At 48.3% G+C, this 230,686-nt stretch carries 202 protein-coding genes, 5 pseudogenes, 1 riboswitch and 1 other annotated feature (2 of these 209 only partly in view); of the genes and pseudogenes, 143 read left to right on the top strand and 64 right to left on the bottom strand.

Going from position 1 to position 230,686, the window contains the following annotated elements:
- Nucleotides 1-457 carry the final stretch of a hypothetical protein gene (locus BXO87_RS17865; protein ID WP_038456824.1) on the top strand. It extends 746 nt beyond the left edge of the window, so the window shows 457 of its 1,203 coding nt (coding positions 747-1,203); the start codon falls outside the window, past its left edge; its stop codon occupies nucleotides 455-457.
- A 67-nt stretch (nucleotides 458-524) separates the two neighbouring features.
- The gene (locus BXO87_RS17860; protein ID WP_038456826.1) at nucleotides 525-773 is read left to right on the top strand and encodes a DUF2651 family protein; all 249 of its coding nucleotides are present in this window, start codon (nucleotides 525-527) and stop codon (nucleotides 771-773) included.
- Nucleotides 774-950: 177 nt separating this feature from the next.
- Here BXO87_RS17860 and BXO87_RS17855 read toward each other — a convergent pair whose 3' ends face one another.
- Together BXO87_RS17855 and glpT are read right to left on the bottom strand one after the other, a co-directional pair.
- Nucleotides 951-1,838, bottom strand: a complete 888-nt coding sequence (locus BXO87_RS17855; RefSeq protein WP_038456829.1) for a glycerophosphodiester phosphodiesterase — start codon at nucleotides 1,836-1,838, stop codon at nucleotides 951-953.
- A 95-nt stretch (nucleotides 1,839-1,933) separates the two neighbouring features.
- The gene (glpT, locus tag BXO87_RS17850) at nucleotides 1,934-3,268 is read right to left on the bottom strand and encodes a glycerol-3-phosphate transporter (RefSeq protein ID WP_003156725.1); all 1,335 of its coding nucleotides are present in this window, start codon (nucleotides 3,266-3,268) and stop codon (nucleotides 1,934-1,936) included.
- Between the two features lie 334 nt (nucleotides 3,269-3,602).
- Here glpT and BXO87_RS17840 point away from each other — a divergent pair, with 334 nt between their 5' ends.
- Nucleotides 3,603-3,845: a DUF2651 family protein gene (locus BXO87_RS17840; protein WP_007408994.1), complete on the top strand. Its 243-nt coding sequence runs from the start codon at nucleotides 3,603-3,605 to the stop codon at nucleotides 3,843-3,845.
- A gap of 55 nt (nucleotides 3,846-3,900) precedes the next feature.
- Here the strand turns inward: BXO87_RS17840 and hpaB are convergent, their stop codons facing one another.
- The 3 genes from hpaB to BXO87_RS17825 all read right to left on the bottom strand — a co-directional run bounded on the left by hpaB (nucleotide 3,901) and on the right by BXO87_RS17825 (nucleotide 8,660).
- A complete protein-coding gene (gene hpaB / locus BXO87_RS17835) occupies nucleotides 3,901-5,346 on the bottom strand; it encodes a 4-hydroxyphenylacetate 3-monooxygenase, oxygenase component (RefSeq protein ID WP_038456832.1) in 1,446 nt (481 codons plus the stop codon).
- A gap of 150 nt (nucleotides 5,347-5,496) precedes the next feature.
- Nucleotides 5,497-6,384: a hypothetical protein gene (locus BXO87_RS17830; RefSeq protein ID WP_038456835.1), complete on the bottom strand. Its 888-nt coding sequence runs from the start codon at nucleotides 6,382-6,384 to the stop codon at nucleotides 5,497-5,499.
- Between the two features lie 71 nt (nucleotides 6,385-6,455).
- Nucleotides 6,456-8,660, bottom strand: coding sequence for a glycoside hydrolase domain-containing protein (locus tag BXO87_RS17825; protein ID WP_038456837.1), 2,205 nt, complete (start codon nucleotides 8,658-8,660; stop codon nucleotides 6,456-6,458).
- A 375-nt stretch (nucleotides 8,661-9,035) separates the two neighbouring features.
- On the opposite strand from BXO87_RS17825, the gene BXO87_RS17820 reads away from it, so the two are divergent.
- The 9 genes from BXO87_RS17820 (at nucleotide 9,036) to trhO (ending at nucleotide 16,282) form a co-directional block, all read left to right on the top strand.
- Nucleotides 9,036-9,479: a hypothetical protein gene (locus BXO87_RS17820; protein ID WP_038456840.1), complete on the top strand. Its 444-nt coding sequence runs from the start codon at nucleotides 9,036-9,038 to the stop codon at nucleotides 9,477-9,479.
- A gap of 264 nt (nucleotides 9,480-9,743) precedes the next feature.
- Nucleotides 9,744-10,214, top strand: coding sequence for a helix-turn-helix transcriptional regulator (locus BXO87_RS17815; RefSeq protein WP_016936884.1), 471 nt, complete (start codon nucleotides 9,744-9,746; stop codon nucleotides 10,212-10,214).
- Between the two features lie 72 nt (nucleotides 10,215-10,286).
- Entirely contained in the window at nucleotides 10,287-11,357 is a 1,071-nt protein-coding gene (locus BXO87_RS17810) for an iron-containing alcohol dehydrogenase family protein (RefSeq protein ID WP_038456845.1), read from the top strand.
- A gap of 81 nt (nucleotides 11,358-11,438) precedes the next feature.
- Nucleotides 11,439-12,593 carry a phosphoribosylglycinamide formyltransferase 2 gene (gene purT / locus BXO87_RS17805; protein WP_011996252.1) on the top strand — a complete coding sequence of 385 codons (1,155 nt, stop codon included), beginning with the start codon at nucleotides 11,439-11,441 and terminating at the stop codon, nucleotides 12,591-12,593.
- Nucleotides 12,594-13,070: 477 nt separating this feature from the next.
- On the top strand, nucleotides 13,071-13,604 hold the full coding sequence (gene pssA / locus BXO87_RS17800; RefSeq protein ID WP_007409002.1) for a CDP-diacylglycerol--serine O-phosphatidyltransferase: 534 nt from the start codon (nucleotides 13,071-13,073) through the stop codon (nucleotides 13,602-13,604).
- The gene (locus BXO87_RS17795; RefSeq protein ID WP_003156711.1) at nucleotides 13,595-14,083 is read left to right on the top strand and encodes a DedA family protein; all 489 of its coding nucleotides are present in this window, start codon (nucleotides 13,595-13,597) and stop codon (nucleotides 14,081-14,083) included. Before pssA ends, BXO87_RS17795 begins: the two co-directional genes overlap by 10 nt.
- Nucleotides 14,076-14,891, top strand: coding sequence for a phosphatidylserine decarboxylase (locus BXO87_RS17790; RefSeq protein ID WP_007409003.1), 816 nt, complete (start codon nucleotides 14,076-14,078; stop codon nucleotides 14,889-14,891). The genes BXO87_RS17795 and BXO87_RS17790 overlap by 8 nt, the downstream gene beginning before the upstream one ends.
- A gap of 42 nt (nucleotides 14,892-14,933) precedes the next feature.
- Nucleotides 14,934-15,209: a hypothetical protein gene (locus BXO87_RS17785; RefSeq protein ID WP_038456848.1), complete on the top strand. Its 276-nt coding sequence runs from the start codon at nucleotides 14,934-14,936 to the stop codon at nucleotides 15,207-15,209.
- Nucleotides 15,210-15,313: 104 nt separating this feature from the next.
- Nucleotides 15,314-16,282 (top strand): oxygen-dependent tRNA uridine(34) hydroxylase TrhO, encoded by a 969-nt coding sequence (trhO, locus tag BXO87_RS17780; protein ID WP_007609165.1) that lies wholly within the window; start codon nucleotides 15,314-15,316, stop codon nucleotides 16,280-16,282.
- Nucleotides 16,283-16,318: 36 nt separating this feature from the next.
- Here the strand turns inward: trhO and gltP are convergent, their stop codons facing one another.
- A complete protein-coding gene (gene gltP, locus BXO87_RS17775) occupies nucleotides 16,319-17,569 on the bottom strand; it encodes a glutamate-aspartate/proton symporter GltP (protein ID WP_007409006.1) in 1,251 nt (416 codons plus the stop codon).
- A 370-nt stretch (nucleotides 17,570-17,939) separates the two neighbouring features.
- On the opposite strand from gltP, the gene BXO87_RS17770 reads away from it, so the two are divergent.
- Nucleotides 17,940-19,007, top strand: coding sequence for a branched-chain amino acid aminotransferase (locus BXO87_RS17770; protein WP_038460647.1), 1,068 nt, complete (start codon nucleotides 17,940-17,942; stop codon nucleotides 19,005-19,007).
- Nucleotides 19,008-19,047: 40 nt separating this feature from the next.
- On the opposite strand, the gene BXO87_RS17765 is transcribed toward BXO87_RS17770, so the two are convergent.
- From BXO87_RS17765 to BXO87_RS17750, 4 genes are all read right to left on the bottom strand, one after another.
- The gene (locus BXO87_RS17765) at nucleotides 19,048-20,451 is read right to left on the bottom strand and encodes an amino acid permease (protein ID WP_161941457.1); all 1,404 of its coding nucleotides are present in this window, start codon (nucleotides 20,449-20,451) and stop codon (nucleotides 19,048-19,050) included.
- 113 nt (nucleotides 20,452-20,564) lie between these two features.
- Complete coding sequence (gene mmuM, locus BXO87_RS17760; RefSeq protein ID WP_038456855.1) at nucleotides 20,565-21,512, bottom strand: homocysteine S-methyltransferase; 948 nt, start codon at nucleotides 21,510-21,512, stop codon at nucleotides 20,565-20,567.
- Between the two features lie 115 nt (nucleotides 21,513-21,627).
- Nucleotides 21,628-23,064: an alanine/glycine:cation symporter family protein gene (locus tag BXO87_RS17755; RefSeq protein ID WP_032872708.1), complete on the bottom strand. Its 1,437-nt coding sequence runs from the start codon at nucleotides 23,062-23,064 to the stop codon at nucleotides 21,628-21,630.
- A gap of 24 nt (nucleotides 23,065-23,088) precedes the next feature.
- A complete protein-coding gene (locus BXO87_RS17750; RefSeq protein ID WP_007409011.1) occupies nucleotides 23,089-24,072 on the bottom strand; it encodes a glutaminase in 984 nt (327 codons plus the stop codon).
- Between the two features lie 243 nt (nucleotides 24,073-24,315).
- Between BXO87_RS17750 and glnK the strand changes: the two genes are divergently transcribed.
- From glnK to BXO87_RS21095, 5 genes and pseudogenes are all read left to right on the top strand, one after another.
- The gene (gene glnK, locus BXO87_RS17745) at nucleotides 24,316-25,608 is read left to right on the top strand and encodes a two-component system sensor histidine kinase GlnK (RefSeq protein WP_038456858.1); all 1,293 of its coding nucleotides are present in this window, start codon (nucleotides 24,316-24,318) and stop codon (nucleotides 25,606-25,608) included.
- 1 nt (nucleotide 25,609) lies between these two features.
- Complete coding sequence (gene glnL / locus BXO87_RS17740; RefSeq protein WP_007409014.1) at nucleotides 25,610-26,557, top strand: glutamine utilization two-component system response regulator GlnL; 948 nt, start codon at nucleotides 25,610-25,612, stop codon at nucleotides 26,555-26,557.
- 5 nt (nucleotides 26,558-26,562) lie between these two features.
- Nucleotides 26,563-26,861, top strand: a pseudogene (locus tag BXO87_RS17735) (phosphotransferase); the annotation flags it as partial.
- 48 nt (nucleotides 26,862-26,909) lie between these two features.
- Nucleotides 26,910-27,160: a binding site (T-box leader), on the top strand.
- Between the two features lie 86 nt (nucleotides 27,161-27,246).
- Nucleotides 27,247-27,411: a tryptophan RNA-binding attenuator protein inhibitory protein gene (locus BXO87_RS17730; RefSeq protein ID WP_007409016.1), complete on the top strand. Its 165-nt coding sequence runs from the start codon at nucleotides 27,247-27,249 to the stop codon at nucleotides 27,409-27,411.
- Between the two features lie 115 nt (nucleotides 27,412-27,526).
- Nucleotides 27,527-27,721, top strand: a pseudogene (locus BXO87_RS21095) (transposase); the annotation flags it as partial.
- A gap of 144 nt (nucleotides 27,722-27,865) precedes the next feature.
- Here BXO87_RS21095 and BXO87_RS17720 read toward each other — a convergent pair.
- Nucleotides 27,866-28,759 carry a cation diffusion facilitator family transporter gene (locus BXO87_RS17720; protein ID WP_007409018.1) on the bottom strand — a complete coding sequence of 298 codons (894 nt, stop codon included), beginning with the start codon at nucleotides 28,757-28,759 and terminating at the stop codon, nucleotides 27,866-27,868.
- 428 nt (nucleotides 28,760-29,187) lie between these two features.
- On the opposite strand from BXO87_RS17720, the gene BXO87_RS17715 reads away from it, so the two are divergent.
- The 4 genes from BXO87_RS17715 (at nucleotide 29,188) to BXO87_RS17700 (ending at nucleotide 31,807) form a co-directional block, all read left to right on the top strand.
- Entirely contained in the window at nucleotides 29,188-29,808 is a 621-nt protein-coding gene (locus BXO87_RS17715) for a nitroreductase family protein (protein WP_007409019.1), read from the top strand.
- Nucleotides 29,809-29,832: 24 nt separating this feature from the next.
- Entirely contained in the window at nucleotides 29,833-30,771 is a 939-nt protein-coding gene (locus tag BXO87_RS17710; protein WP_038456865.1) for a ring-cleaving dioxygenase, read from the top strand.
- A 130-nt stretch (nucleotides 30,772-30,901) separates the two neighbouring features.
- Nucleotides 30,902-31,291, top strand: a complete 390-nt coding sequence (locus BXO87_RS17705) for a DoxX family protein (RefSeq protein WP_007609195.1) — start codon at nucleotides 30,902-30,904, stop codon at nucleotides 31,289-31,291.
- A gap of 177 nt (nucleotides 31,292-31,468) precedes the next feature.
- A complete protein-coding gene (locus BXO87_RS17700; protein WP_007409022.1) occupies nucleotides 31,469-31,807 on the top strand; it encodes a thioredoxin family protein in 339 nt (112 codons plus the stop codon).
- 63 nt (nucleotides 31,808-31,870) lie between these two features.
- Here the strand turns inward: BXO87_RS17700 and BXO87_RS17695 are convergent, their stop codons facing one another.
- A complete protein-coding gene (locus BXO87_RS17695) occupies nucleotides 31,871-32,254 on the bottom strand; it encodes a DUF2512 family protein (protein WP_003156684.1) in 384 nt (127 codons plus the stop codon).
- Between the two features lie 153 nt (nucleotides 32,255-32,407).
- Between BXO87_RS17695 and BXO87_RS17685 the strand changes: the two genes are divergently transcribed.
- From BXO87_RS17685 to tatC, 4 genes are all read left to right on the top strand, one after another.
- Complete coding sequence (locus BXO87_RS17685; protein WP_007409023.1) at nucleotides 32,408-32,836, top strand: cell wall hydrolase; 429 nt, start codon at nucleotides 32,408-32,410, stop codon at nucleotides 32,834-32,836.
- Nucleotides 32,837-33,099: 263 nt separating this feature from the next.
- Nucleotides 33,100-34,851 carry an alkaline phosphatase D family protein gene (locus BXO87_RS17675; protein ID WP_007409025.1) on the top strand — a complete coding sequence of 584 codons (1,752 nt, stop codon included), beginning with the start codon at nucleotides 33,100-33,102 and terminating at the stop codon, nucleotides 34,849-34,851.
- A 12-nt stretch (nucleotides 34,852-34,863) separates the two neighbouring features.
- Complete coding sequence (locus BXO87_RS17670) at nucleotides 34,864-35,061, top strand: twin-arginine translocase TatA/TatE family subunit (RefSeq protein WP_003156681.1); 198 nt, start codon at nucleotides 34,864-34,866, stop codon at nucleotides 35,059-35,061.
- A gap of 61 nt (nucleotides 35,062-35,122) precedes the next feature.
- Complete coding sequence (tatC, locus tag BXO87_RS17665; protein WP_038456868.1) at nucleotides 35,123-35,848, top strand: twin-arginine translocase subunit TatC; 726 nt, start codon at nucleotides 35,123-35,125, stop codon at nucleotides 35,846-35,848.
- Here the strand turns inward: tatC and pcp are convergent.
- Nucleotides 35,845-36,492, bottom strand: coding sequence for a pyroglutamyl-peptidase I (gene pcp, locus BXO87_RS17660; protein ID WP_038456871.1), 648 nt, complete (start codon nucleotides 36,490-36,492; stop codon nucleotides 35,845-35,847). The two genes, tatC and pcp, sit on opposite strands and share 4 nt — an antisense overlap.
- Before the next feature lie 71 nt (nucleotides 36,493-36,563).
- Between pcp and BXO87_RS17655 the strand changes: the two genes are divergently transcribed.
- Nucleotides 36,564-37,691, top strand: a complete 1,128-nt coding sequence (locus BXO87_RS17655) for an aminotransferase class V-fold PLP-dependent enzyme (RefSeq protein WP_007409028.1) — start codon at nucleotides 36,564-36,566, stop codon at nucleotides 37,689-37,691.
- 35 nt (nucleotides 37,692-37,726) lie between these two features.
- Here BXO87_RS17655 and lmr(B) read toward each other — a convergent pair whose 3' ends face one another.
- Both lmr(B) and lmrA read right to left on the bottom strand, forming a co-directional pair.
- Complete coding sequence (gene lmr(B), locus BXO87_RS17650) at nucleotides 37,727-39,166, bottom strand: lincomycin efflux MFS transporter Lmr(B) (RefSeq protein ID WP_038456874.1); 1,440 nt, start codon at nucleotides 39,164-39,166, stop codon at nucleotides 37,727-37,729.
- 36 nt (nucleotides 39,167-39,202) lie between these two features.
- Nucleotides 39,203-39,769 carry a transcriptional regulator LmrA gene (gene lmrA, locus BXO87_RS17645; protein WP_007409030.1) on the bottom strand — a complete coding sequence of 189 codons (567 nt, stop codon included), beginning with the start codon at nucleotides 39,767-39,769 and terminating at the stop codon, nucleotides 39,203-39,205.
- 177 nt (nucleotides 39,770-39,946) lie between these two features.
- Between lmrA and BXO87_RS17640 the strand changes: the two are divergent.
- The 4 genes and pseudogenes from BXO87_RS17640 (at nucleotide 39,947) to BXO87_RS17625 (ending at nucleotide 43,723) form a co-directional block, all read left to right on the top strand.
- A pseudogene (locus BXO87_RS17640) lies at nucleotides 39,947-40,614 on the top strand (asparaginase domain-containing protein).
- A 195-nt stretch (nucleotides 40,615-40,809) separates the two neighbouring features.
- Entirely contained in the window at nucleotides 40,810-41,454 is a 645-nt protein-coding gene (gene estA / locus BXO87_RS17635) for a lipase EstA (protein ID WP_038456877.1), read from the top strand.
- A gap of 136 nt (nucleotides 41,455-41,590) precedes the next feature.
- Nucleotides 41,591-42,661 carry a helix-turn-helix domain-containing protein gene (locus BXO87_RS17630; protein WP_032872737.1) on the top strand — a complete coding sequence of 357 codons (1,071 nt, stop codon included), beginning with the start codon at nucleotides 41,591-41,593 and terminating at the stop codon, nucleotides 42,659-42,661.
- Between the two features lie 129 nt (nucleotides 42,662-42,790).
- Complete coding sequence (locus tag BXO87_RS17625) at nucleotides 42,791-43,723, top strand: aldo/keto reductase (protein ID WP_038456880.1); 933 nt, start codon at nucleotides 42,791-42,793, stop codon at nucleotides 43,721-43,723.
- A 43-nt stretch (nucleotides 43,724-43,766) separates the two neighbouring features.
- On the opposite strand, the gene BXO87_RS17620 is transcribed toward BXO87_RS17625, so the two are convergent.
- Entirely contained in the window at nucleotides 43,767-44,762 is a 996-nt protein-coding gene (locus BXO87_RS17620) for a DUF5105 domain-containing protein (protein WP_038456882.1), read from the bottom strand.
- Between the two features lie 126 nt (nucleotides 44,763-44,888).
- Here BXO87_RS17620 and BXO87_RS17615 point away from each other — a divergent pair, with 126 nt between their 5' ends.
- Nucleotides 44,889-46,295, top strand: a complete 1,407-nt coding sequence (locus tag BXO87_RS17615; RefSeq protein WP_038456884.1) for a YcdB/YcdC domain-containing protein — start codon at nucleotides 44,889-44,891, stop codon at nucleotides 46,293-46,295.
- Nucleotides 46,296-46,495: 200 nt separating this feature from the next.
- Nucleotides 46,496-47,854, top strand: coding sequence for a YcdB/YcdC domain-containing protein (locus tag BXO87_RS17610; protein ID WP_038456886.1), 1,359 nt, complete (start codon nucleotides 46,496-46,498; stop codon nucleotides 47,852-47,854).
- On the opposite strand, the gene BXO87_RS17605 is transcribed toward BXO87_RS17610, so the two are convergent.
- Nucleotides 47,851-48,354, bottom strand: a complete 504-nt coding sequence (locus tag BXO87_RS17605) for a M15 family metallopeptidase (RefSeq protein WP_032872745.1) — start codon at nucleotides 48,352-48,354, stop codon at nucleotides 47,851-47,853. The two genes, BXO87_RS17610 and BXO87_RS17605, sit on opposite strands and share 4 nt — an antisense overlap.
- Nucleotides 48,355-48,463: 109 nt before the next feature.
- Here BXO87_RS17605 and BXO87_RS17600 point away from each other — a divergent pair, with 109 nt between their 5' ends.
- The 6 genes from BXO87_RS17600 to BXO87_RS17575 all read left to right on the top strand — a co-directional run bounded on the left by BXO87_RS17600 (nucleotide 48,464) and on the right by BXO87_RS17575 (nucleotide 54,934).
- A complete protein-coding gene (locus BXO87_RS17600) occupies nucleotides 48,464-49,585 on the top strand; it encodes a response regulator aspartate phosphatase (RefSeq protein ID WP_003156660.1) in 1,122 nt (373 codons plus the stop codon).
- A 115-nt stretch (nucleotides 49,586-49,700) separates the two neighbouring features.
- Entirely contained in the window at nucleotides 49,701-50,480 is a 780-nt protein-coding gene (locus tag BXO87_RS17595) for a glucose 1-dehydrogenase (protein WP_038456888.1), read from the top strand.
- A gap of 83 nt (nucleotides 50,481-50,563) precedes the next feature.
- Nucleotides 50,564-52,243, top strand: a complete 1,680-nt coding sequence (locus BXO87_RS17590) for a glycoside hydrolase family 13 protein (protein ID WP_038456891.1) — start codon at nucleotides 50,564-50,566, stop codon at nucleotides 52,241-52,243.
- Between the two features lie 184 nt (nucleotides 52,244-52,427).
- Nucleotides 52,428-53,387 carry a metal ABC transporter substrate-binding protein gene (locus BXO87_RS17585; protein WP_038460649.1) on the top strand — a complete coding sequence of 320 codons (960 nt, stop codon included), beginning with the start codon at nucleotides 52,428-52,430 and terminating at the stop codon, nucleotides 53,385-53,387.
- A gap of 54 nt (nucleotides 53,388-53,441) precedes the next feature.
- Nucleotides 53,442-54,137, top strand: coding sequence for a metal ABC transporter ATP-binding protein (locus tag BXO87_RS17580; protein WP_021495283.1), 696 nt, complete (start codon nucleotides 53,442-53,444; stop codon nucleotides 54,135-54,137).
- Nucleotides 54,095-54,934 carry a metal ABC transporter permease gene (locus tag BXO87_RS17575; RefSeq protein ID WP_038456895.1) on the top strand — a complete coding sequence of 280 codons (840 nt, stop codon included), beginning with the start codon at nucleotides 54,095-54,097 and terminating at the stop codon, nucleotides 54,932-54,934. The genes BXO87_RS17580 and BXO87_RS17575 overlap by 43 nt, the downstream gene beginning before the upstream one ends.
- Nucleotides 54,935-54,978: 44 nt before the next feature.
- Here BXO87_RS17575 and BXO87_RS17570 read toward each other — a convergent pair whose 3' ends face one another.
- Nucleotides 54,979-55,974 (bottom strand): LLM class flavin-dependent oxidoreductase, encoded by a 996-nt coding sequence (locus BXO87_RS17570; RefSeq protein WP_038456898.1) that lies wholly within the window; start codon nucleotides 55,972-55,974, stop codon nucleotides 54,979-54,981.
- 275 nt (nucleotides 55,975-56,249) lie between these two features.
- Here BXO87_RS17570 and BXO87_RS17565 point away from each other — a divergent pair, with 275 nt between their 5' ends.
- From BXO87_RS17565 to BXO87_RS17520, 10 genes are all read left to right on the top strand, one after another.
- Nucleotides 56,250-56,846 carry a TerD family protein gene (locus BXO87_RS17565; protein ID WP_015239102.1) on the top strand — a complete coding sequence of 199 codons (597 nt, stop codon included), beginning with the start codon at nucleotides 56,250-56,252 and terminating at the stop codon, nucleotides 56,844-56,846.
- A gap of 23 nt (nucleotides 56,847-56,869) precedes the next feature.
- The gene (locus tag BXO87_RS17560) at nucleotides 56,870-57,451 is read left to right on the top strand and encodes a TerD family protein (RefSeq protein ID WP_003156648.1); all 582 of its coding nucleotides are present in this window, start codon (nucleotides 56,870-56,872) and stop codon (nucleotides 57,449-57,451) included.
- Between the two features lie 32 nt (nucleotides 57,452-57,483).
- Nucleotides 57,484-58,062 (top strand): TerD family protein, encoded by a 579-nt coding sequence (locus BXO87_RS17555; protein WP_038456899.1) that lies wholly within the window; start codon nucleotides 57,484-57,486, stop codon nucleotides 58,060-58,062.
- A gap of 38 nt (nucleotides 58,063-58,100) precedes the next feature.
- Nucleotides 58,101-58,874: a TerC family protein gene (locus BXO87_RS17550; RefSeq protein WP_003156644.1), complete on the top strand. Its 774-nt coding sequence runs from the start codon at nucleotides 58,101-58,103 to the stop codon at nucleotides 58,872-58,874.
- Between the two features lie 72 nt (nucleotides 58,875-58,946).
- Nucleotides 58,947-60,569, top strand: a complete 1,623-nt coding sequence (locus BXO87_RS17545; RefSeq protein ID WP_020955279.1) for a YceG family protein — start codon at nucleotides 58,947-58,949, stop codon at nucleotides 60,567-60,569.
- A gap of 6 nt (nucleotides 60,570-60,575) precedes the next feature.
- On the top strand, nucleotides 60,576-61,664 hold the full coding sequence (locus tag BXO87_RS17540; RefSeq protein WP_007409049.1) for a toxic anion resistance protein: 1,089 nt from the start codon (nucleotides 60,576-60,578) through the stop codon (nucleotides 61,662-61,664).
- Between the two features lie 115 nt (nucleotides 61,665-61,779).
- The gene (locus BXO87_RS17535; RefSeq protein WP_020955280.1) at nucleotides 61,780-62,982 is read left to right on the top strand and encodes an MFS transporter; all 1,203 of its coding nucleotides are present in this window, start codon (nucleotides 61,780-61,782) and stop codon (nucleotides 62,980-62,982) included.
- Nucleotides 62,983-63,363: 381 nt separating this feature from the next.
- Nucleotides 63,364-64,620: a glycine/proline betaine ABC transporter ATP-binding protein OpuAA gene (opuAA, locus tag BXO87_RS17530; RefSeq protein WP_003156640.1), complete on the top strand. Its 1,257-nt coding sequence runs from the start codon at nucleotides 63,364-63,366 to the stop codon at nucleotides 64,618-64,620.
- Nucleotides 64,621-65,469 (top strand): glycine/proline betaine ABC transporter permease subunit OpuAB, encoded by an 849-nt coding sequence (gene opuAB, locus BXO87_RS17525; protein WP_003156639.1) that lies wholly within the window; start codon nucleotides 64,621-64,623, stop codon nucleotides 65,467-65,469. It abuts the gene before it with no gap.
- Entirely contained in the window at nucleotides 65,469-66,350 is an 882-nt protein-coding gene (locus tag BXO87_RS17520) for a glycine betaine ABC transporter substrate-binding protein (RefSeq protein ID WP_007409051.1), read from the top strand. The genes opuAB and BXO87_RS17520 overlap by 1 nt, the downstream gene beginning before the upstream one ends.
- Nucleotides 66,351-66,384: 34 nt before the next feature.
- On the opposite strand, the gene BXO87_RS17515 is transcribed toward BXO87_RS17520, so the two are convergent.
- Complete coding sequence (locus tag BXO87_RS17515) at nucleotides 66,385-67,506, bottom strand: M20 peptidase aminoacylase family protein (protein ID WP_025284193.1); 1,122 nt, start codon at nucleotides 67,504-67,506, stop codon at nucleotides 66,385-66,387.
- Nucleotides 67,507-67,639: 133 nt separating this feature from the next.
- Here BXO87_RS17515 and BXO87_RS17510 point away from each other — a divergent pair, with 133 nt between their 5' ends.
- The 4 genes from BXO87_RS17510 to BXO87_RS17495 all read left to right on the top strand — a co-directional run bounded on the left by BXO87_RS17510 (nucleotide 67,640) and on the right by BXO87_RS17495 (nucleotide 73,078).
- On the top strand, nucleotides 67,640-69,073 hold the full coding sequence (locus BXO87_RS17510; protein ID WP_038456901.1) for a YfcC family protein: 1,434 nt from the start codon (nucleotides 67,640-67,642) through the stop codon (nucleotides 69,071-69,073).
- A gap of 91 nt (nucleotides 69,074-69,164) precedes the next feature.
- Nucleotides 69,165-69,653 (top strand): DUF6773 family protein, encoded by a 489-nt coding sequence (locus tag BXO87_RS17505; RefSeq protein ID WP_020955284.1) that lies wholly within the window; start codon nucleotides 69,165-69,167, stop codon nucleotides 69,651-69,653.
- 229 nt (nucleotides 69,654-69,882) lie between these two features.
- Entirely contained in the window at nucleotides 69,883-71,862 is a 1,980-nt protein-coding gene (amyE, locus tag BXO87_RS17500) for an alpha-amylase (protein WP_038456903.1), read from the top strand.
- A 262-nt stretch (nucleotides 71,863-72,124) separates the two neighbouring features.
- Nucleotides 72,125-73,078, top strand: a complete 954-nt coding sequence (locus BXO87_RS17495; RefSeq protein WP_014416851.1) for an L-lactate dehydrogenase — start codon at nucleotides 72,125-72,127, stop codon at nucleotides 73,076-73,078.
- A gap of 41 nt (nucleotides 73,079-73,119) precedes the next feature.
- Here the strand turns inward: BXO87_RS17495 and BXO87_RS17490 are convergent, their stop codons facing one another.
- On the bottom strand, nucleotides 73,120-74,652 hold the full coding sequence (locus tag BXO87_RS17490; protein WP_076851426.1) for an MDR family MFS transporter: 1,533 nt from the start codon (nucleotides 74,650-74,652) through the stop codon (nucleotides 73,120-73,122).
- Nucleotides 74,653-74,765: 113 nt separating this feature from the next.
- Here BXO87_RS17490 and BXO87_RS17485 point away from each other — a divergent pair, with 113 nt between their 5' ends.
- The 3 genes from BXO87_RS17485 to BXO87_RS17475 all read left to right on the top strand — a co-directional run bounded on the left by BXO87_RS17485 (nucleotide 74,766) and on the right by BXO87_RS17475 (nucleotide 76,749).
- Nucleotides 74,766-75,227, top strand: coding sequence for a MarR family transcriptional regulator (locus BXO87_RS17485; RefSeq protein WP_003156626.1), 462 nt, complete (start codon nucleotides 74,766-74,768; stop codon nucleotides 75,225-75,227).
- A gap of 63 nt (nucleotides 75,228-75,290) precedes the next feature.
- Entirely contained in the window at nucleotides 75,291-75,920 is a 630-nt protein-coding gene (locus BXO87_RS17480) for a LysE family translocator (protein ID WP_015239111.1), read from the top strand.
- Between the two features lie 67 nt (nucleotides 75,921-75,987).
- Nucleotides 75,988-76,749, top strand: coding sequence for a YqcI/YcgG family protein (locus BXO87_RS17475; RefSeq protein WP_076851425.1), 762 nt, complete (start codon nucleotides 75,988-75,990; stop codon nucleotides 76,747-76,749).
- Between the two features lies 1 nt (nucleotide 76,750).
- Here BXO87_RS17475 and BXO87_RS17470 read toward each other — a convergent pair whose 3' ends face one another.
- The gene (locus tag BXO87_RS17470; protein ID WP_076851424.1) at nucleotides 76,751-78,079 is read right to left on the bottom strand and encodes an amino acid permease; all 1,329 of its coding nucleotides are present in this window, start codon (nucleotides 78,077-78,079) and stop codon (nucleotides 76,751-76,753) included.
- A gap of 123 nt (nucleotides 78,080-78,202) precedes the next feature.
- On the opposite strand from BXO87_RS17470, the gene BXO87_RS17465 reads away from it, so the two are divergent.
- Nucleotides 78,203-78,799 (top strand): DUF1989 domain-containing protein, encoded by a 597-nt coding sequence (locus tag BXO87_RS17465; protein WP_011996295.1) that lies wholly within the window; start codon nucleotides 78,203-78,205, stop codon nucleotides 78,797-78,799.
- Between the two features lie 134 nt (nucleotides 78,800-78,933).
- Entirely contained in the window at nucleotides 78,934-79,752 is an 819-nt protein-coding gene (gene nadE, locus BXO87_RS17460; protein WP_076851423.1) for an ammonia-dependent NAD(+) synthetase, read from the top strand.
- A 50-nt stretch (nucleotides 79,753-79,802) separates the two neighbouring features.
- Here the strand turns inward: nadE and BXO87_RS17455 are convergent, their stop codons facing one another.
- Together BXO87_RS17455 and BXO87_RS17450 are read right to left on the bottom strand one after the other, a co-directional pair.
- A complete protein-coding gene (locus BXO87_RS17455) occupies nucleotides 79,803-80,087 on the bottom strand; it encodes an antimicrobial peptide LCI (RefSeq protein WP_057080011.1) in 285 nt (94 codons plus the stop codon).
- Between the two features lie 131 nt (nucleotides 80,088-80,218).
- Complete coding sequence (locus BXO87_RS17450) at nucleotides 80,219-81,007, bottom strand: sugar phosphate isomerase/epimerase family protein (RefSeq protein WP_076851422.1); 789 nt, start codon at nucleotides 81,005-81,007, stop codon at nucleotides 80,219-80,221.
- A 203-nt stretch (nucleotides 81,008-81,210) separates the two neighbouring features.
- Here BXO87_RS17450 and BXO87_RS17445 point away from each other — a divergent pair, with 203 nt between their 5' ends.
- The 9 genes from BXO87_RS17445 to BXO87_RS17405 all read left to right on the top strand — a co-directional run bounded on the left by BXO87_RS17445 (nucleotide 81,211) and on the right by BXO87_RS17405 (nucleotide 91,970).
- Nucleotides 81,211-82,521, top strand: coding sequence for an MFS transporter (locus BXO87_RS17445; RefSeq protein WP_076851421.1), 1,311 nt, complete (start codon nucleotides 81,211-81,213; stop codon nucleotides 82,519-82,521).
- 125 nt (nucleotides 82,522-82,646) lie between these two features.
- Complete coding sequence (locus BXO87_RS17440) at nucleotides 82,647-83,207, top strand: shikimate kinase (protein WP_003156609.1); 561 nt, start codon at nucleotides 82,647-82,649, stop codon at nucleotides 83,205-83,207.
- Nucleotides 83,208-83,351: 144 nt separating this feature from the next.
- Nucleotides 83,352-84,308 carry a cephalosporin C deacetylase gene (cah, locus tag BXO87_RS17435; RefSeq protein WP_076851420.1) on the top strand — a complete coding sequence of 319 codons (957 nt, stop codon included), beginning with the start codon at nucleotides 83,352-83,354 and terminating at the stop codon, nucleotides 84,306-84,308.
- Between the two features lie 64 nt (nucleotides 84,309-84,372).
- Nucleotides 84,373-85,158 carry a nucleotidyltransferase domain-containing protein gene (locus BXO87_RS17430; RefSeq protein WP_076851419.1) on the top strand — a complete coding sequence of 262 codons (786 nt, stop codon included), beginning with the start codon at nucleotides 84,373-84,375 and terminating at the stop codon, nucleotides 85,156-85,158.
- 187 nt (nucleotides 85,159-85,345) lie between these two features.
- The gene (locus BXO87_RS17425) at nucleotides 85,346-86,257 is read left to right on the top strand and encodes a proline dehydrogenase family protein (protein WP_139026625.1); all 912 of its coding nucleotides are present in this window, start codon (nucleotides 85,346-85,348) and stop codon (nucleotides 86,255-86,257) included.
- Nucleotides 86,258-86,274: 17 nt separating this feature from the next.
- Complete coding sequence (gene pruA, locus BXO87_RS17420) at nucleotides 86,275-87,822, top strand: L-glutamate gamma-semialdehyde dehydrogenase (RefSeq protein WP_071181519.1); 1,548 nt, start codon at nucleotides 86,275-86,277, stop codon at nucleotides 87,820-87,822.
- A 91-nt stretch (nucleotides 87,823-87,913) separates the two neighbouring features.
- The gene (gene putP, locus BXO87_RS17415; protein WP_076851418.1) at nucleotides 87,914-89,368 is read left to right on the top strand and encodes a sodium/proline symporter PutP; all 1,455 of its coding nucleotides are present in this window, start codon (nucleotides 87,914-87,916) and stop codon (nucleotides 89,366-89,368) included.
- A 157-nt stretch (nucleotides 89,369-89,525) separates the two neighbouring features.
- Nucleotides 89,526-90,761: a proline utilization transcriptional regulator PutR gene (putR, locus tag BXO87_RS17410; protein ID WP_003156600.1), complete on the top strand. Its 1,236-nt coding sequence runs from the start codon at nucleotides 89,526-89,528 to the stop codon at nucleotides 90,759-90,761.
- Between the two features lie 198 nt (nucleotides 90,762-90,959).
- Nucleotides 90,960-91,970: an NAD(P)/FAD-dependent oxidoreductase gene (locus BXO87_RS17405; protein ID WP_076851417.1), complete on the top strand. Its 1,011-nt coding sequence runs from the start codon at nucleotides 90,960-90,962 to the stop codon at nucleotides 91,968-91,970.
- 54 nt (nucleotides 91,971-92,024) lie between these two features.
- Here BXO87_RS17405 and cobA read toward each other — a convergent pair whose 3' ends face one another.
- The 5 genes from cobA to nirB all read right to left on the bottom strand — a co-directional run bounded on the left by cobA (nucleotide 92,025) and on the right by nirB (nucleotide 100,861).
- On the bottom strand, nucleotides 92,025-93,464 hold the full coding sequence (gene cobA / locus BXO87_RS17400) for a uroporphyrinogen-III C-methyltransferase (protein ID WP_076851416.1): 1,440 nt from the start codon (nucleotides 93,462-93,464) through the stop codon (nucleotides 92,025-92,027).
- Nucleotides 93,465-93,530: 66 nt separating this feature from the next.
- The gene (gene nirD, locus BXO87_RS17395; protein WP_076851415.1) at nucleotides 93,531-93,851 is read right to left on the bottom strand and encodes a nitrite reductase small subunit NirD; all 321 of its coding nucleotides are present in this window, start codon (nucleotides 93,849-93,851) and stop codon (nucleotides 93,531-93,533) included.
- 20 nt (nucleotides 93,852-93,871) lie between these two features.
- Entirely contained in the window at nucleotides 93,872-96,289 is a 2,418-nt protein-coding gene (gene nasD, locus BXO87_RS17390; protein WP_071181520.1) for an NADPH-nitrite reductase, read from the bottom strand.
- 119 nt (nucleotides 96,290-96,408) lie between these two features.
- Nucleotides 96,409-98,541, bottom strand: a complete 2,133-nt coding sequence (gene nasC / locus BXO87_RS17385; protein ID WP_076851414.1) for an assimilatory nitrate reductase catalytic subunit NasC — start codon at nucleotides 98,539-98,541, stop codon at nucleotides 96,409-96,411.
- Complete coding sequence (gene nirB / locus BXO87_RS17380) at nucleotides 98,534-100,861, bottom strand: nitrite reductase large subunit NirB (protein WP_038456915.1); 2,328 nt, start codon at nucleotides 100,859-100,861, stop codon at nucleotides 98,534-98,536. The genes nasC and nirB overlap by 8 nt, the downstream gene beginning before the upstream one ends.
- 180 nt (nucleotides 100,862-101,041) lie before the next feature.
- Between nirB and BXO87_RS17375 the strand changes: the two genes are divergently transcribed.
- The 5 genes from BXO87_RS17375 (at nucleotide 101,042) to BXO87_RS17355 (ending at nucleotide 105,683) form a co-directional block, all read left to right on the top strand.
- Nucleotides 101,042-102,247, top strand: a complete 1,206-nt coding sequence (locus BXO87_RS17375) for an MFS transporter (protein ID WP_038456917.1) — start codon at nucleotides 101,042-101,044, stop codon at nucleotides 102,245-102,247.
- Between the two features lie 188 nt (nucleotides 102,248-102,435).
- Nucleotides 102,436-103,638 carry a GTP-binding protein gene (locus BXO87_RS17370; RefSeq protein ID WP_038456918.1) on the top strand — a complete coding sequence of 401 codons (1,203 nt, stop codon included), beginning with the start codon at nucleotides 102,436-102,438 and terminating at the stop codon, nucleotides 103,636-103,638.
- A gap of 64 nt (nucleotides 103,639-103,702) precedes the next feature.
- A complete protein-coding gene (locus tag BXO87_RS17365; protein WP_007609290.1) occupies nucleotides 103,703-104,839 on the top strand; it encodes a zinc-dependent alcohol dehydrogenase in 1,137 nt (378 codons plus the stop codon).
- A gap of 14 nt (nucleotides 104,840-104,853) precedes the next feature.
- Entirely contained in the window at nucleotides 104,854-105,288 is a 435-nt protein-coding gene (locus tag BXO87_RS17360) for an RDD family protein (RefSeq protein ID WP_021494203.1), read from the top strand.
- A gap of 116 nt (nucleotides 105,289-105,404) precedes the next feature.
- The gene (locus BXO87_RS17355) at nucleotides 105,405-105,683 is read left to right on the top strand and encodes a YckD family protein (protein WP_263612330.1); all 279 of its coding nucleotides are present in this window, start codon (nucleotides 105,405-105,407) and stop codon (nucleotides 105,681-105,683) included.
- A gap of 154 nt (nucleotides 105,684-105,837) precedes the next feature.
- Here BXO87_RS17355 and comJ read toward each other — a convergent pair whose 3' ends face one another.
- From comJ to hxlA, 4 genes are all read right to left on the bottom strand, one after another.
- Nucleotides 105,838-106,236, bottom strand: a complete 399-nt coding sequence (gene comJ, locus BXO87_RS17350; protein ID WP_038456919.1) for a competence protein ComJ — start codon at nucleotides 106,234-106,236, stop codon at nucleotides 105,838-105,840.
- A gap of 20 nt (nucleotides 106,237-106,256) precedes the next feature.
- Nucleotides 106,257-106,694 carry a NucA/NucB deoxyribonuclease domain-containing protein gene (locus tag BXO87_RS17345; protein ID WP_038456921.1) on the bottom strand — a complete coding sequence of 146 codons (438 nt, stop codon included), beginning with the start codon at nucleotides 106,692-106,694 and terminating at the stop codon, nucleotides 106,257-106,259.
- Between the two features lie 356 nt (nucleotides 106,695-107,050).
- Nucleotides 107,051-107,608, bottom strand: coding sequence for a 6-phospho-3-hexuloisomerase (gene hxlB / locus BXO87_RS17340; RefSeq protein ID WP_038456922.1), 558 nt, complete (start codon nucleotides 107,606-107,608; stop codon nucleotides 107,051-107,053).
- Nucleotides 107,605-108,240 carry a 3-hexulose-6-phosphate synthase gene (gene hxlA / locus BXO87_RS17335; RefSeq protein WP_014416875.1) on the bottom strand — a complete coding sequence of 212 codons (636 nt, stop codon included), beginning with the start codon at nucleotides 108,238-108,240 and terminating at the stop codon, nucleotides 107,605-107,607. The genes hxlB and hxlA overlap by 4 nt, the downstream gene beginning before the upstream one ends.
- A 231-nt stretch (nucleotides 108,241-108,471) precedes the next feature.
- Between hxlA and hxlR the strand changes: the two genes are divergently transcribed.
- The 6 genes from hxlR (at nucleotide 108,472) to BXO87_RS17300 (ending at nucleotide 137,016) form a co-directional block, all read left to right on the top strand.
- Nucleotides 108,472-108,834 (top strand): transcriptional activator HxlR, encoded by a 363-nt coding sequence (gene hxlR, locus BXO87_RS17330; protein ID WP_007409352.1) that lies wholly within the window; start codon nucleotides 108,472-108,474, stop codon nucleotides 108,832-108,834.
- Between the two features lie 591 nt (nucleotides 108,835-109,425).
- Nucleotides 109,426-120,180 carry a surfactin non-ribosomal peptide synthetase SrfAA gene (gene srfAA, locus BXO87_RS17320; protein ID WP_038456924.1) on the top strand — a complete coding sequence of 3,585 codons (10,755 nt, stop codon included), beginning with the start codon at nucleotides 109,426-109,428 and terminating at the stop codon, nucleotides 120,178-120,180.
- 21 nt (nucleotides 120,181-120,201) lie between these two features.
- Nucleotides 120,202-130,962: a surfactin non-ribosomal peptide synthetase SrfAB gene (gene srfAB, locus BXO87_RS21175; RefSeq protein ID WP_038456925.1), complete on the top strand. Its 10,761-nt coding sequence runs from the start codon at nucleotides 120,202-120,204 to the stop codon at nucleotides 130,960-130,962.
- Between the two features lie 34 nt (nucleotides 130,963-130,996).
- On the top strand, nucleotides 130,997-134,833 hold the full coding sequence (gene srfAC, locus BXO87_RS17310; RefSeq protein WP_038456926.1) for a surfactin non-ribosomal peptide synthetase SrfAC: 3,837 nt from the start codon (nucleotides 130,997-130,999) through the stop codon (nucleotides 134,831-134,833).
- A gap of 19 nt (nucleotides 134,834-134,852) precedes the next feature.
- Entirely contained in the window at nucleotides 134,853-135,584 is a 732-nt protein-coding gene (gene srfAD, locus BXO87_RS17305; protein ID WP_038456928.1) for a surfactin biosynthesis thioesterase SrfAD, read from the top strand.
- Between the two features lie 121 nt (nucleotides 135,585-135,705).
- Nucleotides 135,706-137,016 carry an aminotransferase class I/II-fold pyridoxal phosphate-dependent enzyme gene (locus BXO87_RS17300; protein WP_038456929.1) on the top strand — a complete coding sequence of 437 codons (1,311 nt, stop codon included), beginning with the start codon at nucleotides 135,706-135,708 and terminating at the stop codon, nucleotides 137,014-137,016.
- Nucleotides 137,017-137,051: 35 nt separating this feature from the next.
- Here the strand turns inward: BXO87_RS17300 and BXO87_RS17295 are convergent, their stop codons facing one another.
- The 6 genes from BXO87_RS17295 to BXO87_RS17270 form a co-directional block, all read right to left on the bottom strand.
- The gene (locus BXO87_RS17295) at nucleotides 137,052-137,726 is read right to left on the bottom strand and encodes a 4'-phosphopantetheinyl transferase family protein (RefSeq protein ID WP_038456931.1); all 675 of its coding nucleotides are present in this window, start codon (nucleotides 137,724-137,726) and stop codon (nucleotides 137,052-137,054) included.
- Between the two features lie 98 nt (nucleotides 137,727-137,824).
- Nucleotides 137,825-138,472: a YczE/YyaS/YitT family protein gene (locus BXO87_RS17290; RefSeq protein ID WP_079891851.1), complete on the bottom strand. Its 648-nt coding sequence runs from the start codon at nucleotides 138,470-138,472 to the stop codon at nucleotides 137,825-137,827.
- Between the two features lie 81 nt (nucleotides 138,473-138,553).
- Nucleotides 138,554-139,297 carry a cystine ABC transporter ATP-binding protein TcyC gene (gene tcyC, locus BXO87_RS17285; protein ID WP_007609342.1) on the bottom strand — a complete coding sequence of 248 codons (744 nt, stop codon included), beginning with the start codon at nucleotides 139,295-139,297 and terminating at the stop codon, nucleotides 138,554-138,556.
- A 12-nt stretch (nucleotides 139,298-139,309) separates the two neighbouring features.
- Nucleotides 139,310-140,014, bottom strand: a complete 705-nt coding sequence (locus BXO87_RS17280; protein WP_032872846.1) for an amino acid ABC transporter permease — start codon at nucleotides 140,012-140,014, stop codon at nucleotides 139,310-139,312.
- On the bottom strand, nucleotides 140,001-140,798 hold the full coding sequence (gene tcyA / locus BXO87_RS17275) for a cystine ABC transporter substrate-binding lipoprotein TcyA (RefSeq protein ID WP_003156373.1): 798 nt from the start codon (nucleotides 140,796-140,798) through the stop codon (nucleotides 140,001-140,003). Before tcyA ends, BXO87_RS17280 begins: the two co-directional genes overlap by 14 nt.
- 129 nt (nucleotides 140,799-140,927) lie before the next feature.
- Nucleotides 140,928-141,800, bottom strand: a complete 873-nt coding sequence (locus BXO87_RS17270; RefSeq protein ID WP_038456932.1) for a LysR family transcriptional regulator — start codon at nucleotides 141,798-141,800, stop codon at nucleotides 140,928-140,930.
- A gap of 93 nt (nucleotides 141,801-141,893) precedes the next feature.
- On the opposite strand from BXO87_RS17270, the gene BXO87_RS17265 reads away from it, so the two are divergent.
- Genes BXO87_RS17265 through BXO87_RS17250 form a run of 4 tightly spaced genes read left to right on the top strand, consistent with a single transcriptional unit; the run spans nucleotide 141,894 to nucleotide 144,638 of the window.
- Nucleotides 141,894-142,508, top strand: a complete 615-nt coding sequence (locus BXO87_RS17265; protein ID WP_087920750.1) for a non-oxidative hydroxyarylic acid decarboxylases subunit B — start codon at nucleotides 141,894-141,896, stop codon at nucleotides 142,506-142,508.
- Nucleotides 142,509-142,510: 2 nt separating this feature from the next.
- Nucleotides 142,511-143,932, top strand: a complete 1,422-nt coding sequence (bsdC, locus tag BXO87_RS17260; RefSeq protein ID WP_038456933.1) for a phenolic acid decarboxylase BsdC — start codon at nucleotides 142,511-142,513, stop codon at nucleotides 143,930-143,932.
- 17 nt (nucleotides 143,933-143,949) lie between these two features.
- Entirely contained in the window at nucleotides 143,950-144,177 is a 228-nt protein-coding gene (locus tag BXO87_RS17255) for a non-oxidative hydroxyarylic acid decarboxylases subunit D (RefSeq protein WP_007410250.1), read from the top strand.
- Nucleotides 144,177-144,638, top strand: coding sequence for a hypothetical protein (locus BXO87_RS17250; protein WP_038456934.1), 462 nt, complete (start codon nucleotides 144,177-144,179; stop codon nucleotides 144,636-144,638). Before BXO87_RS17255 ends, BXO87_RS17250 begins: the two co-directional genes overlap by 1 nt.
- 42 nt (nucleotides 144,639-144,680) lie before the next feature.
- Here the strand turns inward: BXO87_RS17250 and BXO87_RS17245 are convergent, their stop codons facing one another.
- Nucleotides 144,681-146,159: a peptide MFS transporter gene (locus tag BXO87_RS17245; RefSeq protein ID WP_032872853.1), complete on the bottom strand. Its 1,479-nt coding sequence runs from the start codon at nucleotides 146,157-146,159 to the stop codon at nucleotides 144,681-144,683.
- A 278-nt stretch (nucleotides 146,160-146,437) separates the two neighbouring features.
- On the opposite strand from BXO87_RS17245, the gene BXO87_RS17240 reads away from it, so the two are divergent.
- The gene (locus BXO87_RS17240) at nucleotides 146,438-148,183 is read left to right on the top strand and encodes a right-handed parallel beta-helix repeat-containing protein (protein WP_038456936.1); all 1,746 of its coding nucleotides are present in this window, start codon (nucleotides 146,438-146,440) and stop codon (nucleotides 148,181-148,183) included.
- A gap of 92 nt (nucleotides 148,184-148,275) precedes the next feature.
- Here the strand turns inward: BXO87_RS17240 and BXO87_RS17235 are convergent, their stop codons facing one another.
- Complete coding sequence (locus tag BXO87_RS17235) at nucleotides 148,276-148,497, bottom strand: YczF family membrane protein (protein ID WP_038456937.1); 222 nt, start codon at nucleotides 148,495-148,497, stop codon at nucleotides 148,276-148,278.
- Between the two features lie 121 nt (nucleotides 148,498-148,618).
- Between BXO87_RS17235 and gerKA the strand changes: the two genes are divergently transcribed.
- The 10 genes from gerKA (at nucleotide 148,619) to BXO87_RS17185 (ending at nucleotide 159,406) form a co-directional block, all read left to right on the top strand.
- Nucleotides 148,619-150,259, top strand: coding sequence for a spore germination protein GerKA (gene gerKA, locus BXO87_RS17230; RefSeq protein WP_038456938.1), 1,641 nt, complete (start codon nucleotides 148,619-148,621; stop codon nucleotides 150,257-150,259).
- Nucleotides 150,246-151,472, top strand: coding sequence for a Ger(x)C family spore germination protein (locus BXO87_RS17225; RefSeq protein ID WP_038456939.1), 1,227 nt, complete (start codon nucleotides 150,246-150,248; stop codon nucleotides 151,470-151,472). Before gerKA ends, BXO87_RS17225 begins: the two co-directional genes overlap by 14 nt.
- Nucleotides 151,473-151,496: 24 nt before the next feature.
- On the top strand, nucleotides 151,497-152,615 hold the full coding sequence (locus tag BXO87_RS17220) for a GerAB/ArcD/ProY family transporter (RefSeq protein WP_032872864.1): 1,119 nt from the start codon (nucleotides 151,497-151,499) through the stop codon (nucleotides 152,613-152,615).
- 168 nt (nucleotides 152,616-152,783) lie between these two features.
- A complete protein-coding gene (locus BXO87_RS17215) occupies nucleotides 152,784-154,109 on the top strand; it encodes an LLM class flavin-dependent oxidoreductase (RefSeq protein ID WP_029326230.1) in 1,326 nt (441 codons plus the stop codon).
- A gap of 13 nt (nucleotides 154,110-154,122) precedes the next feature.
- Nucleotides 154,123-154,614 carry a GNAT family N-acetyltransferase gene (locus BXO87_RS17210; protein WP_003156352.1) on the top strand — a complete coding sequence of 164 codons (492 nt, stop codon included), beginning with the start codon at nucleotides 154,123-154,125 and terminating at the stop codon, nucleotides 154,612-154,614.
- Between the two features lie 28 nt (nucleotides 154,615-154,642).
- Nucleotides 154,643-155,434: an amino acid ABC transporter substrate-binding protein gene (locus tag BXO87_RS17205; RefSeq protein WP_063174355.1), complete on the top strand. Its 792-nt coding sequence runs from the start codon at nucleotides 154,643-154,645 to the stop codon at nucleotides 155,432-155,434.
- Nucleotides 155,435-155,456: 22 nt separating this feature from the next.
- Nucleotides 155,457-156,131, top strand: coding sequence for an amino acid ABC transporter permease (locus BXO87_RS17200; RefSeq protein WP_003156350.1), 675 nt, complete (start codon nucleotides 155,457-155,459; stop codon nucleotides 156,129-156,131).
- Between the two features lie 13 nt (nucleotides 156,132-156,144).
- Nucleotides 156,145-156,894: an amino acid ABC transporter ATP-binding protein gene (locus tag BXO87_RS17195; RefSeq protein ID WP_003156349.1), complete on the top strand. Its 750-nt coding sequence runs from the start codon at nucleotides 156,145-156,147 to the stop codon at nucleotides 156,892-156,894.
- A gap of 17 nt (nucleotides 156,895-156,911) precedes the next feature.
- On the top strand, nucleotides 156,912-158,063 hold the full coding sequence (locus tag BXO87_RS17190; RefSeq protein WP_076851413.1) for a M20 peptidase aminoacylase family protein: 1,152 nt from the start codon (nucleotides 156,912-156,914) through the stop codon (nucleotides 158,061-158,063).
- Nucleotides 158,060-159,406, top strand: coding sequence for an MmgE/PrpD family protein (locus BXO87_RS17185; RefSeq protein WP_076851412.1), 1,347 nt, complete (start codon nucleotides 158,060-158,062; stop codon nucleotides 159,404-159,406). The genes BXO87_RS17190 and BXO87_RS17185 overlap by 4 nt, the downstream gene beginning before the upstream one ends.
- Nucleotides 159,407-159,509: 103 nt before the next feature.
- Here BXO87_RS17185 and BXO87_RS17180 read toward each other — a convergent pair whose 3' ends face one another.
- Together BXO87_RS17180 and BXO87_RS17175 are read right to left on the bottom strand one after the other, a co-directional pair.
- Nucleotides 159,510-160,193, bottom strand: a complete 684-nt coding sequence (locus BXO87_RS17180; RefSeq protein ID WP_025853762.1) for an ABC transporter ATP-binding protein — start codon at nucleotides 160,191-160,193, stop codon at nucleotides 159,510-159,512.
- Nucleotides 160,194-160,207: 14 nt separating this feature from the next.
- Nucleotides 160,208-161,644, bottom strand: a complete 1,437-nt coding sequence (locus tag BXO87_RS17175; RefSeq protein ID WP_076851411.1) for an ABC transporter permease — start codon at nucleotides 161,642-161,644, stop codon at nucleotides 160,208-160,210.
- A gap of 212 nt (nucleotides 161,645-161,856) precedes the next feature.
- On the opposite strand from BXO87_RS17175, the gene yclJ reads away from it, so the two are divergent.
- The 4 genes from yclJ to phrC all read left to right on the top strand — a co-directional run bounded on the left by yclJ (nucleotide 161,857) and on the right by phrC (nucleotide 165,364).
- Nucleotides 161,857-162,540, top strand: coding sequence for a two-component system response regulator YclJ (gene yclJ, locus BXO87_RS17170; protein WP_076851410.1), 684 nt, complete (start codon nucleotides 161,857-161,859; stop codon nucleotides 162,538-162,540).
- Complete coding sequence (gene yclK, locus BXO87_RS17165; protein ID WP_161941456.1) at nucleotides 162,527-163,960, top strand: two-component system sensor histidine kinase YclK; 1,434 nt, start codon at nucleotides 162,527-162,529, stop codon at nucleotides 163,958-163,960. Before yclJ ends, yclK begins: the two co-directional genes overlap by 14 nt.
- A 152-nt stretch (nucleotides 163,961-164,112) precedes the next feature.
- Nucleotides 164,113-165,261 carry a Rap family tetratricopeptide repeat protein gene (locus BXO87_RS17160; protein WP_038456948.1) on the top strand — a complete coding sequence of 383 codons (1,149 nt, stop codon included), beginning with the start codon at nucleotides 164,113-164,115 and terminating at the stop codon, nucleotides 165,259-165,261.
- Nucleotides 165,245-165,364, top strand: a complete 120-nt coding sequence (phrC, locus tag BXO87_RS17155; RefSeq protein WP_033575081.1) for a phosphatase RapC inhibitor PhrC — start codon at nucleotides 165,245-165,247, stop codon at nucleotides 165,362-165,364. Before BXO87_RS17160 ends, phrC begins: the two co-directional genes overlap by 17 nt.
- Nucleotides 165,365-165,512: 148 nt before the next feature.
- Here the strand turns inward: phrC and BXO87_RS17150 are convergent, their stop codons facing one another.
- Together BXO87_RS17150 and BXO87_RS17145 are read right to left on the bottom strand one after the other, a co-directional pair.
- Entirely contained in the window at nucleotides 165,513-165,623 is a 111-nt protein-coding gene (locus BXO87_RS17150) for a YjcZ family sporulation protein (protein WP_369719092.1), read from the bottom strand.
- Nucleotides 165,624-165,702: 79 nt separating this feature from the next.
- Nucleotides 165,703-167,067: an aspartate kinase gene (locus BXO87_RS17145; protein ID WP_038456950.1), complete on the bottom strand. Its 1,365-nt coding sequence runs from the start codon at nucleotides 167,065-167,067 to the stop codon at nucleotides 165,703-165,705.
- Between the two features lie 413 nt (nucleotides 167,068-167,480).
- On the opposite strand from BXO87_RS17145, the gene BXO87_RS17140 reads away from it, so the two are divergent.
- From BXO87_RS17140 to BXO87_RS17125, 4 genes are read left to right on the top strand one after another with little or no spacing between them, the layout of a single operon-like run.
- Nucleotides 167,481-168,434: an ABC transporter permease gene (locus BXO87_RS17140; RefSeq protein ID WP_032872883.1), complete on the top strand. Its 954-nt coding sequence runs from the start codon at nucleotides 167,481-167,483 to the stop codon at nucleotides 168,432-168,434.
- The gene (locus tag BXO87_RS17135; RefSeq protein ID WP_014416905.1) at nucleotides 168,424-169,371 is read left to right on the top strand and encodes an iron chelate uptake ABC transporter family permease subunit; all 948 of its coding nucleotides are present in this window, start codon (nucleotides 168,424-168,426) and stop codon (nucleotides 169,369-169,371) included. Before BXO87_RS17140 ends, BXO87_RS17135 begins: the two co-directional genes overlap by 11 nt.
- The gene (locus tag BXO87_RS17130; RefSeq protein WP_003156330.1) at nucleotides 169,365-170,123 is read left to right on the top strand and encodes an iron ABC transporter ATP-binding protein; all 759 of its coding nucleotides are present in this window, start codon (nucleotides 169,365-169,367) and stop codon (nucleotides 170,121-170,123) included. The genes BXO87_RS17135 and BXO87_RS17130 overlap by 7 nt, the downstream gene beginning before the upstream one ends.
- A gap of 21 nt (nucleotides 170,124-170,144) precedes the next feature.
- On the top strand, nucleotides 170,145-171,089 hold the full coding sequence (locus BXO87_RS17125; RefSeq protein WP_003156329.1) for a siderophore ABC transporter substrate-binding protein: 945 nt from the start codon (nucleotides 170,145-170,147) through the stop codon (nucleotides 171,087-171,089).
- 41 nt (nucleotides 171,090-171,130) lie between these two features.
- On the opposite strand, the gene BXO87_RS17120 is transcribed toward BXO87_RS17125, so the two are convergent.
- The 4 genes from BXO87_RS17120 to BXO87_RS17105 all read right to left on the bottom strand — a co-directional run bounded on the left by BXO87_RS17120 (nucleotide 171,131) and on the right by BXO87_RS17105 (nucleotide 174,659).
- The gene (locus BXO87_RS17120) at nucleotides 171,131-172,555 is read right to left on the bottom strand and encodes an MDR family MFS transporter (RefSeq protein ID WP_038456952.1); all 1,425 of its coding nucleotides are present in this window, start codon (nucleotides 172,553-172,555) and stop codon (nucleotides 171,131-171,133) included.
- Between the two features lie 17 nt (nucleotides 172,556-172,572).
- Nucleotides 172,573-173,448: a TetR/AcrR family transcriptional regulator gene (locus BXO87_RS17115; protein WP_007609410.1), complete on the bottom strand. Its 876-nt coding sequence runs from the start codon at nucleotides 173,446-173,448 to the stop codon at nucleotides 172,573-172,575.
- A gap of 160 nt (nucleotides 173,449-173,608) precedes the next feature.
- Nucleotides 173,609-174,355 (bottom strand): oxygen-insensitive NADPH nitroreductase, encoded by a 747-nt coding sequence (nfsA, locus tag BXO87_RS17110; protein WP_038456954.1) that lies wholly within the window; start codon nucleotides 174,353-174,355, stop codon nucleotides 173,609-173,611.
- Between the two features lie 16 nt (nucleotides 174,356-174,371).
- Nucleotides 174,372-174,659: a putative quinol monooxygenase gene (locus tag BXO87_RS17105; RefSeq protein ID WP_003156323.1), complete on the bottom strand. Its 288-nt coding sequence runs from the start codon at nucleotides 174,657-174,659 to the stop codon at nucleotides 174,372-174,374.
- 141 nt (nucleotides 174,660-174,800) lie between these two features.
- Here BXO87_RS17105 and BXO87_RS17100 point away from each other — a divergent pair, with 141 nt between their 5' ends.
- Nucleotides 174,801-175,115 (top strand): ArsR/SmtB family transcription factor, encoded by a 315-nt coding sequence (locus BXO87_RS17100; RefSeq protein ID WP_038456955.1) that lies wholly within the window; start codon nucleotides 174,801-174,803, stop codon nucleotides 175,113-175,115.
- A 27-nt stretch (nucleotides 175,116-175,142) separates the two neighbouring features.
- On the opposite strand, the gene gabR is transcribed toward BXO87_RS17100, so the two are convergent.
- Complete coding sequence (gene gabR / locus BXO87_RS17095) at nucleotides 175,143-176,552, bottom strand: MocR-like transcriptional regulator GabR (protein WP_038456957.1); 1,410 nt, start codon at nucleotides 176,550-176,552, stop codon at nucleotides 175,143-175,145.
- A 107-nt stretch (nucleotides 176,553-176,659) separates the two neighbouring features.
- Between gabR and gabT the strand changes: the two genes are divergently transcribed.
- From gabT to gdh, 4 genes are all read left to right on the top strand, one after another.
- Nucleotides 176,660-177,967 (top strand): 4-aminobutyrate--2-oxoglutarate transaminase, encoded by a 1,308-nt coding sequence (gene gabT / locus BXO87_RS17090; protein ID WP_038456959.1) that lies wholly within the window; start codon nucleotides 176,660-176,662, stop codon nucleotides 177,965-177,967.
- Nucleotides 177,968-178,072: 105 nt separating this feature from the next.
- The gene (gene gabD, locus BXO87_RS17085) at nucleotides 178,073-179,461 is read left to right on the top strand and encodes a succinate-semialdehyde dehydrogenase (RefSeq protein ID WP_038456960.1); all 1,389 of its coding nucleotides are present in this window, start codon (nucleotides 178,073-178,075) and stop codon (nucleotides 179,459-179,461) included.
- Between the two features lie 154 nt (nucleotides 179,462-179,615).
- Nucleotides 179,616-180,479 carry a RhaT/GlcU family sugar-proton symporter gene (locus tag BXO87_RS17080; protein ID WP_003156317.1) on the top strand — a complete coding sequence of 288 codons (864 nt, stop codon included), beginning with the start codon at nucleotides 179,616-179,618 and terminating at the stop codon, nucleotides 180,477-180,479.
- A 20-nt stretch (nucleotides 180,480-180,499) separates the two neighbouring features.
- On the top strand, nucleotides 180,500-181,285 hold the full coding sequence (gene gdh, locus BXO87_RS17075; RefSeq protein ID WP_007609424.1) for a glucose 1-dehydrogenase: 786 nt from the start codon (nucleotides 180,500-180,502) through the stop codon (nucleotides 181,283-181,285).
- 45 nt (nucleotides 181,286-181,330) lie between these two features.
- On the opposite strand, the gene BXO87_RS17070 is transcribed toward gdh, so the two are convergent.
- Genes BXO87_RS17070 through BXO87_RS17060 form a run of 3 tightly spaced genes read right to left on the bottom strand, consistent with a single transcriptional unit; the run spans nucleotide 181,331 to nucleotide 184,188 of the window.
- Nucleotides 181,331-181,942, bottom strand: a complete 612-nt coding sequence (locus BXO87_RS17070; protein ID WP_038456962.1) for a YcnI family copper-binding membrane protein — start codon at nucleotides 181,940-181,942, stop codon at nucleotides 181,331-181,333.
- Between the two features lie 12 nt (nucleotides 181,943-181,954).
- Nucleotides 181,955-183,583, bottom strand: a complete 1,629-nt coding sequence (locus BXO87_RS17065) for a copper resistance CopC/CopD family protein (protein ID WP_076851409.1) — start codon at nucleotides 183,581-183,583, stop codon at nucleotides 181,955-181,957.
- A gap of 32 nt (nucleotides 183,584-183,615) precedes the next feature.
- The gene (locus tag BXO87_RS17060; protein ID WP_007609432.1) at nucleotides 183,616-184,188 is read right to left on the bottom strand and encodes a DeoR family transcriptional regulator; all 573 of its coding nucleotides are present in this window, start codon (nucleotides 184,186-184,188) and stop codon (nucleotides 183,616-183,618) included.
- Nucleotides 184,189-184,364: 176 nt separating this feature from the next.
- Between BXO87_RS17060 and BXO87_RS17055 the strand changes: the two genes are divergently transcribed.
- From BXO87_RS17055 to BXO87_RS17035, 5 genes are all read left to right on the top strand, one after another.
- Complete coding sequence (locus BXO87_RS17055) at nucleotides 184,365-184,706, top strand: hypothetical protein (RefSeq protein ID WP_003156306.1); 342 nt, start codon at nucleotides 184,365-184,367, stop codon at nucleotides 184,704-184,706.
- A 175-nt stretch (nucleotides 184,707-184,881) separates the two neighbouring features.
- Nucleotides 184,882-186,321 carry a PTS mannitol transporter subunit IIBC gene (locus tag BXO87_RS17050; RefSeq protein ID WP_014720723.1) on the top strand — a complete coding sequence of 480 codons (1,440 nt, stop codon included), beginning with the start codon at nucleotides 184,882-184,884 and terminating at the stop codon, nucleotides 186,319-186,321.
- 24 nt (nucleotides 186,322-186,345) lie between these two features.
- Entirely contained in the window at nucleotides 186,346-186,777 is a 432-nt protein-coding gene (locus BXO87_RS17045) for a PTS mannitol transporter subunit IIA (protein ID WP_012116817.1), read from the top strand.
- Nucleotide 186,778: 1 nt separating this feature from the next.
- Entirely contained in the window at nucleotides 186,779-187,900 is a 1,122-nt protein-coding gene (locus BXO87_RS17040; RefSeq protein ID WP_076851408.1) for a mannitol-1-phosphate 5-dehydrogenase, read from the top strand.
- Between the two features lie 69 nt (nucleotides 187,901-187,969).
- Entirely contained in the window at nucleotides 187,970-188,365 is a 396-nt protein-coding gene (locus BXO87_RS17035; RefSeq protein ID WP_038456968.1) for a 3-hydroxyacyl-ACP dehydratase FabZ family protein, read from the top strand.
- A 37-nt stretch (nucleotides 188,366-188,402) separates the two neighbouring features.
- Here BXO87_RS17035 and BXO87_RS20640 read toward each other — a convergent pair whose 3' ends face one another.
- Entirely contained in the window at nucleotides 188,403-188,567 is a 165-nt protein-coding gene (locus tag BXO87_RS20640; protein ID WP_003156294.1) for a hypothetical protein, read from the bottom strand.
- A gap of 127 nt (nucleotides 188,568-188,694) precedes the next feature.
- Between BXO87_RS20640 and BXO87_RS17030 the strand changes: the two genes are divergently transcribed.
- The 9 genes from BXO87_RS17030 to BXO87_RS16990 all read left to right on the top strand — a co-directional run bounded on the left by BXO87_RS17030 (nucleotide 188,695) and on the right by BXO87_RS16990 (nucleotide 196,107).
- A complete protein-coding gene (locus tag BXO87_RS17030; RefSeq protein WP_003156292.1) occupies nucleotides 188,695-189,444 on the top strand; it encodes a Cof-type HAD-IIB family hydrolase in 750 nt (249 codons plus the stop codon).
- Nucleotides 189,445-189,651: 207 nt separating this feature from the next.
- Nucleotides 189,652-190,416 (top strand): 5-oxoprolinase subunit PxpA, encoded by a 765-nt coding sequence (locus BXO87_RS17025; protein WP_007609444.1) that lies wholly within the window; start codon nucleotides 189,652-189,654, stop codon nucleotides 190,414-190,416.
- 22 nt (nucleotides 190,417-190,438) lie between these two features.
- A complete protein-coding gene (locus BXO87_RS17020; RefSeq protein WP_029326223.1) occupies nucleotides 190,439-191,653 on the top strand; it encodes an NRAMP family divalent metal transporter in 1,215 nt (404 codons plus the stop codon).
- A gap of 4 nt (nucleotides 191,654-191,657) precedes the next feature.
- Nucleotides 191,658-192,452: a putative hydro-lyase gene (locus tag BXO87_RS17015; protein WP_038456969.1), complete on the top strand. Its 795-nt coding sequence runs from the start codon at nucleotides 191,658-191,660 to the stop codon at nucleotides 192,450-192,452.
- Nucleotides 192,453-192,481: 29 nt separating this feature from the next.
- Nucleotides 192,482-193,213: a 5-oxoprolinase subunit PxpB gene (pxpB, locus tag BXO87_RS17010; protein ID WP_017419259.1), complete on the top strand. Its 732-nt coding sequence runs from the start codon at nucleotides 192,482-192,484 to the stop codon at nucleotides 193,211-193,213.
- Between the two features lie 2 nt (nucleotides 193,214-193,215).
- The gene (locus tag BXO87_RS17005) at nucleotides 193,216-194,223 is read left to right on the top strand and encodes a 5-oxoprolinase subunit C family protein (RefSeq protein WP_139337734.1); all 1,008 of its coding nucleotides are present in this window, start codon (nucleotides 193,216-193,218) and stop codon (nucleotides 194,221-194,223) included.
- A 17-nt stretch (nucleotides 194,224-194,240) separates the two neighbouring features.
- Nucleotides 194,241-194,990, top strand: coding sequence for an IclR family transcriptional regulator (locus tag BXO87_RS17000; protein ID WP_038463610.1), 750 nt, complete (start codon nucleotides 194,241-194,243; stop codon nucleotides 194,988-194,990).
- A 64-nt stretch (nucleotides 194,991-195,054) separates the two neighbouring features.
- Nucleotides 195,055-195,696, top strand: a complete 642-nt coding sequence (gene lipC, locus BXO87_RS16995; RefSeq protein WP_007609458.1) for a spore germination lipase LipC — start codon at nucleotides 195,055-195,057, stop codon at nucleotides 195,694-195,696.
- Nucleotides 195,697-195,891: 195 nt separating this feature from the next.
- The gene (locus BXO87_RS16990) at nucleotides 195,892-196,107 is read left to right on the top strand and encodes a YczI family protein (RefSeq protein ID WP_369719110.1); all 216 of its coding nucleotides are present in this window, start codon (nucleotides 195,892-195,894) and stop codon (nucleotides 196,105-196,107) included.
- Here the strand turns inward: BXO87_RS16990 and BXO87_RS16985 are convergent.
- Nucleotides 196,078-196,398, bottom strand: coding sequence for an antibiotic biosynthesis monooxygenase family protein (locus BXO87_RS16985; RefSeq protein WP_003156282.1), 321 nt, complete (start codon nucleotides 196,396-196,398; stop codon nucleotides 196,078-196,080). The two genes, BXO87_RS16990 and BXO87_RS16985, sit on opposite strands and share 30 nt — an antisense overlap.
- A gap of 156 nt (nucleotides 196,399-196,554) precedes the next feature.
- On the opposite strand from BXO87_RS16985, the gene BXO87_RS16980 reads away from it, so the two are divergent.
- The 9 genes from BXO87_RS16980 (at nucleotide 196,555) to BXO87_RS16940 (ending at nucleotide 207,678) form a co-directional block, all read left to right on the top strand.
- Nucleotides 196,555-198,558, top strand: a complete 2,004-nt coding sequence (locus tag BXO87_RS16980) for a penicillin-binding transpeptidase domain-containing protein (RefSeq protein WP_038463613.1) — start codon at nucleotides 196,555-196,557, stop codon at nucleotides 198,556-198,558.
- Between the two features lie 114 nt (nucleotides 198,559-198,672).
- A complete protein-coding gene (locus BXO87_RS16975; protein ID WP_038456976.1) occupies nucleotides 198,673-199,575 on the top strand; it encodes an aldo/keto reductase in 903 nt (300 codons plus the stop codon).
- 299 nt (nucleotides 199,576-199,874) lie between these two features.
- Complete coding sequence (locus BXO87_RS16970; RefSeq protein WP_038463616.1) at nucleotides 199,875-201,959, top strand: BglG family transcription antiterminator; 2,085 nt, start codon at nucleotides 199,875-199,877, stop codon at nucleotides 201,957-201,959.
- A 222-nt stretch (nucleotides 201,960-202,181) separates the two neighbouring features.
- Nucleotides 202,182-203,696, top strand: coding sequence for a class I adenylate-forming enzyme family protein (locus tag BXO87_RS16965; protein ID WP_038463619.1), 1,515 nt, complete (start codon nucleotides 202,182-202,184; stop codon nucleotides 203,694-203,696).
- 158 nt (nucleotides 203,697-203,854) lie between these two features.
- The gene (locus tag BXO87_RS16960) at nucleotides 203,855-204,715 is read left to right on the top strand and encodes an SDR family oxidoreductase (protein WP_038456980.1); all 861 of its coding nucleotides are present in this window, start codon (nucleotides 203,855-203,857) and stop codon (nucleotides 204,713-204,715) included.
- A 12-nt stretch (nucleotides 204,716-204,727) separates the two neighbouring features.
- The gene (locus tag BXO87_RS16955) at nucleotides 204,728-205,231 is read left to right on the top strand and encodes a D-lyxose/D-mannose family sugar isomerase (protein ID WP_038456982.1); all 504 of its coding nucleotides are present in this window, start codon (nucleotides 204,728-204,730) and stop codon (nucleotides 205,229-205,231) included.
- Between the two features lie 87 nt (nucleotides 205,232-205,318).
- Complete coding sequence (locus tag BXO87_RS16950; RefSeq protein ID WP_038456983.1) at nucleotides 205,319-205,942, top strand: GNAT family N-acetyltransferase; 624 nt, start codon at nucleotides 205,319-205,321, stop codon at nucleotides 205,940-205,942.
- 6 nt (nucleotides 205,943-205,948) lie between these two features.
- On the top strand, nucleotides 205,949-206,371 hold the full coding sequence (locus BXO87_RS16945; RefSeq protein WP_003156270.1) for a pyridoxamine 5'-phosphate oxidase family protein: 423 nt from the start codon (nucleotides 205,949-205,951) through the stop codon (nucleotides 206,369-206,371).
- Nucleotides 206,372-206,868: 497 nt separating this feature from the next.
- Nucleotides 206,869-207,678 carry a lipid II flippase Amj family protein gene (locus tag BXO87_RS16940; RefSeq protein WP_007609475.1) on the top strand — a complete coding sequence of 270 codons (810 nt, stop codon included), beginning with the start codon at nucleotides 206,869-206,871 and terminating at the stop codon, nucleotides 207,676-207,678.
- A gap of 37 nt (nucleotides 207,679-207,715) precedes the next feature.
- Here BXO87_RS16940 and BXO87_RS16935 read toward each other — a convergent pair whose 3' ends face one another.
- A complete protein-coding gene (locus BXO87_RS16935; protein WP_003156265.1) occupies nucleotides 207,716-208,006 on the bottom strand; it encodes a DUF3817 domain-containing protein in 291 nt (96 codons plus the stop codon).
- 174 nt (nucleotides 208,007-208,180) lie between these two features.
- Between BXO87_RS16935 and lrpC the strand changes: the two genes are divergently transcribed.
- The 10 genes from lrpC (at nucleotide 208,181) to BXO87_RS16885 (ending at nucleotide 222,634) form a co-directional block, all read left to right on the top strand.
- Nucleotides 208,181-208,615 carry a transcriptional regulator LrpC gene (gene lrpC, locus BXO87_RS16930; RefSeq protein ID WP_007410180.1) on the top strand — a complete coding sequence of 145 codons (435 nt, stop codon included), beginning with the start codon at nucleotides 208,181-208,183 and terminating at the stop codon, nucleotides 208,613-208,615.
- 63 nt (nucleotides 208,616-208,678) lie between these two features.
- Nucleotides 208,679-210,865, top strand: a complete 2,187-nt coding sequence (locus BXO87_RS16925) for a DNA topoisomerase III (RefSeq protein WP_038460655.1) — start codon at nucleotides 208,679-208,681, stop codon at nucleotides 210,863-210,865.
- Between the two features lie 233 nt (nucleotides 210,866-211,098).
- On the top strand, nucleotides 211,099-212,184 hold the full coding sequence (locus BXO87_RS16920) for a lipoprotein YdaJ (protein ID WP_076851407.1): 1,086 nt from the start codon (nucleotides 211,099-211,101) through the stop codon (nucleotides 212,182-212,184).
- On the top strand, nucleotides 212,165-213,013 hold the full coding sequence (locus BXO87_RS16915) for a diguanylate cyclase domain-containing protein (RefSeq protein WP_007410183.1): 849 nt from the start codon (nucleotides 212,165-212,167) through the stop codon (nucleotides 213,011-213,013). The genes BXO87_RS16920 and BXO87_RS16915 overlap by 20 nt, the downstream gene beginning before the upstream one ends.
- Nucleotides 213,003-214,730 (top strand): DUF2334 domain-containing protein, encoded by a 1,728-nt coding sequence (locus BXO87_RS16910; protein WP_076851406.1) that lies wholly within the window; start codon nucleotides 213,003-213,005, stop codon nucleotides 214,728-214,730. Before BXO87_RS16915 ends, BXO87_RS16910 begins: the two co-directional genes overlap by 11 nt.
- Nucleotides 214,723-215,985, top strand: a complete 1,263-nt coding sequence (locus BXO87_RS16905; protein WP_017419244.1) for a glycosyltransferase family 2 protein — start codon at nucleotides 214,723-214,725, stop codon at nucleotides 215,983-215,985. Before BXO87_RS16910 ends, BXO87_RS16905 begins: the two co-directional genes overlap by 8 nt.
- A 5-nt stretch (nucleotides 215,986-215,990) precedes the next feature.
- Nucleotides 215,991-218,096 (top strand): cellulose biosynthesis cyclic di-GMP-binding regulatory protein BcsB, encoded by a 2,106-nt coding sequence (locus BXO87_RS16900; RefSeq protein ID WP_061047188.1) that lies wholly within the window; start codon nucleotides 215,991-215,993, stop codon nucleotides 218,094-218,096.
- A 135-nt stretch (nucleotides 218,097-218,231) separates the two neighbouring features.
- Nucleotides 218,232-218,378, top strand: a riboswitch (cyclic di-AMP (ydaO/yuaA leader).
- A gap of 156 nt (nucleotides 218,379-218,534) precedes the next feature.
- Nucleotides 218,535-220,355 carry an APC family permease gene (locus BXO87_RS16895; RefSeq protein WP_007410187.1) on the top strand — a complete coding sequence of 607 codons (1,821 nt, stop codon included), beginning with the start codon at nucleotides 218,535-218,537 and terminating at the stop codon, nucleotides 220,353-220,355.
- A gap of 53 nt (nucleotides 220,356-220,408) precedes the next feature.
- Nucleotides 220,409-220,855, top strand: coding sequence for an NUDIX hydrolase (locus BXO87_RS16890; RefSeq protein WP_038456993.1), 447 nt, complete (start codon nucleotides 220,409-220,411; stop codon nucleotides 220,853-220,855).
- A 57-nt stretch (nucleotides 220,856-220,912) separates the two neighbouring features.
- Complete coding sequence (locus BXO87_RS16885; RefSeq protein WP_038456995.1) at nucleotides 220,913-222,634, top strand: pyruvate oxidase; 1,722 nt, start codon at nucleotides 220,913-220,915, stop codon at nucleotides 222,632-222,634.
- A 115-nt stretch (nucleotides 222,635-222,749) separates the two neighbouring features.
- Here BXO87_RS16885 and BXO87_RS16880 read toward each other — a convergent pair whose 3' ends face one another.
- Nucleotides 222,750-223,187 carry a GNAT family N-acetyltransferase gene (locus BXO87_RS16880; protein ID WP_038457001.1) on the bottom strand — a complete coding sequence of 146 codons (438 nt, stop codon included), beginning with the start codon at nucleotides 223,185-223,187 and terminating at the stop codon, nucleotides 222,750-222,752.
- 132 nt (nucleotides 223,188-223,319) lie between these two features.
- Here BXO87_RS16880 and BXO87_RS20635 point away from each other — a divergent pair.
- Nucleotides 223,320-223,505 (top strand): annotated as a pseudogene (locus tag BXO87_RS20635) (pyruvate oxidase); the annotation flags it as partial.
- A 174-nt stretch (nucleotides 223,506-223,679) separates the two neighbouring features.
- Here the strand turns inward: BXO87_RS20635 and BXO87_RS21070 are convergent.
- The 5 genes from BXO87_RS21070 to BXO87_RS16850 form a co-directional block, all read right to left on the bottom strand.
- On the bottom strand, nucleotides 223,680-223,910 hold the full coding sequence (locus BXO87_RS21070; protein WP_038457003.1) for a hypothetical protein: 231 nt from the start codon (nucleotides 223,908-223,910) through the stop codon (nucleotides 223,680-223,682).
- Between the two features lie 380 nt (nucleotides 223,911-224,290).
- The gene (locus BXO87_RS16865) at nucleotides 224,291-224,848 is read right to left on the bottom strand and encodes a hypothetical protein (protein ID WP_038457005.1); all 558 of its coding nucleotides are present in this window, start codon (nucleotides 224,846-224,848) and stop codon (nucleotides 224,291-224,293) included.
- Nucleotides 224,849-224,943: 95 nt separating this feature from the next.
- On the bottom strand, nucleotides 224,944-225,522 hold the full coding sequence (locus tag BXO87_RS20895; protein ID WP_172645800.1) for a hypothetical protein: 579 nt from the start codon (nucleotides 225,520-225,522) through the stop codon (nucleotides 224,944-224,946).
- A 223-nt stretch (nucleotides 225,523-225,745) separates the two neighbouring features.
- Nucleotides 225,746-226,012, bottom strand: coding sequence for a hypothetical protein (locus BXO87_RS16855; RefSeq protein WP_038457006.1), 267 nt, complete (start codon nucleotides 226,010-226,012; stop codon nucleotides 225,746-225,748).
- A 104-nt stretch (nucleotides 226,013-226,116) separates the two neighbouring features.
- A complete protein-coding gene (locus BXO87_RS16850) occupies nucleotides 226,117-227,394 on the bottom strand; it encodes an Nramp family divalent metal transporter (protein WP_088005335.1) in 1,278 nt (425 codons plus the stop codon).
- Between the two features lie 656 nt (nucleotides 227,395-228,050).
- Between BXO87_RS16850 and BXO87_RS16840 the strand changes: the two genes are divergently transcribed.
- The gene (locus tag BXO87_RS16840) at nucleotides 228,051-228,404 is read left to right on the top strand and encodes a hypothetical protein (RefSeq protein ID WP_038457007.1); all 354 of its coding nucleotides are present in this window, start codon (nucleotides 228,051-228,053) and stop codon (nucleotides 228,402-228,404) included.
- 58 nt (nucleotides 228,405-228,462) lie between these two features.
- Here the strand turns inward: BXO87_RS16840 and BXO87_RS16835 are convergent.
- From BXO87_RS16835 to BXO87_RS16825, 3 genes and pseudogenes are all read right to left on the bottom strand, one after another.
- Nucleotides 228,463-228,678 (bottom strand): annotated as a pseudogene (locus BXO87_RS16835) (DUF2188 domain-containing protein); the annotation flags it as partial.
- Nucleotides 228,679-228,735: 57 nt separating this feature from the next.
- Nucleotides 228,736-229,143, bottom strand: a complete 408-nt coding sequence (locus BXO87_RS16830; protein ID WP_032872965.1) for a DUF5360 family protein — start codon at nucleotides 229,141-229,143, stop codon at nucleotides 228,736-228,738.
- The gene (locus tag BXO87_RS16825; protein WP_038457008.1) at nucleotides 229,140-229,505 is read right to left on the bottom strand and encodes a DMT family transporter; all 366 of its coding nucleotides are present in this window, start codon (nucleotides 229,503-229,505) and stop codon (nucleotides 229,140-229,142) included. The genes BXO87_RS16830 and BXO87_RS16825 overlap by 4 nt, the downstream gene beginning before the upstream one ends.
- Before the next feature lie 166 nt (nucleotides 229,506-229,671).
- Between BXO87_RS16825 and BXO87_RS16820 the strand changes: the two genes are divergently transcribed.
- Both BXO87_RS16820 and gsiB read left to right on the top strand, forming a co-directional pair.
- Entirely contained in the window at nucleotides 229,672-230,478 is an 807-nt protein-coding gene (locus BXO87_RS16820; RefSeq protein ID WP_038457009.1) for an EcsC family protein, read from the top strand.
- A 100-nt stretch (nucleotides 230,479-230,578) separates the two neighbouring features.
- Nucleotides 230,579-230,686: the start of a glucose starvation-inducible protein GsiB gene (gene gsiB / locus BXO87_RS16815; protein WP_012116853.1), read on the top strand. The gene runs 264 nt beyond the window's last position; the window shows 108 of its 372 coding nt (coding positions 1-108); the start codon lies at nucleotides 230,579-230,581; its stop codon lies beyond the right edge, outside the window.

Genomic DNA, 230,686 nt, shown 5'->3' with positions numbered 1-230,686 from the left:
ACAATTCAAAGTAGCAGAAATTGATTTAAAGCATAATAAGTTTAAAGGGGCATATCCTTTAGGCAGTTATAATATCCCTGATGAAATTTCTCAACTGGCAATTCCTCTTTCCACTAATAACTTTTTTGTGAAAAATGACACTTTATATCATTTGGCAGCTAATTCAATACTTTATACTTTTGATCTGAAAAGTATGAAGCCGAAGAAAAAACTCCCATTACATAGATCAACAAAATTTGAAAACCAAGCAAAATTCACTTATTTTGATGAGTCTGAAATTTTCTTGTTAGAAATAAGCAAGGGTGGGAAATATGTGATTAATTCTTACTCTTATAAAAACGGAAAAAAATTAAAATCTACTCCTATCAGGGGACTTGAAAAAATTATTAACAACACCCATGTTTCTGAATATGACTTTTTTATGATTAAGAAAAACAAAGAAGTATGGGGTGATTAGATATAAATGGCTAGACAGCTGAGTGAGTATACTTAAGGGGAAATTAAATTCACAAAGGAGAATAATAATGGATGAGCTAGATCTTGCTTTTGGTATTTTACCACTTTCTATTATCGTCTTATCGATTATATTCACTTATATTTTCAAAAAAGTGTATATAATGCCGCTTGTCAGTATAGTTGTTTCTGTCATACTAATGTTTACTGTTTTTAATCTATCCTTTTGGGGATGGGTTGTTGTCTATGGTTTAGTATCACTAATATTATCATATATTACAAATAGTGTAAGAACGAAAATAGATAATAGAAATAAATAAACATATCCTTTTGTTTGTAAGGTATCATAGGTAATTCAAAATTACAGTGATACCTTTAATTAATATAAAGGTGAATGTAAGCTTTAATAACATGCTCCGCCCGCTACATAACATGATGGCGTTTGCATTATCGGGCAAAAACATGGGTTCGGCATCATCTCCGAACCCATGCTGGCTTTATGATTTGTATTCTTTTTTAACCTTTTGGAATATATCCGCATAGTTGGTAAACACACCGGTTACGCCCCAATTCAGCAGACGGCGCATGTCCGCCTCGCTGTTCACGGTATAAGGGTGAAGCAGAAGGCCGTGGCTGCGAATGTTTCGGACATTTTGAGCGTTCAGCGCTTTGTAATCCGGTCCGATTCCGACGGCATATGTTTTTATGTCCGTTAAATCTGCGTCAGTCATTGACGTCATCTGTTCCGCTTCAAGCAATTGGACGGCGGGAAGTTTCGGATCGAGCTGTTTGATTTTCAGAAGGCTGTCCCTGCTGAAAGACTGAATGATAACTTGTCCAAGTTTCGCATGCTTACCTGCCAATTTGTATTTTTTCAGTGAAGCGATCAGTTTTTCTTCCATACCCGGATATGTTTCGGGCGCCTTTGTTTCAATATAATAGTTTGCATGTCTGCCGAACCGTTTTAACACATCATCAAGTGTGGGAACGCGAAGTCCGGCGTATTGCGGTTTTGCTTTTTCCGGATAGGCCTTATTGAACCAAGAGCCGGCGTCGAGCTTTTGAATCTCGGCTAATGTATGATCCTTCACCCAGCCTTGTCCGTTTGTGGTGCGGTCCAGTTTTTCATCATGCATGACGATCAGCTTGCCATCTTTTGTCATTTGTAAATCCAGCTCAATATAGTCAGCCTTCATTTTTTGCGCAGTTTCATAAGAAAGGATCGTGTGCTCCGGGACATACCCCGAAGCACCGCGATGGGCAATGGTCAAAATTCTGTCAGGAGACAAGAGGTTTCCTTTTCCCGCTGCCGATACAGGCGTGACGATGAATGACAATAAACCGAGTGAAAGCAATACTAAAGCAAACAACTTATGTTTCCGCATGTTTTCTTCCCCCTTAAAAATCAATATCTGTCTCTAGTGTAGAAAATCGTTGTAAATGCTGTACTGCAAAAATATTAATCTTTTATGTTATTTTCTTACACATGCTCCGCCCGCTTGCCCGTATTCCACGTCATAGCCAAGAAGACGATGGACAGCACGCATGAGGAGATAAGCATGATAAAGCCGCCGTTCCAGTCAAAGCGGTCTACGACATAACCCATGATGGCGTTGGCGAAAGCAGAGCCTCCGATGTAGCCGAAAAACCCGGTTAAGCCGGCTGCCGTTCCCGCCGCTTTTTTAGGCGCAAGGTCAATGGCCTGAAGCCCGATCAGCATGACAGGTCCATAGATTAAGAAGCCGATGCTGATCAGCGCAATATTATCGATGAGCGGATGACCGGCAGGGTTAAGCCAGTAGACCAATACAGCGATAAATACGCCGGCCATGAACAGTACGCCGGCTGGCGCGCGGCGGCTTTTGAAAAACCGGTCGCTGATCCAGCCGCACAAAATCGTTCCCGGAATTCCCGCATATTCATAAAGGAAATAAGACCATCTGGAGTCTTCAGGAGAGAACCCTTTCGCTTCCGTCAAATAAGTCGGCGCCCAGTCAACGACACCGTACCGTACGAAGTAAACAAAGACATTGGCAAATGCGATATACCACAGAAATTTATTATTCAGCACGTATTTAAAAAGAATTTCTTTGGTCGTCATCTCTTTTTCCTGGTCTTTGAACGCATGTTTCGGATAGTCATTCCGGTATTCTTCAATCGGCGGAAGCCCGCAGGATTGCGGCGTGTCCCGAACGAGAAGAACAATCACAAATGATATGACAATGGCGATAATCGCCGGAAAGAAAAATACGCTTTTCCAAGTAACAAACATGGCGATGCCGAGAGTCACGAGCGGGGCGAGAATACCTCCGCCTATGTTATGGGCGACATTCCATATCGACATTTTCGTGCCGCGTTCACTGATGGAAAACCAATGAGCCATCGTCCGTCCGCAAGGCGGCCAGCCCATTCCTTGAAACCATCCGTTAATAAACATAAAAATGAACATAATCGTCACGCTTGACGTGACCCACGGCATGGAAACAAATAAAATGTTTACGACACCTGACAAAAACAGACCTGTCGCAAGGAAATACCTCGGGTTGCAGCGGTCAGACACCATCCCCATAATAAATTTACTGAAGCCGTAAGCGATTGATACGGCCGCAAGCACCAAGCCAAGTTCCCCTTTTGAAAACCCTTGTTCCTGAAAATAAGGAATAGCGAAGGCAAAGTTTTTTCGAAGCAAATAATACCCGGCATACCCGATGAAAATCCCCAAAAATACTTGCAGCCTGAGCCGTTTATAGGCCGCATCCGTCTTTGAATCATCCAATCTCTCAATATGCGGAGCCGGCTTAAACAATTGAAACATCATATCCTCCCCTTTGCTGAACGTCTATCATGATGTATGTATGACTCCTTTCCTTGAAAATGACAAAAAGAACCAGAAATCACCCTTGTGAAAGGGCGGGGTTTCCTGGTTCTCCTCATCTCCATCCAAAAATCATTAACTTGTGTATGATAGCGCTTTCTTAAATTATCACAGTCTGACGCGAATGTAAACGCTTTAAGGAAAGTTTTCATTTTTTTGAATAAATAACCGGAGGGAATATCAGCCGGAGCGCGAAAGATTTGAAGTACTCGATTTTGTACTCAGGCATAAGATGTGTTAGGCCGAACTAAGAAAAGCGAAGGGAGTGCATCTGTTGATTGATGAATTGGATTTTGCGTTCGGTGTTCTGCCGCTTTGTATCATCATCTTGTCAGTCGCCGGAACATATTTGTTTAAAAACGCGTTCATTATGCCGGCTGCCGCTTTGGCCGTTTGCCTTATATGCACCTTTACCGTATTGAATTTCTCGTTTATCGGGTGGGCCGTCGTGTACACGCTCGTCTCTTTCGCGTTATCGCATATTACGATGGTGGTGATCAGCCAAAATAAAAAATAGGATCGGCGGCAGCCGATCCAGCTATCAAAAGCAGAGATGTGCTCTCTGCTTTGTTTTATTTATGAATGTGCAGGAATTCCTTGATGACCGCGGTCTGTTCTTCTTTCGGGTAGCTTCTGTACAGATGGCTGGTTAAGCGGACGGGATCACCGAAGAAGTACCGCTCATATTGTGTCTGTCTTGTTCCAAAGGGGCTCATGGTCAAATCCCATGCGAGGCGGAACACTTTTACCCGGTCCTCAGCGTTCAATTCGGCCGCCTGCAAATATTGGTCAAGGTCTCCTCTGATGTCAGAACGGAACGCTTTTTCAGTCGGCAAAGTCACCATTCCGCTTGCCCCGATCAGCTGAATGATTTCCGTGAAGCGCGGGTAGATGTCGGGAAAAATCGCGCTGACCACACGAAGCGGAGTGACACTCGGACGCATATAACCCCATTCATCTGTTTCCGCATCATTCTCCGACTTTTCCAAAAGGGCTTTCATCGTTTCCAGACCGGTGATGATTTCAGCCATCTTAGCCTGAATATGCTGATATTCGCCCACATCTATCGCTTCGACAAGCGTTTGGGCGAGGCCCAGGAGAAACTCCGTTTTTACAATTTGTCTCGTGATAACTTGATGAAATGCGAAGGCGTTAAAAGAGCTTTTCATATTAAAATCAAAAGCCGCCTCATAATTATTATAAAAGAATACGCGTTCCCAAGGGACCAAAACGTGATCAAATACAACGATAGAATCCATTTCTTCATATCTTGAGCTGAGCGGATAATCAAACGCTGATTTTCCGAGTACGAAAGACTCCCTGCAGATGAATTTTACTCCTTTTGTATTGGAAGGGATTGAAAAAGCGAACGCTTCATCCGATTCAAAATACATTTTAGGCAGAGAAACCACGAGCACTTCATCCGTCAGGCCGCCTTGTGTGGCTAAAATCCGGGCGCCGTGTATGATGAGGCCTTTTTCATTTTTATCGACGACTTTTGCCGAGATAGGTGTCGGCGATACGTTTACACCCATTTGTGAACGATTCACCTGAGGGGTGATAAACGTGTGCGTAAAAGAAAGATCCTGTGCAGCAGCGCGTTCGTACAGCGCTTGAACATGTTCCGGAAAACAATGCTCGCGGTCTTTCAAAAGCGCGGCAGAGGAGGCGAAGCTCATCAGCACGGTATTCATATAATCCGGGCTTCGTCCCATCATTCCATGCGTCTGCCTGGCCCAAAGCTCGAACATGTTTCTTCTTCTTTTTACGTCATCTTTCGTTTTCGGCTGCAGGTATGAAAGCCCCGCCCGTTCTTTTTTACCGGGAAGACTGTAAGTCATTTGATCTTTCATATCCGGTTTCGTTTGCAAATCATAAAGAGAGCGCTTCGTTTCCAGAAGGCCCTTAAATGCGGGATGTTCAGAAATCTGTCCCTCGATCTTTTCACCATCGAGCCAAATCTCATTTCCAAGCTGATTTAATCGGTCAATGAACATTTTTCCATTAATGATACCCATCATGTCGCCCTTCTTTCTTTGCAGATCCACTACCTCATTATATTGAAAACGAAATTGGGTGTTCCGGTTATTTCCAAAGGGGAAGAGCCTTTTCTGATAAGGGGGGTGAAGGGTTTGCATAATAAAAAAACCCCTTAAGCAGAGGGGTTTTTAACTGATCATGTCTTTGTATCGTTGTTCGAGGACGAAGTCTATCATTCCGGTGATACGGGTGTTTTCAGCGTTCTTTGTAAAGTGAGGAATGGAGTGCAAAGGCCCTTTTTGGTACAGTTTCAGCAGTTTTATTAGATATATTAAGCCCCTGGCGAATAAAAAAAGCAGAAGATACGGAAGTAGGCGGGGAACATGAACATAGCTGACTTGACCTGAGAAAAGTGCAGTCAGAAACATAGCAATAATGCTTCCGATAAAAATCCATTTCATAAAATCCAATAATGAGAAGTCAGGTTTGGAAAACTGATTTTTCAGATTGAATAACTTCTCAGTATCTTGTTCTTCAAGACATTTCATCAGTTCTTCATCATTTTTACAAGAGCTAATCTGCTTCATGCTTTCTTCGAGTGTATCATCACTTTGTTTACCGCCCGCTAAAGAAGCCAGTGTACGATATTTCTTTTCCAGATTTGTATTTATCATATTTATAACCCGGAAGGAGTAAGTGTTTCTTCTTAAGCGGTTGTCAGGTAACCGGTCTTTCTTTTCGCGCGAAAAAAACATATAAAACACGACAATACATCCGATTGTAAACAGTGAAAACACTGCCGGCAAAAGATCAGATAAAATGGGAATAGGTATGAGTGTTTTGACTTGAATAAACAAGAATGAAGTGAAGATCAACGCCATCGCTATACAGCAAAAAGCAATCTTCATGAGCATTTGAAAAGGAAGAGCCGGGGCAGAGTAATAGTACTTTAAAAGACTGAGCGTATGTACATCTTGTTCAGATAAAAAGTCCATCATTTCTTGTTCATTCTTACATTTTAACAATCTTTGTGCAGTTTGCTTTGCGGTGTTAAATGCGGATTGATTTTCATTCAATGAGTGAAACCTCCAAAAAAATAATAGGAATAAAACTGCATGAATATCTTATTCATGCAGTTTTTCTTTGATTAGTAGAGATCAGTCATATAAGCGTAAAGGGCTAGTAAAACTGCGGCGAATTCAGTTACAGCTTCTACTGTTTTATTCCCGGTCGGTTTTTCAGTAAGGATCTTAGAGGTGAAATAGAAAGCAGACACCCCTGCAACAATAACGAGAGTTGAAGGGAGAAGATCCCAGTCCTTCGCTAATTCACTTTCTGAAGCTGAAACCGGTACACCTTTATACGTTTTAATTCTAAACGTAAACATGGTCGTAAGTCCAGTTGTGGACCCATCGGCAACTGGAATGTCAGGTGTATAGATTTTAATTGAAACATCTAATGATTGAGCAGAAGGGGTTACTGCCATTTCCAGATAACCGTTTCTTACAGATAGGCTCAGATTGTCTAATAAATTTTGATATGAACGGATGTCTGAAGCCGTAAGTATTGTTTGTGTATCTCCCAGTAAACCAGTAACATATGCCCCTGGCTTTCCATTTGTTATTGTCATTGTATTAGCAGACCCCTCACTTGGGATCGTATACAGAATTGAAGTAGACAATAAGATATCTAAAGTTGGGGAAGTAAAAATGGTTTCGGTTGTACCGAATTCGAACATCATATTGGCAAGACCGGATACATTCTCCAAATCCGGAATTGTTGACAGGATATTGGTTAATGTGTTTAGTCTTGCATCATACACAGGATCAGAAGGCGGATGGACGCTGCTTACACCTGAGTCTTTTCCGGAGTATCCGTCTTTGTCAATGGCGACTTTTCCCGCTCCGCTTCCGATCGTTCCTTCATAAAATTGATCAAAAGCCCAGTTTTTCGGCATCGGGTATCCGAGGTTGCCGCTGAATCCGGTCGACATGTTAGCCGTAAAACTATATTTGGTCAGACCTGCTTCTGACGTCCGGATACAAATGTTTCTCGGTCCGTATACCCCGATTTCATATTTCGGCGCAGTTGAGAACGCCTGCATTTTCATAAAAGCTGACTTGATTTCTTGAAAGTAAGGGATGATTTTATCTGTGACTTCATAATCATACGCATCGAAATCGACGGCAAAGTAAATGGTCGTTCCTGACGGAAAACCTAATCTTCTGGCGGCTGATGCGGCGCTGTACGCATCTCTCGTTCCTTGGTCTTTTACAAAATAAGAAGATTCATAGCCGCCGTCCTGATAAATCGGAAACACGCTTAAGCCGGCATTGAAAATAGTGGAGAGTTCTTTTGACGTTAATGCTTTCGATGTCAGTCCGCTGCTTGTCCGTACATTCCCGGTCAGATATCTTCCCACGATCTTATAGCCATTCTCACGCAAAGTTTTAGCCGTATCTGCCGTCAAAATGGCAGCGGTGTCACAAGCTGAAGCAGCACGGGTTGTGTCGCCTGAGCTTGATAATAAAGCTTTAATCGTCGGCATGTCCGCATAACCAGTCTGCGGCAGGCACATAAACTTTTGGAAAGCTTTCACTGCCGATACAACTCCGACGCCGTATTTTCCGTCGAATTCACCGGGATCAAAAGCTTCCCCATTACAGTAAAGCGCGTATTGAACAATCAAAACAAAGCCTGTCCGTGAGTCGCCGGGAGTCAAGGTAGGACATAAGCTGGTCGTTCCGTTCCCGAAAAATCCATTGGCGACGCTTGTGCTCATGCCTTCTTCTTTTTGCAGGGCATAAATGAGAGCCTTGTTTGTATCGCGGGCATATAAGCCGTCACAAGGCATCAAACCGATGTAGTCATTGTAATCCCGGTTCAGGTTCTGCTGGATTTGGCGGATTTTTTTGTCGCCTCCCGCTACTAATCGAAAAGCGCTCATATCCAGCAAAGCTTTCATAATGAGTGCCGTGACGATGCCGTCTTGCTTAGTGAGCCCGGCCGCTTTTTGAAACTCTTTTACAGCGCTTTCGGTATTTTCATAGAAAACGCCTGAAAATCCGCCGGGGTTAAAACCTTTACACCACAGCGCCCCTTGCAGAATGTAATTCATGTTTGTCGGCTTAGAATCGGGAGCCTGCTTTTTCAACGGCTTAAACAATCTTTGTGTCGTCGGGCCGAAGTTATCGGCAGGTTCTGAAATACCAAGTTCAATTTGAAGCGCCCGTGTCAGACCGTAAATGGTATCCCAGCCCGTTTTTCCGTTTTCCGGCACTTTGTTGTACCCGTGTCTGCCTTTATACGTTTCATTCAGCCATTGTTGTGTTTCCAGGACCATTTCGTCCATTGCAATCCCTCCATTAGGTGTAGTGTGCGTTCATTCATAGGTGGCAAACGTATGACAGTTTGTCATGGATGCAGAAGTTTATCCAAGGAGAGCCCCATCATACAGCCGCAGAACAAACGCCGAAAGAGAGGCATTGATAGGAAAAGACCTCGCTATGACAATTGATACAAAAACAACAAAATGAATAGCGGTTTAAAGTAACTTTTTCACTTAATCAAAAATAACAAGAATCATAAGTAGTAGTCATATAGTCATTTTAAGGGATGTTCACATCTCTTCCTGCAGTCAAAATGGTTAGTTGGACGGATTTATGATTGGCCATATTGTCATTAACATAAATAGGGTAAATAGTTACAGGAAGGAAGGGTTTTCTCGATGAAAAGCAAAAAGATTTTTAAGTCGCTCATCATTATTTTTACTCTTTTAATCAGCGGAATTGGTTTTATGAGTTTTTCTTCTCCGCAAAAAGCAGAGGCTAAAGACTGGCTTCATACTTATAAAAGCGGGTATTTCACTAACTATGTGATCAATACATATCACCCTAAATTCACTAAAACGACAAAAAAGTACAGCTTGAGAGCCGTGACTTTTAAATCCAACAGTAAAGGGAAGGGCACGTATAAAATATACGTCCAAAAGCAAGTCAACGGCAAAGGTGCCTGGAAAACAATCAAAACCGCCAATGCAAAGAAAAATGGAACGACTTATTTTGAAACACCTTCGTTGAAAAAAGGAGATTCATACAGATTTAAATTGGTCAATCAGGGTTCGAAAAAACGTGTCAATTATAGTGCAAGATGGATTGTATTCGCTTCATAATGCTGATTTTCCGGTCTGTAAAGTTTTAGCTGCTGCTGCTGCGGCAGCTTTTTATTTTCTCCGGATCTCAACCGCCAGGGAGCCCGCCCCTGTCTCTTCGGGCGTACGTTTGTATTTCACCGCATCATTCTGGATTATGCGGAAAGGTACATCGCTTCAATGATAAGCCAGTCCCGGGTTCTTTTGATTCGTTTGAAAATGTTCTGATATAAAAAAGGCGTGCCGCGGTGTAAAATGGCTATATTGATAAATATGGAGGTTGAGATGGATCAAGATTATATGACTGAGCTTGTCTCAGTCCAGCTGAAGAAAATCCGGTCGGAGAGAGGCTACACACAGGAGAAAATGGCGGATGTGATCGGTCTTTCCAAAAAGGCGCTGGTGCAGATTGAGAAAGGGCGGGCGCTTGCGGAATGGCCGCACGTTGTGGCGGTTTGCGCGCTTTTTAGATCAAGTGAAACACTGCAATCCGTATTAGGAGATGATCCGCTGGAGGTCATTGAAGCGGTTGCCCATCGCACAATTGACAGGCCGAAGGGGAAGACGATGGGCGGCAAGGTGTGGTGGAAAACCATCGAGAAAAAAGGCGAGTTCCGCTTGCAGCAGCATTTGATTTCCCACCATTACCGCATCCTTGATTCCTATGATGATCTGTGGTTCAGCAGTTTTGAAAAGGCAGAGGCTTTGGAGCGGCTTGATGAGCTGTTTTTGGAGGCGGAAGAAGCGAAGCGCTGACGCACCTCCGGTTGATGTATTTTCTGACAAGTGGGAAAATATATATAAATTCCAGCCAAAGGAGAGATTCGAATGAAGCCTGAAGATATCGTCCGAAGCGGCCCGAATCAGTACATATGCAAGGAAGGAATCGCAAAAGAACTTCTAGGACTGCTAGAGACATTCAGAAAACCCGTTATTGTGACCGGAATCAAATCCTATCAGGCGTTCTCCGATTACAGCGGCGTTTCTTCCTGGGATGTGATTCAGCATAAAGGATACTGTTCACCTGAGGCGGTGCGTAAGGTCTGTGAGCAGGCGGAAGACGCGGATGTGATCATCGGTATCGGAGGCGGCACGATTTTGGATTTGGCAAAAGCGGCGGCAGACCGGCTTGATATAGAGGCTGTGATGGTTCCTTCCATTGCAGGGACGTGTGCGGCAAGTACGCCGTTAAGTGTCATATATGATGAGAGCGGCAATTTTATCAGAGTTGATTATCATAAGCGTTCAAGCTATTTGACGCTTGTTGATCCGCTGTTTTTGCTTTCCTCTCCCATTGAATATATGAAAAGCGGGATCGGTGATACGCTGGTGAAATGGTATGAGGCCGAGGCGGTCATCAGAAATACGGAGGAGGCGGCGCCGCTGATGGCGCAGGCGGGGCTGAGACAGGCGGAATATATCCGTAATCTGTTATTGCGTTACAGTGAAGCGGCCGTCGGAAGCATGGAGAAAGGCGAGCTGTCCGTGCCGTTCATCCATACGGCGGAAACGATCATTATGCTTGCGGGAACGGTCGGCGGGTATGGCGGCCGTTTGTGCAGGATGGCAGGGGCGCATGCGGTCCACAACGGACTCAGTTTTCTTCAGGAGACACATCAGGTGCTGCATGGCCAGAAGGTTGCTTACGGCATATTGGTGCAGCTCGCGCTTGAGAATCGGAGGCCTGAGATTGAAGAGCTGCTTCCGTTTTACCGCCGGCTCGGTTTCCCCGTCAGTCTCTGTGATCTCGGCATCCTTGACAATCATGAGGAAGCCAAGCGCCGTATTGCTTCTCACGCCTGCCGGGCGGAAGAATCGTTATGTTTAATGGGGCAATATCGCGAGAAGGACGTGTCAGCTGCGATTGAATCGCTCGAATCAGCGCAAAAGACAGGATAGAGCTTGTCATCTATCTTGTCTTTATTTTTTGAATATTTCCGTTATAATGAGTGGGGTATAGAAAGGGAGGGGCCAAAGGACATGTATCAGGCGAAGAAGATGTTGTTATTAGGATCAGGCGAGCTGGGGAAAGAAGTCGTCATTGAAGCGCAGCGGCTCGGGGTTGTCACTGTAGCCGTTGACAGCTATGAGCATGCTCCCGCCATGCAGGCCGCGCACAAAAGCTATGTGATTGATATGCTTGATAAAGCGCAGGTCAGAGAAGTCATTGAGAAAGAAAAACCGGACTTGATCGTGCCGGAAGTGGAAGCCATTGCGACGGATGAGCTGCTGAAGCTTGAGGAAGAAGGTTTTCACGTCATTCCGAATGCGCGTGCGGCAAAGCTGACGATGGACCGTGAAGGCATCAGACGGCTTGCGGCAGAGACGCTTCATCTTCCGACTGCCGGCTATGAATTCGCGAATACATATGAAGAATTTAAAGAAGCGGCGGAAACAATCGGCTTTCCGTGCGTGGTAAAACCGCTGATGAGCTCTTCCGGAAAAGGGCAAAGCGTGTGCCGCTCGGCTTCCGGGCTGAAAAGCTGCTGGGACATGGCGATGGAAGGCGGCCGGGTGAAAAACGGCCGGGTCATCGTTGAGGAATTCATTCCGTTTGAATCAGAAATCACGCTTCTGACAGTGCGCGCGGCGAACGGTACGTCCTTTTGCGCGCCGATCGGACATGAACAAAAAGACGGTGACTATATTGAATCATGGCAGCCTCATCATATGACGGAACAGCAGATCAAAGAGGCGAAACACATTGCGAAAAGCATAACGGACGAGCTCGGCGGATACGGTTTGTTCGGGGTGGAGCTTTTCCTTACTGAAGATAAAGTATATTTCAGCGAGGTGTCTCCCCGTCCGCACGATACGGGGCTCGTTACGCTTGTGACGCAAAATTTGTCAGAGTTTGCGCTGCATGTCCGCGCGGTATTGGGATTCCCGATTCCGGAAATCACTCAGCTGTCGCCGGGGGCAAGCCGTCCGCTGAAGGCGCCAAAAGAGCTTGCTGATTATGCGGTTGAAGGTTTGGAGAAAGCTTTGGCGGTAAAAAGCACTCAGGTCCGCGTATTCGGTAAACCCGTCACGAAAGTAGGACGCCGTATGGCGGTTGCGCTTTCTGCAGCTGAGACCGTTGAAGAGGCCAGAGAAAGAGCGGCTGAAGCACTCAGTCATTTATCAATTACATAAAATGATCTTAAAAGGCGTTTTTACCGTAATGGTAAGGCGCCTTTTTTGTTTGGACAGACTATATACTGGAAAACGGGGTTGTGAGATAATGTATGAGGCCGTTTTGTGCCGGCTTTTTAATTCTTGAAACTTTTTATGTCCGCAATCGTTATATGTAATGTTCTCATTTCACGGAGAAGGAAATAACAATACATCATACGGCTTTTCATTCATCAAGAACGGACAATCCGGATCGCAGCATGGAATATTTAAGCAGGGTAATCCGGAATAGAGGAAACCATGATTGCTTACCTTAATATGAACGGCGAAAAAACAAAAATCACCAGATTAGATTGTTCAAATAACACCAAATGCTGTATAATAAAAGAATTTGAATGATAGCATTGAAAGGATTCCATTTTATGTTTCCGTAAAATGGAGTCTTTATGCATACGCAGTCCGATTTGATATGGTTTTAATTGGAGGTTTGTGTAAACTGTGAATTATATACCTAGTATGATTACAATTGGAAATTTCATTTGCGGGCTCTTATCGATTCATTCCCTTTTGTATCATAATATACACTCTGCGGTGATCTTTATTTTCACTGGGATGTTTCTTGATTTCTTTGACGGTTTGGCCGCCCGTAAGCTGAACGCGGTATCGGAGATGGGAAGGGAGCTTGACTCTTTTGCGGATCTCGTGACGTTCGGCGTAGCGCCGTCCATGCTCGCTTACAGTGTTTCACTATATACGATTCCGTTCATCGGAATTTTAATCGCGCTTTCCTACAGTATCTGCGGGATGATCCGTCTTTCCAGATTTAATATTGAACAAAGCAAGCTGCCGACGTTTATCGGGATGCCGATTCCGTTTGCGGGTATGTGTCTTGTCATTTTGAGTTTTATCAATAACGCTTTTCTTCTGGGGGCGGGAACGATCGCGCTCGGTTATTTAATGGTCAGCAACATTAAATTTCCGCACTTTAAAAAACAGGCGCCTGAAAACCTGGAGAGCAGAAGATGGAATTAGTTCAGCAATTAATATCCGATTACGGATATATCGCGATTTTTCTTATGCTGACACTCGGTATTATCGGATTGCCAATTCCGGATGAAGTCATGATGACGCTTGTGGGCTACTTCGCTCATTTAAACGTGCTGAATTACGGGCTCTCCATTCTGATCAGCTTTATCGGAGCGCTCCTTGGGATGATTATCAGCTACTTCATCGGCAGAAAAGCCGGTCGGCCGTTTATTAATAAGTTCGGAAAATGGGTCGGCCTGAAGGAAAAGAGGATGGAGAAAGTAGACAGGTGGATGAAGAAGTACGGGCCGTACACCATTATTTTAGGTTATTTCATCCCTGGCATCAGACACGTGACCTGCTACTTTTCCGGAATCGGCAGAATGGAATTCAAAACCTACTTATGCTTCGCCGCCATCGGAGCGTTTTTATGGTGTTTTATTTTTATTACTATAGGAAAATTCATAGGAGTAATCAATGTTTAATACTGCCGCTAAAGTTCTTTACCGTTCATTGATTGAACTGACTAATAATCGATTGACGTCTTATCTCATTAAAAACTTCTGTGAATCGAAACTGAGCAAGCCGATGATTCCGCTGTTTTCCAAACACTATCGCATCAACTGGAATGAAACGGAACGTACGGCTTCTGACTTTGATTCACTGGCGTCATTTTTCATTCGTGATATTAATTTGAATCTCCGCCCCGTGGCAAAAGAGAAGAACGCCATCGTCAGCCCGGTGGACGGCGTCGTTCAGACGGTTGGCATGATTAAACCCAATCAAACTTTCATGGTAAAAGGGAAGGATTATTCGTTCGCCGAACTGACGGGGTTTAAAAGCGCCGATCACAAGTATAACGGCGGGTGTTTTGCCGTGCTTTATCTGAGCCCGAGACATTACCACCGCTTCCATTCTCCCGTCAGCTGCACGTATCAGAAGCTGGCCGAGTTGGGGAAACGCTCCTATCCCGTTAATACGATGGGATTGAAGTACGGGAAAGATGTGCTCTCAAAAAATTACCGTTATGTGTACGAGCTGACCCGTGCTGACCAGCAGATGCTCATGATCCCGGTAGGTGCGATGAATATTAACTCGATCGTTCAGACAAACACCGGAAACAGGCTTGAGACGGGGGAAGAGCTGGGCTATTTTTCATTTGGATCGACCGTTATTTTAGTATTCGAGAAAGATATGTTTACCCCTTCGGATAACCTGACTGAAGGCCGTGAATTACAGGTCGGTCAGATCATCGGTTATGCGGAGTCACAGGAGGAGGCGTCCGCTTTATAAAAGCTGCTCCTCTTTTTTATATGGTGTAAGGAAGTGAACATTATGAAAGAAAAGGATTTGGCAAAGCTGATAGAGCAGTACCAGCATACAGGGGATCAGCAAATTCTTGAAGCCGTGCGGGACGCATGCCGGCCTGTCGTTGAGGCGCTTATCTCAGAAATGGCTGAAGACAGCGCCGATCTTCTGCGGGCAAAAGGCCGTGACCGTTTTCCGTTTATCATCGGCAAGTATCAGACCGCGGCCGGCCTTTCGCTTGAGACCTTTTTGCGCAACACGTATCGGTTTTATTTTCAGCAGGTTTTAAAAGGCGAAGCGTGACTGGAAGAAAGAGTACGGACGGAAATGTTCATCTTTCGCCCGTTTTCCTGTATGATATAGTAGAGTGTGCGATCATTAATTTAATTGAACAGGGTGTATAAATCATGGAAAAACAATATAGAGTTTTACTTTATTATAAATATGTAAAGATTGATGAGCCTGAGGAGTTCACGGCTCAGCATTTGAAGTTTTGTAAGGAGCTCGGTCTGTTAGGCCGTATTTTGATTTCTGAAGAAGGCATTAACGGTACGGTGTCCGGAACGGTTGAACAGACGGAACAATACATGAATGCGCTGAAAGCTGATCCGCGCTTTGCCGACATGCCGATCAAAATTGACGAGGCTGACGGACATGCATTCCGCAAAATGTTTGTGCGTCATAAAAAAGAATTGGTGACGCTTCGTCTCGAAGATGATGTTGATCCGAATGTCACGACGGGCAAGCATTTGAAACCGAAAGATTTTTATGAGCAAATGCAGGATCCTGACACGATCGTGATCGACGCCAGAAACGACTATGAGTATGACCTCGGTCATTTCCGCGGAGCGGTCAGACCTGATATTGAGGCGTTCCGTGAGCTGCCGGACTGGATTGAAGAGCACAAAGACATGCTTGAAGGCAAAAAAATTCTCACGTACTGCACAGGCGGCGTACGCTGTGAAAAATTTTCCGGCTGGCTGCTGAAGAAGGGCTTTGAAGACGTGTCCCAGCTTGACGGCGGTATCGTCACTTACGGTAAAGATCCTGAAGTGAAAGGGCAGCTGTGGGATGGACAGTGCTACGTGTTTGACGAAAGAATCAGCGTACCGGTCAACCGCGTAGAGCACGTTATCATCGGAAAAGATTATTTCACGGGCGAGCCGTGCGAGCGTTATGTGAACTGCGCAAATCCGGCATGTAATAAAAAAATGATCTGCACACCTGAGAATGAATACAAATACATGCGCAGCTGCAGTCACGAATGCCGTACGAACGAACGCAACATGTATGTGAAAGAGCACGAAATGACTCAGGAAGAAATCAATGAACGCCTTGCTTTGATTGAAAAAGAGGATCATGCGGCGATTGATTAATAGAAAAGACCACCAATGAGGTGGTCTTTTTTGTGTTTACATACTTTCTGTCCGGGCGGTCTGGTCTGCCGTGACGGGTCCTTTATATTTAAATGCTTTTTCCCACTTGGACACGACGATGCAGGCGACCGCATGGCCGGGCACGTTGACGCCGGTTCTCGCCATGTCCATGACGCGGTCGACACCGGCAATGATGGCGACGCCTTCCGCGGGGAGACCGACGGCATTCGCTGTCGCCAGAAGCACGACGAGTGAGCCTGACGGGACGGCGGCAATGCCTTTGCTTGTCATGACGAGCACAAGCATCATCAGAAGCTGCTGAGAAAGCGGCATCTCCACATGAAACGCCTGCGCCAGAAAAATACAGGACACCGATAAATAGAGGCTTGAGCCGTCACAGTTCAGCGATAAACCTGACGGAACCACAAAGGAGACGACCCGCTTCGGACAGCCGTATTTCTCCATCCGATCCATCAGCTGAGGCAGAATGGTTTCTGTGCTTGTCGTGGAGAAAGCGATCAAAAACAGATCCCAAATCATTTTCAGCACTTCAAAGTATTTGATTTTAAAGATAAGCCCCACGATCGGAAACAGAACGAAGAGTATCAGGAACAGCCCGAGGAACACAGTGCCGATCAGCTTCAGCATCGGAAGCAAAAGCGCGATTCCGAATTGCCCGACGGAGGCGGCCATCAGGGCGAGAACGCCGATCGGAGCGGTGACCATGACCATCTGCGTCAGCTTGAACATAATATTTGCCGTGGATTCGAAGAAACTCATGACAGGCGCGGAGGCTTTGCCGATGCCGGCTGCGGCAACACCGAATAAAATCGCGAAAAAAATGACGGCGAGGAGATCGTTTTTCGCCATAACGTCAATGATATTAACGGGGATAATATCAAGAAGCATTTGTTTCAGGTCGACTACTTTTTCCGTATAGCCGGAAAGCTCGTGAATGTCTTTTTTAGCAAGATGAGAAAGGTTAAGTCCGACTCCCGGCTTCAGCACGTTCGCCAATAACAGACCGAGCGCCAGAACAAGCGTCGTAATCACTTCGAACCAAATAATCGTTTTGATGCCGAGACTGCCCATTTTTTTCATACTGCCGCTGCCGGCGGCTCCGATGACAATGGTTGAAAACACGATCGGCACGACAATCATTTTAATCAGGCGGATAAATCCGTCTCCGACGGGCCGCAGCGCCATCCCGAAATCCGGGAAGAAATGGCCGATCAATGCTCCGATGGCTAAAGCGATCAAAATCTGGAATGCGATAAATTTTTTCAAGCGAATCCCCCTTTTACTTGCGCATTTCATACGTAATTCGTGAAGCAGGCGGCAACCACCTTCCTATCCGCCATAAATTTGTCACATTATTGACTGTGCGATAGAAAGGATTGTTTTACATTATGTAAGCGCAATCATTTAATATGACAGAAAGTCCTCATTGGAAAAAATGAAGGAGCATAAGAATAAAGAAAGATTTCCGATGAAAATATTAAAAATTTTGATAATTATCCTCTTATAAGTGGTATATTTGATATGATATGGTCAACTGCATTCTCATATATCTGTGCATACAAGATTCGGGACAGAAAAAACATGCAGCCTATAAAAGACTGAAAATTTAAACAATTATAAGGAAGGTGTGCTTTTGTTGAATCAACTGATTGAAAGACGTAAGGTCACAGCAAGAAAAGAAAAACCGGATTTCGCTTCATTGGGATTTGGCAAGTACTTCACAGATTACATGTTTGTTATGGATTACGAAGAGGAGAGAGGGTGGCATGATCCGAGAATCACCCCTTATGAACCGGTCCATCTTGATCCGTCCGCATCCGTTTTCCATTACGGGCAGGCCGTATTTGAAGGGCTGAAGGCTTATAGGTCAGAAGACGGCCGGGTGTTGATGTTCCGTCCTGACCAAAATATAAAACGGATGAATAAATCGTTACGGCGGATGAGCATGCCGCCTCTTGACGAGAAGCTGGCGCTGGAAGCATTGATACAATTGGTGGAGCTGGAGCAGGAATGGATACCGATAGAAAAAGGAACCTCTTTATATATTCGTCCGTTTGTAATTGCGACTGAGCCTTCTTTAGGCGTCCGGCCTTCAAAGCGTTACAAGTTCATGGTTGTTCTGACGCCTGTCGGTTCGTACTACGGCGATCAGCTGAAACCGATCCGTATTTATGTGGAGGATGAGTATGTGCGTGCCGTCACCGGCGGAGTGGGCGACGTCAAAACGTCCGGAAATTATGCGGCCAGCTTACAGGCTCAGCGGAAAGCCGAAGAACTGGGGTATGATCAGGTGCTTTGGCTCGACGGGGTGGAAAAGAAATATGCCGAAGAGGTAGGGAGTATGAATATCTTTTTCATCATAAACGGAGAGGCCGTAACGCCGGCATTAAACGGAAGCATTCTCGGGGGCATCACACGCGCATCTGTGATAGAGCTGTTAAAAAGCTGGGGCATCCGCGTCAGGGAAGAACAGGTCGCCATTGATGACATCTATGAGGCTGCGATGAGAGGCGAGGTGTCAGAGGTATTCGGTACGGGAACCGCGGCCGTCATCTCGCCGGTCGGCGCGCTGCACATTCACGGAGAAACGATTGAACTGAATAACGGTTTGATCGGTGAAGTGTCAGAAAGGCTCTATGAAACGATTGCCGGCATCCAAGTCGGGAAGGTGCGGGATTCGTTCAGATGGGTGGTTGAAGTATAAATGAAAAAAGAACCCTTGCGCTGCAGGGTTCTTTTTTCGGTTATTGGGATTTTACGGCTTGCACGCGGGCTCTGCTTTTCCGGTTTTTCAAGTAATAAGCGGTGTAGCAAACGGCCATAAATGCAATTCCGCAATAAAGGGCGATGGCCTGGTTCGGATCAAAAGCGATGCCGATACAGGAGGCGAGGCATAGGAGAAAGGCCGCTATCGGTACGGCCGGATATCCCGGTGTCCTGTATTTCAAGTCTGAAAGCTGGTGCCCGTCTGTAAGAAACCGTCTTCGGAACAAAAATTGCGATGCGGCGATGCTCATCCACACAGCCACTACCGCAAATCCTGAGACGGAGACGAGAACAAGATAGACTGTATCCGCTGCAAATACGCTTGACAACAACGACAGAATGCCGCCGATCATACTGAAGATCAGAGCGTTAAAAGGAATGCCTTTAGAGGTCAGCCTAGCAAAGGCGGGATGAAGCTCCCCTTCTTTAGACAGGGACCACAGCATACGTGATGACGCGTACAGCCCTGAATTGGCCGCAGACAGAAGCGCCGTTAAAATGACGAAATTCATCAGATCGGCCGCATAAGGCACGCCGATTCTGTCAAATACCGTGACAAACGGGCTTTCAATCACACCGGCTTCCTTGATAGAGATCATCCCTGACAGCACAAAAATCGTTCCGATAAAGAAAAGCGCCAGCCGCCAGACTGTGGTCTTAATGGCGCGCGGAACGGTTTTTTCCGGATCGGCGCTTTCCCCCGCAGCGATTCCGATCAATTCCGTCCCTGAAAAAGCAAAGTTTACTGAAAGCATCGTCATCAGTATCGGGAAAAAGCCATTTGGAAAAAGGCTGCCGCCATCCGTAAAGTTCGACAGCATAGGTGCGGCCTCACCGCTTTTCATCGGAACGATGCCGAACATCGCCGCTCCGCCCAATAAAATAAACAGTAAGATGGCTAAGACTTTAATACTTGAGAACCAAAACTCCGATTCAGCAAAAAATTTCACGGAGAAGGCGTTTAATAAAAAGATGAAAAGAGCGAATACCGCACTCCACATCCAAACTGAAGTATGCGGGAACCAACGCTGCATGAAAAGCCCGGCCGCCGTGAATTCAGAGCCCAGCGCCACCGCCCACGTCAGCCAGTACAGCCATGCGACCGTAAAGCCCGTCGCGGGCCCGATATAGGTCTTCGCATAGGTGTGGAATGCGCCCGTCACCGGCATGGCCACTGACAGTTCACCGAGGCAAAGCATGACAAGATAGACGATGCCCGCGCCCAAAAGGTAAGCGAAAATGGTGCCCGCCGGACCCGCCTGATGAATGGTATACCCAGAGCTTAAAAACAGCCCCGTTCCGATCACACCTCCGAGTGATAGCATAAAGAGGTGTCTGCTTTTCATACTTCTCTGAAAATTCGTCTCGTTCTTGTTGTTCATTGTTTTCCAACTTTCTGCGAGGGCCGTCCTAATAAAAAATCTCATGCCGGCGAACGGCACGAGATTCCGGCGAACCGGCTTTTTGAATAGAATATACAAACTATTCCGATTAGTCAAGTTGTTTTTAAGGTCTTGGCCCAATCGGCAATGGCCTGAATGTCCGCGGGTTTCGTCCGGCAGCAGCCTCCGATCAGGCTCACGCCGTTTTCGTACCAGCTTTGCGCGCTTTTTCCGAAATGGTTTTCGCACGCTGCGCCTTTCCAGGTTTTTGTCACTGGGTCATATTGTTCGCCGGAGTTCGGATAGGCGATAATCGGTTTGGACGTTGCCCGTTTGATTTCTTGTACCAGCTGCGGAATATGTTCGATCGGTGTGCAGTTGATGCCGATCGCTGCGATTTGGCTGCAGGAGCCGAGCAGAGCCGCGCATTCGGAAATAGGCGTGCCTTCGCTGATATGCCGTCCGTCTTTGGCGCTGAAGCTGATCCATGCATAAGTGCCGGGGAATTCCTCCAGCAGCCTTGTGATCGCTTTTGCTTCTGACAGGCACGGAATGGTCTCACAGGCCAAAAGGTCGGCGCCGGATTCTATGAGGGCTTTCATCCGGGGGCGGTGAAAGCTGATCAGCTCAGCCTCCGTCAGTCCGTAATGCCCGCGATATTCTGAGCCGTCAGCGAGGCTCGCGCCGTAAGGTCCGATAGAAGCGGCGACCAAAGGTTTGGGCCGGTGTAAACGGTTTTCTTCATGCGCCCAAAATTCATCGCGTGCTTGTGCGGCAAGTTCAACAGATGTCTGAATAAGACGTATCGCATCGGTTTCAGGGATGCCGCGCGCTGCAAATCCTTCGATTGTCGATTGATAACTGGCGGTGATCGCGCAATCAGCGCCGGCGGCAAAATATTCTGCATGCACCTGTTTGATCAGTTCCGGCCTCTCCAAAAGAATTTTTGCCGACCACAGATCGTCATGTAAATCACAGCCCATCCGCTCAAGCTCGGTTGCCATCGCGCCGTCTATGATCATCACCGGGTATTCATTTAATATTTGTGTAATGGGATTCATAGGCCTTCCTTTCTGACTTTACTGAAAATATATAAAAAGGGTAATGGACGCTATTCTCTTTGTCAATGAACCGGCAGAAAAAAGGTGTTCAGGACGCTGCCCGAACACCTTTTGTTTAGGAAATGTGTTTGCCTTTCGCACTTTTCGCGATGTCTGAATACTCCCAGCAGTCGATCCCGTCATCATCAGGGAGCACATCTCTGTAAAAGACGGGGTCCTTTCCGGCTTTCTTTTGCCGGACATAATCGCTCAAAGCGGCAAACGCTTTTTTTGACAGAAGGAAAATCGCGATTAAGTTCACGACCACCATTAAGCCCATGAACAAGTCAGCCATATCCCACACAAGCTGGACTTTGGAAATGCAGCCGAACAGTACCATTCCGAGCACACAGATGCGGTAAATGAACAGCCATTTTTTGTTCTGGCTTAAAAATCCGATATTGGTTTCTCCGTAATAATAGTTGCCCATCAGAGCGCTGAAGCCGAACAAAAGCATTAAGACGGCAAGGAAACCTGACGCCCACGCGCCGACATGATCGCTCAAGGCGGCCTGAGAAAGCGCGATGCCGCTCAGTCCCGGCTGGTGATACGCGTCTGAAAATAAAATGATAAGCGCCGTGCTTGTGCAAATGACGAGCGTATCCGTCAGGACGCCGAATGCCTGAATGAGCCCCTGTTTCACCGGGTGGCTCGTCGTAGCTGTCGCCGCCGCGTTCGGAGCGCTTCCCATACCCGCTTCATTTGAGAAAATCCCGCGCCTTACACCTTGCATCAAGGCCGCACCTAAAGCGCCGCCCGCTGCCTGATCAATGCCGAACGCATTTTTTACGATTAGCGACAGAACGCCGGGCAATTGGGTGATGTTCGTCAGAATGACAAAGAAAGCGACACCGATATATAAAACGGCCAAAACGACTACGATGTATTCCGCCATTTTCGCAATTCGTTTGACGCCGCCGAAGATTACGCCGCCGAAAACCAAGATTAAAATAATGCCCAATGTAAGCCGGCTGGTGCCGAATGCGTTTTGAAAGGCGACGCTGATCGTATTGGATTGAACGGAATTAAAAACAACCCCGAATGACAGTGTGATTAATACGGCGAACAGCGCGCCCATCCAGCGTTTCTTCAGGCCCTTTTCCATGTAATAGGCCGGGCCCCCGCGGAATCCGTTTTGATCTTTTACTTTATAAATTTGGGCCAGCGTGCTTTCAACAAAGCTTGAAGCCGAACCGATGACTGCGATAATCCACATCCAGAAAATAGCGCCCGGACCGCCGAGTGAGATCGCAATGGCGATTCCGGTAATATTCCCGGTTCCGACACGCGCCGCCATACTGATGCAAAATGCCTGAAACGGGGAAATGCTGTTTTTTGTCCGGGCGGCCGCGCCTTCCTTCAAAACCCGGATCATTTCCTTCAGCATGCGGACTTGCAGACCCTTTGATCTGAACGTGAAAAACAGTCCCAGAGAAAGAAGCAGTACGATTAACAGTTTTGACCATAAAAAATCATTTGCCGAGCCGATTACATTTTCAAGGAATTCCTGCATCCAATCACCTCTTGGTTCGTTTGATTAAAAAATACTGAGCTCCCACTCCTGTGCGATATGTTTCAGCAGCATGCCGCCGGTCAGGCTGTTGCCGTATTCATCAATGGCCGGACCGTAAATGCCGATGCCGCAGCCGTTATGAAAAGGCTGTTCTCTTCTGGCGCTTGGGGGAACCAATGCCATAATGCCGCCGGATACCCCGCTTTTGGCCGGGACGCCGACGAAAGCCGCATATTTGCCTGACGCATTGTACATCCCGCACGTCAGCATCAGGGCTTTGGCGAGTTTCGCGACATCTTTCGGAATGACCTGTTCCCGTCGGATCGGATGGTAGCCGTCATGCGCAAGTATCAATCCGATTAAAGCGATGTCCTCGGTTGTACCCTCCATGGCGCACTGCTTTAAATACACTTCAAGCGTTTCTTCCACATCCGCCTCGAGAAAGTTCGTTTCTTTTAAATAGTAGGCGAGCGCTCTGTTCCGATGCGCGGTCTGCCATTCAGAACGGAAGACCTCCTCGTGAATGTGAGGGCGTTTTCCTATTAATTTTTCAAAAACGGAAAAGAGATATTCTAATTTATCATGCGCCGTTTCACCCGGAAGCAACGAGGCGACGGTAATGGCGCCGGCATTGATCATCGGGTTGAAGGGCTTCCCGGGTTTATGGATTTCAAGCCGGATGATAGAATTAAACGCATCACCCGTCGGCTCCACATCCACACGATCAAGCACGTAAGAAATGCCTCTGTTCATGCAGGCGGCAATAAAGCTGATGACTTTTGAGATGCTCTGCAATGTGAACGGGACATTCCATTCACCGGCATGAATCATTGAGCCATCCGGCTCTAATATGCAAATGCCCAGCTGAGAGTCGTTGATTTCTCCAAGGGCGGGTATATAATTTGCGCTTTTTCCATTGACGGAAAACGGTCGGTAATGCTCCACCCAATCTTGTAAAAGTGAAGCCAGTTCCTCTTTTTCAAGGCGCTCTCTGACCATATCTTTCATAACATTCCTCCTCTATTGCAAGCCTGTCCGAAGCGGAACCCGGTCTTGGAAAACGTTTTCAAAAATAGCGTGTTCCATGTTAATGTATAATGACATCTACAGAATCATACAAAATACGACAAAATCATTCTTAAAATAAGCCGATAGATTTATAAATCAGCCGGAGTGTCCCGCCATTCGGGTCTAAAGAAATTTGCGGACTGTATCGGTCTTGTTCAAAATAGACAGAAGAAGGAAGTGATTATGATCAGGCTCGACTATTTACTGAAAAAAGACGGCTATCTTTTCGCCCTTATGCTGATCACCGTGCCGCTGGCGGGGGAACTGAAATTTTACCCCCTGAATGAGGTATATCGGATCAGCTTCGGCGCCCCGGCTTTTTTCTTTTTTCTGCTGCTGCTTCGGCATGTGCCGGCAGTATTGTCAGGGCTGTTGACAGGTGCAGCCGTTGTGGCATTCCGGATCGGCCTGGCGTGTTGGGGAGGAGAGCATGCCGGCTTTACGGAGGCTTTTTTCAGCCAATATCCCAGTTTCTTTTTTTACTTTACATATGCCTGCTTGTTTTATGTGCTGAAGGTCAGGCTTTTTTGGGATCGGCCGCTGATGATCGGTTTTCTCGGTTTTCTCATTGAAATTGCGTCCGATGCCGTTGAAATGACGGTTCAGTTTTCCGGCGGCCGGCAGATTATGATGCCGGACAAGCTGGCGGATATTGCGGTTATCGCTGTTTCTCACACATTTATTGTGCTGAGTTTTTTCAACGTGATGAAGCTGCACGAATCTCAGGTCAGGGAAAAACAAACGAGAAAGCAGCATGAGCATATGCTGATGATTGTGTCTAACTTATATGAAGAAACGATTCATTTGAAAAAAACGCTGAAAACGACAGAGCATGTGACGAAAGAATCCTATCAGCTGTATCGGGAAATGAGCGGGAACGACCGGGAGCTCGGGAGCCGAATGCTGCGCCTTGCGGGAGAAATTCATGAAGTGAAAAAAGACAATCAGCGAATATTCGCCGGCCTGTCGAAGCTGATTTCCAATGAGAGATTCCGGGATTACATGAATGCCGCCGCTCTGGTCGGCATCGTCATCCGAATCAATGAAAAATACGCCGAATCTTTAGGCAAGGACATTCAATTCCGGAGCGTGATTGAAGGAGAACATCCCGATTATCACGTCTTTACCGTCCTGTCGATCTTAAATAATCTGACCGCCAATGCCGTCGAAGCCATGGGAGACAGGGGTGAGATCCGCCTCGCACTGCGCAGGGCTGAGGGGGAGATGGCCGAATTTCAGGCGGAAGATGACGGTCCCGGCATTCCGGAAAAAATTGGAGAGGTCGTTTATGATCCCGGGTTTACATCCAAATACGATGAATTCGGCACACCTTCAACGGGCATCGGGCTTACTTACGTGAAGGAAATCGTAACTGAACTTGACGGAGACATTTCCTTTCATAACAAGCCAAAAGGCGTCATATTTACGATTAAGCTGCCGGTGAAGCATTTGATTGCAGAAAGGATGAACTCATAATATGCGGTTTTTTATAGCTGATGATGACCGGGCGATCCGTTCCATTTTAAAACAGATGATCGAGGACGAGGACTTAGGCGAAGTCGTCGGTGAGGCAGAGGACGGAAGCCAGATTGAAGGGCATTATCTCCATTTTAAACAAGTCGATATTTTATTAATTGATCTGCTGATGCCGGGGCGGGACGGGATTGAGACGATCCGGCATCTTCAAGGGTCGTACAACGGAAAAGCGGTGATGATATCGCAGGTGGAGGCTAAGGAAATGGTGGGAGAAGCTTATTCTCTCGGCATCGAATACTTTATCCACAAACCGATCAACAAAATCGAGATCGTCACCGTTTTGCGAAAAGTAAAAGAGCGGATTGAACTGGAAACCTCGATCGGCGACATCCAACACTCGTTAAGCCGTCTTATTCAGCGGAATGAGCCGAAAAAAAGCGGGCCTGGGGGGATGCACGAGAAATCAATCAAAGAAACAGGAAAATTTCTTTTATCGGAATTAGGCATCGTGGGAGAAAGCGGGGCGCATGACCTCATGGCCGTCCTTCACTATTTATTTGAGGATGAACAGGCGGAAAGAAACATCCCGTCTTTAAAGCAGATGTTTACAAACGTCGCCATCCGGAAGCTGGGGCCTGCGGCGGCACAAGCCGAGGTTAACAGAGAAATCAAAGCCTCGGAACAGCGGATCAGAAGGGCCGTCATTCATTCGTTAAACCATTTCGCTTCATTGGGCACAACTGATTTTTCAAACCCCAAATTTGAATATTACGCCTCGAAATTCTTTGATTTCCCTGCTGTCAGCAAGAGAATGAAAGAAATGCAGGCTAAGGAAACCGTGCCGCTTTCTCCGGTTAAAGTGAATATGAAAAAATTCATTCACGTCTTCTTTTTGGAGGCGAAAGATTTACGCGAAGGATCAAAATTTGTCAGCGGAGGCAGCCGGTAAGCTGGCTTTGGAAAAGATGGCAAACGTGGATAAATGACAGCTCGTACTGGCCTGATTTTTCCGTGCTGATCCATGGCGACTTGCATCCTCCGCATATTTTGATCGGCGAAAATCAGCGTGTGACGGGTCTCCTCGATTGGACGGAGGCAAAGGTTGCTGATCCGGCCAAGGATTTTGTCCTTTATCAAGTGATATTAGGAGAAAAAGAAACAAAACGGCGAAGTTCGCGCTTCAGACGGGGCAAGAGGAGCATATGCAAATGGCGCGGGACATGCTCGGCCTGTCCGATCCGAAAGGTTATTGACTTCCGCCGGATGACAGCGTATGATACATTTTAAAATAAAAGAACGGATTAACAATGCTGAGGAAGAGTAAGTACGCATCAGCGCGCGGGGTTCAGAGAGTCGGTGGCCGCTGTGAACCGATCCCCGTCCGGTGCCGAATGGGCTTCTGAATTGCTGCGCTGAAATGACAGTAGGCGGTGCCGGGATTCTTTCCCCGTTATCAAGAAAGGAGTATTGAAACCGTGTGTTTCTGTACTTTTTGAGAGAATGGCTCTTCAGCCGTTAATAAAGGTGGCACCGCGAAAACCTCGTCCTTTGATGGACGGGGTTTTTTGTATTGTTAAGGAGGTGATGGCCATGGAAAGTGACTGGAGACGGACAGACAATCAAAAAGGAGGGATATTCATGGTGATCGCAACCGACGATCTTGAGCTCACGTGTCCGCATTGTGAAGGAACCGGCGAGGAGAAAGAAGGGACGCCCTGTCCGAAGTGCGGCGCGAAGGGCGTCATATTGACCGCTCAAGGAAACACGCTGCTGCATTTTATCAGAAAGCATATTGATCAGTGAAATCAAACGAAAAAGGCCGTTATCCGGCCTTCAGGCTGTCGAGAAAATCTCGACAGCCTTTATTTTTCCCTTTTCATAAAATAAAAGAAAGACTGAAAAAAACGGTTTCTTTCTCATGTTCCACACAAGAAATTTTTCTCGAAACACAGCCGAATTCGTTCTGTTTGACCAACTCGTCGAAGAGGATCACCTTCTTCGAAAAATTGATAAATACATAGACTTCTCTTTCATCGTTGAAAAGGTCACACCTTACTGCAGCGAAAATAAAGGCCATCCCTCACTTGATCCGCTGATCTTATTCAAAATGATGTTGAAGATTGCCACATACCCAGCCAAGCAAGGCTAGGCATGCGGGAGTGCTTTTTCTGCAACTGAAATCAAATGAATATGTAAAGAAACAGCACAAAACAAAAAAGCTTGTAGAAAAACATCATTTTCTCTACAAGCTGCTTTTTCATTCTTCAAAATAAGGATTCACATGGATGAGCACTTCTTCAACATCTGAAAAGTGTCTTTGGATTTCATTTCGGATTTCGCGGGCAATATCGTGTCCCTGCTTAATCGTCAAATCATGATCCAAAGATAACCGGACATCAAGCAATTTATAGTGGCCGTGTTCTCTTGCTCGGATTTTATCGAGCCGTTTGACTTGAGGGCAGTGCAAAATAACGGCTTTATATTCCTCTATCAGTTCGGGATCAACACTTTTTTCCATGAGAACGTCAACAGACGGCCTGATTAATTCCATTGAAATCTTAAAAATGAGGTACGCCACGATGACACTGGCAATTGCATCAGCGTACAACAGATAGGACCATCCGCGTGTGTTCCCGATAATCGCCAATAGGACGCCGATAAAAGCGGCAAGAGAGGCAACGATATCGCCTTTATGATCGTATGCAATCGCTATAATCGCTTTACTGTTCCATTTTTCCCCTTGTTTGATCGAATAACGATATAAGATCTGCTTAGCCGCGTAGGATATCAGAGCCGCAAACAATGCGCTGTATTGCGGGATGCTTGGACCTTCAACAAAGGACGAAATCGCTTCTATCAGAATATACACGGAAACGAGCACTAATATGATTCCTACAATCGCTTCGCTGATGACCTCAGCTTTGCCATGCCCGAAAGGATGGTCTTGATCGGGCGGCTTATTAGAAATGCCGATGACGGCCAGGACAGCAATTGAAGCCGCGACATCCGCTGCAGAATGTATACCGTCGGCAAAAACTGCTTCACTATCGCCTATCAGTCCAAAAAAGATCTTTCCTGCCATTAAGATCAGATTGGCTATCAATGCAATCAAAGCAACTTTTTTGCTTATTTGTTCTCTTTCACTTGTCATTTTTTCCTCCTATAAAACTGCACAAAAAAATAGAGGCGCTTTTGATTCGCTCTCCGTATCCTTTCTTGTGTAATCACTTTGCTTATCGTACCAATTCAGTTTCGAGTGGGTCTATAGCAAGGTTGTTTCCTGTTTCCTAATAAATAAGGTGACAGAAAAAAAGTTGGAGCAGGGCTAAACAGTACACAGACAAAATGGCGCTGAATTAAAAAAAGAACTGTTGACATTTGAGTGTTTATCTTTTATTATTATCTCGAATTCAAGATTTTTTAATTCAAGATAATTTAATTAGAGTGCAGTATAAGAACCTGCCGATCGTTTGAATCACGAAAAGATCAGTGAAGAGAACGTTTCGTTTTTTAATCATACGTTATTTGATTTTTTATACTATAATATCTCGAATTCGAGATAAAAGGGGTGCGAGGGAAATGGCTGAATTTGTACAGCTAGTGAATGAAAGAAGATCTGCAAGCAACTTTCTTCCAGAACATCCAATCACAAGAGATGAGCTCAATGAAATGTTTGAATTGGTTGCGTTGGCTCCATCAGCTTTTAATTTGCAGCACACAAAATATGTGACGGTTCTTGACCCGGATGTAAAAGAAAAGCTGAAACAGGCCGCAAACGGACAATATAAAGTGTTTAGCTCATCAGCTGTTCTTTTGGTTTTAGGGGATAAGCAGGCATATCAGCAAGCGGCTGACATCTATGAAGGATTGAAGATGCTGGGGGTATTAAATAAACAAGAGTATGATCACATGGTTCAAGACACCGTTTCGTTTTATGAAAACAGGGGAGAACCATTTAAGAGAGATGAGGCGATAAGAAATGCTTCACTTTCTGCGATGATGTTTATGCTGAGTGCTAAGGAAAAAGGCTGGGACACCTGTCCGATGATAGGGTTTGATGCTGAAGCCGTGAAACAGATTTTGAAGATAGATGATCAATTTGAGGTCGTCATGATGATTACAATCGGGAAAGAAAAAATAGAAAGCAGAAGGCCGCGCGGCTACCGAAAGCCTGTGAATGAGTTTGTGGAGTATATTTAACTATTTGTAAAGGAGCAAATAAAAATGGCGAAAAAAACGATGGGCATCCATCATATTACGGCAATTGTCGGTCACCCTCAAGAGAATGCTGATTTCTACGCTGGAGTGCTGGGGCTGCGATTGGTTAAGCAAACGGTCAATTTTGATGATCCGGGTACGTATCACCTTTATTTTGGGGATGAAGGCGGGAAGCCGGGAACAATCATCACATTCTTTCCGTGGGCGGGCGCCCGCCAAGGCATCATTGGAGACGGACAGGTTGGCGTGACATCTTACGCCGTGCCGAAGGGTGCCATGGCGTTTTGGGAAAAGAGACTTGAAAAGTTCAACATTCCATACACAAAAATCGAGCGTTTTGGAGAACAATATATAGAATTTGATGACCCGCATGGCCTGCATTTAGAAATCGTGGAAAGAGAAGCAGTGGAGGCCAATACGTGGACTTTCGGAGATGTAACCCCGGATGTTGCCATTAAAGGCTTTGGCGGTGCAACCCTGTTATCAGCACAGCCTGAAAAAACAGGTGAATTGCTGGAAAATATCATGGGGCTTGAGCGAGTCGGTAAAGAAGGAGACTTCGTTCGTTATCGTTCTGCCGGTGATATCGGAAATGTGATTGACCTTAAGTTAACGCCTATCGGCCGCGGGCAAATGGGTATCGGCACGGTCCATCACATCGCTTGGCGGGCTCAGGATGACGAAGATCAATTAGATTGGCAAAGGTTCATTGCTGCGCACGGATATGGTGTGACTCCTGTTCAGGATAGAAACTATTTTAATGCGGTTTACTTCAGAGAACATGGGGAAATCTTATTTGAGATTGCAACTGATCCGCCGGGCTTTGCCCATGATGAGTCACAAGAAAAAATGGGCGGAAAACTGATGCTCCCTGAGCAGTATGAACCGCACCGGGCACAAATTGAACAAGGGCTGCTGCCGTTTGAAGTGAGAGAATTAGATTGATTGATAGATGAACGTGAAGCATGAAGAAAAATAACAAGACATACATTTAACAGATGTTTGCTGGAAGCGACTGTTGGTAAACAGCTGCCTTGCAGACATCATATAATATGAAAAATAAGGAGAGATAAAAATGGAAGATGCAGGACTATTACTTATTCGAATCATGATTGGTGTGGTGTTTCTGTTTTATGGATCACAAAAATTATTCGGCTGGTTTGGCGGATACGGAATTAAAGGAACCGGACAATGGTTCGAGTCAATTGGAGTTAAACCAGGTAATGCCGCGGCCGCTTTATCAGGTCTCGGGGAACTCGCAAGCGGAATTCTATTTATTTTAGGTGTTTTCCTCCCGCTCGGAGCTGCTATTATAACGATTATTATGTTAGGTGCCATCGTAAAAGTCCATGGAGCGAAAGGATTTGCCAACGGTGCCGGCGGTTTTGAATATAACTTGGTGCTGATTGCAGTCTCCATCGGAGTTGCACTCATCGGTTCAGGGGCGTACGCTTTGCATTTTTAATATAAGTATCTAAGAACAGTTACTGAAAAGCGGTAACTGTTCTTTTATTTTCAAGCACAACGTTCAGGTGCTCTGAATAGCAAAAAAGCGGATATGTTCAATATAAATGTGTATAGTGAATGTACGCGTATTGATGAGCTTGGTCATGAAAGACGAGCCGATTGGAGGAGGGTTTTGTTGAAAGAGATGGCAGAATTACATTCATTAGATTCTATCGAGAATTTTATTAAACAGCATCAATTCAGTTTTATCTACATTTCAAGACCCGCCTGTACAGTATGTCACGCTGTTCTGCCGCAGCTCAGAAAAGTATTGGATCAGTTTCCGAATATCAAATTGGGGCATATCAATGCTGACGAGGTAGAAGAGGTTGCCGGCAGATTTTCAGTCTTCACTGTTCCCGTGCTTCTTTTGTTCATTGATGGGACTGAGTTTCTGAGAGAAGCCCGCTTTGTTCATTTTGAACAGCTCGAAGAAAGGCTGAAAAGGGTTTATCAGTTATATCAAGATGTATAAAGCGTTTATACTTTACAAATAAAAAGCCCCCTTTAAAGGGGCTTTTATCCGGCCTTTTTTACGTTATTCGGATCGGGGTTCTAAAAAACGGGACCCGCCCAAGTCTTTTCTCATCAGATAGATATGGAAAAAATATTCTCCGACGGCGATGATGACGGCGGAAATAAGAGCGGCAAACGCCAGTCTTCCTCCGGAAATGCCCATGGACAGCGGCATTCCCATCAGCCAGACAACAAGAAACGCGATTCCAAAATCAGCGGACGCCGCCGTGATGTTATTCCATCTCGGCAGCACGTACAGGTCGCCCGTAAAGTAAGAAACGGCTCCCAGCACAATGGTCATCAGCAGCACGTCGCCGAATGTAAAGCGAAAACCTAAGCCGAGTATCAGATACAGAATAATGATGGTCATAATGCCTTTGATGGCAAGCGCTTTAATGTGTTCCATGCGAATTCCTCCTTATGGAAATCATGTTAGTATGTTTCCTCATAACGTGAAATATAAACCCTTTTTTCGTGAACATTTGTTTTCTGGCTTTTGTCTGTCATCACTGGGCCGCGGCTGAATATGATGAAGGGAGAAAATACGGGAGGTGTCATGATGGCAGTCGTAAAAGCGTCGAGCGCCGATCTGGATCTAATGGCAAGGCTGCTCAGGGCGGAAGCGGAAGGCGAAGGGAAGCAGGGAATGCTTTTGGTCGGCAATGTGGGAATCAATCGGGTGCGGGCGAATTGTTCTGATTTTAAAGGCCTGCGCACCATCAGGCAGATGGTGTTTCAGCCGCACGCGTTTGAAGCGGTGACTCACGGATACTTTTACCAGAGACCGCGTGAATCCGAGCGGAGGCTTGCCCGCCGGACGATTAACGGAGAACGGTTTTGGCCGGCTAAGTTCAGTCTGTGGTATTTTAAGCCGCCGGGAAACTGCCCGCCGACTTGGTATAATCAGCCGTTTGTCGCGAGATTCAAATCCCACTGCTTCTATCAGCCGACAGGTGAAACGTGCGAAAACGTGTACAATACATTTTAATCCCGGGCGCACCGTTCTGAGAATGAACGGTGTTTTTTTAATTTCTTGTGAAGAAAAATAGGAAAAAAGTTCGCTTGACGGATGACAAGCCAAAAAGAAACAGAGGGGGTTTTCTCCCGGCGGGGCAAGGTTTGTCGAAACAATGTGAAAAATGTCTCCCGCCGTCCATTTTTCAGCCTTACAAACCCTTCACACTTCTTCATAGCGGTTTAACATTTCTTTTTTATAATAAGGGCGATCAATGAGACGAAAGGGGAACTGACATGACACATGACGGCCGTTTAGATGAATGGATCAAGGAATTGGAGAACAAAAGCTTTCAGAACAATACGTTTGACCGCCGCGCATTTATACAGGGCGCCGGGAAAATCGCCGGTCTTTCCCTCGGGTTAGCGATCGCGCAATCCATCGGCGCGTTTGAAGTGAATGCCGCTCCGAAATTTTCAAACTATCCGTTCACCCTCGGCGTAGCTTCCGGCGACCCGCTGTCTGACAGCGTCATTCTCTGGACGCGTCTTGCCCCTGACCCGCTGAATGGGGGCGGCATGCCGAAGCAGGCCGTGCCGGTAAAATGGGAAATCGCCGCTGATGAACATTTTCGTCACATCGTCAAACGCGGAACGGAAATGGCCAAGCCGAATCTCGGACACTCCGTCCATGTCGAGGCGGACGGGCTCAAGCCCAATAAAGTGTACTATTACCGGTTTAAAAGCGGGCATGAGCTCAGTCCCGTCGGCCGGACGAAAACGCTGCCCGCTCCCGGTGCTGACGTATCCGCCATGACGTTTGCATTTGCCTCATGCCAGCAGTATGAACACGGCTATTATACGGCGTATAAACATATGGCGAAGGAAAAGCTTGATCTCGTGTTCCATCTCGGAGATTACATTTATGAATACGGACCGAACGAATATGTGTCAAAAACGGGAAATGTCAGGACGCACAGCAGCGCTGAAGTGTATACACTGTCAGATTACCGCAACCGTCATGCCCAATACCGCTCTGATGCCAATCTGAAAGCCGCCCACGCCGCATTTCCGTGGGTCGTGACGTGGGACGATCATGAGGTGGAAAACAATTATGCCAATATTATCCCTGAAAAAGGCCAATCCGTTGAAGCGTTTGTGCTCAGGAGGGCCGCAGCTTATCAGGCTTATTATGAACACATGCCGCTCAGGCGCATGTCATTGCCGAACGGTCCTGATATGCGGCTGTACAGGCAATTTTCTTATGGCAATTTAGCATCGTTCAATGTGCTTGATACAAGACAGTACAGAGATGATCAGGCCAACGGCGACGGGAATAAGCCGCCTTCTGATGAGTGGAGAGATCCGAAGCGTACATTGATGGGGACAGAACAGGAGCAATGGCTCTTCGGAAATTTAGCCGCCTCAAAAGCGAAGTGGAATGTGCTGGCGCAGCAAATCTTTTTCGCGCAATGGAATTTCGGAACAACCGCCAATCCGATATACAGCATGGATTCATGGGACGGCTACCCGGCTCAGCGGGAGCGGGTCATCAATTTTATAAAAAGCAAAAACCTGAACAATGTCATCGTGCTGACGGGTGATGTTCACGCAAGCTGGGCGTCAAACCTGCATACCGATTTTAATCAAACGAATTCAAAGATTTTCGGAGCCGAATTCGTCGGGACCTCCATTACATCTGGAGGAAACGGGGCGGATAAACGGGCCGATACGGATCAGATCTTAAAACAAAACCCGCATATTAAGTTTTTCAACGATTACCGCGGCTATGTCCGCTGTACGGTGACCCCTGCCCAATGGAGAGCGGATTACAGAGTGGTGCCGTACGTGACGGAGCCGGGGGCTGAGGTATTCACGCGGGCTTCATTCATTTATCAGAAAGACCAGACGGGGATTCGGAAGGTCTCTCAAGCTGCGGTTGCAGGCGGTTTAAAGCAGTCAAACGAGGTGGAAGAGGATCGTTTCTTCGCCCATAACAATGCGCATGAAAAGCAAATGAGAAAGAAACGGGCCAAAATCTCACAATAAGGAGGCACACTCATGTTTTCAAATATCGGCATTCCCGGGTTGATCCTGATTTTCGTCATCGCTCTCATCATTTTCGGGCCTTCAAAGCTTCCGGAAATCGGCCGTGCCGCCGGCCGCACGCTGCTTGAATTTAAAAGCGCCGCAAAAACACTGGTCTCAAATGAAGAGCCGGACAAGCAGACGGCTGAGAAAGACAAAACGGCAGGCTGAATCCTGACATGGGGGCAGACGAATCCGCTTCTGCCTCTTTCTCTATAAGGAGGATGTACGATTGGATAAAAAAGAAACCCACTTGATCGGGCATTTAGAGGAGATCCGGCAGCGTCTCATTAAAACCGTTATCGCCTTTCTCGTGTTTTTTATCGGCGCCTGCTGGTTTGTGCAGGATATTTATGACTGGCTGATCAAGGATTTGGATGGCAGGCTGGCCGTTTTAGGGCCGAGCGAGATTTTATGGGTATATATGATGATTGCGGGAATATGCGCCCTTACGGCAACGATTCCGGTTGCCGCTTTTCAGCTCTGGCGTTTTACGGCGCCGGCTTTGACCCCGTTTGAACGCCGCGCCGCTTTGCTTTACATTCCGGGGCTTTCGGTTTTGTTTATTATCGGAATTTCCTTCGGGTATTTTGTGCTGTTTCCGATTGTGCTCGGATTTTTAACACAATTATCCGCCGGCCATTTTGACATGGTATTTACGGCGGACAAGTATTTTACCTTTATGCTGAATCTTACATTGCCGTTCGGATTTTTGTTTGAAATGCCTCTGGCCGTCATGTTTCTGACACGGCTCGGAATCGTGAATCCAACCCGGCTGGCAAAGGCGCGGAAGCTTTCGTATTTTGTGCTGATCGTCGTCTCGGTGCTGATTACGCCTCCGGATTTTATGTCTGACTTTCTCGTCATGATTCCGCTGCTCGTCCTCTATGAAATCAGTGTGACGCTGTCCCGCATCGTTTACCGGAAGAAATGGGCCGAGGCGCCGTCTGCAGCTTAGTGAAGTTCGCCTCCGCCGGTCTCAATATCGTCCTCATGCGCCGCGGCGGTCACCGCGGCGATTTTGAGCGCTTTTGTCACGAGATCCAGGCTGAGGCTCGGCGCAGACTTTTGCAAGGTTTGCTCCGGAATGTACGGGATGTGTATAAACCCGCCGCGGATGTGCGGATGATGGCGGCTGATTTCATCCATCAGCCCGTAAAAGAGATGATTGCATACAAACGTCCCCGCCGTGTAGGATACAGCCGCGGGAATGCCTTCCTTTTTGATTTCCTCAACGATCCGTTTGATCGGAAGGCCGGTCCAATAGGCCGCGGGACCGCCTTGAGAAATGTTTTCCCCGACAGGCTGGTTTCCTTCGTTATCCGGTATGCGCGCCTCATTGAGATTGATCGCGACCCGTTCCGGCGTGATCTGCATTCTGCCGCCTGCCTGTCCGACACAGATGATAATGTCAGGCTGATGCTTTTTGATCGCCTCGCGCAGTACGGCAAGAGACTTATAAAAAACGGTCGGCACTTGTTCAGATACGATAGAGGCAGGGCCCTCAGCGGCACCATTCAGCCGTTTGACCGCTTCCCATGAAGGATTGACCGTTTCCCCGCCGAAGGGGTCAAAGCCTGTCAGCAATACTTTTTTCTCCATATAAAACCCTCCTTTTCTTTTTACCATACTCTATAATGGACATATATTCCTGCCGAAGGGGGAAACACGTCTTGAATTCGCCTCTGGTGCAATACCGATCTTTATTTCCGGCGCTCCGCACACATACGATGCTCGCCAGCTGCTCTCAAAGCGCTCTTGCCCTGCCGGTTTCAAAAGCGATCAATGACTATCAGGAAAGCCTGCTTCAGCATGGCGGAAACTGGGAAGAAGCCATTGGACGAACGGAGCAGGCAAGGTGTGAATTTGCGAAATTGATCGGCGCCCATCCTGAAGAAATCGCCGTTTTACCTTCAGTAACGGCTGCTGTCTCTGCCGTCGTTTCCGCTTTACCGGATTGCCGAAAGAAACAGGCGGTGTATACGGAATTGGATTTTCCGGCGATCGCCCACATTTTGAAGGCACAGACTGAGATGGAGCTTTCAGTCGTGCCGTCTGAAGATGGAATGATCCCGTTAGAGCGGTATGAGACGTACATATCGGAACAGACGCTTTTCACCTGTGTGCCCCATGTGTCATATACGTCCGGTTTTGTCCAGGATATGAAGCGCATTGCCGAGATATCCGCAAAGAAGGGATCGCTTCTTTTTGTCGATGCTTATCAATCAGCGGGGCACATCCCGATTGATGTAAAAGAATGGGGAGTTGATATGCTGGCCGCGGGTGCGAGAAAGTATATGCTCGGCATACCGGGAACGGCGTTTCTTTATGTCAGAAAGGAACTTGCCGAACGGCTGAAGCCGAAAGTCACCGGGTGGTTCGGGCAGCAGCGGGCGTCGATGCTGGATTTAACCCGTTTTTCTTATGCGGACGGAGCCAAACGCTTTGAGACCGGAACCCCGGCATTTATCAGCATATATGCGGCACAGGCGGCTTTATCTCTAGTAAACGATGCCGGCACAGACCGCATTCACCGGGAAGTAAAAAAACTCAGCGCATTTGCGTATGAATACGCTTTTGAAAAAGGGTTGCACCTCACAGGGCCGCCGTCTGCCGATGACAGACCCGGCATGATCTCCATACGGGATGAAAAAGCGGCGGAAACGGCTGCGCTGTTGAGGCGGAAAAACATCGTATGCGCACCCAGCGGACAAATCATCCGGCTGGCGCCTCATTTCTATAACACGGCCGATGATCTGATGTATGCGATTGATGAACTGGCTGAAGCGCGCGGTATATAAAAAAACAGCAGACTCACGGGGAGCCTGCTGTTTTCTTATGAGTGATTCACTTTGACCCGTTTCATAAACAAGGCGCTGATCAAGCCGATAACAGCGACAATCATCGCGAAGATAAAGGCGTGCTGGACGCCCGCAATCAGCGCGTGAGAGTATGCGGAAGGATCATTCGGGTTTTTCACGGTGCTCATATAATTCTTCTGCCCGGCTGCCATGATGCTGACCGCCACCGCAGTGCCGATTGCGCCGGCCATCTGCTGGAGCGTATTCATAATGGCCGTTCCGTCCGGATAAAATTCCGGCGGCAGCTGGTTTAAGCCGTTCGTTTGCGCCGGCATCATGATCATGGAAATGCCGATCATCAAGCATGTGTGGAGCACGACGATGAGAATGGCCGTTGAAGTGCTGGTAATGTTTGAGAAAAACCAAAGTGCGGCGGCCGTGATGACAAACCCGGGAATGACAAGCCACTTCGGTCCGTATTTATCAAACAGGCGCCCCGTCACCGGAGACATAAAGCCGTTTAAAATACCGCCCGGCAGCAGGATGAGCCCGGACGTAAACGCCGTCAGCATCAGTCCGCTTTGTAAATACATAGGCAATAGGAGCATTGTCGATAAGATAACCATCATACAGATAAACACAATCACGACACCGAGAACAAACATCGGATAGCGGAAAGCGCGCAGATTCATCATCGGCTGCTTCATTGTCAGCTGCCTGATGGAAAATAAGATGAGCGCGATCGCACCGACAGTGAGCGAACCGATAACCGTCGGGCTTGACCAGCCGTCTGATCCTTCGCCCGCATTGCTGAATCCGAATACGATGCCGCCAAACCCGATTGTAGACAGAATAATGGAAAGCACGTCAATTTTCGGTTTTGTAATGTCAGACACGTTCTGCATGTAGGCGATGCCGAATAAAAGAGCCAACACAAGAAACGGCAGGGAAATCCAGAAAATCCAATGCCAGTTCAAATGCTCTAACACAAGCCCTGAAAATGTCGGACCGATCGCAGGAGCGAACATGATGACAAGCCCGATCGTCCCCATCGCCGCTCCGCGCTTATGCGGCGGGAAGATGACGAGGATCGTATTAAACATCAGCGGCAGCAGCAGCCCGGTTCCTAAAGCCTGCACGATTCTTGCCGCCAAAAGAAACGGAAAGCTCGGTGCAAGCGCTGCAATCAGCGTGCCGATAATGGAAAAAGCGAGTGAAACGATAAACAGCTGTCTCGTCGTAAACCATTGCAAAAGCAGACCCGATACCGGGACAAGAATACCGAGAACGAGCAGATAGCCCGTCGTCAGCCACTGGACGGTCGCAGGAGTGATATGTAACTCCTTCATCAGGTCAGTCAGGGCGATATTCAGCGCCGTTTCACTGAACATGCCGATAAACCCTGCCGTCAGTAAAGAAATCATGATCGGCATGACTTTATATTGTTTGGAAGGCTGAGCGTTTTCCAAAATCATTCTCCTCTCTTTCTATACGTACATGTCTCTCGTATTTTATGTCTTCAGCAGGTTCGGGATTTGTTTAGAAATATGGAGGATCGGCATTTTGTCTTTTTTGGCTAAGGACACAATGATGCCGCCTTCTATCATGGCATTTAAAACAGTGCTGATTTCCGCCGCTTTCTCATCAGAAAAACCGGCTGATCTCAATTTGCCCGCGAACAGATTCTCCCATTCCTGATAAGCGCTTTGACAGGCCTGCTGGAGCTTTTCGCTCTTTAAAGCAGTCTCGGCAGCCAGTAAACCGACAGGAAACCCTTCAAAGTTTTCCGGACATGTGAATTGGCTTGATAAGTCCTGTAAAAACGCTTGAATGCTTTCCGCAGGATCAGGATGGGCATCAAGGCTTTCTTTTATTTTCATACGGATATAATGGCTCATTTCATTGACAGCCTCAATGGCGAGCTGCTCTTTGCCGTCCGGAAAATGATAGTAAAGAGAACCTTTCGGCGCACCGCTTTCTTTAATAATCTGATTCAGCCCCGTGCCGTAATACCCCTGAAGCTGAAACAGCCTGGTTGCCGCGGCGAGGATTTTTTCACGAGAATCTCCATAGCTCATAATGTTCCCACCTTACTGATTTTTGACAAATTTAAAATATAGTGACTGGTCTATTATCTTGATTTCACATGACGGTGTCAAGGTTTTTTAACGGTTATTTTCTTCGGGAGGTTGCCTGACAAGCGCGTTGACCGGTGAGAGGAAAATCTTCATAAATAAAGAAAAGGAGAGAAAAGAATGAAAAAACAATTCATGCCCTTCATTACATTTATCACGGCTCTGCTCTTCATCGCGGCCGGCTGCTCCCAATCTCCTCAAGCGAAAGAAACACCGCCCCGGATGGCAGCCGCAGCCTCAGCGAAAAAAGACGGACTTCCGAATGTTAAAATTCTTGCCGCCGGCGGCACAATTGCAGGCGCTGCTCCTTCAAAGACGTCAGCTACGGAGTACACGGCGGGGGCAATCGGAGTTGATGCCCTGATTCAGGCCGTTCCGGAGATAAAAGAGGTCGCGCATGTGAGCGGAGAACAGGTTGTGAATATCGGCAGCCAGAATATGAATAACGAGACACTGCTGAAACTTGCAAAACGGGTAAACAAGCTGCTCAAGTCTGATGATACAGACGGCATTGTCATTACACATGGAACAGACACACTTGAGGAAACCGCCTACTTTCTCAATCTGACGGTCAAAAGTGACAAGCCCGTTGTTGTCGCCGGGTCAATGAGGCCGTCCACTCCACAAGGACGGGAAACGGAACGGTAACACCTAATCGAGATTATGAAAAAGACCATTTGACAGCTTCTAACTCTCTCAACCCTCAAAAAGCGCGGATTCTTCTGATGCTTGCGCTGACAAAAACGCATGACCCTAAGCGGATTCAAACCTATTTCAATGAGTACTAGGAGAAGAGAACCGGGTGTTCTCTCCTTTTTCGGTATGCCGTATTAAAGCATAAGCGTGCTTTCGGGAAAGGGGCGTCTTTCTCATTTTTCCGCTCTTTTTAAATTGTTTAAAACAGTAAAAAATACACTATTTTTTCCTTTTCTCCTCTAATAGAATGAAAACTGCAAAAATATTACATAGCAGGAGGAAAGTTCATGAAACAAATAAAAAACAAAATTCTAGTCATCCTTACAGTTTGTATGCTGTCCGTCATTTCCGTATTTGCCTTTCAGCCGACCGTATCGAAAGCCTCCTCAGGGCATAACCCTGTTGTCATGGTCCACGGAATCGGCGGGGCGTCCTTTAACTTCGCGGGAATCAAAACATACTTGGCATCCCAAGGCTGGTTAAGAAAAGAGATGTACGCCATTGATTTCTTAGACAAAACCGGAAACAACAGACACAATGCGCCGAGACTGTCCAATTACGTGAAAAAAGTGCTCAGCGAAACAGGTGCGAAAAAAGTCGATATCGTCGCGCACAGCATGGGCGGCGCCAACACGCTCTATTACATTAAAAATCTTGACGGCGGAGACAAAATCGCAAACGTCGTCACACTCGGCGGAGCGAACGGCCTTGTGACCAACCGGGCGCTTCCGGGGACTGATCCGAACCAAAAGATTTTATATACATCGATTTACAGCTCAGCGGACTTAATCGTCCTGAACCCGCTGTCACGACTGATCGGCGGGAAAAACGTGCAGATTCACGGTGTCGGACACATCGGACTTTTGATGAACAGCCAAGTAAACGGGCTGATTAAAGAAGGTCTGAACGGCGGCGGACAAAATACAAATTAACAGTTTCAAAGCCCCGGAGAATGAGAATATCCCGGGGGCTTTTTTTCTTCCATATTCTTTTTTCGCCGTAAACCAAGCCCTCTGAAGTTATTTTTGTTAAAATAATAAAGTTATATCAGAATTCGGAGGGTTTATTGTGGGAAAAGTGAAAAGAAATGCCCCTTGCCCATGCGGCAGCGGGAAGAAATATAAAAAATGCTGCGGAAGCAAAGAAGCTGCCATTCCGGCAGACATCGCGGCAAAAGAAGCGAAACAGATTCAGGAAAGCCTAATGGAGTACGCCTTTACAGCACATAGAGACGGCATATCATCATTTATTAACCAGCACGCGTTCATTACGGAGCTGGACAGACAGACAAAAGACATCGGAGTCTTCAACCTCGGCATCTGGGGAATTTTCTTCCGTCCGCTGGCAGGCGGCAAGACGATTTTTGAAGAATATCTTCAGAAAAAAGCCGGCGGCATCAACCGCCCGAAAACACGGGAAATCGTTGAATCATGGAAAAGCATGACACCTGCCGTTATGGTTCTTGAAGATGTGAAAGAAGGAATGATTCACTTTGAAGATGTGATGACGAAAAAACAATTCAAAGTGGAAATGGACGTCAGCCAGCAGGATCTTCCGCCGGCGGGAAGCCTGATTCTCGGCTATCCGATCCACGAAGCGGAAAAAGCCGAGTTCTTCATGCAATTTACGATCTTCCCTGTGAAGCGGGCCGAAGCTTTGATCAGCAAAGTGAAAAAGGCGGCGGCCCCGGCCCTTGCGGAAGGAAAATCGCCTGAGCGCTTTATGCAGGAAAACTTCGACACTGTGCTGGCCGCTCTTTTAGGATCGGCGGAAGAGCCTGAGCAGGCTGCTGAAGAAAAACAGACAGAGTGGGCGAACGACATGGAGAAGGAAACGGCGGACGCTATTGAAAAAGGCCTGAGCGGGGATGAATACCCGGCTGAGCTGGTTCCGGCCGTAATTGATCTGTGGAAAACGTTCTGTGTCAAAAAAACACCGACGATCAGAAAGCCTGAAGCTTTCGCAGCGGCGGTCGAATATTACGTGAACAGCATTTCTCTGAACGGCGCGTCCGTTTCTCAAGCGAAGCTGGCGAAGAAGTACGGCGTCAGCGCCTCAACGATTTCCAGCCGCTATAAGGAAATCGAGGGTGCTCTCACGGATGAAGCCGAACGCTTCGCCGCAGCTCTGACATCTTAATACACAGCAAAAAAACCTTGAAGGGCAAACGCTTTTCAAGGTTTTTTCTATAGATAGGCTCTCAGGCAGGATAATTCTTACCGTCTATCTAATACTAAACAGAGCGATAAAAGGAAGGGAGCCTGAGCTATGGATGAGACACGTACGCTGGGCAGGACGGATTTACGGGTAAAGCGTATCGGCTTTGGCGCTAATGCGGTGGGAGGACATAATCTGTTTCCCAATCTCAATGATGAAACGGGAAAAGAACTCATCCGCACAGCGTTGGACGGCGGCGTCAATTTTATTGATACGGCATTTATATACGGTTTGGGGCGTTCCGAAGAGTTAATCGGTGAAGTTGTCGCAGAGCGCGGCGTGCGGGACAGCCTCGTGATTGTGTCAAAAGGCGCGCATAAAGAAGTCAACGGACAAATCGAGCTGGACAACAGCCGTGAATTTCTCCGGAGTGAGGCGGAAAACAGCCTGAAGCGGCTGAAAACAGACGTGATTGATTTGTATTACGTCCACTTCCCTGACGGCAAAACACCGCTCTCCGAAGTGGCGGGCACGCTAAAAGAACTGAAGGACGAAGGGAAAATCAGAGCAATCGGCGCGTCCAATCTCAGCTTCCGGCAACTGCAGGAGTTTAACGCCGACGGCTATTTAGAGGTTTTTCAATCGGAATATTCACTGATTCAGCGTGAGGCGGAGCATGATCTGCTGCCTTATTGTGAAAAGAACGGCATTTCCTTTATTCCTTATTTTCCGCTTGCTTCCGGCTTGCTGACGGGAAAGTTTACAAAAGACACAGTCTTTGAGGACAGCCGAAAGAACAGGTCGCCGTTTCAGGGAGAAGCTTTTCGCCAAAATCTGGAGCGAGTGGATAAGCTTCGGGCCGTTGGAGAGGAAAAAGGGGCGCAGACAGCGCATATCGCACTCGCATGGCTTCTGTCGCAGCCGGCGGTGGATGCGATCATTCCCGGAGCCAAACGCCCTGACCAGCTGAAACACAATCTGGACGCGCTTCATGTGCAGTTAACCGAGGATGAGGTTCAATATATCAGTGACATCTTTAAGTGAAAATAAAAAAAGGAAATAGCCTGCGCTATTTCCTTTCTTGTTGTCAGGACGTTTTCAAAAACGCTTCTGTCAATCCTTCCAGATCGGCGTCTGTATCCAGATACCACTGGCCGCGGGCGTTTTTCTTCATCTCGATTTCTCTTGTAACGGAAGAAGAAGCCGGTTTCAGGCGCATAAACTCTTCCGGATAGACAGAAAGCAGGTGGCTGACAATTTCGTTTTCATCAGCATCGGGGTGCTTTCCGGCATAGTCTTGCACGCGGTCTTGCAGCTGGCCCGCAAGCGGAGACATATCAAGCGGCGTCACTTTTGCTTCAAGGACGGCTTTTTTGCCTGACATGGATTTGGTATGCACCTTGAGCTCTGTGTTATCCCGCAGCGCTGATGACATGGCGTCAATAATAGCGGAAATGGCTTTTGGATCCGCCTGTTCTTGTGAAATGCCTGCTGAGGTGATAAAGCTGGCTTTCGCCGATTCCTGATATGCGGCGGCCGTCATTTTTTCATTTACCCCGGTCAGGCGGGTGAAATCTTTATTGTGCTTGCCGTACAGCATCACATCAATGTAGGCGGATAATGCGTCCGCCGGGTCAGGTACTGCTTTTGAGGCTGTGCCTTTGACTTTCAGTTTATAAGATAAAGGCTTCGCGTCTTTTGCCTGCGGCTGATATACCAATTCATATGATTTGCCTTCGTCAGCCGTGAAGTACAGATTGCCCGTCACTGTCTTACCCGCATGAAGCGTGCCGCTCTGCATCAAGTCTTCCTTATCGGCCTTGGCTGTTTTCGCGTCATCCTGATAAAGCGAGAAGTCGCTGCTTTTGACGGTAAGCGGGTCTTTGCCCGTATTTTTGACGGTGACCGTTACTTTCAGCGCGGCCGGATGTTCAGTATCGTCTGAAGCGGCCCATGCTGTCTCTTTTATTTTCACTTTCGCCGTGCTGCTTTCCTGGCCGCCGCTCGTTTCGCTGCTGCATGCGGCGGTAAATGCCGTGAGAAGCAGAATGAAAAACACGGCGCTCATTTTTTTGATGGACATCTGGTTTACCCCCTGTTGTTAATGATTAATTCTATAGTCATGAAGATGGACAGGTTAATTATACTAGTTTTGTATAAAAGAGTCTTGGTAATCATCAATCTTTTTGGAAGAAAAGGAAGTGTTATGATGAAAAAAGAAGAGTTGAAACAGCTGGCTCTCCGAATCGGAAACGTACCTGCCCGCTACGAGAGTAATGTGGAAGTGGAAGAATACCAGGAAGATGAGGTTCTGTTTTGGTGGGAAGATAAGAATGATCCGGAAACCGGCATCATGGTCGAATTAGACCGGGACGGAAAACTGAAATCCTTATCCCGTCCGGCTTTCCGGACTGATCTGCCGCCTCTTTCGGAATCGGACATAGAAAAACGGATGCGGGCGTTTTTAGAAACCCATCGTCCGGGGGCATTGGCTGAGTTTGAATTGGAAACAATCGGCTCCGCAAATGATGGCGATGTGAGATATTCCTATGTTCAGATGGCTGACGGTCTGCCGCTTCCGCTGACCGGGTTTTACGTCGACCTCTCTTTGACAGGGGAAGTAACCGGTTTTTCTTACCATGGGAAGGCCGATGATCTTGTAAGGCCCGGGACAATTGCGGACAAGCGGGAAGCATTGGCTCACTTTGTCAAACATATAGAAGCAGAGCTGTTGTTCACCGTCCTGCATCAGTCCGTCTATATGCAGGGGGATGACAAGCCTCATCTCGTCTATGAAATCGTGTCTCCGACGCGGCCGATATCGGCCGACCTGAAGGAAGAGAATGAAGAAATAGACGAATATGAAGAACTGGAAGACGACACGCGGCCGTATGTCCCGATTTCACGCCCTGCACCTGAAGCGGAAAAAATGAGCATCAATGACATGATCGGGCTGCACGACGGTTTTTATAAAGAGAGGGAAAGCGATCTTGGGGACGGCCGCATCGGCATTGCCTGGCGTCCTGAAAAAACAAAATCCGTACGGGAAGATAAAAGCTTTGAAAGTCTGTTTAAAGAACGGAATGAACACGTATTGAAAACAATGCAGGATAAAGAATCGGGCCGGCTCGCCGGAGTGATGTCATTTATACATAGTGAAGGCGAACCGGTGTTTTCTGAGGAAGAATGCCATCACATGGCCATCCGCTTTTTATTCGCCATGTTTCCGGAAGCGGATCAGTATTTCCGGGTTCAATATGATGAACCGGATGATGAAGGAGAAAACGCAGGGCTTACATTTAAGGCTTGTTCGGGCGGTGTTGATTTGCGATTCGGAGAGGGGAGAATCTGTGTCAGCAAAAAGACGGGTCTTGTCACTGTATATATGCCGCCGGAAATTGATCCGAAAGAGCTCGAGGAAATCGATCCCGTTCCTTCATTGACATTGGGAGAGGCGAAGGACGCGATCCGCCGGGCCATCAAAGCAGAGCTCGCTTGGGATCGTTGTTACGATGACGACAGCTCCGGGAAAGTGTACAGGCTCGTATACAAACCGGTTTTCCCGCGGTTTATTGAGGCTCATACGGGAGAAGCGATCACGAGTTTAATAGGCTGAAGGTCATGGGCGTTCGTCCCGGGGGTTTCACGGGGAGTGTGACATTTGTATGAAAAAGTGCCGCTCTGAATACGGCTCTTTTCCCTCTTTGCTAAAAATAGACACATAAAAGGCACTTTCTTCCCTTTAAAAGGATAAGGGCGTTTTTATATAATTAAAAACAGTTCTTTTTTATACACTCTTCTGAAAGGATGACCCCATTGCTGAAAGAACATCTGAGAAAAAAAGCGCTGGAGATCGGGAACATACCGCCGCACTATGAGCTTGAAATAGAAGATTATGATGAAAAACAAAAAACGAGAGCCTATTATATATGGAAAAATCGTAACCATCCGGATAAAACGGTAACGATTGAGCTGGGCGACGACGGATCTTTGCTTACCTATTCACGCAACGACTGTCCGGGTTCAGACATGCAGCTGTCAGACGCCGAATTAAAGCTGACGGCTCTTCGGTTTGCGGCGAGACACCGCCCGCTTACTTTTATGAATTTCATCTTTCAGGCGAGGGAAGAACGCAATGGGTGCATCCGATTTATCTATACAAAAAAAGTGCTCGGCCGGCCGCTTCCCGATTCAGGTTTTTTCGTTGATGTAACCAGGAGCGGCTTCGTCGTGCAGTTTATCTATTACGGGGATAAGGGTGAAGCGCCCGTCCCGGAAACATTCGTCGATCGGGAAAAAGTCGTCTCGCATTATATGAGTGTGCTGACATTCAGTCTCGTCTATGATGTGGTCAATTTTGAGAAAATACCGCGTCTCGTCTATGAACCGATTCTGCCGGCTTACAGCTATCCGGCCGGTGAAGATGATATCGTGCCGGATCAGCAGCTTTGCGAAGACAGGAATGAGCCGGCAAAACCGCTTCCCGCGTTTGAACATAAACGGGAAATCAGCCTGGATGAATTGATGGGGTTTACCTCGGATATGGTTCAGACGCGCCGGCGCGATCTCGGGGATGAGATCGGAACGACATGGCGGAAAGGGTCGGTTCCGGAACGGAAAGATTTGAGTATCGAAAGCTATTTTGAAACCAGCAACAAAAATACAATGAAGATGAAAACGGACAAAAAGACAGGGAAAATGACAGCCTTTAAATCTTTTATTGAGCATCAGGGCCCGGCCTTTTATTCTGCGGAAGAGTGTGAGGCCGTCGCGCTTCAATTTTTATACAAGCTTTATCCGAGAGCGGACGAGTTTTTTAAAATGAACCCGCTGAAAACGGACGGAAGGGGCAGGTTCCGCTTCCATTTTTCCATATGGCATCAGGATATTCCGCTGCGGTTCGGCGCTGCGAGAATACTTGTCAGTCCCGTAACGGGGCTTGTGGAAGCTTACATGGCGCCTGACATTGACCCGGAGCAGCTGGAGAAGATCAATCCGGTGCCGGCCGTTACTCCCGAAGAAGCAAAGGCCGCTTTTTTATCCGATTTCCATCTGCGGCTGGAGTGGCAGCGCGATTTTACGCCGTCCGGCAATGAAGGATATAAGCTTGTGTACAGGCCTGTCTATCCTCCGTACATTGATGCGCAAAAGCGAAAAAAGAAAAGGTTTTATTAGCCAGGGATCATTTGTAAATGAGGATAATCTTTAAAGCCTCTCCAATCGCCTCCCCAATCAAAACCGAGCGTTTTGGCAATCGATACGACCTCAAGCCAATCGGGCGTGCCGTTTCGGTTTCCGTCGTACGTCATATCCCAAATCAGGCTTCCATCCTTTTTTTGCAGGGCGAAGTCGATCGCAAGGCCGTAATTGTGGTAAGATTCCCCGCCTTTTGCGTAGGTGACGATATTTCCTTTTTTTGAACGTCCTTGACGGTACAATTCGTTTTGTTCCTCAATTGATCTGAAACCCTCTGTGATAACGACGGTGATGCCTTTTTTCAGAGCGGCCGTCTGCAATAGCTCCGCATTCTGCCTCACGAGCGGATGAAGAGCGCTTGGAATGGCTCTATCTTGTAATGCCGTCTGCGGCCTCAATTCTTTCTGCACATAGGAAAAACATAGGTCTGCGGAAAAGAAGAGGATCAAAAGCAGCGCAATTCTGACTGGTCGTTTCATGGTGAATTCTCTCTTTCTTTAATTGATTAAAATCTTTGTTTGCTCACTGCCATAAATTTGCTATGATAAAATATAACATAATTAGTAGCCGGAGGAAGGAGGCAAATCTATGAAATCCAAGATTCCATCTGAAGAAGTGGCCGTAAAGATGAATGAATGGTATAAGCTGATCCGCGCGTTTGAAGCCGATAAAGCTGAAGCGCTGAAGCGGGAGATTCAATATGAACTCGAAGATATGGAAGAGAACCAGGATTTATTGTTGTATTTTTCATTGATGGAATTTCGGCACCGCATCATGCTGGATAAATTAAAACCCATGAAAGACGGCGACTGCCAGCCTCCGTTCTCTGAAATGCTCACTGAGATTGAGATGAACCAGCAAAAGCTGACCGGCTTACTGGAATATTATTTTTACTATTTCAGGGGAATGTATGAATTTAAGCAGAAAAACTTCATCTCAGCGATTTCTCATTATAAGCGGGCTGAGGAAAAGCTTGAATATGTGGAAGATGACATAGAGAAAGCCGAGTTTCTGTATAAAATTTCTGAGGTGTACTATCATATCAAGCAGACTTTCTTTTCGATGAATTACGCGGGGCAGGCGCTTGATATTTACAAGAAATATGAATTATACGGAATGAGAAGGGTGCAGTGCAAATTTATCATTGCCGGAAATCTGATGGACGCCCAGCAGCATAAAAAAGCGCTGGAATACCTCGAATGCGCCTTGGAACACGCGGAGCGGCTTGATGATCAATATATGATTGCTGCGGCCTATTATAATATCGGGCACTGTATGTACAGTCTGGGTGACTTTTGCAAGGCGGCGGAGGATTTTGAACGGGCGGCTGCCGGATTTGAAGCACACAGCTTCCGGCAGGTCATCCAGGCTGTTTTTTCACTCACACATATCTACTTTAAAACGGAAAAATACAGTGAAGCCGCCGCCAGCTGCGCGCGGGGCATGAGAAGCGCTGCGGAGTGGGAAGATGAGATCTATATGACGAAATTCCGTCTGATTAAAGAGCTTTATCAGGGGGAAGGCGGACAGGATTCGCTCAAAGAGTATTTTGACATTCTGGAATCAAAAGAGCTGTTGGCTGACACAGAGGAACTGCTTCAGGACGCGGCTCATTTCTTTCATAAACGGGAGAACTACAAAGCGGCATCTTATTTTTTCAGCAGGCTTGTCGGCGTGCAAAAAAGGCTGCAAATGAACAACTACGCATAATGAAAAAAAGAACGAGGGAGCTTCGGTTTCATCGTTCTTTTTATGATCTCTTTTGTTTTCAGCTGATTAAAACCGGGTACATGCTCTGTATTAACATCAGGGAGGAAAAGAGACAATGTATCAGGATTTACAGGGAAAAACAGCAATCGTAACAGGTTCTTCGAAAGGAATCGGAAAGGCCATTGCCGAACGCTTCGGCAAGGAGCGGATGAATGTGGTTGTGAATTACCTCGGTGATTCCTCCGGAGCGGAAGAAGCGGCGGACATCATTGAGAAAGCGGGAGGCAGAGCCGTCACCGTAAAAGCCGATGTATCCTCAGAAGAAGGGATTCAGGCGCTGTTTCATGCCGCCCAGGAGCATTTCGGGGGCGTGGACGTGATGGTCAACAATTCCGGCTTTAACGGGACCGAAGCGATGCCCCATGAAATGAGCCTGGAGGATTGGCAAAGGGTCATCGACGTCAACGTGACCGGCACCTTTTTGGGGGCGAAAGCGACACTGAAACATATGCTCGAGCGCGGCAAAAAAGGAACGGTCTTAAACATATCGAGCGTTCATCAGCAAATACCGCGTCCTGAAAACGTGCAGTACTCGGCATCCAAAGGCGGGATCAAAATGATGACGGAAACGATGGCGCTCAATTACGCAGACAAAGGCATCCGGGTGAATGCCATCGCTCCCGGCACGATCGCCACGGAGTCCAATAAGGATCTGGAAGATGAAACACATAAACAAGCCCAGCTGAAAAAAATTCCGATGAACGCCTTCGGAAAACCGGAAGAAGTCGCCGCGGCCGCTGCATGGATGGTGTCGGAAGAAGCGAGTTACGTGACCGGAACGACACTTTTCGTCGACGGAGGCATGACGCTTTATCCGTCTCAGCTGGATAGATAAAAGAGGAGGGGAAACCTTCTCTTTTTTGTTTAGAGCAGGGTCATAAAGGAAATGGTTTTCTAAAAAAACAGGGGGATCGCAAGATGGCGAATGACTGGTGGAAAGACGCCGTTGTCTATCAAATCTATCCGCGAAGCTTTCAAGATACGAACGGCGACGGCATAGGCGACCTGCGGGGGATTATCGCGCGTCTCGATTATATAAAAGAACTTGGCGCTGATGTGATATGGATCTGCCCGATTTACCCGTCGCCAAACGTCGATAACGGCTACGATGTGACGGATCATCAAGCAATTATGGAATCTTACGGAACGATGGAGGACTTTCACGATCTGCTTACAGAATGCCGCAGCCGCGGATTAAAGCTTGTGATGGATTTCGTCTTAAATCATACCTCCACGGAGCATCCTTGGTTCAAAGAGGCGGAAATGAATCCGGACAGCAAATACCGCGATTATTATATTTGGCGGCCGGGCACCGCGGACGGCCCGCCGACCGATTGGGTGTCGGATTACGGACAATCCGTCTGGCAGTACGAAGAACATACGGGCGAATATTACCTGCATATGAACGCCGTCAAACAAGCCGATCTGAATTGGGAAAATCCCGAGGTTCGGCAATCAGTGTACGAGATGATGAGATTTTGGCTCGATAAAGGCGTGGACGGATTGCGTATAGACCAGCTCCATCTTCTGTCAAAAAAAGAATATTTGCCGCCATATGAAGACTACATCGCCCGCCGGGCCGATCCGAAGCCTTTCCGGCCAAACGGGGCACGGATACATGATTACTTAAAAGAAATGACGAAAGAGGTATTTTCCAAATATGACGTGATGTCGGTCGGCGAGGCCGGATCAGTGACGCCTGAGGAAGGGCTGGTCTACACGGGAACCGATGAGCATGAACTGAATATGATTTTTCATTTTCAGCATATGGAGCTTGATCAAAAGCCGGGCCAAGAGCATTGGGATGTAAAACCGCTTGAGCTATCCGATTTGAAGAAAGTGCTCACAGACTGGCAGGAAAAACTGGAACATCGAGGCTGGAATACGCTGTATTGGTGCAATCATGACCAGCCCCGGATCGTATCCCGTTTCGGAGACGAAGGCACATACCGCAAAGCATCCGCCAAAATGCTTGCCGCCCTGCTTTATTTCATGAAAGGCACGCCGTACATTTACCAGGGGGAAGAAATCGGCATGACAAACGCTCCGTTTGACAGAATAGAGGATTATCAAGATATTCAGACCGTCAATATGTATCATAAAAGGGTATTTGAAATGGGCCGCAACAGGGAAGAAGTCATGGCGTCCATTATGGCGAAAAGCCGGGACCATGCCCGTACACCGATGCAGTGGGACGGCAGCAAGAATGCCGGATTTACGGAGGGCGAACCGTGGCTCACGGTCAATCCCAATTACAAAACCGTCAATGCGGCCGAGGCTCAGGATGATCCCGATTCTATATTGAACTTTTACAAAAAACTGATCCGCCTGCGAAAACAGTATGCTGATATCATAAAAGGCAGCTACACGCTGCTGCTTCCTGATGACCCGCAGCTGTTTGTGTATGAAAGACAGGCAAACGGACAAAAACTCATGCCCATCAGCAACGTATCGGAAGAAGAAGCCGTCTTTTATTGGCCGGATGGCTCCGAACCTGAAAGCGCCGAGCTGCTTCTCAGCAACTATGAAAATGACGGCGGCACGGGATCCCGCATCACATTCCGCCCATACGAAACAAGAGTTTATCTGCTTGCCTGATATGTGATATGACGCCCCCGTCCATACATGACGGGGGCTTTTTAGGTAAATCGGATATCAATTTAGAAAAAAAATCTTGCAAAACGTAATTACTTCGTTTTATTATGGTATAGGTAACAAATGAACGAGAAAGTACGCTTTGGAAATCGTCATCATTCTGATTTACAGAACAGGGGGAAACGGCTTGTTTAAAAAATGGAGCGGAATCATTGTCATTGCGGCATGCTTTTTAATCGCGGCGGGCTGCGGCAATTCATCTTCAAAAGGTTCGTCAGGTTCTTCGAAAAGTGGCAAACTGCACGTCGTGACGACCTTTTATCCTATGTACGAATTCACGAAACAAATTGTCAAAGACAAAGGCGATGTAGACATTCTCATCCCGTCTTCGGTCGAACCCCATGATTGGGAGCCGACGCCGAAGGATATCGCCGGCATTCAAAACGCCGATCTTTTCGTATACAACAGCGAATATATGGAGACATGGGTTCCTTCAGCGGAAAAAAGCATGAGCTCTGATCATGCGAAGTTTGTAAAGGCGTCAAAAGGAATTGACTTACTCGAAGGTTCGGATGAAGAGGAAGAGGAACATGGACACGAGGGTCATGACCACAGCCACAGCATGGACCCTCACGTGTGGCTCAGCCCGGTTCTTGCGCAAAAAGAGGTCAAAACCATTACGGCGCAGATCGTAAAACAGGACCCGAAGAATAAAGCATACTATGAGAAAAATAGTAAAGAATATATTGCAAAACTGCAGGATCTTGATAAACTATACCGTACAACATTAAATAAAGCGGCGAAAAAAGAACTGATCACACAGCACGCGGCATTCAGCTATCTCGCCAAAGAATACGGCTTAAAACAAGTCGCGATTGCAGGCCTTTCTCCTGAAGAAGAGCCGAGTGCGGCCAAACTGGCGGATCTCAAAACGTTTGCCAAAAAGCATGATGTGAAGATCATCTACTTTGAAGAAGTTGCATCGCCTAAAGTTGCAGATACACTTGCCGGTGAAATCGGCGCGAAAACGGAAGTGCTCAATACACTGGAAGGTTTAAGCCAAAAAGAACGGGATAAAGGCATCGGTTATATCGACATTATGGAGAAAAACCTTGATGCACTGAAAGATTCGCTATTGGTTAAATAACATAGTGTGCGCCGCGGGGTGCACACTATTTCTATGCGGGAAAGGAAGGTCAGCATGAATCTCGTTACATTAAAAGATATCGTTTTTGGTTATTCGCATACACCGGTGCTTGACGGCGTGTCGCTGGAAATCAAAAGCGGCGAATTCGTCGGCATTACAGGACCGAACGGCGCGTCAAAATCGACGCTGATGAAAGTCATGCTCGGCATGCTCAGACCTTGGGAAGGAACGGCCGAGATCAGTAAAAAAAACGCAGCCGGAAAACGCCTGACAATCGGCTATGTTCCCCAGCAGATTTCTTCATTTAACGCAGGATTCCCAAGCACGGTTCTGGAGCTTGTGCAATCAGGCCGTTATACGAAAGGAAAATGGTTTAAACGATTGAACGAAACGGATCACCACGAGGTGGAAAACGCGCTGAAGATGGTGGAAATGTGGGATTTCCGCCATCGGAAAATCGGCGATTTATCCGGCGGACAGAAGCAGAAAATCTGCATTGCGAGAATGCTTGCGAGCAATCCGGATCTGCTGATGCTTGATGAGCCGACAACCGCGGTTGATTATGAAAGCAGACAGGGTTTCTACGAATTTATGCACCATCAGGTGAAAAATCACAACCGCACCGTCGTCATGGTGACACACGAACAAAACGAAGTACAGCAGTATCTGGATAAAGTCATACGGCTTGAGAGGGGGGAAAAAGGCGGATGGAAATGTTTGACTTGGAATTCATGCGACGAGCTTTTCTAGCGGGAAGCATGATCGGAATTATGGCGCCGATATTAGGCGTATATCTCGTGCTGAGAAGACAGGCGCTGATGGCGGATACGCTGTCTCATATTTCATTGTCGGGCGTGGCCATCGGTTTTTTTCTCAGTACCAATATTACGGCGGCGAGCATCGTTGTCGTCACGATCGGAGCTATCGGCATTGAATACATGCGGCGGGCGTACCGTACATATTCAGAGGTATCTATCGCAATTTTAATGGCGGCCGGGCTGTCGTTTGCGATGTTTCTGATCAGCCTGTCAAAAGGCGGCGCGTCAATGAGCATCGATCAATATTTATTTGGATCGCTTGTCACGGTCAGCCAGCAGCAGGTCTATATTATCGGAGGCATTACCCTGCTGATTCTGCTTTATTTCATTATATTAAACAGACCGCTCTATCTTCTTACCTTTGACGAGGCGACGGCGAAGACATCAGGCATTAACACAAACCTGCTGTCAATGTCATTCAGCATCGTGACGGGGCTGGCGATTTCGGTCATTATTCCGATTATCGGCGTGCTGCTCGTTTCCGCGCTCCTCGTACTGCCCGCGGCTTTTGCAATCCGTATCGCCAAAGGGTTTAAATGGGTGTTTGCGGCAGCCATTATTATTTCTCTTTTCAGTGTGTTCATGGGGCTGACGTCTTCGTACCAGCTCGGAACGCCTCCGGGGCCGTCAATCACTTTACTGTTAATCATTCTGCTTCTGCTCGGGTTTACGCTGCAGGGGATGTGGAATGCGTTTAAAAAAGGAAAAGAACGAAAAAACCGCCGTTAAGCGGTGCAGCAGTCTCATCTGCTGCTCCGTTTGACGGCTTTTTTTTACAGAAATATATCAGCAAGACGCTCATATGACTCTTTTTTTGCTTCGAAATCAAAGACGTTGCACAGCACCATCATCTCTTTTGTCTGATACCGCTCGGAAAGTTCAAGCAGACGGCGTTTCACTGCGGCAGGAGAGCCGATCACCATCCGCTTCCTGTTTTCTTCTATCTGTTTACGATCCTCCGGCGAATACGGATAAGCCTTCGCTTCTTCCACACTCGGCACGCGGCTGTCGGCGCCTTTTCCGACACGAAGAAGCCATAAATCCTGGCTTAAGGCGAGTTCTTCCGCTTTTTCATCCGTAGCCGCGCATATGACGAAAATGGCACAGAGCGAGGCGGGAGCGGAAAAATGGACGGAGGCCCGGAAATGGTCCCGATAGATCTGAAAAGCTTTTTCCCCGCGTTCCGGATTAATGAAATGGCCGAAGACATAGCCCGCACCTTGAAGAGCGGCGCGTCTGGCGCTGTTTTCCCCGAGGCCGAGCACCCAAAGCTGCGGGGCTGTTTCAATCAAAGGCGCTGTTTTTATTCCGGCATAAGCATGGTCCGAGGGAACTGAATCTGTCAGAAAGGATGATAAATCCTGAAGCTGCCTGTTAAACTCGGTCATGCTTTTCTTTACCCCGTCTGTGAGGGCGAGCCGGATTTTCGTTGTACCGCCCGGTGAGCGTCCGACCCCAAGGTCAATCCGGTTCGGGTGCAGCGCCTCAAGCTGACGGAAAGTTTCCGCGACTTTATAGGGGCTGTACTGCGGCAGCAGCACGCCGCCTGATCCGACACGGATGGATGTTGTAGCTGCGGCGGTATGAGCGATCATAATTTCCGGCGAAACGCTTGCGAGCCCTCTTGTGCCGTGATGCTCGGCAAACCAGTACCGCTTATAGCCCCATCCTTCACTGAGGCGGGCGAGCTCCGCTGAACGGCGGAGCGTCTCGTGCGGCCCGTTTCCTTTGGATACGGGCGCCTGATCAAGTATGCTTAAATCAATCACTCGTCTGCCCCTTTCCTGACATGTATTGATACAAGGATAGGAAAAATGTTCAGTCCCCGTCAATTTCTTTGTTTTCTCTATTCTCTCCGGAACGAAGGAGAATATAGGAAGTAATTTTTCGCCGTTTTTCGCCAAAAATTCTTATGTTTTATGAAACTTTGATATAATAAAAGACGTATATCTTAATAAACACCGGGATTCTTGTCCCGGAATTTAGTAAAAATGCGCACTTGCGGCGTGCTTAGCGGCACCCTTACAGAATAGGAGTGAATCATATGGCGATCTCTTTACAAAAAGGACAGCGGATTGATTTAACAAAAGGAAAAGCCGGCCTGTCAAAACTGCTGGTCGGACTCGGCTGGGACCCTGTATCATCCGGGGGCTTTTTCGGAAAGCTGTTTGGCGGAGGCGGTGCCAATATCGACTGTGACGCTTCCGTACTGATGCTTGAAAATGATAAAATGACAGACAGCAAAAACGTCATCTATTTCGGCAATCTGAAAAGCCGGTGCGGCGGTGTCGTACATACGGGTGACAACCTGACGGGTGAAGGCGACGGCGATGATGAACAAATTCTCATCGATTTGGCGAAAGTGCCCGCTCAGATTAATAAACTTGTGTTTGTCGTCAATATTTACGACTGCGTCAGACGAAAACAGGACTTCGGTATGATTCAAAACGCGTTCATCCGCGTCGTTGATCAGGCTAATCGCGAAGAACTGGTGACTTACAATTTAAGAGATAACTATTCAGGCAGAACGAGCCTGATCGCGGCTGAAATCTACCGCCAGGACGGCGAGTGGAAATTCGCCGCAGTAGGAGAAGGCACAAACGATACAAAAATCGGCGATATCGTTAACCGATACGCCTAAACGATAAAAAGGAGAGTGCACACATGGCAATTTCATTGGCAAAAGGACAAAAAGTAGATTTGACTAAAACAAATCCGGGTCTTTCTAAAGTCGTTGTCGGCCTTGGCTGGGATACAAACAAATACGACGGCGGACATGATTTTGATTTAGATTCCAGCGTCTTTCTATTAAATGAAGCAGGAAGATGCGCGTCGCCTGATGATTTCATTTTCTATAATCAGCTTGAAGGCGGAAACGGCTCTGTCGCACATTCAGGCGACAACCTGACAGGCCAGGGCGAGGGCGATGACGAAAGCGTAAGAGTCAACCTGAGCGCGGTGCCCGCGGCTATTGACAAAATTTCATTCGTCATCACGATTCATGAAGCGGAAGCGCGCGGCCAAAACTTCGGACAAGTTTCCAACGCGTTCGTGCGCATTGTCAATGAAGAGACAAATGAGGAGCTGATCCGCTATGATCTGGCTGAAGATTTCTCAATTGAAACAGCCATTATCGCAGGGGAGCTTTACAGACATAACGGCGAATGGAAATTTTCCGCGATCGGCTCAGGCTACCAAGGCGGACTGGCCCGTATTGCGACAGATTACGGCCTGCAAATCGGCTGAACCATATCACACACAGAAGGGAGAGACGGCACATGGCTATTCAATTGGCGAAAGGACAGCGTGTTGATCTGACAAAAACGAACCCCGGCCTTACAAAAGCGGTGATCGGCTTAGGCTGGGATACGAACAAGTACTCCGGAGGGCATGACTTTGACCTTGACGCGTCGGCTTTTCTTGTCGATGCCCATGACAACTGTGTAAATGATCTTGATTTTGTTTTCTACAATAACCTGGAACACCCAAGCGGGGGTGTCATCCATACGGGAGACAACCGGACGGGCGAGGGCGAGGGAGACGATGAACAAATTATCGTCGACTTCTCAAAAATACCCGCAAATATTGAAAAGATCGGCATCACCGTCACGATTCATGATGCGGAAGCGCGCGGCCAAAATTTCGGACAAGTGTCGAACGCGTTCGTGCGTGTCGTCGATGAAAACACCCAGAATGAACTGCTTCGTTTCGATTTAGGGGAAGACTTCTCGATTGAAACGGCGGTTGTCGTTTGTGAGCTTTACCGCCATGGGGCTGAGTGGAAGTTTAACGCCATCGGCAGCGGGTTTTCCGGCGGTCTGGCATCACTTTGCCGGAATTACGGCTTGCAGGTGTAAGCAGGAAATTACCGTTTTACTAAATAGGAGGAAAAAACTTGGATTTTCTACATCATATTATGTCGACCTACGCTTCCTTTTTTGATTGGAAAATGTGGGGTGAAGTGCTGACTGACCCTGTATCATGGGGGCTGATCGGTTCCTTGGTTCTGCTGGAAGGGCTGCTGTCGGCCGACAATGCGTTAGTGCTTGCGGTGATGGTAAGGCATCTGCCTGAAAAACAGCGGAAGAAAGCATTAACATACGGATTGTTCGGGGCATATATTTTCCGTTTTATCTTTATCGGGATCGGAATGCTGCTCATTAAGTTCTGGTGGATTAAAGTGCTTGGCGCGCTGTACCTGGCTTGGCTCGTCATTAAGCATTTCTGGATCGGAGAAGGTGATGACGATACGGAAGGCATGAAGAAAAATTCATGGATGGTCCGTACGTTCGGAATTTTCTGGGCCACTGTCGTTTCAGTTGAGTTAATGGATTTGGCCTTCTCTGTTGACAGCATTCTGGCCGCGTTTGCGGTATCGGAAAAAGTGTGGGTGCTCTTGATCGGCGGTATGCTTGGCATTCTCATGATGCGTACAGTCGCAAAAGTATTCCTTGTTTTAATTGATAAAATCCCTGAGCTTGAAAATACGGCTTTTGTGCTGATCGGGATTATCGCCGTGAAAATGGCGGCGAGCGCCTTTGATTATGAAATGCCGCACGTGGTGTTCTTCGGAATCATCATCGCTGCGTTTGTGGTAACGTTTATTATCCACTATTTCAACAAACAAAAGCAGGTTCAGGAGCAAACGGCTGCATCTAAAGAAGAATAAAACAAAAAAGGAGGGAGAGTTCATTTCCTTCCTTTTTTGTACCGATCATCATGAAGAGAAAGGAGGAAAATGATGAGGCAGGAAGAATTGGTGATCCGAAAGGCCGAGCCGGAAAACGATGACTGGGAAACGTTTCTGATGCGGCCGCTGCCGGAACGTCCCGGTTACGAGCGGGAAAACGGGCTGGCGTTTACCCGTCTTGCCGTCCGGATTTTGGGTACTCCTTATGATGAGACGGAGTATTACAATAAGCTTTTCGAGCTGTCTTCTCATGAAAACATCCATGTGTTAAGCGAGACGCTGGATAAGACCATCGCGCCGGAAACGTTTCAGGCGCTCCAGCACATCCATTCGGTCAATCAAAAAGAGAAAGGGCTTTCGGTTTCCAGATTTGTCGCGTTTCTCGATGGGGGCAGGCTGCTTGCCAAACACGCTGATCCGCTTATGCACCGCCGGCTGAGAACCGCGTTTATGACGCTTTTGGAAACCTTTGCGGACCGGCATGAAAACGGGCTGAATCATCCCGATTTCCGGCGTGTGCTCTTGGATGTGTCAAAGTTTTCGCTGAACCACCTGAATCCATGGCTCGAACAAGCCGATATAGAGCGTGAGATGCCGAAGGTGGTGTGGTATGGAGACGCTACCAAAAGCCAGCTCTATTTTCTCTATTATCTCATGCTGATCGGCTGTGACGTCCTATTGTTTCATCCGACTGCGGAAGACCCGTTCAGCTTGATTGATCCGGATGAGGAACTCAGCTTTGTGATAAAGCTCCCCGCAACAGGCGGCCTTGAGCCATTCCCGAAAGAAAAGCCGGACAGAACGTCCACGACGGCCTACCGGTCAACGAAAGAAATTGAGCATGTGCTGAACCATGAGGAATCTATGATGTATAAGCCTTGGCAGTTCAGGGATCATACCCCGCAGTCCGTGACATTAAAAACGACGTATGATGAGTTATTTCTCATTGCGAAGGAGCGGGCGTTTATCCGGCCGCAATTTAAAGCGGACAGGGAGCGGGTGGCCGTTCCGAACCTTTTTGCGAAAGTGATGGGGGTTTCCAAAGATACGAAAGAATATTGGAACAGACTCCATACCGCCGCAGACTATCAGGAGACACACATGATCCGCAGTTTTCCGTTTACGGAAGAGCTGAAAGCCAACTACCAGTATCACTACAGTCAGGTTTTGAACGAAGAAGGAGCGATTGACGCGGACAGGCTGAAAAGAAGCAACATCTGGCAGTACAAGCATCTCCCGTCAGGCGTGCAGAACGCCATCGCCAATGTGATTTCTGACATGTGCAGAAACCCAGGGCTGAAGGCTTTGCCCGGGGAGCAGGCAAGGGATGCCGCAATCTATTTGTTCCGCCAGGCGACGAACCTGCCCGCTTCGCTGCTGCAATTGATTCAGACGTTTGATTACGCCCAAACCGTTCCGAAACTCGTTTTATATCATACGGAACAAAATGGCGAACTTACACGTTCTGACGCCGCCGCTCTATTGTTTTTAAATAAATTCGGCGTCGATATCATCTTGTATAATCCGCCGGGCCATCAAGACATTGAGCATTATATTGAAGAAAGCCAATTTGATGTCCATTGGCTGGAGGACATGGTATTTCGGCAGGAATATAAGGAGCCGTCACTCGTAAGAAAGCTGTTTAGAACCATTACGCAAAAGCAGGGAGAGTAAATAAACATGACAGAAAATCAAAATCCGCTTGTTCTTGATAAAAATGAAGAGATTTCTGAACAAAAAGCAGATGACATCAGGGTGCAGCTGCGCCAAGACCCTGAGGTGCAGCGCATTTCACAGCAGATTGACGTGAAAAACCAAATGGAGCTGCTTGAGTACGGAAAAGAACCGGCAGTTGAAATCTCGAAGTTCTCCGACCGCATCTTAAATATGATGAAAACAACAAGTGTCACGGATTCAGGCACAATGCTGACGCAGCTCGGAAAAATCATGGACCGTTTTGACAAAAATGATTTCGATGAACCAAAAGGATTTCTCGCTAAAATGTTCAAACGCGGCAACAGCATGATTGAAAAGATTTTTCAAAAGTACCGCACCCTGGGCGGAGAAATTGAAAAAATCCACGTCGAAATTTCAAAATACAAAGATGAAATGGCAAAGACGAACCATACGCTTGAAGAGATGTATGAAAACAACATTAACTACTACATGGAGCTTGAAAAGTATGTCGTTGCCGGGCAGATGAAGCTTGAGGAAATGCAGGCGCTCATTCCTTCTTATGAAGAAAAAGCGGCAGGCGGAAACCAGCTTGCGCAAATGCAGCTTGATACGCTGCGTGACGGGCTTCAGGCGCTTGAGGAACGTGTCTATGATTTAGATATGGCGCGGATGGTGGCGCTGCAAACGGCGCCGCAGATCCGCCTCCTTCAGCGCGGAAATACGAAGCTCATCGGGAAAATCAATTCCGCTTTCGTCATTACGATTCCGATTTTCAAAAACGGCATCATTCAGGCTGTCACAGTCAAACGGCAAAAGCTTGTGGCTGATTCAATGAGCGAGCTGGACCGCCGCACGAATGAAATGCTGAAGCGAAACGCTGAAAATATCTCAAATCAAAGCGTGGAAATTGCCCGTATGGCAGGCCGTCCGAGCATTGACATTGAGACGATTGAAACGTCTTGGAATACGATTGTCAGCGGTATGCAGGAAACGAAACAGATCGAGGAAGAGAACAGACGTATCAGAGAAGACGGCGCGAAACGGATTCAACAGCTTCAGGATAATATTAAAACCGCAGTCTTAAAGAATTAACATACACCCCGCTTGCTTACGGCAAGCGGGATTTTTTTGTGAAAAAAGATAATGACAATGTGTAAAGACAGGTGTAAACTTATACGGTAATCATTTTCGATTTGAGGTGCTGCTTATGAATAAACAACCTGCCGTCACTCCGCGAAAACTTCTGGCGATTGCCGGAATGGGCTGGCTGTTTGATGCGATGGATGTCGGAATTTTATCGTTTATTATCGCCGCGCTTCACACTGATTGGAATTTAACACCCGATCAAATGAAATGGATCGGAAGCGTCAATTCCATCGGTATGGCAGCGGGCGCCTTTGTATTCGGAATGCTGGCCGACAGGATCGGCCGGAAAAAAGTGTTTATGATCACGCTGTTATTCTTTTCTGTCGGAAGCGGCATATCCGCTTTCGCAACGGGATTGACGGTTTTTCTCATATTGCGTTTTCTGATCGGAATGGGGCTTGGCGGGGAACTGCCTGTCGCCTCGACGCTCGTGTCAGAAGCGTCCCCTCCCGAAAAGCGGGGACGGATCATCGTGCTGCTTGAGAGCTTTTGGGCCGCGGGCTGGCTTCTTGCGGCGGTGATTTCCTACTTTGTCATACCGTCATTCGGCTGGCAGGCCGCGCTGCTCTTAACGGCGCTGGCCGCATTTTATGCGCTGTACTTGCGGAGAAGCCTTCCGGAATCACCGGCGCATCAGGCATTGCCGCAGAAAAAAAGCATACGCGGGCAGGCGGGAAGTGTCTGGACGAAACCGTATATCCGGCCGACGGTGCTGCTGTCTGTCGTTTGGTTCTGCGTCGTCTTTTCTTATTACGGCATGTTTTTATGGCTGCCGAGCGTGATGCTGATGAAAGGCTACAGCATGATTGAGAGCTTCGAATACGTCCTTCTGATGACGCTTGCCCAGCTTCCCGGATATTTCTCAGCGGCGTGGCTGATCGAAAAAGCGGGGCGGAAGACCATCTTAGTCATCTATTTGCTCGGAACGGCGGGCAGCGCTTATTTCTTCGGTGCCGCGGATTCATTGGGCATGCTGCTCACGGCCGGCATGCTGCTGTCCTTCTTCAATCTCGGCGCATGGGGCGTGCTTTACGCCTATACACCGGAGCAGTACCCTGCAGCGATCCGCGCGACCGGTTCCGGAACAACCGCGGCCGTCGGCAGAATCGGCGGCATTTTCGGTCCGCTTCTCGTCGGATCGCTTGCAGCCCGGAACGTTTCGTTTACAGTGATTTTCGCCGTCTTTTGTGCGGCCATCCTGATTGCTGTCATCACCATTATTATTCTCGGAAAAGAAACGAAACAGACAGAGCTTGCGCAATGAGCACCCTTTTGGGGTGCTTTTTTTAGTGAGCTGTCTGTTGGCAGACCTATATTTTTCCTTAATATTCCTTATTTTCAGGAGGCGAAAACTTCTTTTTCCGGGACAATGTCGCAAAAAAATTCTTGTTTTTGTAAAAAAAGGATAGGAAATCAGTTTGCAGCACATTCGATGGAAACGTTCTCAAGCCTGATAAAAGCCCGGTTTCCTTTATAATTTATCCTCAATAAGGAGGATTAGAGAGTATTTAGAAGCATACCAGAGGAAAATAAGACACAGGGATGTTTTTAAAGTAATGATACAAAATAAACGGGATTATGATGTTTGTTTGACTTATTACAAACGTGTTACGGTATTAAAGATTGCTTATTATGGAGGGAAAATATGAATTTGGATGAGAAACCAATTAAGATAAAAGTCGAAAATGTATCTAAGGTTTTCGGAAAACAGACAAAAAAAGCCATTCAGATGCTGTCCAGCGGAAAAAACAAAAAAGAGATCCTGAAAGCAACCGGATCAACCGTTGGTGTCAATCAAGCAAACTTTGATGTATATGATGGGGAGATATTTGTCATCATGGGTCTATCGGGGAGCGGTAAATCAACTTTAGTTCGGCTGTTAAACCGGCTTATTGAACCGACTGCCGGGAATATTTATATTGATGGTGACATGATAACAAATATGTCAAAAGACCAGCTCCGGGAAGTGCGCCGGAAAAAAATCAGCATGGTCTTTCAAAAATTTGCACTGTTTCCGCACAGAACGATTCTTGAAAATACGGAATACGGCCTGGAGCTTCAAGGCGTCGACAAAAAAGAGCGTGAGCAAAAAGCGCTTGATTCGCTTAAACTTGTCGGTCTTGAAGGCTTTGAACACCAATTCCCTGATCAGCTCAGCGGAGGAATGCAGCAGCGTGTCGGACTTGCGCGCGCATTGACGAATGATCCTGACATTCTTCTGATGGATGAAGCTTTCAGTGCGCTTGATCCGCTGATCCGCAAAGACATGCAGGATGAGCTTTTAGACCTTCATGACTCTGTCGGCAAGACGATCATCTTCATCACGCATGATCTTGATGAAGCATTGCGCATCGGCGACAGAATCGTGCTGATGAAAGACGGTAACATCGTTCAGATCGGGACGCCTGAAGAAATTCTGATGAGCCCGTCCAATGAATACGTTGAGAAATTCGTTGAGGACGTTGATTTATCCAAAGTTCTGACAGCGGGCCACATCATGAAGCGCGCTGAAACCGTGCGAATTGACAAAGGGCCTCGTGTAGCGCTGCAGCTCATGAAGAATCTCGGTATTTCTTCTATTTACGCCGTTGATAAACAGAAACAGCTTCTCGGCGTCATTCACGCGGCGGATGCGAAAAAAGCGGTGGAATCCGACTTATCGCTTCAGGATATTTTAAATACTGAATTTACGACTGTGCATGAAAGCACATACTTGACGGAAATTTTCGATGTCGTGTCTGATGCGAATATTCCGATCGCCGTCACGGATGATAAGGACCGCATGAAAGGCATTGTCGTAAAAGGCGCATTAATCGGCGCGCTTTCAGGAAATAACGATTATATAAATGTTGAAGATTCTGCTGAACAAGCTCAGGATTCTTCTGTTCAGGGGGTGAAGTAAATGGACAGATTGCCTAGAATTCCGTTAGCAGATATCGTTGACCGGTTTGTTGACTGGCTTACCATGACGTTCGGAGGTTTCTTTGACGGAATCTCAAACGGTTTGGCCGCTTTCGTAAACGCGATTGTGAGCGGTTTGGGTTTCATCCCGTCTATTTTATTGACTGTTATTTTTGCAGCTCTCGCTTGGTGGATCAGTACGAGAGGAATTGCACTCTTTACGTTAATCGGATTCCTTGTTATTGATTATTTGGGCTATTGGTCGCCGATGCTGCAAACGTTGGCGCTTGTCGTCACATCTGTTTTGATTTCCATTATTATCGGGGTTCCGATCGGCATATGGGCGTCTCAGAAAGAAACGGTCCGCCGCATTGTTACACCGATTCTGGATTTAATGCAGACCATGCCGGCTTTCGTATATCTGCTGCCTGCAATTTTCTTCTTTAATATCGGGGTTGTGCCAGGCGTCGTGGCATCTGTTATTTTCGCAATGCCTCCGACGATCCGCATGACGGTTCTCGGTATTAAACAAGTTCCGGCTGATTTGATTGAAGCGACGGAAGCATTCGGTTCAACGACGTCTCAGCGTCTGTTCAAGGTTCAGCTTCCGCTTGCCACAAAAACAATTCTTGCCGGTATTAACCAAAGCATCATGCTTGCTTTATCAATGGTCGTTATCGCGGCCATGGTTGGTGCGCCGGGTCTCGGTTCTGAAGTATACAGCGCCGTGACACAGTTGAAAACCGGTGTCGGAGTGGAAGCGGGTATCGCGATCGTTATCGTAGCGATTACACTCGACCGTATCACGCAAAACATTAAAGTGAAGAAGAAGAGCAGGGGGAATGCCTGATGCTTAAGAAAATCATCGGTGTCGGCGTTACCGCTGCGCTGGCTCTTTCTTTGGCTGCCTGCGGTTCGCAGACTGATGGTAAGGCAACGGCTGCGGACCAGGTGAACAAAACCATTATCGGTATTGATCCGGGATCGGGAATCATGGCCCTGACGGATGAGGCCGTGAAGGATTACGGATTGAAAGACTGGAATGTCGTCACGGCGTCAAGTGCTGCCATGACGGCGACATTGAAGAAATCATATGACCGGAAAAAGCCGATCATCGTAACGGGCTGGACGCCGCACTGGATGTTCTCCAGATACAAGCTGAAGTTCCTTGATGATCCGAAAAAAACGTACGGAACTGCCGAGCAGATTCATACGATTACAAGAACCGGCTTCAGTAAGGAACAGCCTAACGCGGCCAAAGTTCTCAGCCAGTTCAAATGGACGCAGGACGATATGGGAGAAGTCATGATTGCCGTTGAGGAAGGCGAAAAGCCGGCCAAAGCCGCAGCTGAATATGTGAAAAAACACAAAGACCAAGTGGCTCAATGGACAAAAGGCGCCCATAAAGTTAAAGGGGATAAAATCAACCTGGCTTATGTGGCGTGGGACAGTGAAATCGCAAGTACGAATGTAATCGGAAAAGTATTTCAAGACCTCGGCTATGACGTGAAGCTGACGCAAGTGGAGGCGGGACCGATGTGGACTGCGATTGCGACAGGCAGCGCGGATGCGTCATTGTCTGCTTGGCTTCCGAATACCCATAAGGCATATGCGTCTAAATATAAAGGCAAATATGAAGATGTAGGAACGAGTCTGACAGGCGTCAAGATGGGTCTGGTCGTTCCTCAGTATATGAAAAACGTCAATTCAATTGAAGATTTGAAGAAATAACGAAGAAAAGCAGCCCTGTAACGGGCTGCTTTTTTTATGCTTCAAACGATTTGAGGACGGCAGCCGTTAATATCTCAATGCCTGTAAAGATGGCGCTTCGGTCAAATGTCATTTGGGGATGGTGAAGCCCCGGCTCCAGACCGCATCCTAGGCCGAGCATCGTCGTTTTTAAGTTCGGCACCTTTAACCCGTAAAAATGAAAATCCTCTCCTCCGGTTGTCACAAGAGGTTCATCCACATGTTCTTCTCCGAGAATGCCGCTTATCGCAGATGCCATGATGGCTTCCGCCTCTTTGTTTCGCTCGGCTGCCGGGAGGCTGTGTTCTTTTTGCAGTTCGATTTTTGCGCCGAATGCGGCAGCCGCCGCCTCACAGGCTCTTTCGGTTTCGGCGGTTAATTTCTCCATGGCGGCATTTGTTTGTGCGCGGAGATCAAGGCTGAACGATGCTTTTCCCGGAATGATATTGGAACTCTCACCGCCTGCCTGAAGCTTTGTCATCTTCACGGAATGCGGGATGCCGGGATCAAGATGAATGAAGCTGAGTTTTTGGACGAGAAGAGCGGCGATTTCGATACTGTTAAGGCCGAGATGCGGTCTCGCGCCGTGGGCTTCTTCTCCGATAATCAGGCCTTCTATATGCTGGCTTGAGCCATGCAGAATGGACGGTGCGCATCGGCCGTTTGCCGTTTCCTGTACGGGGCGCACGTGCACGCCGTATAAGAAATCAACATCATCCAGTACGCCTTTTTCAATCATTTTCAGCGCTCCGCCGCCTTTTTCTTCAGCCGGCTGAAAAATAAAGCGGATGGTGCCCTTCGGAAGTTTCGGCTGACTCTTTAAAAGCATCATCGTGCCGAGCGCCATCGTCATATGTGAATCATGTCCGCATGAATGGTTCGCCTGAAAGACACCGTCCACTTCCTGCCACAGCGCGTCAATATCCGCCCGGACAGCCACAACAGGCGAGCCTTCTCCGATTTCGCCGACAACACCGGTACAATCATCAAACGTGCGGGTTCGGCAGCCGGCCTCTTTCAGTTTTTCAGTCAGATATTCAGTTGTTTGATATTCTTTCCAGCTTACTTCGGGATTGGCGTGCAGGTGGTCAAAAATATCCATAATGACTTGCTTTTCATGCGCTGTGAGTCTGTTCATGCCGTAAGTCCTCCTTCAAAAGCTGTCTGTTTTTTATTTTTGATATTGAAAACAGGCAATCGGTCTGTATATAATATAGCACATATCTGTATTTTCTGAATAGTTTATAAATTTAAAGCGGGATGGTGATGTTATGGCTGTGCCGAAGGCCGAACCTGTATTGAAAAAGAAGAAATTGTTTGTGATGCCTGATGCTTATGTGCTGCTGTTCATTGTCGCTTTACTATGCGCGATAGCGTCGTACATCGTTCCCGCGGGGGAATTTGACAGGGTGACAAAGGGCAGTGTGACGTCCGCCGTCCCGGGAAGCTATCATTCTTTAGACCAGTCTCCTGTCAGCCCGATCGCTTTTTTTACCGCGATTCAGGAAGGGATGACAAGTTCCGCGCCGATTATTTTTTTAATCCTGTTTACGGGCGGCACCATTGCGATTTTGGAGAAAACGGGCGCCATCAATGGATTGATCAGTAATGTCATCAGTACGTTCCGCACAAAACAGCTGCTGTTTATTGCGATTGTCGGATCTCTATTTTCGATCCTCGGCACAACCGGCATCGTCGTTAATTCCGTGATCGGTTTTATTCCGATCGGCCTGATCGTCGCCCGCTCGCTGAAATGGGACGCCGTGGCCGGAGCGGCCGTCATTTATATCGGCTGCTATGCCGGGTTTAACGCGACGATTTTATCACCTTCACCGCTCGGGTTATCACAAAGCATCGCGGAGCTGCCGCTGTTTTCCGGTATCGGCCTGCGGATTGCCGTCTACATTTGTTTTCTGTTATCATCTATTTTATATATTTATCGGTATACGAGAAAACTCAGAAAAGCAAAGGACGCCAGTCTGCTGGGGAACGATTGGTTTCCGGCGGCAGGTTCATTCCCGCAGGTTTCTGAGCCGGAGGACAAGCATGTCCCGTTTACCGTCCGCCATAAATTGATTCTGGCTGTTGCGGCTTTGTCGCTTGCCGGCTTTTTATACGGCGCGCTTACTCTTGGCTGGTCTGATTCAGAGATGGCCGCCGTGTTCATTTTTATCTCAATCGTGTCAGGCCTGATTGCGGGAATGGCGGCAAATGATATCGCAAAAACGTTTATTACAGGCTGTCAGGGGCTCGTTTACGGTGCGCTGATCGTCGGAATGGCGAGAAGCATTTCCGTTATCCTGGAACATGGAAAGCTGCTTGATACGGTAGTCAATGGACTTGCGTCACTGCTGCACGGTTTCAGCCCGATGGCAGGCGCCATCGGAATGTATATTTCCAGCGCTCTGCTTCATTTTCTGATTTCATCGGGCTCAGGGGAGGCGGTCGTATTTATTCCGATCTTGGCGCCGCTTGCCGATCTGATGGGCATCACGAGACAGGTCGCGGTTGAAGCGGTCATGCTCGGAGAAGGCGTCGTAAACTGTGTCAATCCGACTTCCGGCGTGCTGATGGCCGTACTGGCTGCCAGCGGCATTCCGTACGTAAAGTGGCTTCGCTTCATGATTCCACTGGCGCTGATTTGGTTTGTCATCGGTCTCGTGTTTATCTGCATAGGCGTCCTGATCAATTGGGGTCCTTATTAACATTTTTGTCAATGATATTTCGGTTTATCATTATGAATCGGCAAGATATAATGGGAGTTGTAAGCCATTCTTAATAGTACGGGAGGAAGTCATGAATCAGCGTCGGAACGGACTTTCAAACGTGAATGGAAAGAGTGAGAGTGTGAAAGAGAAAGAACGAATGATTTGGTCAGAAGTCGGAATGCTTGTGGGCACACTGTCTTTGCTTGACATCATCGTACGCGGACTTGTTCTGAACTGTCCGTTTAGGGAATGGGCCGGTAGCTTGGCGGTTTTCTTCATTATAATTGTTTATTATTGCATCAGGGCGGGAGCGTCGGGAATGCTCATGCCGAGAATAGACACCAAAGAAGAACTGCAAAAGCGGGTGAAGCAGCAGCGGATAGATTCAATTGCGGTCACTTTTGCGGCAGCGGCGATTACGATGTACGACAGGGGGTTTCCCCATACATTCTTTGCTTGGCTGAAAATGATCTTTCTTTTTATCGTCTGCGGAGGCATTCTGTTTCTGCTTCGGTATGTCATTGTGAAGCTGTCTTACAGAAGAGCGATAAAAGAAATAAAAAAGAAATCATCTTGACAGGTGGTTTCTTTTTTTGTTTGAAAGCGGGAAGTCTTTTTAATTGATAGGAATATAGATTTGAATTCACTCTGTCACGTTGCTTTGATAGAGAGTGTGTGATAAGTTGAAATGTAAGCGTTAACAGAATTCTCCAGTCTTCACAACAGTTGAAAGGAGCTGAAGAAAGAGTAAGAGGAATTTTTGACTCCGCAGTCAGTCTTCAAAAATCAAATAAGGAGTGTCAAAAATGTTTGAAAAACGATTCAAAACCTCTTTACTGCCGTTATTCGCCGGATTTTTATTGCTGTTTTATTTGGTTTTGTCAGGCCCGGCGGCTGCAAACGCTGAAACTGCAAACAAATCGAATAAGGTGACCGCGTCATCGGTCAAAAACGGGACCATCCTTCATGCATGGAATTGGTCGTTCAATACGTTAACACAAAATATGAAAGATATTCGTGATGCGGGCTATGCAGCCATTCAGACGTCTCCGATTAACCAAGTAAAGGAAGGGAACCAAGGAGATAAAAGCATGAGGAACTGGTACTGGCTGTATCAGCCGACATCGTACCAAATCGGCAACCGTTACTTAGGCACTGAACAAGAATTTAAGGACATGTGTGCAGCCGCGGAAAAATATGGCGTAAAAGTCATTGTCGATGCGGTTATCAATCATACTACCAGCGATTATGGCGCGATTTCTGACGAGATTAAGCGTATTCCAAACTGGACCCATGGAAACACACAAATTAAAAATTGGTCGGATCGATGGGACGTCACTCAAAATTCATTGCTTGGGCTGTATGATTGGAATACACAGAATACTGAGGTGCAGGCCTATCTGAAACGTTTCTTGGAAAGAGCATTGAATGACGGAGCAGACGGGTTCCGCTATGATGCCGCCAAGCATATAGAGCTTCCGGATGATGGGAATTACGGCAGCCAATTTTGGCCGAATATCGCAAATACATCAGCGGAGTTCCAATACGGAGAAATCCTGCAAGACAGCGCGTCCAGAGATACAGCTTATGCGAATTATATGAATGTGACGGCTTCTAACTACGGGCATTCCATCAGATCCGCTTTAAAGAACCGTAATCTGAGTGTGTCGAATATCTCCCATTATGCATCTGACGTGTCTGCGGACAAGTTAGTCACATGGGTGGAATCACATGATACGTATGCCAATGATGATGAAGAGTCCACATGGATGAGTGAGGACGATATTCGTTTAGGCTGGGCAGTGATTGGTTCCCGCTCAGGAAGCACGCCTCTTTTCTTTTCCAGACCTGAGGGCGGAGGAAATGGTGTAAGATTTCCCGGAAAAAGTCAAATAGGAGATCGCGGGAGCGCCTTATTTAAAGATCAGGCGATCACTGCGGTCAATACATTTCACAATGTAATGGCCGGGCAGCCTGAGGAACTCTCGAATCCGAATGGGAACAACCAAATCTTTATGAATCAGCGCGGCTCAAAAGGCGTTGTGCTGGCAAATGCAGGATCGTCTTCTGTCACCATCAATACTTCAACGAAATTACCTGACGGCAGGTATGATAATAGGGCCGGCGCCGGTTCATTTCAAGTAGCGAACGGCAAACTGACAGGTACGATCAATGCCAGATCGGCGGCTGTTCTTTATCCTGATGATATTGGGAATGCGCCTCATGTCTTTCTTGAGAATTACCAAACGGGGGCAGTCCATTCTTTCAATGATCAGCTGACGGTCACCCTGCGTGCAAATGCGAAAACAACAAAAGCCGTTTACCAAATCAATAATGGGCAGCAGACAGCATTTAAGGATGGGGACCGATTAACGATCGGGAAAGGAGATCCAATCGGCACGACATACAACATCAAGTTAACCGGAACGAACGTCGAGGGTGCAGCGAGAACCCAAGAATACACGTTTGTCAAAAAAGACCCGGCCCAAACCAACATCATTGGCTATCAAAATCCGGATCATTGGGGCCAGGTAAATGTATATATTTACAAACATGATGGAGGCAGGGCCATAGAATTAACCGGATCGTGGCCCGGGAAAGCAATGACTAAGAATGCAAATGGAATTTACACGCTGACGCTGCCTGCGAATGCGGATACGGCCAATGCCAAAGTGATTTTTAACAATGGCAGCGCCCAAGTGCCCGGACAGAACCAGCCCGGCTTTGATTATGTGCAGAATGGTTTGTATAACAACTCCGGTTTAAACGGTTATCTTCCGCATTAATGGATAGGGCCATCATCACATCAAACCCTTACTTCGGTTAGGAAAAGGACAGCGCGTTTTCAATCACGCTGAAAAGATGACAGCATCCTAAAACGGTTCCGTTTTAGGATGTTGTCAACAATCCGGAAACCATCACCGATATTTTTTTGTCCAAAAATCAAACTTTTCTCTTGCAAAAGTTTGTGAAGTATTGCACAATATAAATGTGAAATACTTCACAAGATAAAAACAGACACCACGAAACACTGGAGGATGAGCATATATGATGAACGAACGAGTGAACAAAGTAGCATTAATCGGAGCAGGTTTTGTTGGAAGCAGTTATGCATTTGCGTTAATTAACCAAGGGATCACAGATGAGCTTGTGATCATTGATGTAAATAGAGAAAAAGCCATGGGAGATGTCATGGATTTAAATCACGGAAAGGCATTTGCGCCTCATCCGGTCAAAACATCTTACGGCACATATGAGGATTGCAAGGATGCCGATATCGTGTGCATCTGTGCCGGAGCCAATCAAAAACCGGGCGAAACGAGACTTGAGCTGGTCGAAAAAAATCTCGCCATTTTTAAAAGCATTGTCGGTGAAGTAATGGCAAGCGGATTTGACGGCATCTTCCTCGTTGCCACAAACCCGGTCGACATTCTCACTTATGCGACATGGACATTCAGCGGGCTGCCGAAAGAACGCGTCATCGGAAGCGGCACGACACTGGATTCTGCGCGATTCCGTTATATGCTGAGCGAATACTTCGGAGCCGCTCCGCAAAACGTACACGCCCACATTATCGGCGAGCACGGCGATACCGAGCTTCCTGTATGGAGTCACGCCAATATTGGCGGAGTGCCGGTGCAGCAATTGCTGGAGAAAAATGCAGCTTACAAACAGGACGAGCTGGATCAGATCGTTGACGATGTGAAAAACGCGGCCTACCATATTATCGAGAAAAAAGGCGCGACATATTACGGAGTGGCGATGAGCCTCGCCCGCATCACAAAAGCGATTTTGCGTAATGAAAACAGCATTTTAACCGTCAGCACATATCTGGACGGCCAATACGGTGTAAACGACGTCTTTATCGGCGTTCCGGCCGTCGTCAATCGGAACGGCATCGCAGGTGTGACGGAACTTGAGCTGAATGAAACAGAACAGGCTCAATTCAGCCGCAGCGCAAACGTGCTGAAAGATATTCTCGCTCCGCATTTCGCAGAGTAAACAAAAAAGCAGTACATGACAAACGCCATGTACTGCTTTTTTTAATTCGCTTTTTTCGCCATTTCCTGAGAGGTTTTTACTCTCGCTTTTCCCATAAACAAAATGGTAACGGCCGCAATGACGATCGGCGTCAGCGCAAGCGTAAATACATATGTGATGCTTTGCGACATGGCGTCAATAATGCGATCCAGAATGTGCGGCGGAATATGGGCGCGCGTGCCGGCCTGGAAAATGTCCTGCGGATTTCCGATGTTCTGCATCGCGCCGCCCGCTCCTTTCATGCCGCTGAATGAATCTGTGAGCTTGTTGGTAAACACATTCGTCTGGATGGTTCCGAAAATCGTCACACCGAGCGTCATACCGAATGATCTCAAAAACGAGTTTGTTGAGTTGGCGCTTCCGCGGTAACGCGGCTCCAGATCGTTCATGGACGCAGCCGGCAGCAGTGAGAAGTTGAAGCCGACGCCGAATCCTGAGATCAGCATGAATACCGTCAGCATCGTACGCGCCGTATCCGGTGTCATATTGGAAAGCAGCAGCATTCCGATAAAGAAAGCGACCACGGAAATCAGCATTAAATTGCGGAACCGCACTTTCGTCTGGAAAATTCCGCCGATCATACTTCCGATAACAGAACCGATCATCATCGGCGTCAAAATAAAGCCCGCGCTTGTCGCGGTGCTTCCGTACACAGCCTGAACGAAGATCGGGATAAACACCGCTAAAATGACGAACGTGGCTCCGTAAAGGAACGCCAGAATCTGTGCCGTAGCAAATAAACGGTTTTTAAACATCCAAAATGAGATAATCGGTTCTTCCGCTTTTCTTTCCACGATAAAAAAGGCGATAAAGAACACGGCGAACACAGCGAACAGACCGATGATCTGCACGGAGTTCCAATCATACGTTTTTCCGCCGAGCTCAAGAGCGAACATCAGACCGACAATGGAAACCACCAGTGTGATTGCGCCGGCCCAGTCGATTTTCTGCTTCTTGTGTTCAAGGGATTCTTTATAGTAACGAAGAATGAAAAACAATGATAAAATACCGATCGGCACGTTGATGTAAAACACCCAGTGCCAGCTGATGGAGTCGGTAATGAGCGCGCCTAAAAGCGGCCCGAGAACGCTGGAAAGGCCGAAAACGGCACCGAACATGCCCGACATTTTTCCGCGTTTTTCCGGCGGAAATAAATCAAAAATGATCGTGAAGGCGATCGGCATCAGCGCGCCTCCGCCGATTCCCTGAATGACGCGGTAAATAATGAGCTGATCCATTGTTTGGGCGATTCCGCATAACGCGGATCCGATTAAGAAAAGAATAAGACCGAATAAAAAGAAACGTTTGCGTCCGTACATATCGGACAGTTTTCCGTAAATCGGCATACCGGCCATAACGGCTACCATGTATGATGCTGTCACCCACGCGAACTTATCGAAACTTCCGAGGTCCGCCACGATATTTCCCATCGCAGTGGCAACGATTGTATTATCCATAGCCGACATTAAAATGCCCAGCAAAAGACCGATGACGACAAACTTCGTCGAGGCGTCCTTCGCGGCTGTTTGTTCCATGCTTTTTCCTCCCATACTTACTTTTGATCATTAAATTTGCTATGATCATATTAGATTTGCCGAAAATTATCTTGATCGTCAAGATAAATTGATTTTATAGGGAGGCCTGTCAGTTGTCAACAAGAAATACCAGAAGCGAGACGGAGGAAACCGCGATACAGTTATTCCGAAAGATGGCCACAAGGACGATCCTTTTTCATCAGGCGGCCGCTCAATCTCTCGGTCTGTTTCCGACCGATTTAAAATCAGCTGATATCTTAAATGAAGCAGGCCCGATGACCGCAGGCGAGCTTGGGAAAAAAACCGGTCTCAGCACAGGTTCGGTAACGGCGCTCATTGACCGGCTCGAAAAAGCGGGATATGTCATGAGGAAAAAAGACCCCGAAGACAAACGTCGGGTGATTATCGTGCCGCTGACAGCCGGAAAAGCGAATGTGAAGCAATTGTTCAGCTCCTTATCCCAGTCTACGATCAGCCTTTGCCGGCAATATAAAGAAGAAGAACTGCGGCTGATATTCGATTTTTTAGGAAAAGCGACGGACATGATGGAAGACGAGCTTGAGAAATTAAAATAATATATCATAGCACGGCCCATTCATGAATAACTTGTACAAGTTGCATGAATGAGGGGGAAGCCAATGAACATCTTTTTAAGCTACATCGTTCTCGGGCTGTCATTGTCAGCACCTGTCGGACCGGTCAATGCGGCGCAAATTGACAAAGGCATCAAAAACGGCTTTTGGCATGCATGGATTTTCGGTCTTGGCGCCATGGCCGCGGACGGGCTGTATATGATTCTGATCTATTTCGGGCTGTCTCAATTTTTGACCGCTCCTTTTGTAAAAACGTTTTTGTGGCTCTTCGGTTTTTTCGTGCTGACCTATACGGGAGTCGAAACGCTAAAAAATATAAGGGAAGCCATGAATGTCAGAAGCGGAAAAGGAAAACCGGCTTTTTACAAAACATTCGGCGCGGGATTTTTTATTTCTCTTTCCAATCCGCTGAGCATTTTATTCTGGCTCGGCATATACGGCAGCATCCTCGCTAAAACCGCTGAATCCTTCGATACAAATCAGCTTTTGATTTACAGCTCCGGCATTCTTCTCGGCATTTTGATCTGGGATTTCTGCATGGCGGTCGCCGCGAGCACTTTCAGAAATCTCCTTCATGAAAAAGCGCTCCGCTGGCTGACGGGAGCGGCGGGTGTGTCTTTGATCGTTTTCGGATTTTATTTCGGCTGGCAGGGGATTCAAATGCTCATCTCATAAATAGAAGGACTGTCACCCATCGCCTGTCTCCATCATAACGTATCCTGACGATACTGGAGGTGGGCTGATGGCAAGCGAGCTGTACACAAAAAGTTGCCTTGAGGAAAAGTTGTTGGATCTGCCAAATTGGCAGAGAGTCGCTTTTGAGCTTCTATCAGAAAAAGTAGGCGATAAAGCGGATACGTTTCCGTGCATTCCCGGACGTCAGGGATTTTTGACAGATCAGCTCCGGATCTCCTTTGCGGGTGATCCCCGCGAAGAGGGAACCCCGGAGGAAGTGGGGATGCTGCTGTCAGAGTACGGAAAGATCTCAAGGAATACCGGAAGATACGCGTCGCTGCTTGTGATTTTTGATACGCCTGAGGATTTAGCTGAGCATTATTCCGTTGAGGCGTATGAAGAGCTGTTCTGGTCTTTTTTAAACCGGCTGAGCGGATGCGACCCGAAAGACTGGCCGGAAGACATGCCGGAAGACCCTGAACATTATAAATGGGAGTTCTGCTTTGACGGCGAACCGTATTTTATTCTGTGCGCGACGCCTGCGCATGAAGCGAGACAAAGCAGAAGCTTCCCGTTTTTTATGCTGGCGTTTCAGCCGAGATGGGTTTTCGAAGGATTAAACGATTCAACCGCGTTCGGACGAAACATGAGCCGGCTGATCAGAAAACGCTTAGAGGCGTATGATGAAGCCCCTCTTCATCCCCGATTGGGGTGGTACGGAGGAAAAGACAATTTAGAATGGAAGCAATATTTCCTCCGTGATGATGAGACGCAAGTGTCAAAGTGTCCCTTTTCTTATTTGAAGAGACTGTTTAAACCGATGAAATAAGCTATGATCCGGCAGGGCTGTGTCCCTGCTTTTTTTGTACGATCCATGTCACGATCGCAATGACGGCGAGAAAACAAAGGCTGACCAGAAAACCGGGCCGGCTCGATTTCTCAAACAGCGTCCCGGAGACGGCCGCGACAATCAGCACAAGGGCGATAACAATCTGTGCGGTTCCCATCTTTGTCGTTTCAAGCAGTTTCTTGCCCGAGAACAAAATGAACAGCCACGTATAAAGAAGCATCAGGCCCGCCGCGGTTGTCATGTGTTCATATATATTTTTCGGCAGCACCAATGACAGGATGATGGAGACGATGAGTCCGGCAAACGTCAATCCGAGCGCGGGCCAGCAGATTTTTTTGTTTTCCTTTAATCTGAAGCATTTCGGCGCATCCCCGTCATCGGCCATTGTACAAAGCAATGTCGTCACGGCAAACAGCGAGGCGACGAGCGTGGAAAATCCCGCAATAATAAAAATTCCGTTAAAAATATCAAGAATGATATCTAAATGAAAACCCTTCAGCGATGTAATAAACGGGCTGTCCTGTTCGGTGAATTTGCCCAGCGGCACTAACAGCAGCGCCAGGCCGAGAGAAATGACGTAAATCACCGCAAGTACGGCAAGCATCAGTCTGCCTGATTTTGAGGCTTCCTCCGGTTTTTTCAAGTGTACGGTCATCAGCCCCAAGACTTCAATTCCTCCGAAGGCGTAAAACGCATAAATCAATCCCGTCCATAACCCCATCGCTCCGTGCGGGAACAAATCCTTTGATTCGTTCGGCACCTGCACATCCGGTTTATGAGAAAATATACCGCACAGCGCCAATATGGCGATCACGATAAACATAAAAATCGCCGCCGTCTTGACAACAGCGAGCACATTTTCCGTTTTTTGAAAAACGGCCAGCCCCGTAAATATAATCAAAAGACCGAGCACCGCATAGATGGAGGCGAAAATCCACAGCGGCACATTCGGAAACCAATGCTTCGTAAACAGCGAGATCGCTGTCAGCTGGCTTCCCGTGATCAGCATCTCGGACGACCAGTACACCCATCCGTTGCTGAAACCGGCCCAAGTGCCGAAAGCCTTTCTCGCATAAGCGCAAAAAGACCCCTTTTCGGGCTGTTTAGCCGAAAGCTTCGCGAGCTGCTCAAAGACAAAATAGGTGCCAAGCCCGGCAATAAGAAATGAGATCAGCGCGGAATATCCGCTTTTGACAATAGCGATGCTGGACCCGAGAAAAAAGCCCGTCCCGATTGTGCAGCCGACGCCGATTAAGGAGAGCTGCCACCAAGCGAGATTTCCTTTAGGCTGGTCCTGTGATTTACTCATGAAGTTCAACCCCTTTATCAAAGCTTAGATTGCTGCCGTCAGAAGGGGAATATACATCCAATAAATTGCTTTACATGAAACAAACGGCCGGAGTTCATAATAGAAGAAAAAAGGAGCAGTCTGATGACACAGCAATTTATCGTACCGCCGAAAAAAGGGCTCGGCCTGAAGGTTCACAAAGGGCAGATTATAAAAGTTGTCGATGTGGAAGGACAGCAGGTGGCTGATTTTACGGCATATCATGCCAAGGATTTTTATGAACATCTTGATCAGGGTGCGACGATTGATGCCAACCAGTCTATTCATGTAAAAACGGGTGACCATATTTATTCGAATTTATACAAGCCGATGCTGACGCTGATTGAGGATACAGTCGGCAAGCATGACCTGCTGCTTCCCGCCTGCCGTCCGGATATGAACAGGCTTTTATACGGAAAGCATAAAGACGAGCTCCAGGATACGTGCTATGACAATATGAGCGGGGCGCTTGAACCGTTCGGGGTGCCGCGGCCGCATATGCATTACCCATTTGCCATCTTTATGAACACGGTGCTCGATGAGAAGGGGAACTTATCAGTCGAAACGCCTCTTTCTGACGCGGGTGATTATGTACGGCTCCGTGCGGAAATGGATCTCGTCGTCGCATTTTCATCCTGTCCGATCGAAAAAGGAAAATGCAACGGCGACAGCATCACGGCGCTGCGGGTGGAAATCAGCTGATCCCGGTGTATTTGATTCACTTAAAAACTGCACCTGTGCTATATTTAACAAAGAGTCGTACATAGTGGCATGATTCATTTTCAGCATGAACGGGAAATGAATCATAAAGAAACAATGCAGGAGGAGTGATTGGGATGAGCATCCAGAAACAAATTATGAATGATCTCCATGTAAAACCCTCGATTGATCCGAAACAAGAAATTGAGGACAGAGTGAACTTTCTGAAACAATATTTGAAAAAAACAGGTGCCAAAGGCTTTGTGCTCGGCATCAGCGGGGGGCAGGATTCCACGCTTGCGGGACGCCTCGCCCAATTGGCGGCTGAAAGCATCAGAGAAGAAGGCGGAAACGCGGAATTTATCGCCGTCCGTCTTCCGCACGGCACACAGCAGGATGAGGATGACGCCCAATTGGCGCTCAAATTCATTAAACCTGATAAATCATGGACATTTGATATTAAGTCCGCTGTCAGCGCGTTCGCCGATCAGTACAAAAAAGAAACGGGCGATCAGCTGTCTGACTTTAACAAAGGAAATGTAAAAGCCAGAATGAGGATGATCGCGCAATATGCCATCGGCGGACAAGAGGGGCTGCTTGTCATCGGAACTGACCATGCGGCTGAAGCGGTGACCGGTTTCTTCACGAAATACGGTGACGGCGGAGCTGATCTGCTGCCGCTGACCGGATTAACGAAACGCCAGGGCAGACGTTTATTAGAAGAGCTCGGCGCGCCGGAACGCCTGTATTTGAAATTACCGACGGCCGATCTGCTTGATGAAAAACCGCAGCAGACGGATGAGACCGAACTCGGCATCACATACAATGACATTGATGATTATTTAGAAGGCAAGGACGTTTCTTCCGAAGTGATTGAGGCGCTGGAAAAACGCTACCTCAGTACGGAGCACAAGCGCCAGGTGCCGGCATCAATGTTTGATGATTGGTGGAAATAGAATGAAAAAAACCTCCCTTTTGAAAGGGAGGTTTTTTGTTTATTTCATTTTTATTTATCTACACTTTCATAAATCCCTACCCAATACCCTTTGCTGCTGTCATAGTATTTGTATTTAAAAATCCATGTTGTACCATTCAGTTCGAAAGAAGCAGCGAAAATACCGTTAGGGCTTGGAACGGGCTTGATGGCATTAATGCCGGCATCTGCTTTCGTTGAGATTGGGCTATTTTCCACGGATGGGGATGCTGTTGGTGATGCGGCAAAGGCAGGAGCGGCAGACATCAGTAAGGCAAGAGACAGCGCAGAACCGGTTAACACTTTTTTGAATTTCATTTCGAACACTCCCTTTTCAAATGAAATGTATTACAGTGTTAATAATTAGACGATTATCCATATAATTCCTCCTTTATTTCTAAAATTTTTTTCTTAAATTGAAAAAAACATCTCTTCGGAGGGGATGTTTTTTATTTCTTAAAGCAGTGCCTGATCTCATTCAGGGATTCTTTCATATGCGCTTCAGCATGATGACCGAAGTATTCGAGTGATACGAATCCGCCGTATTGCCTGTTCAACAGTTCTTTCAGAAAGGGTTCCTGCCGTAAATCGCCTTGCAGAACAGACACCGGCTTGCTGAGATACCAGTTGTCAAAATTCCAGTGATAGTTTTTCAGATGAATATGGCTTACGGTATGATACAGCTTTTCTAAAGCGGACATTTGGTCAACGTGATTGACGTGTAGGTTGGAGCCGTCAAAAATGGTGCGGACCCGCGGATGTCCGACATCCTCCAAAAATGCCAGCGCCGCCTCCGGTGTATCCGCGTACGTATCGTAATGAATCTCAATCCCGATATCGACTTCATAGTCATCTGCGAGCCGTGCCGCCTGCTGAAATTGATCAACCGCACGTTGCCACTTTTCCGGTGACGTCCGATGCGAAGGAAGATTGCCGGCAAAGACTCTGATCAAGGGACTGTGCAGCTGTCGTGCCGCGCTTAATGCCCTTTGAACATCCTTTAACGCCTGCCTTTCATCCTGAGCGGCGAAGTCAGTGTATAAACTGACGGCAGGCACCCCGATGCCATCCTCCTGAAGCTGCTGATCAAGCCTGTCGAGCGGGCCGATTTCCTCTATATATTGTTTGGCGTGTCCGTACCACAGTTCGATTCCGTCAAAGGAGTGCTCCTTCGCGAAAGAAATGATGTCGAAAATATGCTTTTTTTTAAATCCTGTTGTGCAAAAACTCAGTTTCATCGGTAATCCTCCCGTAACTGTCTATCATATGTGTACTTTTCCCCGGGTGAGATACGGATAAACAGGTGAAAAGGGCAGACACTTTTATAAGCAGGGTGTCAGTGCGGCATACAAATTGTTTAGCGCTTTTTTGCGTCAAAGTATTAAATAATTGACCGAAGTGTTGTACAATTAATTTCATTCGAGTAAGGGGGGAGAAGCCATTGAAAAATGAAACGGAGCTGACGGACTTCAGTCCCGTCCGCAATAAACCGACTCGCGCTCGTTATGTGATACTGTTTCTTTTGTTTTTTATCACTGCGATTAATTATATAGACCGTGCCAGTGTATCCATCGCCGCCCCGTCCATTCAGACATCGCTGAACATAAGCCCCGCGCTTTTGGGCGTCGTCTTTTCCGCATTCAGCTGGACCTATACGGGTATGCAGATTCCCGGCGGGCTCATTTTGGACAAATTCGGGTCAAAACGGACGTACGGCGTTTCTTTAATGATCTGGTCTGTTTTCACCGGAGTGCAGGCTTTTGCGGCCAGTTTCGGGTTTTTATTCGGCTGCCGCCTGATGATCGGGCTGGCTGAATCGCCTGCGTTTCCGGCAAACAACCGGATTGTCACGACATGGTTTCCAAGGCGGGAACGCGCCTTTGCGACGGGTGTTTATACGGCGGGGGAATATGTGGGACTGGCGTTCGCCACACCGGTTTTATTCTGGGTGTTAACGGCATTTGACTGGCGCGCCGTCTTTATTTCTTCAGGCGTGCTCGGGCTTGTTTTCTCCGTTTTCTGGTTCAAAATGTATCACGAGCCGAATCGGTACCGGAAAGTGAACCGGGAAGAGCTTGATTATATTAGAGAAGGCGGCGGACTGACAGAGGTGTCTGAATCAGCCGGCAGGATCACGTGGCGGGATTTCGTCCAGCTTCTTAAATACCGCAAGCTTGTCGGCTTGTATATCGGCCAATTCGCCGTAGCCTCCACGCTGTTCTTCTTTTTGACATGGTTTCCGACTTATCTGGCGGAGGCAAAGCACATGGCATTCTTGAAAGTCGGCTTCGCCGCATCAATCCCGTATATCGCCGCCTTTTTCGGCGTATTGTTCGGCGGATATTGGTCTGACGGAATGATGAAACGGGGCGTGTCGGTGAACGTTGCCCGAAAAACCCCCGTCATCCTCGGTCTTCTGCTGACAGGCTCCATCGTGCTCGCGAATGTTACGGATTCTGCTCCTGCGGTTTTGACGATCTTATCCATTGCTTCTTTTGCGCAGGGCATGTCCAATATATCCTGGACGATGCTGAGTGAGGTGGCGCCAAGCGAAACAATCGGATTGGCAGGAGGCGTGTTTAACTTTTTCGCCAATATGGCCGGCATTATCACCCCGCTTATCATCGGGTTTATCGTTTCTGCGACCGGTTCATATAACGGAGCGATTCTGTTTGTCGGCGCTGTCGCATTTATCGGGGCATGTTCTTATATTTTCATTGTCGGAAAGGTGGAACGCATTACGCTCCGATAGAAAGAAAAACTCATCTCTTCTTATAAAGGATGGGTTTTCTTTCATTGCATTATCTCTATATTTCAATATTGAGTTATCATATAATAAACATAACTTTTTCATTTCTTAGGAGGATTTCGCCGAAGATGAACGCAAAACGTGCCATTCCCGTAAGAGAAAGAAATATCGTACTGATCGGATTCATGGGGGTCGGAAAGACAACAATCGGCCAGCTGGTCGCTAAGAAATTATACAGAGACTTCATTGATATTGATTTGCAGATTGAGAAAGATTTCAATATGTCCATCCCTGAAATGTTTGAGAAAAAAGGTGAAGCCTTTTTCCGTCAGACCGAAAAGGATTATATATTAGATATCTGCCGCAATACGAAATTCAAGATCGTGTCGCTTGGGGGCGGTTCGTTTAAACAAGAGGAAATCAGACAGTGCTGCCTTGAAAACTGTCTCGTGCTCCATCTGGATCTATCATGGGAGAATTGGAAGCAGCGGGCTGACCTGCTGATTGAAAGCCGTCCCGTTCTGCATAACCGTTCCATGGATGAAATGCAGCAGCTCTTTAACGAGCGCCAAAGCATCTATGATAAACATAATTCAAAAGTGGCAACGGATAATCTGGAACCAGAAGAAATCGCCGATTATATCGTAGAAACGTTAAAAATCGGCTGGGATCTGTATCAGCCGATGTAAAAAGAGCCGTGACGCTGTGAGCGTACGGCTTTTTTGTTTTCTTTTAAACAAACGTTTATTAAAATGTTTAGAAAATGAGTGTAAAATCGTGTTAAGATAGAGTCAGAAAATTAAATCTTATAAAACAAAGGAGAATAATCGGATATGCAATTATACGACTTGCCGCTCGACCAACTGCAAACCTATAAACCAAATAAAACCGCTCCTCATGACTTTTCGGATTTTTGGGCATCATCATTACATGAGCTTGCAAAGGAAGAGGCAAAGCCTGATTTGACGCCTGAAAGCTACCCGGCTGACGGCGTGAAAGTATTCCGGCTGACATACCGGAGCTTCGGCAAGGCGGAAATTGAGGGATGGTACGCCGTTCCCGACCGAAAAGGCCCGCATCCGGCCATCGTGAAATACCACGGCTACAACGCGAGCTATGACGGGGACATACATGACATCGTAAATTGGGCGCTTCACGGATATGCCGCGTTCGGGATGCTTGTCCGCGGCCAGCACAGCAGCACAGATACAAGCGTCTCACCGCATGGACACGTTCCCGGCTGGATGACGAAAGGGATTTTAGATAAAGATACATATTATTACCGCGGCGTGTACTTAGACGCCGTCCGGGCTTTGGAAGTCATCAGCGGCTTTGATGAAGTGGATGAAACGAGAATCGCCGTCATCGGCGGGAGCCAGGGAGGCGGACTTTCAATCGCCGCGGCGGCACTATCTGACATTCCGAGAGCGGTTGCGGCCGATTATCCTTATTTAAGCAATTTTGAGCGGGCCATTGATGTCGCTCTTGATGAGCCGTATCTTGAGATTAACTCCTTTTTCAGAAAGAACGGCAGCCCTGAGACGGAGAAGGCCGCGATGAATACACTGGCCTATTTTGATATCATGAATCTGGCGGACCGCGTAAAAGTTCCGGTGCTCATGTCCATCGGGCTGATTGACCGCGTGACTCCGCCGTCGACGGTGTTTGCCGCTTACAACCATCTGGAAACGGAAAAAGAATTGAAGGTGTACCGATATTTCGGACATGAATACATACCTTCTTTCCATACGGAAAAGCTGGCCTTTCTGAAAGCGCATCTGAAAGGCTGACAGCAGCGAAAAGCCCAAGTACTTGGGCTTTTTTCAGGAATGACACGGAAAAGGACGGATACAGATGAAACAAAGGATCATCGAAGAATTAAAACGAATTGAAGCACAGCACGGCGTCAAGGTGCTTTACGCCGTAGAATCAGGGAGCCGCGCATGGGGATTTCCGTCAAGCGACAGCGACTACGATGTGCGGTTTCTCTATGTGCCGAAAAAAGAATGGTACTTTTCGATCGAACCGCATAGGGATGTCATAGAAGAGCCGATTCATGACATGCTAGACATCAGCGGCTGGGAACTGAGAAAAGCGCTGCGGCTTTTTAAAAAATCAAATCCGCTTCTTTTGGAATGGCTCTCTTCTGAGATGATCTATTATGAAGCTTTCTCAGCGGCTGAAAAGCTTCGAAAACTGAAAATCCGCGCCTTTTCGCCTGAAGCCTGCATTTATCATTATCTCAATATGGCAAAACGGAATGAAAAAACGGAATTGCAGGGCAGTGAAGTGAAGATTAAAAAGTATTTTTATGTTCTGCGTCCTCTCCTTGCCTGCAGATGGATTGAAACGTTCGGCTCCGTACCGCCGATGTCATTTCCCGTACTGGCCGATGCCTTATTGACGGATGAAGCGCTCATTTCTGAAATCAATATACTGCTTACAAGGAAAAAAAGCGGTCAGGAGCTGGCTCCGGAACCGAGAAATACGATGATTCATGCGTTTATAGAAGAAGAAATAGAACGCATCGGGCACTATGTCAAAACGATCAAAACGCCGAAACCTGACATAACGGAGGAACTGAATCAGCTATTGATTCAGACCGTCGAAGAGGCGTGGGGGGAAAAAGGCGGAAATTGACGATTGCCGTCATTTCCGTCCGCCTTTTTTCGGCATAATCCGCCTGCTATCTAAGAAGCTGATTGTGGTAAAACCACAAAAATTTATCAGAATCTTTGTATTTTTAGAATATTGTGAGAGGGTGTTTTGTCCATTTACAATAGACTCATACAAATACTTCTTAGATTGCGGGGTGTTAAGGTTGGAAGTGATTACAAGAGATTTTTTCTTATTTTTATCCAAGAGCAGCTTTCTCAATAAGATGGCGCGAAGCTGGGGAAGCCGTGTGGCAGCCGGCAAAATCATCGGAGGAATGGATTTCCGCAGTTCTATCCCGACAATCCGACATTTGAACAGCCAGGGGCTGTCAGTTACTGTCGATCATTTGGGGGAATTTGTAAACAGTGGTGACGTCGCGAAAGAACGCACCGAGGAGTGCATGCAGACCATCGCCTTAATTGCTGATGAACAGCTGAATTCCCAAGTGTCATTAAAAATGACGTCTTTAGGTCTTGATATAGATCTCGATCTCGTCTATGAAAATATGACGAAAATCCTCCAGACGGCTGAAAAACATAAAGTCATGGTGACGATTGACATGGAAGATGAAACGAGATGCCAGAAAACGCTGGATATCTTTAAAGACTTCCGGAGCCGGTATGAATATGTAAGCACCGTGGTGCAGGCTTATCTGTACAGAACGGAGAAGGATCTTGATGACCTCAGCCCGCTGAATCCGTTTCTGCGGCTTGTCAAAGGGGCCTATAAAGAATCGGAAAAGGTGGCCTATCCTGAAAAAAGCGACGTCGATGAAAATTATAAAAGACTCATCCGCAAACAGCTTTTAAAAGGACATTATACGGCAGTCGCCACGCATGATGACAAAATGATCGAGTTTACAAAACAGCTTGCCGAAGAGCACGGCATTTCAAACGACCGTTTTGAGTTTCAGATGCTGTACGGCATGCGCTCGCAAACCCAGCTCAGCCTGGTGGAAGAAGGATACCGCATGAGAGTCTACCTGCCTTACGGGGATGACTGGTACGGCTATTTCATGAGACGGCTCGCCGAACGCCCCTCAAACATCGCATTCGCCTTTAAAGGAATGACTAAGAAGTAAAAAAGGGAGAGATGACAATGACTACACCTTATAAACACGAACCATTCACGAATTTCCAAGATCAATCGAACGTTGAAGAATTTAAGAAAGCGCTTGCGAAGGTAAATGAGTATCTGGGAAAAGATTATCCGCTCGTCATCAACGGTGAAAAGGTAGAGACGGAAGCGAAAATCGTATCCATTAACCCTGCAGACAAAGAAGAAGTCGTCGGAAAAGTGTCAAAGGCGTCCCAGGAGCACGCTGAGCAGGCGATTGAAGCGGCTGCGAAAGCGTTCGAAGAGTGGAGATACACATCCCCTGAAGAAAGAGCGGCCGTTCTGTTCCGCGCAGCTGCCAAAGTCCGCCGCAGAAAGCACGAATTCTCCGCCCTGCTCGTCAAGGAAGCGGGAAAACCTTGGAACGAAGCTGATGCGGATACGGCGGAAGCCATCGACTTTATGGAATACTACGCGCGCCAGATGGTTGAATTAGCAAAAGGCAAGCCGGTCAACAGCCGCGACGGCGAGAAGAACCAATATGTCTACACACCGACCGGCGTAACGGTCGTCATTCCGCCATGGAACTTCCTCTTTGCGATTATGGCGGGAACGACGGTGGCACCGATCGTAACGGGCAACACGGTCGTTCTTAAACCGGCAAGCGCGACACCGGTCATCGCGGCGAAATTCGTAGAAGTGCTTGAGGAATCAGGTCTTCCGAAGGGCGTTGTCAACTTTGTGCCGGGAAGCGGAGCGGAAGTGGGAGACTATCTCGTCGATCACCCGAAAACAAGCATCATTACGTTTACGGGATCACGTGAAGTCGGTACGAGAATTTTCGAACGCGCGGCGAAAGTGCAGCCGGGCCAGCAGCATTTAAAGCGTGTTATCGCTGAAATGGGCGGTAAAGATACGGTTGTTGTCGATGAGGACGCGGACATTGAATTGGCGGCTCAATCCATCTTTACATCAGCATTCGGCTTCGCGGGACAAAAATGTTCTGCAGGTTCACGTGCAGTTGTCCATGAAAAAGTGTATGATCAAGTATTGGAGCGCGTCATCGAAATCACTGAATCAAAAGTGACGGCAAGCCCTGACAGCGCTGACGTGTATATGGGACCTGTCATCGACCAAGGTTCTTACGACAAGATCATGAGCTACATTGAAATCGGAAAAGAAGAAGGCCGTTTAGTAAGCGGCGGCACCGGAGATGATTCAAAAGGCTACTTTATCAAGCCGACGATCTTCGCGGACCTCGATCCGAAAGCCAGACTCATGCAGGAAGAAATTTTCGGGCCTGTCGTGGCGTTTTCTAAAGTATCAAACTTTGATGAAGCGCTGGAAGTGGCCAACAATACTGAATACGGTTTGACAGGCGCGGTCATTACAAATAACCGCAAACATATTGAACGGGCGAAACAGGAATTCCATGTCGGCAACCTGTACTTCAACCGCAATTGTACGGGAGCGATTGTCGGCTACCATCCGTTCGGAGGCTTCAAAATGTCCGGCACTGATTCAAAAGCGGGCGGCCCGGATTATTTGGCCCTCCACATGCAGGCGAAAACAATCAGTGAAATGTTTTAAGAGGGACTGAATGGGCATCCTCCTCGCGGGGGGTGTCCATTTCACCATAAACCTATAAAGCGGAGGAGGAAATGCCATAGCAAACATTCAGTTGATTATTTCCATTTGTATTTATATGGCGGGCATGCTGTTTATCGGTTATTTCGCCTACAGACGGACGTCGAATCTGACGGATTACATGCTCGGTGGGCGTTCTTTAGGCCCTGCCGTCACAGCGCTCAGCGCGGGAGCGGCGGATATGAGCGGATGGCTCTTGATGGGGCTTCCTGGCGCCATGTTCTCGACGGGATTAAGCGGCGCTTGGATAGTAATCGGACTTGTGCTCGGGGCTTGGGCGAACTGGCTTTTCGTGGCGCCGAGGCTGAGAACGTATACCGAAAAAGCGGGGAATTCCATCACCATTCCGGGTTTCCTTGAAAACCGTTTCGGTGATCATACGAAGCTTCTCAGACTGTTTTCGGGTCTCGTCATTCTCGTCTTTTTCACTTTTTACGTATCATCCGGCATGGTGTCCGGAGGTGTCTTATTCAACAGCATTTTAGGGTGGGATTACCACACCGGCCTGTGGGCCGTGACAGGCGTCGTTGTCGCCTACACCTTGTTCGGGGGCTTTTTGGCGGTAAGCTGGACGGACTTTGTCCAAGGGATCATCATGTTTGCGGCGCTTATTCTCGTGCCGATTGTGACGATTTTCCATACGGGCGGCCCGGGGGAAACCGTTGCCGATATCCGTTCCGTCAACCCGGAACTGTTTAATATGTTCAAAGGGACCACCGTCCTTGGCATTATTTCTTTATTTGCGTGGGGGCTCGGCTATTTCGGGCAGCCGCATATTATTGTGCGCTTTATGGCGATCACATCTGTGAAAGAGATCAAACGCGCCAGACGGATCGGAATGGGATGGATGATTTTGTCTGCACTCGGCGCGCTGTTTACGGGTCTTGCGGGAATCGCGTATTACCACCAGCGCGGGTTGAAGCTGGATGATCCGGAAACCATTTTTATTCAGCTCGGCAATATTCTGTTCCACCCGATTATTACGGGATTTCTCATTTCTGCGATTTTAGCGGCCATTATGAGTACGATTTCGTCTCAGCTGCTCGTTACGTCCAGTTCTTTAGTGGAGGACTTGTATAAGTCCATGTTCAGGCGTTCAGCTTCTGATAAGGAACTCGTATTTCTGGGGAGAATGGCAGTGCTTGCGGTGTCAATCGTCGCTCTGGTGCTCGCCTGGGAGAAAAACAACACGATACTTGGTCTTGTCAGCTATGCATGGGCGGGATTCGGCGCTTCATTCGGGCCGGTCGTACTGCTCAGTTTATTTTGGAAACGGATGACGAAATGGGGGGCACTCGCCGGCATGATTGCGGGAGCGATTACCGTAATCATTTGGGCGAATGCCGGTCTTTCAGACTTTTTGTACGAAATCATTCCGGGCTTTGCTGTAAGCCTTGCCGCTGTATTTGTCGTCAGCTTATTGACACAGGCTCCGTCAAAAGATGTCACAGATCAGTTTCATGACTACCGTGATACACTTTCTCAATAAAAGCAAGGAACGAGAGGAAGAAGGGACCGCCCTTTTTCCTCTTTTCACGATACAGGCTTTCGGATCATTCCGTTTTGGGAGTATATGAATTTTTTTCTATACAAAAAGTCACCCCTCAGAGTATGATAAAGATAAAAAGAGCATAGGAGAAATAGGTATGGAAGAGCTTTTAGAGAGAGTTTTTTCATTTACGGACATTGATAAATTAATTGATTTCATCAGTTATGAATTGCAGAAGCCCGTTATTCTGGAAAGCGCGGATTTCTTTTTGCTTGCCTATAATTCTTATTACATTAATCACTTCGACTCCGCCAACCAGCAGACGATATTCTCAAAAAAATGCCCCGTGCAGATTTTTGAAAGGTTTCTGAAGGACGGGGTGATCGAAAAGCTGAAAACCGTTCCTGAACCGTTCCGTGTCGAAAAAATAGACAGTATCGGACTGAATCAGAGAGTGGTTGTAAGCGCAAAACATAAAGGGGAAGTGATGGGCTACATCTGGATTCAGGAGCTCGACCGAAACTTGACGGACGAGGAGCTCGATTTTTTATATGAAACTTCATTCCATGTCGGAAAAATCATCTACAAAACGAACCGGCTGAAACAGGAAAAAGAAGAGAGAGCGGAAGACCTGGTGAAACGGGCGATCTTTCAGCAATTCTCCTCTGAAAAGGAGTTCAGGCGGGAAGCGGAAAAGATGAACGCCGTGCTGCCGTCGGTTTTTTCGGTAGTCGTCCTGCATGCCGCAAATGGGGATGGGGAGGCAGTCGAAGATGTAAAGGAAAATATCAAATCGTACTTGAATTTGCGGGATAAAGTCAGTCACGTCTTAACCATTGATTCCAATATTGTCATCGTCGTCGCAAGCTTCTCGCAAAAAAGCTCCGGCACTTCGGCAGCATCTGAATTCATCCACAAACTGCTGACTCATTTTCACTTTCAGAAGATCCCCACTCCCATCTATATCGGAATCGGCAATGAATACAGCAGCATCCTGAAGCTCGGCAAAAGTTATATAGAAGCCCTTGAAGTTATAAAGGCCGCCGAAATTACCGGAAACCAGGAAAATATCCCGTACGAATACAGTAAGCTCGGGATTTACCGCTATCTTGAAAGCATCGAAGAAAAAAACGCCTCACTGGAATATGTAAACGATGATTTAGCGTTATTAAAAGCCAAAGACAGAGAAAGCAGCACCGAACTGCTGAAAACGTTAGAAATCTATCTCCTCAATAACTGCAAAACAAAACCAGCCGCAGAACAGCTTTTTATTCATCAAAACACATTGAACTACCGCATCAAACAGATTCTTGACATGACATCAATTAATTTAAACGACTTCAGGACAAGGTGCCAGCTGTATCTCGATATCATGCTGATGAAAAAGAGATAAAAAAGAAACCAGTCGCCGTACTGGTTTCAGTTTTAATACCTTCCCGCTTATCAATCTCAGAACCTCACTTCTGAATCACTCCTTTCCCGCAAGATGAGAAATGAATAAACACTGCTCCTCCATATGTGTTATACTTTCATTGATATTGATTCTCAATTAAAAATGTATGAAGTATAGATATAAACGGGAGGCAGAACGATGGCGGAAAATCATGAGGTGTACGACGTCACGATTATAGGCGGAGGCCCGATCGGCCTGTTTGCGGCTTTTTATTGCGGGATGCGGGAGCTGAAAACGAAGGTGATCGAGTTTTTACCGCGGCTCGGAGGGAAGGTGTCTATGTTTTTCCCTGAAAAAATCATCCGTGATATCGGCGGAATACCCGGGATTGCCGGGGAACAGCTGATTAGGCAGCTGAAGGAGCAGGCGGCGACATTTGAGCCGGATATCGTGTTGAATCAGCGGGTGACCGGATTTGAACGGCTGGAAGACGGAACCATTGTGCTCGAAAGTTCCAAAGGGGAAAAGCACTATACGCGCACGGTGATTTTGGCCGTCGGCATGGGGACGCTTGAGGTCAATGAACTTGACAGCGCGGATGCGAGCCGGTATTCAGGAAAGAACCTTCATTATAAGGTGGAGAAGCTTGATGCGTTTCGAGATAAGCATGTCGTGATTTCCGGAGGGGGAGATACCGCGGTTGACTGGGCGAATGAGCTGGAACCGATTGCGGCGTCTGTTACCGTTTTGCACCGCCGTGAGGAGTTTGGCGGTTTGGAAAGCAGCGTGGCGAAAATGAAGCGGTCTTCCGTGCGGGTGCTTGCGCCGTATCGTCTGAAGCATCTCAATGGCACCGGGGAACGGATCGAGAGCGTCACCGTTTGTCAAACTGAGTCCGGACTTTCTGAAGTCATCAAGCTTGATGAGCTCATTATCAACCACGGGTTTAAAATTGATCTCGGTCCGATGAAGGACTGGGGGCTTGAGATAGAAGAAGGCAGGATTAAAGCTGACAGACATATGCGGACGAATCTTCCGGGCGTGTTTGTCGCCGGTGACGCCGCCCATTATGAAAGCAAGCTCAGATTGATTGCCGGCGGTTTCACGGAGGGGCCGACCGCCGTGAACAGCGCCAAAGCCTATTTGGACCCGCAGGCGGATCAGATGGCGATGTATTCGACTCATCATAAAAAATTGGTGACACAATAAAAAAGGGCTGACCCCCGATGTTGAGCCCGGGGGTCAGAAAAGCATTCCGGCGTATCAGCTGTGAACGAGCATGTCTTTCATTTCATTTCGTATAAACGCAAATAACTGTTCCTGATTTTTCACGGCGGTAAACCCGCAGCCGGCGGGGACGTCTTCGCCCATGCAGATGACGGGAGGGCGGTTTCCTGATGGATTCGGTGATATGCCGATTTGTTTTCCGGCGCTGATCAAATGCTGAGCGGATTCTTTGCCCGTACAGATAATCATTTGCAGAGGAGACTCACTGATCGTGCGTTCGATCATGGAAGTGAATCGCTCATCCGAGATATGTTCATGGGTGATATAAAACGGGCATGATTTTGAGTCTGGCAAGTTTTCTGCTGCTTGACGGCTCCCTACAATGAGAGAATGCGGAGAATCATTTTGCCATTCGGATAGGAGAAAGCCCCGTTTTGTCAGTTCCGTCTTTGCGGCTTCAGTCGCTGCATTCAGGCTTGCGGTCACCCGGCGGATGTCGATCTGCTTGAAAGCCAGTGTGTCAAAGAATTCGCATACCGCAAGGCGTGATGTGAAAAATAGTTGTTCAAAGGTGCTGATCTGTTTCAGGATGTTTTCGTTTGCGGGCATTTTTTTAACGATCCGCTTCGGCCATTCAATAACATCGGCGCCATACTCGCGCAGCTTGTCTGTCAATGTATGTTCATCATCGCCATGAGTGACCACCATGATATGCCGTCCGATGAACGGTTTGCTTTCAAACCAGCTGTGTGTTTGAAAATTGACAATATCACCAATGACGATAATGGCAGGGTTGGTGATGTTTTGGCTTTGAACTTTGTCATGGATATCCTGAAGCGTTCCTTTAACACTCCGCTGCCGCCCCCACGTTCCCCATTGAATGACGAGTACGGGAACGGAAGGGGATTTTCCGTACTCCATAAGCTTCCGGCATATAAATGACAGATTTTTAACGCCCATGTAAAACACAAGCGTTTGAACGCTTCGGGCAAGCCCTTCCCAGTCGAGATTCGGCCTGCCTTGCAATGATGTATCATGAGCGGTGATCATCGCGAAGGACGAAGCGAAATCACGATGGGTAACGGGGACTCCCGCATATAGCGGCGCTGCAATTCCCGAGGTGATGCCGGGCACCATTTCGTAGCGGATGCCATGCTGATGAAGCGCCTCTGCTTCTTCGCCGACCCTGCCGAACACACTTGGGTCTCCGCCTTTCAAGCGGACGACGGTGTAGCCCTCCGCCGCTTTTTCTATCAGCAGGGCATTTATCTCAGACTGTTTCATAAAATGGCGGTCGGGCAGCTTTCCGCAATAAATGAACCGGCAGTCCGGTGAGGCGTATTCTAGAAACTTTGGGTTTGCGAGCCGGTCATACAAAATGATATCCGCTTTCTCCAGAGCCTGTTTTCCTTTTACGGTGATCAGCCCCGGGTCTCCTGGTCCGGCACCGACAAAATATACGATTCCGTTTTTCATGATGGCGTCATCCCTTCAGCAATTTAAAAAATGAAGGACCACTTGAAAAAGTGATCCGGTCTTTGATCAATACAGGAGGTATACATTCTCTCCTTCGATCAGTGTTTCGTATGTTTTGACACAGCCATGGTCCGGCTCTTGGACTTTTCCGTCTCCTAAGGAGATTTTCCAGTCATGCATCGGGCAGAAGACGTATTCTCCGCTGACGATGCCTTCAGCCAGGACGCCTCCTTTATGGGGACAGCGGTTTTCGACGGCGCGGACGTTCCCGTCAGAAAGCTTAAATACGGCAAGCTCTTTATCTTCTATATATACGGTTTTTCCTAACTCCTCGGGTAATTCGTTTACTCTGCCTATGCAAACCTTTGTCATATCTTTATTAACCATGTCCGTTCCCCCTTACTGTTTTATGAAGTCGTGACGACATTTTCGAATAGATCTTTAGATGCTTTTTTATCTTTAAGAAAGTATTGCCACGGATCTTTGTGGACAGAGAGTGTCTCATTCATTCTGTCGTTGAGCTCCTGCCGTTTTTCCGGATCGTTTAATACGGATTGGACATGAGATAAACCGACGCGCTCAAGCCATGCGGATGTCCGCTCCAGATAGTTTGCCGTTTCTCTGTAGTACTGAAGGTAAGCACCCGCGTATTCTAAGACTTCTTCATTCGTTTTTACTTTCATCAGCAAATCACCGGCGCGCAAATGGGTTCCGCCGTTTCCGCCGACATAAAGCTCCCAGCCCCCGTCGATGCCGACAACGCCAAGGTCCTTAATGCCTGATTCCGCACAGTTCCGAGGGCAGGCGGACACGGCCATTTTGACCTTATGAGGCGTATTGAGCCCTTCGAATTTTTTCTCAAGCGCAATACCCAGTGCCATGGAGTCTTGCGTGCCGAAGCGGCAGAATTGTTCGCCTACGCACGTTTTTACCGTGCGGAGTGTTTTTCCGTACGCATAGCCTGACGGCATATCAAGCTCGGCCCATACTTTCGGCAGATCTTCTTTTTTTACGCCGATGAGATCAATTCGCTGGCCGCCGGTCATTTTAACGAGCGGGATCTCATATTTGTCGACGACATCGGCGATCTTGCGGAGATCTTGAGAGTTGGTTACGCCCCCGTACATCCGGGGAACGACTGAGTATGTTCCGTCCTTTTGAATATTGGCGTGCATCCGTTCGTTCACAAAACGGGATGTTCTGTCATCCTCGTATGTAGCCGGATTAATCATGCCTAAGTAGTAGTTGAGGGCAGGACGGCATTTGGAGCAGCCTTCCGGCGTTTTCCAGCCGAGCACGTTCATGATTTCTCTCGTATGTGAGAGCCCTTTGGCTTTGATTTCTTCTACAACTTCATCTCTCGACAGTGAGGTACAGCCGCAAATCGCTTCTTTTTGCGCGGATGAGTCAAATTCTGAGCCCAGTGTATATTGAAGAATGTCTTCTACGAGCGGTTTACAGCCTCCGCAGGAACGGGATGCCCCGGTGCATGCTTTGATTTCGTCCGTTGATGTGCAGCCTTTTTCCTGAATGGCTTGAATAATCGCGCCTTTTGAAACGCCGTTGCAGCCGCAGATGATTTCATCGTCGCTCATTGCCGCGGTCATGCTTGCGCCTGCTTCCTGATCAAGAGGCTGTAAGATTGATATTTTGGAGGTTTCAGAGATATCTGCTTCTTTTTGAATCATAGAAAACAGGCGGTTGCCTTCGCTGCTGTCTCCGAACAAAACAGCGCCGACAATTTGATTGCCCCTCAGGACGATTTTTTTATAAATGCCGTCCTGTTCATCGAACACTTTTATTGCCTTTTTGTCCTCTGATTCATCAAAGTCGCCGGCAGAGAAGACCTCGACGCCTGATACCTTTAATTGAGTGGAGAGAACGGAGCCTTCGTACGGTTTTGTTTCAATGCCGCAAATATGCTTGGCCAGCACTTTTGCCTGTTCATAGAGCGGCGCCACAAGACCGTATGCGATTCCGCGATGCTCGGCACATTCACCGACCGCGTAAATGTGCGGAATTTCAGTCTGCATATAATCGTTGACAATGATTCCGCGGTTTACCGGGATGCCGCTTTCTGTGCCAAGCTGTGTATTCGGACGGATGCCGACCGCCATGACGACCAGATCAGCTTTGATGCTTGTGCCGTCTTTGAAGCGTACGCCTTCGACACGGTCAGTACCGAGAATTTCTTCGGTTTGTTTTTCAAGGAAAAAGGTCATGCCTTGTTTTTCTAACTCGTTTTGCAGCAGGCGTCCCGCCGCTGCGTCAAGCTGGCGCTCCATCAGGAATGGGGCGAGGTGGATGACAGACACGTCCATGCCGAGATTCAGCAGTCCGCGCGCGGCTTCCAAACCCAGCAGTCCTCCGCCGATGACGGCTGCTTTTTTATATTGTTTTGACGCGGCGAGCATCGTGTCGGTATCTTTTATGTCTCGGAATGCCGTGACGCCTTGTTTGTCTGCGCCCGGAATCGGAAGGATAAAAGGGACAGAGCCTGTCGCCAGGATGAGTTCATCGTAAGGCTGGATTCTGTCTGCATCGGTGATGACGGTTTTGTTTTCCGTGTCAACTTTGATGACTGTTTCACCGGTGTACAGCTGAATGTTGTTTTCTTTGTACCAGTTCCAATCGTTTAACGTAATGTCTTGAATGTCGGTATCGCCTTGCAGCACTTTTGACAGAAGGATTCGGTTATAGTTGGGATGAGGTTCGGCCCCGAATATTGTAATCTCAAATTCATCTTTTGAAACACGCAGTATTTCTTCAATCGCTCTTACCCCGGCCATTCCATTTCCAACAAGGACTAGCTGTTTTTTTCCCATCAGATGATCCGCTCCTTATCTTTGTTTTTTTCAGCGTAGCACAGCAAAAACAAATATTTAAGATGCATGTTATGAAATGTAACAAAAAATACGAAAAAATCTAAAAATTTTATGAAAAATTAGATAGGGCTGATTCGTACCGCACACATCTTAAAACCGGGCATTTTACAGTCCGGATCGAAGGCTTCACCAATTAAATCGTTGACGTTTTGCGTGTCAGACCAATGGATGGGGACAAACAATGTGTCTTTTCGTACGTTCTCCGACCATCTGCTCCGGACGGTGATGCTGCCCCGGGGGGATTCTACTTTCACGAGAACACGGTCTTCGATATGATAGGCGGCTGCCGTTTTTGGGTGGATTTCCACAAAGGATTCGAAATGTCTTGCAGCCAGGGCGGAGCTTTTTCTCGTTTGGACACCCGTTAAGTAGTGAGACATCACCCTTCCCGTGGTTAAATAAAGCGGATAGCCGGCGCTCGGCTTCTCTTTCGGGACGGCCGGTTCATTTGGAATCACGCTTAATTCAGCTCTGTGATCGGGATGGGCAAATGAGTGCTCAAACAATCGCCCGGTTCCGGGGTGATCCGCTTCAGGACATGGCCACTGAATGCCGCCTTCCCGCCTGAGCCTGTCATAGGTGATGCCAGCGTAATCAGCAATTCCGCCGCGGCTCGCTTCTCTCAGTTCGTTAAAGATTTCCTCCGCCGACGTATAGGGAAAATAATGCCCTTTACCAAGAGCCGAGGCAATGTCACAGATGATCTGCCAATCATGTTTCGCTTCTCCGGGGCAGGTGCGGCTCGCTTCTCTTAATGTCACGCGGCCTTCTACATTTGTCATCGTGCCTTCGTCTTCCAAATAAGAGGAGGCGGGTAAAATCACATCTGCGAATGCCGCGGTCTCAGAAATAAATAAATCAACTGCGACAAAGAATCTCAGTTTCTTGATTGCTTGCTTGACGAAATTCGCATTTGGGCCGGAAACAGCCGGATTGGAACACATGAGAAACAGTCCTTTGATGTCGCCGCTAGCTATTTTTTCTATCATTTCATAGGCTGAGACGCCTTTTCGCGGCAGCTCATCCTGATGAATCCCCCACACCTTCGCAATATACGCCCGGTGTTCTTCAATTTCGATAGAACGGTAGCCCGGAAGCTGATCCGCTTTTTGGCCGTGTTCTCTCGCGCCTTGTCCGTTGCCTTGACCGGTAATCGCCCCGTAACCTGAGAAGGGCTTGCCGATTTTTCCCGTGATCAGCACCATATTTAAGAAAGCTTTCACCGCCGCGGTACCGTCAGTCTGCTGTTCGATCCCCCGCGCTGTAAACAGCATGCCGGATGTTTCCTTGGCAAACTTCACGGCGGCCTTTCGCATATGCTCCAAAGGAACACTTGTCTGCTCGGAGATCTCTTTCAGATCCAAAGCGTCGGTATGCCGTTTGAGCTTATCGAATCCGTTTGTACGGGTGCGGATAAAGTCTTTGTCTGTAAGCTGTTCGTCAATGCAGATTTTGACGAGTCCGTTTGCCAGGGCGGCGTCTGTGCCGGGCTTGATTTTCAGGTGAAGATCGGCTATTTTGGTCGTCGCCGTTTCCCGGGGATCAATGGCGATAATGTAAGCCCCGTTTTCTTTCGCTTTATCAAAATACGGCATGATCGTCGGCTGGCATTCCGCGATATTGGTGCCTGCCAGGATGATGACGCGTGTATGCGGAATGTCCGATAATGGATTCGTCAGGCCCCTGTCCGCGCCGAATGTCTGGCCGGCCGCCGTTGCTGCGGCAGACATACAGAGCCGCCCGTTGTAATCGATGTATTTCGTCTGTAAGCCGACCCGTGCGAACTTTCCAAGCAGATAGGCTTCTTCATTTGTAATTGAGGCGCTCCCGTAGACGGCCATCGCATCATTGCCGTGTTCGGTTTGAATCAGATTGATTTGTTCCTTTATGCGATTCAGCGCTTCAGCCCAAGAAACAGGCACAAATTCACCGTTTTTTTTAAGCAGGGGGCGTGTAATGCGGGAAGAGTGCACGGCATGCTGATGGGCATTCACGCCTTTTGTACATAAACGGCCATGTGTCGTCGGATTATCAATGCCGATTGCAGTGTATTTCTTTCGTGCTGCGAAGGTTTGTTCCGTAAGCTGCATTTTGCATTGCATGCTGCAGAACGGGCATTGCGTCTCATATGTTTTTTCCGATTGAATATCTTGCAGTTTGTCACGGAAATAACGGAGCATCGGTTCAGTCAAAAAGCTTCATCCTTTCGTATGGCGTTTTCCCGGCAGACAGGTTTTGCAGCAGGGATATGTCTGAACGGAGATTTTTCAGAAGCTGTGTCCGCATATCTTCTTCAAACAGCATTTCTCTGATATGGACGAGGCCGAGTCTGTCAACCCATTGGTAAATCGCTTCGTTGTAGTGAGCCGTTTCGCGATAATACTGAATAAGGCCTTTCGTCATAGCGGCGGTACTGTCTTCGTTATTCGTCACACAAAAAAGGCTGCCGGCGCGAGCTTGTTTTCCGCGGACGCCCCCGATATAAATCTCCCAGCAAGTTTGTGTCTGAAGCGCGCCGATATCCTGAATGTAAGCATCGGTGCAATTGTTTTCACATGACAAGCTGACGGATACATAAGCGGGTACGGCAAGCATGTCGGTATCTCGTTCAATCCTGCTTGCCAGCTCTTGAAAGGAGCGATGCTGTCCGCACGTACATGATCTGATTTGAATCGTCCAGCGGTGCCGGGGGGAGAAAACCGGCATGTTCAGTGCTTTTCTGATGCTTGCAAGGTCATTTGGCCTGATTCCGGAAAGCCTCAGCCGGTGACTGTCAGTCATCGAAACGCCGGGGATGCCGTATGCTTCGATGACGTCTGCGATGTTTTTGAGCTCTGCCGCACTTGTCAGTCCGCCGTACATTTGCGGAATCAGGGTGTATGTCTCTTCTGCTGATATTTCATTGAACTGCATAAAATCAGGCCGCGTCCTTTCCAGGTAATAGTGAAGCGCCGGAATACAAATGCGGCAGCCGTTTTCTGTTTTCCAACCGATCTCTTTCATTACCTCGGCGGCATCAGTGAACGGACGGCGCCGAAGTTCCGCGATGACTTCTTCTTCCGTCAAATCGGTGCAGCCGCAAAACGAAGGCTGGCGGGAGGGTTTTGTGTAATCATCGCTCGCCATATACTTCAGCAAGTCTTCAACGAGCGGCCTGCATCCTCCGCAAGACCCGGACGCTTTTGTCATGTGCTTTACTTCCTCCGCGGTTTTTAAGCCATATTTGTTCACCGCTTCTTCAATGGAGCCCTTGGTCACTGAGCTGCATTGGCAAATGGTTTCATGGGAAGGCATGGATTCAAAGGATATACCGCCTTGATCCGGTTCCATGAGCTGTTTTTTCACGATGGAAATATCTCTTTGCTTCACAAGACTGTCGAGAAGCCGCTGTTTACCGCGCGTGTCCCCGAATAAAATAAAGCCGGCCGGTTTATCGTCCTCAAAGAGCGCTTTTTTGTAGATGCCTGCATGCTCATCATGGAACAATATGCCGGCTGTGTGCTCATCCTCGTGCACCTTTCCTGCCGACCATACATCAATACCGGCTATTTTTAAGGCTGCAGATTGTGCAAAGCCTTGAAACCCTTCGCACGGGACGCCGCATAGATGCTGCGCGAGCACTTTTCCCTGTTCATAAAGCGGCGCCGCCAATCCGTATACAATCCCGTCATGCTCCGCGCATTCACCGACGGCATACACATTCGGTTTGTTCGTCTGCATGAATTGATTGACGATGATTCCTCGGTTCACTGAAAGTCCGGCAGATGCAGCCAATCGGATATTGGGCCTCACACCGGCGGCCATGACAATCAGGTCTGCTTCTATGGAAGAACCGTCTTTGAAACGGATGCCTTCCGCCCGTGAGTTTCCTGTAATGGATGCCGTGTCTTTCTCTAAAAGAAAGACTAAGCCTTTTCGCTCCAGTTCTTTTTGCAGCAGATGGGATGCCGTTTGATCAAGCTGTTTTTGCATAATGACGGAAGAGTGGTGAATGACGCTGACGTCCATGCCGAGCTGCCGTAAGCCGACGGCCGCTTCAAGACCTAATAAACCGGCGCCGATGACCGCCGCCTTTTGATACCGGCCGGCCGCATTGATAAGGGATTGGCAGTCCTCTATTGTCCGAAAGCCGCAGACGCCTTCTTTCTCTGCTCCGGGTATGGGGAGAATATAAGGAGAGGAGCCAGTTGCAAGGATGATTTGATCGTAAGTCATGCTGCGCTTTCGATCCGTTGTGACAACCTGCCGTTCTGTATCAATGTGTACAACCGTTTCCCCCGTGTAAAGCGTAATTCCGTTTTTTTCGTACCATTCGCGGCTATTCAGCGTAATGTCATCAAGCGAAACCTCACCTTGTAAAACGGAGGATAAGAGAATGCGATTGTAATTGGGATGAGGTTCGCTTCCGAAAATGACAATCTCAAACATGTCACGGTTCATCTTTAAAATATGTTCAATACAGCGGATTCCGGCCATTCCGTTCCCTGCTGCAATTAATCGTTGTTTCTTCATTCGCCAAACCTCCTTTGCAGCTGCCTGTAAGATTGCTTCTCTATGAGAAATTATGGCACATTGCCTGATTAACGCATTAAATGTGTCGCATTATCTTACACATGTCTTTTCCGGTGAATGCCGGTCATATATTCTTGATTCAGCAATTTGAAATGATAGAAGACCGGAAAGGAGAATGTTATGAAGCTGTCGGAATTAAAAACAAGCGGTCATCCGCTCACTCTGCTCTGTTCCTTCTTATATTTTGATGTGAGTTTTATGATTTGGGTAATGCTGGGGGCGCTCGGCGTTTATATTTCTCAGGATTTCGGGTTATCTTCTTTTGAAAAAGGGTTTGTCGTGGCTCTGCCGATCTTATCAGGATCTGTGTTTCGGATCATTTTAGGTGTGTTAACGGACAGGATCGGGCCGAAGAAAACAGCCGTGATCGGGATGCTGATCACGATGATCCCACTGCTTTGGGGGGCATTCGGCGGCCGTTCTTTGACTGAGCTGTATGCGATCGGCATTCTGCTGGGCGTGGCGGGCGCAAGTTTTGCTGTTGCGCTTCCGATGGCGAGCCGATGGTATCCGCCTCACTTGCAGGGGCTTGCGATGGGGATAGCAGGTGCCGGCAACAGCGGTACTTTGTTTGCGACATTGTTCGGTCCCCGCCTTGCAGAACAGTTTGGGTGGCACAGTGTAATGGGAATTGCGCTTCTTCCGTTGATGATCGTTTTTATTCTGTTTATCGTCATGGCGAAGGACTCTCCTGCACAGCCCGCACCGCATCCGCTTAAAAACTACCTTCACGTTTTCAGGCAGAAGGAGACATGGTGTTTCTGTCTTCTGTACGGCGTCACTTTCGGAGGTTTTGTGGGATTATCAAGTTTTTTGGCGATTTTTTTCGTTGATCAATATCAATTGTCAAAAATCTATGCCGGTGATTTCGTCACAATATGTGTCGCGGCGGGCAGTTTTTTTCGCCCTGCAGGAGGCTGGATTTCAGACCGTGCGGGAGGTGCGAAAGTTCTCGCTGTACTGTTTGTCATCGCGGCTCTGTGTATGGCGGGAGTCAGCAGCCTGCCTCCGCTTTCAACGGTTGTCGTTCTGCTGTTTATCGGAATGATGGCGCTCGGTATGGGCAACGGAGCGGTATTTCAGCTTGTCCCTCAGCACTTTGCAAAAGAAATCGGAATGGTGACGGGAATCGTCGGAGCAGCCGGCGGCATAGGGGGTTTTTTCCTTCCGAATATTTTAGGATCATTGAAGCAGATGACGGGAACTTATGCGATCGGTTTTATCTCTTTTTCATGTATCGCATTGCTCGCATTTGTGCTTGTTCTGGCCGCAGGCTATTTTTGGAGAAAAAGCTATGGCACTGAAAACAGTCCTGCGGATGTTTAAGTTTGGGCGGAAGACACGTATGACAGCGTGTCTTTTTTATGATTTATCATTTCCACTTGATTTTCAGCGGAGAATATATCAGAATAAATAGTAACGGTTACGATTTGAGACAATATACATCATGATGAAAAAGGGGCAGGTGCGGAATATAAATCGTAATCATTCTATTTTGATAGGGGGCTATTTATATGAAAAAAATTCCGGTTACAGTATTGAGCGGCTATCTTGGTGCCGGTAAGACGACCGTTTTGAATCATATTTTACAAAACCGCAACGGTTTAAAAATTGCCGTCATCGTCAATGACATGAGCGAAGTAAATATAGACGCGGGCTTGGTGAAGCAGGGAGGCGGCTTGTCAAGGACGGATGAGAAACTCGTAGAATTATCTAACGGCTGTATCTGCTGCACGCTGCGTGAAGATTTATTAGTCGAAGTTGAGAAACTCGCGAAAGACGGCAGATTTGATTATATAGTGATTGAATCAACAGGGATCAGCGAACCGATTCCCGTTGCACAGACATTTTCTTATATAGATGAAGAAATGGGTATTGATCTGACAACATTCTGCAGGCTGGACACAATGGTGACCGTGGTGGATGCAAACCGCTTCTGGCATGATTTCCAGTCCGGTGACAGCCTTCTTGACCGGAAGGAAGCGGCGGGAGAAGAGGATGAACGGGTGATTGCCGATTTATTAATTGACCAGATCGAGTTTTGTGATGTGCTCATTTTAAATAAATGCGACATGGTGGGCGAAAAAGAGCTTGAACAGCTGGAAACGGTCCTTCGCGCTTTACAGCCCCGTGCCAGACTGATCCGGTCCGTCCGCGGAGAAGTGCCCGCCGAATACATATTGAATACCGGTTTATTTGAGTTTGAGGAAGCGAGTTCATCAGCAGGATGGATAAAGGAACTGACGGCAGGTCATAAAGCGCACACTCCGGAAACGGAAGAGTACGGCATCACTTCGTTTGTGTACTCGCGGCGTCTGCCGTTTCATACCGTTCGTTTTGACAGCTGGCTGCATCAATCAATGCCTGACAACATTGTGCGCGCAAAAGGAATTGCTTGGTGCGCAACCCGCAACAGCCTTGCGCTGCTGATGTCTCAGGCGGGTCCGGCGGTTTCGATTGAGCCTGTTTCTTATTGGGTGGCGGCAATGCCGAAACTTGAGCAGGAGCAGATCAAACAGCAGGAACCGGAGATTCTGGAAGATTGGGACGACCAATTCGGAGATCGTCATACGAACCTGGTGTTTATTGGAACAGATTTAGATGAATCAGCCATTACAAAGGAATTGGATCAGTGCCTGCTCACGCCGTCTGAGTTCGATTCCGACTGGTCGCAGCTTGAAGATCCTTTTCAATGGGATATTCAGCGGGCCGAATAACATACCGGCCAAGTTTAGAAGCGGGTGAAAAGGGAAGGAGTGATGAAAAAGGAGCTGACCAAGTGTGAAAGCACTGACATACCAAGGAAAAGAACATATGGAAGTGAAAGAAGTCCCGGCACCCGCCATTCAAGATGAGAGAGATGTCATCGTTCGAATCACCGCAACCGGGATATGCGGTTCAGACCTTCATTTATATAAAAACGGGATACCCGCCGATCCGGGTTATATCGTCGGGCATGAGCCGATGGGAATCGTTGAAGAAACGGGCAGTCAAGTCAAAAAGCTGAAAAAAGGCGACCGGGTCGTGATTCCTTTTAACATCGGCTGCGGAGAATGTCATTATTGCAAGCACCAGATGGAAAGCCAGTGTGATGAATCTAATCCAAATCCTCATACAGATGCCGGCGGCTTATTCGGTTTTTCGGAGTTTAACGGTAATTATCCCGGCGGGCAGGCTGAATATTTACGTGTTCCTTATGCTGATTTCTCTTCTTTTCTGGTTCCGGCAGACAGTGAGCTTGAAGATGAGCAGGTGCTGCTTCTGTCAGATGTCATGCCGACCGCCTTTTGGAGCGTCCAGCACAGCGGAGTGAAAAAAGGAGATACAGTCGTTATTCTGGGATCAGGTCCGATCGGATTAATGGCGCAAAAATTCGCGTGGAAAAAAGGAGCAAAGCGGGTTATCGCAGTCGATCAAGTCCCGCATCGCCTTGAACATGCGAGACGCATAAACGGAGCAGAGACCTTCAATTTTTCAGAACATGATGAGATCGGGAAACTGCTGCATGAACAAACGTCAGGGGGCGCGGATGTAGTGATTGATTGTGTCGGAATGGACGGCACACCGCTTTCAAAAGAAAAAACAGAGCAAAAACCGAATCAGTTCGGAACGATCAGTCCGATTCTTACAGCATCAGAAGCCGTTAAGAAGTTCGGAACCGTGCAGCTCACGGGCGCATACATTTCTGAAGCGGACGGCTTTCCGCTCGGTGATTTTTTCACACGCAACGTTTCTTTAAAAATGGGCCAGGCACCCGTTATTCATCTGATGCCGATGCTGTATCAAATGATCGAACAAAATGAAATTGATCCGACGGACATCATTACACACAAAATGAGTCTTGCGGAAGCTCCTGCTGCATATGATATATTTGACAAAAAAGAAGATGGCAACATTAAAGTGATTTTAAAGCCATAGTGAGGAGAAACACGATGAATATTTACAGACCGGCGGGATTTTGGATCAGATTGGGAGCCGTGGTACTCGACTATTTAATTACTTCAGTGCCTTTGGCGATTATTTTTATGCTGGCAACAGGAAAAGATCCGAATGAGAGCGCAATGATCAGCATTATTTTGACTCTTTATGGTATTTTGCTCCCTGTCTACTGGAACGGTTATGTTATCGGCAAAAAGATCTGCGGTATCCGCATCGTCAAAAAAGATGGAACTCAGGTAGGCTTTCTCACTATGATTTTGAGAGTGCTTGTGGGCGGGCTGATATATGGGGTGACGTTTGGAATCGGTGTGATCGTGAGCGCATTCATGGTCGGAATGAGAGAAGACAAACGGTCAATCCACGATTTTGTAGCGGGAACGTATGTCACGTACGCGCTGCCGGACGAATCGATTGAAAAGAGCGAATAATTTCGCTCTTTTTTTGCATAAAAAATGGATGAGGGAGAAACATATAACAAACGTTAAAGGAGGAAAGAATCATGAAAAAAGCTGCATTGTCTTTAGCTGCGTTTTTCATTACAGCAATGGTTTTCACAATGCCGGCACACGCCGCCGGAACAAAAATGCCTTCAACAATGTCACTCACGGAACAGCAGAAAAAAGAAATTGAATCACTTGAAAAAGAAGTGCTCGAAAAACGAAAACATGTCATATCCAAATATGTCGAGTACGGGGTCCTGCCGAAAGAAAAAGCAGAACATATTAAACAGCATATGGACAGGCGCTTTAACATGATGAAACAAAATGGGTTTGTTCCGAAGCCGCCGCCTCATAAATTGGAAAAGCGGCATCATCATTCTTAAGCATCCGGCAAGCCGGTTGCTTTTTTGTTTTTATCGGGATTGCTCTGAACAGATCAGGAAAAAAAGTTTTTATTGGTACGGAATGTAATTGAAACAAACAGTAAAAGTTTATAAAAGTTCCCTGAGAGAAATATGATTCTCTCAGGGATTTCTTTTACATTGCGGCTGCATCAATTATATACGTATCCGCATGAAGATCGGATATTTCGGCAGGCACTGAATAACAGGTAAGGGTGTATCGGCCTTTCGGAATATGAAAGAAAAGCCGCTTTGACATCACGCTTTCAATCTCAATTCCATCTTTTACAGCCTCAAAGGGAACAGTCGCTTTTTTCTCATAGGATGGTACCGGTTCACTTGTGTTAAGCCTGAGAACGATAAATGCCCTCGTATTTCTCCTTGCCTCAAATGAAACAGCTCTGTCAGCTTCCGCATATCCTTTTTCAATGGCTTCATCGGTCCAATCGATAACAGGCGGCTCTGAATCTTTTTGGAAGATTGTAAATTGATGATAAGAAATGGCCAGTTCTTGCGGTTTCCATGATTTAATCAATGCGCTGTTCCTCCTGTTTTTTACTTAATTTTAAATAATACTCTCGTTCCGTCGGGATCATTGGTAAGCTGGTGTCCGACCCATGAGCCGGCTCCGCGGTTGTCTGCCGGAGAAATATATTCTACGGAGGCGTTGTTTCCGCCCTGTTTACAAACCGCCATCGGCCATTCATCCCTATCGTATCCCGTTTTGACAGGCACATGTTTAAGAGATTGCTCACGCCGCTTATGTACTCCGTCTCTGTCAATGGTGCATATGCTGGAATGCCCTTCTTTTATCGCGTCCTTAATATGCTTTGCTGTTTCCGGATATCGATCGGACGGAAATAGGATTACCTTGTCGTAATCATTCTTCTGAACGGTCTGCTCGTTATCTGAGAAAAGATCACCCTTGATCAGGGCCGCGACTGCTCCGGCAATGATGATAAGAACAAGCAGCAGTGCTTTTAATGTTTTCAAGAGTATCAATCACCTCCAGTTTTAATTGCTGTTAAGCTGGTCCAAGAATAAAGCAGAATCGGCCGGCTGTAAAGCTGTTAAAATATATTTCTCAGCCGCAATTCAGCTGAATATCTGTAAAACCATCCGCACAAATCAACTTTATTCATTAAAAATTCGATCAGAAAGTGTTTTTTGCCGTTTCCCTATTCAGAATGAGCGGTTGCGGCCGTATCGTCAATTGACTTATTATAGCGATAAGCTCACCGGCAGGATATCTTCGTCTGCGAGTGTCCGACCCGAAAACCTTGGCCTGTATGACCGTGCGCAACAAGACGATAAAAAGACGGCCATCTGATAAGAAGGCCGTCAGCAAATCATTCCAGATTCGCATGCTTTGTAAACATGTCTGCTGAATTCAATTCTTTTTTCTCCATGATTTTTAGAATAACCGCATCGTAAAACAGCAGAAGAGTTTGTTCGAATAAAGAACCCATCGGCTGAATCGTCTTTCTGTCTCCGCCGGTCTCTTCCTTAGGAGAGCCGGGAATCGTTATTGTAAGATCCGCAAGTTTGCCGAGACTTGAGCCGGGGTTAATCGTTAATGCAGTGACGATACCGTTAAGACTTTTGGCTTTTTCAGCCGTATGAAGCAGACTTTTTGTTTCGCCTGAGCCTGAGCCGATGATGACGAGACCGCCTTCTTGGAGGGGAGGGGTAAGCGTCTCACCGACGATGTAAGCGTTCAGACCGATGTGCATCATCCTCATGGCGAACGCTTTAGCCATAAAGCCGGAACGTCCCGCTCCGGACGTGAAGATTTGATCTGCCGATAAAATCTGATCCGCAAGCTTGTCAGCTTCACTGTCGGATATTAATGCTGCGGTGCGGGATATTTCATTTAGTATTTCATGTAAGTATTCAGTCGTTTTCATGATCCTTGTGTGATCAGCTGTTTCATTTTAGCAGCAGCATCCGCTTTATTGTCAGCTCCCGTAATGCCTCCGCCGACAATGATTAAATCTGGGTTTTGTTTGATGGCTTCAGGAAGCGTATCAAGTTTAATGCCTCCGGCAATTGCGGTTTTAGCGCTCTTGACCGCTTTTTTAATCGCCGTCAGTTCCTCGAATGAATTTTTTCCTTCTGCCTGAAGATCATAACCCGTATGAACACAAATATAATCAACACCGAGTTGGTCAATTTCTTTTGCCCGTGTTTCAAGGTTTTTTACGTTTATCATGTCGACGAGGATTTTTTTCTGCTGTTTTTTTGCTTCGGCAACCGCCCCTTTGATCGTTGAGTCGTCTGTCGCTCCTAAAACGGTGATGATGTCGGCTCCCGCTTCTGCCGCTTTCATAATCTCGTAACCGCCTGCATCCATGATTTTAAGATCGGCAAGCACTTTCAAGTGAGGAAAGGCTGTTTTCATTTCCTGCACGGCTTTCAGTCCTTCATTAATGACAACGGGAGTGCCGATTTCTACAACATCTATATATTGTTCGACCTCTTTCACAAGTTCAATTGCTTCCGGGATATTTACTAAGTCTAATGCCAGCTGTAATTCCACTTTATATCCACTCCTCTTTTTCATGTATTTCCATTCTATAGAGTGCCCCGCATGTTGAGAAGTACGCACTTTGAAGTCTAATAGTTACTTTGAGGATACTGTCCCCGCAGGCAATGCGCTTTGTTTCAGCAAAACTGCGTGGTAGTATAAACTGATGAAAGTTGTGTGAAAAAGTAAGCGTGTATGAATAGATGATGACCGTACAAAAAGTAAGAGGAAGGAGAATTGTCCGTGAGCCGAATGGATGAGAAAACGTTTAATTGCGAAAAGGAATTGACGCTTGCCGTGATAGGCGGGAAGTGGAAAATGCTGATTATGTGGCACTTGGGAAAAGAAGGGACGAAGCGGTTTAATGAGCTGAAAGCTTTAATTCCGGATATTACGCACAAAATTCTTGTGAATCAGCTCAGGGAGCTGGAGCAGGATCTGATCGTTCACAGGGAAGTTTACCCTGTCGTCCCTCCGAAAGTGGAGTATTCTTTAACGGCGCAAGGAGAAAGCCTTATGCCGATTCTGGACGCCATGTATAAGTGGGGAAAAGATTATATGGAATTAATCAACATTGATAAAACTGCAATAAAGGAATCTTTTTGAAGTGCTCTATGTAAAATAGAGTGCTTTTTTTGCGGTTTAATGAAATCATATTGCGAACATTCGGGCCGTCTGTTTCGGTTCTTGCGCTGTTTTTTCCGGTTCAGCTTACGTACGTAAATTTTTTTTATTTCTGCCATAACTGGATATTCGACAGATTTTCATTATAGTTTAAAGATTTTTAATTTTACGTAAATAATATTTTTGAAAATAAATTGCGGGATGCCGCAAAATACCCTCTGGATTTGTCGGATTTTTTTTCGGTGTGCCGCATGAAACTTTTCACCCATTTTTCGGTGATAAAAACAATATTTTCATATAAAGTGAACGTAAGTAGATATATAGAAATACATGCAGAAATAGGTAAACCTTTCGTGCTTACAATCAATGGCTTTTTGTCTTGATTTCTCATAAATTTGATGCCGTATTTCGGACTGCGCGGGTGAACGGATGACGGATTTCGGCGGTGATTGAATCGGGATCGTTTTTGAGGTAAGTGGTTCTTTTGGCTTGAGAATGAGTTAGGGACATAGAGGGAGGCTGTTTCTAAGGGAGAATTGACAACTATATCTTAAAAAGGGGAGGCGCACACATATGGAAATAACTTTTTATCCTTTAACAAATGCTCAAAAACGTATCTGGTATACAGAAAAATTCTATCCGAAGACAAGTATTTCAAATCTAGCCGGGTTCGGGAAACTCATTTCTGAAGACGGCGTACAGGCTCATTACGTTGAGAAAGCGATACAGGAATTCGTCCGGCGGTATGAGTCGATGAGAATCCGTCTGCGGCTTGATGATGAGGGGGAGCCCGTTCAATATGTGAGCGAATACCGTCCGCTCTCCATCGGGCACACGGATATCAGGCAAGCCGGCTGCTCTGCGGACGAGCTGTCAAAATGGGGGCGTGAAGAAGCTGGCAAGCCTCTGGCGTTATATGATCAGGATTTATTCCGTTTTTCCGTGCACACGATCAGTGAAAATGAGGTCTGGTTTTACGCTAATGTGCATCACATTATTTCAGACGGGATTTCCATGACGATTCTGGGCAATGCGATTACTGATATTTATTTGGAGCTTTCAGGCGGGACAAGTGGGGAACAGACGGAGATTCCTTCTTTTATCGAGCACGTGCTGACAGAGCAGGAATATGTGCAGTCGAAGCGGTTTAAGAAGGATCGGGACTTTTGGAACGGGCAGTTTGAGACCGTGCCGGAGCTTGTGTCCCTGAAACGGAGCCGGGCAGATGCGGGTCTTGATGCGAAACGGTTTTCTCAAGAAATTCCTCATGACTTATATGGCCGCATTCATTCATTCTGCGAGGAGCATAAAGTCAGCGTACTGTCTCTGTTCCAGTCAGCTCTGATCACTTATCTCTACAAAGTGACCGGCCGGGATGACGTTGTCACGGGTACGTTTATGGGAAACCGGACGAATGCGAAAGAAAAGCAGATGCTCGGGATGTTCGTATCTACGGTGCCTGTGCGGACAAGCGTTGACGGAGGACAGTCGTTCTTGGAATTCGTTAAAGGCCGGATGAAGGATCTGATGAAAATTCTCCGCCACCAAAAGTATCCGTATAACCTGCTTGTCAATGATTTGCGCGCTTCGAAAAGTTCGCTGAGCAGATTGTTTACGGTGGCTCTGGAGTACCAGGTGATGCAGTGGCAGAAAAAAGAGAATCTGTCCTTCCTGACAGACCCTATTTTCAGCGGAAGCGGTACAAATGATATTTCGATTCATGTGAAGGAACGATGGGACACCGGGAAACTGACAATTGATTTTGACTATCGCAGCGACATTTTCAAGGGGGAAGAGATTGAATCTGTTTCTGAACGTTTGATCACGCTGATTGAAGATGCGATTTCATCTCCTGATCGCATAATTGATGAACTTACTCTTCTTTCTGAATCCGAGAAAGAGCGGCTGCTGAAACGGGCCTCCGGCAATCCGGTGAATTACCGCAAGGAGATGACGATACCGGGGCTGTTTGAAGAGAAAGTGAAGTCACTGTCTGACAAACCCGCGGTTGTGTATGAAGGCCGAACATTGTCCTATCGCACATTGCATGAACAATCAGGCCGTATTGCCGGACGCCTTCTTAAAGCCGGGATATCAGCCGATTCTCCTGTCGCGGTGCTGCTTGGCCGATCTGAGCGTGTCATTGCGGCAATATTGGGAATTTTGAAAGCGGGCGGAGCCTATGTGCCGATAGATCCTGACTTTCCGGCGGATCGGATTCAGTACATTTTAGAGGACAGCGGAGCGAAGGCTGTTCTGACGGAGACCGGAATACAGGTGCCTGCAGCGGATGCCGAACGGATTGATTTTGACGAGGCTGTTCAGTTTGAAACGGCTGCGGACGGTGTCAGCACACAATCAGACCGGCTGGCTTACATCATCTACACGTCAGGTACAACGGGGCGGCCGAAAGGCGTGATGATTGAGCACCAGCAAGTTCATCATCTGGTGCAATCACTGCAGCAGGAGATTTATCAATGCGGTGAGCAGACGTTAAGAATGGCGCTTTTGGCTCCGTTTCATTTTGATGCGTCCGTCAAACAGATTTTTGCATCGCTTCTTTTGGGACAGACGCTTTATATCGTGCCGAAAACGACTGTAACGAATGGCTCGGCACTGCTGGACTATTATCGTCAAAACCGGATTGAAGCCACTGACGGAACGCCTGCGCATCTGCAGATGATGGTTGCGGCGGGAGATGTCAGCGGAATTGAATTGCGCCACATGCTCATTGGGGGAGAGGGCCTGTCCGCGGCTGTTGCCGAGCAGCTGATGACGCTCTTTCATCAATCGGGCAGGGCGCCGCGTCTGACAAATGTCTACGGGCCGACAGAAACGTGCGTAGATGCGTCCGTGCATCAGGTGTCAGCCGATAACGGAATGAATCAACAGGCGGCGTACGTTCCGATCGGAAAACCGCTCGGCAACGCCCGTCTGTATATATTGGATAAGCACCAGCGGCTTCAGCCCGACGGCACGGCCGGTGAGCTGTATATCGCGGGTGACGGTGTAGGCCGCGGCTATTTAAATCTGCCGGATTTGACCGCAGAGAAGTTTTTGCAAGACCCGTTTAACGGAAGCGGCCGCATGTACCGCACGGGTGATATGGCGCGCTGGCTGCCGGACGGGACGATCGAATATATCGGCCGTGAAGATGATCAGGTGAAAGTCCGCGGCTACCGCATTGAGCTGGGAGAAATTGAAACGGTGCTCAGAAAAGCTCCGGGCGCGGCGCAGGCCGTCGTGCTGGCACGGCCGGATCAGCAGGGCAGCTTAGATGTCTGCGCATATATCGTTCAGGAAAAAGGAACCGAGTTTCACCCTGCCGAGTACAGAGAGTATGTGTCAAAGCACCTTCCTGATTACATGGTGCCCGCTTACTTTACAAAAACGGACGAAATTCCGCTCACGCCGAGCGGGAAGGCGGACCGCAAAAAGCTGTTTGCGCTTGATGTGCAGGCTGTCAGCTCGTCCGAATATGCCGCGCCGAGAAATGAAACGGAGGAAACGCTCACCGTCATCTGGCAGGAAGTCCTCGGAATGGACAAGGCGGGCATTTATGATCATTTCTTCGAGTCAGGCGGTCATTCATTAAAGGCCATGACGCTTCTGACGAAAATTCATAAGCAAATGGGCGTTGAAATTCCGCTGCAATACTTGTTTGAGCATCCGACGATTGCAGCGCTTGCCGATTATGCGGAAAACCGAAACGAAGGACCGGCATTCAGTGCGATTGAGCCGGCTGAGAAGCAGGCGAGCTATCCGCTTTCGCTCGCTCAGCAGCGGACTTATATCGCGAGCCAATTTGAAGACGCGGGAGTCGGGTATAACATGCCGGCTGCGGCCATGATTGAGGGCGCTTTAGACCGTGAAAAGCTTGAGCGTGCATTTTCTGCCTTAATCAGCAGGCATGAAGCGCTCAGAACATCGTTTCAATCAGAGGACGGCACGCCGAGACAGGTGATTCACGAACATGTTCCGTTTCATATTGAAATGATCGAAGCGCGCCGAAGAACGAATGAACAGGTCATGAAGGACTTTGTGCGCCGTTTTGATTTATCTGAGGCGCCGCTGTTCAGAATCGGCCTGCAAACGCTCGGTCACAATCGCCATATGTTGCTGTTTGATATGCATCACCTGATTTCTGACGGGGTGTCTATTTCCATCATGCTGAAGGAACTGGCTGACATCTACGGCGGAAATCAGCTGCCTGAATTGCGCATTCAATATAAAGATTATGCCGTATGGCAGGCGGAACGGGCGAAAGAAGGCTACAAGAAGGAGCGGGCGTACTGGAAAGAAGTCTTCAGCGGCGAACTGCCGGTGCTTCAGCTGCTCCCTGATTATCCGCGGCCGCAGGTGCAAAGCTTTGAAGGTGACCGCGTGTCCGCCAAGCTGCCGAAAATGCTGCGGGAACGGCTGCAGAAGCTTGCCGAGAAAAACGGAGCCACCCTTTACATGGTGCTGTTATCAGCTTACTATACGCTGCTTTCTAAGTATTCGGGACAGGAAGACATCATCGTGGGAACACCGTCAGCGGGAAGAAATCACTCTGATACCGAGGGGCTTATCGGGATGTTTGTCAACACGCTTGCGCTGCGAAGCTCCGTGAAGCAGGATCAGACATTTGCCGGCTTGTTAGGTCATGTGCGCAAGCAGGTGCTGGACGCGTTTTCTCACCAGGACTATCCGTTTGAGTGGCTGACAGAGGAGCTGAACGTGCCCCGGGATATGAGCAGGCATCCGATATTTGATACGATGTTCAGTCTGCAAAATGCTTCGGACGGAATTCCGGAGATCGGTAATCTGACGCTGTCTCTTCATGAAACAAACTTCAATATCGCCAAATTCGACCTGACCATGCAGGCCCGGGAAACAGCGGAAGGCCTTGCGCTTGATTTGGATTATTGCACGAAGCTGTTTAAGCGCTCAACTGCGGATCGCATGCTTGCGCACTATGTCCGTCTGCTGGAGAGCGCGGCAGCTCAGCCGGATGTGAAAATCAGCGAATATGATCTGCTTTCTGAACGGGAGGCTTTGACTCAATTACAGCGGTTCAATCCGGAGCGCACGGCGTACCCGAAAGAGCAAACGATCGTGCAGATCTTTGAAGAACAGGTCCGAAAGAACCCTGACCGGACGGCTCTTCAGTTCGAAGGGAAAACCCTGTCGTATCAGCAGCTGAATGAACGCGCCAACAGGCTTGCGCGGCATATTCTTTCGGTCGGAGGCGGCGGAAAAACCGCGGCTGTTCTGTGTGAACGGTCAATGGATATGATTGTTTCCATTATGGCTGTGTTAAAAGCGGGGTCCGCCTATGTGCCGATTGATCCTGAGCATCCGGTTCAGCGGATTCAGCATTTCTTCCGCGACAGCGGGGCGAATGTGCTCATGACTCAGCAAAGTCTCAAGCCGCTTGCGGAAAAGGCCGGTTTTCAAGGCGTCATTGTGCTTGCTGATGATGAGGCGAGCTATGAAAAGGACTCTCGCAATCCAGCATTGCCGTTTGATTCCAAAACGATTGCCAATCTCACTTATACATCTGGCACGACGGGAACGCCGAAAGGAAACATCGTCACACATGCCAACATTTTGCGGACGGTAAAAAACACGAACTATTTGACCGTTTCTGAAGAGGACACAGTGCTCGGTCTGTCAAACTACGTCTTTGACGCTTTTATGTTTGATATGTTCGGTTCGCTGTTAAACGGTGCAAAGCTTGTGATCGTCCCGAAAGATACGGTGCTGGATATGTCACGTCTGTCCCGTGTGATCAAACGGGAGAACGTCAGCATTCTGATGATTACGACGGCCCTGTTCCACCTGCTTGTTGATATGGAGCCGTCCTGTCTGACGACGCTTCGGAAAATCATGTTCGGGGGCGAAAGAGCGTCTGTAGAACATGTCAAAAAGGCGCTGGCGGCAGTCGGAAAAGGAAGACTGCTTCATATGTACGGCCCGTCGGAAAGCACAGTGTTTGCGACATACCATCCGGTGGATGTCATTGAAGAGGATACGCTCTCCGTTCCGATCGGGAAACCGGTCAGCAATACGGAAGTCTTTATCATGAACTCAGCCGGACGCATTCAGCCGGCGGGTATCGCGGGAGAGCTGTGCGTCAGCGGGGAAGGTCTCGTAGAAGGCTACTACAACCGTCCTGAACTGACGGAAGAAAAATTTGTAAAGCATCCGTTTAAGGAAGGTGAACGGATGTATAAAACGGGCGACTTGGCCAGATGGCTTCCGAATGGCGATATCGAGTTTATCGGACGTATCGACCATCAGGTGAAAATTCGCGGTCAGCGGATTGAGCTTGGCGAAATTGAGCATCAGCTTCAAAGTCATGACCAGATTCAGGAATGCATTGTGCTCGCTGTGGATCAGGGCGCGGGTGACAAACTTCTTTGCGCGTATGTTGTCGGCCTCAGGGAAATCTCTTCCCGGGAGCTGAGGGAGCATACGGCGAAGGATCTTCCGGCTTATATGATTCCGTCCGTCTTTATTCAATTGGATGAACTGCCTCTTACAGGAAACGGAAAAATCGACAGGCGGGCGCTGCCGATGCCGGATGTGACCGCAGCGAATGCCGTGTCATATACGGCGCCGCGCAATGAAACAGAACAAAAACTGGCGGATATTTGGGCTGAGGTGCTGCAAATGGAGCGGGTCGGCGTCCATGATCAGTTCTTTGAGATCGGGGGCCACTCGTTAGCGGGGATGAAACTGCTGGCCCTTATCCAGAAGACATTCGGCGTGCAGCTTACCTTAAAGGATCTGTTCACTTCTCCGACGGCTGCGGGGCTGGCGCAGCTGATTGAAGGGGCTGAGCGGAAAACGGCAGAGAGCATCGCACCGGCTGCCGAGCGGGAAACGTATCCGGTTTCTTCACCGCAGAAGCGGATGTTCGTGCTTCAGCAGCTGGAAGGCGCTGAAACAAGCTATAACATGCCGTCTGTGCTCCGCTTAAAAGGAAAGCTTGATGCAGAAAAGCTGAAATCCGTCATGAAACAGCTGACAGAACGCCATGAAGCCTTCAGAACGACATTTGACATAAAGGATGGAGAAACGGTTCAGCGCATATGGGCGGAAGCTGATATCGACATGGAATATTATGAAGCCTCTGAAGAAGATGCTGAACGGATTATTCAGAGCTTTATCCGGCCGTTCCGCCTGGATCAGCTTCCTCTCGTCAGAACGGGACTGGTCAAGCTGGCTGAACATGACCACCTGCTGCTGTTTGATATGCACCATATCATTTCGGACGGCGCTTCAGTGGGCGTGCTGATAGATGAACTGTCCCGCTTGTATGGCGGCGAAATGCTTGAGCCGCTGCGGATTCATTATAAAGACTATGCGGTATGGCAGCAGAAATTTATTCAATCAGAGCAGTACCGCAAGCAGGAGGAGCATTGGCTTCGGGAGCTTGACGGCGAGCTTCCGGTATTGACGCTGCCGGCTGATTACAGCCGTCCGGCCGTGCAAACCTTTGAAGGAGACAAGCTGGTCTTTTCTCTGACTGGGGAACAGACGTCGGCTCTTCGCAGTCTTGCGAAACAAACGGATTCTACCATGTACATGGTGCTGCTAGCGTCATACAGCGCCTTTCTCTCAAAACTGAGCGGACAGCATGACATCATTGTCGGTTCGCCGGTTGCGGGACGGTCACATGCGGATCTCGCAAACGTCATCGGTGTTTTTGTGAATACACTCGCGCTTCGTACGTATCCGGAAGCGGACAAAACGTTCACGGACTATCTTAAAGAAGTGAAACAAACCGCTTTACATGCATTTGACGCGCAGGATTATCCGCTTGAAGACCTTCTGCAAAAGGTTGAGGTGCAGCGTGATACGAGCAGAAATCCGCTGTTTGATGCGGTATTCTCAATGCAAAATGCAAATGCGGAAGATCTGGTCATGGAAGGAATTGAGCTGAAGCACCATCCGTTTGATAGAAAAACAGCCAAGTTTGACCTGACAATGACGGCTGAGGACACAGACGAAGGCTTAACGTTTGTGCTTGAATATAACACCGCGCTGTTTAAACCGGAAACGGCAGAGACATGGAAGCATTACTGGCTTCAACTGTTAGAAGCCGCAGCGGAAAATCCGGCTGCGAAGCTTTCTGAGCTTTCATTGGTGAATAAAACAGAAAAACAAGCCCTCCTTGACGCATGGAAAGGAAAAACAATTTCTGTGCCGCGGGACAAAACAGTTAACCGTCTCTTTGAGGAAACGGCCGCCCGCTACGCGAACCGGCCGGCCGCGGCATACAACGGCGCGAAGTGGACGTACGGCGAGCTGAACGCAAGGGCGAACCGCATCGCGCGCATTCTCATGGACTGCGGCGTCACGGCTGACGAACGTGTCGGCATTTTGACGAAGCCGTCCTTGGAAATGGCCGCGGGCGTACTCGGCGTCCTGAAAGCGGGCGCGGCATTTGTGCCGATTGACCCCGACTACCCGGAAGAGCGGATCAGCTACATTCTGCAGGACAGCGGCGCCAAGCTTCTTCTCACACAGGAAGCGCTGGACGTGCCGGACAGCTACAACGGAGAAACGATTCTGCTTGACGGCGGACGCTCCATTCTGAGCCTGCCGCTTGATGAAAACGATGAAGCGAACCCGCAGACGGAAACAACGGCGGATCATCTCGCTTATATGATTTACACGTCAGGAACGACCGGACAGCCGAAGGGTGTCATGGTCGAACACCATGCGCTGGTGAACCTGTGCTTCTGGCATCACGACGCATTCGCCATGACGGCGGATGATAAAAGCGCCAAATACGCGGGCTTCGGTTTTGACGCCTCCATTTGGGAAATGTTCCCGACATGGACCATCGGCGCGGAGCTTCACGTCATTGACGAAGCGATCCGGCTGGATATCACCCGCTTAAATCACTATTTCGAGGAGAACGGCGTGACCATCACCTTCCTGCCGACGCAGCTGGCCGAACAATTTATGGAGCTGGAAAATACCTCTCTCCGTATGCTTCTCGTCGGCGGTGACAAGCTGAAGCGGGCGGTGAAACAGCCGTACACGATCGTCAACAACTACGGCCCGACGGAAAACACCGTCGTCGCGACAAGCGGCGTCATCAATCCGGAGGAAGGATCGCTTTCGATCGGACGGGCGATTGCCAATACGAGAGTTTATATTCTCGGGGACGGCGATCAGGTGCAGCCGGAAGGCATTGCCGGTGAATTGTGTGTGGCCGGCCGCGGTCTTGCGCGCGGATACCTGAACCGTGAAGAAGAAACGGCGAAGCGGTTTACCGCAGATCCGTTCGTGCCCGGCGAGCGCATGTACCGGACCGGCGACCTCGTCAAATGGAACGTGCAGTGCGGCATCGAATACATCGGCCGTATCGACCAGCAGGTCAAAGTGCGGGGCTACCGGATCGAGCTTTCAGAAATCGAAGTCCGCCTCGCCCAGCTTGCGGACGTTCATGACGCAGCGGTGACGGCCGTGGAAGACAAAGCGGGCAATACCGCGCTTTGCGCCTATGTCGCGCCTCAGCAGGACGATATTGAAGCGCTCAAAGCCGCGCTGAAAGACACGCTGCCTGACTACATGGTGCCGGCATTCTGGGTGGAGATGGACGAGCTTCCGGTCACCGCAAACGGAAAGATTGACAAAAAAGCCCTGCCGGAACCGGACATTGAAGCGGGAAGCGCCGCTTACAAAGCGCCGGAAACGGAGATGGAGACGCTGCTTTCCGACATTTGGCAGGAAGTGCTCGGTCTTGACCAGATCGGCGTAAGCGATAATTTCTTCACGCTGGGCGGCGATTCGATCAAAGGCATCCAAATGGCGAGCCGTCTGAACCAGCACGGCTACAAGCTGGAGATGAAGGATCTCTTCCAGCATCCGACCATCGAAGAGCTCGTCTCTTATGTGGAGCGGACGGAAGGCAAGCAGGCCGACCAGGGACCTGTCGAAGGCGAAGCGGAGTTAACGCCGATCCAGCGTTGGTTCTTTGAGAAAAACTTCACGAACAAACACCACTGGAACCAATCCGTCATGCTTCACGCAAAAGACGGCTTTGATCCAGAGATAACAGAAAAAACATTACATGTCCTGACGGTGCACCATGATGCGCTCCGGATGATTTATCGTGAACAAAAACCGTATTACAGAGGGATTGAGGATGCGTCTGTTGAATTGAACGTCTTTGAGCTGAACGGACCTGCTGAAGACCATGAGGACCGTATCGAAAGGGAAGCAGACCGTCTTCAAAGCAGTATTTCACTGGAAATAGGACATCTCTTGAAGGCCGGGCTCTTCCGGGCTGAAGATGGAGACCACCTTCTTCTCGCAATCCATCACTTAGTCGTGGATGGTGTATCTTGGCGGATTTTACTGGAGGACTTCACGTCCGTTTATACGCAGCTGAAGCAAGGCAATGAACCAGCGCTGCCGCCGAAAACACATTCATTCGCCGAATTTGCCGAGAGAATCAAAGAATATGCAAATACGAAGGCGTTTCTGAAAGAAGCGGATTACTGGAGAGAGCTTGAGGAAAAAGAGGTATGCACTCAGCTTCCGAAAGACAGGCAGTCTGGTGATCAGCGCATGAGACATACGAGAACAGTCAGCTTCTCTCTGACGCCTGAACAAACTGAACAGCTGACGACAAACGTACATGAAGCCTATCACACCGAAATGAACGACATCCTGCTCACGGCGCTCGGACTGGCGCTGAAAGAGTGGACGGGGGAAGACACGATCGGCGTTCATTTGGAAGGCCACGGGCGCGAAGACATTCTTGACGGCTTGAATATCACCCGGACGGTCGGATGGTTTACGAGCATGTATCCGATGATCCTTGAGATGAAGCACGCCGACGATCTTTCATATCAGCTGAAACAAATGAAAGAAGACATCAGACACATCCCGAACAAAGGAGTCGGCTACGGCATTCTGCGTTATGTAACGGCGCCTGAGCATAAAGAGAATCTTTCATTTGAGATTGATCCGGATATCAGCTTTAACTACTTAGGCCAGTTTAATGAGATGTCGGATTCCGGCTTATTTACAAGATCCGGGATGCCGTCAGGACAATCGCTGAGCCCTGACACAGAGAAGCCGAATGCGCTTGATATTGTCGGATTTATAGAAAATGGGCAGATGACGATGACGTTTGCCTATCATTCTCTCGAATTTCATGAAAAAACCATTCAATCGTTCAGTGACAGTTTTAAAGGGCACCTCTTGAAAATCATAGATCACTGCCTGGCCCAAGACGGACCTGAGCTTACGCCTAGCGATCTTGGCGATGATGATCTGACGCTTGATGAACTTGATAAATTAATGGAAATTCTCTAACAGAAAAGACAGAGGTGACATATGAGCAAAAAATCGATTCAAAAGGTGTATGCACTCACACCGATGCAGGAGGGAATGCTGTATCATGCGCTGCTTGATCCGCATTCTTCCTCCTACTTCACACAATTAGAGCTTAGGATTCACGGAAGCTTTCAGCTGGAGCTTTTTGAAAAAAGCGTCAATGAGCTGATCCGGACATATGACATCCTGCGTACGGTATTCGTGCACCAGCAGCTTCAAAAACCGCGCCAAGTCGTATTGGCGGAGCGGAAGACGAAGGTGCACTATGAAGATATCAGTCAATTAGATGAAGCGCGCCAAACTGAGTATATCGAACGCTATAAACGCGGCGTGCAGCAGCAGGGCTTTCATCTGGCGAAGGATATTCTCTTTAAAGCGGCGGTGTTCAGACTCAGTGAGAAGGGGCTGTATCTCGTCTGGAGCAATCATCATATCGTCATGGACGGCTGGAGTATGGGCGTTTTGATGAAAAGCCTGTTTCAAAACTATGAAGCGCTTCGTGCCGGCCGGCCCGCCGGGGGAAGCCAGGGCAAACCTTACTCTGACTATATCAAATGGCTCGGAGGCCGGGATTATGAGGAGGCGGAACAATATTGGAGCAGCCGCCTGGCGGATTTCGAACAGCCGAGCCTGCTCCCGGGCCGTCTGGCATCAGAGAAGAAAGACTACCAAAATGAAGAATATTCTTTTGTCTGGGATGAAGAGCTGGTCGCGCAGATTCAGCAGACCGCCAACCGGCATCAAGTCACGGGGCCTAACCTGTTTCAGGCCGTTTGGGGTGCGGTGGTCAGCAAATACAACTATACAGACGATGTGGTGTTCGGCACCGTCGTATCAGGCCGTCCTTCAGAAATCAACGGCATAGAAACGATGGCGGGGCTGTTCATCAATACGATTCCCGTCAGAATCAAGATTGACAAAGGTGCAGCCTTTTCGGACGTGATGGCGGCAGTTCAGAAAAACGCCGTGGAAGCCGAGCGCTATGATTATGTGCCGCTCTATGACATTCAAAAGCGCTCCGCCCTGGACGGCAGCCTCTTGAATCATTTGGTCGCGTTTGAAAACTATCCGCTGGACAAAGAGCTGGAAAACGGGGGCATGGAGGAAAGACTCGGCTTTTCCATTAAAGTGGAACATGCTTTTGAGCAGACGAGCTTTGATTTCAATCTTATCGTGTATCCGGGAAAAACGTGGACTGTCAAAATCAAATACAACGGAGCGGCTTTTGCTCATGATGCCATCGAACGAACGGCGCACCATCTGACCCGCATGATGAAAGCGGCGGTCGGAACGCCTGACGCGCCCGTGCGGGAACTCGGCCTTGTTTCAGGCGAAGAAGAGCGGCAGATTGTTGAGGTATTCAATGATACGAAAACGGCGCTTCCGGAAGAGGAGGCCGTTCACCGTTTGTTTGAAGCACAGGCAAACCGGACGCCTGCAAGCATCGCGATAAAAGAAGCAGGACGCGAATGGACCTACCGTGAAGTGAACGAAGCGGCCAACCGCCTGGCGAGACACCTTGTGAAGAGCGGGCTGGAAAAAGGCCGGACCGCCGCTATTATGAACGACCGGTCTGCGGAAACCGTTGTCGGAATGCTTGCCGTCTTAAAAGCAGGCGGCGCATATGTGCCGATTGATCCGGCTTTTCCGGAGGACCGTCTCCGCTTTATGGCGGACGACAGCTCGATTCGGCTCGTGCTGACAGTTCAGGACTATCAAGAACAAGCGGGCGCATTGCAAGTCCCGGTCGTCATGCTGGATGAAAGCGCGGATGAAACGGTAAGCGGAACAGACTTGAATCTTCCGGCCGGCGGCAACGACTTGGCGTATATCATGTATACATCCGGATCGACCGGCAAACCGAAAGGCGTCATGATTGAACACAGAAATATCATCAGGCTCGTCAAACATTCGAATTACGTGCCGGTTCATGAAGAAGACCGGATGGCGCAAACGGGAGCTGTCAGCTTCGATGCCGGAACCTTCGAAGTCTTCGGCGCATTGCTGAACGGAGCGTCATTGCACCCGGTGAAAAAAGAGACGCTGCTTGACGCCGGACAATTCGCCCAATTTCTGAAAGAGCAGCGGATCACGACAATGTGGCTGACGTCTCCGCTGTTTAATCAGCTTGCCCAAAAGGATGCCGGCATGTTTAACACGCTCCGGCACCTCATCATCGGCGGTGACGCGCTTGTGCCGCATATCGTCAGCAAAGTGAGGAAGGCATCACCGGAGCTGTCGCTTTGGAACGGCTACGGGCCGACGGAGAATACGACGTTTTCGACGAGTTTTCTCATTGATCAGGACTACGACGGTTCGGTCCCGATCGGGAAGCCGATCGGAAATTCCACTGCGTACATTATGGACGAAAACCGCAACCTCCAGCCGATCGGCGCGCCCGGTGAGCTGTGCGTCGGCGGAAGCGGAGTGGCAAGGGGCTATGTGAATCTGCCTGAATTAACGGAGAAGCAGTTTGTCCGCGATCCGTTCAGACCGGATGAAATGATATACCGGACGGGGGACTTGGCGAAGTGGCTTCCGGACGGCACGATCGAGTTTCTCGGCAGAATTGACAACCAAGTAAAGGTCCGCGGTTTCAGAATCGAGCTCGGCGAAATCGAGGCGAAAATCAGCCAGGCGGAGAATGTGACGGAATCTGCGGCTGTGATCCGGAAAAATAAAGCGGATGAAAATGAAATCTGCGCTTACTTTACAGCAGACCAAGCTCTTTCGCCGGAAGACCTGCGCAAAACGCTTTCGGAATCACTTCCGGAATATATGATTCCCGCGCACTTCATCCAGATGAATCAGTTTCCGCTGACGGCGAACGGAAAGATTGATAAAAAAGCGCTGCCTGAGCCTCAGGCTGAAGCCGTTCAAAAAGAATACGAAGCGCCGAAAACGGAAGCGGAGCAGAAACTCGCGGACATTTGGGAAGGCATTCTCGGTGTAAAAGCGGGTGTGACTGACAATTTCTTCACGATTGGCGGACATTCTTTAAAAGCCATGATGATGACCGCTAAAATCCAGGAGCACTTTCAAAAAGAAGTGCCGATTAAAGTGTTATTTGAAAAGCCGACCATTCAGGAGCTTGCGCATTATTTGGAGCATGAGAGCGAGGAGGAACAGCAGTTTGAACCGATCCGACAAGCGCCTTATCAGAAGCATTATCCTGTTTCCTCAGCACAGCGCAGGATGTATATCCTTAATCAGCTCGGACAGGCCAGCACGAGCTACAACGTCCCTGCTGTACTTTTGCTGGAAGGATCAGTAGACAAAAAGCGTCTTGAGGAGGCCATGCAGGCATTAATCAACCGTCATGAGACACTGCGTACGTCGTTTGACATGGCAGATGGAGAAGTTGTGCAGACCATTCATAAAAATGTGTCGTTTGAGCTTGAAACCGCCGAGGGCCGGGAAGAAGATGCAGAAGAGCTGACAAAAGCCTTTATCAGGCCGTTTGCGCTCAACCGCGCGCCGCTTGTCCGTTCGAAGCTGATCCGGCTTGAAGAAGACCGGCATCTTCTGCTGATTGACATGCACCACATTATTACGGACGGAAGCTCAATGGGCATTTTCATCGGTGATCTTGCGAAGCTTTATCAAGGCACGGAGCTTGCGCTGCCAAAGATTCATTATAAGGATTTTTCAATCTGGCAGCGTGAAAAAGCAAATCTCGATCAGCACGAAGCCTACTGGCTTGATACGTTCAAAGGCGATCTGCCGGTGCTGGATCTGCCGCTTGATTTCCCGCGTCCTGCCGAGCGCAGTTTTGAAGGGGAACGCGTCATCTTCGGGCTTGATAAACAGGTGACGGCGCAGATTAAGAAGCTGCTGGCTGATACGGATACGACGATGTACATGTTCTTGTTAGCCGCTTTTCAAGTGCTGCTGTCCAAATATTCGGGTCAGGAAGACATCATAGTCGGGTCTCCGGCGGCCGGAAGACAGCATCCTGATCTCCAAGACGTGCCGGGCATGTTTGTCAACACAGTTGCGCTTCGATCGCATCCTGCCGGCAAAAAAACGTTCAAACAATTTCTGGATGAGGTGAAAACGGCGAGCCTTCAAGCTTTTGAGCATCAAAGCTATCCGCTTGAAGAATTAATTGAAAAACTGCCGTTAACGAGGGACACAAGCCGGAGTCCGCTGTTCAGCGTGTTATTTAATATGCAGAACATGGAGATCCCGGCCCTGCGGCTCGGAGATTTGGAGATTTCTTCATACTCCATGCATCATCATGTCGCTAAATTTGATCTTTCCTTAGAAGCGGCTGAGCGCGGAGAAGAGGTCGGATTGAGCTTTGATTATGCGAAAGCCTTATTTGCGGACGAAACCATCCGCCGCTGGAGTGCTCATTTTGTCAATCTGATTAAAGCCTGCGCCGAAAATCCGGATATTCAGCTGGCCGACGCAAGCCTGCTGTCCGCTCCTGAACGGGAAGCGCTCCTTTCTGATGAAAAACGTACAGAAGCGGATCTGCCTGAGGGCACTTTTGTTTCGCTGTTTGAACGGCAAGCGCAAAAAACGCCTGATCTCACGGCGGTTGCGGGCGGAACAAGTCTGACATATCGTGAGCTTGATGAACGCTCGAACCGGTTTGCCCGCCACCTTCAGGCTTGCGGAACGGGCAGTGAGGACATCGTGGCCATTATGATGGATCGTTCGGCCGACTTGATTACCGCGATTCTCGGCGTCATGAAAGCCGGAGCGGCATTTCTCCCGATTGATCCGGAGACTCCTGAAGAGAGAATCCGCTACTCTCTTGAAGACAGCGGAACGAAGCTTCTGGTCGTCAATGAGAGAAACATGACCGCTGCCGCCGTTTATAAAGGAAAAACGATCGTAATGGAAGACGGAGAATGGCAGAACGAAAGCGCCGGCCGGCTTGAAACGAAGCCCGGCGCCGACCAGCTTGCCTATATCATTTATACCTCGGGAACAACGGGCAAACCGAAAGGCGTCCAGCTGGAGCACCGCAATCTAATCAATTATGTCACATGGTTCAGCCGTGAAGCCGGTTTGACCGAAGCTGACAAATCTGTGCTGCTGTCTTCTTACGCATTTGATCTCGGCTATACGGCTATATTCCCGATTCTTCAGGCGGGCGGCGAGCTGCACATTGTGCCGAAAGAGACGTACACGTCGCCTGATCAGCTTGGTGAGTATATACAGAAAAACGGCATTACGTGTATGAAACTGACGCCGTCATTGTTCCATATGATCGTCAATACAGCCCGTTTTGCGGCAGAACGCCGTTTCAGCCCGCTTCGTTTAGTGGTGCTCGGCGGAGAAAAGATCATCACGTCCGATGTCCGCAAGTTTCATGACGTATACGCCCATACCGACTTCATCAATCACTACGGGCCGACGGAAACGACGATCGGCGCCATTGCCGGACGGATCAATATGGAGCGCCTTGATCAATATGAGCAGCGTCCCGTCATCGGCCGCCCGATCGCGAATACCGGCGCGCTTGTATTGGACGGAGCAATGCAGCTCGTTCCTCCGGGCGCAAGCGGCGAGCTTTATATTACCGGGAAGGGGCTTGCCAGAGGATATCTTCACCGTCCGCAGCTGACGGCGGAGAAATTTCTCTCAAATCCTTTTTCACCGGACAGCCTGATGTACAAAACGGGAGATGTCGTCCGCAGGCTTCCTGACGGGACGATTGAATTTATCGGCCGTGCGGATGATCAGGTGAAAATCCGGGGCTACCGCATTGAATTAAAAGAGGTTGAAACCGTGCTGTTAAGCGTAAACGGCATTCAGGAGGCAGTCGTTCTCGCAGTCAGCGAAGGCGGGCTGCCGGAACTGTGCGCGTACTATAAAGCCGGCAGCGAGCTGAAAGGCTCTGAGCTTCGCAAACGGCTTTCCGAAACATTGCCGTCTCATATGCTTCCGGCTTATTTCGTGGAAGTAGACCGCATTCCGCTCACAGCCAACGGAAAAACTGATAAAAACGCCCTGCCGAAACCGGGCGTCAGCCAAACGGCGCAAACAGTTTCAGCCTTGCCGGAAACGGAATTGGAGGAAAAGCTGTGCCGCATTTGGAAACAGACACTCGGTACGGATACGCTCGGCATCGACGATAATTTCTTCGATTACGGCGGGCACTCTTTAAAAGGCATGATGCTCCTCGCCAATATTCAGGCTGAACTGGACAAAACGGTTCCGTTAAAAGCGCTGTTCGAACAGCCGACTGTCCGCCTGCTTGCCGCATATATCGAAAAATCGGCGGTATCTGAGGGATATCGGGTGATCACACCGGCAGACAGTGCAGACGCGTACCCGTTATCATCCGCCCAAAAACGGATGTACGTACTGAACCAGCTTGACCGGGAGACAATCAGCTATAATATGCCGTCCGTTCTTCTGATGGAAGGAGAAGTCAATATTTCAAGGCTTCAGGAAGCCCTCAATCAGATGATCAATCGCCACGAGTCTTTGCGGACGTCCTTTATCGATCAAAACGGCCGCCCGATGCAGCAGATCGCAGAACAGGCTGACATTGACCTGCACATCTTTGAAGCAGCGGACGAGGAGAAAGCGGATCTTATCATTCAGGCATTCATTAAGCCGTTCGATCTGAGTGCGGCTCCGCTCATTCGGGCCGCTCTTGTCAGACTGAATGAAAAGAAACACCTGCTGCTGCTGGATATGCATCATATTATTGCCGACGGCGTGTCCAGAAGCATGCTGGTCAAAGAGCTCGCTCACCTTTATAAAGGGGGAAGTCTGCCGTCGCCGAACCTGCACTATAAAGACTTCGCCGTCTGGCAGAATGAACCTGAGCAGGCCGAACGGATGAAAGACCATGAGCGTTATTGGCTCTCCGCATTTTCCGGCGAGCTTCCTGAATTGAATCTGCCGACCGATTTTCCCCGTCCGCCGGTCCAAAGTTTTAAAGGACAATCCGTCCGTTTCAGAGCGGGGCGTGAAACGGAAAAAGCGGTGCGTGAATTAATGGAATCATCGGGAGCGACTCTTCATATGGTGCTTCACGCCGCGTTCCATGTCTTTTTGAGCAAAATCACGGGGCAGCGCGATATCATTATCGGCTCGGTGACCGCCGGAAGAACGAGCGCCGAAGTTCAGGAAATGCCGGGGATGTTTGTCAATACGCTTGCGCTTCGCAATGAAACGCGCAAAGAGCAGACCTTCGCCGGGCTGCTCGAACGGGTGAAACAAACCAATCTCGACGCGCTGGCGCATCAGGATTATCCGTTTGAGGATCTGATCGGAAAGCTTGACCTGCCGAGAGATATGAGCCGCAACCCGTTGTTCCAGGTGATGGTGACGACAGAAGATCCGGATAAAGAAACACTGGAACTGGAGAACCTGCGCATCACTCCATATGAGTCGAACCAAGGCACGGCGAAATTCGATCTGACACTCGGCGGCTTTACGGATCAAGAAGGTCTCGGCCTTCAGTTTGAATATGCGGCTGATCTGTTTAAAAAAGAAACAATTGAAAAGTGGAGCGCCGGGTTCCTGCGGATTCTGAAGCAAGCGGCAGAAAGCCCGGACAGAAAGCTGCCTGAGATTTCACTGATCAGCGGTGCTGAAAAACAAGCCCTCCTCAACGCATGGAAAGGAAAAACGATTTCTGTGCCGCGGGACAAAACGGTTCACCGTCTCTTTGAGGAAACGGCCGCCCGCTACGCGAACCGGCCGGCCGCGGCATACAACGGCGCGAAGTGGACGTACGGCGAGCTGAACGCAAGGGCGAACCGCATCGCGCGCATTCTCATGGACTGCGGCGTCACGGCTGACGAACGTGTCGGCATTTTGACGAAGCCGTCCTTGGAAATGGCCGCGGGCGTACTCGGCGTCCTGAAAGCGGGCGCGGCATTTGTGCCGATTGACCCCGACTACCCGGAAGAGCGCATCAGCTACATTCTGCAGGACAGCGGCGCCAAGCTTCTTCTCACACAGGAAGAGCTGGACGTGCCGGAAAGCTACAACGGAGAAACGATTCTGCTTGACGGCGGACGCTCCATTCTGAGCCTGCCGCTTGATGAAAACGATGAAGCGAACCCGCAGACGGAAACAACGGCGGATCATCTCGCTTATATGATTTACACGTCAGGAACGACCGGACAGCCGAAGGGTGTCATGGTCGAACACCATGCGCTGGTGAACCTGTGCTTCTGGCATCACGACGCATTCGCCATGACGGCGGATGATAAAAGCGCCAAATACGCGGGCTTCGGTTTTGACGCCTCCATCTGGGAAATGTTCCCGACATGGACCATCGGCGCGGAGCTTCACGTCATTGATGAAGCGATCCGGCTGGATATCACCCGCTTAAATCACTATTTCGAGGAGAACGGCGTGACCATCACCTTCCTGCCGACGCAGCTGGCCGAACAATTTATGGAGCTGGAAAATACCTCTCTCCGTATGCTTCTCGTCGGCGGTGACAAGCTGAAGCGGGCGGTGAAACAGCCGTACACGATCGTCAACAACTACGGCCCGACGGAAAACACCGTCGTCGCGACAAGCGGCGTCATCAATCCGGAGGAAGGATCGCTTTCGATCGGACGGGCGATTGCCAATACGAGAGTTTATATTCTCGGCGACGGCGATCAGGTGCAGCCGGAAGGCATTGCCGGTGAATTGTGTGTGGCCGGCCGCGGTCTGGCGCGCGGATACCTGAACCGTGAAGAAGAAACGGCGAAGCGGTTTACCGCAGATCCGTTCGTGCCCGGCGAGCGCATGTACCGGACCGGCGACCTCGTCAAATGGAACGCGCAGTGCGGCATTGAATACATCGGCCGTATCGACCAGCAGGTCAAAGTGCGGGGCTACCGAATCGAGCTTTCAGAAATCGAAGTCCGCCTCGCCCAGCTTGCGGACGTTCATGACGCAGCGGTGACGGCGGTGGAAGACAAAGCGGGCAATACCGCGCTTTGCGCCTATGTCGCGCCTCAGCAGGACGATATTGAAGCGCTCAAATCCGCGTTGAAAGACACGCTGCCTGACTACATGGTGCCGGCGTTCTGGGTGGAGATGGACGAGCTTCCGGTCACCGCAAACGGAAAGATTGACAAAAAAGCCCTGCCGGCGCCTGACATTGAAGCGGGAAGCGCCGTATATAAAGCGCCGGAAACGGAGATGGAGACGCTGCTTTCCGACATTTGGCAGGAAGTGCTCGGTCTTGACCAGATCGGCGTAAGCGATAATTTCTTCACGCTCGGCGGCGATTCGATCAAAGGCATCCAAATGGCGAGCCGCCTGAACCAGCATGGCTACAAGCTGGAGATGAAGGATCTCTTTCAGCATCCGACCATCGAAGAGCTCGTCTCCTACGTGGAGCGGACGGAAGGCAAGCAGGCTGACCAGGGACCTGTCGAAGGCGAAGCGGAGTTAACGCCGATCCAGCGCTGGTTCTTTGAACGAAACTTTACCGACAAACACCACTGGAACCAATCCGTCATGCTTCACGCGAAAGACGGCTTTGATCCGGACCTGGTGGAAAAAACCCTGCAAGCATTGATTGAACACCATGATGCGCTCCGCATGGTTTACCGTGAAGAAAGGGAAGGCATCATTCAGACATACCTCCCTGCCACAGAATGCAAGGCAAGCTTTGACATCGTTGATCTGTACGGAACTGACGAGGATATGCTGAAAAGCCAGATTCAGCGGCTTGCCGATCATCTTCAGGGAAGTCTTGATCTGGAGAACGGTCCGCTGTTAAAAGCGGAGCAATACCGGACAGAACAAGGCGATCATCTGTTAATCGCGATTCACCATCTCGTCGTGGACGGGGTTTCATGGAGAATTCTGCTTGAGGATTTCGCTTCAGGTTATAAACAGGCGCAGCAGCAAAACAGCATCGTCCTCCCGCAGAAAACCCACTCCTTTAAAGATTGGGCGGAGGCGCTGAACACATTTGCGCAATCAGAAGAGCTGAAAAAGCAGGCGGATTATTGGGCGCAGGCAGATGCGGAAGAACTCCAGCCGCTGCCGAAAGATCATGATCCGAACAAACGGCTCGTCAAACATACGGCGGCCGTGAAATGTGAATTGACTGAGGAAGAAACGGCGCAGCTGCTCACAGATGTTCATCATCCGTACGGAACGGAAATCAACGACATTCTGCTCAGCGCGCTCGGCTTAACGATCGGTGAATGGACGGAAAACGGCAAAGTCGGCATCAACTTAGAAGGACACGGCCGGGAAGAAATCATACCGAATGTCAATATTTCACGGACGGTCGGCTGGTTTACGGCCCAATATCCTTTGATTCTGCAGATCAGCAAGGAAGACGGCGTCTCTTCCGTCATTAAAACGGTAAAAGAGACGGTGCGGCGCGTTCCTGATAAAGGTGTAGGATACGGGATTCTCCGGTATCTGTCATCCGATAAAACAGAAAAAGGCGTCACGCCTGAAATCAGTTTTAACTACTTGGGGCAGTTTGACAATGAAGTGAAAACGGAATGGTTTGAGCCGTCTCCATATGATATGGGACGTCAAGTCAGCGAAGAGTCAGAGGCGTTATACGCACTGAGCTTCAGCGGGATGGTTACAGGCGGCCGCTTCGTCATTTCCTGCTCATACAATCAGGAAGAATATGAAAGAAGCACCGTCGAAACACAGATGCAGCGGTTTAAAGACAATCTCTTAATGATCATCCGCCATTGCACGGCCAAAGAGGAGAAAGAATTTACGCCGAGCGATTTCAGCGCGCAGGATCTTGAGATGGATGAAATGGGAGACATCTTTGACATGCTTGAGGAGAATTTAACGTGACAAAAACAGATAACAGAAGGGGGGAGCGGAGCAGATGAGCCAGTTCAAAAAAGATCAAGTTCAGGACATGTATTATTTGTCGCCGATGCAGGAGGGAATGCTGTTTCATACTCTCCTGAATCCCGGCCAAAGTTTTTACATCGAACAAATGACAATGAAAGTAAAAGGCAGCTTGAATATCAAATGCCTTGAAGAAAGCATGAATGTGATTATGGACCGGTACGATGTATTTCGTACCGTGTTCATTCACGAAAAAGTAAAAAGGCCGGTCCAAGTCGTATTGAAAAAACGGCAGTTTCAGATAGAAGAAATCGATCTGACACATGTAACGGACAGCGAGCAAACAGCCAAAATCAATGAATACAAAGAACAGGATAAGATCAAGGGCTTTGATTTGACGCGGGATATTCCGATGCGGGCAGCCATTTTTAAAAAATCGGAAGAAAGCTTTGAATGGGTGTGGAGCTACCACCACATCATTTTGGACGGCTGGTGCTTCGGCATCGTCGTGCAGGATCTGTTTAAGGTATATAATGCCCTGCGCGAACAAAAGCCGTACAGCCTGCCGCCGGTCAAACCGTATAAAGACTATATCAAGTGGCTTGAAAAGCAGGATAAACAAGCATCACTGCATTACTGGCGCGGGTACTTAGAAGATTTTGAAGGACAAACGACATTTGCGGAGCAAAGAAAGAAACAAAAGGACGGCTATGAGCCGAAAGAGCTGCTCTTCTCACTGCCGGAGGCGGAAACAAAAGCATTTACCGAGCTTGCAAAATCGCAGCATACCACTTTGAGTACGGCGCTGCAGGCGGTTTGGAGTGTATTAATCAGCCGCTACCAGCAGTCCGGCGATTTGATCTTCGGCACAGTCGTTTCCGGGCGTCCCGCAGAAATCAAAGGCGTTGAACATATGGTCGGGCTGTTTATCAATGCTGTTCCGAGGCGGGTGAAGCTGTCTGGGGATACCACATTTAACGGCTTGCTCAAGCAGCTGCAGGAGCAATCGCTGCAGTCTGAGCCGCATCAATATGTGCCGCTCTATGACATCCAAAGCCAGGCCGATCAGCCAAAGCTGATTGACCACATCATTGTGTTTGAAAATTATCCGCTTCAGGATGCAAAAAATGAAGAGAACAGTGAAAACGGCTTTGATATGGAGGACGTCCATGTTTTTGAGAAATCGAATTATGATCTCAACCTGATGGCTTCTCCAGGTGATGAAATGCTGATTAAGCTTGCCTATAACGGGAATGTGTTTGATGAGGCGTTTATCCTGCGCTTAAAATCTCAGCTTCTCACTGCGATTCAGCAGCTCATCCAGAAGCCGGATCAGCCTGTCAATACGATCAGACTTGTTGATGAAAAGGAAAGAGAGCTTCTGCTTACCGGCTTAAACCCGCCGGCTCAGACTCATCAGGCGAAGCCTCTGACGGATTGGTTCAAGGAAGCGGTGAATGTAAATCCTGATGCGCCGGCGCTTACGTATTTCGGCCAGACTCTTTCCTACCGCGAATTAGATGAGGAAGCGAACCGTCTTGCGCGCCGTTTGCAAAAGCAAGGTGCGGGCAAAGGCTCCGTTGTCGCGTTGTACACGAAGCGCTCGCTTGAACTGGTGATCGGCATTCTCGGCGTATTAAAAGCAGGAGCGGCTTATCTGCCGGTTGATCCGAAGCTGCCGGAAGACCGAATCTCGTACATGCTGGCTGACAGTGCGGCAGCCTGTCTGCTGACACATCAGGAGATGAAAGAAAAAGCGGCTCAGCTGCCGTATACAGGAACAACACTCATCATCGATGATCAAGCACGGTTTGAGGAACAGGCAAGCGATCCTGCAACCGCAATTGATCCCGATGATCCGGCGTATATTATGTATACATCCGGCACAACCGGAAAGCCGAAGGGCAATATCACCACTCATGCCAATATTCAAGGATTGGTCAAGCATGTAGATTACATGGCATTTTCTGAAAAAGATACGTTCTTATCTGTTTCCAATTACGCCTTTGACGCATTTACCTTTGATTTCTACGCATCAATACTGAATGCGGCACGGCTCATTATCGCAGATGAACATACATTGCTTGATACAGAACGGCTCACTGATCTGATCCGGCAGGAGAATGTCAATGTCATGTTTGCGACAACCGCACTTTTTAATCTTCTCACCGATGCAGGAGAGGAGTGGCTGAAGGGGCTTCGCTGTGTGTTATTCGGGGGTGAGCGCGCGTCTGTGCCTCACGTCAGAAAGGCGCTTGAGATCATGGGGCCTGGCAAGCTGATTAATTGCTACGGGCCGACTGAGGGAACGGTGTTTGCGACAGCTCACGTCGTGCATGATATACCGGATTCCATTTCCTCATTGCCGATCGGAAAGCCGATCAGCAATGCAAGTGTTTATATTCTTAACGGGCAAAATCAGCTTCAGCCATTTGGGGCTGTCGGTGAACTGTGCATCAGCGGAATGGGTGTATCAAAAGGGTATCTGAACCGTCATGACCTGACGAAGCAAACGTTTATTCCAAATCCGTTCAAGCCGGGAGAAACGCTTTACCGCACAGGGGATTTAGCAAGCTGGCTGCCGGATGGAACAATTGAATACGCCGGGCGTATTGACGACCAGGTCAAAATACGCGGACACCGGATTGAGCTTGAAGAAATCGAAAAGCAGCTGCAGGAATACCCGGGTGTGAAAGATGCGGTCGTTGTTGCGGACCGCCATGAGTACGGAGATGCATCAATCAACGCCTACCTCGTGAACCGGATGCCGCTTTCAGCTGAAGACGTAAAGAGGCACTTGAAAAAACAGCTTCCTGCTTACATGGTGCCGCAAACCTTTACTTTCTTAGAGGAGCTTCCGTTAACGACAAACGGGAAGGTCAATAAACGGCAGCTGCCGAAACCGGATCAGACTCAGCTGGCGAAAGAATGGATCGGGCCTCGAAACGCGACGGAAGAAACAATTGCACACATCTGGTCCGACATCCTCGGCAGACAGCAGATTGGGATTCATGATGATTTCTTCGCGCTCGGAGGCCATTCCTTAAAAGCGATGACGGCAGCGTCGCGCATTAAAAAAGAGCTCGGTACGGACATTCCGGTGCAGCTGTTATTCGAAGCGACGACAATCGCAGACATTGCCGGTTATCTGCTTCACGGTGAAGAAAAAGGAATGAAAGATCTCACCATCATGAATAAAAATCAGTCTGACACACTGTTTGCGTTCCCGCCGGTTCTCGGTTACGGGCTGATGTACCAGCCGCTGGCAAAACAGCTGTCCGGCTATAGAATTTGTGCGTTTGATTTTATCGAGGAAGACAACCGCATCGAACGCTACACAGAGCTGATCAATCAGCTCCAGCCGGAAGGACCGGTCAAGATGTTCGGATACTCGGCAGGCTGCACGCTCGCCTTTGAAACGGCCAAACGGCTTGAAGCCGAAGGACGTAAAGTGGAGCGGCTGATCATGGTTGATTCTTATAAAAAACAAGGCATCAGCGACTTAGAAGGCCGCACCGTAGAAAGTGATGTCCAGGCGCTGATGAAGGTAAACCGGGACAATGAAGCGCTGAATAACGAAGCCGTCAAAGAAGGTCTCGCCAAAAAAACAAACGCGTTTTATTCTTATTTCGTGCATACCGTCAGCACCGGCACGGTCAAAGCGGATATAGATCTATTAACGTCAGAACCGGACTTTGCGATGCCGCCGTGGCTCGCTTCGTGGGAGGAAGCCACGACAGGTGAATACCGTGTGAAAAAAGGCTGCGGTACTCACGCAGAAATGCTTCAGGGAGAATGTCTCGAAAGGAATGCGGCATATTTGCTCGAATTCCTAAGGAAGGAACATCTGAAGCTGACAACTTCACGATAGAAAAGGAGGAAGCCCGCCAATGGTCCAGCTCTTTAAATCGTTCGATACCACAGAAAAAACGCAGCTTATCTGTTTTCCGTTCGCAGGAGGCTATTCCGCATCATTCCGCCCGCTCCACACCTATCTTCAAGGTGAGTGTGAGATGCTTGCCGCGGAACCGCCGGGACACGGAACAAATCAAATGTCCCCCGTTGATGATTTTGAACAGCTTGTCAGTTTATACAAGCAGGAGTTGAATCTCCATCCTGACCGCCCGTTTGTGCTGTTCGGCCACAGTATGGGAGGCATGGTCGCTTTCAGGCTGGCGCAAAAGCTGGAGCGGGAGGGCATTTACCCGCAGGCCGTGATCATCTCAGCCATTCAGCCGCCGCACGTGGAAAGGAAAAAAGTGTCTCATCTTGATGATGAAAAATTTCTCGCCCATATTATCGAGCTTGGCGGAATGCCGCAGGAGTTAGTGGAGAATAAGGAGGTCATGTCATTTTTCCTGCCTTCTTTCAGATCCGACTACCGCGCGCTTGAAAGCTTCCGTCCGTCTGATTCTCACATGATTCAATCACCCGTCCATATATTTAACGGGCGGAAAGATAAAAAATGTATCAAAGATGCGGACGGATGGAAAAAATGGGCCGACAATCCCGTATTTCATGAGTTTTCGGACGGCCACATGTTCATATTAAGTGAAACTGAAAAAGTGGCGGAACGAATCTATGAGATTATTAACAGGAGCACGGCAGGCCAATTGTTATAGGATATGACAGACAGCATTCGCTGTCTGTTTTTTGTAACAAAATCCGCCCGCGCGTTTTCTCATTTATCAAAAATTTTATGTTATGATTTGATGGAATATAATTTTGAAGGGATTGTCGTACATGAATGATGCAGCAAAAGAGCTGAACAGAACATTATCTGAAGAAAACCCGCACGTGCTTCATATGCTTTCTGATTTGGGCAGAGAGTTGTTTTATCCGAAAGGGGTGCTGACACAATCGGCGGAAGCGAAAGCCAAGGCCGGAAAGTATAATGCCACGATCGGAATCGCCACCTCACAAGGCGAGTCCATGCACTTTTCCCATATTCAAGAGACACTGTCCGCCTATAACCCCGATGATATCTACGATTATGCTCCGCCGCAGGGAAAAGAGCCGCTCAGACAGGAATGGCTGAAAAAAATGCGTCTCGAAAATCCTTCATTAGCCGGCAAAGACATCAGCACGCCGATCGTGACAAACGCTTTAACACACGGGCTGAGCATCGCCGCCGACTTGTTCGTCAATGAAGGGGATACACTGCTTCTGCCTGATAAATATTGGGGAAATTACAATTTCATTTTCGGTGTCCGGCGCAAGGCATCCATTGAGACGTACCCGCTTTTTCAGCAGGATGGGCGTTTTAATGCGGCGGGGCTGTCCGAGCTGCTGAAAAAGCAGGAAGAAAAGGCGATTGTCGTGCTGAATTTCCCGAATAATCCGACAGGCTATACGCCGGGAGAAGAGGAAGCGTTAGAAATCGTCAGCGTGATCCTGGAGGCGGCGGAGGCCGGCAAAGAGATTGTCGTGCTCGTAGACGATGCGTATTACAATCTGTTTTACGATGAAACGGCCATTCAGGAATCCATCTTCAGCAAACTCGCCCAAGTGCACGACCGGGTGCTTTGCGTGAAAATAGACGGCGCGACGAAGGAAAATTACGCGTGGGGCTTCCGCGTCGGTTTTATTACGTACAGCACAAAAAGCGAAAAAGCGTTGCGCGTGCTCGAGGAAAAAACAAAAGGGATTATCAGGGGAACGATTTCAAGCGCCCCGCACCCGTCCCAAACGTTTATGCTGCGGGCGATGCAGTCACCGGAATACGAGAAAGAAAAATCGCTGAAATATAACATCATGAAAAAACGGGCTGACAAAGTGAAAGCCGTTCTTGCAGAAAACAAGCACTATGAAGACGTATGGACGCCTTATCCGTTTAACTCGGGCTATTTCATGTGTGTCCGGCTGAAAGACATAAACGCCGGCGAATTGAGAGTGTCGTTGCTTGAAAAGAGAGGAATCGGGACGATATCCATTAATGAAACCGATTTGCGAATCGCATTTTCATGTGTTGAAGAAGAACACATCGCGGATCTGTTCGAAGAAATTTATCAAGAAGCCAAGCAGCTGCAGAAACAGGCGGAAATATCAGGCTGACAAAAAAGGAGGGGGACACCCTCCTTTTTCTATGCTTACAGCAGCTCTTCATACGTTTTCATCTCAATCCCATCACAAAAATCGGGATGCGCCGCACAAACGGCCAGCTTATACTCCTCGTCCGCATCATATGTGCGGATGAAACAAGGTTCATGCCCGTCCGGAAGCTCAATGGACACATGGCCGTCGCCTTTGAGGCGGACGCTGAATGAATCAAGCGGCAGGGAAAGCCCTTTTCCGGCCTGTTTGATAAAGCTTTCTTTCATCGACCACAGGTGGTAAAAATAATCGGTCTGCTGATCGGGGTGTTTCGCTTGCAGATCACTGTATTCCGTCGGCGAAAAAAACCGTTTGGCGATATCAATCGTGCCGGGCTTCATTTTTTCAATATCAATGCCGATCGGTTTTGAATCAACGGCGCACACGATCCAGCGACCGGAGTGGGAAATATTAAAGTGCATGTCCGGAAGCGCGGGGATGTACGGCTTTCCGTATTCCTGAACGCTGAATGAAATCCCGGCCGGATCAAGTCCGTAAGCCTTCGCCGCAGCGGTGCGGATCAGCATGTCGCCGATCAAGGTGCGGTGAGCATCCTCCTTATGGTAAAAGCGCCGGCATTTTTCCCGCTTTTCGGCGGACACGGCTGCCATCATCCGATCCTCTTCCCCTGCAGAAAGCGGGCGGTCCATATATACTCCGTAAATCTTCATGTCCAGATCCTCCGTCTGAAAATATTGTCAAAACCATCCTATCATATCAGACGAAAGCTGTCCGAAAATAAAAAAACAAAACCGTTTCGGCTTTGTTTTTAATGAACGGACGTTGCCCGCCCGGAGATCGCGTATGTTAACAGCTTAGAGGACTGCGGCAAAGAAAAACGCAGAATCAGCCCCGTCAAAACAGCCGTAATAATGGTTCCGGCGCCGATCGGTCCGCCCATCATCCAGGCTGCGGCAAGAATCGTCAGCTCAATGCCGTTCCGCACCCATTGCACGTTCCAGCCCGTTTTTTCAGATATCAGCATCATCAGAGAGTCCCGGGGGCCCGCGCCGAGCCCTGCTGATACGTAAATACCGACGCCGCAGCCGATCAGCAGCAATCCGATAGAAAAACACACGGCCGCTAAGGAAAAAGCGTGCGTCTCAGGAAGCAGAAACGAAAAGAAATCAATAAACATTCCCATCAGCACCATGTTTAAGATAGCGCCGATTTTCGGGAGTGTCCTCGTGAACAGGCAGGTTAAAGCCACAATGACCGCGCCGACCACGATGGACCATTGGCCGACAGAAAGCCCGAAATGCTGAAAAAGCCCATAATGAAAGGCATCCCAAGGGCTGATGCCGAGAGCTTTTCCTTTAATGGTTAACGATACCCCGAAAGACAAAATCAACAGACCGGCAAAATAAAACGTCCAGCGCATCAAGAATTCCCGCTTCAAAGAGGTCCCTCCTTTCATAAAATTTCATTAATTGTCATTGTAGCATAACCGCCAAAAAAAAGAAGAAGCGAAATCAGTGTTTCGCTTCTTCTCCCGCTCCTACAAAGGATTCAGTATACGATTTAAAAACCGCTGCGTGCGTTCTTCTTTCGGCGCGGAAAAAATGTGGGCCGGCGGTCCTTGTTCCACAATGACGCCGCCGTCAATGAAGATGACTTCATCGGCCACTTCCTGCGCGAATTTGATTTCATGGGTGACGACGACCATCGTCCAGCCTTCGTTCGCCAGATCCTTAATCACTTTGAGCACCTCGCCGACCAGCTCCGGATCAAGCGCTGACGTCGGTTCGTCAAACAGCATCAGCTCGGGCTGAATCGCAAGCGCGCGGGCGATGCCGACACGCTGCTGCTGACCGCCGGAAAGCTGGAACGGATATAAATCCATTTTGTCTTTCAGTCCGACTTTTTCCAGAAGCTCTATCGCTTCTTTTCTGACTTGCTCCTTGTCGCGCTTTTGCACTTGAACGGGTCCTTCCATGACGTTTTCAAGCGCCGTGCGGTGAGGAAACAGATGATACGCCTGAAAGACCATGCCTGATTTGCGGCGGAGGCGAAGAATATCAGCCTGCTTCACTTTTTTGGAGAAATCTATTGAAAAATCGGAGAATGCCAGCTCGCCGCGATTGGGAATCTCAAGCGCGTTCAGACAGCGCAGAAGCGTCGTTTTTCCTGAACCGGACGGCCCCAGAATGGCGATGACTTTCCCTTTTTCTATCTCCATATCTATCTTTTTTAAAATTTCATTCTGTCCGAATGATTTATTTAATCCTTTGACGGAAAGCATATCGAAACCTCCTTATTTGGCCACATAACGGTCGAGACGCCGTTCGATCACGTGCTGTACGATTGACAGCAAGAAGCAGATGATCCAATAAATAAAGGCGGCTTCAATATAGATGACCAAGATTTGATCAAGGTTTTGCGCGCCGATTTCCTGCGCTTTTCTGAACAGCTCCGCGACGAGAATCTGTGACGCGAGAGATGTATCCTTGATCAGGCTGATAAATGTATTTGATAATGGCGGAATGGACACGCGAAACGCCTGCGGCAGGATCACGCGGAACAATGTCTTGCGATAGGTCATGCCGATCGTATAACCGGCTTCCCATTGCCCTTTCGGCACGGATGAAATAGATGCCCGGATGATTTCAGAAGCGTAGGCGCCCACGTTTAATGAAAACGCGATGACTGCGCTTGGGAAAGGGTCCAGCGTAATATTAAATGTCGGGAACAGATAAAAAATGATGAACAATTGAACGAGAAGAGGAGTGCCGCGCACCGCTGATACGTATACGCTGAACACCCATCTCAACGGTTTCATATTTGACATTCTGGCGAGCGCCGTCATCAGCGCGATGATCATTCCGAAAATAAAGGAAAGAATGGTAAGGGGAATCGAGTAATAGATTCCCCCGGAAAGAATCGGCCAGAATGACTGCTGCACCAAATCCCATGGAATGGCTGTTGCAATCACGGGCTCCGGCAAGTTACTTAGAAACATCTTCGCCGAACCATTTTTTCGCTATTTTAGAAAGAGTCCCGTCCTCTTTCATTTCTTTTAACGCCTTGTTGACGTGAGTCACAAGTTCGCCGCTTCCTTTTCGGAATGCGAAATACGTCTGCTGCGGCTGGCCTGCTTCAAACGCGATTTTCACGTTTTTATTGCCGGACGTTTTTAAGTAGTTCAGTACGGCAAGCTTATCGTTGTAAGTCAGATCAGCGCGGCCCTGCTGAATGAGCTGAAGGGATTGCGCCATGCCTTCAACGCCTTCAATTTTCGCGCCGGCTTCTTTCGCTAATTTATTGTAATTGCTTGTTAATGACTGAGCCGCTGTTTTTCCTTTGACATCAGCCTCTTTCGCAATCGTGCTGTCTTTTTTCGTCACGACGACTGCATTTGACGTTGTGTATTTATCAGAAAAATCATATTGGTTCTCACGGCCTGTTTTGCCGACTTGGTTGGCGACGACGTCAAACCGTTTCGCGTTTAATCCGGCAAACATGCTGTCCCATTGTGTTTCTTTAAAGTCAGCTTTCAGACCGAGGCGTTTCGCCACTTCTTGAATCACTTCAACATCATATCCGGTCAGTTTGTCAGTCTTTTTATCATGGAAGGTAAACGGTTCGTACGTTCCTTCTGTGCCGACGGTCAGTACGCCTTTTTTCTTGACAGAAGCCCAAAGATCGCCGTCTTTTGACTTAGATCCGCTGTCCTGTGAGTTTCCGCAGGCTGCAAGCATTGCGATGCTGACCATCATGAACAAAGCGAATAATGCTTTTTTCATCTTCTTTATTCCCCACTTTTCTGAGTAGTTTTATTGAGAAAAAATAGCTCCCAATTGTAAAGGATAACTTTTTTTTAGTATGAGTCAAGTAATTGGTTTTCATGAGCGGGAATTCTTCGTGTTCCGGGATCAAAATAATTCCAAAAACTGTCTGACAGGCTTCGGCAGGTAGCTGTCTTTCCTCCAGATGACGGCCGGTGTCATGACAAACGGGTTGTCTTCGATGATAACCGTTTTGACATGCGAGCGCATATGGACGGGAATCATCGTCAAAGGCAGAATTGTGGCGCCGAACCCTGATGATACGAGGCTCAAGAGCGTCGCGGAGTCATGGCACTCACAGACAACCTGAAGGTCGAGACCATACTGTTCACAAACTTGGAGGACTTGGTCATACACACCTCTTCCATTGACGGTGCGCAAAAGGATCAGAGGCAAAGAGGCGATGTCATTCAGTTTAATCGTTTCTCCGCACAGTCGTTTTGAATGCTCGGACAGCACCAATACACACGGAATGTCTTCAAGCTCCTTCGATTCAATGCCGTCGTTTTTAATCAAGGTGGTGGTGACGGCGGCGTCAATCTGCCGGGTTTCCAGAAGCTCAAGCAGTGAGACGGGTTCATCTTCCCAAATGTTAAAGGTGAGATGCGGATACCGCTCTTTCAACTGTGACACTTTCTCAAGCATGAGCGCGGCGCAGTAAATGGTTGACCCGACGGCAAGTGTGCCGGCCACTTCTTCCTTCAGCTCTTGTACCTCGATAATGGCATCCTCAAACTTATGAAGAATCTCTTTCGCTCTTTTCAAAAAGACATTTCCTTCATATGTAAGGGTCATTTGTTTCTTTTTATTGCGGTCAAACAGAATGACGCCCAATTCTTCTTCGAGCTGTTTCAGCTGTCTGCTTAAAGGCGGCTGTGCCATATGGAGCTTTTTGGCGGCCGTCGTGATTTTCTGCTCTTGGGCAATGGTGATGAAATAACGCAATTGCCGGATATCCATGAGAACGCTCGCTCCTTTCTTTTATACCTTTAAGGTATGATACATAGATTTAACGAATATTTTTCATATGGATATATCAGGAGTATGATGGTTTTGACACCACATTTCAAGCGTAAAGGAGGGGTCAATATGAAGCTCGTCATCGGAATGACCGGGGCAACGGGAGCGATATTCGGGATCAGGCTTTTAGAATATTTAAAAGCCGCGGAGATCGAAACCCATCTTGTCGTGTCTCCTTGGGCAAATGTCACCATTACACATGAAACCGATTATACGTTAAAAGATGTCGAGAAACTCGCATCCTATACGTATTCTCACAAAGACCAGGCAGCGGCGATTTCAAGCGGTTCGTTTGAAACGGACGGGATGATCATCGCTCCGTGCAGCATGAAATCACTGGCAAGCATCCGCACCGGAATGGCTGACAATCTGCTGACAAGGTCGGCTGACGTCATTCTGAAGGAGCGGAAAAAACTTGTGCTGCTGACAAGAGAAACGCCGCTCAGCCAAATTCATTTAGAAAATATGCTAGCGCTTACAAAAATGGGTTCCGTCATTCTTCCGCCGATGCCGGCATTTTATAACAAGCCGGCTGACATGGATGAATTGATCGACCATATTGTGTTCCGGACGCTCGATCAGTTCGGCATCCGTCTGCCGGAAGCGAAACGGTGGTACGGAATTGAAAAACAAAAAGGAGGAATCTGATAATGGCCTATCAGGATTTTAGGGAATTTCTCGCCGCTCTTGAAAAAGAAGGGCAGCTCTTAACAGTCGACGAAGAGGTGAAACCGGAGCCGGATCTGGGCGCCGCCGCGCGTGCAGCCAGCAATCTCGGGGATAAAACCCCTGCGCTTTTGTTTAACAATATTTACGGACATCACCATGCGCAGGTGGCTCTGAATGTCATCGGCTCGTGGCCGAATCACGCGATGATGCTCGGCATGCCGAAAGATACGCCTGTAAAAGAACAATTCTTTGAGTTTGCCAAACGGTACGATGCATTTCCGGTGCCGGTCAAACGGGAAGAAACCGCGCCGTTTCATGAAAATGAAATAACGGAAGATATCAATCTATTTGACATCCTTCCGCTATTCAGAATCAACCAGGGGGACGGCGGCTACTATTTGGATAAAGCGTGTGTCATTTCCCGCGATCTTGAAGATCCGGACAATTTCGGCAAGCAGAATGTCGGCATTTACAGAATGCAGGTAAAGGGAAAAGACCGCCTCGGCATTCAGCCCGTGCCTCAGCATGATATTGCGATTCATCTTCGCCAAGCTGAAGAACGCGGCGTGAATCTTCCCGTTACGATCGCGCTTGGCTGTGAGCCGGTGATTACGACGGCTGCGTCAACTCCGCTGTTATACGATCAATCCGAGTATGAAATGGCCGGCGCGATTCAAGGGGAGCCCTACAGAATCGTCAAATCTAAATTGTCTGATTTAGATATCCCTTGGGGCGCTGAAGTCGTTCTGGAAGGAGAGATCCTTGCGGGAGAACGGGAATACGAAGGACCTTTCGGTGAGTTCACGGGCCATTATTCCGGCGGCCGCAGCATGCCGGTGATCAAAATCAAACGGGTATATCATAGAAACAATCCGATTTTTGAACATTTATACTTAGGCATGCCGTGGACGGAGTGCGATTATATGATCGGCATTAATACGTGCGTGCCGCTTTACCAGCAGCTCAAGGAAGCTTATCCGAACGAAATTGTCGCCGTGAATGCGATGTATACGCACGGGCTGATCGCCATTATTTCCACGAAAACGCGCTACGGCGGATTTGCCAAGGCGGTCGGCATGCGCGCCCTGACCACGCCGCACGGACTCGGCTACTGCAAAATGGTCATTGTCGTGGATGAAGATGTCGATCCGTTTAACCTGCCGCAAGTCATGTGGGCGCTCTCAACGAAAATGCATCCGAAACACGATGCAGTCATCATTCCTGACCTGTCCGTCCTTCCGCTTGACCCGGGGTCTGATCCGGCAGGGATGACACACAAAATGATTCTTGACGCCACAACGCCTGTCGCGCCGGAAACAAGAGGCCATTATTCGCAGCCGCTTGATTCTCCGCTGACAACGAAAGAGTGGGAACAAAAACTGATGGACTTAATGAATCAATAAGAAAGGATGAGGTTGCAATGAAAACATGCCCGCGCTGTGAATCGAAAAAAGGAGAAACCGTCAGCCAATCGCCGGTCAAAGGCGCTTGGGAAATATACCAATGCCAAACCTGCTTTTTCACATGGAGATCCTGTGAACCGGAAAGCATCACGAATCCGGCGGCATTCAACCCGGCATTTAAAATTGATCCGAAAGAAACGGAGACGGCCGCACATGTTCCCGCTGTCCCGGAAAGAAAAGCGTAATGCTGACGGAGCACTTGCCGGAGGCGCTTTACAGACTTTTAGATGGGACGGAGCTTGAAAAAAAGCAGCACGACGCGTTTGTGCTGCAATCTGTGACAAAAGAAGGCCGTCCGCACGCGGCTATGATCAGCGCCGGTGAAATCGTGGCCGTGAGCAGAACAAATCTCCGGCTCGCCTTATGGAAAAACACGACGACCGTAAAAAGCCTGCTGCATTCGGGACAAGCGCTTTTCATCGCCTGGCACGGAGGAGCCGCATATTACGTCACATTGGAATGTGAGGCGCTTCCGCCGCTGAAAGAGGCGAAACACGAGCGGGAACGGTTCAGCTGCCGCGTGATCACCGTCAAGGAAGATCGGGCGAAATACGCGGATCTGACATCCGGACCGGCCATCCAGCTCCACGAACCGGAAGATGTCTTGAAGAGATGGAGAGAAACACTTGAGGAGTTAAAACGATAGACGCATAAAAAAAGCCTGCGGACGATTCCGCAGGCTTTTCTTTTATTGTACGCCTTTCATCGCCCGTTTAATAACGGGAGATAGAAGAATCAAAATAATACCAAGAATGATCGAAATAAGACCGATTGAGCCGAAGTAGGCCGCTTCAGAAATCTTATCAAACAAACCGACTACTTTTGCGTTCAGGGCTTGACCGCAGGCGTTTGTTAAAAACCACATGCTCATCGTCTGCGCTGAGAAAGCGGCAGGCGCAAGTTTCGTTGTGACGGATAAACCGACCGGTGAAAGGCAAAGCTCACCAAGCACAACCAAAAGGAAGCTGAGCACAAGCCAAAGCGGGCTCACAAGCTCGCCGCTTCCGCCCATAACCGGAAGCACCATGACTAAAAATGATAATCCGGCAAGGATAATGCCGATCGCGAATTTAATCGGTGTTGAAGGCTGGCGTTTGCCGAGCTTCATCCAGATCCACGCGAACACCGGCGCGAAAATAACGATGAATAACGGGTTCAGAGACTGGAACCATGAAGACTCAAGATGCATGCCCGCAAAGGAAAGTCTCGTGCGCTGATCCGCATATAAAGCAAGAATCGTCGCGCCCTGCTCTTGAATCGCCCAGAACATTGCGGCTGCAATAAACAGCGGAACATAAGCCGCAAGCCGTGATTTTTCCGTTTTCGTCGCTTTTTTGCTTGTGAACATCACGATAAAGTAAATAACCGGAATGACAATGCCGAGGATACTGACGGTGTCAATCACACGCTGGATCGTCAGCCAGCCGGTTTGAATCAGAACGACGATAACGGCTGCTGCGATGACCACTCCGATTCCCGTGCCGATCACTGATGATTTAGAAATCGGATTCGGTACATTGGAGCCTGCTTTGCCGAGGTATTTCTTTCTCGTAAGAGCGAAAACAATCAGTCCGAGGAACATACCGGCCGCGGCGCATCCGAAGCCTAAGTGGTAGTTGTACTTCTGTCCGAGTGTTCCGACAATTAGCGGCGCAAGCAATCCGCCGAGGTTGATCCCCATGTAAAAGATGCTGAAACCTGAGTCGCGGCGCTCGTCTTCCTTCGTATATAAATCTCCGACAACGCTGGATACGTTTGGTTTAAGCAGGCCGGTTCCGATAATGATCAGAGCCATGCTGGTAAAAAACGCCGCCGTGCTGCCAGGGAAGGCAAGAGCGATGTGCCCGAACATAATTAAAATTCCGCCGTAAAATACGGTGTTTGCCGTGCCGAATACCCGGTCGGCCAGCCATCCGCCGATGACGCTCGACATGTATACGAGAGACCCGTATATGGACATGATGGCAACTGCGGTCGTTTTATCAAAGCCGAGACCGCCATGAGCGACTTCCGTGTATAAATAGTAAAGCAATATGGCTCTCATACCATAGTAGGAGAAACGCTCCCAAAATTCGGTGAAAAACAGTGTAAACAAGCCGCGGGGATGACCGAAAAAGCCTCTTTGCGGCACAGTTTCTGTTATAGAGTCCTTATCAATAGATGCCACCTGAGCCAACCCTTTCTTAAAAAAGTGTATTACAAAAATCATATTCTTATATAATACTTGTGTCAATATAATTTATACTGAATTCAAAAAATTCCAGAATGAAAAGATATTAAAACGTTGAATATAGACGAATCTTCCTAATTCCAATGACTTATTTTGTTATATTATCTGACGAAACTATCTTTATAAACTTTTTTAATAAAATTTAAAGTATGTACAGGCGGAGCGGGATATGGCGGAATAAGATGACAATAAGAGAGGAAGGAGGAGATTATTACTTGCCGAATTGTATATTGGATATTACGGATTGCGGTGTGGCGGCAGACGGAAAAACCGACGTGACGGTAGCCATCAATCAATGCTTGGCCAGGGCCGTAAGCGAAGGCTGTCATACGGTGTTTTTTCCGCCCGGAACATATAAAATCAACGGCACGCTTGGCGGGGACAGAAGCCAGCCGTTTCGGAACGCCGGGATTAACGTGCCGAGCCATCTCACCATCGTTTTAGATCCGGAATGCACGATTAAAGTGGCGCCGAACAGCTCCTGGGGCTACTCGGCTTTCTATATAGGCAGGCGTGAAAATGTCACCATCACCGGCGGCCGGATCATCGGGGAACGGGATGAACACACGTATACCAATGTCCCTTTGCGGTCGACCCATGAATGGGGGTTTGGAATCTGTATTGAAGGCAGCAGCAATGTGCTGATCGAAAATGTGAAGATTTCGGATTTTACGGGAGACGGCATAATTGTCAGCCCGCTCGGGTTAAAAACAAACAGTGATTACGAAACTTCAGAACAGGTGACCATCCGCCGCTGTGAGATCAGGCAGTCAAGGCGGAACAACATTTCAATCACCGGCTGCCATACCGTTACGGTGGAAGAATGCGTGATTGAAGACGCCGGGCAAGGGAACGGAACGGCTCCGAAATTCGGAATCGATATTGAATCGTACGGAGAAGGCGATATTGATTATGAGGAAGCTCTTCATATTACGGTCCGCAACAACTTCTTTTCCGGAAACGCCGCAAGCTCAGTCACCAGTTTTAACGGATATAATGTGTTAATTGAAGGAAATCATTCCGATAACACAATCAGCTACGGGTATGGGGCACATACCGTCATTTCGGGGAATGTCTTCTTTCGGTCAGACGGCGGCTCAAGGACCGCAGTCGCCGGACAAGGTGTGTCACAAGGACAGGACAGCAGCAATGCCGTCATTTCCAACAATCTGATTACCGGTTTTTCCACCGGAATAGATGTAAGGGGAAAAAGCGTCCTCGTCACCCACAACAAAATCAATCAATTTGAAAATACGGGCATTTCCGTCTATCAGGCAGAAGATGTGACCGTTGACGGCAATGTCATTGAAAACGGACGTTCCGAAACGAGACGAAGCACGGGGATGCGGGCGACGCTTTCGGAAAACGCCGTCTTTACGAATAACACTCTGAATCAGGTGACAGACGGAATCAGCATGTCGGCCGGCAATATCACCGTAAAACAAAATGTGCTGACATCGTTCAGCCGGGGCATATGGGTCACAGGCGGAAATGCCGTTATTGAAGGAAATACGCTCATTCCGAATGCGTATCAGGGCGCCGCGGAGTCCTATGCCGTATCTGTGACAAATGACGCAAGGGCTGTCATCAAAGGCAATCTCTTTAAGAACTATAAAAACTATCCCGTATTCAGTTCAACATCCTCGGGAACCTCTGTCATCAGCAACCGCTTTGAATCATCACCGCTCATCGTTACCGTGTATCTGAACTCAGGCACGCATGAAGTCATAGACAATACGCTCACGATCAACCGAACGGCGGGCAGCCCGATCGGCATCTATCTGAACGGAGCCTCCAATTCCCTCGTGTCGGGCAATACCATCAACAACCTTTCCGCCGCTTCTGCTTCCGCCATCCAAACCAATTCCTCCGCAAGCACCAAAATCATCGGCAACCGCATAATCAGAGGCGTCATTGTGAAACACACGACAGATACGGAAAGCGGAAATATCGTCATCTGAAAACAATCTGCATCGGAAAAATAAAAAGAACACATGAACTCCGAGAGAAGGAGGGATGTGTTCTTTTTTGGCACAATACAGCCGTGCGCCTGTCAGGCATCTTTTTTACCTGATTTATATAACGCAATCATTTCTCTGATTAAAAAGAGGGCGAATAAAAACAGCATCAGCCATTCTGAGAAGGTGGTCAATTTAAAAGCGGACAGGTTGTTTTGGACCGCTCCATAGAAACTGAAACCTTGCAGCATATCCATCGCGATTGAAATCACCAGCAAGGCAGCCAGCAAAAAAAATGAAACTCCCAATATTTTCATGAGCAACACTCTCCCTTTTTATCCTTTTCGATTACGCAAAATTTATACAGACTTTCCGCCGTGCATAATCTTTTGCCGTACAGGAAGAATATGAAAAAAACGAGGAAAGGTTTTTTGCGATATGCCGCCATTTTTTAAGCAGAAGAAACAAAAAAAAGCCGATCGAAACGACCGTGACAATGAAGACAGAAAAGAAGCGGACAGCCAGCCGGACAAAGAGCGGGATGAGCCGATCTCCCTCAGCTTAAAGCAAAATATGAAGAAGCTGTCTGAGAGGTTCGGCAACAGTGCCGATGTCGTCATCCGCCGGCTGAAAATCGGAAAAGAAGAGCTTCCGGCCGCAATTGTGTATATCGCCGGTTTGGTAGACGAACAGCTTGTCAGCCAATCCCTTCTGGAGGATTTAATCGACATTCCGTCCGTTCAGCCGGAACAAGCGGTCTGCCTGATATACGATAAAACGCTTGCGATCGGCGGGGTGAAAGAGGAGGAAAAATGGAAAAGTCTTTATGCCGGGCTGGTGGCGGGCAGCACGCTCATTTTTGTCGACGGGGCTGACAAGGCGCTGATCGCCAGCACGGAAGGGGGAGAGCACCGGTCCATTCAAGAGCCGAGCACTCAGGTCTCTTTCCGCGGCCCGCGGCAGGGATTCACTGAATCTCTGCAAACCAATATTTCCATGATCCGCAGGTATGTAAAAACGCCTGATGTATGGGTTGAAAAAATGGAGATCGGACACGAAACGAATACGGATGTCGCGCTGATGTATATTAACGGAATTTGCGATAAAAAGCTGATTAAGGAAGTCCGCAAGCGGCTGAAGCACATTGACATCGACAGCATTCTGGAATCCGGCTACATTGAACAGCTCATTGAAGACGCGCCGTTTTCTGTGTTCCCCACCGTATATCATACGGAGCGGCCGGACGTTGTGGCGGGGAATCTGCTGGAAGGACGATTTGCGATTATAGTGGACGGAACGCCGTTCGTTCTCCTCGCGCCGGCCTTATTTATTCAATTTTTTCAATCGGTTGAGGATTATTATTCACGATTTGATATCGCCACCAGCATCAGGGTGCTGCGGGTTTTGATCTTCTTCATTTCACTGGTGGCGCCGGGGATTTATGTGGCGGCGACGACCTTTCACCAGGAAATGATTCCGACGCAGCTGCTGATTGTCATCGCGGCCCAGCGGGAGACGGTGCCGTTCCCGGCCGTGATTGAAGCGCTGACGATGGAAGTGGCCTTTGAGATTCTCAGGGAGGCGGGTGTCCGGCTTCCGAGAGTTGTCGGCTCCGCCGTTTCCATAGTCGGAGCGCTTGTCATCGGCCAGGCCGCCGTACAGGCCGGCATTGTTTCCCCGGCCATGGTTATCGTCGTCGCCCTGACGGCGATTGCCAGCTTTGCGACCCCGGCTTTTGACATGGCGATATCTGCGCGGCTGATCCGGTTTCTCTTTATTCTGTCGGCGGCGGTCATGGGATTTTACGGGCTGATTCTGGGCATTATCATGATGTTTGTCCATCTGTGCGGCCTGCGTTCATTCGGATTTCCGTATATGTCCCCGCTCGCTCCTTTAACCCCGGGCGGACTGAAGGATTCCCTCCTCCGCGCTCCGTTATGGGCGGATGAAAAAAGGCCGGGACTGCTCGTACAGGAAAACAACAGGCGCCAAGGGGAACATCAAAGACCGAAACCGGAGACATCCAGAGGAATGGTTAATAAAGATGTAGAAGAGGGCGACGGTAATGAAGAGACGTAAATGGATGCTTATCCTTTGTACGATGGTTTCCCTTTTGTTTGTATCCGGATGTTGGGATAAAAGGGAGCTGACCGATTTAGCGGTGATTTCCGCGATCGGTATTGACCGGACCGAAACGGGAAAGTACGTCCTTCACTTTCAAATTATCAATCCGGGAAACGTGGCCGGCGGTCTGCAGGGCGGCGGAGCGGGAGACCGGCCTCCGGTTTCCGTCTATTCGGTGTCCGGAGACAATTTGACGGAAGCTTTGAGAAAAGGCTCGATGAAAGTGTCCAGGAGGCTCTATTTTGCGCATACGAATCTCGTGGTGTTCAGTGAAAAACTGGCGAAAGAGGAAGGGCTCAGTTTTATTCTGGACAATCTTGACCGCGACACCGAATTCAGGACGACCGCAACCGTTGTGATTGCGCATAATTCCAAGGCGGAAGACATTATTAAAGTGCTGACGCCGATTGATAAAATCCCTTCCAATAAAGTGAACAAGACGCTCAGCTTCACGCAGGAACAATACGGCAGAGTCATTAAAACCAGTCTTCAGGACGTTCTGATTGATCTCGCTTCTCCGACCGGGTCGCCGTTTATTCCTGGTTATGAAATGCACGGAGACGATAAAGCCGGTCCTACGATGGAAAATACGCAGACAACTGAACCGAAAGCAGTGCTGTCAGCGGACGGACTGGCGGTGTTCAAAAAGGATGGGAGGCTGGATTACTGGATTGAGGATGACGACAGTGTGGGAGCTGTATGGCTGCTCAATAGGATCAAGCATACGTTCATCAATGCGGATTGGAAGAACGTGAAGCATGCAATCAGTCTGCAGGTCACCCGCCAGAATACAAAGGTGACGGCCACTTTTCCGAACGGAAAACCGCATATTCACGTGCATGCTCAGGTCGAGGGGCTGGTGGACGCTGTCAGATACCCTTTCCATCTGTCTGATCCGCAAGTGCTGATGACGATGCAAAAGGCGCTCAGCGTACAGCTTGAGAAAGATATCACCAAATCGATTGAAGATATAAAAGCCCATAAGAATGACTTCGTCGGCTTCGGAGACCTGATCTATCGGAAGCATCCGGACAAATGGAAAAAGTTCAAAGGGAAGTGGGATGAAGAATATTTCCCCAATCTCCCCGTAGATGTCAAAACGGAAGTCATTATCAGAAGAACGGGCTTGCGGAATAATCCTCTCTCAGACAAGCTTGAGCATGATTGATTTGAGGAGAAAGGAGCGAAGCGTATGGAAAATGCGAAAATCGGCACGCGTCAGCTGTTTATTATGATCATTTTGTTTGAATTGGGCAGTTCGTTATTGATCCCGCCGGGCACGATGGCCGGGCGGGATGCATGGCTGTCCGTGCTTCTCGGGTGCGTTACCGGTCTCGGACTTTTCTACGTTTATCAGGCGCTGTATCAATTTTTTCCTGAGTCTTCTCCGAGAGATTACATGAACGAACTGATCGGCAGACATCTGAGCTGGGCGGTCTCACTTCTTTATATTCTCTATTTTGCTTATATCGCCGCCCGCGTATTGCGGGATTTTGGCGAAATGCTTGTCACCTTCGCCTATCAGGACACGCCGATTTTAATTGTGAATGCCATGCTGATGATCGCCGCGATATTTGCGGTCAGAAAGGGAATTGAAGTGATAGCGAGAGCCGGCGAGCTGCTGTTTGGCATTATGTATTTCCTGACAGCCGTCGGGCTGATCCTCATTATCAGCTCAGGCACGATAAACCTCAGATTTCTCCAGCCCGTTTTAGCGGAGGGTGCAGGAACGGTCATTTATTCCGTGTTTAAACAGACGATGTTCATCCCGTTCGGTGAATTAATCGTGTTTGTCATGATTTTCCCTTATTTAAAAGATCGGAAAAAGGTGAAGAAAACCGGATTTATGGCGATTATCATCAGCGGGCTGTTTTTGGCAATGTCAGTGGCGATTAATATTTGTGTGCTGGACGTCAACTTAATGCTCCGCTCTCAATTTCCGCTGCTGAGCACCATACAGACAATTAAAGTGGAAGAGTTTTTAGACCGGCTGGATGTCTTCTTCATGCTCGTGCTCGTCATCGGCGGTTTTTTCAAAGTCAGCCTTTTTACATATGCGGTTGTCGTGGGCGTGTCCACGCTGTTTAAAGAAAAAAATCCGTCCCAGCTGGCCTTCCCGGTCGGATTGGGGGTGCTGATTCTCTCCATCAGCATCGCAAGCAATTTTTCGGAACACATGAATGAAGGCTTAAACATTGTGCCGATCTATATTCATCTTCCGTTTCAAGTGCTGTTCCCCGTTTTGCTGCTTATCATTGCCGTTATTAAGAAAAAGGTCAAAGGGACCGTCTATACAGTTTCGAAGAAATAACCCGGCCGGTGCGCCGGGTTATTTTAAAAATCATGATTTTTGTCTTAATGCATTGACAAACTTGCCTGACAATTGTACATTTTGATTTATTCTTATAAAATTACTAGGAAATATAGGTTTAGTCGTGTTAATGTTTTCCGAACCGTATTTCAGAATAGAAGGAGATCCATCATGACAAAGAAAAAAGAAATCAAACTCGGTGTGTTTCTCGCGGGCACCGGCCATCATGTCGCTTCTTGGAGACATCCTCAGGCACCGGCGGACGCGAGCATGAATTTGGATTATTTCAAAGAACTGGCGAAAACAGCTGAGCGGGGGAAATTGGACATGCTGTTTTTGGCGGACAGTTTATCAATAGACGGCAAATCACATCCGAATGTGCTGACGCGCTTTGAGCCGTTTACGCTGCTGTCGGCGCTCGCTCAGGTCACATCCCGCATCGGTCTGACGGCGACCGCATCTACCACATACAGCGAACCGTTCCATATCGCGAGACAATTTGCATCGCTTGATCATCTTTCCAACGGCCGTGCGGGCTGGAATGTCGTCACATCTTCGATTGAATCGACCGCGCTTAATTTCAGCGGCGAAAAGCATCTTGAGCACCATCTCAGATATCAGCGCGCGGAAGAATTCGTTGAAGTCGTCAAAGGATTATGGGATTCGTGGGAGGAAGACGCCTTTATCCGTGACAAAGAATCAGGAGCTTTTTTCGATAAAGACAAAATGCATGAATTGAACCATAAAGGAACATATTTCTCCGTGAGAGGGCCGTTAAATGTCGCCCGCACACCACAAGGGCGCCCGGTCATTATTCAGGCCGGATCATCAGGAGACGGAAAAGCGCTGGCAGCCAAAACGGCGGAAGTCATTTTCACCGCGCAAAATCATTTGGAGTCCGCGCAGGAATTCTATCAATCTATTAAAGAACAAGCGGCTTCTTTCGGCCGTGATCCTGAAAAAATCGCGATCATGCCGGGAATTTTTCCCGTTATTGCCGATACCGAAGAAGAAGCGCAGGCAAAATATGAAGAGCTCCAAGACCTCATCATTCCGTCTGTCGGCCTGAACATTCTGCAAAACTATCTGGGCGGCGTCGACCTTTCCGCCTGCCCGCTTGACGGCCCGCTTCCTGAATTGGATGCGGATGCGTCGAATGCCGTTAAAAGCCGGTTCAAGCTCGTTCAGGAGATGGCCAAACGGGATAACATGACCATCCGCGAGCTGTACAAATATGTGGCGGGTTCAAGAGGCCATCATATCTTTGTCGGAACGCCAGAACAGCTTGCCGATAAGATGGAAGAATGGGTCGGAAAACAAGCTTGTGACGGTTTCAACATCATGCCGCCGCTTTTGCCTGAAGGTCTCACTCTTTTTGTAGACAAAGTGATTCCGATTTTACAAGAACGGGGCGTGTTCAGAAAAGAGTATGAAGGAACGACGCTCAGAGAACATTTCGGACTGGAAAAACCGGCAAACCGATATGCCGACTAAAGGAGGGCTCATCATGTCAAGACAATACCGGCTCGCAACGGAGGCAGACGCTGATGAGCTGCTTTCACTGACACTGCGGGCGTATGAACCGATCCGCAAGCTCGGCATCAACTTTGCCGCAGCAACGGCGGATAAGGAGCTCGTTTTGAATAACATACAAAAAAACGCCTGTTACGTTTTGGAGGAAGACGGACGGATTCTGGCGACGATTTCTCTGCGGATGCCGTGGGGGCCGAATCCCGGGCCGTACGGTGTCCCTCATATTTGGTGGTTCGCCGTCGATCCTGAAACCGGAAAAAAAGGGACGGGCTCAGACATGCTGGAGTGGCTGGAGAATACAGTGCTCCGCGATACATTAAAAGCGCCTTTCGTATCACTGGGCACAGCGGACAAGCATCCGTGGCTGATCGGCATGTACGAGCGGAAAGGCTACGTCCGTGCAGGCGAAAAGGATTTAGGAAAAGGGCACATCACCATCTATTTAAAAAAACAATTGCAGGATTAACATTTTAATAGGAAAAGGCGGGATTTCAATGAAGAAGAAAACATGGGCTTTGCTGCTGTCTGCCGCGCTTTTGGCGGTCTTAACAGCATGCGGAAACGGAAAAGAAAGCGAAGGGAACGATAACGTGCTGCATGTCGGCGCCACGGGGCAAAGCTATCCGTTCGCATATAAAGAAAACGGCAAGCTGACAGGCTTTGACGTGGATGTCATGGAAGCCGTAGCGAAAAAAATCAACATGAAACTGGACTGGAAGCTGCTTGAATTCAGCGGACTGATGGGCGAGCTCCAGACCGGCAAACTCGACACCATCTCAAACCAGGTCGCTGTCACGGACGAACGCAAGAAAACGTATAACTTCACAGAACCGTATTCGTATGCGGGCACTCAAATCGTCGTCAAAAACGATAACAAAGACATCAAATCAGTCAATGATCTGAAAGGAAAAACAGTGGCGGCCGTTCTGGGCTCAAACCACGCGAAAAACCTTGAGAGCAAGGACCCGGATAAAAAAATCAACATAAAAACATATGAAACACAAGAAGGCACGCTGAAAGACGTGGCTTACGGACGGGTTGACGCTTATGTAAACAGCCGCAGCGTCCTGATCGCCCAGATCAAAAAGACCGGTCTGCCTCTGAAATTAGCAGGAGACCCGATTGTCTATGAAAAAGTCGCTTTCCCGTTTGCGAAAGATGCGGCTCACGATAAAATCCGCAAAAAAGTAAACAAAGCCATTGAAGACCTGCGGAAAGACGGCACGCTGAAAAAGCTGTCTGAAAAGTACTTTAACGAAGATATCACAAAGGAAGCAAAGCATTAAGAAACGGCGGTGAAAATCGAGAATGAACAGCATTGATTGGGGATTTATGTTTTCAGCTTTTCCCGCGTTAATCGAAGCCTTGCCGATCACATTACTAATGGCCGTCGCGGCCATGGTATTTGCCGTGATCGGCGGCCTTATATTAGCGCTTATCACAAAAAATCGTATTCCTGTGCTTCACCAGCTGTCAAAGGTGTATATTTCATTTTTCCGGGGCGTGCCGACGCTCGTGCAGCTTTTCTTAATTTATTACGGCCTGCCTCAGCTCTTTCCCGGAATGAGCAAGATGACGGCGTTAACTGCGGCGATTATCGGGCTAAGCCTGAAAAATGCCGCCTACCTGGCTGAAATCTTCCGCGCGGCCCTCAACTCAGTCGATGAGGGGCAGCTTGAAGCCTGTCTGTCTGTCGGAATGACAAAATCCCAGGCGTACAGACGGATCATTTTCCCGCAAGCCGTCAGAAACGCGCTTCCCGCGACGGGAAATACATTTATCGGCCTGTTAAAAGAAACATCGCTCGCCTTTACATTAGGTGTGATGGAGATGTTCGCCCAAGGAAAAATGTACGCATCAGGCAACCTCAAATATTTTGAGACGTATTTAGCCGTCGCGGTCATGTACTGGATTCTTACGATTATTTACAGTGTGCTGCAGGATCTGCTCGAACGGGCGATCAGCAAGCCTTATCGCACATAGGAGGAGGCTCAGGATGATACAAGTCAGACATATTCGAAAAGCATTTAAAGACCTTACCGTACTTGACGGGATCGATCTTGAGATCAAAAGCGGCGAAGTCACGGCCATCATCGGCCCGTCAGGCTCGGGAAAATCAACGCTCCTCCGCTGTCTGAATCTGCTGGAGCGCCCGGATGACGGCATCATTGAAATCGGTGATGCAAAGCTGAATGCAGCGTCCTATTCGCGCAAAGACGTACACAAGCTTCGCCAGCAGACGGCGATGGTGTTTCAGAATTACAACCTGTTCAAAAACAAAACCGCCCTGCAAAATGTGACAGAGGCGCTGATCACCGCGCAAAAGAAACCGAAAAAAGAAGCGGAACAGATCGGTATGGACCTGCTGCGGCAAGTCGGTTTAGAACACAAAGCGGACAGCTACCCGATTACGATGTCAGGCGGGCAGCAGCAGCGGATCGGGATTGCGAGAGCCTTGGCCGTTGATCCTCACGCGATTTTACTGGATGAACCGACTTCAGCCCTTGACCCTGAGCTTGTAGCCGGGGTGCTCCAAGTCATCAAATCAATTGCCGAAAAACAGACAACCATGATCATCGTCACGCATGAGATGGCTTTTGCGCGTGAAGTAGCCGACAAAGTTATTTTTATGGCGGACGGACGCATCATCGAACAGGGAACGCCGGAGGAGCTGTTTGACAATCCGCAGAACGAACGGACGAAAAAATTCATTAAGCAAGTGGGAGAGCCTGCCGAACTTGTCTAAGAAGGGAAGAAGAAGAAATGGCAAATGAAACGTATGAATCATTAAACAAACGTTTAATCAATATCCGCCGCGACCTTCATGAACACCCTGAGCTGTCAGGCGAGGAATTCGAAACGACGAATAAAATCCGCCGCTGGCTGGAGGAAGAAGGAATCACGGTTCTTGATGTGCCGAAACTTCAAACCGGAGTGATCGCTGAAATCAAAGGACATAAAAGCGGCCCCGTCATCGCCGTCAGAGCGGACATCGACGCACTGCCGATCGAAGAGAAAACAAACCTTCCGTTTGCTTCGCGAAACAGCGGCGTGATGCACGCATGCGGCCATGATTTCCATACGGCATCTATTCTCGGCACGGCTTTCTTATTAAATGAGAGAAAGCATGAGCTGAAAGGAACGGTGCGGTTTATTTTTCAGCCCGCGGAAGAAATCGCCGCCGGAGCAAGACAGGTCATTGAAGCCGGCGCGCTTGACGGTGTATCGGCGATATTCGGCATGCATAACAAACCTGACCTCCCCGTCGGCACGGTCGGTCTGAAAGAAGGCCCGCTGATGGCGAGTGTCGACCGCTTTGAAATCACCGTGAAAGGAAAAGGCGGCCACGCCGGAATCCCCGACAACAGCATTGACCCGATTCAGGCGGCAGGACAGATCATCGGCGGCCTGCAATCGGTTGTCAGCAGAAACATCAGCTCGCTTCACAATGCCGTCGTCAGCATCACAAGAGTTCAGGGGGGCAGTTCTTGGAATGTCATTCCGGACCATGTTGAAATGGAAGGCACCGTCCGGACGTTTCAAAAAGAAGCGCGTGACGCTGTTCCGAAACATATGAAGCGGGTTGCTGAAGGAATCGCGGCCGGATTCGGGGCAGAGGCTGACTTCCGCTGGTTTCCTTACCTGCCGTCAGTGATGAACGACGCCCGTTTCATACAGGCGGCGGAACAAACGGCTGAAGATCTCGGGCTTCAAACCGTTCGGGCAGAACAGTCGCCCGGCGGCGAAGACTTCGCGTTATATCAAGAAAAAATCCCCGGCTTCTTCGTCTGGATGGGAACAAACGGAACAGAAGAATGGCACCATCCCGCCTTCACACTCGACGAAAAAGCGCTCCCGAAAGCGGCTGAGTTTTTCGCCCGGCTTGCCGTCAATGTATTGGAGCAGACGGAATGAATACGGAAAATCTGACGGCCGGACTTGCTCAGGCCGTCATGTCGTCTGTACCGGAAACATCCGCCGAAGCGATGAAAGAAGCGCGCAAAGGACTGCTTGATTTTACAGCGGCGGCTTTTGCGGGGAGACGGGATAAAGGAGTTGAAAAGCTGGTAAAACTGGCCGAAGAAGAAGGCGGGGTGCCGATAGCGCCGCTTATCGGCAGAAATCAAAAAACCACGCCGTCCCAATCCGCGCTCATTAACGGATTCATCGCACATGCGCTTGATTTTGACGATGTTCATTCTGATGTAAGAGGACATCCGAGCGCGGTCATCCTTCCGGCTTTGATTGCAGCCGCATCAGCCGGCCGGATAGACAAGAGCCGTTTTCTCGGCGCTTATGTGACGGGAATCGAAGTGATGGCGCGGCTCGGCGAGTCAGCTGGAAGGCATCATTACGAGAAAGGCTGGCACAATACAGGAACGTTAGGTGCCATTGCGGCCGCATGCGCCGTCGGATTCGCGGAGAATCTGAATCAAACCCAATTGCAGAAAGCAATCGGGTTTGCGGCTGCCCGTTCCGGAGGCATGAGAGTGCAATTCGGGACAGAAATGAAGCCGCTCCACGCCGGACTGGCCGCCCAAGCCGGGTTGTTCGCCGTAAAGCTTGCAAAGGCCGGTTTCGGCGGCTCAGCTCATGCGCTTGACGGGGAGAAAGGTTTTTTCGGACTGTACGGCGATCTTGAACGGGCAGAAACCCTGCTTGTAAACGGGTGGGGAAACCCTTGGCGGATTGTGAGTCCGGGACTTTGGTTTAAGGTTTATCCGTTTTGCTCGGCGGCCCATCATGCGGCGGACGCCATTCTCAAGCTGAAGGCCGAACATGGTCTCACTTTCGGCCAAACGGAACGGATTGACGTGATTTATCCGCCGGGAGGGGACGCCGCATTGACAGAACGGCGTCCGAAAACAGGCGAAGCGGGACGGTTCAGCGTAGAATATGTGATCACCTTGGCTTTGCACGGTAAGGATTTTTCAGTTGAACATTTCACATCCGAGCCGATCCCGGAATCCCTTCAAAAAGGATTTGAGCGGATTCACCGCAGCTGCGATGACCAAATTCAGCCGGCTGACAACGCCGTTCCGAAGGGCCGTTTTACAATTGTACGGGTCACGGCTTCCGGCGGTCATGTCTATGAAACACGTATCGACTGTCCGAAAGGAGCGCCGGGAAACGGTTTTTCTGAAAAAGACATTGAAGACAAGCTCCGGCTCGCTTTGCCGGGAGAAGAGAAAAAGGCGGAAGAATTGATCAAAGCAGCCGGACAATCAAATATGGACCGTTATTTACAGCTGATATAAATAAAAAGAGCGAGGGGATGCAGCCCTCGCTCTTTTTACGTTCACTTCTATTGAATAGGGGGATATAGGGTGCGCCCCTGTCTGCGCTGGCAGGGGCGCGGTATCAGGAAACGGCCGTGCCGTTTTCTTTGACCGTGAAACTTCCTCTTGATAAGCGGATGTTGATATCAGACACTTTGGCAATTTGTTCGTCGTGCGTAACCATGATGACGCATTTGCCGTCTTTATGCGCCAGATCCTGAAAGAGCCGGACAATTTCCTTTGACGTATCCTCGTCGAGGTTTCCCGTCGGCTCGTCCGCGCAAATCAAATCCGTGTCACAGCAGAAAGCCCGCGCAATTGAAACGCGCTGCTGCTGTCCGCCGCTTAATGTCAGCACCCGCTGACGGGCCTGCTGTTCGGTGATGCCGACTTTATCCAGCATGCTGAGCGCGGACTCATCTTTGTTGTTCTCCTTAGATCCGGTAATCTCCATCGCCGTTGTGACATTCTGGAGCGCCGTCATATACGGGATCAGATGATAAGATTGAAAGACGATAGAGACATATTGATTTCTGAATTTGGTTAATCCGATTTTGGAGATGTCTTCTCCGTTATAAAGGATGCTTCCCTCTTTAGGTGTGTCAAGGCCGCCCGCCAGAGACAGAAACGTTGTTTTTCCCGTCCCGGAGGCGCCGGCAATTGTATAAAACTTCCCTTTTTCAAAGCTGATCGTTATATCCTGAAACAGCGGCTGTGATTTATCTTGGTACCAGTAGCCGGTCTGTTGAAAGGTTAATAGGCTCATTATGCTGCCTCCTCTTATTCCTGCTTGGTCAGGATCGTTTTAGGGTGAAGCCGCATGACTGATACAGACGGCAGTAATGTGGCGATGACGGCAATTGCGACGCCGATCCCGCCGAGAATCAGAAGGTCATTCAGCGAAACGTTTACCTGCATTGTACTGATGACATCTGCACCGGATGAATGCTGACCGAACATGCCGCCTCCCCGCGGCATTTCTCCTCCGCCCCAGCCGCTTGTTTGCTGCTGTGAATCATCGGCTGAGCTGACCTGCTGGGAAAGAAGCTGATTTCCGAGCTGATTCGCCACAAGGCTGCCCGTGACGGATGCGATCCCGATGGCGATAACCGCGACAATCAGAATTTCCGTTAAGAATTGTCCGATGAGCTTCCAGCGCTTTTCGCCGATCGCCATTAAGACACCCATTTCATACTTGCGTTCCCTGATCGACATCATCACGATCAACCCGAGAATGACCGCCCCCGCGATGGATACAAGGTACACCACGTTTTTAGAAAATGACGCGACATTTTCAATCGGGCCGACCATTTGCTGATACACCTGATCATTTGTCGTCAGCGTGTAGGTTTTATCATCTATAGATGTTTTTTTCGCAGCCGCAACGAATGAGTCAATATATTTTGCATCATCCATATAATAAACGGCTGAGCTGATTTTGTTTTTGTTATCAGACCCTTTTAACGCCGCTGCGGCGGTGTAAGGCGTATAGATTTTATTGTCAGGATTTAAGAATGAAAAATGCTCTGCCTGATCGTCTCCTGATGATGTTGTTTTATAAATTCCCACAATTTTAAGCTTTGTACTCACAGAATCATCCGCTGCTGAGGAAACCGTAATGGAGCCGCCGACCTTCAGCTTGTTTTGATCTGCCAGCGTTTCATTGATCACTGCGACTTTTGCGTCCGCATCTGTTTTTGTGATGGCGCGGCCGTCAGTGATTTTTGAGCTCCCGCCTGTGAAATCATCAAGCAGCGCCGTAGAGAGCACGCCTTCGACCGAAATGTCCGCTGAAATCATCTGTCTTCCGCCGCCTTGAAAACGGCTTCCGCCGGAACTGTTATCGGCTGATTCGCCTGAGCTTTTTATCGCGTCAAAGCTTTCTGCGTTTGCTGACGCTGCCGTGAGGAAGTTGTAATTTTTAACGTGCTGTAAAGATGTAAGTTTCTTGGCATCCGAGACGGAAATCGGCGCTGATTCAAACGTCCTCTTTTCACCGTCTTTTTGCTGCTGCGACATTTGCTTTTGGCGGTCAGCCTGGAGTGTGACGCTCCCGCCGAGCTGCTGCCTTGCCAGTTCGCTTGATTTCTTTGCCGCTGACTGGATCGTAAGACCGGACAGGACAAAAATGCAAATCACTGAAAACACAACCAGCTGCAAAAACGTTTTTCCCTTTTTTGCCTTCATGCTCCAAAAGGCTCTTTTTATAAAGTTCATGTCTGTTCCTCCGTGTGGGTGTCAGATCTTGTAAAACCGACCTTCTTTAGAACCGGTTATCCGATATGTATATAGTAGGAGAAATGTGTGAAAAAAATATGAACAAACTATTTCCGGGTGATGAAATAAAAACTAACAATTGTGAAACCCGAAAATATCCGGGTAAAATGGTGCTATTATAAGTAAAAGCGTCAAGATAAGCGGAGGAACCAATGAAGATATTAATGATAGAAGACAATATAAGCGTATGCACCATGACGGAAATGTTCTTTTTTAAAGAAGGATTTGAAGCCGAATTTGTCCATGACGGAGTGGAAGGCTATCAGCGGTTCACGGAAGAGGACTGGGATTTGGTCATTCTGGATATTATGCTTCCATCTATGGACGGAGTGACGATCTGCCGGAAAATAAGAGAGACGAGCAGTGTGCCGATTATTATGCTGACCGCAAAGGACACGGAGTCTGATCAGGTGATCGGGTTTGAAATGGGGGCCGACGACTATGTCACCAAGCCGTTCAGCCCGCTGACGCTAGTAGCGCGGATTAAAGCGGTGATCAGAAGATACCGGGCGACGGGGCAGACCGTAAAAAGCGGCGACTTGATCGAAACGGCGTGTTTTTCAATCAATAAGAAGACGCGGGAAGTGTTTCTGCACGGAAAGCCTGTCGAGAATCTGACGCCGAAGGAATTCGATCTGCTCTTTTATCTCGCACAAAATCCGCGCCAGGTCTTTTCGAGAGAGCAGCTGCTTGAGCAGGTGTGGGGGTATCAATTTTACGGCGATGAACGTACGGTTGATGTTCATATTAAACGGCTGCGCAAAAAACTGTCCAGTGACGAAAAACCGTTTTTATACACGGTGTGGGGGGTAGGATACAAATTTGATGAGGATTAAATACTTATATCAGCTGCTGTTAAGCCATGTCAGCATTTTGATTTTGGCCTTTTTCATCATCATTTCCCTGTTTTCGCACTTTGTGAAAGATTTTGCGTATCAAAATAAAGTGGATGAGCTGTCTTCTTATGCCCAGCAGATCACAAGTGAGCTGAACGGACGCGATCTTGATCTGCGCCGCCTGTATCCGTATCAGGACATGTTAAAAACGCGCGAGACCAGGTTTATTATTTTTGATGAACATCAGCGGCCGTACTTTTTTCCTGACGATATGCCGCCGCGCGAGAAGCTGAAAAGTAAAGAGTGGCACTTGCTGAAGCAAGGGAAAACCGTTCAGATCAGAGCGGAGATGAACCGTTTTAATACGGAAGGCTTGGAAGTGTCGCTTGTCGCAAAACCGCTTTTGATCAACAATCAATTTAAAGGCGCGGTGCTGCTCGTGTCTCCCGTCAGAGGGGTCGAGCAGATGATCAGCCAGGTCAACCGCTATATGATTTACGCGATCATCAGCACCCTTATCATCACGATTCTGCTGAGCTGGCTTTTATCTAAATTTCACGTCAAGCGGATTCAGACATTGCGGGATGCGACCGGAAAAGTGGCGTCCGGTGATTACGATATTTCGCTCAAGAACAGCGGCGGCGATGAAATCGGCATGCTGGCGTCCGACTTCAACATCATGGCCAAAAATCTGAAGCAATCGAGAGAGCAGATTGACCGCCTGGAAAAACGGAGGCGCCAATTTATCGCCGATGTCTCCCATGAGCTGAGAACGCCTTTGACGACCATTAACGGACTTGTGGAGGGGCTTAACAGCAACACCATCCCGGAAAAAGATAAAGAGAAATGCTTCTCGCTGATCAGCGAAGAAACGAAGCGGATGCTCAGGCTCGTGAAAGAAAATCTGGATTATGAAAAAATCAGATCCCAGCAAATCAAACTGGACAAGCTCAGTCTGCCGCTCATCGAGGTGTTTGAAATTATTAAAGAGCATCTCAATCAGCAGGCGGAGGAAAAACAAAATCAGCTGCGGATTCAGGCGGAGGACGGCGTCAAAGTGTTCGCCGATTATGACAGGCTGATCCAGATTCTCGTCAACATCACGAAAAACAGCATTCAATTTACGCAAAACGGAGACATCACGCTGCGCGGGTATGAAGGCTATAAAGAAACGGTGATTGAGATCGAAGACACCGGAATCGGCATCTCCAAAGAGGAAATTGAGCATATATGGGAGCGGTTTTATAAGGCGGACGTGTCCCGGACGAATACGGCATACGGCGAATACGGACTCGGCCTGTCCATCGTCAGGCAGCTTGTTGAAATGCACAAGGGCACGATAGATATTGACAGCGAAAAAGGAAAAGGCACGACCTTTACAATCCGCCTTCCGCTGAATACGAAACATGAATCATCTTGAAACCGGCAGTCCCGTCTGGCTGCCGGCTGTTTTATCTTCACTCGGAAAATTGCGCTCTGCCGAAACAAAGTTTGCGTGTTTTTCGGGATGGAAAGACACGGAAACGTGATAAAATAACTGGTAAACAGGTCTTGGATGGGGAGGGTGAAGGAATGAAGAGCGGGTTAATTCCTTCTTCAGCAGTCGGGCAGAAAATTAACGAGTGGTATCGATACATCAGAACATTCAGCGTGCCGGATGCGGAGATCTTGAAGGCCGAGATCAAACAAGAGCTTGACCATATGGAGCCTGATTCGAACTTAGTGCTTTATTATTCCCTCATGGAATTTCGCCATCAGCTGATGCTGGACTACTTGGAGCCGCTGGAAAAACTGAAGATAGAAGACCAGCCGACCCTGTCGGAAATTCTTGATAACATTGATAACAGCCAGGCCGGCCTCAAAGGGCTTCTCGATTATTACGTCAACTTTTTCAAAGGCATGTTTGAATTTGATAAAAGAGAATTTATCTCAGCGATTACATATTATAAACAAGCTGAGAAAAAACTGGCCTTCGTATCGGACCATGTGGAACGGGCGGAGTTTTATTTTAAAGTGGCCGAAGCTTATTATCATATGAAACAAACGTATTTTTCTTTGATACATATAAAAAACGCTTATGAAATTTACGTAGAGCAGGACACATATAACGTCCGGATCATTCAATGCCATTTTGTATTCGGCGTCAATTTAATGGATGAAAGGCGCTTTGAACAGGCGGCCAAACATTTTCAGCACGCTCTGCAAATGGCCGAAAAAGAACAAAAAGCGCAGCTTGTCGGGAGGGCGCTGTATAATCTCGGACTGTGCTACTACAATCAGGACCGCATCGGCGAAGCGATTCCGTACTTTGAACGGGCGGTTGATACATTTGAATCACAAAGAATCGTCAATTCTCTTCCTCAAGCATATTTTCTAATCACACTCATTTACTTTAAACTCGGAAAAAAAGAAAAAGCGTCGGAATATCACAAGCGGGGATATGAATATGCTAAAGAAACAGACGATCCCGTTTACACGGTAAAATTCGAATGGCTGCAGGCTCTGTATCAGGCGAAACCGGATGAGGAAACAATCAGCACGTGTTTCCGTTACCTGGAAGATAAAAATTTATACGCCGATATAGAGGATTTAGCACTAGAAGCAGCTAAATATTACTATGAACAAAATTGCTTTAAGATTTCTTCTGACTATTTTCTGAAAGTCGAAGAGGCAAGGAAACAAATACAAAGGAGTGAGGGTTTGTATGAAATTGAAATCTAAATGGTTTGTTATTTGTTTAGCAGCCGCCGCGATTTTTACAGTGACAGGAGCAGGCCAGACAGATCAGGCTGACTTCCATGTAGCTGAAAGAGGAATGACGTGAGAAGAAAATAGCCTGAACAAAGGAAAAGACTGCATGGGAATGTTCCCGGCAGTCTTTTTTTGCGCGTCCGGACTCGGACAGCGGCGGAAAACAAAAGAAAACGCCGCAGGTCAAAACCCGCAGCGTCCTCATATAGACGGAGCGATGCTTAGAAACCGCCAACATAGGCAGTACCTACAATAACCAACAGGATAAATAAAACAACGATCAAAGCGAAAGAGCTGATTCCAGAATATCCTGACATGAGCTTCACCTCCATATTGTCTATACCATACAATATGTAAAAGAAGCTGCTTTGTAAGGGATATTAGTGGACAAGAGAAAAAAGAGGCGGTTTCCTATGAGAGTAAGACTCCGGCAAAAAATTCGTCATACAGTGCCCGCACCGCGTGTCTTTCCTGTTCTTCTTTCACTCCGAACATCATGCTGACTTCCGATGACCCTTGATTGATCATCTCGATGTTGACGCCGGCTTTCGACAGTGCTTTGGATGCCCTGGCGGTTGTGCCGACATTATGGCGCATCGCTTCCCCGACGACCATAATCAGCGCCAGATTATGCCTGACTGTGACCTCATCTGCTTGAAGTTCCTGCTTCAGACGGGTGACGAGCCTGTGTTCCAGTTCTGAGTCCATCTGATTGTGCCGGAGGATGATCGTGATGTCGTCAATGCCGGATGGAACGTGTTCATACGTCAATCCTTCTTCCTCCAAAATGTGAAGGGCTTTGCGGCCGAAACCGATTTCCCGGTTCATTAAATATTTGCTTATGTAAATGCTGCAAAAGCCCGTGTCGCTTGCGATGCCGATGACTGGCCCGTTCGTATTGTCACGGCTGCTGACGACGCGTGTTCCTTTCGCATCCGGATTATTCGTATTCTTAATCTGAACGGGGATGCCGGCCCGAAATGCGGGAATCAGCGCTTCATCATGAAAAACGGAAAATCCGGCATAGGAGAGCTCACGCATTTCCCGATACGTCAGTTCGTTAATTTCTTTCGGATGCCGCACGATTGACGGGTTGACGGAATAGACGGCGTCCACATCAGTAAAGTTTTCGTACAAGTCGGCTTTTAAGCCGCTGGCGAGAATGGAGCCGGTAATATCAGAACCGCTCCGGGAAAACGTCACAATCTCATGCTCCTTCGTGTAACCGAAGAATCCCGGAAAAATGATCAAGCCTTCACGGTTTCTCAGGCGGTACAAATGATCATAGGACTCAGGGAGCACCTGCGCGCTTCCGGGTTCATTCGTCACATACAGCCCCGCTTCTTTCGGACTTACATATTCCGCTTTCACGCCCTGCCGTCGGAAGTAGGCTGCGATCAGCTTCGCGTTGTTGTCCTCGCCGCTCGCTTTCACCGCATCCATATATTGTTCGGGATTGGTTTTACAGCTGTTTAAGAGAGCGAATAGGTCACTGCGGATTCTCTCTATAATAGAGAAATCCAGATTCAGCTCACGCGCGATGGCTGCGTACCGTTCAATGACCGTTTCGGCAAGCTCGGGCGCTGCACCTTTTTGCAAATAATGCTCCGCACAGCGGATTAACAGATCCGTCACCTTTGTATCGTCCGAGAAGCGTTTTCCCGGTGCCGATACGACGACGGCTTTCCGCGCGGGATCAGCCGTCACGATTTGAAACACTTTCTCAAGCTGGGCTCCTGACGCAAGAGAGCTGCCTCCGAATTTTACAACTTTCATGATTTACATCCCCTAATATTTAAATTTTCTCACAAATTTAATTTTTATTATCTCTCTTTCAAACATGTAAATCAAGGATTTTTTCTACGTGGGGAGAACATTTGTATTTACATGGAGGAATTTTTCCTCTGTTTGTCAGATTTGTTTCCCTCAAGCGTGTCATCATGTGCAAAAAATGATAAGCAGCCAAATGAAGGTTATAGAAAATCCTGCAAATTCTTGATAGACTGATTGTAAGACAATTTAGTGTACGGCCCGCGGATGACCGCTTTTGAAAGCAAAACTGTATTGACTGCGCTTGGAAAGATGATAAGATTATAATTGTCGTTGATAATGATAATCATTACGAGTGGGGTATATGGGAGTTGTTTGGCAATCAGTCATACCGTTTGTGATGGGTGCAGGGAGGCAGCATGAAGCTACGTTACTTACTTTTGCTACTGGCGGTTTTGGCGTGTACTTCTATATTTATCGGTGTAGAAGATTTGTCGCCGCTGGATATTTTTCATTTAAATAAAGAACAGGCAGGTACATTGTTTGACAGCCGGCTGCCGCGTTTGGTGAGCATTATCATCGCCGGCATGAGCCTGAGCATCTGCGGATTAATCATGCAGCAGATCAGCCGGAATAAATTTGTATCGCCGACGACTGCGGGAACGATGGACTGGGCAAGGCTCGGAATTTTGATTTCATTAATGCTTTTTACGTCAGCCAGTCCGCTTGTGAAAATGTCTATCGCTTTCGTTTTCGCGTTGGCGGGAAATTTCCTGTTCATGAAAATCCTCGAGAGAATCAAGTTTAATGATGCGATTTTTATTCCTCTCGTCGGTTTAATGCTTGGGAATATCGTCAGCTCAGTCGCCACGTTTATCGCATATAAATACGACCTGATCCAAAACCTGTCGTCCTGGCTGCAGGGGGATTTCTCACTGGTCGTCAAAGGCCGGTATGAGCTTTTATATCTGAGTATCCCGCTGGTGATCATCGCTTATGTGTATGCGGATAAATTTACGGTGGCGGGAATGGGAGAGAGCTTTTCCGTCAATCTCGGCCTGAAATACAAACGCGTCGTCAATATCGGTCTGATTATCGTGTCGCTCATCGCTTCACTGGTGATCCTGACCGTCGGGATGCTGCCGTTTCTCGGTTTGATCATTCCCAATATGGTGTCGATTTACAAAGGGGACAACCTGAGGAGCAGCCTGCCTCACACCGCTCTGCTGGGCGCTGTTTTTGTGCTGTTTTGCGACATTTTGGGAAGGGTGATCATCTTCCCGTACGAAATTTCCATCGGCCTGATGGTCGGTGTTATCGGCAGCGGCATCTTCCTGTATATGCTGTTAAGGAGAAAAGCATATGAGTCATAATAAAAAAATTACGCTGCTGGCGGCGCTCGCCATGATATGTATCGGATTCTTCCTGTTCTACGGACTGGGCAATTGGGAATACTCCCTGCCGAGAAGATGCTTCAAAGTGCTTGCCATGATGCTCACCGGAGGAGCGATCGCGTTTTCAACGGTCATCTTCCAGACGATTACAAATAACCGCATACTGACACCGGGCATTTTAGGCCTCGATTCCCTGTATATGCTCATTCAGACCGTCATCGTGTTCCTGTTCGGTTCAATGAATATCGTCATGATGAACAAAAATCTTAATTTCGTCATCTCCGTCGGGCTGATGGTGCTCTTGTCACTCGTTTTGTACCAGCTCATGTTTAAAGGCGAGGGGCGGAATGTGTTTTTCCTTCTGCTTGTCGGCGTCGTGTTCGGCACGCTGTTCAACAGTCTGTCATCCTTTATGCAGATGCTGATTGATCCGAATGAGTTCCAGGTTGTTCAGGACAAAATGTTTGCCAGCTTTAACAATATCAACACCGATCTTTTATGGTTTGCCGGTGCTGTCTTTCTTCTGACGGGCATTTATGTCTGGCGGTTCACGCGGTTTTTTGACGTGCTGTCGCTCGGCAGGGAGCACGCCGTCAACCTGGGGATTGATTACGATAAGCTTGTGAAACAGATGCTCATTGTCGTCGCCATTCTTGTGTCTGTCTCTACGGCTCTTGTCGGGCCGATTATGTTTTTAGGACTGCTTGTCGTCAATCTGGCGAGAGAGTTTTTAAAAACCTACAGGCACACGTATTTAATCGCGGGTTCCGTCCTGATCAGCATCGTCGCGCTCGTCGGAGGCCAGTTCGTCGTGGAGAAAGTGTTCACGTTTTCCACGACGCTGAGCGTCATCATTAATTTTGCCGGCGGGATTTATTTTATCTATCTGCTGTTAAAGGAGAATAAATCATGGTAGAGGTCAAAAATGTAAGCAAACAATACGGAGGGAAAACCGTCCTTGAGAAAACGTCTCTATCCATTCAAAAGGGCAGGCTCACCTCATTTATCGGTCCGAACGGCGCGGGAAAAAGCACGCTGCTGTCTATCATGAGCCGGCTGATTAAGACGGATTCCGGGGAAATCACGGTCGACGGGCAAGAGATCGGGGCCTGCAAAAGCAACGATCTGGCAAAAAAAATCAGCATCTTGAAGCAGACGAACCAAATCAATATAAGACTGACGATTAAAGACCTGGTCAGCTTCGGCAGATTTCCGTATTCCCAGGGGAAACTGACGGATGAAGATTGGGTGCATATCAATCAGGCCCTCAGTTATATGAAGCTGGATGACTTAAAGGATAAATACCTCGATCAGCTCAGCGGAGGCCAGTGTCAGAGGGCGTTTATCGCGATGATCATCGCTCAGGATACGGACTATATTTTTCTCGATGAGCCGCTGAACAATTTAGATATGAAGCATTCCGTTGAAATGATGAAGCTGTTGAAGCGGCTTGTGGAAGACTTCGGAAAAACGGTCGTCGTAGTGATTCACGATATCAACTTCGCATCCGTATATTCAGACCATATCGTCGCACTGAAAAACGGCCGGATCGTCAAAGAAGGGCCGGCGGAGGAGATCATTGAAACCTCCGTGCTTGAAGATATTTATGATATGACCATCCCGATTCAAGAGATTGACAGTCAGCGGATCGGTGTGTACTTTTCTTAAAAACCAGATGAGGTGAAAGTCATGAAAAAATTCGCATTGCTATTCATTGCGCTAGTTACGATTTTTGTTGTTTCTGCATGCGGAAACGGGGACAAAACATCAGGCAAATCAAAAGAAACAATCACAATCAAAGATGATCTGAACAAAGAAGGAGTCAAAGTGCCGAAGAATCCGAAAAAAGTCGTCGTATTCAACTTCGGAATGCTGGACACGATGGATGAACTCGGTTTACAGGATCACGTGGCGGGACTTCCGAAACAAAACCTTCCAAAATACTTATCTTCATATAATAGTGATAAATACGCCAATACCGGCGGTTTAAAAGAACCGGATTTTGAAAAAGTCGCGGATATTGATCCGGATTTAATCATTATCGCCCACAGACAATCTGATTCTTATAAAGAGTTCTCAAAAATCGCGCCGACGATTTATCTTGATGATGACTATACAAACTACGTTGACAGATTCAAGCAAAACACTGAAGTGATCGGCAAAATCTTTAACAAAGAAAATGAAGTGAAAGATAAGCTTGCGAAAATCGACAAATCCATTGCCGATCTGAAGAAAAAGACAAGCAGCACGGATAAAAACGGGTTAGTGGTGATGGCGAACGACGGCAAAATCAGCGCGTTCGGATCTAAATCAAGATACGGCTTCATTCATGATGTGTTCGGCGTCAAACCGGCTGACAAAAACATCGAAGCCTCACTGCACGGACAAAGCATTTCCTATGAATATATCGCCAAAACAAACCCTGATTACATGTTTGTCGTTGACCGCGGAACAGCGATCGGCACAAAATCTTCAACAAAACAAGTGGTTGAAAATGATTATGTAAAATCGGTGAAAGCCGTGAAAAACAACCATGTTGTCTACCTTGATTCAGCTACATGGTATTTATCAGGAGGCGGCCTGGAATCCATGGCTCAGATGGTGAAAGAAGTAAAAGACGGAATCGAGAAGTAAAAAAAGAACCCGGTCACATACGTGATCGGGTTCTTTTTGGTTTACCGCGTAACGGCCTGCTGCTGCTCGGGCTGACGCGGTTTTTTCTTTAATGTAAAAGATAAGAGGAAGCCGGCCAGCGCGATGCAGGCGGCTACGACAAATGCCGCATTCATGCCGTGCAGGGCGGCGTTTCCCGGAGTTGACGCATTGGCGTGTGCGGCCTGGCTGCTCATCACAGAAACTAAAAGCGCCGTACCGATAGAACCCCCGACTTGGCGGACGGTATTGTTCATGGCTGTGCCGTGCGGAATTAAGTGGCGCGGCAGGGCGTTGATTCCCGCTGTCGTCACCGGCATCATAATCATGGCTGTTCCCAAAAGCCGCGCGGTATAAACGACGACAATCCAAATGAGAGATGTCGAGTCCGTCAGATTCATAAACGGCAGGGACGTGAGCAGGATGATGAAGAATCCGGTCATCGCAAGGCCTTTTCCGCCGATTCTGTCAAACACCCGGCCGATAAACGGAGACATCATCCCCATCACAATCGCGCCCGGCAAAAGCATTAATCCGGTATCAAACGCGGATACGCCCCGGACTTTTTGCGTGTAAAGCGGGAGAATGGTTTCCGTTCCGATCAGCAGCGCGAAGACAAGCGTTCCGAGCAGGGTGGTCAGGCTGAAAATCCCGAAAGAAAACACGCGGAATTCCAGCATCGGTTTTTTGAGCTTCATCTGTCTTGCGATAAAGAAAATCAGCGCGACCGCTCCGACAAGCAGCGAAGTCAGCACTTCGGCACTGGTCCACCCTGATGAACCGGCGCTTGAGAAGCCGTAAAGCAGGCCGCCGAATCCGAGGGTCGATAAGATCACGGATATAATATCAATCTGTGTTTCTCGTAATGTCGTGACGTTTTTCATCAGAATAATCGCTAAAAGCAAATCGATGACCGCGATCGGGAAGATAATATAAAACAAAGACCGCCAAGAGAATGCTTCGACCGCCCATCCGGAAAGCGTCGGGCCGATCGCCGGCGCAAACGAAATAACCAAGCCGACCATACCCATGGCGCGGCCGCGCTTTTCCATCGGGAAAATCGTGAGAAATACCGTCTGCATGAGAGGCAGCATAATCCCGGCGCCGGCCGCCTGAATAATCCGGGCCGTTAAGAGCACCGGAAAATTCGGGGCGAATGCGCCGACAATGGTGCCCGCCGTGAAAATACTCATGGCGGAAATCAAGAGGGTGCGGCTCGTAAATTTCTCTATTAAAAATGCGGTAATCGGAATCAAAATCCCATTCGTCAGCATAAACGATGTTGTCAGCCATTGCGCTTTGTTGGCGTCTATATTGAAGTCATTCATAATGTGCGGCAGCGCCGTAATAAGCAGTGTCTGGTTCAAAATGGCGACGAACGCTCCCGCCAAAAGAATCCCGACAATGACAGAGCGTTTGTATGGTGCAGTTTCAATACTCTTATTCAAGCTGATTCCTTCTTTCTTTATAGTTTGAGCAATGTTTTAACGGCTGCAAGCGGCTGGTGCAGCGGTCCGGCCTGCTCCAAATAACCGATGAGCGCTTTGATAAGAAAATCCCGCGGCTGTTTGTCCGCTGATTCTTTCTCCAGCATAGCCGCCGCGGAAGCGAGTCCTGCGGCGTCATATTTTTCCTCCGGAAGGGCTGAGACGGCTTCTTTCAGTTCCTTCAGGCTTTCAGCCAGCAATACGGTTTTGTCTTTCGGCTCAAATGAGGAAGCGGAGGCGATATAAAGGTCAATCATCTCCTGAGGCAAAGCGGTTTCGGTTGTCCTGTTTTCGACGATGAGATTGAGGTGGCGGATGATAAACTCCGTGAGCGGCTCCAGGGCGAGCGGTTCTTTTTCCAGCTTAATCAGCGTGATGCATTCTCTCAGGAGCCCCTGCAGGACGATCACCAGCTCCCATACATAAGGAATAATGTCTTCGCCGTACGTCTGAATCAGTGAATCGCGATGCCAGCAGATAAAGGTGGAGCGGGCCCTGTGAATATGCCGTTTTACCCGCTCATTAATGGAAGAGGGGCTTCCGTACATCAGCATATTAAAAAACTGCTGATTGCGCCTGAAGCCTTCAAGCTCAGCCATCAGTTTTTTGGCAAACCGTTCCTCAGGGGAGAGGCTTGTTTCTGCATTCAATAATGAAGCGGCTGCTACCATCTGTTTCTGGTTAAAATCGAGCAGCTCCAGGAGCAGGTCTTCCTTTGATTCAAACAGCTTATATAAAGATGCTTTGGAGACTTTGCACTCCTCTGCGATCGCCTGCATCGAAACCGACGAAAAGCTTTTCCCGGAAAAAAGCTTCCTTGCCGCCAGCAGAATATCCGTTTTCTTATCATTCATAAGCCCAGATTCCTTCTTTCGTCACAATAGAAAACTCATCGGTTCACAGAAAACCAATGAGTATATGATGAAAATATTAACAAAAATTTTTACATAGTGTCAACGCTTTTGTTTGAGAAATAGAAAAAACCTGCCGGAGTGTTCCGGCAGGCTGATACGTTTATTTATCCGTCTTAAATCCTTGTTTTTCAAGCATTTCACGAATGTGAGGATAATAAACCTGCTTATAGTAGGAAGTGATGCCTTGTGACCAGTTTCTTGTTTCCTGTCCGTCGGTGCGTTTTTTCATGTATTCGGACATCTGCTTGTCATAGGCCTCGATATGGGTTCTTAAATCTTCTTCTTGATACGTTTCATGATGCAGAACGGCTGCTTGCGGCAGACGCGGTTTTTTCGCGGAGCGGTCTGCCGGATGGCCGATGACGAGACCGGAAACCGGGAAAACGTATTTCGGAAGTTTCAGCAATTCAATGAGTTCGTCCGGCTTGCCGCGCACGGCGCCGATCGGCACAGTGCCGAGTCCCATTGATTCAGCCGCAGCCGTTGCCGTACCCAGCGCAATCCCGACATCTACGGCTCCGACTAGAACGGACTCTAAACCGTTCGTGATCTCAAGCGGTGTATCATTATATTCTTCAAGCGCAATTTTGGCGCGGTTAAAATCAGCGCAGAATAAAAGGAAAACCGGCGCTTGGTCAATCCAAGGCTGGCCGCCCGCCAATTCGGATATTTTTTTCTTCCGTTCCTTATCTTTCACCGCAATAACGGTAAATTGCTGGCCGTTAATGGAAGTGGGCGCTGCCTGAGCGGCTTGGATGATAAGGCCCAGCTGTTCATCCGATACGGGTTCATCTGTGTAGCTGCGGATGGAACGGTGGTCTGTTAATAATTGAAGGACTTCGTTCATGTCATTCATCCTTTCATTACTCTGACAGTTCTGTGCGGACGACGTCAAGCGGCGCACTCAGCACTTCTTTTGCTTTTGCCACGAATCCTTGGAAATGGTCAGTTGCGTTGTGGAATTTCATCGCTTCTTCATCTTTCCATTGTTCAAGCATGACGAATGTATTTTCCTCACCGACTTTTTCGAAAAGGTCGTATTGCACATTTCCTTCTTCTGCGCGTGAATGCTGAACAAGTGATTGCGCTTCTCCTAAAAATTCCTCGCGTTTATCCGCTTTTACTTTCATGTAAGCCTGTAAGACGATCATGGTTATTCCTCCTGATTGGGTTAATTTGTTATAGTTCGAATATTATCGAACTAACTGTAACATGTTTCGTTGCGAATGGTAAAGGAAAAACCCTCACCGCCTAAATTGTCACCCGCCGATGATCTGTGTTACATTTGACTCATGAACATTCCAAACCATCCTCAAACCGAACGCTTACAGCTGACAAAGGTTCTTCATGCTCTGAGTGATCCGCTCCGCTTAGAGCTGGTCAAACAATTGGCGGAAACAACAGAAAAAACGTGCGGAACCTGCGCTGATGTCCGGGTCGCTAAATCAACGCTGTCCCATCACTTCAAAGTGCTGCGGGAAGCGGGGATCGCCCAGGTGCGCATAGACGGGAAGCACCGCTATTATTCCCTGCGCAAAGATGATTTACAAGCGGCGTTTCCCGGCCTGCTGGAGGCGATTTTGCAGACAGAACCGGACCGCTGGTAAATAAGTCCCCGAATTCCGGGGGTTTTTTTATGCGCCGAAAACCGCCCGGTAAAGCCTGTGGACGCCTTCTTGAATATCGCTCTCCTTCAGGCGGGCGAACCCCAGAATGAGCTGCGGCTTATTTGAATCGCCTCCCGCTTTCAGACGGAACCGGCTCATCGCAAACAGATCGAGCTGTTCTTCATCCGCCCGTGCCAATATCTCTTTTTCTGAACGGGCGCAGTCAAACTCAGTGACAAAATGAAGCCCCGCATTGGCGCCCTTTACACTGATTCTTTCACCGAATGTTTCTTCCAAAGCCGAAATGAGGCGTTCCCGCATGTTCTTATAATGCTGCTTCATCTTTTTAATATGTTTCTGATATTCACCTGATTCGATAAATTCTTTCAGCGCGAGCTGGGCAAGCGTGCTGCACGTATGCAGGTCATACGTTCTCTCTTTGAACGTCCGCAAAAGCCCGGGCGGCAGAACCATATAGCTGATGCGCAGACCTGGGAAAAGGGATTTTGAAAAGGTCCCCATGTAGATGACATTTTGAAACCGGTCAAGGCTTTGAAGCGCCGGTATCGTATCGGCGTCATATTTAAATTCACTGTCATAATCATCTTCAATGATGAAGCGGCCGTTCTGTTCGGCGGCCCAGTTTAAAAGCTGAATCCGCCGGGAAGCCGGCATGATCACGCCTGAGGGGAATTGATGGGAAGGCGTGGTGATCAATACAGAGGGCCGGCGTTTTTCGATTTCGTCCATGGACATGCCTTTCTCATCAAGGCTGATCGTCGCAACCTTTTTCCCGAGGTTTTGCAGCAGCCGGTACATCCTCATATATCCCGGGTTCTCCATGGCGTAGAGCGCGTCTTCGGGCAGCAGTTCCGTCAGCAGCTGCACCAGCATTTGCGTGCCCGCTCCGAGCACGATTTGTTCCGGGCGGCATGTAACGCCCCTTGTCAGGGAAATAAGCCGCGAAATTGTTTCACGGACTTCATATAAACCTTGCGGATGGACGAGTTCACCGAGTGTATGAAATGAACGGGCGGCTGCTTTATGCTCACAGCGGAACCAGCTTTTCAGGGGGAAATGCGCCGTATCCACGCTCATATGAGAAAACGAAATCCAGCCGCTCTTATCCGGCTCCCGCTCTTTCAAATCATCAGGCAATAGGAGCGAAGGCGCTTCTTCATGATAAACCGTATCAATTTCCTCCACGAAAAAGCCTTTTCTTTCGACCGCATATAAATAACCTTCTGAAAGCAGCTGCTGATAAGCTGAATTCACTGAATTCACGCTGACCTTCAGCGTCTCGGCAAGCTCCCGTTTAGACGGCACCTTTGTGTGAGGCATCAGGCTGCGCTTCAAAACGGCCGCTTTTATGTGCTGATAGATCTGCTGATAGATATAATCCGCCGTTTCCGAATGATCAATGGAAATCGTCAGCATCCAGACCCTGCTCCTTTCTGATACCATGGATAAATTGATTTTGGTACTTTTCATCATACCAAAAAGAAGTCAGAATGATAAGAAAACAATGCAGGGGGATGGAATCTATGAGTCGAACAGCATCATCGGAAGTGACAACTGCCCAGTGGCAGCAAAAACGGGATCAATTCGTTTCCAAGGGGGTCGGCAACGGAAACCGCGGCATGGCGGTAAAAGGGGAAGGGGCGCTTTTGTACGATTTGGACGGCAGACGATTCATTGATTTTGCCGGAGCGATCGGAACGCTGAATGTCGGCCATTCCCATCCGAAAGTGGTGGAGGCCGTGAAGAAACAGGCGGAGGATCTGATTCACCCGGGTTTTAACGTTATGATGTATCCGTCTTATATTGAGCTGGCCGAAAAACTTTGCGCCCTTGCGCCGGGAGATCATGCGAAAAAAGCGATTTTTCTCAATTCGGGGGCGGAAGCGGTGGAAAACGCCGTGAAAATCGCGAGAAAATATACGAAGCGCCAGGCTGTCGTGTCATTTACAAGAGGGTTCCACGGCCGCACGAACATGACGATGAGCATGACGAGCAAGGTGAAGCCTTATAAATTCGGTTTCGGCCCATTTGCCTCAGAGGTGTATCAGGCGCCGTTTCCTTACTATTATCAAAAGCCGGCCGGCATGAGCGACGAGCAGTATGACGACTTTATCATCAGCGCTTTTGAGGATTTCTTTATCGCCGCAGTTGCACCGGAAACCGTCGCCTGTGTCGTAATGGAGCCGGTTCAGGGAGAAGGCGGCTTCATCATTCCGTCAAAACGTTTCGTCCAGCACGTCGCCGCTTTTTGTAAAAAACACGGCATTGTTTTTGTAGCGGATGAGATTCAGACCGGTTTTGCCAGAACGGGAACGTATTTTGCGATTGAACATTTCGGAGCCGTTCCGGATTTGATCACCGTTTCCAAATCACTTGCGGCCGGATTGCCGCTGAGCGGCGTCATCGGCCGGGCGGAAATGCTTGATGCCGCCGCGCCGGGTGAACTCGGGGGCACATATGCGGGAAGCCCGCTCGGCTGTGCGGCTGCGCTTACGGTCTTGGATATTATTGAAGAAGAAGGGCTGAATCAGCGTTCCGAGGAGATCGGCCGGATCATTGAGCATCAAGCGCTCGAGTGGAAAAAAGAGCATGCCTGCATCGGAGAAGTGCGCAGACTCGGCGCGATGGCGGCCATCGAAATTGTCAAAGATCCGGACACGCGGGAACCGGACAAAGCAAAAGCCGCGGCGATCGCTAAAACGGCGAACGAGAACGGGCTGCTGCTGCTGACGGCCGGCATAAATGGCAACATTATCAGATTCCTGACGCCGCTTGTCGTGACGGATGAGCAGCTCAAAGAAGGCCTTTCCATTATCGAAGCAGCTCTGTGAGTTCAATTATTGGAATGCCGGCGGATGTGTCTGCTATCATGAAAGTATAAGATACATCAACAAGCATTCAATGGCTTTACTATAGCAGAGAAAGGAATGTTCAATATGCCAGAACAATTAACAGTGTACAACCCGGCAACGGGAGAGGCGATCGAAAGCATCCCCCAGCAGACGGCCGAAGATGTTGAAAAAGCGATTGAACGTTCACATCAAGCGTTTCAATCATGGTCCAAAACATCAGCGGGAGAACGTGCCTCACTTTTAAGAAAATGGTATGAGCTGATTGTTGAACATAAAGAAGAACTTGCGGAATTAATTACGAAAGAAAACGGCAAACCGTACGAAGAAGCGGTCGGAGAAGTTTTATACGGCGCCGGCTATATTGAATGGTTCGCCGAAGAAGCAAAACGGATTTACGGCAGAACCGTACCTGCGCCGACAACGGGCAAACGGATTGTCGTCACCCGTCAGGCGGTCGGCCCGGTAGCCGCGATCACGCCGTGGAATTTCCCGAATGCGATGATTACAAGAAAAGCCGCGCCCGCTTTGGCGGCAGGCTGTACGTTCATCATCAAACCGGCGGAGGATACGCCGCTTTCCGCTTACGCCCTTGCGCGTCTCGCATATGAAGCGGGAATTCCGAAGGACGTGATGCAAGTGGTGATCGGTGACGGAGCCGAAATCGGAAACGTCTTTACCAGCAGCCCGAAAATCCGTAAAATTACCTTCACCGGCTCAACGCCTGTCGGCAAAATCCTGATGAAAAACAGCGCCGACACCGTAAAACATATGTCAATGGAGCTTGGCGGACATGCGCCGCTGATCGTGGATGAAGACGCTGATCTTGATCTGGCGGTAGCCCAAACAATGGCCTCTAAATTCAGAAACGCCGGCCAAACTTGCGTCTGTGCGAACCGGCTGATCGTACACGAATCCGTGAAAGACGAGTTTGCGAAAAAACTGAGTGAAGAAGCTGCGAAACTCAAAGTCGGAAACGGTCTTGAAAAAGGCGTAAACGTCGGCCCTGTCATCAACAAAAAAGGCTTCGATAAAATCGTCGGCCAAATTAATGACGCCGTGGAAAAAGGCGCAAAAGTGCTGACGGGCGGAACGTATGACCAAAACGATGAAAAAGGATGCTATTTCGTGACGCCGACCGTGCTTTCAAATGTAGATACATCCATGAACATCATGCATGAAGAAACATTCGGCCCGGTTGCGCCGATCGTTACGTTCTCAGATATTGATGAAGCGATCAAGCTTGCGAACGATACGCCGTTCGGGCTTGCGGCTTATTTCTTCACAGAAAACTACCGCCGCGGCATCTATATTTCTGAACAGCTTGAATACGGCATCATCGGCTGGAATGACGGCGGTCCGTCCGCGGTTCAAGCGCCGTTCGGAGGAATGAAAGAAAGCGGCATCGGCCGTGAAGGCGGTACGGAAGGCATTGAACCGTACCTGGAAACCAAATACATGTCTATCGGACTTTAATGAGCCGAAAAGAAAGCCCCGCTTCTAAGCGGGGCTGTTTTTATTGAGCGGTCTGCCGGTGAATATCGCCGGCAGGCTTTTTTGATCTTGCGGGAATAATCGGTTCGATTCCAGACAAAATAACAGCAAATACGATTGAAAGAAGGTCGCCATCATGGATATATTACTGGCTCTTCTCCCGGCTTTATTTTGGGGGAGCATCGTGTTATTTAACGTCAAATTAGGCGGCGGGCCTTACAGCCAGACGCTGGGAACGACAATCGGGGCGCTCATCGTTTCGTTTGTGCTGTATCTGTTTGTCCACCCGGTGCTGTCTGGGCGCATTTTTATTGTCGGCATCATCTCGGGGCTGTTTTGGTCGCTCGGCCAAAGCAATCAGCTTAAAAGCATACAGCTGATGGGCGTTTCAAAAACGATGCCGATATCAACGGGAATGCAGCTCGTCTCGACTTCTTTGTTCGGTGTGATCGTATTCAAAGAATGGTCAACCCCGATCGCGATTACGCTGGGTATTCTCGCCCTTATTTTTATCATCATCGGGATTGTGCTCACATCTTTAGAAGATAAAAAGGGGCGGGCGGACGGAGAACCGGGAAACTTAAAAAAAGGCATTGTCATCCTGCTGATCTCCACGCTCGGTTATTTGGTCTATGTCGTTGTGGCCCGGCTGTTCGGCGTATCCGGATGGTCAGCGCTACTGCCGCAGGCGATCGGGATGGTCATCGGCGGACTGCTCCTGACGTACAAGCATAAACCGTTTAATAAGTACGCCCTCAAGAACATTCTGCCGGGAATCATCTGGGCGCTCGGGAATATGTTTCTGTTCATCTCACAGCCGCGCGTCGGAGTTGCGACAAGTTTTTCCCTCTCTCAAATGGGGATCGTCATCAGCACGCTCGGCGGAATCTTCATTCTCCGTGAGAGCAAAACGAAGCGTCAGCTGGTCGCCATTGCCATCGGGATTATCCTGATCATTGTGGCCGCGGTATTCTTAGGCGTTGCGAAATCAAATTCATAACATATGCAGGAGGTTTGAACATGTACACGGATTTAAAAGGAAAAGTCGTTGCCATTACGGGAGCTTCATCAGGATTAGGAAAAGCGATGGCGATCCGCTTCGGACAGGAGCAGGCGAAAGTCGTGGTTAACTACTATAGTAATGAAAAAGACGCCCAAACCGTTAAAGAAGAGATTCAAAAAGCGGGAGGCGAAGCGGTCATCGTTCAAGGAGACGTCACAAAAGAAGAAGATGTCAAAAACATCGTGCAGACCGCGGTGAAGGAATTCGGCACATTGGATGTCATGATCAATAACGCCGGCATGGAAAATCCGGTTCAGTCGCATGAAATGCCGCTCAAAGACTGGAACAAAGTCATCAATACCAATCTGACCGGCGCTTTCTTAGGAAGCCGCGAAGCCATTAAATATTACGTAGAGAATGATATTCAAGGAAACGTCATTAACATGTCAAGCGTACATGAAATGATTCCGTGGCCGCTGTTTGTTCACTACGCGGCGAGTAAAGGCGGCATCAAATTGATGACGGAAACGCTGGCGCTTGAGTACGCGCCGAAGCGCATCCGTGTTAACAATATCGGACCGGGAGCCATCAATACGCCGATCAACGCGGAAAAATTTGCGGATCCCGTTCAGAGAAAAGATGTGGAAAGCATGATTCCGATGGGATATATCGGTGAGCCGGAAGAAATCGCGGCTGTCGCCGTCTGGCTTGCTTCGAAGGAATCAAGCTACGTGACCGGCATTACGCTGTTTGCTGACGGAGGAATGACCAAATATCCGTCATTCCAGGCAGGCCGCGGATAAGAAAAAAAGCGATCGCAGGCTCTTTAGAGCCGGATCGCTTTTTGCTTACGCGCGTTTTTTCTTTACAAGCGCCGCGATGGAAAGGATAATCGCCGCAGCTGACAGAACGATGGCCGCAATATCAAGCGCTGATACGCCGGATTTGCTTTCTTCGTTTGACTGTTCAGCTCCGTGCGCATCCGTCACGCTGGCCGATTTCGTGATTTTCGTAATCGAGTGGGGCGTGTCGGCTTTCTCATCACCCGTCCATTCTACAATGCTGCCGTCTTTGTAATATTGGTAAGCGTCCCAAGCGGCATCTCCGCTCTTTTCAGGATTTTTCGCAACGAACGTGAACTGCTGGAATTGGCCGGGCTGAATGCCGCCGTCCTTTGCTTCCCAAGTGACGGAGACCGCTTTGTCATCATGTTTGGATACGGATGTTTTCCAGTCCGGAATCGGCTGATACTGCTGAAATTCAACGCCGGCGGGCATTTTCAGCACGACTTTCGTTGTCGGCTCATTCTTTTCCACAGGCACTTTCATCGTGTATGTTTCCCAAGAACCGGCCGCGGATTCTGCGGGTTTGACTGAGACGTGGGCGCTTGCTGTCGCCGTAAAACCGACGAGTGACAGGGTCACGGCGGATATGAATAATAAAGCCTTTTTTTTCAACATGAGATACACTCCTTAGTTTGTCGTTGAGAATATTTGGTTGATTTCATTAAAATCGTTTGTCAGCCCGTGGACTTTGATCTTCCAGTTTCCCTTTTCGGTGATGGACAGGTTGGCGGCTTCAAATGTGCCTTCCTTCGTCTTCTTCAAATCAAAGGTGCTTTCATGCTGTTTGCCGCTGAAGCCCGTCTGGTAAACAGTGACCGTAAATTGCTGAATGTCTTTTACCAAGCTGCCGTTGTGATCGGTGACAATGACTTGAAATTCATTTTTACCCGGCTGGTTCGGCGTAATGTGCAAGGACAGGGTTTCCCCGTTTCCGATCGTTTCTGAGCCGTTAAAAGGCAATGGCGCAGGCGGCGGCGGACTGGGCAGGCTTGTGAAGACGGCGGTTGTAAATAACACCGCAATGCCTAGTGCCCATTCGGCCTTTATCGTTGCGCTGATGCTCCTTTTTCTGCTGAACTTCGTCATCCATACGTGAACGGCGCCGAGCACAAGCATGATGACAAACAGTCCGATTTTCAAAAGGAGCGTCTTACCGTAAGCGGTGTGAAAGAGTGAATCAAACGTGCGGATAATGAAAAATCCGTTCAGCACGCCTGAAAATAACAGCACACCGACAGAGGCGAACGCCCAAGGAGAAAACCGTCTGACCGTTTCCCAAGCGATGGTTTTATCGGGTTTTCTCCACTCTGATGAAAGAAGCAGCACAAGCGCGGCGATACCGCCCATCCATACAGACGCGGCCGATAAATGGAGAAAGTCCATTGCGATGCCGACCGCTTTTTCGTCGATAACCGCCGCATGCCCGGCGAATGCTTTTGCCAAAAGCGAAGCGAAGAAGAACAACAGCGGCGCCGTCCAGTACGCAAATGACCGGAATGCTTTCTTCTTCAACAGCGGGATCATGGACAGGGCGAGCAGGATAAATAAGCTGATCTGGATCATCCAGACGTACCCGCCTGCCGTTTTCAGAAGCGTTTCTTTTACATAGTCCGGCTGAAACGCGGCGCTCCAAGCGCCGCCCGCGTTTTCTTTCGTCTGGATCGGGAGCTGGCAGATAAGCGCGAGCCCCGTTAAACATAAAGAAATCACGAGCAGCTTTACAGTTCGTTTTGCTTTTGATGAACCTTTATTATTTCTGTACCAAAACAGATGGAAAAAAGCCGTGCCGATAAACAGGGAGAGAGCGGTGTACAAAATACCGCGGTCGATGGCCGCTTCGGGATGAAGCGCCGCTTGCGATGATGTCTGCTCCCGAAGTTCTCCGCCGGCTTTTCCGATACTGAAAGGGATGACGCCGGATACCGGATGTCCGTCGGCCGATACCGCGTTCCATTCCGCTCTGTAAATATCATGCGGCAGATTTTTTTTCAATGCCGCGGTCATGATGCGGGCATCATTTTTTTGAATCACCGTTTTTCCCGCATCGACCCGTTCGCCGGATGAATTATAGACCTTAATGGAGTGGAAGCCTTCTTCAATCTGTTCATTAAACTCAATTTCAATCTGCTTCGGCGCTTGTTTTAATTCGCTGTTCTCACCCGGATTTGAGTTTGTGATGTAGGCGTGGGCGAAGCTTGTTTTCGGAATCAAAACAAGGAACAGCAAAAAGATGAGCCAGCGTTTGTTCTGTCTCATGGATGATGACACCGCCTTCCGGTTGGTTGTTGTTATGTCTTGCTGCAGGTGCATCCCTTCTGCCTGTCGTGTAAGATGATGTCCGCCGCCTCGTCAAAGGTGCAAATGACCCCGCCGAATCCTTTTTGAAACCGTTCTGCGTAATCAAGCGTTGAGAAGGGAATCGCCTGAGGCCGGCAGCAGTGAAGGTCAATATCGGCATGGACTAAAAAGTATGCGGAAGCGGCCGTCAGCGTCGTCTGGAGAAGAAAATCTTTACAAATGACGTGGGACACTTCTTCCTTTTTATCCTCATACCGCAAAATCGCGCAATGAATGCAGCACATCTGCTCAACGGCTTGTGAAACGGTAATAAGCTGAACAGAATACGAATGCTGAATCGGCCGCAGGCAATAGCCGCATTGATTGGCGCTTCGTTCTGAAGCGGGAGGGAGCGTAATGCCGCCGGGTGTCCGGATAATCCGGTTTGCATCCGCCAGCTGATTGACGTCTCTGTACACGGTCATCTCGGAGACGCCGAATCTCTCGCTTATGTCAGAGATTTTCAGCGCGCCCTCTTCTTTCAGCCATTCAAGCAAGGTTTGCTGTCTGTGAATCGGAAGCAATTCTGCATCCTCCTTTTTATGCGAATGAGTGATGAACCTCCCTCTAAGAGTAGATGTTTTCACAAATGCACACAAGAGCCTGATGATAAAATATGTGAAAAAATGTTGAACAATCACAAATGTAAAAGACGTAGTCAGACTCTGTTATAATAGAAGAGTTGAATGGAGGAATAAACATGAAAGAAACGACCTGCCCGAACTGCGGCAAGCCGATTACAGGCGACATGGTCAGATCATCCATGATCCCGTGCCAGTTTCAGTGCGGGCATTGCCATGTGAAATTGCGTGAATATAAAGTATCAGCTCCGATTATGGCTGCGGCCATTGCGATCACGGTGCTTTTGATTTATCTTGTGCAGATGGCCAGAACCGCCGTCATGCCGATGTTTCCGGCAGCGCGGTATGTGCCGGCCGCCATTTTCGCGCTCGTATGTGCGTATCCGGTGTTTATTGTCAGTGAGCGGCTCATTGCCAAACTCGTCGTCACAAAAGGACACATTATATACAGAAAGCGGTAAGACACCTTTGATGAGGTGTCTTTTTTTTGTTAAGGAGTTGTCACAGTCTCTGTGCCAAACTCCTCTTTACTTTTCATTGAATGGGGATTGTAAGCGTTTTATGATGAAGACACAGGGGAGAGAGAAACCCCGTGTCTTATTTATTTTCATCTGAAGGCAAGCAAACAGGGAGGGAATGAACATGCAGCAAGAACAGCAAGCTGGCATGAAAGTGAAGATACAGCGGTTCGGCAGTTATTTAAGCGGTATGATCATGCCGAATATCGGCGCATTTATCGCATGGGGAATTATCACCGCGCTGTTTATTCCTGCGGGATGGTTTCCGAATCCGCAGCTGAATACATTGGTAAGCCCGATGATTACGTATCTACTGCCGCTTTTAATCGCATATACGGGCGGAAAAATGATTTACGATCACCGCGGGGGAGTCGTCGGAGCGACGGCCGCCATCGGAGTCATTGTCGGAGCGGACATTCCGATGTTCTTAGGGGCAATGATTATGGGGCCTTTGGGCGGTTATCTCATTAAACAATTAGACCGTGTGTTTAAAGATAAAGTCAGACAGGGTTTTGAAATGCTGATCAACAACTTCACGGCGGGAATTATCGGAGCTGTGCTGACGATTATCGCATTTTATGCGATCGGCCCGGTCGTCCTGTCTCTTAACAAATTGCTGGCGGCAGGTGTGGAAGTCATTGTCCACGCGAATTTGCTGCCGATTGCAAGCGTTTTCGTAGAACCGGCGAAAGTTCTGTTCCTGAATAACGCGATCAACCACGGCATTTTAAGTCCGATCGGAATCGAGCAGGCCGCCAAAGCGGGTAAATCCATTCTGTTCTTAGTGGAAGCGAACCCCGGGCCGGGACTCGGTATTTTACTGGCATATATGTTCTTTGGGAAAGGCTCTTCAAGATCGACGGCTCCGGGAGCGGCGATCATTCATTTCTTCGGGGGGATTCATGAAATCTATTTCCCTTACATTTTAATGAAACCGATGCTGATCCTCGCGGCGATCGCCGGGGGAGCGAGCGGACTGCTTACATTCTCGATCTTTAACGCGGGTCTTGTCGCCGCATCATCTCCGGGAAGCATCATCGCCATTTTGGCGCTGACGCCGAAAGGAAGCTATCTCGGCGTGCTGGCGGGCGTCATCGTTGCCGCGGCCGTATCGTTTATCGTCTCGGCGCTTATTCTGAAATCGTCTAAAGCGGGCGAAGAAGATTTGACAGCCGCGGCGGAAAAAATGCAGGAAATGAAAGGCAGGAAAAGCGAAGCTGCGGCCGCGTTGGCGGACAAAGAGGAAGAGCCGGAAAACAGCGCCGCTGATATTTCCGCCGACCAAGTCAGCCGCATTATCTTCGCGTGTGACGCGGGTATGGGATCGAGCGCAATGGGCGCCTCCATTTTAAGAAACAAAGTGAAAAAAGCAGACCTGGATATTGATGTGACAAATACGTCGATCAATAATCTTCCGAATGACGCGGATATCGTCATTACGCATAAGGACCTGACTGACCGCGCGAAAGCGAAGCTGCCGCAGGCGGTGCACATTTCGGTTGATAATTTCTTGAACAGCCCGAAATACGATGAACTGATTGAAAAGCTTAAAAACTAATCAACAGAAAGAGGGATCTTCATCATGGAAGTATTGGCTAAAGCGAACATCAAACTGAACCAGACGGTGAACTCAAAAGAGGATGCCATCCGCCTCGCGGGACAGACATTGATTGATAACGGCTACGTGAAGAACGGCTATGTGGAAAAAATGTTCGAACGTGAAGAAACATCATCCACGTTTATGGGGAATTTCATCGCGATCCCGCACGGCACGGAAGATGCGAAGGATGAGGTGCTTCATTCAGGCATTTCCGTCATCCAGATTCCGGACGGTGTGGAATACGGTGAAGGCAATACGGCAAAGGTCGTTTTCGGTATCGCCGGAAAAAACAATGAACACTTAGACATCCTGTCAAACATCGCCATCATCTGCTCAGAGGAAGAAAACATCGAACGGCTGATCAGTGCAAAGACGGAAGAAGAACTGGCCGCTATTTTCAGCGAGGTGAACTGACATGATTGCCCTTCATTTCGGAGCGGGAAACATCGGGCGGGGCTTTATCGGCGCCCTGCTCCATCATTCCGGCTATGAGGTAGTTTTCGCTGATGTGAATGAAACGATGGTCAGCCTTCTCAATGAAAAGAAGGAATATACCGTGGAGCTTGCCGACGGCGGCCGGCAGACAGAAATCATCGGCCCCGTTTCAGCCATCAACAGCGCGGTGCAAGAACAAGAGCTGTACAGGCTGATCAATGAAGCGGCGATCATTACGACGGCGGTGGGCCCGAACGTTCTCAGACTCATCGCCCCGTCCATCGCGGAAGGGCTGAAGCGCAGAACGTCCTCTGAGCCTCTCAATATCATTGCCTGTGAAAATATGATCGGCGGCAGCAGTTTTCTGAAAAAAGAAGTTTTCGGACATTTGACGGAAGCGGAGCGGGAATTCGTGAACCGGACGGTCGGCTTCCCGGATTCTGCGGTGGATCGGATCGTGCCGATTCAGCACCATGAAGATCCGCTGAAAGTATCCGTAGAACCGTTTTTTGAATGGGTCATAGACAGAACCGGCTTTGCCGGCGGCCAGCCGGTACTGGAAGGCGCGTTGTTTACGGATGATCTTACGCCTTTCATCGAGAGAAAGCTGTTTACCGTCAATACCGGTCATGCCGTTACGGCGTACGTCGGCTATCAGCGCGGATTAAAAACCGTCAAAGAGGCCATCAGCCATCCGGAAATCCGGCGTGTCGTGTACGATGCACTTTCAGAAACGGGCGAGTACTTGGTGAAAGCGTACGGCTTTAAGCAATCCGAACACGAGCAGTACATGAAAAAAATCATCGGCCGCTTTGAAAATGAATACATCACGGATGATGTGACGAGGGTTGCCAGATCACCGCTCAGAAAACTCGGAGCGAATGACAGATTAGTAGGGCCGGCCAAAAAAATAAAAGAACCGAACGCGCTGGCAGAAGGCATCGCCGCCGCCCTGCGCTTTGACTATCAGGATGATCCGGAAGCGGTTGAGCTGCAAAAGCTTATCGCGGAAAAAGGCACGAGCCGCGTTCTTCAAGACATTTGCGGTATTCAGCCGCATGAACCGCTGCACGGCATCGTGCTCAAAAAGCTCAATCAATAAAAATGAACCCGCGTCGGGGGGACGCGGGTTTTTTCTTGCGTTATAATGAGAGGGAAGGGAGGCTGCGTGATGAATCAGAAGCTATTGCCACATCGTTATCCGTTTCTTTTAATTGACGGCACGACGAACAGTGAAGCCGGAAAATGGGCGGCTGCTTACAAAAACATCAGTGAAAATGACTGGTTTATAACTGAATCCCAAAGAGAGATGCCATTTTCGCTCGTCATTGAAGCAATGGCCCAAACGGCGGCTTGCGCGGGAATTACCGGCGGTGACGGCCTCGGTCTCTTATCCGCGGTGAAGAAAGCGGAAAGGTTAGGTGCCGCTTTGCCGGGAGACCGTCTGGATCTTTTGTTTGAGGTCACGCGAATCAGACGCGGTTTTGTGTTCGGCTGGGCGAAAGCGTCCGTTGCCGGGAAGCCTGTGGCGGAAGCTGAGCTCAGCATATTTATCCAGCCATCGTAAAAAAAGCCGCCTCCAGCGGCGGCTTTCGGACAAGGTGTTATTTTGTATCATAATCTCTTTCACTTTGTGAATTGTCCCTTTGGTCATGTTTGTGTTTTTCGTCATTGGCGTTTTCCTTCAGCTCTTCCAGCGGAATCGGATCGGTTAAATCATGATGTTCAGGATTTTCATTCGGTTTGTTCTTTTGTTTTCTTTCTTTCATCCTCCATCACCTCAATATTTCTTTTCCTCAACGTTCTCCCCGCCAAACGCAGGAAGCGGTTTTTTGTTCCTGTGGGTCATATGTATTAAAATAGAGACGACTACATTATAAAAAGTGAGGTACATATATGCCGATACAAAGAGAAGACGCAGATATTAAACTGATCGCGATTGATATGGACGGAACCCTGCTCAATGACGAGCAGCTCATCCCGGAGGAAAACCGGCGGGCGATCAAGGAAGCGGAGGCGAAAGGAATTCACGTCGTCATCAGCACAGGACGCACGCTAATGACCTGCCGCGAACTGGCTGAGTCTCTCGAGCTGTCATCCTTTTTAATCACGGCAAACGGCAGCGAAATCTGGGATTCCAACTTTGAGCTGGTTGAGCGCAAGCTTCTTCATACCGATCATATTCAAAAATTATGGGATCTGAGGAATAAGCACAACACGAATTTCTGGGCCTCTACCGTCGATAGAGTGTGGAGAGGGGAATTCCCGGAAACGATTACGGATCATCAGTGGCTCAAGTTCGGATTCGAAATCGAGGATGACGAAGTGCGGAATGAGGTGCTGAAAGAGCTCAAGGAATACAAGGAGCTCGAGATCACAAACTCCAGCCCGATCAACATCGAAGTCAATGCCCTCGGTATCAACAAAGCGGCTGCGCTGGCGAAGGTATCGGAAAAACTCGGGTTCACGATGGAAAATGTGATGGCCATGGGTGACAGTCTGAATGACATTGCCATGATTGAAAAAGCGGGTGTCGGCGTCGCCATGGGGAATGCGCAGGACATTGTGAAAGAAACAGCTGACTGGGTGACTGATGTCAACACGGAAAACGGGGTTGCCAAAGCGATCCGCCACTGGGTGTTATAATAGAAAAAAGAGAGAGTCTCAGTATGAGGCTCTCTTTTTTTTTGTTTTGTCAGATTTATGACTAGGTCCATGGTAGGTTTTCTGACAAAAGGATGTTCAAACCTGTCAGAATTAAATATAATGAAGAGAAATTCAACAATTCGGAATAGTCATTCCGAATAGCGGAATGATAATAATATAAAACGTTTACAATACAGGAGGGGTCTTATGTTTCAGATTGACATCAATTGTGATTTAGGAGAGAGTTTCGGTGCTTATAAAATCGGACTGGATGAAGAGATTTTGGATTATGTGACATCTGCAAACATCGCCTGCGGCTTTCATGCGGGTGATCCTAGCGTGATGCGCAAAACGGTTGCGCTTGCGGCGGAAAAAGGCGTGAAAATCGGCGCTCATCCCGGGCTGTTCGATCTGCAGGGATTCGGGCGGCGGCAGATCGCGATTACACCCGAGGAAGCGTATGATCTGACGCTGTACCAAATCGGCGCGCTGTCAGGGTTTTTAAAAGCAGAAGGTGTCGAGATGCAGCATGTGAAGCCGCACGGCGCTTTATATAATATGGCCGCTGTCAATCCCGGCCTGTCAGAAGCCATCGCTCAGGCGGTCTGTCATTTTGATCCCGGGCTTATTCTTTTCGGGCTTTCCGGTAGCGAGCTGATTAAAGCGGGAGATCGAATCGGACTGAGGACGGCAAGCGAAGTGTTTGCGGACCGCACCTATCAGGAAGACGGCACGCTGACGCCGCGTTCAGAGCCGGATGCGCTGATTCAGGATGACAAAAAAGCGGTCGGTCAAGTGATTCAAATGGTGAAAGACAGCACGGTGACATCACGTAAGGGACAAGCTGTAAGCCTGAAAGCGGACACGGTCTGCATTCACGGAGACGGAGCCCACGCCCTCACATTCGCAAAAACAATCAAAAAAGAATTAAAAGCGGCAGACATTCAAATCAGCGCGCTTGCAAAAGACTGAGCAGCAGAGGGAGGAAGACAGCATGGAGCAAAAGAAAAAAACAGCCGGAAAGGCTTCCGGCAAATGGTCGATTCTTTTAGGCGCGACATTTTTGATGGCGACATCATCAATCGGGCCCGGCTTTCTGACGCAAACGGCCACGTTTACCAATACATTGGCGGCAAGCTTCGGCTTTATCATTTTAATTTCTATTATTTTGGACATTTTCGCGCAAACCAATGTATGGCGGATTATCGCGGTTTCCGGAAAGCGCGGCCAAGAGATTGCCAATATGGTGCTTCCGGGCGCCGGTTATGCCATTGCTTTTCTGGTCATGCTCGGCGGACTTGCGTTTAATATCGGAAACATCGGCGGCGCGGGTCTCGGTCTTCAAGTATTATTCGGAATCAAACCGGAGATCGGCGCTTTAATCAGCGCAGCGGTCGCGGTGCTGATTTTTGTCATAAAGGAAGCCGGAAAAGTCATGGACCGTTTTATGCAGATCGCCGGCATCGTCATGATCGTATTGACGGTGTATGTTGCCGTAACGACGGCTCCGCCGGTCGGACACGCCGTTGTGAAAACTTTTATGCCTGATCATATCAGTGTGCTGGCGATCGTGACGCTTGTCGGCGGCACAGTCGGCGGGTACATTACATTTGCCGGAGGCCACCGTTTGCTTGATTCAGGCATCCAAGGGAAAGAAGTCATCCCTCAGGTTACGAAAAGCTCCATCACAGGCGTTCTGATTACATCGATTATGCGGATTGCCCTGTTTCTCGCCGTGCTCGGCGTCGTCTCAAAGGGCCTGAGCATTGATCCTGATAATCCGGCGGCTTCTGTATTCCGGCTTGCGGCGGGAAATGTAGGCTATAAAATTTTCGGCGTCATCATGTGGTCTGCCGCTATCACGTCTGTCATCGGCGCCGCCTATACATCGGTATCATTTTTCAAATCATTTTCAACAAAAATCGAAAAGCACTCACATGGCGTAATTATCGGTTTTATCATCGTATCCACTCTTATTTTTGTCACGATCGGCCAGCCTGCCAAAATTCTGGTCGCGGTCGGTTCGCTTAACGGCTTGATTCTGCCGCTTGCATTAGCGATGATTCTGTTGGGCGCTTATAAGAAAAAAATCGTCGGCGATTACAAGCATCCGATCTGGCTCACGATTGCAGGGGCGATCGTAGTGGTTGTCATGGCGGTTATGGGCATCTATACATTATTCACGCAAATGCCGCAGCTATGGAGCTGATGATATGAAAAACAATATGAGTGACATGAGCCCCGAAGAAGTCAGACAGCTGATCAGGAAGGGGCAGATGACCGGGCCGACGGCGGGGATGGCCGCTTCTTACGCACAAGCCAATCTCGTCGTTTTGCAAAAGGATCTTGCCTTTGATTTTCTCTTATTCTGCCAGCGCAATCAAAAGCCTTGTCCGGTGCTTGACGTGACGGATGCGGGTTCACCCGTTCCGGCAATAGCTGCGCAGGGAGCTGATATCCGGACGGACTTTCCGAAATACAGGATTTATCGGCATGGCGTGCTTACTGAAGAGGTAACGGATATTACGCCGTATTGGAAGGATGATGATGTCGGGTTTTTGATCGGCTGCAGTTTTTCATTCGAGCAAGCTCTTATCAATCAGCACATTCCAATCAGGCATATTGATGAAGGCGTGAACGTTCCCATGTATAAAACAAATATTGACTGTGTTCCCGCCGGCCCGTTTTCGGGAAAGATGGTCGTCAGCATGAGACCGATTCCGGAAAGGCTTGCAGTCCGGGCGGCGCAGGTCACGTCACGTTTTCCCGCCGTGCACGGCGCCCCCGTCCGCATCGGAAATCCGCAAAGCATCGGTATCAGCGATTTGCAACAGCCGGATTTCGGAGATGCCGTAACGGTGCGGGAAGGTGAAGTTCCCGTATTCTGGGCCTGCGGCGTTACACCCCAGGCGGTGACCATGGAAGCAAAGCCTGACATCGTAATAACACATTCACCGGGGCACATGCTGATCACCGATATACGAAATGAATCGCTTGCTGTCCTGTAAGTGAGAAAGAATACAACGAGGTGATGACAATGATGCAGTATAGCGGAAATACAGCGCTTGATATACAGCCGTACGGTGATTCCGCCGTTATCATCCGCTTTGGCGGGCACATCAGCGAAGAGGTCAACAGCCGGGTGCATGCGGCGGCAGCCTGTATGGAAGAACGGCCGTTTCCGGGCTTCGTTGAATGTATTCCGGCATTCACAAGCTTAACGATCTTTTATGATGTGTATGCCGTCTCAAACATAAAAAAAGGCGTCTCTCCTTTTGCCCTGGTCAAGAAAGAAGTGACAGAACGTCTCAGTCATATAATGACAGACCGCCAGGAAGAGCGCCGGGTGATGGAAATCCCCGTTTGCTACGGCGGTGATTTCGGTCCTGATTTAGAAGAGGTCGCTGAGATGAACGATCTGACCCCGGAAGACGTCATCCGTATTCATACTGAAGGCGAATATCTCGTTTATATGCTCGGATTTGCACCGGGATTTCCGTTTTTAGGAGGAATGTCTGAGCGGATCAGAGCGCCGAGAAAGGCGTCGCCAAGGCCGTCCATCCCGGCCGGTTCAGTAGGAATCGCGGGAATGCAGACCGGTGTGTATCCGATATCCACTCCCGGCGGCTGGCAGCTGATCGGCAGCACCCCGCTCCGGCTTTTCAGGCCGGAAGAACATCCGCCGAGTCTTTTGAGAGCGGGCGATACGGTGAAATTCGTCCGGATCACGGCAGAGGAATACAGCCGCATCAAGGAGGGAGCCGAATGAGTATGAAAGTGGTAAAGCCCGGTCTCTTGACGACGGTTCAGGACACGGGGCGGACGGGTTATCAGAAATACGGTGTGCTGGGAAGCGGCGCAATGGATACGATCTCTCTGCGCATCGCCAATCTTCTTGCCGGAAATCAAGAAAAAGAGGCGGGGCTTGAAGTTACGCTTATGGGGCCCGGGCCTTCCTTTGAATTTTCAGAACGTGCGGTTATTGCCGTCACGGGAGCTGATTTTGCCCTTCATATTAATGGGGAGCCCGCTCCTCTGTGGAAACCGGTTTTGATAAAGGAAAACAGCGTCGTCTCATTCGGGCCGTGCAAGATGGGGAGCCGCGCATATCTCGCCGTCGCGGGGGGATTTGACGTGCCCGCCGTCATGGAAAGCAAAAGCACGTATGTCAGAGCGGGGATCGGCGGCTTTTGCGGAAGAGCGCTGCAAAAAGATGATGAGCTGCCGCTCGGCCGTATGACGCCATGTTCGGAATCAATCGCGTACCGTCTGAGCGATTCTTTCGGACAGCATGGTTTCTCAGCGCCTGATTGGTCTGTCAGCAGCAGAGGATTTCTGCCGCTGAAAAAAAATCCGGTCATACGAGTGCTTGAAGGCGCTCAATTTCACGCTTTTACAGAAGAAGCAAAATTGCGTTTTTATCAAGAGTCATATACGGTCACGCCTCAATCCGACCGAATGGGCTACCGGCTGAAGGGCGCTCCGCTTGAATTGCGGGAGCCGCTGGAGATGGTGTCTGAGGCCGTGACGTTCGGAACGGTGCAGGTGCCGCCGGACGGCAATCCGATTATTCTGCTGGCTGACAGACAGACGACGGGGGGCTATCCGCGGATGGCGCATATCATATCCGCCGATCTTCCTCTCGTCGCCCAAACGATGCCGGGGGAACATATCACGTTCCGGGCCGTTTCGCTGGAGGAAGCGGAAATGCTGCTTTTGGAGAAGGAACAGCAGCTGAAGGAGCTGAAAGCAAGGCTCAAAATGGAATGGCTGATCTGACAAAGGGGCTAAAGACCATGGAAAATAAAAACAAAACCGTCATCAAATCAATGGAACTGCTTCATTTGTTTCTGACTGAACCGAGCCTGAGCTTAAATGAACTGGTTTTTCTATCGGAGATGCCGAAGACCTCGGTTCACCGGATGGCAAGCTCACTGGAGGAAACGGGGTTTCTCACCCGGGCGGCGGACGGCCGTTATCAGCTTGGTCTGATCTTTTTACAATTCGGCCAGCTCGTCTCTGAACGTCTGGATATCAGGAAAATAGCCAAACCGATTATGGAAGAGCTGTGCGGCGAAGTGGATGAGGCCGTTCAGCTGATCATGAGGGACGGGGATGAAGCTATTTACGTCGAAAAAATTGAAGGCACCCAAACCGTCCGCCTGTATACGGCAATCGGCCGCCGGTCGCCGCTGTACGCGGGAGCGTGCGCCAGAAGCATTCTATCGTTTCTGCCAAAAGAGGAGATTGACACATACATTCAGAAGACAAAGCTTGCCGCAATCGCCTCAGGCACGATGACGGATCGGGCTGAACTGCTTCAATCTATTGAAAGATCTTTACAATCAGGTTTTACGATCAGCTATTCGGAATTAGAAGATTACACGGCGGCGATCGGGGCGCCGATTTTCAATCACGAAGGTAAGGTGGCTGCCGGAATCAGCATCGCCGGCTTCGAAGCCCGGTTTTCAGAGGACAGGCTGCCGTATTTAACCGAAAAGGTCAAAAACGCCGCACAGCATATTTCTGAGAAATTGGGTTATTGACCGAGCCAATTTTTCTTCACTCGCGTACATTACAATATCGATAGTAACGAGTGGAGGAAAGTAAATGGGACTTGTTTATACGGCGCTGGGGGATTCTTTGACGACGGGAAGGGGATCCGGGCCGTTTTCCGCCGGTTTTGTCCAGCGGTTCGGGCGTATGATGGCAGAAGATTTACAGACAAGAACCGACGTATCCATCTTTGCCAAATCAGGCCTTGAGACGGGAGAAATTCTCGGGCTTATGTCCTTGCCGTACATTCAGAGGCGGATTCAGGCTGCTGATATGATTACGATTACAGGCTGCGGCAACGATTTGATCGATTCGGTTCAGGCATATCAGCAAACATCGGACGCTTCGGTGTTCACCAGCGTGTCCAGTCACTGCCATGAGAACTTTGAAAAGATGATAGCCAAGATCGCTGCCTTAAAAGGGCCGCACCCGTCTCCTTATGAGATCCGCGTTTTCAATTTATACAATCCTTTCCCGGGCATCTCCATTGCAGAAAAATGGATATCCTCTTATAATGCGCACCTCAGCACACTCGCATCGGCGCCGCACGTCAAAATCGCCGACGTCCACAGCGCTTTCAAAGGAAAAATGAATGAATATCTCTCTCATGACCGCGTACATCCCAACAGCAAGGGATATGAAGTCATGGCATGCGTCCTGCGGGGGCTCGGATACGGAAGCCTCGCCCGCTCATAACCGCGCGCTCCTTTTCATCGGGAGCGCGCTTTTCGTGCTCCTTAAAACAAACTTAAAATTGTCCGACTTTCGTTCTATCCGCGCAAAAAATACGCTAGAATAATGGGGGATAAAGACAGAAATAGAATTGTGTTCAAAAAATGATAACAGAAAGGATGGATTGCTTTGCTGCGCGCCTTAAAACTGTCACTCGCGATGCTGATTATTATACTTGCGGCCGCCGCATTTACGTATGCGGAACATACCTCTGTCATACAGCCGGTTATGCTCGTGTTTCTCGGTGCGGTCATGTTCATTCAGGGGCTGGAGGAAAAACGGAAAGAAAACGACGGCTCCGGGAAATTCAATATCTATACCGCCGTTTTTGTATGGTCAATCTCCTTAATCGGTTTTACGCTTCACGCGATCTGAGTCTGATAGATCCTGAAAATGCTCCACAACGGGAAATGGTGAATAAAAACGGTGCAGTAAGGCTTTCCATTCCTGATATTCCGGCGATCCGCGAAAGCCTTTTGTATGATCTTCTAATGTCTCCCATTCCACAAGCAGCAAATATTTATGCGTCTTTTCCATACATTTGGACAAGGAATGGGACAGATAACCTTTCATACCCGCGATAATCGGCTCCGCCCGGCGGAATGCCTCTTCGAATTCCCCCTCAAGACCTTCTTTTACATAAAGCATGGCTGCTTCTCTGATCATCTGAAATTCCCCCTTTTTTTAATAGATACATTGTATAAGAATATGGCCCGTGATGGCCGGAAAAACAAAAAAATTTTAAACACTATGAGAAAAAAATCCTTGCCAGCCTGATTTGGTTTAGGAGAAAATAACAGTTGGAAGGCAGGGGAATAGACAGTGAAAAAAGGGTTATACCTATTACTTTTACTCGCAGGAATCATAGGTTTGATCGGCTGCTCGAAAACGGAATCGGCCGAAGACAGAATGAAAGATTTCGTAAAAGACTGGAACAGCGGTCATTACGATAAGATGTACCAAAGTCTCACCCAGGATGAAAAGAAAAAGCTATCCAAAAAGGATTTTGTAAAACGATATGAAACCATTTATGAACAAGCAGGGGTCAAAAATCTGAAAGTCACTGCCGAAAAACAGGACGAAGACGACAAGAAAAAAGATGACCTCCAGCACATCGATTATAAGGTCAGCATGGATACAAAAGCAGGGAAGGTCGCTTTTGAAAACACGGCCGTCCTGAAAAAGGAAAAAACAGACGATGGAGAATCATGGAACATCGACTGGAATCCTTCTTTTATTTTCAAACAGCTTTCCGATGACAAAACCGTGCAGATCGCAAATGAAGAACCGAAGCGCGGACAAATTTACGACAAAGACGGAAAAGGTCTCGCCGTGAATACCGAGGTGCCGGAAATCGGCATTATCCCTGGAAAACTCGGTAAGGATAAAGACAGCGTGATCAAAAAACTGTCTGAAAAACTGGACCTTTCTGAAGACGATATCAAAAGCAAACTGAACCAGGGCTGGGTAAAAGACGACTCCTATGTCCCGATTCAAAAAATCAGACCGGATGATGAAAGCAAGGTCAAAAGCCTGCTCGCATTAGACGGCGTGACGAAAACGAAAGTCAGCTCCCGCTACTATCCGTACGGCGAAAAAGCGGCCCATCTGACCGGCTATATTAAAACCATCACAGCGGAGCAGCTGAAAAAAGCGAAAGACGGCCAATACAGTGATACTTCCAAAATCGGCATCGCCGGCCTTGAGAATGTATATGAAGACAAGCTGCGCGGCACGGCCGGCTGGAAAATTTACGTCCCGCAAACAGGTGAGGTCATTGCTGAAAAGAAAGCCGAAAGCGGGCAGGATATTCATGTAACGATTGACATGAAAACGCAGACGAAGCTGTATGATTCTATGAAAGATGACAGCGGAGCGGCAGTCGCCCTCGAACCGCAAACGGGAGAGACACTCGCGCTCGTCAGCGCACCGTCTTATGACCCGAACGGCTTTATTTTCGGCTGGAGCGGCAAAGAATGGAAAAAGCTGAATGAAGATAAAAACAATCCGTTTTCAGCGAAATTCAACAAACTCTATGCGCCGGGATCAACGATTAAACCGATTGCCGCGGCAGTCGGCCTGACAAACGGCACATTGAAAGCGTCAGAAAAGAAAAAAATCACCGGAAAAGAGTGGCAGAAAGATTCAAGCTGGGGCGGTTACCATGTCACACGCGTATCAGAGCGCCTGAATGAAGTGGATCTCGAAAACGCGCTGATCACATCGGACAACATCTACTTTGCGCAAAATGCCATAGATGCCGGAGCGGACGCGTTTACAAAAGGATTAAAAACATTTGGCTTTGATGAAGAGATTCCGTACCAATTTCCGATTGAAAAGTCTTCAATCGCTAACGGCAAGCTTGATTCCGAGATCCTTCTCGGAGATACGGGCTACGGCCAGGGGCAGATGATGATGTCTCCGCTGCACTTAGCGGCTGACTATACCGCATTTGTAACAGACGGAAATCTCGTCAAACCGACATTGATCAAAGACGGAGAAAAAACACCGCAAATCTGGCATAAGCAAGTGGTATCGAAAGCCAACGCCGAAGAAATCACAAAAGGGCTGAGAGGCGTCGTTGAAGATCCGCGCGGCTCTGCATATCAGCCGGCCGTAAGCGGCATTACCGTAGCCGGAAAAACCGGTACAGCCGAGCTGAAAACGTCTAAAGAAGATAAAGACGGCAAAGAAAACGGCTGGTTTGTCGGTTACGATTATAAAAAGAAAGACCTTTTGATCGCGATGATGATTCAAGACGTCAAAAAACGCGGCGGAAGCCATTACGTCGTTGAAAAAGCGAAAAAGCAGTTTCAGAATCATTAAATGACGATTTTTGCGGGCTGAAAGGAAAATCGGCTGCCGAAGCAGAATGAAACAGCATGGGCAATTCCTGAAAACAGAGATACAAGAGGCTCTAAGAAAAAAGGGGGATTTCACATGCAGCGCATTCAATTGGCTGAAGACCTGGAATTTTCAAGAGTGATACACGGGCTTTGGCGTCTGAACGAATGGAATGTTTCAGACGGAGAGCTGCTGAATCTGATTGAATGGTGTATCAGCCAAGGCATCACCACCTTCGACCATGCCGATATATACGGCGGTTATACGTGTGAAAAGCTGTTCGGTGGCGCTTTGTCCCTTTCGCCTTCAATAAGGGAGCGAATCGAAATCGTCACAAAATGCGGGATTGTCATTGAATCACCGGAACGGCCCGGAAACAAGTCGCATCATTATAATACATCGAAGTCTCACATTTTAGCGTCGGCGGAGCAGTCGCTTTTGAATCTGAATACGGATTATCTGGACGTGCTGCTCATTCACAGACCGGACCCGCTTATGGACCCGGAGGCTGTGGCTGAAGCGTTTCACGCGCTGAAAAGCTCGGGAAAGGTCAGATATTTCGGGGTGTCGAACTTTAAAGCGCACCAGTACAGAATGCTCGAATCCTATTTGGATGATCCGCTTATCACAAACCAAATTGAAATCTCGGCGTACGAGCTGGAAAATATTCATGACGGCACGCTGGATTTCTGTCAGGAAAAACGCATTCCGCCGATGGCGTGGTCACCGCTTGCGGGCGGGAGCGTCTTTACCGGACAATCAGATAAGGACCTCCGAATCCGTGCCGCGCTTCGTTCCGTACAGGAAGAAATCGGCGCCGCTTCCATTGACGAAGTCATGTACGCATGGCTGTTCACCCACCCGGCAGACATCATGCCGATTGTCGGCAGCGGAAAAGAGAACCGCATTTCCGCCGCGGTGCGTGCATCCGCGTACAAACTCAGCCATGATCAGTGGTTCCGGATTTATACCGGTGTCCAAGGCTGCGATATTCCATAAACAGAACAAACGCCCGGAAGGTATCTTCCGGGCGTTTGTTTATGTGGTGTGCAATGTCTAAAAACAAGTAAGGTCACTTTGAAGTATAGCCGTGCGGATCAAGAGTAACAAGCGTCATGGCATATTATCTGACACATTTTTCTTTTTCAATACTGTCACACGGCCCAGTGCCAAATTGCCATTTGAAAATGGTTGAATAATCATTGAAAGCGTTTTATATTATAACTTACACCACTTTCCCCGGCAGCACTCCCCATATGCCATACTTCTCACAACTAGAAAATCTGGAGGCGCGTTTCATGTATATGACAGCGAGAGAACAAAAATTAATGAAACATCTTTTACTGCAGAACCGGTACGAGACAGTGCATGAACTGGCGGAAGCTTTACAAGTCAGCACAAGAACCGTTCACCGCGAGTTAAAAACAATCAAACCGATGATGGAATCATTCGGTCTGGCACTTGATAAACAGCCCGGCAAAGGACTGAAAGCGGTAGGAAACCCGGAGGACAAACAAAAACTCCTGTCAGACCTGTCCTATGAACAGTATGAATACAGCGCTGAGGAGCGGAAACTTTTAATTCTATGTTCACTATTAGAGTCTCAAGAGCCGATTAAGCTCTACAGTCTGGCGAACGAACTGCAAGTGACAAACGCGACGATCAGCTATGACCTGGATGAGCTGGAGACTTGGATTGCGCCCTTCGGCTTGACGCTGATCCGAAAAAGGGGCTTCGGCATTCAGCTGACGGGGCCGGAAAATGCGAAACGGAAAATCGTCGGCAATCTCATCGTCAACCGCCTTGATATTCAAAGCTTTTTGGAAGCGGTTGAATTGAATATTAAAGGAAAACCGGACGATGCTGAAAAAATGTTCGGCGTCGTAAATAAAGCGGAACTTTTGAAAATGGACCGGCTCTTAATACAGCTCAAGGAAAAAATCGCGATCGCCTTATCTGACAGCTCATACATGGCGCTTGCGGTTCATTTAACCTTTGCGATGGACCGGATCAGGCTCGGAGAAACCATCACGATGGAGGATTCGGAACTAAAAGCGCTGCAGCAGACGAAGGAGTACGGCTCTGCGCTGGAAATGGCAAAAGAGCTTGAAAAAGCGTTCGGCGTTTCAATTCCGGAAGCTGAGATCGGTTATATCACCATTCATTTGCGGAGCGCCAACCGCAAATACAAAACGGAATTCAAACCGGAAGACATAGAGGTTGAAACGGCCTTGCAAACGAAGCAGCTGATCGGCTTCATTTCTGAAAAAATTAAAATTGATCTGACGGAAAACGGTTCTTTATACGACGGTTTAATCGCCCATCTGGAGCCTGCGATCAACCGGGTAAAAGAAAATATCGACATGTACAATCCGATGACCGAGCAAATTAAACGCGACTACTTTCTGCTGTACATGGCCGTAGAAGAAGGAATGGAAAAATTCTTTCCGGGGCTTCTTTTCTCTGATGATGAGATCGCTTTCATCGTTCTTCACTTCGGCTCCGCTCTGGAAATCAAACGGGAAGAAGCGAAGATCAAAGCGCTGATCGTCTGTTCAAGCGGCATCGGATCGTCCAAAATGCTCGCGTCCAGGCTGAAAAAAGAGCTTCCGGAAATCCGTTCCTTTGATATGTCTTCCCTCATCGAACTGAAGGATCGAGACATCACCGCGTATGACATGATCGTATCCACCGTTCCGATCCCGTATGAAAACATTGATTACGTCATGGTCAGTCCGCTTTTAAACGAAGAAGACGCTGATCAGGTCAAGCAGTACATCAAAAGAAAGATTCCGCTGATTCTTGACAAAAAAAGAAACGGTAAAAGAGAAGAGAAGCAGCCGGAGACGCCTGATATGCTGGAAGCGGCCGGCCGTATGGCGCATTACGCGGCGGTTATCCAAAGCGTGCTGCGGAACTTTTCGATCAAATCGATTGATTCAAACACGGAGTACGAACTGTTTTTAGATCATTTGTTTGCCATGCTGGAGCAAGAAGGATTGGTTCATAATGCCCGAAAAACCGCACAGTGCCTTGCTGAGCGTGAACGACAGGGCGGACTCGGCATTCCGGGAACGGCGATGGCCCTGTACCATCTCAAAAATGAAGAAATTGTCACGCCTTTTTTCAAAATTTATGATTTGACAGCTCCATGCAGTGTCAAAGGCATGGACGGAAATTCCCTGACCGTCGACCGCGCTTTGGTGATGATGGCGCCGGCTGATATGCCCGCTGAAGGGTCGGAAATACTAAGTGCGGTCAGTTCGGCCATCATCGAGTCCGAAGACAGTATAAAAGCCTTCCAGACGGAGGATGAAGCCGATTTATACAAACGTTTAAACAAGCTGTTTTATCATTTTATTCAGGAGAAAGGACAGCGGTAAACAGGAAGCGCACACCTCATGTGGGGTGTGTTTTTTTATGCATGTATGAGGGTAAGGGGAAGGGAAGAAACTAAAAACACGGGACTATTGTATCATTCACCGATGGAATAGTTCTAAAACAAAATAGTTTTACAAGTTATATTTTTTGGTTTAAAATGGGTTGCGTGAGAAAGAAAATCTGACAGAGTTTTTTTGTGATTTATCATTATGGGAGATGAAAATATGGAGACATTACAGCATCTGATTCTGCATGACATTTCAAATAGCGAAGAGATCGAAGCTGTAAAAAGCGGTGCGCATACCCTGACCTACGCGGAATATCGAAAACGAATCAACCAGCTTGCACAAGCGCTTCTTGATAAAGGAATAAAAAAAGGCGACAGAGTGGCGATGCTTTGCAAAAACGGCCACGCGGCATCCATTGTCATGTTTGCGGCACTCGAAATCGGCGCGGTGGTTGTGCCGGTCAGCTGGCAATTAACACCTTACGAAATGAAGGGCATTTTAGCAGCCTGTGAACCGAAAGCTGTTTTTTACGGCACTGAATTTAAAGAGATCATGGAAGAAGTGCTTCCTGCGCTTGCATCTTCTCTTAAACTGAAGGTCGTAACAGGAACAGCTGCGGAGACAACGCCTCAGTTTGACGCTTTATTGACAGGCTCCGGTGAAACACCGGACGTCGAAACGGTGTCTGAAAACGATACGGCATTGCTGATGTTTACCTCAGGTACAACCGGCAATCCGAAACGCTGCATGATCACTCACGGCGGCATATACAACTACGTAAACGCGACATTGGCTTACACGGGGAGAATGCAGCATGTCCGTTTCTTAGCATGCCATCCGAATTACCATACGAGCGCGATTATCTGCCAGATGGTCGGTACGATGAGCGGAACGACATTCATTATGACCGACAATCAGGACCCTGTGGAAAACTTGAAGCTCATCGAAAAAGAGAAAATTCAAACCATCATGGCGCTGCCAGTCTATTTCACATACCTGCTGAAAGCATGGGAAACGCATCAGACTGACATGTCTTCTATCGTTTATATGATGACGGGAGGAACAAAGGTGCCAAGCAGTCTGATCCAACAGTATCTCGACATCGGCATTCCGCTCATGCACGGATACGGAAGCACGGAAGCGTGGGGCATCAGCTCTTGGAATCCGCAAATGGGAATGGATAAAGCCGCTTCCGCGGGTAAACCGATGGAAGAAGTGGACGTCCGCGTTGTAGATCCGGAAACAGGTGAATTCCTTCCGCAAGGTTCAATCGGAGAAGTCGTTGTGAAAAGTCCGTTTTTATTCAAAGGCTACGAAGGTAACGAAGAAGCGACACGAAAAGTGCTGAAAGACGGCTGGTTCCATACCGGCGATTCCGGCTATGTGGATGAAGACGGATTTATCTTTATCACCGGACGTTATAAAGATGTCATCATCTACGGCGGCGACAATATTTATCCCGACCAGATTGAAGAGGTCATTCAGCAAGTGCCGGGCATTCTCGAAACGGCGGTTGTCGGTATCCCTGATCCGCTCTACGGCGAAAAGCCGAAAGCGTTCATCGTGACAAACGGCAGAGAAGGCCTGACAGAAGAAGAAGTGACCCGTTTCCTTCAAGAACGTCTTGCCGCCTTTAAAATTCCGGACATTGAGTTCGTCAGCGAACTTCCGAAAAACAACCTTGGAAAAGTGAGAAAAGACGTGCTCCGCAAACAAGCGGTCCGTTCATAATTGAAAACAAAAACCCGGCTGCCAGCCGGGTTTTTTTCTTGCGTTCCATGTGAAACATTTTACTCCGAAAACATTTTGAACTGTCTCATTCATGTTTATCCGGAAGACTGACGAGGTAGACAAGAAATATGAGATCGAACAAGAAGGAGGAACTTGACATGGAAAACTATCCGAAGGAATTCCCGGCGGAATCACAAAATCGCCAGCCGGGCATTGAGAACGAAATGAATCCGGCGCCTGTTTACGAATACAAAGAATATAAAGGCGCTGACAAATTAAAAGGGAAAACTGCACTTATCACAGGGGGCGACAGCGGTATCGGACGCGCCGTAGCGGTTGCTTACGCGAAGGAAGGCGCGAATGTCGCGATCGTCTATTTTGATGAACACGGTGATGCGGAAGATACAAAAAAACGAGTGGAAGAAGAAGGCGTAAAATGTCTGTTAATCCCCGGCGATGTCGGTGAGGAAGACTTTTGTAATGAAGCCGTTGAAAAAACGGTTGAAGAATTCGGGCGTCTTGATATTCTCGTGAATAACGCCGCGGAACAGCATCCGAAAGAAAGCATTAAAGACATCACAAGCGACCAGCTTCACAGAACCTTTAAAACAAACTTTTACTCACAATTTTATTTGACTAAAAAAGCGATTGATTACATGAAGCCGGGCAGCGCAATCATCAATACGACATCCATTAATCCTTATATTGGCAATCCGCAGCTGATTGACTACACGGCTACGAAAGGCGCAATTAACGGTTTTACGAGATCCATGGCGCAAGCGCTCGTCAACGATGGTATCCGTGTCAACGCCGTGGCGCCGGGGCCGATCTGGACACCGCTCATTCCGGCGACATTCTCAGAAGAAACAGTCGCTTCCTTCGGTCAGACTACGCCGATGGGCCGGGCAGGCCAGCCTGTTGAACATGTCGGCTGCTATGTGCTCTTGGCCTCAGATGAATCATCTTATATGACCGGGCAGACGCTGCATGTCAACGGCGGCGGATTTGTAAACACATAAGGGGGCTGAAGCATGACGATATCGAAACATGATGTGAATGCATACTATCAAAAAGCGGGAATCGTTCTGACTGATGATGAAGTCGAAGACATTCAAATTATGGATTACGGTTTAGGTAAGCTTAAGGAAACCGGGCTTCAGCTGTTTATTTACGTGAATACAGACCGCTACTGTTCGAAAGAATTGGTGCTCTTCCCGCGCCAGACGTGTCCGGAACACCGCCATCCGCCGGTCGGCAGCGAGAAGGGAAAACAAGAGACATTCCGCTGCCGCTGGGGGAAGGTGTATCTCTACGTGGAAGGCGAAAAGACAGAGAACCCAAGCGTCCTCCCGCCGGAAGAAGACAAGGAATACTACACCGTCTGGCATGAGATTGTGCTTGAGCCGGGCGGACAATACACCATTCCGCCGGATACGAAGCATTGGTTTCAAGCGGGAGAAGAAGGGGCGGTCGTCACGGAAATGTCATCGACAAGCACGGATGATCACGATGTTTTCACTGACCCGCGCATTTAAGGATGAGGCTGCACGCCTCATCTTTTTTTGTATGGAAAAAAGTGAATTTACCTGTATAATGGCTAATAAAGGAAAGAAGGTGCGGTCGTGTTTTCCTGTCAAATCCGGGAACATCTGACGATCAGATTGCTTGCCAAAGAAGATACGGACGAATTGTATTCTGTTATGAAGCGAAATCAAAACCATCTCAGCGAATGGCTCAGCTGGGCGGAAGAACTGGCTGATATCGATACGTACCGAGATGTGATCATCCCCGAATGGCGCTATAAATACGCGGAAGAGAATGGGTTTGACGCCGGAATTTTTGTGAAGGGCCGGTTTTGCGGCATGATCAGCATCCATAATGCCGATCCAGTCAATCAAAAAGCAGAGATCGGCTACTGGCTGGATCGAGAGCATGAAGGATTCGGCATTATCACCGCAAGCTGCCGGGCGGTCATCACCCATGCATTTCAGGATCTCGGCCTGAACCGCATCATGATCAGCGCGGCTGAAAAAAACACGAAAAGCAGGGCGGTGGCGGAACGGCTCGGATTTCAGAAAGAAGGACTGACGAGAGAAGGCATTTTCGTACAGGGCGCCTATCATGACACGGTGAACTACAGCATGCTGAAGCGGGAATGGAGCGAAGATCGGCAGAAGAGCACATTTCTTGGTTTAAATGTCTCCCCAATGTGGAAAAGTAACAGCGGAGACGTTAAAAAGGAGTGATTCTTCATGAATCAAAATGAAATCAAAGAAAAAGTGCTTGAAGTACTGGATCATCATAAAGTCGGTTCGCTTGCGACGGTAGAGCAAGGCAAACCGCATTCACGCTACATGACATTTTTCCATGACGGCTTAACGATTTACACGCCGACGAGCAAAGACACTCATAAAGCGGAAGAAATTGAAAACAATCCGAATGTTCATATTCTGTTAGGGTATGACTGTGAAGGATTCGGTGACGCTTATGTGGAAGTGGCCGGAACCGCCAAATTGAACAACTCAGCCGATTTAAAAGAAAAGCTGTGGGATCCGAAACTGGAACGCTGGTTTGACGGAAAAGACGATCCGAACCTTGTGATTCTGGAAATTGAACCGAAGCAGATCAAGCTCATGAACGCGGGTGAAAAAACGCCGGCCGAGCTGGAACTTTAATAAATCATTTGATTATTCAGGGGCAATCTGTTATACTTAATTGCTAAGTGACAACATGCAAATAAAAAAGAAAGTAAACTTCTTTTTTCTGTTTTGATATAGAAGCTTCAGGCTTCAACGGACAGCTTGAAAAAAAGCTGAGCTTATTCTTTTCCTTCTGACATTCGCCCCTAACGAAGAGATGGAAAAAAGACTTTTTGTTTTACAATTCACACCGGCGCGGCTTCGGAGCCGCAGTGACGATTGAGAGGTAGGGCTTTCGTTGTCTTGTGTTCAAGAACTTCCATGGTGTTTACTTTCGAAGAATGATTCTGTCGGAACTGTTTATACGAATCACCCGCGGGCTAAGGCGGGCAACCATATATTATTTATTTGCGTAAGAAAAGAATAAGACAAAACCGCGCCGGGCATCCGGGCGGTTTTTTTATGTAACCGGCCGAAACCTCGCCGCAGTCTGCAGAGTCTAATCAGTAGAAAAGATTTGGAGGAATCATACATTGCACGTTATTACTTCACAAGTACTGTTTATCTTCTGTTTTCTGCTGCTGATACATTCGATTGAAACGCTTGCCTATGCAACACGCCTTTCCGGCGCAAGAGTCGGATTTATCGCGTCCGCGCTGTCATTATTTAATGTCATGGTCATCGTGTCGCGCATGTCAAACATGGTTCAGCAGCCGTTTACCGGACATCTGATTGATGCTGCCGGATCAAACGCCCTGTCTCTTGTGGGCGCCCAGTTTCGATTTTTAATATTCGGCTCCACGGTCGGAACGATACTCGGCATCTGTCTTTTGCCGACATTCGTCGCGTTATTCACCAGGGCGATTATACACTTGGCGGACGGAGGAGGCTCCGTCATGCAGGTATTTAAAAAAGGATTTTCACTGAACGGGCTGAAGCATGCGCGTTCTTATATCAGACGGCCGTCAGTCTCCTATTTAAAGGGGCTTCAATTCCGAATGATTCCGAAACGCTTGTTTGTCATTAATATGGTCATTACGTCTATTTACACGATCGGCGTTCTGTCCGCTCTGTACGCCGGCCTTTTGGCGCCTGAGCACAGCACGACGGCCGTGATGGCATCAGGCTTAATCAACGGAGTTGCGACTATGCTATTGGCTGTGTTTGTTGACCCGAAAGTATCCGTACTGGCAGACGATGTGGCGAAGGGTAAGCGCAGCTACGTCTCCTTAAAATGGACATCATTGACGATGGTGACATCAAGGGTGGCGGGCACGCTTCTCGCCCAGCTCGTGTTCATCCCCGGCGCTTATTATATTGCCTGGGTGACGAAATGGATGTAACGCATGAAAAAAGCTCCTCTTCTGCAGAGGAGTTTTTTTATTGATAATTTCTCAGGCCGCGGTCATAAATAAAATTACCGAACGGAATAAAGGCCGCGATAAAACCGGCGGCTGACCATTTCACATGCCATTTGACAGTAAACGCCGCATACGCCAGCACCGCCAGATAAATGATAAACAAACCGCCGTGAATGGAACCGGCAATGGTGACGGCGAGCGGATGATGAGCCCAATACTTCAGCGGCATCGCGATAAACAGCAGCACCAAAAGCGACATTCCTTCAATAAACCCCATCGTGCGAAGTCTGCCGATCGGCGTGTGTAACATACAGCTCCCTCCTGTCGGACATCTTTTTCCTCTATACTATAAGCAAAGGGCAGTCCTAATATGACCATTTCGCGTCAGTTCCTAAAAAACCTTTATTAATTCAGCCTGTTGTTCTTGTCATTTTTCGGATTTCTCTTGATAATATAGCCAAAAGGGTAAGGAAGGACTACAGTCATGAAACTAGATAATGTTGATCTGAGCATCATTAAAGAGCTGCAGCGGGACAGCCGCCTGTCCATGCGGGAGCTTGGCAGAAAAATCAAATTGTCAGCCCCGTCCGTCACAGAGCGTGTCAGACAGCTTGAATCTTTCGGCGTTATTAAGCGCTATACATTGGACATTGATCAAAAAAAGATCGGGCTTCCCGTCTCCTGCATTGTCGAAGCGACGGTGAAAAACGGAAAATACGATCAATTCAAAACCTACATTCAATCCATTCCCAACATTGAATTTTGTTTTCGGGTCGCCGGGGCGGCGTGTTATATGCTGAAGATGAACGCGGACAGCCTGGAAACGATCGAACACTTCATTAACCGCACCTCTCCGTATGCCCAAACCGTGACCCACGTCATTTTCTCAGAAATTGACACAAAAAACGTCCTCGATTAGAGAGAGCGTGAGGAAGTCTGTTATAATAACAGGATGATTGTGAAAGAAAGAGAAGTGAAAAGCATGTCAAAAACAGTTGTATTAGCTGAAAAACCTTCAGTCGGCCGGGACTTGGCCCGCGTGCTGAAGTGTCATAAAAAAGGAAACGGATATCTTGAAGGCGACCGCTACATCGTCACATGGGCGCTCGGACATCTGGTAACGCTCGCTGACCCTGAAGGATACGGCAAAGAATTTCAATCATGGCGGCTTGAGGATCTGCCGATTATTCCGGAGCCTTTGAAGCTCGTCGTCATTAAAAAAACAGGAAAACAGTTCAATGCGGTCAAAGCTCAGCTTGTCCGAAAAGACGTCAGCCAGATCGTAATCGCTACAGACGCAGGACGGGAAGGGGAGCTTGTGGCCCGCTGGATTATCGAAAAGGCAAACGTCCGCAAATCGATTAAGCGGCTGTGGATTTCCTCTGTGACGGATAAGGCGATTAAAGAAGGATTTCAAAAGCTCCGCAACGGCAAAGAGTACGAAAACCTGTATCATTCCGCCGTTGCCAGAGCGGAAGCGGATTGGATCGTCGGCATCAACGCGACCCGCGCCCTTACGACGAAATTTAACGCGCAGCTGTCATGCGGACGCGTCCAGACTCCGACACTGGCGATGATCGCCAAGCGTGAAGCGGACATTCAGGCGTTCAAACCCGTTCCTTATTACGGTCTCCGTGCGGCGGCTGATCAGATGACGCTGACATGGCAGGATAAAAAAACAAAGCAGACTAGAACATTCGATCAGACGGTGACCGGCCGTTTGGCAAAAGACCTGCAAGGAAAGCCGGCAGTCATTTCAGAATTGAAAAAAACGGCGAAGAAAAGCTTCGCACCCGGTCTTTACGACTTGACGGAATTGCAGCGGGACGCTCATAAGCGCTTCGGTTTCTCCGCAAAAGAAACGCTGTCCGTGCTTCAAAAGCTGTATGAACAGCATAAGCTTGTCACTTACCCGCGGACAGATTCCAGATTCCTTTCCGCAGACATCGTGCCGACTTTAAAAGACCGTTTAAACGGCATGGAAGTTAAGCCGTACGCGCAATACGTCAATCAAATACTGAAGCGGGGCGTCAAAGCGCATAAAGGATTCGTCAATGATGCGAAAGTATCGGATCACCATGCCATTATTCCGACAGAGGAGCCGCTGATCCTTTCAAGCCTCAGCGACAAAGAACGAAAGCTTTACGATCTGATCGCCAAACGTTTTCTCGCCGTGTTAATGCCGGCGTTCGAATACGAAGAAACAAAGGTCACAGCCGATATCGGCGGCGAAACATTTACCGCAAAAGGGAAAACGGTTCAATCGCCTGGCTGGAAAGCCGTGTATGATATGTACGAAGATGACGACGATCATGAGGAAGACAAAGACCAGACGCTCCCGGATCTTCAGCAGGGTCAGCGCCTCACTGTCTCATCACTGAAAGAAACGAGCGGACAGACGAAACCGCCGGCGCGCTTTAATGAAGGCACGCTGTTATCCGCAATGGAGAACCCAAGCGCCTTTATGCAGGGAGAAGAGAAGAACCTTGTGAAAACATTGGGTGAAACCGGCGGACTCGGAACAGTCGCCACCCGCGCTGATATCATTGAAAAACTGTTCAACAGTTTCTTAATCGAGAAAAAAGAAAAAGATATTTTCATTACGTCAAAAGGGAAGCAGCTCTTACAGCTCGTCCCGGAAGATTTAAAATCGCCGGCCTTAACCGCTGAGTGGGAGCAAAAGCTCTCCGCCATCGCAGCGGGCAAACTGAAATCCGCCGTGTTCATTAAAGACATGAAAACATATGCGGGCAAAACGGTGAAGGAAATCAAAAACAGCAGCCAGACTTTCAGACATGATAACATTTCAGGCACCGCCTGCCCTGATTGCGGCAAAATGATGCTTAAAGTCAACGGCAAACGCGGCACGATGCTCGTATGTCAGGATCGTGAGTGCGGCAGCCGGAAAACGCTGGCGAGAAAAACAAACGCCCGCTGTCCGAACTGTCATAAGAAAATGGAGCTTCGCGGCCAGGGCGAAGGCCAAACCTTCGCATGTGTATGCGGCCACCGGGAGAAACTGTCCGTCTTTGAAAAGCGCAAGGCGAAAGATAAATCCGGACGCGCATCCAAGCGGGACATCAACTCTTATATGAAAAGCCAAAACAAAGAGGAGCCGATGAACAACGCGCTGGCAGAACAGCTGAAAAAACTCGGCCTGGATAAATAGATCAGTGAAAGGCAGCATTTGTAAAGAAATGCTGCCTTTTGTTGTGTTTTTAACTGTAATGGGGATACGATCCAGACGAAGAGGGAAAAGGTGAGCAGGCGGCGCTCCCATTTAAAATTTCCCAATGTGAAAAAATGCTAGTATTCTTTTATCGTTTCCTATATAGTAAAAATACTTTGTGAAAAAATAAGATATGGGTCTAAAAAAGGGTTTATAAAATAGGAGGATGGACTGTGAAACAATTCGTTTTTCGTCTGATGATCCTTTTGATTTCGATCGTTCTGACGGCGGGGTGCGCGGAGGCCGGCACTGAAAAACAGGCGGCGGCCGAACCGTCCGGACCGCTTCAGCCCGCAGAGCATTTTATTTATCATAAATTGATGAACGGGCGGGGGATGATCCGGACGAACATATCCGATGAGCCGGAATATTTATCTGAGTCTCTCGGACTATGGATGGCATTTTTGCTGAACAGGAAAGATGAACGGCAGTTTCAAGCGCAATATCAGCTTCTCACCGATTCGTTTCTGACGAAAAACGAGCTCGTGTCGTGGAAGATTGACGGGAATAAAGCGAGCGGCACCAATGCCTTAATTGACGATTTCAGAATCATGAACTGTCTGAATGAGGCCGGAACCCTATGGGGAAACAGTGAATACGGGAAAACAGCGGTGCAGATCGGGAAGGCGCTGGAAAAATACAATACGAATGACGGGTATTTTACGGATTATTATGATGCCGCTTCAAATGCCGCGTCAAAGACCGTGACGTTGTCCTATGTCGACCCCGGCGCCTTACAGATGCTCAGAGAAAAGGGGATTATCGATGAGAAAACGGAAAACCGGAACCTCGATGTTCTCAATCTTGCGCCCCTGAAAAATGGTTTTCTGCCGAAATCGTTCAATACCGAAACTAAGGAATACAAATATGACAGCGAAGTCAATGTCATCGACCAGCTGTATGCCGCCGTGAATCTGAAGCGGGGCGATGGCAAAGCCGCTGTGCTGTCGAAATGGATGATAAAGGAATTTAAGTCGCGCGGACAGCTGTACGGACGATACAGCGCAGACACGAAGGAGCCGGCGGTTCAATACGAATCACCGTCCGTTTACGCCCTGGCCGTTCTTTTTTTAGCAGAACAAAAAGCTGATCCGGCTGTCATCAAGCCGCTTTATGAAAGAATGACTTCATTTGAAACACTGGACACGCTGAAACCTGATTACGGCGGCTATATGAGCGGGGGCGATACACATTCTTTCGATAATCTGCTGCCGCTTCTGGCTGAAAGGAAATTGTTTAATGAAAATATCATTCAATGAATCACAAAAACTGTGCAGCTACACAGCAGTTATGCTGGTGCTGCTGTCTTTTTTTATTTACTATGCGTCTCAGCAATCCGCAGGGCTTCTGATAACCTGCATCACATTGCTTGTCACGGGAGCCGGCATATGGTTCGGGGCAATCTATGCGCTCGTCATCACCTTACTCGTCTTATTTGTTCTCGGCAGCCTGCTCCTGTGGTTTCAGACCGGGAGCTTTATGGCGTCTGCCGGTGCCGAAAGTCTGCAGGTGCTGGTCATTTGGGGGATTGCGCTGCTCGTCTTTTCTTACATAGCGGGAAGGATTCACGAGTTGGCGAAGGGGCTTGAGCGCTCAGTGAAACAGCTGCGTGAAGAGATTACGAGCTTTGTCGCCGTCGACAGGGTGACCGGCTTTGACAACCATCTGCGGATGAAGCTGGAGCTTTCCGAGGAGATCAAGCGGGCGGAACGCTACGGCAATTCCTTCGTCTTTTTGCTGCTGCACATGCATTATTTCAAGGAATTCAAATCCCTCTACGGAGAAAAAGAGACCGACCGCCTGCTGGCATTTATCAGCCGCCAAATCCGGTCAAGCGTTCGGGAAACAGACAAAAAATTCAGGCCGTCCGCCGAACGGTTCGGCATCGTGCTGACCCATACGCCTGAAGAAAACATGCCGGCCGTTCTGGCGAAGCTGAAAAAGGAATTGGATACGTACCGGCTGCAAAACGGTAAATACGTCTCCATCACCTTCCGTGTATGTTACTTGGCGTACCGAAAGGATTTACAAACGGCCGAGCAATTTTTAAATGAACTGGAAAACGAGATGATGATGAATGAACTCTAAATGGATACGTCTCTTACTCTCGGCGCTCTTCATGATTTCGGCGGTTTATGTTCCCCTTACGGCGGAAGCAAAAGACAAAAAGGACGGCATTCTCATTATTTATACAAGCACGGACGGCAAAGAAACCGCTGAGGTCAAAATGCTTGATCTGACCGCGGGCCATTTCTCATCCGCCGTCACCGTGAAAAGCGACGGAGACATCACAGCCGCGGACCTCAAAAAGAATCGGCGGGTCATCTATTACGGCGTCACGAAAAAAAAGCTCAGCACATCATTCGTGTCTCTGATCAGCAGCATGCCGCAGCAGCTTATCAGCATCGGCTATAACGCCGGACAGTTCCGCCAATTTGCGGGTTTGTCCCTGACAGAGAAAGAAACGGTATACCGCATTTACGGCAAAGAAGAAAAAACAGACATGCCGCTTGAAAAAGGGATGTCCGTGCTCGGCGTATCGGGAGTAAAAGGAAAGTCCCTTTATACATACCGGTCCGGTGACGGCAGCACCCGCCCTTTTATGTGGAAAACGGCGCGCTCTGACTATTATTTCGGTGTGACGAGCCTGTTAAATGATTCGTTTCTGACGGCGAAAGCGCTGCGCAACGCATTCGGAGAATCAGCGGGCGGCACCCTCCTTTATTTACGGCTTGAAGACATCAGTCCGATGTCAGATGAAACATTGCTTTACGAAGCGGGCGCTTACCTGCATAAAAGACACATTCCGTTTATTCTGGCGGTCATTCCGGTCTATCTCAATCCGGAAAACGGAGAAAAAGTATACCTGGCGGACAAGCCGAAAATGGTCAGCGTCCTGAAAAAACTTCAGCAAATGGGCGGCAGCATCATTATTCACGGCTACACGCACGCATACCGATACAGCGAAACGGGAGAAGGCTTTGAATTTTGGGATGCCAAAGCGGATCAGCCGATTACGTCAGAAAATGCGGATGATACTCCGGTCAAGCTTGAAAAGGAACAGGATTTTCCGAATGAAAAAGCGTACCGGGCGTATGTGAAGCCTTTCCGTGAAAAAGAAAAAATCTACACGAGAACGAAGCTGGAGCAGGCGATTGACGATCTGACAGAGCTCGGCCTTTACCCGCTGTCATTCGAAGCGCCGCACTATACGATGTCTGAAGAAGGCTACAAAATCGCATCTTCTTATTTCTCCAGCATTTTCGGACAAGTGCAGCTCAGCGGCACGACGTGGAAAACCTCGGGCGCCCCTCCGTTCGTCTCAAAGCCGGCTATGCTTGACGGGATGACGCTGTACCCTGAAACAATCGGTTATGCCGATAACTCAAAGGAAAATCCGCTCGGAGATATGGAGAATCATATTTCGCAGATGATTGATTTCGGCGGCGGAACGGCGGGCGGTTTCTACCATCCGTATCTCGGCATGAAATACCTCCCCGAGCTCGTCAATCAGATGGAGCGGATTCCCGGCGGCGAGTGGCTCGATCTGAAGAAAACGAAGCAAACGGTAACGTCGGACAGCGTCAAGATCAAAACGGACGGAGACGGGACCATTCATGTGGAAAACAAGATTCATCCGATAACGGCCTTTTTCAATCACCATCAGCAGACGCCTCTGGAAAAAGCGCTTTGGATTCTCTCCGGCGTGGTGTTATTGTTTATCATCATGTTCGCCTGCTACGTCCTTTATTTGCGCGCCACATTAAAAAAACGAATTTTTAAGGAGAGAAGGAGCCTTGAGTAACATTCTGTTTTTTATCTCATTAAGTTTAATATGGGTGATGCTTCTCTATCACATGTTTCTGATGCAGGGCGGATTCAGGCATTATATGACCTTCGAACGGAACATTCCGAAATGGCGCGCAAAGATGGGGGAGCTCCCGAAGGTCAGCGTGCTCATTCCCGCGCATAACGAAGAGGTCGTCATCAGGCAGACGCTGAAGGCGATGGTGAATCTGTATTATCCGAAAGACAGGCTTGAGATCATCGTCGTTAATGATAACTCCTCCGACCGGACGGGAGACATCGTCAATGAATTTTCCCGTCAGTATGACTTCATTAAAATGGTCATTACAAAGCCCCCGAACGCCGGAAAAGGAAAATCTTCGGCGCTGAACTCAGGGTTCGCGGAATCGAACGGAGACGTGATCTGCGTGTATGATGCGGACAACACGCCGGAAAAAATGGCGGTGTACTACCTGGTTCTCGGTCTGATGAATGATGAGAAAGCGGGAGCGGTTGTCGGGAAATTCCGTGTCATCAACGCGGCCAAAACGATCCTGACGAAGTTTATCAATATTGAAACCATCTGCTTTCAGTGGATGGCGCAGGGCGGCAGATGGAAATGGTTCAAAATCGCCACCATCCCGGGAACGAACTTCGCGATCAGGCGGAGCATTATCGAACAGCTCGGCGGCTGGGATGATAAGGCGCTGGCGGAGGATACCGAGCTGACCATCCGCGTGTATAATCTCGGCTATCATATCCGCTTTTTCCCGGCGGCTGTGACATGGGAGCAGGAGCCTGAGACATGGAAGGTGTGGTGGCGTCAGCGGACAAGATGGGCGCGCGGCAACCAATACGTTGTTCTCAAGTTTTTATCCCAATTTTTTAAGCTGAAACGCAAGCGGATCATCTTCGATCTGTTTTATTTCTTTTTTACGTATTTTTTGTTTTTCTTCGGTGTGATCATGTCAAACACGATTTTTATCATCAATCTTTTTTACGACCTGCATCTGGCTGTCGGGTTTTTGGCGATGATTTTGTGGATACTGGCCTTTTTCCTGTTTATGACTGAGGTCATGATTACTTTAAGCATTGAAAAAACAGAAATGAACAAACAAAACTTCTTTATCGTATTTCTGATGTACTTTACATACTCCCAGGCTTGGATCGTGCTCGTCATCTGGTCATTATTCACAGAGATCAAGCACCGCTTGTTCAAGCAGGAAGTCAAGTGGTACAAAACGGAGCGATACAATCAAAATAAAAGCGGGTGACCTTTTTGAAAAAAGCGATCATATTGATAACTGGCCTTTTGCTATTGATGTCTAACGGGCAGGCGGCCGCGGCCCGGGAACTGAAAACGGACGGTTCCGCCCTCGGAACAAGCGCCGGCGCAAAAGAGCAGCAGGCGCTGACTGGCGATCTGATGACACTGTACGGGGCGAAAGACAGCGCAGAGCTGACCTATCAGATTCCTGCGGGAGCTTCGAATGCCGATCAGTCGCTTCTGATTGATTACGAGGCGTCAAACTTATTAATTGCCCCGTCTTCTTTAACCATCGCCATTGATGATGAACCCGTCAAATCCATTAAGCTTGACGGCAGTTCCAAGCGGAAAACGGTGAAGCTCAATCTCAGCAAAAGCCAATCCGCCCAAGGCTTTCACAATGTATCATTACGATTTTACGGCGTATTAAAAGAGGGCGTCTGCGTCAGGCAGGATACGTCAGGCAACTGGATAAAAATTTATCCGGACAGCCGCCTTGTGCTTTCAGAAGCAAGCAAGTCAAAGGGAGCGGATCTCGGCCATTTCCCGTATCCGTTTGCCCAATCAGGCAATACGGGTGAAGAAACCGATATTATCCTTCCTGACAAACCGACCTCGGCGGAAGCTGAAGCCGCAGTCAAAACAGAAGCATTTCTGAAAACGGCAGACAGCAGGCTGAAGGTATCCTATGTAAAAGAATCCGACGCCGGCAAAATCAGCAATCCGTCAATTGTCATCGGCGCTGATCAGCATTGGAACGGGAAAATAAAAGAACTTTTCGAACGGGGGAACATCAAAGCGGAAGACAACAAACTTCTTCTCGCTGAACGGGTTCTGACATCAGGGAACAAACGGCAGCCCGTCCTGTTTGTCACGGCGCAATCAGACAAAACGCTGGCGGATAAAATCCGCGTCATCACAGACAGCGCTTATTCAAGCCAGCTGGGCGGAGATACTTTGACAATCGGCCGCCTTCAGCCCGCTGCGGAAAAGACAGGCAATAAACTGACACTAGAGGACTTCGGCGCGGGAAATGTAACGGTCGGATCAAACAAAACGGCGTCAGAGCACTTCTTTTACCCTGCGGCGGCCGCTGTTGATAAAGACGGTAAGGTCAAGCTTTCACTTACATTAAAGACGTCGGAATCGATCCGGACGAAGGCGGATTCAGCAAATGACGCCGAGAGAGCGGAGCTGAACGTCACGGTCAACGGACAGCCGAATGCGGTGCGTCTTGATGATCTCGGCAATAAAGATAAAGACGGCTTTTACCACGTCTCCATCCCGATTGATCCGAAGCTTTTGCGAAGCAGCAGGTACATTGATCTGCAATTTGTCACATCAGGTTTGAAACATAACAATCCGTGTATCGACCGTGACGAAAACAAATGGGTCTATATTGATAAAAGCAGCACGCTGACGTATCCGGTAAGCGATACGGCGCAGAAAGCTGATTTCGGGCAATGGCCGCTCCCGTTTGCGGGCGGCGGGAAAGAGAAAACAGTGATCGTCATCCCGGATGGCGTAAACATACAGACACTGAAAGAACTTTCTCTGGTGGCGGATTCATTCGGAAACGGCTTTACCGTAAAGACTGCATCAGACATGAAGGAAACGGATGCCAAAGGCCGGAATGTTGTGTTTATCGGAGGCCTGCCGCAAATTCCGCTTTTGAAATCAAACGCCTCTAAGCTTCTCGTGCCGTCAGACCGCAGCGGCGCGTACGATGTTTCTTCGTTTCAGATGCTTAATGAGACGACGAAACAAGTCGCGTTTACCCAGGAATCACCTTGGGACTCCGGCCGGAGCATCGCTGTTTTTGCTCCGTTATCAGGAAGCGGCGCGTCTGTCACAAAAGAGCTGATCAGCTTTTTAGACAGCACAAGCGATGCCGCAACCGTCATTAACGAAACGGCCGGCCGGCAGCTGTTTTCGAACCATCAGCAAATCAAGTCCGATGACAGCAGTTCGGCGGTTGATACGAAGAGCCGGTCCGCAGCACTGAACGTTACGTATATTGCTGTTTTCGCGGCGCTTATGATCATTGCGGCCGGTCTGATCTGGCTGACGGCAAGAAGGAAAAAAAGGAAAGCGGATCATGAAAAAAGCGAAGAGTAATGATGGAAAAAGAGGCCGTTAACAGGCCTCTTTTTTTTGTATTTTTATTTCCATTTTTGGCGGTGATTTTTTTATTTTTGAAACAGCATAAAAGCCCCTTTACAACTGAACGGGACGGGAGTATGATCTCTTTTATAATCTATATCGCTTAATCTGTAATCAGAGCGGGGGAACCAATTTGCGGCGCGTGATGCCGCTTGGGGTGAATCCTTTTTCAGGTAGGGCCAACTCTCATCAGCCCGAATCCGACAGCTAACCTCGTAAGCGTTCATGAGAGGAGATGAATGAAACCTGTGCACGATTATGGCGCAGGGGCATCCGTTTGCCTCTGTGTCTTTTTGCTGTGCTGAAATATGGCATGCAATCAGCATTCGGAGACATCATAGCAGTAAGGGTTTGTAAATCAAACGGAAAATGAAAAAAAGGGGAAGACAACAAATGTACCATTCAATCAAAAGATTTTTGATTGGGAAACCGCTGAAATCACAGGCTGCCGGAGAGCAGAAACTCACGAAACTCAAGGCGCTCGCCATGCTTTCTTCAGACGCGCTGTCATCAGTTGCTTACGGAACGGAACAGATTCTGATCATTTTGGCTGCGGTAAGCGCGGCCGCGTTTTGGTATTCCATTCCGATCGCAGCGGGTGTTCTCATTTTGCTGCTTGCTTTGATTCTGTCCTACAGACAGATTATTTACGCTTATCCGCAAGGCGGGGGCGCTTATATGGTGTCAAAAGAAAACCTTGGTGAGAAGCCGGGCCTGATTGCGGGCGGCTCATTGCTTGTTGATTATATTCTGACGGTGGCGGTAAGCATTTCTGCCGGAACTGACGCGATTACATCGGCATTTCCGGCTTTGCACCCGCATCATTTGCTCATTGCTGTTTTGCTTGTGATTCTGATTATGATTTTAAATTTGAGAGGACTGTCAGAGTCGGCGTCCATTTTGGCGTATCCCGTCTATCTGTTTGTGGCGGCGCTTGTCCTTTTGATCGTCGTCGGGCTGTTTAAACTCATGACGGGCCAGGTTCATCCGGCCGAACACACGCCGATCGGCACACCTGTGGCGGGCATCACGCTGTTTTTGCTGCTGAAGGCCTTTTCTTCAGGGTGTTCGGCGCTGACCGGTGTTGAAGCCATTTCAAACGCGATCCCGGCCTTTAAAAATCCTCCGGCAAAAAACGCGGCCCGCACTTTGGCCATGATGGGGATTCTGCTGGCGATCTTATTTACGGGGATTACGGTGCTGGCGTACGGCTACGGCACGGGTCCGAAGCCTAACGAGACCGTTATTTCACAAATCGCCGCGGAAACCTTCGGACGGCATACGGTGTATTATTTCATTCAAGGCGTTACATCATTGATTCTCGTGCTTGCGGCGAATACGGGCTTTTCCGCATTTCCGCAGCTGGCGTTTAATTTAGCGCGCGATCAGTATATGCCGAGAATGTTTACGGTCCGCGGCGACCGGTTAGGCTTTTCAAACGGCATCATCTTTCTCGGTATCGCGTCCATCCTGCTCATTCTTTTATTCGGCGGCCGCACGGAACATTTAATTCCGCTTTATGCCGTCGGCGTGTTCATTCCGTTTACGCTGTCGCAGACGGGAATGTGCATCAAGTGGATCAGGCAGAAGCCGAAGGGCTGGGCGGTAAAAATGCTGATTAACTCATGCGGCGCCGCCATTTCATTTATGGTGCTGTGCATTTTATTCGCGACGAAGTTCAATCTTGTCTGGCCGGTGCTGTTATTCATGCCTGCTGTCGTCATGCTGTTTTTCGTCATTAAAAATCACTACACCGCGGTCGGCGAACAGCTGCGGGTCGTTGATCAGCAGCCTGAGGAAATCAGGGGAACCGTCGTCATCGTGCCTGTCGCCGGTGTCACCACCGTCGTCCAAAAATCGATTCAGTATGCGAAATCATTATCAGATCAGGTCATTGCGGTTCATGTTTCCTTTGACAGAGAAAACGAAAAAAAGGTAGAAAAGCGCTGGGAAGAACTTCATAACGGCGTCCGCCTCGTCACCCTGCATTCCTCATACCGCAGTCTGGTTCATCCGTTTGATAAGTTTTTAGAAACGGTCGAACAGAAAGCGAAAAAAGAACAGTTCTCCGTGATGGTGCTGTTTCCGCAATTCATCACGAAAAAACGCTGGCAGACCATCCTTCACAACCAATCAGCCTTCTTGCTCCGCGTCCGGCTGTTTTGGAAGAAGGACATAATCGTCGCCACCCTGCCGTATCATTTTAAAAAGTAACGGCAAAGACCGCAGGCTAAAATGCCGCGGTCTTTTTTGTAAAGGAGGACGACATGGCACAAGGCGCTTTTGTCATCATACAAAATGACGGGCGGGACATATTGCTCGTAAAACGAAAAGACGTTCCACTATGGGATTTGCCCGGGGGCAGGATTGAAGAAGGTGAAACACCTGAAGCCGCAGCCGTCAGAGAGGCCTTCGAAGAAACCGGGTATAACGTGACCATCCTGCAAAAATCCGGTGAGTATGAAAGGCCGGCATTTGAAGATACACAGCACGTTTTCATCGGAGCCATTACCGGAGGAACACCGCTGATGAACGGATCGGAAACCGCCGCTTTACGCTGGTTTTCCCCAAACCGGCTGCCGCTGTTCATGGTGCCGAACAGAAAACGGCAAATAAAAGACGGACTCAATGGGGCGGCAAATCAAAAGGCAGTCCTTAAAGACCGAAATCTGTTATCCATCCTTGATCTGCTAAGAAAAAAGCTGAGAATATAGCTCGTGTTTCAACCTGTATGAAAAAGGGGATGAATACAGGTAAAAGGAGGATGCAGTATGCCAAGTAAAACAGCAGGACACGTAATGACGGAGCTGCTTGAACAATGGGGAGTCGGTCATATATACGGCATTCCCGGAGACAGCATTAATGAATTTATCGAAGAACTGAGACATGAACGGAATAACCTGACATTCATCCAAACCCGGCACGAAGAAGTCGCAGCCCTGGCAGCCGCGGCTGAGGCAAAACTGACCGGCCAGATCGGTGTCTGCCTTTCAATCGCAGGACCGGGGGCCGTTCATCTGCTGAACGGTTTATACGACGCCAAAGCGGACGGCGTTCCGGTGCTGGCGATTGCGGGACAGGTGGCTTCCGATGAAATCGGCCGTGACAGCTTTCAGGAAATCAAATTAGAACAAATGTTTGAGGACGTGGCGGTATTCAACCAGCAAGTACATACGGCAGAAGCGCTGCCCGATCTTCTGAATCAGGCGATCCGCACGGCTTACAGCAAAAAAGGCGTTGCCGTTTTAACTGTTTCTGATGATTTATTCGCGCAAAAAATCAAACGGGAGCCGGTTTACACATCGCCGATATACCTCAAAGCTGATATAGAGCCGAAAAAAGAACATCTCGTGACATGCGCGCAATATATTAACAACGCAAAAAAACCGGTCATTCTCGCCGGCCAAGGGTTAAAATCAGCAAAAGAGGAGCTGCTCGCATTCGCCGATAAAGCGGCCGCTCCGATTGTCATTACCCTTCCGGCAAAAGGCGTCGTGCCTGACAGCCATCCCCACTTTCTCGGGAATCTCGGGCAAATCGGCACAAAGCCCGCCTACGAAGCAATGGAGGAATGCGATCTGCTGATCATGCTCGGCACATCGTTCCCATACAGGGATTATCTCCCGGATGATACGCCCGCCATTCAGCTTGATTCGGATCCGGCGAAAATCGGCAAGCGCTATCCCGTCAATGCGGGAATCGTCAGTGATGCGGCTCTGGGGCTGAAAGAGCTGACGGAATACATTGAATATAAAGAAGACAGAAGATTTTTGGACGCCTGCACCGAGCACATGAAGCATTGGTGGAAGGAAATCGAAAAGGATGAAACCGAAGCGACTCATCCGCTCAAGCCGCAGCAGGTCATTGCCCGGCTTCAGGATGCGGCCGCAGAAGACGCCGTCCTGTCAGTGGATGTCGGAACGGTTACGGTGTGGATGGCCCGCCATTTTAAAATGAAGAAGCAGGACTTTATCGTCTCAAGCTGGCTCGCCACGATGGGATGCGGGCTTCCGGGAGCGATTGCCGCAAGCCTTGCCGAACCTGAGCGGCAGTCCATCGCCATTTGCGGAGACGGCGGATTTTCAATGGTGATGCAGGATCTGCCGACAGCTGTTAAATATAAACTGCCGATTACGGTTCTCATATTAAACAACGAAAATTTAGGCATGATTGAATATGAACAGCGGGTCAAAGGCAACATTGACTACGTCACCCAGCTGCAAAATATGGATTACGCCGCTTTTGCAGAAAGCTGCGGGGCAAAAGGGATCAAAGTGACGAAACACGAGGAATTGGCTCCCGCTTTTCATGAAGCGCTCAACTCAAATGAGCCGGTCGTCATCGACGCCGTCATCGGCGACGAGCCGCCGCTTCCGGGAAAAATCACTTACGGTCAAGCGAAGGGCTTCAGCAAATACATGCTGAAAAACTTCTTTGAAAACCAAAAAATCGAAATGCCGTCACTCAAGAAAAGCTTAAAACGGCTGTTTTAAAAAATAAAAATAAACAGGCAGCATGCCTGTTTATTTTTTAGTTATTTACCCAGATAAGCCATAGTAAAAGCCCGGCTTTTTATTTTAGTTTTTACTTCAATAAGGTCATCCCGGGTTATATGGAATAGGTCAGCCAATTTCCAAGGGAGCCACCCATCTTTTCATAGAATTTTTGTGCATGGTAATTATCAGATGCAATTATCCACGACATATGCGCATACCCGTTTTCTTTTGTAAATGTTTCGCATCTTTTAAACAGTTCTTTGGCTGCTCCTGTACCTCTTGCTTTTTCTATCACGAATAAATCATTCATTACTGTTATTTTATCTGCTTTTGTCGTACTAAAACTAAAATATAATGTTGCAAAGCCAATAAGTTCCCCATCTTGTTCAGCAACGAATTGAATACCCCTGTTCTTCTCAAATAACATTTCAATCAAATGATGTGTCTTTTCAATCGGTGGCTTAGGTCTTTTATAAAAATCCACGATATATAAATACATTAAATCGGTCAATTGTTTTACATCATAGGGTTCCGCGCTTCTGATTATCATATGTTTCCCTCCTCACTCTATTTTAATTTTTGTTATACAAAACTTACACAGATATTCCAAATAATGAAATATTTTAAATTGGTTTTGAATCGGTTTGTTGTTTAAGAAATAATAAGAAGGCGGAACCATTCTCATGAAGCGCTTTACTCAAACGAGCCGGTCGTTATTGACGCCGTTATCGGCGATGAGCCGCCGCTTCTGGGAAAAATCACTTACGGCCAAGCGAAGGGCTTCAGCAAATACATGCTGAAAAACTTCTTTGAAAACCAAAAAATCGAAATGCCGTCACTCAAGAAAAGCTTAAAACGGCTGTTTTAACAAGCCGGCGGTTATAAAAAAATAAACAGGCAGCAATGCCTGTTTATTTTTTTGTTTGTTGAGCGACTTGGCTTGCATATAGCCGTCCTAAACGAAAACGGAGATTGTGAAAAGCCACGGCTGGCGGGCGATGGCTGATCAAGAAACTTATGAAGGACCAGTGCTCAGTGCAATTCATCTCAAGAACAGCCAGAGAGCGGTCACAACAGCGATCATAAAGTAATCTCCATCATTCAGTGTAGTTCCATTTTTGACAAACACACGTGCCGTCCGGTTTGTCTTTGTCCCTTTCGGGGTTTTAAGCGCGATGTTCTTCCCTATATTGTAATAAACAATTTTAAACAAATAATATGCCAGCGAACAGAGTAAAAAGAGCAACATGAACTTGCCAATAAACAATATCATGTTTTATTACTCCCTTTTGCAGTTTTTTCGTTTGAATATATGACGGAAAAGTCAGGATGTTATATAAAAGGAGAAGTGTTATACAGAGGCTGGTGTTAAAGATTAATGAATGGTTCGCCGCAACATCCCCAGATCCGGAATCATTTCAAAACGAAAGAGAAGCCCGAGGATTATTAAAAAACAGTCCCTAATTTGTCCGCTTTTTTTTGAAAATTTGATCTAAGATGAACATAAAGAGGGTGAATAAGAAGGACACCGTAATCATATCTATCAGAGATATATTAGAGGTTCTTTTTATTAACAGCAGCCATACCACCTGCAAAACTAAAGAAATAGAAAAATAGGATATATATGTCATGATCCTCATATTTGTTACCCCCTTAGTCTAATTTCTCTTTTGTGATCTTATCCAAATTAGTGAAAAGGATATCCAATCCCGAAAATAAGAAAGTGATGAACAACGAAAGAAGAATTTCTCCACCTTGAAATATAGATATGTTCTCAATGATATGTTTGGAAACGTATTGAATTGAGAAGTAAACAGCAGCCCATGCAAAAATGAATTCAAGGATATAGGCTGACCAAGCAGGTAATGTCAAAACATGAGTCATTCCTTTTACAATTGCCGTAAGGATTAGCATATAAACTAAAGCTAAAATACTGACGACGACAGAAAATATGTATAAGTCTGAAAGTGAACCATAGATGATATATTCTCCGAAAAAATGATTTACAGTTACAGCTGCAAAACAAATAATCAGGCTGGGGACAGTCACAGCGAAGAACAGGGAGAATCCAATAAGCCCTATGAATGCTGCATGAGCTAAGCGGTTTGGCGGTGTATCCACGATCTCTTTTTTTAATAGAATCATAAAAATAAGAGATGAAATCACAAGGCAGCATAAGAAAGTGAGCAGAACAGTAAAAAAGACAGTCATGTGACATCTCCAATGAAAAAGTGCTATTAGAGTGAATCTAACAGCACTTTGCATTACTTCATACGTATTTTCCTGACGATCATTTATGAATGATTTTAAAATGCTTTCATTGCTAAAGTTGTCAATTGAGCGAGGTTTTTAGCCTGGCTGTCAGAAAGTCCGGACTTTTTAAGTGAAAGATAAAGATTCTTTTCCACGTCAGCCCAGCTTAAGGCGACATACTCGTTCAGCATTTTCTTTAAAACCGGTTCTATGTGTTCATTGAAAACGGATTCGAGTTCATTTCTTATTTTCTTTCCTGCTAATTTTTCAACAAGATTGAATAATTTTGTTTTATTTTTCAGCACTTCTCTGATTACATCTTTGACTGGTTTTGACACAGATGCATCGCTTTGTGCTTTAAGTCCGTAGGAAAATTGCGTATCAGTCTGATAAAAAAATGATTTGGTCGTTCCAGTGGCATTGGCAGTATTATTATGATTTTCTTTAGCTAAGGATGCGGGGACAAAAGCAGTAGTTACAAGGGCTAAAGATGCGGCAAACAGAATGCCTTTAGCTGCGTGTTTAATGGGAAATCCTCCTTTAGAAATGTAGTGTAGAGAGAAATGAAAGACTATGTATTTAGGCGGGACCGATATGATCCGCTTTGAACATTTTCCCCTCTCAGATACCATTCTATCAATAGGTATTTTTGGGGTAAATAGGATTTTAATACAGTATTTTTCTTATAATTCAAAATCTTCTTTAGCAGGATTCATTTTGGCTGCAGTTTCGATGATGGGACATGGGCTGGAGCCTATATAACACATGTACAGGCTGATTGAGGCGGAATCACTTTATCGGAGCGGTTTTATAATTTAGGGTTAATGAATAAAAATAAACAGGCGGCATGCCTGTTTATTTTCGTTTGCGTGAAAGAGCGAAGAAAAACGGGAAGGCGGAGCCGGCCAATAACGTACCGAATAAAAACATGCCCCCGATGAACACATGATAGTTCACCCCGCCGATCCAAAGCCCCGTGATTAAGGAAACGATGCTTAATGCGATCATCAAAAAGCCGGGAAACAGACGTTTCTTACCCGTTGTCCGATAAGCAATAAGAGAACAGAAGATGCCGATGACAATCGGCACAATCCACAGATAAAAAAGGATAAATACTGACATAAGCAAAACTCCGATTTTTCTTCTATCATACCAAAAACGCCCGGAAAAAGATACGAACGGCACCCGGCGTCAAAAGAAAAACCGGCCGCTATGGCCGGTTTTTTCTAACGGAATGAATCGTAGATCACAAACAGATTAAGCGCGATCACTAAAACCGCAATCAGCCAGGCGAGAGCCGTCACCCATTTTCGGTTCGTCAGGGCGCCCATCAGGCGTTTGTTGCTTGTAAACATAATCAGCGGCACGAGCGCAAAGGAGATGCCGAATGAAAGAACGACCTGGCTCCATACGAGCGCTTCTGTGGCGTTGACCCCCGAGATAATGATGATCATCGGCGGAATGATGGTAATGAAACGCCGCAAATAAAGCGGGATACGGTAACGGATGAAGCCCTGCATGATAATATCACCTGACAATGTGCCGACAGAAGAGCTTGAAAGCCCTGCGGCCAGCAGCCCGATCCCGAAGAGAATGGCTGAAGCCGGTCCGATATAGTGGCCGAATTGCTGATAAGCCACGTCTAAATCTTCTACATACAGCCCGTTCTTGAAGAAAAGCGCGGCAGCGACGATGAGCATGCTTGCGTTAATCGCCCCGGCGATCACCATCGCGATGAGAATGTCAATCGTCTCGAATCTAAAAATCTTTTTCCGCTCACTATCCGTTTTTCCGACGACACGGCGCTGTGTCAGTGCGGAATGTAAGTAAATGGCATGCGGCATCACGGTTGCGCCGAGTATCCCGGTTGCCAAGAGCACACTGTCCATTCCGTCAATTTTCGGGATAAACAGCCCTTCGAGAACGGAAGCGGCGTCAGGTTTGGCAAAGAAGGTTTGCAGAGCGAAGGCGATCACCACGACAAACAGAAGTCCGGCGATGCCCGCTTCCAGCGCCCGGTAACCCCGGCGCTGCAGCTCTAAAATCGCGAATGATCCGATCGCCGCGATAATGGCCGCTTCAACCATCGGTATGCCGAACAGCAGGTTGAGTCCGAGCGCCGCCCCGATAAATTCTGCCAGATCAGTTGCCATAATCACCAGTTCACCCTGTATCCACAGCCCGGCTGATACCCATTTCGGATACCGGTCTCTGGCGATTTCCGGAAGGTTTTTACCCGTGGCAATGCCGAGCTTCGCGGAAAGAACTTGGATTAAAAAAGCCATCAAGTTTGAAAAGAGGATGACCCACAGCAGCATATACCCAAATTTCGAACCAGCTGAGATATTCGTAGCGAAGTTTCCCGGATCAATGTAGGCAATCGCCGCGATAAAGGCTGGGCCTAAGAAAGGCAGAAGCCGCTTGAATCCCTTGCTTTTGCCGTCAAGTGCATCCTGCACGGCTTTTGCTTGCAGTGATTGTGCTGAGATGTCTTTGCTCATTATGTCTCACCTAAATTCCGATAGATTTTTAGCTAAATAACAAAAAGTTTCCTAGGCGCAAATTATTTTATCTACATCATAAATCTGCTATTATGAGATGTCAAGTTCTTTATGTTCAATAAACCGGCACATAGATGCCCTGTTTTATCTATGATATGTATCCCGCCGAAGAAAGGTCCGAAAATGAAAACGGCATCGTTCCGGGAAAGAAGCGATGCCGTTCGCAAAGCGTGTTTCCGCGTCCGATCATGCGCGGATGCGTTGAGCGTTCTTTTAAAAAGATGAAAAGAGGACACTTGCTCATATCACTTCACAACTTTCTGTCCGCCCAACTGATCCTGAGAAAAAGACGCTGTATTTCCTCCGTTTTCCCGGGTAAATAGAATAATAATGTTTCTTTCCATTGGAAGATAAAACCTTTCTGTACCATTCAAATGACCTCCGGAAAAACTCGGGCCGCTCTGAATAAACGTTTGAATCAACGATATATCAGTGATTCCAGTCCAATAAACCGCTGTTATTTATCAAATAAAGAATCGGCATGGTCACTTGCGAAGAAAAGAAGTTGGAGCATTAGACTTATTTCAGTCTCCCGGGCGAAAAAGTATAATAACGTCAGGAAAGCTTTCCAGCCATATGATAAAAGAGGGGGAATTTTCTTGGTACGTCGTTTGTCGATCATTTCTTTCGCCATGATTTTTGCTGTTTCTTTATTCGCTTTTGGCGGCTCTGCATCAGCAGCAGCTTTCAAACCTAAAGCTGAACCGGACGTTTCCATTTTAGCCAGCGGGGGTACAGTCGGTATTTACGGTGCTAATATGCGCTCATGCTCTAAGGTCAGCTGTTCAACGATCACAACATTCTCAAGCGGTAAAAAAATTACAGGTTCTTGGGTAACCGGAGAATATGTCCAAGGCCACTACACGAATTCTAATAAATGGCTGAAAGTCACGTATGCAGGAGCGACAGGCTACGTTTCAGTCACCACACTATCTTATTATTACGGTTTATAATCAGAAAAACCTCGTTCTCTTGAGAGCGGGGTTTTTCCTTTATTCCGATTCAATTTCCGCGTTTCGTTTCATCATCGTGTTTCATCAGCTGATCGATTTCTTCCTTAGAAGCGTTTTTTTTCCACTCTTTCGCCTGACTTGTCGCAATGGGAATGGCCCGTCCTTCTTCATAACCCTCATCTATCATCGCATTCGCGATTTCGATTGCTTTTTTCTTCACAGGTTCCTCGAGATTCTTCAATGATTGCGGATAATCCTTCATAGACCAAGGCATGTCTATCACTCCTTTATGAAAAGTGTTTCCCGCCTGGAGAAAAAGAAAACCGCTTCATCAAAAAGAATGACAGCTATTTTTACGAGAGACCAGCAATTTCCGAATAAAATATAAAGGATAAAGAAGCAAGTACAGATTGAATGCCCACCACATAAAATCAAAATCACCGATAAATACCCAAAAGGCAATCGCTTGCAGGCCTGAACAAAAGGTCAGCACAAGTGATATTAATGCGAAAGACCGCCATAACGCATGTTTCCGTTTATAAAGAAACAAGCTGTACAGCCCGGTTATCGAAATGAAAATATCTAAGGGAAAGAATGACCAGTTCCAGGCCATTATCATGGCGTTATCATAATCTTTAAACACCATGTTTTTTGGAATCCACTCAAAAAAAGTAACAATCCAATAAACGATAAATCCAATATCTGTGATGAGGAAGAGAACCTTTAACCCTTTCATCATCTGTTTTTGTCCGTATGAACGCTGATGCCGTTTGATGATGTTTCACTTTCAGAAATAAAGTTTAAGGAAACAACACCGATGATGATCAGAAGAACAGAGACAGCTTTTATGACAGAGAACTGTTCATGGAAGAAAAAAATTCCGATCGCGGAAATCAGCACGATCCCCATTCCCGACCAGACCGCATACGCGATGGAGACACTTATATATTTCAAAGTCAAAGTAAGAAAACAAAGGCTGCCGATATAAAACAATAATAATAAAATACTTGGGACAAGTTTTGTAAATCCATTTGATAATTTCATGCTGACCGTACCCAATACTTCAAAAATGATCGCTAAACTTAAATAAATCCATTGCATTCAACATTCTCCTTCAATCGTATTATTCAAAATTATACAATATATAGAATTTGAAGAAAATTAAACAATGGAATGTTTTCCGGATAAAAAATCCGGCCGGGTGTAAAAAGAAAACGCCATAAAGGTATACTATGAACAAAGAAATCAGAAAGGACGTGCAGGACGGGTGACAGAAGAGCGGACAGACCTGGAAAGACAACTGAGAGACATTCAAAAATGGGAAAAGGCGCAGCAGAGGGTGATGTTCTGGCAAACATTCACCCGCTTGCCGTTTCAGCTTTTGGACAAGCTGACACCGCAATTTATTCAGAGGAAAATCGGACTCATTCTCGATGAAACGGGAACGTTTATTCAGTCAGGCGGACAGTACCTGACATCAGAAAAGCGCATCATGAAAAAGTTTCAAAAACGGCTGCCGCACGGTACATGTCAAACGCTTCACGACATCCGCAATGCGCCGCTTGCCGTCATGGACGAAATCGCAGAAGCCATAGCGCGTACAAGCGTAAAGGCCGCGACGGTGCAGGGAGCCGCAACGGGAGTCGGCGGCGTATTCACGCTGGCGGCAGACATTCCGGCGATGCTCGGCCTGTCCTTAAAGACGCTGCAGGATATCGCGGTTGCTTACGGCTTTGATCCGAAAGACAAAAAAGAACGCGTGTTTATCGTCAAATTGCTCCAGCTTGCATCCAGTGACGTCATCGGAAAAAAAGCGATCCTGCAAGATTTACGGCAATATGATCAAAACGACCGCGCCTATCAGCGCGTCGCCTCGCAAATCCAAGGCTGGCGGGAAGTCGTTTACAGCTACCGCGATACGTTCGCCGCGAAAAAACTGCTGCAAATGGTTCCGGTCGCGGGTATCATCTTCGGCGCGTCCGCCAACCGTTCAGCTTTAGAAAGCATCGCGGAGACAGGCATCATGCTTTATAAAAAACGCCGGATTCTAAAACGCATGCACGATACAGAATAATAAAAAACCACCCGAAAACACATTCAATGTGTTTTCTTTGTTTAGCAGTTCTGAAATCGGGAAACCAACAACCAACACCAATTAAAGGAGGAATTCAAAAATGGCACAAGATAATAACAAAATGAGCAGAGAAGAAGCAGGTAAAAAAGGCGGAGAAGCGACAAGCAATAACCATGACAAAGAATTCTATCAGGAAATTGGTCAAAAA

Source organism: Bacillus sp. GZB (genome assembly GCF_001975995.1).
Taxonomy (GTDB): domain Bacteria; phylum Bacillota; class Bacilli; order Bacillales; family Bacillaceae; genus Bacillus; species Bacillus velezensis.
The sequence above is the reverse complement of the archived record's forward strand: the minus strand, read 5'-3'. Positions and strand labels throughout refer to the sequence as shown.

Coding starts and splice junctions, on each gene's coding strand:
- BXO87_RS17860 (WP_038456826.1), top strand. CDS start 525: ATGGATGAGCTAGATCTTGCTTTTGGTATTTTACCACTTTCTATTATC.
- BXO87_RS17855 (WP_038456829.1), bottom strand. CDS start 1,838: ATGCGGAAACATAAGTTGTTTGCTTTAGTATTGCTTTCACTCGGTTTA.
- glpT (WP_003156725.1), bottom strand. CDS start 3,268: ATGTTTCAATTGTTTAAGCCGGCTCCGCATATTGAGAGATTGGATGAT.
- hpaB (WP_038456832.1), bottom strand. CDS start 5,346: ATGGGTATCATTAATGGAAAAATGTTCATTGACCGATTAAATCAGCTT.
- BXO87_RS17825 (WP_038456837.1), bottom strand. CDS start 8,660: ATGGACGAAATGGTCCTGGAAACACAACAATGGCTGAATGAAACGTAT.
- BXO87_RS17820 (WP_038456840.1), top strand. CDS start 9,036: ATGAAAAGCAAAAAGATTTTTAAGTCGCTCATCATTATTTTTACTCTT.
- BXO87_RS17815 (WP_016936884.1), top strand. CDS start 9,744: ATGGATCAAGATTATATGACTGAGCTTGTCTCAGTCCAGCTGAAGAAA.
- BXO87_RS17810 (WP_038456845.1), top strand. CDS start 10,287: ATGAAGCCTGAAGATATCGTCCGAAGCGGCCCGAATCAGTACATATGC.
- purT (WP_011996252.1), top strand. CDS start 11,439: ATGTATCAGGCGAAGAAGATGTTGTTATTAGGATCAGGCGAGCTGGGG.
- BXO87_RS17795 (WP_003156711.1), top strand. CDS start 13,595: ATGGAATTAGTTCAGCAATTAATATCCGATTACGGATATATCGCGATT.
- BXO87_RS17790 (WP_007409003.1), top strand. CDS start 14,076: ATGTTTAATACTGCCGCTAAAGTTCTTTACCGTTCATTGATTGAACTG.
- BXO87_RS17785 (WP_038456848.1), top strand. CDS start 14,934: ATGAAAGAAAAGGATTTGGCAAAGCTGATAGAGCAGTACCAGCATACA.
- trhO (WP_007609165.1), top strand. CDS start 15,314: ATGGAAAAACAATATAGAGTTTTACTTTATTATAAATATGTAAAGATT.
- BXO87_RS17765 (WP_161941457.1), bottom strand. CDS start 20,451: ATGAACAACAAGAACGAGACGAATTTTCAGAGAAGTATGAAAAGCAGA.
- mmuM (WP_038456855.1), bottom strand. CDS start 21,512: ATGAATCCCATTACACAAATATTAAATGAATACCCGGTGATGATCATA.
- BXO87_RS17755 (WP_032872708.1), bottom strand. CDS start 23,064: ATGCAGGAATTCCTTGAAAATGTAATCGGCTCGGCAAATGATTTTTTA.
- BXO87_RS17750 (WP_007409011.1), bottom strand. CDS start 24,072: ATGAAAGATATGGTCAGAGAGCGCCTTGAAAAAGAGGAACTGGCTTCA.
- glnK (WP_038456858.1), top strand. CDS start 24,316: ATGATCAGGCTCGACTATTTACTGAAAAAAGACGGCTATCTTTTCGCC.
- glnL (WP_007409014.1), top strand. CDS start 25,610: ATGCGGTTTTTTATAGCTGATGATGACCGGGCGATCCGTTCCATTTTA.
- BXO87_RS17730 (WP_007409016.1), top strand. CDS start 27,247: ATGGTGATCGCAACCGACGATCTTGAGCTCACGTGTCCGCATTGTGAA.
- BXO87_RS17720 (WP_007409018.1), bottom strand. CDS start 28,759: ATGACAAGTGAAAGAGAACAAATAAGCAAAAAAGTTGCTTTGATTGCA.
- BXO87_RS17715 (WP_007409019.1), top strand. CDS start 29,188: ATGGCTGAATTTGTACAGCTAGTGAATGAAAGAAGATCTGCAAGCAAC.
- BXO87_RS17710 (WP_038456865.1), top strand. CDS start 29,833: ATGGCGAAAAAAACGATGGGCATCCATCATATTACGGCAATTGTCGGT.
- BXO87_RS17705 (WP_007609195.1), top strand. CDS start 30,902: ATGGAAGATGCAGGACTATTACTTATTCGAATCATGATTGGTGTGGTG.
- BXO87_RS17695 (WP_003156684.1), bottom strand. CDS start 32,254: ATGGAACACATTAAAGCGCTTGCCATCAAAGGCATTATGACCATCATT.
- BXO87_RS17685 (WP_007409023.1), top strand. CDS start 32,408: ATGGCAGTCGTAAAAGCGTCGAGCGCCGATCTGGATCTAATGGCAAGG.
- BXO87_RS17675 (WP_007409025.1), top strand. CDS start 33,100: ATGACACATGACGGCCGTTTAGATGAATGGATCAAGGAATTGGAGAAC.
- BXO87_RS17670 (WP_003156681.1), top strand. CDS start 34,864: ATGTTTTCAAATATCGGCATTCCCGGGTTGATCCTGATTTTCGTCATC.
- pcp (WP_038456871.1), bottom strand. CDS start 36,492: ATGGAGAAAAAAGTATTGCTGACAGGCTTTGACCCCTTCGGCGGGGAA.
- lmrA (WP_007409030.1), bottom strand. CDS start 39,769: ATGAGCTATGGAGATTCTCGTGAAAAAATCCTCGCCGCGGCAACCAGG.
- estA (WP_038456877.1), top strand. CDS start 40,810: ATGAAACAAATAAAAAACAAAATTCTAGTCATCCTTACAGTTTGTATG.
- BXO87_RS17625 (WP_038456880.1), top strand. CDS start 42,791: ATGGATGAGACACGTACGCTGGGCAGGACGGATTTACGGGTAAAGCGT.
- BXO87_RS17620 (WP_038456882.1), bottom strand. CDS start 44,762: ATGTCCATCAAAAAAATGAGCGCCGTGTTTTTCATTCTGCTTCTCACG.
- BXO87_RS17615 (WP_038456884.1), top strand. CDS start 44,889: ATGAAAAAAGAAGAGTTGAAACAGCTGGCTCTCCGAATCGGAAACGTA.
- BXO87_RS17605 (WP_032872745.1), bottom strand. CDS start 48,354: ATGAAACGACCAGTCAGAATTGCGCTGCTTTTGATCCTCTTCTTTTCC.
- BXO87_RS17600 (WP_003156660.1), top strand. CDS start 48,464: ATGAAATCCAAGATTCCATCTGAAGAAGTGGCCGTAAAGATGAATGAA.
- BXO87_RS17595 (WP_038456888.1), top strand. CDS start 49,701: ATGTATCAGGATTTACAGGGAAAAACAGCAATCGTAACAGGTTCTTCG.
- BXO87_RS17590 (WP_038456891.1), top strand. CDS start 50,564: ATGGCGAATGACTGGTGGAAAGACGCCGTTGTCTATCAAATCTATCCG.
- BXO87_RS17580 (WP_021495283.1), top strand. CDS start 53,442: ATGAATCTCGTTACATTAAAAGATATCGTTTTTGGTTATTCGCATACA.
- BXO87_RS17575 (WP_038456895.1), top strand. CDS start 54,095: ATGGAAATGTTTGACTTGGAATTCATGCGACGAGCTTTTCTAGCGGGA.
- BXO87_RS17565 (WP_015239102.1), top strand. CDS start 56,250: ATGGCGATCTCTTTACAAAAAGGACAGCGGATTGATTTAACAAAAGGA.
- BXO87_RS17560 (WP_003156648.1), top strand. CDS start 56,870: ATGGCAATTTCATTGGCAAAAGGACAAAAAGTAGATTTGACTAAAACA.
- BXO87_RS17555 (WP_038456899.1), top strand. CDS start 57,484: ATGGCTATTCAATTGGCGAAAGGACAGCGTGTTGATCTGACAAAAACG.
- BXO87_RS17545 (WP_020955279.1), top strand. CDS start 58,947: ATGAGGCAGGAAGAATTGGTGATCCGAAAGGCCGAGCCGGAAAACGAT.
- BXO87_RS17540 (WP_007409049.1), top strand. CDS start 60,576: ATGACAGAAAATCAAAATCCGCTTGTTCTTGATAAAAATGAAGAGATT.
- BXO87_RS17535 (WP_020955280.1), top strand. CDS start 61,780: ATGAATAAACAACCTGCCGTCACTCCGCGAAAACTTCTGGCGATTGCC.
- opuAA (WP_003156640.1), top strand. CDS start 63,364: ATGAATTTGGATGAGAAACCAATTAAGATAAAAGTCGAAAATGTATCT.
- opuAB (WP_003156639.1), top strand. CDS start 64,621: ATGGACAGATTGCCTAGAATTCCGTTAGCAGATATCGTTGACCGGTTT.
- BXO87_RS17520 (WP_007409051.1), top strand. CDS start 65,469: ATGCTTAAGAAAATCATCGGTGTCGGCGTTACCGCTGCGCTGGCTCTT.
- BXO87_RS17515 (WP_025284193.1), bottom strand. CDS start 67,506: ATGAACAGACTCACAGCGCATGAAAAGCAAGTCATTATGGATATTTTT.
- BXO87_RS17510 (WP_038456901.1), top strand. CDS start 67,640: ATGGCTGTGCCGAAGGCCGAACCTGTATTGAAAAAGAAGAAATTGTTT.
- BXO87_RS17505 (WP_020955284.1), top strand. CDS start 69,165: ATGAATCAGCGTCGGAACGGACTTTCAAACGTGAATGGAAAGAGTGAG.
- amyE (WP_038456903.1), top strand. CDS start 69,883: ATGTTTGAAAAACGATTCAAAACCTCTTTACTGCCGTTATTCGCCGGA.
- BXO87_RS17495 (WP_014416851.1), top strand. CDS start 72,125: ATGATGAACGAACGAGTGAACAAAGTAGCATTAATCGGAGCAGGTTTT.
- BXO87_RS17490 (WP_076851426.1), bottom strand. CDS start 74,652: ATGGAACAAACAGCCGCGAAGGACGCCTCGACGAAGTTTGTCGTCATC.
- BXO87_RS17480 (WP_015239111.1), top strand. CDS start 75,291: ATGAACATCTTTTTAAGCTACATCGTTCTCGGGCTGTCATTGTCAGCA.
- BXO87_RS17475 (WP_076851425.1), top strand. CDS start 75,988: ATGGCAAGCGAGCTGTACACAAAAAGTTGCCTTGAGGAAAAGTTGTTG.
- BXO87_RS17470 (WP_076851424.1), bottom strand. CDS start 78,079: ATGAGTAAATCACAGGACCAGCCTAAAGGAAATCTCGCTTGGTGGCAG.
- BXO87_RS17465 (WP_011996295.1), top strand. CDS start 78,203: ATGACACAGCAATTTATCGTACCGCCGAAAAAAGGGCTCGGCCTGAAG.
- nadE (WP_076851423.1), top strand. CDS start 78,934: ATGAGCATCCAGAAACAAATTATGAATGATCTCCATGTAAAACCCTCG.
- BXO87_RS17455 (WP_057080011.1), bottom strand. CDS start 80,087: ATGAAATTCAAAAAAGTGTTAACCGGTTCTGCGCTGTCTCTTGCCTTA.
- BXO87_RS17450 (WP_076851422.1), bottom strand. CDS start 81,007: ATGAAACTGAGTTTTTGCACAACAGGATTTAAAAAAAAGCATATTTTC.
- BXO87_RS17440 (WP_003156609.1), top strand. CDS start 82,647: ATGAACGCAAAACGTGCCATTCCCGTAAGAGAAAGAAATATCGTACTG.
- cah (WP_076851420.1), top strand. CDS start 83,352: ATGCAATTATACGACTTGCCGCTCGACCAACTGCAAACCTATAAACCA.
- BXO87_RS17430 (WP_076851419.1), top strand. CDS start 84,373: ATGAAACAAAGGATCATCGAAGAATTAAAACGAATTGAAGCACAGCAC.
- pruA (WP_071181519.1), top strand. CDS start 86,275: ATGACTACACCTTATAAACACGAACCATTCACGAATTTCCAAGATCAA.
- putR (WP_003156600.1), top strand. CDS start 89,526: ATGGAAGAGCTTTTAGAGAGAGTTTTTTCATTTACGGACATTGATAAA.
- BXO87_RS17405 (WP_076851417.1), top strand. CDS start 90,960: ATGGCGGAAAATCATGAGGTGTACGACGTCACGATTATAGGCGGAGGC.
- cobA (WP_076851416.1), bottom strand. CDS start 93,464: ATGAAAAACGGAATCGTATATTTTGTCGGTGCCGGACCAGGAGACCCG.
- nirD (WP_076851415.1), bottom strand. CDS start 93,851: ATGGTTAATAAAGATATGACAAAGGTTTGCATAGGCAGAGTAAACGAA.
- nasD (WP_071181520.1), bottom strand. CDS start 96,289: ATGGGAAAAAAACAGCTAGTCCTTGTTGGAAATGGAATGGCCGGGGTA.
- nirB (WP_038456915.1), bottom strand. CDS start 100,861: ATGAAGAAACAACGATTAATTGCAGCAGGGAACGGAATGGCCGGAATC.
- BXO87_RS17375 (WP_038456917.1), top strand. CDS start 101,042: ATGAAGCTGTCGGAATTAAAAACAAGCGGTCATCCGCTCACTCTGCTC.
- BXO87_RS17370 (WP_038456918.1), top strand. CDS start 102,436: ATGAAAAAAATTCCGGTTACAGTATTGAGCGGCTATCTTGGTGCCGGT.
- BXO87_RS17360 (WP_021494203.1), top strand. CDS start 104,854: ATGAATATTTACAGACCGGCGGGATTTTGGATCAGATTGGGAGCCGTG.
- BXO87_RS17355 (WP_263612330.1), top strand. CDS start 105,405: ATGGTTTTCACAATGCCGGCACACGCCGCCGGAACAAAAATGCCTTCA.
- hxlB (WP_038456922.1), bottom strand. CDS start 107,608: ATGAAAACGACTGAATACTTACATGAAATACTAAATGAAATATCCCGC.
- srfAA (WP_038456924.1), top strand. CDS start 109,426: ATGGAAATAACTTTTTATCCTTTAACAAATGCTCAAAAACGTATCTGG.
- srfAB (WP_038456925.1), top strand. CDS start 120,202: ATGAGCAAAAAATCGATTCAAAAGGTGTATGCACTCACACCGATGCAG.
- srfAC (WP_038456926.1), top strand. CDS start 130,997: ATGAGCCAGTTCAAAAAAGATCAAGTTCAGGACATGTATTATTTGTCG.
- srfAD (WP_038456928.1), top strand. CDS start 134,853: ATGGTCCAGCTCTTTAAATCGTTCGATACCACAGAAAAAACGCAGCTT.
- BXO87_RS17300 (WP_038456929.1), top strand. CDS start 135,706: ATGAATGATGCAGCAAAAGAGCTGAACAGAACATTATCTGAAGAAAAC.
- BXO87_RS17295 (WP_038456931.1), bottom strand. CDS start 137,726: ATGAAGATTTACGGAGTATATATGGACCGCCCGCTTTCTGCAGGGGAA.
- BXO87_RS17290 (WP_079891851.1), bottom strand. CDS start 138,472: ATGAAAGGAGGGACCTCTTTGAAGCGGGAATTCTTGATGCGCTGGACG.
- tcyC (WP_007609342.1), bottom strand. CDS start 139,297: ATGCTTTCCGTCAAAGGATTAAATAAATCATTCGGACAGAATGAAATT.
- BXO87_RS17280 (WP_032872846.1), bottom strand. CDS start 140,014: ATGTTTCTAAGTAACTTGCCGGAGCCCGTGATTGCAACAGCCATTCCA.
- tcyA (WP_003156373.1), bottom strand. CDS start 140,798: ATGAAAAAAGCATTATTCGCTTTGTTCATGATGGTCAGCATCGCAATG.
- BXO87_RS17270 (WP_038456932.1), bottom strand. CDS start 141,800: ATGGATATCCGGCAATTGCGTTATTTCATCACCATTGCCCAAGAGCAG.
- bsdC (WP_038456933.1), top strand. CDS start 142,511: ATGGCCTATCAGGATTTTAGGGAATTTCTCGCCGCTCTTGAAAAAGAA.
- BXO87_RS17255 (WP_007410250.1), top strand. CDS start 143,950: ATGAAAACATGCCCGCGCTGTGAATCGAAAAAAGGAGAAACCGTCAGC.
- BXO87_RS17250 (WP_038456934.1), top strand. CDS start 144,177: ATGCTGACGGAGCACTTGCCGGAGGCGCTTTACAGACTTTTAGATGGG.
- BXO87_RS17235 (WP_038456937.1), bottom strand. CDS start 148,497: ATGAAAATATTGGGAGTTTCATTTTTTTTGCTGGCTGCCTTGCTGGTG.
- gerKA (WP_038456938.1), top strand. CDS start 148,619: ATGCCGCCATTTTTTAAGCAGAAGAAACAAAAAAAAGCCGATCGAAAC.
- BXO87_RS17225 (WP_038456939.1), top strand. CDS start 150,246: ATGAAGAGACGTAAATGGATGCTTATCCTTTGTACGATGGTTTCCCTT.
- BXO87_RS17220 (WP_032872864.1), top strand. CDS start 151,497: ATGGAAAATGCGAAAATCGGCACGCGTCAGCTGTTTATTATGATCATT.
- BXO87_RS17210 (WP_003156352.1), top strand. CDS start 154,123: ATGTCAAGACAATACCGGCTCGCAACGGAGGCAGACGCTGATGAGCTG.
- BXO87_RS17205 (WP_063174355.1), top strand. CDS start 154,643: ATGAAGAAGAAAACATGGGCTTTGCTGCTGTCTGCCGCGCTTTTGGCG.
- BXO87_RS17200 (WP_003156350.1), top strand. CDS start 155,457: ATGAACAGCATTGATTGGGGATTTATGTTTTCAGCTTTTCCCGCGTTA.
- BXO87_RS17195 (WP_003156349.1), top strand. CDS start 156,145: ATGATACAAGTCAGACATATTCGAAAAGCATTTAAAGACCTTACCGTA.
- BXO87_RS17190 (WP_076851413.1), top strand. CDS start 156,912: ATGGCAAATGAAACGTATGAATCATTAAACAAACGTTTAATCAATATC.
- BXO87_RS17185 (WP_076851412.1), top strand. CDS start 158,060: ATGAATACGGAAAATCTGACGGCCGGACTTGCTCAGGCCGTCATGTCG.
- BXO87_RS17180 (WP_025853762.1), bottom strand. CDS start 160,193: ATGAGCCTATTAACCTTTCAACAGACCGGCTACTGGTACCAAGATAAA.
- BXO87_RS17175 (WP_076851411.1), bottom strand. CDS start 161,644: ATGAACTTTATAAAAAGAGCCTTTTGGAGCATGAAGGCAAAAAAGGGA.
- yclJ (WP_076851410.1), top strand. CDS start 161,857: ATGAAGATATTAATGATAGAAGACAATATAAGCGTATGCACCATGACG.
- BXO87_RS17160 (WP_038456948.1), top strand. CDS start 164,113: ATGAAGAGCGGGTTAATTCCTTCTTCAGCAGTCGGGCAGAAAATTAAC.
- phrC (WP_033575081.1), top strand. CDS start 165,245: ATGAAATTGAAATCTAAATGGTTTGTTATTTGTTTAGCAGCCGCCGCG.
- BXO87_RS17150 (WP_369719092.1), bottom strand. CDS start 165,623: ATGGAGGTGAAGCTCATGTCAGGATATTCTGGAATCAGCTCTTTCGCT.
- BXO87_RS17145 (WP_038456950.1), bottom strand. CDS start 167,067: ATGAAAGTTGTAAAATTCGGAGGCAGCTCTCTTGCGTCAGGAGCCCAG.
- BXO87_RS17140 (WP_032872883.1), top strand. CDS start 167,481: ATGAAGCTACGTTACTTACTTTTGCTACTGGCGGTTTTGGCGTGTACT.
- BXO87_RS17135 (WP_014416905.1), top strand. CDS start 168,424: ATGAGTCATAATAAAAAAATTACGCTGCTGGCGGCGCTCGCCATGATA.
- BXO87_RS17130 (WP_003156330.1), top strand. CDS start 169,365: ATGGTAGAGGTCAAAAATGTAAGCAAACAATACGGAGGGAAAACCGTC.
- BXO87_RS17125 (WP_003156329.1), top strand. CDS start 170,145: ATGAAAAAATTCGCATTGCTATTCATTGCGCTAGTTACGATTTTTGTT.
- BXO87_RS17115 (WP_007609410.1), bottom strand. CDS start 173,448: ATGAATGATAAGAAAACGGATATTCTGCTGGCGGCAAGGAAGCTTTTT.
- nfsA (WP_038456954.1), bottom strand. CDS start 174,355: ATGAACGAAGTCCTTCAATTATTAACAGACCACCGTTCCATCCGCAGC.
- BXO87_RS17105 (WP_003156323.1), bottom strand. CDS start 174,659: ATGATCGTCTTACAGGCTTACATGAAAGTAAAAGCGGATAAACGCGAG.
- BXO87_RS17100 (WP_038456955.1), top strand. CDS start 174,801: ATGAACATTCCAAACCATCCTCAAACCGAACGCTTACAGCTGACAAAG.
- gabR (WP_038456957.1), bottom strand. CDS start 176,552: ATGCTGACGATTTCCATTGATCATTCGGAAACGGCGGATTATATCTAT.
- gabT (WP_038456959.1), top strand. CDS start 176,660: ATGAGTCGAACAGCATCATCGGAAGTGACAACTGCCCAGTGGCAGCAA.
- gabD (WP_038456960.1), top strand. CDS start 178,073: ATGCCAGAACAATTAACAGTGTACAACCCGGCAACGGGAGAGGCGATC.
- BXO87_RS17080 (WP_003156317.1), top strand. CDS start 179,616: ATGGATATATTACTGGCTCTTCTCCCGGCTTTATTTTGGGGGAGCATC.
- gdh (WP_007609424.1), top strand. CDS start 180,500: ATGTACACGGATTTAAAAGGAAAAGTCGTTGCCATTACGGGAGCTTCA.
- BXO87_RS17070 (WP_038456962.1), bottom strand. CDS start 181,942: ATGTTGAAAAAAAAGGCTTTATTATTCATATCCGCCGTGACCCTGTCA.
- BXO87_RS17065 (WP_076851409.1), bottom strand. CDS start 183,583: ATGAGACAGAACAAACGCTGGCTCATCTTTTTGCTGTTCCTTGTTTTG.
- BXO87_RS17055 (WP_003156306.1), top strand. CDS start 184,365: ATGAAAGAAACGACCTGCCCGAACTGCGGCAAGCCGATTACAGGCGAC.
- BXO87_RS17050 (WP_014720723.1), top strand. CDS start 184,882: ATGAACATGCAGCAAGAACAGCAAGCTGGCATGAAAGTGAAGATACAG.
- BXO87_RS17045 (WP_012116817.1), top strand. CDS start 186,346: ATGGAAGTATTGGCTAAAGCGAACATCAAACTGAACCAGACGGTGAAC.
- BXO87_RS17040 (WP_076851408.1), top strand. CDS start 186,779: ATGATTGCCCTTCATTTCGGAGCGGGAAACATCGGGCGGGGCTTTATC.
- BXO87_RS17035 (WP_038456968.1), top strand. CDS start 187,970: ATGAATCAGAAGCTATTGCCACATCGTTATCCGTTTCTTTTAATTGAC.
- BXO87_RS20640 (WP_003156294.1), bottom strand. CDS start 188,567: ATGAAAGAAAGAAAACAAAAGAACAAACCGAATGAAAATCCTGAACAT.
- BXO87_RS17030 (WP_003156292.1), top strand. CDS start 188,695: ATGCCGATACAAAGAGAAGACGCAGATATTAAACTGATCGCGATTGAT.
- BXO87_RS17025 (WP_007609444.1), top strand. CDS start 189,652: ATGTTTCAGATTGACATCAATTGTGATTTAGGAGAGAGTTTCGGTGCT.
- BXO87_RS17020 (WP_029326223.1), top strand. CDS start 190,439: ATGGAGCAAAAGAAAAAAACAGCCGGAAAGGCTTCCGGCAAATGGTCG.
- BXO87_RS17015 (WP_038456969.1), top strand. CDS start 191,658: ATGAAAAACAATATGAGTGACATGAGCCCCGAAGAAGTCAGACAGCTG.
- pxpB (WP_017419259.1), top strand. CDS start 192,482: ATGATGCAGTATAGCGGAAATACAGCGCTTGATATACAGCCGTACGGT.
- BXO87_RS17005 (WP_139337734.1), top strand. CDS start 193,216: ATGAAAGTGGTAAAGCCCGGTCTCTTGACGACGGTTCAGGACACGGGG.
- BXO87_RS17000 (WP_038463610.1), top strand. CDS start 194,241: ATGGAAAATAAAAACAAAACCGTCATCAAATCAATGGAACTGCTTCAT.
- lipC (WP_007609458.1), top strand. CDS start 195,055: ATGGGACTTGTTTATACGGCGCTGGGGGATTCTTTGACGACGGGAAGG.
- BXO87_RS16990 (WP_369719110.1), top strand. CDS start 195,892: ATGCTGATTATTATACTTGCGGCCGCCGCATTTACGTATGCGGAACAT.
- BXO87_RS16985 (WP_003156282.1), bottom strand. CDS start 196,398: ATGATCAGAGAAGCAGCCATGCTTTATGTAAAAGAAGGTCTTGAGGGG.
- BXO87_RS16975 (WP_038456976.1), top strand. CDS start 198,673: ATGCAGCGCATTCAATTGGCTGAAGACCTGGAATTTTCAAGAGTGATA.
- BXO87_RS16970 (WP_038463616.1), top strand. CDS start 199,875: ATGTATATGACAGCGAGAGAACAAAAATTAATGAAACATCTTTTACTG.
- BXO87_RS16965 (WP_038463619.1), top strand. CDS start 202,182: ATGGAGACATTACAGCATCTGATTCTGCATGACATTTCAAATAGCGAA.
- BXO87_RS16960 (WP_038456980.1), top strand. CDS start 203,855: ATGGAAAACTATCCGAAGGAATTCCCGGCGGAATCACAAAATCGCCAG.
- BXO87_RS16955 (WP_038456982.1), top strand. CDS start 204,728: ATGACGATATCGAAACATGATGTGAATGCATACTATCAAAAAGCGGGA.
- BXO87_RS16945 (WP_003156270.1), top strand. CDS start 205,949: ATGAATCAAAATGAAATCAAAGAAAAAGTGCTTGAAGTACTGGATCAT.
- BXO87_RS16935 (WP_003156265.1), bottom strand. CDS start 208,006: ATGTTACACACGCCGATCGGCAGACTTCGCACGATGGGGTTTATTGAA.
- lrpC (WP_007410180.1), top strand. CDS start 208,181: ATGAAACTAGATAATGTTGATCTGAGCATCATTAAAGAGCTGCAGCGG.
- BXO87_RS16925 (WP_038460655.1), top strand. CDS start 208,679: ATGTCAAAAACAGTTGTATTAGCTGAAAAACCTTCAGTCGGCCGGGAC.
- BXO87_RS16915 (WP_007410183.1), top strand. CDS start 212,165: ATGAAAATATCATTCAATGAATCACAAAAACTGTGCAGCTACACAGCA.
- BXO87_RS16910 (WP_076851406.1), top strand. CDS start 213,003: ATGAACTCTAAATGGATACGTCTCTTACTCTCGGCGCTCTTCATGATT.
- BXO87_RS16895 (WP_007410187.1), top strand. CDS start 218,535: ATGTACCATTCAATCAAAAGATTTTTGATTGGGAAACCGCTGAAATCA.
- BXO87_RS16890 (WP_038456993.1), top strand. CDS start 220,409: ATGGCACAAGGCGCTTTTGTCATCATACAAAATGACGGGCGGGACATA.
- BXO87_RS16885 (WP_038456995.1), top strand. CDS start 220,913: ATGCCAAGTAAAACAGCAGGACACGTAATGACGGAGCTGCTTGAACAA.
- BXO87_RS16880 (WP_038457001.1), bottom strand. CDS start 223,187: ATGATAATCAGAAGCGCGGAACCCTATGATGTAAAACAATTGACCGAT.
- BXO87_RS21070 (WP_038457003.1), bottom strand. CDS start 223,910: ATGATATTGTTTATTGGCAAGTTCATGTTGCTCTTTTTACTCTGTTCG.
- BXO87_RS16865 (WP_038457005.1), bottom strand. CDS start 224,848: ATGACTGTCTTTTTTACTGTTCTGCTCACTTTCTTATGCTGCCTTGTG.
- BXO87_RS20895 (WP_172645800.1), bottom strand. CDS start 225,522: ATGGTATCTGAGAGGGGAAAATGTTCAAAGCGGATCATATCGGTCCCG.
- BXO87_RS16855 (WP_038457006.1), bottom strand. CDS start 226,012: ATGTCAGTATTTATCCTTTTTTATCTGTGGATTGTGCCGATTGTCATC.
- BXO87_RS16830 (WP_032872965.1), bottom strand. CDS start 229,143: ATGATGAAAGGGTTAAAGGTTCTCTTCCTCATCACAGATATTGGATTT.
- BXO87_RS16825 (WP_038457008.1), bottom strand. CDS start 229,505: ATGCAATGGATTTATTTAAGTTTAGCGATCATTTTTGAAGTATTGGGT.